We start from the raw sequence: 230,686 nt of genomic DNA, 5'->3' as shown, positions 1-230,686 counted from the left end.
CCCTGATTTTATTTCCGGTAGGCAGAAAAATGTACCGCATCTCCAAAAAACAGCAGGATGAGATGGCAGATCTGACCTCAGTGTTGAGTCAGGTTATCGGCGAAATCAGACTGGTGAAGGCCTACGGAACCGAAAGCAGAGAGGCTCAGGCCGGTGAGGATCGTATTTACCGGATGTTCCGCTTCGGTTTGCAAGAGTCACGTATCCTGGCCCTTGTAGGTCCCATTTCTACCTTCTTGCTGACTGCAGTGCTGGTCATTATATTGGGTGTTGGTGGTGTTCGTGTCGCATCGGGTGTGCTGACCGCTGGGGATTTGGTGGCTTTTATTTTGCTGCTGTTTCAGGTGATCACACCGATGGCACAATTCACGACCCTGTATTCACGTCTGCAAAAGGTGGTTGGGGCTACTGAACGGATTCAGACGATTTTAGATCATGAAGAAGAACCGCTCGAGTTGAAGCAGGAAGCGGCAAAAGAGAGCAGAGATATTATACTTCGTGATGTTGCCTTTTCTTATACCGAAGGGGAAGAGGTTCTTCATAATGCGAACTTGGTCATTCCGGCTAACCGGACGACAGCATTCGTGGGACCGAGTGGAAGTGGGAAGTCCACCTTGTTTTCATTGTTGGAACGCTTTTATGTGCCAGATACAGGTGAAATTCGTTATGGAGACGAACCGATATCGTCATATACACTTTCCTCCTGGCGCTCCAAAATTGGTTATGTATCGCAGGAAAGCTCAATGATGACCGGAACGGTCAGAGATAATATTACATATGGCTTGGGGCGCGAAGCTGACTTGGAAGAAGTGAGACGAGCAGCCACGATGGCGTATGCGGATACATTTATTATGGATCTACCTCAAGGCTACAATACTGAGGTGGGAGAACGGGGAATGAAGCTGTCCGGAGGGCAGCGTCAACGGATCGCTATTGCGCGTGCGCTTCTTCGTAGCCCTGACATTCTCATGCTGGATGAGGCTACATCTAGTCTGGACAGCTCATCTGAGCATGAGGTACAGAAGGCCCTAGCGAACTTGATGGAAGGACGCACGACAATTGTCATTGCTCATCGTTTGTCTACAGTGGTTCACTCCGATCAAATTATCGTGTTGGACAAGGGCAAGGTGACCGGTGCAGGAACTCATACGGAGTTATTAGAGTCCCATCAGGTGTACCGTGAGCTGGCTCAAAAGCAGTTTGTGGAGATGGGGGAGAGGAGTATGGAGCATTAGAGGCCGCTGCGCGTGTGATTTGATCCTCCGATCGCTGTTGCCTCTGAATTCCTCTCATTGTAATGAGGACAGGGGGGAATTCAGAGGCAAAGGCGAACGCTCCGCTTCTTCGGATTCAAATCACCCGCTCCACTGGTGCCGCAAAGCTTCATACTTTTGTGAAAGAGTAGGGAAATAGGCGTATTAGGAAATAAGGTTGGATTTTTATGGTTAAATGTGTTACGCTTACTTTCCTTTTTTTGTGTCGGAGCAAGTGAATGCGATGCAGAAATCGAGACTTGATATTCTTAGGAGGTAACTGAAATGGAGAATGAGTTTCAAAGTGCCTATCAAGAAGAACAGCACAGGCTGTCGCTTGCTATGGAGGAAATTGATCGGAGATTGGAACGGCTTCGCAATACGCCGGTGTACACCGGGCATGATTTTACGGAGCAAGTGCTAGAATCGGCACGGGAGGAAAAACGTCAGGCTTTGGCCAAAAGCTCGCAGGAGCCTTATTTTGGTCGTATGGATTTTGACGAACGTGGCAGAGGGCAGCGGAAGCCACTTTATATCGGTAAAATTGGAGTGGAGCGTGAAGAAACGTCAGCGTATCCGCTGGTGATTGATTGGCGCGCACCGATTGCCAGCTTGTTTTATTCATTTACAGGTGGTGAAGAAACTGCGTCCTATGAGGCTCCCGAGGGAACCATTGAGGGCTTGGTCTATCTGAAGCGCAACGTTGTCATTCGGAAAAGAATCCTGGAACGGGTAGCCGATACGTATAATCGTGAAAGCGACGAGCCGGCCGTTTCCGATGAGTTTCTCGTTTATCGTTTGGGAGAAAACAAGGATAACCGTTTACGGGATATCGTATCTACCATTCAGGCGGAGCAGGATCAGATCATCCGTGCGGCTAAAAATACAGCCCTCGTTATTCAGGGGGTGGCGGGTAGTGGCAAGACGACGGTAGCGCTGCATCGGCTCGCATTTTTGCTGTATCAATACAAGGATCAGGTATCGGCCGACAAAATGGTAATTTTCGCACCAAACCATATGTTCCTTGACTATATTTCAGATGTACTTCCAGAGCTGGGGGTCGGGAATATTCAGCAAAGTACATTTGCAGACTGGGCGCTGGATTTGTTGGGTTTGGATTTACCTTTGGCTGATCCTGCCGAAACATTATCTTATTGGTTTGAGAGTGGCAGTCTGAGAAAGGAATCCATGGATGAGGCGCCGGGAAGATTCAAGGGTTCGGTTCATTTTATGGAGCTGCTTCAAGCTTTTGTTGAACGACTGGAGCCCATTTCCGTGCCAGAGGATGATTTTTCACCATGGGATGGGGCGGTGCTACCGCGAGCTGAGATTTTGAATTGGTTCAATGAGGAATATAAGCCTTATCCGCTCGCGAAGCGGAAGGAGCGTGTGCTCGCAAGAGTGCACCGCTGGATTGAAATGGAGCTGAAAAAGTCGCCTTCGGCGGCAGCGCTCAAGGAACGCAAAAAAAAGGCAGGGGCACGTGAAAAGGCATATGCTAAAAAATGGCCACAATATGACGCACTGACGCTCTACAAGCAGCTTTTTCAGGCAGCTAAAGGGTTACCCGCAGATAAGGCTGCGGAGATGAAGGCTTCTCTGCCGCCTGCTATTTTTAAGACCACACAGTCGGATTTGCGAAAACAGATTATCCGTGAAGAAGATCTGACTGCGTTAGTGTATCTTCACGTGCTGATTCATGAGGTAGAATCATCCCAACGTTTTGACCATGTGGTCATTGATGAAGCCCAGGATTTTTCACCTTTTCATATCGCATTGCTGGATTTGTTCGTGAAAGGGCATTCCTTTACGATATTGGGCGATTTATCGCAGGGCATTCATGAATACCGTGGTGTGCATGCGTGGGAGGAAATGAGTTCTCTTTTTGCGCCGGAACATACCGGGTATTTTGCACTTACGCGGAGCTACAGATCAACCTTGGAAATAATAGAATTTGCAAACACGATTTTGGAGCAGGGAGTTCGCGGCGGTATTACGGCAGTTCCGGTATTTCGTAGTGGCGATCCGGTGCGCACCTTGTCTTACGACTCATCCGTGCGTGAGCAGAGTTTGCTCACCGCTCTAAAAGAGCTGTCCTCCAAGGAGTATCGTACTGTTTCTGTGCTGACACGCACCTTAAAAGAGGCTGTGGAACTGCATGAGGTTTTCATAAGCGCGGGGTTGGATGTGAATTTGATTGACGGTGGTAAAAAGCAATATGAAGGTGGTTTGTCGGTACTGCCTGTGTACCTATCCAAAGGTCTGGAGTTCGATGCAGTTATTGTGGCGGATGCCGACCATGAGCATTATGGAGAACGGGCATGGGATGCCAAGCTGCTGTATGTAGGATGTACCCGTGCGCTGCATGAGCTGTGGCTATTGCATGATGGCTCACTTCCTAGTTACGTACAGGCACAGACGGAGTAAGCAGAAAAAGCGTTGTAAAGCATCGCCTGAGTTGTTGTATTCCTTTTTGTTTACTGTTTATCTTAGTGATGGAAATTATGAAGTTATGCCAGTCGAAGAACAGCCACGAAATTCATCTTTCGTCTAAGGCTGTTCTTTCTTTTTTGTAGGCGACTGACTTGTAGATCTACAGCCGTGCCGTGACCATGCTATCTGCAAATTGTTAACGGATATGGTAGAATAAGAGGCGGTTTACACCGTATCAGGATTATAGATGACTTGAATTTTCATGATTTTCAACCGTATGAGCGAACATAATATAGTATATTTTCAAAGAAAAAGAGAAAGTGTTCGTTCATAAACCATAAGGAAGTGAATGAAATGGACTTATTTTCATATTCCCAAGAGTCAACGCCAAGCAATCGGTTGCTTGCGGATCGCTTGCGTCCGACTTCGCTGGATGAATATATTGGACAGGAGCATGTTGTGGGTCCGGGTAAGCTGTTGCGAAGAGCTATAGAGGCAGATCAGGTTTCTTCTATTTTGTTGTACGGACCACCAGGGTGCGGCAAAACAACGCTGGCACATATCATCTCACAACACACGCAAGGCGATTTTGTACGTCTGAATGCTGTAGAAGCATCTGTGAAAGACGTAAGAGAAGTCATTGACCGTGCACAGACGAATAAATCGATGTATGGCAAAAAAACCATTTTGTTTCTCGACGAGGTGCATCGTTTTAACAGTTCACGTCAGGATGCACTGCTGCCTGCGGTGGAAAAGGGCACGATCGTGTTTATTGGCGCCACCACTGAAAATCCCTTTCACTACGTCAACGGCGCTTTAATGAGCCGTTCTACGTTGTTCCAGCTTGAAGCGCTAACGCAGGAGCATTCGCTGGCTGCTATGCGCCGTGCCTTGAGCGATGCGGACAAAGGGCTCGGCTACATGCAGCTTCAGGTAGATGAAGCTGCACTGGCTCACATCGCGTCCATGGCGAACGGTGATATCCGCCGCGCTTTGAACGCGCTGGAACTGGCGGCGCTCACGACGCCTCCGCTGGCAGACGGCACGATTCACGTGACACTGGAAGTCGCAGAGGAATCCATCCGTCGCCCGATTGTCAAAGCAGATGAATCCACGCAGTATGACGTGCTGTCGGCCTTTCACAAAAGCATTCGCGGCTCCAGCGATGCTGCGCTGTTCTGGTTCCTGTACGCCGTAGAAAAGCTCGGCATGGACCCGATGACCTTTATCCGCCGCCTCATCGCGGCAAGCAGTGAGGACATTGGCCTGGCGAACCCGCAGGCAATGGTGCAAGCGGTGAGTGCGCTTGAAGCCTATCGCAATAACGGCTGGCCCGAGGCCAAACTGAACATTGCACAGGCCATTTTGTTCGCTGTGGAAAGCCCCAAATCGAATGCCGTATATACGGCAATTTCACGGGCCATGTCGGCTATGGACGATATCAAATCGGCCGAGGTGCCACTCCATTTGCGTGACGCACACTACAAAGGCTCGGAAAAGCTCGGTCATGTTGGCTATCAATATCCACATAATTATCCGAATCATTATGTGAAGCAGCAATATTTGCCCGATTCGATAGCAGACCAAACCTTCTATCAGGCTACTGAGCAGGGGAATGAGTCCAAAATCAGGCAAAACCAGCGCTGGCGGGATTCACAGTCTTAATATATGTGCGACTTCATATACAGAGTGTGTACGAAATCGTCACGTTACACCATGATCGTGCAAGAGCGAAGAAGGGGATAAGAAGATGAAAGACGTGCTATTCGTTGCCGCGGGCGGAGCGCTTGGAACCTCTACCCGTTATGGCCTGCAATCGCTGCTGCCTGCGGCGGGTGCGGATTTTCCACTTGGTGTGCTGCTAATTAATTGGATCGGCTGCCTGTTTCTTGGTTGGTTCTTTACGGTAACCTTGCGATCATGGCGGATCAAGCCGCGATTGCGACTTGCCATCGGAACAGGCTTTACAGGGGGCTTTACCACCTTTTCCACTTTTGCAGTAGATGCTGTACGCCTCACGGTTCATGATCGTATGCTGACGGCTGTGTTGTACCTGCTGCTTAGCGTAGGCGGAGGGCTGTTTTTGACATGGACAGGTATCCGCCTAGGTACAAAAATGACGCAGGCTGCTCCCAAGGAGGAACGCTTATGATCTGGTGGGCGGCGGCAGGCGGGATTATGGGTACACTGGCGAGATACGGGCTTGGCATGTGGGCCGGAAAGAGGTTCGGTACCGTATTCCCGTGGGGGACGTGGATCATTAACGTCAGCGGTTCATTGCTGCTAGGCTGGCTCTATGGTCAGTTTACGCAAAACCATTTGTCTCCTGCACTCTGGATGCTGCTAGGAACAGGTTTTTGTGGCGGCTACACCACCTTTTCCACATTCGGCTATGAATCTCTTCAACTGATGGAGCGTAAAGAGTACCGACGCATGGCTATGTATGTACTGTCCTCCGTCGTGGTAGGAGTTGTAGCTGCGGCTATCGGATACAGAGTAAGTTAAACTCTATACATTTTCGAAATAACACGTAAAAATGCAATAAAAAGCTTCCAATCTCGACTCAAGGCATTCTCAGCCGTGATACGATTTTGGAAGCTTAGTGCTGTACCTATACAGCTAATTTTTATCTCGTTCTTTATACAATTCAGGTAAAAGGGATTCAAGTTCAGGTCTTGGTTCAGGATCAGACAACTTCATTTCCTCCAGCGTTTGGATGGCAATCCGTAGCACAGTGTAATCCCTATACCAACGGTTGTCTGAAGGAACGACATACCAAGGAGCTTGTTTGGTTGCACTTAGCTCTAATACATCCTCATAATACTGGGTATATTGCTTCCAAAATTTTCGTTCCTGCAAATCACTTGGATCGAGCTTCCAGTTTTTGTGAGGCTTTTCAATTCGATCGATCAGCTTTTCTAACTGAAATTGCTTTGAAATATGTAAAAAGATTTTAACCACCTTTACACCATTATCCAGCAACAACTGTTCAAAATGTTTGATATGCTTAATATTCCGTTTGGCCTGCTTATCGGATATCTGTCCGTGAACACGTGTAATCAGCACATCCTCATAATAAGAACGGTTAAATGCTGCAATATACCCACGTCCTGGGGTAACGGTATGAGCACGCCACAAGAAATCATGACTTAATTCCTCAGCCGTAGGTGATTTAAAGCTGTGGACAGTCACCCCCGCAGGGTTAAGGTTGGAAAATACCTGTTTGATGACGCCATCTTTGCCGCTGCAATCCATACCCTGAAATACAAACAAAACGGATTGTTTTTTCTCTGTAAATAATTTGCTTTGTAATTCCATGAAGCGTTCCTTCAATTGATCTGTTTCCTGTCGGATTTCTTCTTTATTTTTGATATTCTTCGTATCCTTGGGGTCCCATTCTTTCAAAGAAACTTTTTTACCCGGTGTCAACATTCCTAATGAATCAGACATAAAGGCACGCTCCTTTTCAATTGAAGTATGATCTTGTCTACATCATATACCCAAATGAGGATGTTATCAAAAGTTCCTTATGTATTAATGATCTTTCAAGTTAATTCCAAAAGGATTAAATAGGGAATAAGTTAGAGGTCCATTGTAGCGCTCTTATTTAAATATGACGATTCCTATTTAAAATGGGAAGTATATAATTGATTATAAGAGACGTGTATACACCACACCATGGGAAATTTTTTTGCAAGGAATGTTTGCTTAGCATGACAGACATCATAAAGAGCAGATTATGAACTCTTTTTCAATCATTAAATAAAAACATCTTTCATAAAAAAAGTCGCCCCTTCCAAATCTGGAGAGACGACTTTTTTTTAATTCCTACTATATCAATGAAAAATGGTCATTCATTTAAACTGTTTCAGGCTGAAGTTTTTCAACCTTATCAATGGTTCCTCCACCCAGACAGCGTTCCCCATCATAAAATACAACAGCTTGTCCAGGCGTAATGGCCTTTTGATGTACATCGAATATGACATGCACGGTTCCATCGGCAAGCCATTGTAAAGTTACTTGCTGATCAGGTTGGCGATAACGGAACTTGGCTGTGCAACGGAATTCGCCGGACGGACGAGTATCTGCACCTTCAATCCAGTTCACATCTGTTGCAATCAGGCTGGTAGAATACAGGCTGTGATGACGATCACCTTGTACCACATACAGAATATTCTTCTCCAGATCCTTATCCGCTACAAACCACGGTTCACCTGAACCTGAGCCGCCAATGCCCAAGCCTTGTCGTTGACCCAGTGTATAGTACATCAGACCATCGTGGCGTCCTTTGACTTCACCAGTAGCGATATCCACCATGTCTCCACCTTTTGCAGGTAGATATCCACTCAGAAACTCCTTGAAATTACGCTCGCCGATAAAGCATACGCCTGTGCTGTCTTTCTTCTTGGCCGTATACAGTCCCGCAGCTTCCGCAATTTTACGTACTTCTGGTTTCGGCAGATGACCGATGGGAAACATCGCTCGGGACAACTGTGTTTGGCTTAATGCATTTAGGAAATAAGTCTGATCCTTGTTGCTATCCACACCTCGCAGCAAAGTAAAGTGGCCGTCTTCTTCCACAACCCGTGCATAATGTCCAGTAGCAACATAATCTGCTCCCAAATCCAGCGCTTTATTTAGAAACTCGCCGAATTTAATTTCACGGTTACACATGACATCCGGGTTGGGTGTGCGTCCAGCTTTATATTCATCAAGAAAATAGGAGAATACTTTATCGAAGTATTCTTTCTCAAAATTGACGGTATAGTAAGGAATGTCGATCTGTTCACAGACACGGCGCACATCCTCCGCATCCTCCTCAGCCGTACAACGGCCAAATTCATCCGTGTCATCCCAGTTTTTCATGAAGATGCCGATTACGTCATAGCCCTGCTCCTTCAGCAGCAGCGCGGTAACGGATGAGTCGACGCCACCGGACATCCCGACGACGACACGGGTTTCATGATTGGCTTTAGCCATGGTCATCACCCAATTCTTTCAATATTGTTGTAGAACCCACCTATTGTAACATAAACGATAATAAGATACGATGTTTGGACGATCCAACGACACGGCGAACGATGGAAGAAAGCTATATAAAATGGGCTAAAGCTGTTCCAAATCGCCCGAAAGCAACTTTTTTTAAGATTGTTACCGTAATGTTTCCCTTTACCTGCCCTAATATGTTAACATAAGCTGAGGGTTAGGATCGGAATAGAGAGGTTTACAACACCAGTTATTCCGCGTGTTTAACGGAATTGTTACTATAAGTGAGGTGGCACAATTGAAAATATCAACGAAGGGCCGTTACGGCCTGACCATTATGATGGAACTTGCAGCCAGGTTTGGCGAAGGCCCAACTTCTTTGAAAAGTATTGCCGAAAAAAACCAGCTGTCAGAGCATTATCTGGAACAGCTCATCGCGCCTTTGCGTAATGCAGGTTTGGTAAAAAGTATCCGTGGTGCTTACGGCGGTTATATTTTGGCGAATGAACCGGCAGGAGTAACAGCGGGAGACATCATTCGTGTACTGGAAGGTCCGATTTCTCCGGTAGATTTCACGGAAGAAGACGATCCGGCAAAACGTCAGCTGTGGCTGCGAATTCGTGACAGCATCGCTGAAGTGTTGGATTCTACTACACTTAAGGACTTGATCACATACCAAGAACATGATGAATTGGACAATTACATGTTCTATATTTGAGGTGGATTAACATGAACAGAATTTATCTGGATCATGCCGCATCGACTCCTATGCATCCTGAGGTTGCGCAGACTATGATGGACATCATGACCGGCCAATTTGGCAACGCTTCGAGCGTTCATGCTTTTGGTCGCGATGCCAAGCGCACCGTCAGCGCTGCTCGGGATGCCGTTGCGGCCTCTTTGGGCTGCAAGCCTGAAGAAATTATATTTACGAGCGGAGGGACAGAAAGCGATAATCTGGCCCTGTTTGGGACGGCTACGGCAGACGGCCGTACTTCCGGGCATATGATTACAACCGCAGTTGAACATCACGCAGTGCTTCATGCTTGTGATGAGCTGGAAAAAGCGGGGTATGAGGTGACTTATGTCCCGGTCAACGATTTTGGACGCGTGAACCCTGCGGATATCGAGGCTGCCATTCGACCGGACACTTTTTTGATCAGTATGATGTATGCCAACAATGAGGTGGGCGTCATTCAGCCGATCTCAGAAGTAGGGCAGATTGCGAGAGAACATGGCATTGTATTTCATGTAGATGCGGTTCAAGCTTTCGGTCACATACCCATCGACTGCGGCAATCTCCCGATTGACTTACTGAGTGTGTCGGGTCATAAGATTAACGGACCACAAGGGGTGGGTGCATTATATATCCGTCAGGGTACACGCATTCAGCCGCTAATGCATGGGGGTCTTCAGGAGAAGAAACGGCGTGCCGGAACAGAAAACATCGCTGGTATTGCGGGTCTGGCTAAAGCCGCAACTCTTGCTAATAGTTCCATTGAGGAGCGTGAGGCGCACGATACGGTTCTTCGTCAGACATTGCTTAAAGGGTTGGAAGACACTCTGGGTAGCCAAAATTTTGTGATTAACGGTGATCCTGAACATTCTTTACTTAATGTACTCAATGTTAGCTTTCCGGCCATTGGTACAGAGACCATGTTGATGAACCTTGACATGGAAGGAATCGCAGCAGCAAGCGGATCAGCCTGTACTTCCGGATCTCTAGAGCTATCGCATGTATTGCAGGCGATGGATCTTCCTGAAGATGTTTTACATTCAGCGATTCGGTTTAGCTTCGGATTGGGTAATACTACGGAAGAAATGGAATACACGGCCAAGAAAATTGAAACCATATGGAAGCGGCTACGTACTAGGTACTAGGGATTTCTCCGCATTTTAATAAGAAGGGAGGGGCGGTTTTCCATTTCATTGCATGAACGGAAGCAAGGTCTGACAGGCATGTAGGAAAATGACCGCACCTTCGTTCGGATTGCAGAATGAGGAGGTACCCTATAATATGAAGCTTCAAGATATGATCGGACTTGCCGTTTTCGATGTGGAGGACGGGAAGCAGATTGGCAAAATACATGACTTTATGGTGACAGCTGATTGGCGAATCACAGGGATCGAGTTGGAAGGAAAAGGGCTTTTTTCTTCTCACGTGAAAATGGTTGCTTGGGATGACATCGTTGCTTACGGTGAGGATGCGATCATGATTCGCAATCAGCAGGCTGTCCGTAAAACGGAGGCCCATGATATACAACATACGTACTTGCTTGGACCCGGTAAACTGAAGGATCTATCCGTGCTAACAGAGGAAGGGCTTATGCTCGGGCACATCTCGGATGTTTATTTTGACCAGGAAATGGGCAATAACATAATAGGCTTGGAAATCAGCGATGGTTTTGTATCGGATATTATAGAAGGGCGGAAATGGCTGCCCTGCACCGAAGATATGTCCATCGGGGAAAATGCCGTTATGGTTCCCCCGTTAAGCGAGCAGCGTCTGGAAAAAGCCATATATTCTGTTAATGGATAGGGTGAGTTTATTGAGATGTCCGAATTGTAATTCCAAAGATATCGGCAAAATCGGCTCCCATCAATTTTATTGCTGGGGATGCTTTATCGAACTTCAGGTGAATGGTGAAAAAATGTCTGTCTACCAAGTGGAAGAGGATGGAACGCTCAGTTCGCTGGACGACCTATTCTTTGGAGACGAGATGGCACAACAGGACTTGCCGCAAATTCATGCTTCTTCCTAAGCTTGACACCGGAAGTGGACAGGCTGCTACTAAGAGGTGTGATCTACATACGGCTTAGTAGGTTGGATAACGCTTGATAAAAAACAACGAAGAGGGTGCCCCGAACAGCCATATGGCCGTTTGGGGCACCCTCTTTTGTATACCATATTTATGAAGATGGTTAGTTTTACAATTTAAAGCGTTTGACCTCTTCCAATAGAAGATCAGCGTGAGAATCGAGTTTGGCAGAAAGGTCGGCAATATTGTTCATGGCATGACCTTGTTCTTGTACAGAAGAAGCCACTTCCTCTGTAGATGCTGCACTTTGTTCAGAAACAGCGACAACGCTGGAAATGACATCGGAAATATGTCCAGCATTCACACGGAGATGATCTGCAGCGGCGGTAACGTCCTCAATTTGGGCAAGCATATGCTGAGAAGCCCCACGAATGGATTCAAACGCCTGTCTCGTTGCAATGGCAGCATGCTCCTGTTCTACAGTTACAGCAAGTGCTTTCTTCATTTCCTCTGCGCTTTGAACTCCTGCAATTTTAATTTCTTCCAGCTTCCTCATGATACTGTCACTGGAACTGCCCGCTTGCTCAGCCAGCTTTCTCACTTCTCCCGCGACGACAGCAAAACCTCGTCCGTGTTCCCCGGCCCGTGCTGCTTCGATAGTTGCATTGAGGGCCAGCAGGTTTGTTTGTGCGGCGATATCGTGGATGGCCCCGGCCAGCCGCTCAATATCCTGAGTTTTCAGCGCGAGCGAATCTACGGCTTCTCCTGCCGCAGTCGTCGTTTGTCTGGACTCGGCGGCCAGTTTCGCTTGGCGTTCTGCTGTTTCATACCCTGCAAGCACGGCAGAATCTGTTTCAAATACGGCAGTTTGGGTCCGTTTGACACTTTCGCCAATCTGGTCGATGGAGCCTGTCATGTGAGTCAGCTTCTCAGAGCCGGAATATACAGCCTCAGCTTGATCGCTCGCTCCATGGGCAAGCTCCTGAACTGCACTGGAGATTTGTGACGCGATGGTTCCAGTATCTTTGGCGTGTTGATGCATATCATGGGAGGCTGAGCTGACATCACCAGCAGTATCTGATACCTTGCGCAACAGGTGAGAGAGATTATCAGACATGATATTAAAATCTGTTCCCAGGCTGGCAATTTCATCTTTACCCTTAACATCTACGCGAGCGGTCATATCACCTTCAGCTATACGTTTGACATTCGCTTGGAGTCTGCGAATCGGCTTAATAAAGTTGTTTGCCGCCCAGATTGCCAGCAGCATAGCGACGACCAAGATGATAGCAACCGTAATAATCAACGTATTACGAGTGGAGTAATACTCCTGAAAAGCAATTTCTTTGGAAATAGACAACCCTACAATCCAGCCTGTGCTAGGCATCTTTTTAAAATAAAGCTGACGGTCACTTCCATTGTAGCTATAGTCTGTTCTTCCCGAAGCTGCGCTCAGCAGGTCCGCGGTTGATGAGCCCAACTCGGGGGTGTCCTTGAGGTTTTTGCCAGCCAGCTTGTTGTCTGGGTGCGCGATCACGGCTCCATTTTGGTCAATCAGAAATGCGTAGCCCAATCCGTTCAGGTTTATGCTTTGAATCATTTTTGTCATATCGTTGAGCATAATATCTTCGCTGACTACCCCGGTGATAGAATCGTTGGAATCCTTAAGAGGCTTAGCAATGGAAATGGTAAAGTCCTTGCTACCTGCATCAATGTATGGGGACGAGTAATACATTTCCCCCTTGGTTTTGGCATCCTTGTACCACGGCCGAGCGCGAGGATCATAACCTGCTTCAAACCAGCCAGATCCATCCCAGTAGGCCCCATCTTCAAAGCCTGCGTAAATATTGGAAATATTTTGATCTTTATAGTTTTGAAAGGCTGCTTTCAGAGATACGGCTTTGGCATCTGATGAAATATCGCTGGATTCCAGGCCTGCAGCCAATGTTTCAATAATTTTGGCGTTACCACCTATCCATCCGTCGAGCTGATTGACGGTTTCGGAGGCTTTGCTGTTCATAAGCTCTTGGATATCATGGTTGGCCTGATTTTTAACGCTTGTCATGCTAATGACGGACAAAGGCCCCGCTGCAACGATAACAATGCAAGTGAAAAGGAGAATTAGCTTGATTTTTAAGTTCATGTAACGACCCCCCGGTGTTTCAGAAATGTGAAAGCTTAATATAGTGCTTTGTACTTATATCGTCAGATAGATTTGAATTTGTTAATCATTTTCAATTGTTTTCATTCTTTCTTCATAATCATTATAGAAAGTTTTTCCAAGTTAAGGCCTCCAGAGTCAGGTGAAGGATTAAAGCAGAGGTACAGGCATATACTTAAAGGAGGCTAGTCCGGTAAGGAGGCACGAAATGGAGCAATTAACGAAAAGTAGACTGTTCCGATATGGAATATGGACGCTGCTGGGACTTGTCATTCTATATTTTATCTGGCTGCTGCGACCTTTGTTTTTGCATTTGTATGAATTTCTGAAAACAATCATTGCCCCGTTTGCGATAGCGATGATCATCTCCTATGTACTTAATCCCGTTGTCAGTATGCTGGGCGGTCGCAAGGTGCCTCGAAGCGTAGCTGTGCTGCTCATCTATGCTGTATTTTTGGCCAGTCTCGTTGTGATTCTGATGAACCTGATTCCGATGTTCATTGAACAACTGGATGAGCTGAATGAGCATCTGCCTGAGCTGACCATGCATGCACAGGGATTAATGACGAATATGGATAGCGGCATTTTGCCCCAAGGGGTGCGAACGGGTATGAATCAATGGTTTTTCCAACTAGAGAATCGGATGGCAACAGGAATTTCTACCTTTATGGATAACATCGGCGGGATGATCAACATGCTGTTCAATGTATTCATTGTACCGTTCCTCATTTTTTATATTTTGAAAGATTTTGATGTGTTCGAGCGGACGATTGTGTCTTACCTCCCACGTTCTCGTCGTAAGGCGATTGTAACGGTACTTAAGGAAATTGATCAGGCGCTTGGCAACTATGTCAGGGGACAATTACTGGTATGCGTCATTATTGGCGTGCTGGCTTATCTCGGATATATGCTGATTGGCATGCCTTATGCGCTGTTGCTGGCAGGAGTGGTGGCGGTTTTTAACATCGTTCCATATTTGGGGCCCTTTTTGGGAGCCGCTCCGGCAGTAATCATGGCTTCTACAATATCCTTCAAAATGGTGCTTTTTGTCGTGGTCGTTAACACTTGTATTCAAGTGTTGGAGAGTAATGTCATCTCTCCCCAGGTGGTGGGACGAACGTTGCATCTGCATCCGATAGCCATTATTTTCGCTCTGCTAGTGGGTGGGGAAATTGCGGGAATTACCGGCTTGATTTTAGCGGTTCCCGTGATGGCGGTTTTAAAGGTAGGACTTCAGCATTTTTTTGCTTATTATGTGAAGCGGAAAACAATCTGATTTTGTCCATACACCGTATGTATCTTGTCTGAAATCGCGTTGACACGGCTAAATGACACGGATATACTGAATTGAGTATGTTTAAATGTGTTTATCCAGTAGGGAAAGCTCATTTCGAAGTGCGGGCTGAACCCGCCGGGATGCTCCCGTTACCAGTGAAAACAAGGCGATCGATCGTCCGTTAAGCAAATGTTGGTGTGCAGCTTGCGCATGGGCATTTCGTACAGAGGGGACGGCGTTAACCAGGGTGGTACCGCGATACAATCGTCCCTGATCCGTTCAGGGGCGTTTTTCTGTTTTTTTATGGCCAGTGCCAGGAACCAGTGACACCATAATTAGGAGGCTACTTATATGAAAGCTAGTGAAATCCGCTCCAAATGGCTGGAGTTTTTTGAAAGCAAGGGACATGTGATTGAACCAAGCGCACCGCTTGTTCCACATAAAGATCCTTCCCTGCTGTGGATTAATGCGGGTATGGCGCCGCTTAAGCCTTATTTTGACGGACGTGTGAAGCCGGAGAATCCACGTATTGCTAATTCGCAAAAATGTATCCGGACGAACGACATTGAGAATGTCGGTAAAACGCGCCGTCATCATACTTTTTTCGAAATGCTCGGCAACTTTTCCATTGGTGACTATTTTAAGGAAGAAGTCATTACATGGGCATGGGAGTTTCTGACGGACCCGAAATGGATTGGTTTTGATCCGGAACGTCTGGCTGTAACTGTGTATCCTGAGGATGAGGAAGCGTACAAGCTGTGGAACGAAAAAGTTGGACTTCCTGCCGAACGTATCATCAAACTGGAAGATAACTTCTGGGATATCGGTGAAGGCCCTTGTGGACCTTGTACGGAAATCTTTTATGATCGTGGCGAAGCCTACGGCAGCGACATGACGGACCCTGAAATGTATCCAGGGGGAGAAAATGAGCGTTATCTGGAAGTGTGGAACCTCGTATTCTCACAATTCAACCATAACAAAGACGGCAGCTATACGCCGCTTCCAAACAAAAATATTGATACAGGGGCTGGATTAGAGCGTTTTGCATCCATTTTGCAAAATGTGGATTCCAACTTTGATACGGATATCTTCCAGCCAATAATCCAAAAAACAGCGGCGATGGCAGGAGTCAAATATAACGAAAATGTGGACAGTGATGTGGCTCTAAAGGTTATTGCTGACCATGTCCGCACCGTAGCTTTTGCAATTGGTGACGGTGTGCTGCCTTCTAATGAAGGACGGGGTTACGTGATCCGCCGTTTGCTGCGTCGGGCTGTGCGCTATGGAAAAATGCTCGGCATGAACCGTCCATTTATGTTTGAGCTGGTGGAAACCGTTGGGGATGTCATGGGTGTGTATTACCCTGAGGTAGTGGACAAGCGTGATTTCATCATCAAAGTGATCAAAACGGAAGAGGAACGCTTCCATGAAACACTGACAGATGGATTGGCCATTTTGTCCGATATCAGTGCTCAGGCGAAAGCCGAAGGTCGCAATGTCATTAGCGGAGCAGATGCCTTCAAACTGTATGATACGTACGGGTTCCCGTTCGATCTCACAGAGGATTATGCGGACGAGCAAGGCTTGAAAGTAGACCGTGAAGGTTTTGATGAAGCGATGCAGGAGCAACGCAAACGTGCCCGTGATGCTCATCAGGACAGCGCCAGCATGAAGATTCAGGGCGGAGCTTTGTCCGATCTGGCGGTTAAAAGTGAATTTGTTGGATATAATGACCTCATAACTGAGTCTAAAATTGTGGCGATTGTATATGAAGATGCACTGGTGGACAGTGTTAGTGAAGGGCAGTCTTGTCAGGTCGTGCTGGATGTGACTCCTTTCTATGCCGAAAGCGGAGGACAAGTCAGTGACCAAGGCTTGCTGCGTGGAGGTACGGTAACCGCGAAGGTCGAAGGGCTGTTTAAGGCGCCACAAGGTCAGCATGTGCATCAGGTTGTTGTAGAAGCCGGTGAGCTGAACGTTGGCGATACGGTGAAAGCAGAAGTAGATCAAGCTTCACGTGGAGAAATTGAGAAAAACCATACGGCTACACATTTGCTTCACAAAGCGCTTAAAGAGGTACTGGGTGACCATGTCAATCAGGCGGGTTCTTTGGTAGAGCCTGGGCGTCTGCGTTTTGACTTCTCCCATTTTGGAAGCATTACACCAGAAGAGCTGGCGGATATTGAACTGCGTGTAAACCGTGCCATCTGGAGCCAACTCGACGTTAATATTGAACTGAAACCGATTGATGAAGCCAAGGCTCTCGGAGCAATGGCGCTGTTCGGTGAAAAGTATGGAGATATCGTACGGGTCGTTAAGGTAGGCGATTATAGCATTGAACTATGCGGTGGCTGTCATGTCAGCAATACTTCGCAAATTGGCTTGTTCAAGCTTGTCAGCGAGAGCGGCATTGGATCAGGTGTACGTCGTATTGAAGCGGTGACCGGACGTTTTGGCTTTGAATATATGGAAGGTCAATTAGAGCTGTTGAAGGTGTCGGCTGGGCTTGTAAAATCCAAGCTGTCTGAGGTACCTAAGCGTATCGAATCTTTGCAGCAACAAATTAAAGACCTCAGTCGTGAAAATGAATCGCTGCAAAGCAAGCTGAGCGTTATTGAGGCAGGCCAGCTGACCGATCAGGTCGTGCAAGCAGGCGGGGTGCAGCTGTTGGCTGCACGCGTGCAGGCTTCCAGCATGGATGCGTTGCGTGCGATTGCTGATGAACTGAAAGGGAAACTTCCGGCTGCTGTATTGGTGCTCGGCGCTGCAATGGACGACAAAGTTAATTTTGTCGTAGCAGTTCCGGCAGAGCATACCAAGGCTGGACTTCATGCAGGCAAGCTCGTGAAAGAAATTGCTGCCGTATGCGGTGGCGGTGGTGGCGGACGACCTGACATGGCGCAAGCCGGTGGTAAGGATGCCAGCAAGCTGGACGAAGCACTTCAACGTGCGCATGAACTGGTGTCGGCAGCCTCACAAGGATAAAGTTCGATAATTTTTGCGGATTTTTGGGAAAAAACGGGCTTAGATATTTCCTTGTAGGGCTTTGCTTATGGTATGATGTAAAAGAATAAGCTGGCATAAACATGTACACATGTTTTGTGGAAGCGAGGTGTCAACAATGGATTCCATGGACAAAACGGTCAAATTTAATGTCAAGGCAGATGAGAAGGAAGCTTCTGCTCAGGAGATTTTGTTGACCGTATATGATGCGCTGGTGGAAAAAGAATACAATCCGATCAATCAAATCGTCGGCTATTTGCTATCCGGTGATCCGGCTTATGTGCCACGGCATAATAATGCCAGAAGCCTGGTACGTAAAAAAGAGCGCGATGAGTTGATTGAAGAATTGGTTCGTTTCTATCTCGCCAAGCACCGTTAGGAGACAGGCATGAAAGTAATGGGATTGGATTACGGGGATCGCCGAATTGGGGTCGCCGTAAGTGATGCCTTCGGCTGGACCGCCCAAGGATTGGAAGTCATAGAACGACGCGGTGACGACAGCGAGTTCGGTAAAATTGCAAATTTGGTTCGTGACAATGAGGTCGGCGAGGTTGTTGTAGGCTTGCCGAAAAACATGAACGGAACCGTGGGTCCACGCGGTGAGATTTGCATCGAGTTTGCGAACCGACTCAAGGAGTTACTGGGTTTACCCGTTCACCTTTGGGATGAACGGCTGACGACGCGTTCGGCGGAGCGTGCGCTTCTGGAGGCCGACGTCAGCCGAAAAAAACGCAAGCAGGTGGTAGATAAACTGGCCGCAAGCCTGATCTTGCAAAACTATTTGGACGCACACAGTACAAGGTGAGGGGGATTTCGTAATGGCTGAAAATCAAGTGGGTATGGAAGAAGAGCCGGAAATTATTTATATTGCCGATGACGAGGGCAACGAGGAAGAGTTCGAGGTCATTATGAAGTTTGAGGTAGATGGTTCCGAAGCGAAGTACATGATGGTTGCGCCAGTGGACCCTGAAGCTGATGAGTCCGATGTGTACGCCTTCCGTTACGAGGAAGAAGGCGATGATATTAAATTGTTTGTGATCCAAGACGATGCCGAATGGGAAATCGTCGAAGAGACCTTTAATACATTTGTAGAAGAAGAGGAAGAGGAAGAGGAAGACGGGAAATGACGAGCTATTCACGTGAAGACCTGAGTTGGACCTCTGATTTGAAGGAAACGTTCGACGGCGATGTAGAGTTACAGGATGAACAGGGCCATGCAATTCGCATGGAATTGGAAGCAGAGTTCAAGGTAGGTGAACAACGGTACGCTGTATTGCGTAGACCTGGGGCTGCTGTTGGCGAACATGAACTATACCATGTAAGCTCATCCACAGACGGCGAAATCTCCATCACCACCATTGAAGATGATGATGAGTGGGAAGATATTTCCGAACTGTACGATGAATGTACGTTACCGGAAGAACTGTAAGTCTGGATAGCGATGAGATCAAACCTGAAAGGGCGGACCAGTCCGCCCTTTTTGGCTGTGAAGGAGTTGGGTGGATGTGAAGCGAAGGACGAGGATGTTTACGTTGTTTCTACTGCTTATCATTATAGCAGGAGGGGCAACCCTCTATATTTGGAATGCCATGCAGCCTGTTCAGCCCCAAACACAACCCGTTGCTTTTACGGTGGTGCAGGGAACAGGAACATCGGCAATTGCAGATACGCTGGAGCAGAAGGGACTTATACGTAATGCGTTCGTGTTTAAGGCTTATGTGAAATTCAAACAGCAAGGAAGCGCATTTCAGGCCGGAAAATATGAGGCGCAGCCTGGCGCAACCTTTGACCAGTTGATTACTAAGTTATCGGCTGGAGATGTTGTCAAAGAGGAAATGATTCGTTTTACAATCCCAGAAGGTTTTACGATTAGACAGATGGCTGATAAGCTGCAAAAGGAAGGATTGGCAGATCGGCAGCAATTTTTGCAGCTGGCCAACGATCCGTCCGCTTTTGACGTCGCGCTAGTGCGGGACATTCCAAAGCAGGCGGGGCTTCGCTATGCGCTGGAGGGCTATCTTTTCCCGGAAACCTATGAGCTGAAAAAGGGTAGTACGGCCAAAGATATTATACAGGTGATGCTAGAACAGACACAAAAGCGGTTGGAAACTGTTTCCGATTTGGATGCCAAGCTGAAACAGCGGGATGAAACGCTGCATCAACTGCTGACAGTTGCTTCTCTCGTAGAGCGCGAAGTGGTTGTGGAAGATGAGCGGTCTGTAGTAGCTGGCGTCATTTATAACCGGCTCAAACAGGGGAAGAAGCTGGAAATTGATGCAACGGTTCAATATATGCTGGACAAGCAAAAAGAACGGCTGTATTACAAGGATTTGGCTGTGGAAAGCCCTTATAATACGTATTTGCATCTGGGACTTCCGCCAGGGCCGATTGCAAGTCCCAGTCTAAACTCAGTGATAGCGGCTTTACAGCCAAAAGCTACAGATTATTTATTTTATGTGACCAAAAAAGATGGGACACATGAACATTTGTTTGCCAAAACGTATAAAGAACATTTGCATAACATTCAGGTAAGTAACCGTAAGACAAATTAGGAGGTGAGCCTATGGCTTACAAACCCGAACTACTGGCAACTGCCAGCTCTCCGGAGGATGCCCTCCATATGCTGGAGGCTGGAGCTACTGCATTACTTATTGGAGATGACCGCTTTGGAATGCGGCTGCCGGGACATTTTACCCCTGACCAAATCCGTGAAGTGGTGGAAGAGGCACGCAAGCATACGGCACAGGTATATGTATCCATGACGAATTTGATGACGAACGAGCTATTGCCGCTCCTTCCCGAATATGTGCAGACCCTAGCTGGATGCGGCATTGATGCCATTGAGTTTAATGATCCCGCAGTGCTCATGGCCGTGAAGGAGTATGCTCCGCATCTTAAGCTGTTCTGGAACGGTGAGATGATCTCCACCAACTTCGCAACCGCCAACTATTGGGGTGAAAAAGGGGCTTCCCGGGTCATTTTGGCTCGTGAGCTCAGTATGGATGAAATTACCGAAATGATACCAAAGTTGAACATAGAAGCACAGGTTCAGGTACATGGTATGACCAATATTTATCATTCCAAGCGTAAGCTTGTTCAAAGTTATATGCTGCACCAGGGACGTAATGTAGAGGGCGATTTGGGCAGAGGGCGCGGCTTGTTTCTGATTGAAGCAGAGAGGAAGGAAGAAAAGTTCCCCATCTACGAGGATATTAATGGGACACATATTATGAGTTCAGATGATTTTTGCATCATGGAGGACCTGCATATTCTAATGGAGGCGGGCGTGCATAGCTTTAAGATCGAGGGCTTATTGAAACCTACGGCTTACAATGAGGCGGTTGTTCGTGCTTATCGTAAAGCAATAGATACTTATACAGCTGATCCGGATGCTTATGCTTATGATGAAAGCTGGCTGGATGAAGTTCGCCGTCTTCAAGATCCAGAACGGGAACTTTCCTTCGGATTTTTCTATAAAGAGCAGGTTTATTAATTTTAAAATGAATTGAATTCACAGAGGGGGGAACGTCATGGGGACGATAACCAAAACGAGAAAATATATAGGTAAACGGAATCGTCTGGATAAGCCGGAGCTGTTGGCTCCTGCCGGAAATCTGGAAAAGCTGAAGTTTGCCGTTCACTATGGCGCGGATGCTGTATATATTGGTGGACAAAAATATGGTCTGCGTTCTAACGCCGATAATTTCAGTTTTGAAGAAATGCGAGAAGGTGTAGAATTTGCCAACAAGTACGGTGCTAAGGTGCTTGTGGCTACCAATATCTATGCCCACAATGAAGATATTGCCGGAATCGAGGAATACTTGCGCAATCTGTACGAGGCAGGAATTCATGCCGTTATTGTCGCTGACCCGGCTATTGTATCCGTGGCATTGCGTGCTGTTCCTGGATTAGAAGTGCATTTGAGTACACAGCAGTCCACGCTGAACTGGCAGGCGGTAAAGTTTTGGAAAAACGAGGGGCTACCGCGTGTAGTACTGGGTCGTGAGACCAGTCTGGAGGAAATCGAAGAAATCAAAAAGCATGTGGACATCGAAATCGAAGCTTTTGTCCATGGTGCGATGTGCTCTTCATTTTCCGGCCGCTGCGTGTTGTCCAATCACTTTACAGACCGTGATTCCAATCGTGGGGGATGTTGTCAGTCTTGCCGCTGGAAATACGATTTATTTGAGGATGCCCGCCCAGGTGAGGTTTGGATATCTGAGGAAGAGGCACAGGACAGCAATGCACTGAAACAGTTCCAGCTCGGTGTTAACCAGCTTCCACTGTTTGAAGAAAGCGATAATGCTTTTTCTATGGGTTCCAAGGATCTGTGTATGATTGAAAATGTCCCTGATCTGATTGATGTAGGTGTAGACAGTTTTAAAGTAGAGGGACGTATGAAGTCTATCCACTATGTGGCTACGGTCGTGAATGTCTATCGTCAAGCGATTGATTCCTATATGGCTGATCCTGAAAATTATGTGCTCAAACCAGAATGGATTGAAGAAATTAACAAGGCAGCCAATCGCCCGCTGAATACAGGATTTTTCTACGATACACCGGATCATGAGGATCATATTTATGAGCCGGAAGAAAAAGCAGTCCCTTATGATTTTGCTGGACTGGTCATGGACTACGATGCCGCGAGTGGCATCGCAACTATTCAACAACGGAACCATTTTAAACCCGGTCATGAAATTGAATTTTTCGGCCCGAACGGAACATTCTTTAAACAAACGGTCGGAACGATCTGGGATGAAGAAGGCAACGAATTGGATGCTGCTCGTCACCCGCTTCAACGGATTAGAATGAAGGTAGATCAACCCGTATCGTATTTTGATATGATGCGTAAAAAGAAGTAAATAAGCCTTAAGTCACAGGTTAAAAGATTCAAAAGCCTCTCCTATCGGTTGGAGAGGCTTTTTTTTGAATAGTTTTATAGGAAAAAAGTTTCACAAAATTTAGTTGATACTCAAAGGAAAGCTACATTCCTTGTCGAATAGTTCCGATAGAAGTTATATAGATAATAGATACATAATGGATAACGTGGAATTAGAAACTAATTATATGGTGGCAGGTGAGAGGAATGGGTTTACGGAAAAAAGAGGGGAATACAGTAAAAAGGCAACCCAAGAAAACGGATCAAATGCAGGGTTTGAAAGGCAGTAAAGTGACCATGGAAAAAGGGGAACAAACGGGTGCGGTGTCTTCGAAGGTTGCCCCCTGGGTAGCTAAAGCGACTCGTAAAGGTACACACAATTTAAAGCGTTTACTTAAGCCGGAAAGGTACAGTAAAGATTTCATGCATTTGGTCAAAAACTATAATCCGATACGTTCGGTTGGAATGAAGTTGTTTCTGATCTTTTTTGCGGCAATTATGTTATTTGTGGTTAGCTTGGGGATGCTCTCATACTACAAGGCTAAAAGTACGATTGAGCAAAATGCAGCTACGGCTTATCAGCAGACCGTCCAGCAAACTTCAGAAAAGCTTGATATTATTCTAGAGCGCTTTCAAGACACATCGACACAGGTATTTTTCGATACTGAATTAAGTGATCAGTTGCAAAAGGCAGTAAAGCAAGATAAAAATCCCTTTGCATCTTTTGTTGCTATGGGCGAAGTGAATAAGAAGCTAACGAATCTTGCTTTTACGAATAAAGCGATTGATTCAATGTACTTGTACCCGGAAGAAACCAATTTAGCTGCTATGGGCACCGGAACTCAAAAGGATGTACGGCAGGAAGCGTGGTTTAAGGATATTTTGAAAAACAAGGGAATGGTTTGGCTACCTACGCAGGTGAATGACAATGGTAGCAAGACCTTTCGTCTGGCACGCTCCATGAACAGCATGTCCGGGTTGGGAGGGACTTATGTTCTGGTTATGGATTTAAAGTCCAGTGCGGTGGAGGACGAGTTAAAAGGTGTTAATTTGGGCTCAGGCAGTATGATTAGCCTTGTGACAGACAAGGGCGAGTTTGTAGGCTCTAACAATGAGAGCTTGACAGGAGGGAAGACAAAGCTGGATTACGTTTCCAAGCTTGAAGGAATCGAAGGAAATCAAATTATGGAGCAGGAAGCAGACGGCAAAAAGCAAAGTGTGCTTGCGGTTCATAATACGCTGGGAACTTCCAAGTGGATTCTCGTGGGTGTAGTACCTGTATCTGAGCTGGTGAGAGACGCTAAGGGGATTCTAACCACAACCTGGATATTTGCTGCAGTGGCTGCACTCATTGCATTGTTCATTGGCCTGTGGATCGTGCGCCTCGTGGCTCGTCCATTGACACATCTGAAAGATTTAATGGTCGAAGGCGCTAAAGGCAACTTGCAAATTCGAACGAACTATAAGGCTCAGGATGAAATTGGGCAGTTGTCAGAAAGCTTTGATATGATGATGGAGCAAATTACATTGCTGGTACAACAGACGAATGCCTCAGCTCAGGAAGTTCTGAATACAGCGACAGAATTAGGCGATGCCTCGAAGAAGACAGCCATTTCAGCCAAAGAAATTGCAGCAGCAACGGAAGAGATTGCTCACGGCGCCGCCAGTTTGGCAACAGAGGCTGAACGTGGCAGCGGACTAACCGGGAATATATCTCAGCAAATGGATACGGTGATGGCTTCCAATTATGAAATGAGTCTGGTCGCACAAGAAGTTGAACAATCCAGTGAAAAAGGGACCATTCAGCTGAAAAATCTATTGGGCAAGACTCGGGTTACGGAAGAAACTACACATGCTCTGGTGGGCAAAGTAGATGAACTGAAGCAGACAACTTCGGATGTATTTAAGGTGCTGGACGTACTACAGGATATTGCGAAACAAACGAATATTCTATCACTGAATGCGACGATTGAAGCGGCACGAGCGGGGACGGCGGGGCGTGGTTTTATGGTGGTAGCTAATGAAGTTCGGCAGTTGGCTGAACAATCACGTCAAGCTATTCGTACGGCTACAGGCATTACTAACAACATCGTCAATGAAATGAATGAAACGGTACAGGCATTATCTGAGGTGTACCCGCTGTTCCGGGAACAGATGGGAGCCGTGCAGGAAACAACGGACATTTTTCAATCGGTGCAGCAGCAAATGGGAGAGTTCGCGCTACGATTGGGAACGGTTACCGCCTCCATTCATCATCTGAGTGAATCGCAGACCACTTTGTCCGAGGCAATGACCAATGTAAGTGCGGTGGCCGAGCAATCCTCGGCTACTTCGCAGGAAGTCGCTTCGCTCAGCACTGAGCAGGCCAATATCGGTAATCAACTGGTAGGTTTGTCGGATAAGCTGGAAGGAGTATCGGTGAATTTGAAGGAACAGCTTTCGCGGTTTACGGTGTAGATATAACAAACCCATGGGAATCAGGAATGTCACTGATCTCCGTGGGTTTGTACTTTTTATTAGTGGATGTGCTTAAAAATCCCTCACGAAGGAAAGCAAAAGATGAATACAAACACAAAGGTAGCTTGGGTTGTGCTGGCCATTACTATTTTTATTACGGTTTTTTATTAAATTCGGAAACCCATTCACGTTAAAAGTTGAGTGGGTTTTCTTTTTCAACTACAGGACATACTACTGGAAAAATGATGAAAGAAGGATGGATGTGCCGAGGCGTGGTAGCAGTTTCATACGAAAACGTCGAATTGCATATATGGCCTTGGGGGTGATGGCGCTACTGCTGATTTTATTATTCCGACTGGCTTGGATTCAGGGGACAGCGGGCATTCATATGTCTGTTTATGGAGGGCATTCGCTTAAGGAAATGTCAGCACGTCAGCGACAGGAGGGCATTTCTATCGACTCTGGACGTGGACAGTTTACGGACCGGCATGGGCAACCCTTGACTGGCGGAGTCGTATGGGCGCCAGTGCTTTTTCCCGATGTAGATGGCAAAGCGGCTATACATGGCGAAGAACTGGCTAAGCTACTGCGTACGAACAAGAATCAACTACTGACACGCTGGAAAGGACTGCAATCCCCGCTCATATGGCGTGATGGGGGCGGAGAGCCCGTACAAATCAATCCGCATGAAGCAGGCAAGCTGCTGAAGCTAGCCCCTTCGCTTATTGAGCTTGTACCTTATGCGAAACGTTACAGGGATTTGCCCAATGGCAGGCAATGGCTTGGCTTTCTGTATGAACGTGCCGACCGAGCGAGTGAACTGCCGATGGGGGCAGCCGGGCTGGAAAGAACGTTGGAGCCGCTGCTGAGCGGCGTCGGTGAAACGTTCGTCTCCCGATTTGTAGATGCGCAGCGTCGTCCATTGACTCATGTACCGCTGCGTGTCAGTGCTCCATCCAATGGTCACTATCCATTACAGGTACAGACTACAATTGATCTACCTATACAGGAACAGATTGAAAAGCTGACGGAATCTAGTCATTTGGCAGAAGGGGCCGTGGTAGTGCTCGATGCAGGCAACGCGGATGTACTGGCGATGGTGTCTCGCCCTTTTTATAATCCCGGTCATGTTGATCCCCAGCAAAAAACAGACTGGTCTAATCGTGCACTTAAGGCGATAACGCCTGGTTCCATTTTTAAGTTGGTTACGGCTGCTGCTGCACTTGAATCAGGTGTTGTCCAACCGCAGGAACAATTCCATTGTCATGGAACTTATGGCAAGTACGGTTTGGCTTGCTGGAAAAAAGAAGGACACGGTACCCTGAACCTGGAGGAAGGGCTTGCCGTATCCTGTAATAGTGTGTTCGCTCATCTCGGTGAACGGCTTAATTCTGAGCAAATTCAGGCCACAGCCTCTGCACTGGGATTGGGCCGAACTGTGGGCTGGCAGGAGCGGAATCTTGCGGGGCTACCTCAATTCAGACCACTGGATCACGAAGAAAAGGGAGCCGTATTCGGCTCCCATACAAACGCGTCTGATCCGGGCGTACGTGTACAGACAGCTATCGGTCAGCGCGATGTGCTGGTAACGCCTCTCCAAGCTGCTAATCTCATCGTCACCTTGCTGCACGATGGTCAAGTACATGCACCACGCATTGTCAAACGCATTAGCTACGCAGACGGAAACACCTTACTGGAACTACCTACTCATGCTGTACCTTCATCCGAGGGTAGTCGCTCGATTCACACATCGACGGCTCGCATGCTTCGTGAAGCAATGGAAAAGGTTGTGACACAGGGGACGGGTGCCTCCTTGCGTAATAAATCATGGAATCTGGCCGGCAAATCGGGTACCGCCCAAGCTTTGAAGAGCGGTCACCCTATTAATCACCAGTGGTTTATAGGGTATGGTCCGATAGAGCGGCCTCGTTATGCGGTCGCCGTCCTTGTGCAAAATGCTTCAACACATTCTACAAATCAAGCTACAGCACTGTTCGGTCAAGTAATGGATCTGTTAGCTCAATCTTCCTCAGTTCCACGAGTAGCTACACGATCTTCCTCCTGAATTTTGACGATAAACGGAGGCTCATCAAATTCCTCTGTCGGAAACCGAATCCATTGTTGCAGATAACCTTGCTGCCACAATTCCTTGAGCAAAATGATCAGAATGGGGGACAGGATTAATCCGGCCAATCCGAAGATGGATAACGATATAATGGCAAAGGAAAGCATCAGATAGGCAGATGAAACACCGATGGAGTTACCAGTAATTTTAGGCTCTGCCAGCTGGCGGACGATAACCGTGACAGCCATGACAATAAGCAACCCTACAGCCAGGCCAGTATTGCCTGTGATGAACAAATACACTGCCCACGGAATAAAAATAACAGGCACACCCAACAAGGGCAGGATATCAAACAAAGCTGCCACGAGCGCCAACGATAGGGCATTATCCACTTGCAAAATGAGTAAACCTATAAATACGAGAACAAAGGTAATCCCTACCAATAGAGCTTGAGCTTTGAGAAAGGCGGAGATAGCTTTTAGTACGTGATTTTTCAGAAAAAGGTAAGCCGTTTTTAGTGTCTTGGGTGTTTTACTACGGGCAATTCCCTTCCAAAGATTAATTTCCATACTTAAAAAGAACGCTAAAATGATCGCAACCGCAAAGTTGCCCATAAAAACAGTGAAAGAGCTGAGGAATTGTATGAAAAAGGATAACCCTAGCTGTGCCCATTTCGTAGCAATGGTGGTGGCAGTCGCAAAATAATCATTTACACGTTCGGTAACACCCGGAGGTAAAGCAGCAATTTTATCTTGAGAAAGATGAAGATACCGCGTGAATTCCGTTTGGATAATCTGCGTATAATGTGGGAGGTTTTGCGCGACTTTCGTAAATTGCGTAACCAGAATCAGGCCCAATCCGAAAAAAATAGCAAGTAAAAGGATGATAAACAGCAATACGGAGAGCGCAGAGGCGAAGGGCTTCTTCATTCCCTTGCGATGAAAATAACGAGCGGCAGGTTCAATGCACCAGAACACGACAAACGAAAGGAACACAGGTGCGGCAAGTTGATAGAGTTTGCTGGATACGAACATAATTAAATACACGGTTAATACGATCAGTCCGATATCAAAAACGGTACGCCAATATTTTTTGTACAATGGAAGCATATGTATACAACGACTCCTTTAAGATTTTTACTTATTGTACACTAAATTGGACCTCAATGCTGACCATATACAATAGTGAATCTCGGCATGCTTACGTCTTTATGCTAACATATAAGTAAGTGAGTTTTCCTCAGGAAGCCTGCTTGGGAGTTCAGAATAGAAAAGTGGGGATAAAACGTGCAGACTTTGCTGTTATGGATGTTTTACATTTCAACTTTTTATGCTTTTATTCCGGCGCTGGTTAGTCGTATATTTGGCTTCCGAGTGTTCAGGCGCGGCAAAAGTGAGCAAGAATATGCGCTCACCTTTGATGATGGTCCTGATCCAGTGTATACATCACAGCTGCTTGATTTACTGAAGCGTTTTGATGCCAAGGCTACTTTTTTTGTTGTTGGGATGAATGCAGAAAAATACCCTGAACTTCTGAAACGCATGCATGATGAAGGTCATCTGATCGGTATTCATAATTATGTGCACAAATCGAATTGGCTGATGCGGCCTGTTACGGTCAGAAGACAAATTGCCCAGACAGAGTCAGTCATTCGTCGAGTAACTGGCGAGGGAACGACCTTTTATCGCCCACCTTGGGGGATAGTGAACTTTTTTGATATTTCCAACACCCATGGTCGTCGAATCGTATTATGGTCCTCCATGTTCGGAGATTGGAAGGCAAGCATTGGAGCGAAACAATTGGCGGAGAGAATGCTAAAAAAGCTAAGGGGGGGCGAGGTGATGCTGCTCCATGACTGTGGTACGACATTGGGGGCAGACGCGGAAGCGCCCCAGAATATGCTAATCGCACTGGAGAAGCTGCTGAGGGTCGCCCAAGAACGACAATTGCGCAGCGTACGGGTGGATACATTGTTTTGCCGTCAGTCTGTCAATCAACCTACTGCCTCCGAGATGTTCAGTACGAGCTGGTCAAAAAGAACGCTGGTATGTGGATGGCTCCAGTATGAGCGGCTATTCCATGTTTTGTTTCGTCTTCGTCCCGTAAGTCAGGAGGATACGATCTTTTATTATCGTCGCCGTATCTATCATGGGCCAAATGTAAATATGGAGAACAGCAGGTGGCTAGAAAAAGGGGACCCGGTAATCGAGCTTCATTTTGATAATAAAAAGTTATTTCAATTGGGGTCGACGGCAAAGTCGATGGTACATCTAGCTATTCAATTGATTCGGATTGTGAAAAAACAACTTCCTGATCTGGCCCAACGCATTGTACATGATTCTGAAATGAAGGGTGTAAAGGCGATCTATGCAGTAAGTATGATTCATCGGGGACCAGAGAAGTTGGGATTTCAAGTTCGGGAGCTTCCCAAAGGACTGTTCAAGCATGTGTCCACTGTATATCTAAAGCTGTTATTTCGTGTTATTCATCCTTCGGGTTCAGAGCAATTGAGTGAAAAAAAAGATGTAATGGTACCGAAACTGATCGTGATGCCAATGGATACCTTGTTTGACCGTTTTCATCTGGGAGACTTACACTGCTCAGACGAAGCTCTTGAGCAAACAGCTCAGAGAGATGATGTCCATATACTCAACAGCGAAATGACCGAAGAGGCTAATCCTGTTCAGACATCAGTCAGGGCTTCACAAGCAGCGGATACAGGATCAAGCAATTGACCTAATAAAAAAAGCCTCTCGATCCTTTGTTAGGGGTCGGGAGGCTTTTTAGCCGTTCATAAAGCATATCTTAGCAAAGCTTTAGATTTTCATAATTCCGCCGTTACTTGCGTTCGTCACCAGCTTGGAATAACGTGCCAGGTAACCCGTTTTCACCTTCGGCTCAAAGCCTTTCCAGTTGGCGCGACGACGTTCGAATTCTTCGTCCGTAATGTGGAGCTCAATCTTACGATTGTTCAAGTCCAGCTCAATGATATCGCCGTCCTCAACAAAAGCGATAGGTCCGCCTTCTGCGGCTTCGGGGGAAATATGACCGATGGAGATACCACGGGAAGCACCTGAGAAGCGTCCGTCTGTAATCAGACCCACCTTGGCACCAAGCCCCATGCCCACGATTTGTGAAGTTGGAGCGAGCATTTCAGGCATACCAGGTCCGCCCTTTGGACCTTCATAACGGATAACAACAACGTGTCCTTCATTAATTTTACCGTTGGCGATACCTGCCAGTGCATCTTCCTGTGAATCAAAGCAGATAGCAGGACCTTTGTGATAACCACCAACCGAAGGATCAACTGCACCGACTTTGATAATGGAGCCTTGCGGTGCCAGATTACCGAATAATACAGCCAGACCGCCACGTTCGGAATACGGGTTGTCCAGTTTATGGATAACGTTAGTGTCCAGAATTTCCTGACCCTCTACATTTTCACGAATGGTTTTTCCGGTTACAGTAATACAGTCACCATGCAGTGCGCCCGGTTTCTTCAACAATTCATTCAGCACTGCGCTTACGCCGCCTGCATTATGAACATCCTCAATATGATAGTCGGAAGCAGGTGCCAATTTGGACAAATGAGGTACGCGGTTTGCGACTTCATTAATACGTTCGATAGGGTAGTCAACTTCTGCTTCATGGGCAAGTGCCAATGTATGCAATACGGTATTCGTGGAACCGCCCATTGCCATATCCAATGCAAATGCATTATCAATAGCTTCTTTAGTCACGATATCACGTGGTTTAAGATCCAGCTTAATCAATTCCATCAATTGGCGTGCAGATTGTTTAACGAATTCTTTACGTTCTTCTGCTACTGCGAGAATGGTGCCGTTACCCGGCATAGCCAGACCCATCGCTTCTGCGAGACAGTTCATGGAATTCGCTGTGAACATCCCTGAACAGGAGCCACATGTCGGACAGCCATATTGTTCTAATTCAAGCAAGCTTTGATCGTCGATTTTACCAGCCTGATATGCACCTACGCCTTCAAAGACGGAGGTCAGGGAAATAGAGCGTCCGTTCTTGTCTTTACCAGCTTTCATAGGACCGCCGCTGACGAAAATAGTTGGAATGTTAACGCGCAATGCGCCCATCATCATGCCAGGGGTAATTTTATCACAGTTAGGAATACAAACCATGCCGTCAAACCAGTGAGCGGAAACGACAGTTTCCAGAGAGTCAGCTATAATTTCACGGCTCGGCAGAGAATAACGCATACCGATGTGCCCCATGGCAATGCCGTCATCTACACCGATGGTGTTAAACTCGAAAGGTACACCGCCTGCCTCACGAATGGCTTGCTTGACAATTTTGCCAAATTCCTGCAAATGGACGTGGCCCGGTACGATATCAATATACGAGTTGCATACCGCAATAAACGGTTTGTCAAAATCTTCTTCCTTGACACCCGCTGCGCGCAGCAAGCTGCGGTGAGGAGCGCGGTCAAAGCCTTTTTTAATCATATCGGAACGCATTTTCGTCTTAGCTGTCATGATGCTGGTTTCCCCCCAAAGTATAAAAATAGTATGGCGTTCAATGGACGCCGTGATAGCGCAGATGTTTTCTAAAGAGTCTATCATAGATGTGAGCTTTTTTCTACATATATGAAGATTTTGAAAAAGTACAAGAAGTGTTCTGTAATCAACAATATATAGATATGACCAGTTTTATTTGTCTATATATTGCATTTAGAAGAGGTTAGAATGTGATTCTATTAGAAATATGTATACTGATAGGTTTGCGTATCAGGTAAAATATGAAAGAGCCCATTCCTCAATAAAGCGGATGGGCTCAGGCTTGTTTTATGTTAAAGGAGGGCGGAAGAGGACAATACACCTTAATTTCTGCCGCCTTTACGACCGATGTCTCTGTAGAAATTTTTGTCATGCGACTCAGCTGTAGCATCGCCGCCCTTTTTGCCGATTTCCTGATAAAATTCTTTATCATGAGAGTTTGCGGTTGCTTCCCCGCCTTTTTTACCAATCTCCTGATAAAATTCCTTATTGTGCTTCTTGGAAGTAGCTTCTCCACCCATACGACCTGCTTCTTCGCGACTCATTTTCCCCTGATTTTGATTACGTGCCATTACAAATCACTCCTTAATAAAAAAGTTGTTTTTTGTTGCGCGCATCCTTTACTTACCACATCACGCCTGTATGAAACAGGCTCTAAGTGGAGTAAAGAGAGGGTAGACTCGCTTACATGTTCGTCTGTGAGTGGGTTGTCGCGTGTTCAATGTTAAATAAAAAAGAGATAAAAAGATTACGCGGACCGTCTAAAAGGATAAGGAGCTGGCTTTAGCATCCATTCTACCTGTGGCTCAATCAGAGGTCTTGTTGCAGTACGAACCCAAGGCATGGTCAACATACAGCACAGACCTGCAGCACACACTACAATCAACATGACTTCCACTGGAGTATCTATATATTCGTAGACTCCCTTCGCAACAACGGTACGGACGATCAAGCCATGGAGTAAAAAGACATATAGTGTCCGTCTTCCCATCTCAGTTATACGTCCTGTCACGGCCGGAACAAAGCTTAGAAACGCCATCGATGCTATCCATTGAACTCCATAAATACCGATGCGGTAAATTCCTGCGTACCATTCGGTATGGCCCAATTCACCGTAAGTCATATTGCCATACAGCCAGCCTGCCGGGATGCCGAAATACGACGTTCCCGCCAGTACCATAAGCAGAAGAGATACAATGCCAGCGATTATGCGGACTGGTGTTGTGAAGAACCGTCGAACGTCCGCATAATTCAAATGATAACCTGCTACAAAGTAAGGCAAATAAACAAAGGTTCTGCATACGCTCAGCCATATACCATCCACAGGGAGATACCCGACAAGGATACCCAGCAGCACGGATATACCCAATTGGAGGACAGGTGGTATTTTCTGAAAAGTCAGCATCAGCAGTCTCCAACAGATATGACTGGCAAGGAACCAGAGGAGCAGATAAGGAGCAAAGAACGAATGATGGATATGGGGAACGTGGAAGAGTGCAACATCCAAGATCGAATAGAGCGATTGAAAAATAAGATATTGCATACCGATCTGAAGCAGAACTTTTTGGCCTGCGGGTCCGGTCAAAGATGATTTGGCAAAGTAGCCTGTTACGAGTACAAACAACGGCATATGGAACATGAATATCCAGCTGAACCATTGTTGGGCAATATGAAGTGAACCGACTAGAGGCTCCAGAGCATTTCCTGCAAATACGCATATGATCAACAGAAATCGCAGATTGAAAAAGAAGCTTTCCCCTTGTACATCATGGCTTGTCGTCATGTGTTTCCCTCCGAACGGCTTCTGCCGACTAAACTATTTAAAAAATAATTCTTTACAAGGAACAAGGTACGATACTCTGGACTTTACCATTGTGATTTTTTTCACAACAGTAAGCGCTACCATGTCCTTATTATGTGGCGAAAGCTTGAACACGGGACAAAGATGGGCTAATACCTGGAAATGTATGCTGATTTGACCCTGTATGTACAACGATGTTACCCTAACAAGGCTATAGTTACGCTGATGAATACAGCGACACATTTTATATTCAAATTACGAATTTCGAGGTACAAAAGGCGAAAGGAACTTTTACAATGAGAAGAAGAACAAGAAGATCATACAATTCATATGGGACACGTGGTCCTCGGAAAATATGGAAAATTCTCTTAGGCATCCTGATTGTCATTGTACTGATCGCAGGGTGGGGGGCATGGAAGGTATTTACGCCTTATCAGCCTGATGAGACGGCTGCTGCTGCATTAGCCGAAGTAGCGGATGCTGTGAAAGTAAATGAACAAGAACATTGGGTTGGTTTTGAGCCTGTAAAAAGAAGCGGAACTGGAGTCATTTTGTATCCAGGGGCGTTGGTGAAGCCCGAAAGTTATGCGCCCTTGGCACGCCGTCTGGCGGAAAAGGGTCATCATGTGATCATTGCAAAAATGCCACTGAACCTTGCATTGATCTCCCCGGATTTAGCGAATGAAGTGCTAAAGGCATATCCGAAAGAAGCGTTTGTTATTGGAGGCCATTCGTTAGGCGGTGTGATGGCGGCCCGATATGCAGCTGCACATCCTGATCAGGTCAAAGGTGTATTTTTCCTCGCCTCCTACCCGGATAACAAGGGTAATTTAAAGGATAAAAATCTGCCCGTTATTTCTCTACTGGGAAGTGATGATGGAGTCGTCCAGATGGAAAATGTCCAAAGTGGAAGAACTTATTTACCAGCCAACACGCTGTATTTTACAGTCTTAGGGGGAAATCATGCCCAATTCGGCAGTTATGGTGTCCAAAAAGGGGATAATCCTGCAAAAATTAGCGCTGCCGAGCAATGGAATCAGACGGTAACGGCTTTACAGGACTGGATGAAAGAGAGTGTGGATGTGGCTTCTAAGAATCAGTAAAGGAGGTGTGCTGCATGTCTGAGCTGATCGTGCAGGGGGAGCGGTACCCATGCCGTGGTATTTTATTAGATAAAGATGGAACGTTGCTGGATTTTATTCAGTTGTGGGGCCCCTGGGCTCGTTCTATACTGGATATGATGGAGCAGCATCTTATCGTGGCAGGTGCCGGTTTTACGGTGGAAAAAGGTACCGTTCTAGGTACTGTTCACGATCAGGAGGGACGTGTGATCGGTTACGACCCTTCTGGCCCGCTGGCCATGGGGACGGTGGACGAAAGTACGGGGGTATTGGCTTGGCAGCTTTATAATGCTGGTGTACCGTGGAATGAAGCTGTACGGCTTGTCCGCGACTTTAATAAAACGGCGATGGCTGATATTCGGCGACATCGGGCAGCGAAGGTGTTTCCAGGGTTGCGGACATTGCTGGAGCAAAGCCGCCATGCCGGGCTGAAGCTAGCGGTTGTGACCTCTGACAGTACAGAGGCTGCACAGGAGCATTTGGAGTGGATGGGGCTGACATCCTATTTTGATGAGATTATCGGACATGATAGGGTTACATATGGTAAGCCTGACCCGGAAATGGCTGAAAAAGCCTGCGCATTACTAGGATTGTCGCCGGCGGACGTGGTAGTCATCGGAGACAGCAATGGGGACATGCAGATGGGCAAACGTGCCGGAGTGCGGCTCGCTATTGGATTTGCGCCAGAAGCAGAACGTTCTGGTCATTTGCTGGATGCGGATAAGGTTGTTCGTGGATATGAAGAGCTGGAGGTGCGTAGGGTATGAAAGTTAATACGTTGGCGGAATGGATACAGCAATCGCAGAATATTGTTTTTTTCGGCGGTGCAGGCACATCGACGGAAAGTGGTATTCCGGATTTTCGTTCGGCAGCAGGCCTGTATCAAAGTGAGGAGAAATTGCCTTATTCCCCTGAGGTTATGCTGAGCCGTTCATTTTTTGTGAAGCATCCTGAAGTGTTCTTCGACTTCTATCGCAGCAAAATGCTGCATCCCGATGCGGAGCCGAACGGTTGTCATCATTTCCTCGCGTCATTGGAAAAGCAAGGCCGTCTAAAAGCGGTTGTGACCCAAAATATTGACGGCTTACATCAGGCTGCCGGCAGTGTGAATGTACTAGAACTTCATGGCTCGGTGCATCGGAACCACTGTATGGAATGCGGACGTTTTTACAGCCTAGATGAAGTGATGAACAGCTCTGAGGTTGTACCCAAATGTCCAATAGATGGAGGAATTATCAAACCGGATGTCGTTTTATATGAGGAGGAGCTGAATCAGGATACCATTATTCAATCCGTTCAGGCTATTTCGCAGGCTGATCTGCTGTTAATTGGAGGAACGTCGCTGACAGTACATCCCGCTGCGGGCTTGATTACTTATTTTCGTGGTAAACATACAGTGCTGCTGAATACAGATCCCACCTCGTATGATCATAAGGCGGATCTTTTGATCACCGATCCAATCGGTAAAGTTATGGAAAAACTTGCTCATCAATTAGGTCTGTAATCGTTTTCTTGTCAACGCCTGGATAAAAGCGCTATGATGATGTTGTGATGGACATTACAATGTTTCGAGAGAGGCTGGGATAGCATGGTTTATTTAGCTGGCGAAGATCGTTATGAAACTATGAAATATAACCGTACAGGGAGATCAGGTCTAAAACTGCCCGCTATTTCGCTGGGCTTGTGGCACAATTTCGGCGGGATTAACAACGCGGAGAATGGCCGTAGCATGATTACTCGCTCCTTTGATCTGGGAATTACGCATTTTGATTTAGCTAATAACTATGGCCCTCCTGCGGGATCAGCTGAGGAATTTTTTGGACAAGTATTAGCCAGTGATATGAAACCGTATCGAGATGAGTTGGTCATCTCCACCAAAGCGGGCTACAATATGTGGGCAGGGCCTTATGGTGACTGGGGATCTCGCAAGTATATGATATCTAGTCTGGATCAGAGCCTGAAGCGGATGGGGCTGGACTATGTCGACATATTCTACTCTCACCGATTTGATCCTGATACGCCGCTGGAGGAAACGATGGGAGCACTGGATCATATCGTACGATCCGGCAAAGCGCTGTATGTGGGTGTGTCCAATTATAGTGCGGAGCAAACAGCAGAAGCAGCTCGCATTCTGAAGGAGCTGGGAACACCGCTTTTGATTCATCAGCCGAAATACTCCTTGCTCGACCGCTGGATTGAAAACGGATTACAAGATGTACTGGACGAAAACGGGGTAGGCAGCATTGCCTTTTGCCCGCTGGCGCAGGGATTGCTGACCAATAAATATTTGAACGGAATTCCCGAGGATTCACGTGCAGCGAGTACTTCGGTTTTCCTGAATGAGAACCATGTGACGCCAGAGACACTTCGCAAGGTACGCGCCCTGAATCAGATGGCTGCTGCACGCGGACAAAGTTTGGCTCAATTTTCGCTGGCCTGGGCTCTGCGCGGCGAACGTCTGACCTCTGTCTTGATTGGGGCAAGCCGTGTAAGCCAAATTGAAGAAAATGTTGCTACCTTATCCAATCTGGACTTTTCTCAGGAGGAATTGGATCGGATTGATTCGATTCTGAATGCCGGGAACTGACAGGACGGCGGCACAGCCTAATGGCGAAAGTTAATTTGTAGTCATCGGCCTAATTTCGCGTTCTCTTATACAATATAAATTAACAGCCCGCATCCGTTTGAAGGATGCGGGCTGTTTAAGTCTGTTTTACGACTGTGGATACTGCTTAACCTTGCTTCGGTACTCGGTTGGAGACTGACCACAGAAGCGTTTGAATTGACGTGAGAAATATAAGGCATCGGTTAGTCCGACCGAAGCGGCCACTTGCTCTACCGATAGTTCCGGACGCTCACGCAGCAGTTGACGTGATTTGTCGATTCTTAGCTTAAGCAGATAGGTGACGGGGGAGATCCCCGTTTCCTTTTTGAATATCCGTGACAAATACGCACGATTATAACCAAGTCCTTCAGACATTTGCTCAATGGAAACGGGGTGTGCGTACTGAGTGGACATATATTGAACCATCTGCTTGACTGTACGTTGAATTTGCGAATCCGCCCCGGACGGATCAGTCCAGTCACTCAGGTAATTGCCTGCTTCCCCCATAATCAGATACAAATACCCCAAGGCTGATAGATGAGAACTAGATTTTCTGCTATAAAAGGCCAATTGCATTTGCTCCAAATAACCGGGAATGGGACTTTGATCGGAAGCATGAAAGACAGGCTGGTGAACACGTAGCCCGGCCTCCTGCACCACCTGCTCAGTATGGTGCCCGGTAAACGCAGACCAACGATAACGCCACGGTTCCTCTTCATCAGAGGTATAGCTCACCAGCTGACCGGGATGAATAAGGAAAAAATCGTTTTCTTCAAGCTGATATGTGTGCTGTTCCGTTCGGAAGATACCTCTGCCCGATTCTACAAAGTGTAGCAGATAGTAATCATAGATTTTCGGCCCCACGGCATGACCGGATTTGGTTTGGCTCTCTCCTGCAAAAAGCACATGCAGCGGGCTATTTTCATAAAACACCGGATTAGAGGCGACGGCATAACTATATGAATACGCTTGCAAAATAGGGTCATCCTTCCTGCATTTGTGAATGGTTTAGCGGATGCGGTATACTTACATTGTACATATCCAAGTCACATTTATCCATAGCTTAAACACATGGATGCATTACATTGTGTGACGCTTTCATTTATACTGAAATCATAAGAGATGTCAACCTGATTAAGATGTTACAGGGAAATCAGGAGGGCCTTTACTAACGGTATATGAGGTGGATGCGGATATGAACTCTACTGAATTAAAGAAACATTTTATTGAAAAATATGGTGAAAGCAGCAATGAACTGCGGATATTTCATGCACCTGGACGTGTCAATCTGATTGGAGAGCATATCGACTATAACGGTGGTTATGTACTCCCGGCTGCGCTGGAATTCGGAACGACGCTGATCCTTCGTGCGCGCAATGATGATGAAATTCATTTTGCTTCGACAAACCTGTCGTATGAAGTGTCTATCCCCCGTGGAGAAATAGGTAAAAACAAAACGGATGAGTGGGTGGACTATCCGGTGGGTGTGCTGGTGGAGTTGGCTGAAAAGGGAGTTTATCCGTCTAACGGATATGACCTGCTCTATCATGGAGAAATACCGAATGGTGCTGGATTATCCTCCTCAGCCTCCATTGAGGTTGTTACAGGATATGCGTTTCTCACGATCGAAAAACAGGAAACAGATACGGTCGAGATCGCTTTGTTGTCCCAGCGGGCAGAAAACAATTACGTTGGTGTCAATTGCGGCATTATGGACCAGTTCGCTGTAGCGAACGGAGCAGCTGATCATGCAATTCTGCTGATGTGCGATACGTTGGAGTACCGTAAAGTGCCATTCCGCACGGGGGCTTATAAGCTCGTGATCGGCAATACAAACAAGCGTCGCGGTTTGGTGGACTCAGCCTACAACGAGCGTCGTAGCCAGTGTGCCGAAGCACTGTCCATTTTACAGCAGCAGGAGCCGTCACTGGAATACCTCGCTCAGCTGGATGAGGCACGTTTCGGAGAGCTTCAGCATCACATCGCGGACCAAACAGTGCGTCGGCGGGCACAGCATGTGGTGGAGGAAAACGCTCGTGTGTTGGCCTCTGTCGATGCTCTCGCAGCGAATGAACTTATAGCTTTTGGTCTGTTAATGAATGCTTCTCATGATTCATTGCGCTATTTGTATGAGGTCAGCTGCACGGAGCTGGACGTCATGGTTGAAGAAGCACGACGCATTCCTGGCACGCTGGGTGCTCGTATGACAGGAGCCGGATTTGGAGGTTGTACGGTTTCATTGGTTCATGAGGACGATGTGGAACGTTTTGTGAAGGAAGTCGGCGAAGCTTATCAGACCCGCACAGGGCTGGAAGCCAGCTTTTATGTATGCAAGGCAGGAGACGGAGTAAAAGAACTGAAGGAGGACGAATAACATGGCCATTTTAGTCACAGGTGGAGCTGGATATATCGGTTCACATACCGTAGCAGAACTGTTGGATCTGGGAGAAGAAGTTGTGGTGCTGGACAATTTGCAAACCGGGCACAAAGCAGCATTGCTTGGAGGCAAGTTGTATGAAGGGGATTTGAGGGATAAAGAACTACTGTCCAAACTGTTCTCTGAAAATAGTATCGATGCAGTTATCCATTTTGCAGCCAATTCGCTGGTTGGAGAAAGCATGCAAAATCCTGGTAAATATTACGACAACAATGTATTTGGCACGCTGAGCTTGCTGGAGGCGATGAAGGATGCTGGAGTGCGCCGAATCGTGTTTTCCTCTACTGCGGCTACCTACGGCGAACCGGAAAAGGTGCCGATTGAAGAGGGAGACCGTACAGAGCCAACCAACGTGTATGGTGAAACAAAGCTGATGATGGAGCGCATGATGTCGTGGTTTGATAAAGTTTTAGGCATCAAATATGTGTCTTTACGGTATTTTAATGCGGCTGGTGCGCATGAGAGCGGCAAGATCGGTGAAGATCACCGACCAGAAAGCCATCTGATCCCATTAGTGCTCCAGACAGCCTTGAAGCAACGTCCACACATCGCTGTGTTTGGTGAGGATTATGCGACACCTGACGGCACGTGTGTTCGGGATTACATTCACGTGAGTGACCTGGCGGATGCTCATGTGCGTGCAGTAAATTACTTGCGCGAAGGCAATGACAGCAACGTATTCAACTTGGGCAATGGACAGGGCTTCTCTGTGAAAGAAGTTATTGAGACGGCACGCAAGGTCACTGGACTCGACATTCCAGTTGTTACAGAGCCACGCCGCGCAGGCGATCCAGCGATATTGGTTGCATCTTCTGACAAGGCTCGTTCGGTGTTGGGCTGGAGTCCAGCACGTACCCAATTGGAGGATATTATTAGCGGAGCATGGGGATGGCATCAGTCGCACCCTCACGGCTACGGCGACGAATAGACGGGAGACGATGACATATGAGCGAGCGCCAAACCGCAGATAAAGGCCAAGGCCGGGAACTTTCCCGGCATCTGGCCCATGACATCGACGAAACTGTGCAGCAATCGGCTCTATATGCGGTGGAGCAACTGATTGCATTCGCACAAAACAAGGGCTTGATCGGTCCGCAAGATACAGATTACAGCCGTAATCTGCTGTTGGAGCAGTTTGGGTTTTCGGAGCCTTATTCAGGTGGGGAGGCAGGGGGCGTTATGGCCCCCGAAGCTCTCCAGCCTGTGCTTAATGTATTGATAGATTATGGTTTTGCCATAGGACTTATCCCTGAAAACACAGATACGTATCGCGATTTGCTGGATTCCAAAATCATGGGACTGCTGATGGCGAGACCGTCTGAAGTCATCCGTGACTTTCATCAAACGGAGACTGAACGCGGCATAGAGGCGGCGACAGATGCTTTTTATCAATTATCCATCGATTCGAACTACATCCGAATGGATCGGGTTGCCAGCAATGTGTACTGGAATCAGTCGACATCTTACGGAGATATGGAAATCACGATTAATTTGTCCAAGCCAGAAAAAAGTCCTAAGGAAATTGCGATGGCGAAGCTTTTGCCGCCGCCTGTTTATCCCAAGTGTCAATTATGCCGTGAAAACGTCGGATATGCAGGAAGAGTAAATCATCCGTCCCGTCAAAATCTGCGTATCATTCCGGTGGAATTGAATGGGGAGCCGTGGTTTTTTCAATACTCACCCTATGTGTATTACAACGAGCATTGCATCGTGTTCCATCATGATCATGTACCGATGAAGCTTACGAAGGATACACTGCGGCGTTTGCTGGCCTTTACGAAAGCGTTTCCGCATTATTTTATTGGCTCCAATGCGGATCTGCCGATTGTCGGCGGATCGATCCTGACCCATGATCATTTTCAGGGTGGTCGTCATACATTCCCTATTGAAAAAGCGGGTGTGGACGGTGTATACCATAATGAAGCGTTCCCTCAGGTTACAGCAGGGATTGTAAACTGGCCGATGTCGGTCATCCGTTTTACGTCAACAGATGCCGAGGCGCTGTTGGAGGCGGGAAATGCTGCTTTTGAAGCCTGGAAAGCTTATAGTGATCCTGTAGCTGATGTCCTCTCTCATACCGAGCTGGAGGGGGAAACGATTCCACATAATACTGTGACGCCGATTGTGCGCCGAGATTCCGAAGGCAGGTATCAGATGGATCTCGTACTGCGTAACAACCGAACGAGTGAAGAGTATCCGGAAGGTATTTTCCATCCTCATCGCGAGATGCATCACATCAAGAAGGAAAATATCGGTCTGATCGAAGTTATGGGACTTGCCATATTACCGGGACGGCTCAAGGATGAACTGGATGGGATTGCAGATATTTTATGTGGGGATGACAAACTGGCTGTGGCTATGCAGCAGGAAGGACATCCACTGTTTAAGCATGCAGACTGGATTTATCAGTTAAACACTCAGTTCGGTCGTTTGCCTGACAAGGAAACGGCTGTTCGTACCGTACAAAATGAAGTTGGACTGAAATTCAGTGAAATTTTAGAGCATGCAGGAGTGTATAAACGGAATGAGTCGGGGCAGCAGGCGTTTGGTCGTTTTATGAAACAATTGGGATATACTTTGGGAGAATAAAATCGCTGGCGCAGCACATAATACACTACGAGAACCCTCCCAAGATATGACGTGGAACCATGCTCCTCAAGGAGTGTGGTTTTTTTCTGAAAATAAAGCATATTTGTTTCCTGTAACCGAAAAGGTTATAATAGAGTAGATTCTTAACATTAAACTTTAGAACTATTGGAGGCGAGCGTTTGCGATGAAAGCATTCGAATTTTATAATCCTACACAATTGATCTTCGGTAAAGGACAATTGGAGGCTCTCAAGCGTGAAGTTCCTAAATATGGTAAACGTGTACTGCTTGTATATGGCGGCGGCAGCATTAAGCGCAGCGGTTTGTACGATAATGTAATAAGTTTGCTTGGTGAAATTGGTGCAGAGGTAACGGAACTGGCTGGTGTAGAACCGAATCCTCGCTTATCTACAGTACATAAAGGCGTGGAATTGTGTAAAACACATCAAATCGACCTCGTTCTGGCTGTAGGCGGTGGTAGTGTGCTGGATTGTTCCAAAGCCATTGCTGTTGGTGCAAAATATGATGGCGACATGTGGGATTTTGCAGAGCGTAAAGCGGCCCCACAGGCAGCATTGCCATTAGGTACAGTTTTGACCATGGCAGCTACCGGTTCTGAAATGAATGCGGGTTCTGTTATTACAAATGAAAAAACACAGGAAAAATTGGGATGGGGTAGCGTATTTGCGTTCCCTGCGTTTTCTATTCTTGACCCTGTAAACACATACTCACTGCCACAAAATCAAACCGTTTACGGAATCGTAGATATGATGTCACATACGCTGGAGCATTATTTCCATTTGGAATCCAATACTCCGGTTCAACTTGGCTGGTGCGAAACGATTTTACGTACGGTCATGGATGCGGCTCCAGGTCTGATCAACGATCTGGAAAACTACGAGCTGCGTGAAACGATTATGTATTGTGGTACGATGGCGCTGAACGGCTTCCTGAACATGGGGCTGACAGGTGACTGGGCTACTCACAATATCGAACATGCTGTGTCTGCTGTTTATGATATTCCACATGGTGGAGGACTGGCTATTCTGTTCCCGAACTGGATGAAACACAATCTGCATGTGAAGCCTGAACGCTTCAAACAACTGGCCGTCAATGTGTTCCATGTAAACCCAGAAGGCAAGAGTGATGAAGAAGTGGCGCTGGAAGGTATTCAGGCGTTGCGTGATTTCTGGAACTCGATTGGTGCACCAAGCCGTCTGGCTGATTACGATATTGATGCGTCCCAGATCGATGTTATGGCTGATAAAGCTGTGAAATTCGGATCTTTTGGTGGTTTTAATAAGCTCAATCGCGAAGATGTAGTCGAAATTTACAAAGCATCTCTGTAAACTGATACTTGTATCATTTTAAGCACGTTTGTGCGTCATTCGACGTGCGAACGTGCTTTTTTGGGTTCAACGTGGGATTTTGGAGGAAAATTTTGAAACTTTTTAAGGTTGAATACGTAAACATAGTTATAGACTGGAAACCAGACTGAAAAGGTACATGGAAGGAGGAGTCGCATGGAAACCATATTTTGGTGGTTATTGGCAGGGGGCGCTATCTTTACCGTAGTCAGTGTGCTGATTGGAGATGTACTCGGTGGTTGGCTGGATGGTGCATTGGAGCTACCGAGCCTCGATTGGTTCAGACCTGTCGTTTTACTTGGAGCCATGACCGCTTTTGGCGGAGCTGGAGTACTGCTGACAAAGTATACTGGGCTGAGCATGGGGTGGGTCGTCGTGCTTGCTTTAGGGATTGCGTTTGTCATCGGAATACTCGTGTTCTTTGCGTTTATTAAACCCATGGCGAATTCGGAAGTATCCAGCGGCTTCTCCATGCGTGAGCTGACTGGCCGGATCGGTGAGGTCACCATTCCTGTACCTGAGGTTGGTTACGGGGAGGTTATGATCCGCTTGGGTGCAGGCAACACCATACATACAGCATCGAGCTTCGATCACAAACCGCTTGCTGCGGGAACCCGTATCGTCGTGGTTGAGGTCGCAGAGGGCGTCGTCCGCGTAGCGTACCTGGACACATAGACGGCGCATTCGCTTAACTTGAAGGGAGCGTGATCGGGAGTGTCAAATTTGCAAGATATTGTGTTGGTCCCTGGGATTGTTGTCATCGTTATCGTCATATTAGGGATCGCTTTTTGGGCCCGTTACAAAACGGTAGGACCGGATGAAGGGATGATCGTGACGGGCTCTTTTCTGGGAAATAAAAATATTTCCGAGGATGACTCTGGACGCAAAATTAAAATTGTACGCGGCGGGGGTGCCTTCATTTGGCCTATTTTCCAGCAGTCCGAATTCATCTCTCTGTTGTCCCATAAACTGGACGTAACCACACCGGAAGTGTATACGGAGCAAGGAGTTCCCGTGATTGCGGATGGTGTGGCGATTATCAAGGTCGGCAGTTCCATTGAGGATGTGGCTACAGCAGCCGAGCAGTTCATCGGGAAGCCATTGGAGGCTCTTAGAGGAGAGGCTCAGGAAGTGCTGGAGGGACATTTGCGCGCAATCCTCGGTTCGATGACAGTGGAAGAAGTTTATCGTAATCGGGATCGGTTTGCGCAGGAAGTACAGGGCGTGGCTGCTCGTGATCTGAAAAAGATGGGCTTGCAAATCGTTTCATTCACCATCAAAGACGTGCGTGATAAGCACGGATATCTGGATGCGCTTGGTAAGCCGAGAATTGCCGCTGTGAAACGGGATGCTGAGATTGCAGAAGCCGAGGCTGTGCGGGATGCCCGGATTCAGAAGGCGCGTGCAGAACAGGAAGGCCAGAAGGCCGAACTGCTGCGAGACACCAACATTGCCGAGGCCGCCAAGGAGAAGGAACTGAAAGTGGCATCGTTTAAGAAAGAACAGGATACAGCGAAGGCAGAAGCCGATCAGGCTTATCACATTCAGGAGGCCCGTGCCAAGCAGACTGCTGTCGAAGAGCAGATGAAGGTCGAGCTGGTGCGCAAAGAACGGGAAATTGATCTTCAATCCAAGGAAATACAGGTACGTGAAAAGCAATATGATGCGGAAGTGAAAAAGAAGGCAGAAGCCGATCGGTATGCGGTCGAGCAAGCGGCGGAAGCAGATAAATCGCGTAAAATGCGTGAGGCTGAATCGCTGCAATACTCGATTGAGACACAGGCTAAAGCGTCAGCTGAACAAAAACGTCTCAACGGGCAAGCAGAAGCAGATGCAGAACGCGCCAAAGGTACGGCAGACGCAGATGTCATCCGTTTGCGTGGACTTGCAGAAGCGGAGGCCAAGGAAAAACTGGCGGAGGCGTTCCAGAAGTTTGGAGAGGCTGCCGTGCTCGATATTATCGTGAAAATGTTGCCTGATCTGGCTGGACGTATTGCCGAACCGATTGCGTCCATTGATAAACTCACCGTAGTTGATACGGGAAAAGGAGAAGGAGCAGCGCGTGTCAGCAATTATGTCACCGAACTGATGGCTACGGCACCCGAGATGCTGAAGAGTGTATCCGGAATTGATGTGGAGCAGTTAATCAAGGGGTTGACCACGGGGAAAAAAGGCCTTCATTCCGTGCCGCCTTCCGGTGAAGCGAATAAGCAGCCTCTTCCAGCCTCGGTGGAGGTAGCGCTAACAGATAAAGAATAACGATAAGTCTTTGGGGAGCATTTATCCCTAACCAAAAGACCGCTTTTCATCACAGCATTTCCCGGCAATGTGATGAAAAGCGTTTTCTTTTTATTGACCTTTAGCCGAATATTTGGTACTTTAACGTGGATTCCTCTGAGCTTCATGCTATAATTCTTAGGATCAAGGTTCTGATAAAAGAGGTGCGGATGTGAGCAGCCTAAAAGTGGCCAAAGCGCTGAATAACAATGTGATTATAGGGATGCATCCCGAGCATGATGAGGTTGTCGTGATTGGAAAAGGAATCGGTTTCAATCGCAGACCCGGCGATCTTATGCCGTTGGATTCAGTTGAAAAATTATTTATATTAAAAAGCCATGAAGAACAGGAGCAATACAAACGGTTGCTTCCTGAGCTGGATGAAAAGCTCATTGAGGTCATCGGTGAGGTGCTTCATCTTGTTCAGCTTCAAGCAAAGAAGCCTCTAAATGAGCACATACTGATTGCTTTAACTGACCATATCGCGTTTTCCATCAACCGTCATAAACAGGGAATTACGATTCATAATCCGTTTTTGTATGAGACTAGGGAAATATATCCTCAGGAATACAAGATGGCTGAGCAGGCTGTTGCTTTAATCAGGGATAAGATGGATGTAGATCTGGGAGAAGATGAAATTGGATTCGTGGCCCTGCATATTTATAGCGCCATGACAAACCAGCATATCTCCGAGGTTAGGAAGGATTCTCGTCTGATTGCTGATATGGTTCAGGTTGTCGAGACGACACTGGATTATCGTATTCCTCTTCAATCTCTTGATTATTCTCGACTGCTGACTCATCTGAGGTTTGCGATTGAACGTGTGCGCCGGGGAGAAATTGTGCAGGAGATTTATCGATTGGACAAGCTTTTGAATGAGGAGTATCCGGAAATGTATATGCTGGCCTGGAAGCTCACGAAAATTATGGAGAAAAGACTCCGTAAATCTGTGTACCCGGCTGAGGTTAGTTATTTGACAATGCATCTGCAACGGTTGTCCCAACGCAAAGAGCAGGGGGAGCAACAAAAGTGATAAAACAAGATTAAAAAAGTATTGCCTCGCATTTAGTGGGGTGCTATAATCAATTCTGCAATGAGGAAGACAACAACTGAACATTTAACGTGTTACTGATTCGATCAGGCATGAGTTGTTTTAAGTTATGATTGTTTACAGCCTACTGGGGCAAGCTATATCCCAAGGTTGTTTTCAAACATACTTAAATCGGCTCATGCCTTTTTTGTTGTTTTGCCTCTGTTCTAAATTTCAGAGAAGGATGTGGAAGGTATGTTTAAAAAGCTTTTCGGCGTTTTACAGCGTGTCGGTAAAGCATTAATGCTTCCTGTAGCGATTTTGCCAGCTGCGGGGCTTTTATTGGGTATCGGTAACATGCTGGTCAATCCTGATTTTCTCCAGTACATTCCGGCATTAAATGCGGGCTGGGTTCAATCGGTAGCGACGATCATGATGAATGCCGGACAAATCGTTTTTGATAATCTGGCCCTGTTGTTCGCAGTCGGCGTAGCCGTCGGTCTGGCGGGCGGTGAAGGTGTAGCAGGTTTGGCTGCCATCATCGGTTACCTCGTTATGAACATTACTTTGGGTACAGCCGTGGGTGTCACACCTGGTCTGATTGCTCAAAAAATACCGGGTTATGCGAACGTGTTGGGTATTCCAACGCTTCAAACCGGGGTGTTCGGCGGGATAATCATCGGTATACTGGCCGCGGCCATGTACAACCGCTTTTTCAAAATTGAGCTTCCTTCGTATCTGGGCTTTTTCGCGGGTAAGCGTTTCGTTCCAATTGCAACGGCGGTGTCCTCACTGATTGTCGGACTTGCGCTAGTTCTGATCTGGCCTCCAGTTCAACAAGGACTTAACGCAGTATCTCACTTTATGGTGTATTCCAACCCGACTTTGTCGGCGTTCCTGTTCGGGGTTATCGAACGCGCGCTTATTCCATTTGGTTTGCATCACATCTGGTATTCACCGTTCTGGTTTGAGTTTGGTGAATATGTTAACAAAGCAGGTCAAACCGTTCATGGTGACCAGCAGATCTTCTTCAGCCAGCTTCGTGATGGAGTGGCGTTGACAGCAAGTACGTTCCAAGTGGGTAAATTCCCATTCATGATGTTCGGTTTGCCAGCAGCAGCGCTTGCAATGTACCATGAAGCAAGACCAGAACACAAAAAATATGTAGCAGGTATCATGGGTTCAGCAGCATTGACTTCTTTCTTGACAGGTATTACGGAGCCACTGGAATTTTCCTTCCTGTTCGTAGCTCCACTGCTGTTTGCAGTACACTGTATATTCGCAGGTCTGTCATTTATGACCATGCAAATTTTACATGTCAAAATCGGTATGACCTTCTCAGGCGGATTCATTGACTTCCTGATTTTCGGGATTATTCCAACCCGTACGCCTTGGTGGTATGTAATCATCGTCGGTCTGATTTTGGCAGTGATTTACTACTTCGGATTCCGGTTCATCATACGGAAGTTCAACTTGAAAACACCAGGACGTGAAGAAGCTACAGAAAATGTGGATGGTGCAGCAGCCGGTAGTAGTGATGAGCTCCCGCACAACATTTTGGCAGCTTTCGGTGGTTCATCAAATATCAAGCACCTGGATGCTTGTATCACACGTCTTCGGATCGAGGTTAATGAGAAATCGAACGTTGACAAAGCTCGTCTGAAACAACTTGGCGCATCGGGTGTCCTTGAAGTCGGCAACAACGTACAGGCAATTTTCGGTACACGTTCCGACACCATTAAAACTCAAATGGCTGATATCATGGCTGGACGTACACCTGCACCAGCTCCGGCGCAACCTGCTCCACAAGAGGAGAAGGAAGCTGGGGAAGAACAACAAACCATTATTGTAGAAGATATTGTAATGCCTGTTAACGGCGAATTGGTTGATATCTCGACGGTTCCCGATCCGGTATTTGCAGAACGTATGACAGGTGACGGCTTTGCGGTCGTGCCAAATGATGGAACGATTGTGTCCCCTGTTTATGGTAAAGTATTCAATGTATTCCCGAGCAAGCATGCGATTGGTATTCAATCCGATGGCGGTAAAGAAGTGCTTGTTCATATCGGGGTGAACACCGTGAAGCTTAAAGGCCAAGGATTTGACGTTTTGGTGAACGAAGGCGATCTTGTGTCAGCTGGCCAGCCTATTATGAAAGTAGACCTTGAATACGTGAAGGCAAACGCTAAATCCATCATTTCACCTGTCATTTTTACCAACCTTCCAGAAGGTTCTTCGGTAACTTTAAACAAAACTGGAGTATTGAAGGCTGGCGAAGATGGTATAATTACGATAAAATAAACTCTATGTGTTTCGGATTAGTTGATTAGGCGGCTTAGGCCGTCTGATCAATGATCTGGTATACTGCGTGTAAACAAATATTATCTTTAGGAAAGTGGGAGGAACAAATTATGCAAACAACTTTTAGAATTACGGATGAAGACGGTATCCATGCACGTCCTGCAACTGCACTGGTTAATACAGCTAACAAATTCAGCGGTGCTGAATCTTTTGCCGAAGCTAACGGTAAAAAGGTAACTTTGAAATCCATTCTGGGTGTATTGTCTCTGGGTCTGGAACAAGGTGATACTATTAACATTATCTGCGAAGGCGCTGAAGCTGCCGAAGCACTGAAAGCTCTTGAAAATGTAATCGTTAACGAAGGGCTGGGCGAAGTTCATGCTTAAAATTTCCGGGATTGCCGCTTCGGCAGGCATAGCCATTGCCCGGGCGTTTATCTTGGAGCATCCGAATTACGCTGTAGAGAGACGCGCGGTTGGTGATGTTGAAGCTGAAATCGCGAGATTGGATGCGGCTTTGGTACAATCTCAAACCGAATTGGAATCGATTAAGGAGAAAACGCTTCAGGAGCTGGGAGAGAAAAAAGCAGAAATTTTTGCATCTCACCTGCTCATCCTGAATGATCCTGAATTGATCGATCCGGTTAAAGCTAAAATCAGAGACGAGCAGCTTAATGCTGACTATGCTTTGAATGAAGTAGCTACACAGTTCATTTCCATGTTTGAAAACATGAAAAGTGCCTATTTGCAAGAACGCGCATCGGACATGCGTGATGTAACCAAGCGGATTCTGAATCACCTGCTTGGTGTTCATTTTGTTAGTCCTGCAGAAATTGCCGAAGAAACGATTGTGCTTGCAGAAGATTTGACACCTTCCGACACAGCTCAGCTGAACCGTGAATTTGTTAAAGGTTTTGCAACGAACATCGGCGGACGTACTTCGCATTCGGCTATTATGGCTCGCTCACTTGAAATTCCTGCAGTTGTGGGAACGAAAAATATATTGTCTCAAGCTAAAAGCGGCGATTTGATTATCGTTGATGGTTTGGATGGTCACGTATTCGTGAACCCTACCGAAGAGATTGTTGCGGAATACCGTGCTAAACAGGTGGCATACGACAAGCAACGCGAAGAGTGGCGCAAGCTGCGCGGCGAAGCTACAGTTTCTGTCGATGGTGTCCATGTCGAACTGGCAGCCAATATTGGTACGCCTAATGATGTAGCTGGTGTTCTGGACAACGGTGGTGAAGGCGTTGGCTTGTACCGTACGGAGTTCTTGTACATGGGACGCGATAAGCTTCCATCCGAAGAAGTACAGTATACGGCGTACAAAACCGTTCTGGAAAGAATGGAAGGTAAGCCGGTTGTAGTCCGTACTTTGGATATCGGTGGCGACAAAGAACTTCCTTATCTGGACCTGCCGAAAGAAATGAATCCGTTCCTCGGATTCCGTGCTATTCGTCTGTGTCTGGATCGCCAGGATATTTTCCGCACTCAATTGCGTGCTTTGTTGCGTGCGAGTGTGCATGGTAACCTGCGCATCATGTTCCCGATGATTGCTACGCTGAACGAATTCCGTGAAGCTAAAGCTGTTTTGTTGGAAGAAAAGGAAAAGTTGGTAGCCGAGGGTGTATCCGTATCTGAAGAAATTCAGTTGGGCATCATGGTAGAAATTCCTTCTACAGCGGTATTGGCTGACCAATTCGCAAAAGAAGTGGATTTCTTCAGTATCGGTACAAACGATCTGATTCAATACACAATGGCAGCGGATCGCATGAACGAGCGAGTTTCTTACCTGTATCAACCATACAATCCATCCATTCTGCGTCTGGTGAAAATGGTTATTGATGCCGCTCACCGTGAAGGACGTTGGGTTGGTATGTGTGGTGAAATGGCAGGAGATACAACAGCAATTCCGTTGCTGCTGGGTCTTGGACTTGATGAGTTCAGTATGAGCGCAACTTCCATTCTGCCAGCACGTAGTCAAATCTCCAAGTTGTCCCGTGCGGACATGGAAAAACTGGCTACAAAAGCTCTGGACATGCAAACAGCAGAACAGGTTGTTGAATTGGTTCAAAGCATCGAAGGCTAAGGAAGGGTATTACATTTCAAAGGTTATATCTTTTTCCAACAAAAAATTGCTGTGTACATACAGCAGCCGGTATCTATTTAGATACCGGCTTTTTTGCATCCTTTAAGTAGAATTTGTTTTTAACTGCATGAGCAATTCAGTACAGGTTTGCGGGCTGCGGTAGTTTCGTCCAATCGTGTGACTGGAGTAGTATATGGTGCATTGAGCACCAGCTCAGGGTTCTCTTCTGCTTCCCGCGCAATATGAATCATAGTGTCGACAAAAGCATCAAGTGTTTCCTTACTTTCCGTCTCCGTGGGCTCGATCATGATGCACTCCTCTACATTCAGCGGGAAGTAAATTGTAGGGGGATGGTAGCCGAAATCAAGTAGCCGTTTGGCTACATCAAGCGTGCGCACTCCAAATTTTTTCAAGCCTCGCCCCGACATTACAAATTCGTGTTTGCAATGTCCAGGGTAGGGCAGGTCAAAATGTGGAGCGAGCCGATGCATCATGTAATTGGCATTGAGCACAGCGCATTCCGATACACGCTTTAAGCCATCAGGACCGTAGCTACGGATATAGGCGTAGGCACGAACGAGAATACCGAAGTTGCCGTAAAAGGCTTTAACCCGTCCAATAGAATCTCCCTGTTCCCGATCCCAGTGGTACACCCCTTGCGGATCACGTACGACAAGCGGCTTGGGCAAATAAGGGATGAGCCGTTGCTTTACGCCGACAGGCCCAGCGCCGGGGCCGCCGCCGCCGTGCGGGGTACTCATCGTTTTGTGTAAATTGAGATGCACTACATCGAAGCCCATATCCCCGGGGCGGGTAATTCCCATGATGGCGTTGGAGTTCGCCCCGTCATAGTAGAGCAGACCACCCGCGTCATGCACGATGGCAGCAATGTCAGTGATTTGCTTCTCGAACAGTCCAAGCGTGTTCGGGTTGGTCAGCATGAGCGCAGCGGTGTCGTTGCCTACGGCTTGACGTAACGCATCCAGATCCACCAGCCCCTCAGGGGTGGAGGGAAGGGTGACTGTTTCGAAGCCCGCGACGGTTGCGCTGGCGGGGTTCGTTCCGTGCGAGGAATCCGGCACGAGCACCTTGGTACGTCGCTCACCACGTGCTTCGTGGTATGAGCGAATCATCATCAGCCCGGTCCATTCGCCATGGGCGCCCGCGGCGGGCTGAAGCGTGACGGCATCCATACCAGTTAATGCAGCCAAATCATTTTGGAGCGTATGCAGCAGCTCCATAGCACCCTGGATGCTCTCCTCGGGCTGATATGGATGGATTTTAGCGAAGCCTGTATATCGGGCGACATCCTCATTCACTTTCGGATTGTATTTCATCGTACAGGAGCCGAGCGGATAAAATCCGTTGTCCACGCCGAAATTGCGCCTGGACAAGGCGGTATAATGCCGAATAACGTCTACTTCGTATACCTCGGGTAATGCCGCAGGTTCACTGCGCAGCGCATAATCTGGCAAAAGCTCTGCCACCGGGCGACGGGGAACGTCGCACTCGGGAAGAGAATAGGCGATGCGACCCGGACGGCTCAATTCAAAAATGAGCGCTTGATCGTGTTCCTTCAACAGCCCTTGTTTCTGATCCTGGCCGGTGTGTGTCATAGCAATCCCCCCAAGGTGTGTACAAATTGGTCAATCTCTTCTTTGGTTCTTTGCTCCGTCACGGCAATCAACATGTGACCAGCAAGTTCCTCATAGTCCCGGCCCAAATCGTAGCCAGCGATAAATCCAGCAGCTAGCAACTCAGTCTGGAGTTTGCTCATATCCGTACCCTCAGGCAGTCTAAGGGCAAACTCGTTAAAGGTCGGTGCGTTAAATGAGGCAGTTACGCCCTTCAAGCTCAGCAATTGCTCTAAAGCATAACGGCTTTTATGCAAATTTAGCTCGGCTACTTCCTTGATCCCCTGTCTACCCATGACAGACAAGTATACAGATGCAGATAAAGCTAGCAACGCTTGATTGGAGCAAATGTTAGACGTGGCCTTTTCGCGGCGGATATGTTGTTCCCGTGCTTGCAAGGTCAGCACGAAACCGCGTTTACCGTTACGGTCAGTGGTCTGACCCACAATACGGCCGGGGATACGGCGCATATGTGCCTGAGAAACGGCAAAGTATCCACAGGTCGGACCGCCGAGAGAAGATGAGATGCCAAGTGGCTGCGCGTCTCCTACCACAATATCCGCGCCCTGTTTGCCGGGTGTCTCCAGCAAGCCAAGTGCCAGTGGGTTGGCGCTGACGACCAAAAGACCTTTGTACGCATGGATGAGATCAGCCATCGGCTTCAGGTTTTCCACGGCTCCGAAAAAGTTGGGGCTTTGGACCAAAACAGCCGCAGTCTGTTCCGATACGGCCGCCGCTAACGCATTAGCATCCGTTACGCCGTCCGAACAGCCGATCTCCACGATGTCCAAATCCAATCCGCGTGCATAGGCTGCCAATACCTGACGTGCCTCCGGATGGACGGACCTTGATACGATAAGCTGTTTACGGCGGGTAGCTGCGGCGGACAGTGAGCCCGCTTCCGCCAGTGCAGTCGCTCCGTCGTACATGCTGGCATTAGCTACAGCCATGCCCGTCAATTCGCAAATATACGACTGAAATTCGAAAATGGCTTGTAGCTCGCCTTGGCTTACTTCCGGCTGATAGGGGGTGTAGGCTGTATAGAATTCAGAGCGTGAAGTGATGTGCTGGATGACGGACGGAATATGATGATCATAAATTCCTGCGCCAAGAAAGCTGGCATGTGTGTCTGTATTGGCGTTGTGTCCAGCAAGCTCGGCCAAGTGGCGGGTTAAGGCTCTCTCGTCGAGTCGAGAAGAAAGAGGGAGTTCCCCTTGATATCGAATGGCCTCTGGAATGTCACTGAATAAATCATCGATGGATGAAACGCCGACCACACGCAGCATTTCGGTTTGATCCTGTTCAGTCATAGGGAGATAACGATGCTGCTTCATAGGTTCTGGCTCCTTTCGAAAAGCAAAATTTAAATCGTAAATTAGCTAATAAAAAAGTGTGAGAAGAAAACCCGGAAGTACATATCTGACATGTTTGCTTTATAGAAATGAGGAGAGTTTAAGATCAGCGTGGGCGTTTATAAAAGGGTGCTGCCACCACCTCGGCACGCAAGCGTTTGCCACGAATCTCAACCTCCAGCGGTGTGGAGAGGGCGCTAAAACGACTGTCTACCAAGGCGAGGCCGAGATTACGCTTCAAGGTGGGCGACTGAGTCCCCGTTGTGACCTCACCGATGTGTTGTCCTTCTGCGAATACCGGGTAATGGGCGCGAGGGATACCGCGATCCATCATTTCCAGCCCGATCAATTTGCGAGGAATCCCTTGATCTTTCTGACGTTGCAGTGCTTCTCTACCGATAAAATCTCCTTTATTCAGCTTGACGAAGAACCCTAGACCGGCTTCGAGCGGTGAAATCGTGGCAGATAACTCCTGTCCGTACAGCGGCAACCGTGCCTCAAAGCGTAGGGTATCCCGAGCACCAAGTCCAGCGGGAATCAGCCCATACGACTCACCGGAACGAAGCAAACCCTCCCATACGGCTGGTGCTTCCGCAGCAGGTACATAAAACTCAAAACCGTCTTCGCCCGTATATCCGGTTCGTGAGACGAGTGCTTTTGCTCCGAACAATGGCACATTCTCATGGAAGCGGAAAGATGCCAGATTCGTAATGTCCGTATCTGCCACGGCTGCGGCAATACGTGCTGCTTCCGGTCCTTGCAACGCCAGCAATGCTATCGCATCAGACACATTCTCCATGTGAACGGATGCAGGTATATGGCGAATTAGCCAATCCCAATCCTTATCGATGTTAGAGGCGTTCACAACGAGCATGTAGCGCTCCGGTCCTTTGCAGTAAACAAGCAGGTCGTCTACTACCCCTCCATCGGGGTAACACAGGAGTGAATATTGTGCCTGACCTGGTTCCAACTGGCTGACATCATTTGTGGTCACCCTTTGCAGAAAAGCTTCGGCCTCTTTGCCTTCAACCAAAAATTCGCCCATATGCGATACATCGAATAAACCCGCACGTTGCCGGACGGCCTCATGCTCCTTTTGAATGCCGCTAAACTGAACGGGGAGCTCCCAGCCGCCAAAGTCAATACAACGAACCCCAGACTGCGTCCCGTAGGACGAATATAGCGGTGTTTTTCGCAAATTAGTCATTTTTCCACTCCTATCCGGTGTGATCGGCTAAACAAAAAAGACAGGCCGAAAAAAACGTATAGACGGCAGTCTACACTCTTTTTTCAGCTCTGTCCTTGATACCAGAAAGTTACCCCGGTATGTACCGGGTTTCCCCTTGGGTGATCCGCTCCAATAGCGAATGCTCTCCAGAGATGCGTCCGGCAGAGGTCCTTTTGCCTGAGAGATTCACCTGCAATGCAGGCTTACTCCTTCGGCGCTACCTTCGGGATCAACAGTATATTACCTGGCTTTGCAGATAACAACTTGATCCGATTCGCGTGCACTTATGTTTCATAAGCGGCAACAGCTATGCGAATCTTTTTGGCAGTCTCTCCCTCCGCGTTCATCCGCGTTTGCAGTTGTCGGGGTGTTTTCCAAAGCATTTGCTATAACCCATTAATACGCAAATTCATTCAAAATGTCAATAAAAATGTCATCAAAAACAATAGAAAAAACATTTAATATATAAATAAGGATATGTAAGCGTTTGTTATAAGTTATCATATTTTTATATAGTACGCCATATGAGGTCATATGAAGTATTTTTGTTAGTATTATTGACATGAGTGTTCCTGTTGTCATAATCTTAACCTGTCTAATACAGGTGAGCAAAAGCGATTTTATTCATATGGAAGTGAGGGGAACAGGATGGGTGAAGTAAAGCAGCAACTTTGGTATACAGACGAACATGAGTGGGTTCAGCGCACAGAGAATGGAACGTTGCGGATTGGTATTACAGACTTTGCACAGCATCAACTGGGTGATATTGTTTTTGTAGAATTACCTGAGGTGGGAGTAACGATTGAGCAGGGAGCGGAGATCGGTACGATTGAATCGGTGAAGACGGTATCCGACCTTTTTGCTCCGGTGACGGGAACCGTATTAAAAGTGAATGAAGCGCTGGAAAGTACGCCTGAGCTAGTGAATGAATCTCCCTATGAAAAAGGTTGGATGATCGAAGTAGAGATGGGTAAAGATGTGGAGGAAGCATTGGGCAAGCTACTGTCTGCGGATCAATACGAGCAGTTGATTTCCGATGAGCAGTAATGGAGCAATGTAGTATGGAATAAGAGTGTTATTTGTCTGCTCGATTTTTGTATACAACAGTCGCTATGATTTGACATAGCGGCTATTTTTTTGTCTTTTTGCAGACGTAATTACGTGTTTTATTCTGATGTAGAGGGTTGTCCCTATAGTAAGAATCATACATAATCCAGTACGGTTTTTCGACTAATTTCTATAGCTACAGGTCATATTAAGAAGAATTATGCAGGTATAATACCTTCTCGGATAATTTAAATTTAAATGTTGTCATCAACGTTCATGACGAAAGTACGTTTTCATTTCGTTGATGAAGATAGCGCTGTCATTTAGTATGAATTTTAAGAAAAGGTAGTGATGCTTACCTACAAGGAGGATTTGAATATGAGTACATTGGACGCAAAGCCAAGTTCAAAAGGAGGCACTCGTGTCGCCGTACAGCGTTTTGGCCGTTTTCTCAGCGGTATGGTTATGCCCAACATGGGAGCCTTTATCGCGTGGGGATTGATTACGGCACTCTTTATTCCGACCGGGTGGTTCCCGAACGAAGGTTTTGCACAACTGGTTGATCCGATGAAAAATTATTTGCTGCCGCTGCTGATTGGTTACACGGGAGGCACGATGATTCACGGACAACGTGGAGGTGTGATTGGTGCCATTATGACGATGGGTGTCATAGTGGGAGCCGATATCCCGATGTTCCTGGGCGCGATGGTCGCTGGTCCGCTGGCTGCGTGGATATTGAAGAAGTTCGACAAGGCCATTGAAGGCAAAGTCAGATCAGGCTTTGAAATGCTGGTCAATAATTTTTCGGCCGGTATTATCGGTGCCATTCTAGCACTGCTTGCCCATGTGGCGATCGGCCCGGTTGTACAAATGATCAGTCAAGTATTGTCGGCAGGGGTACAGTTCCTCGTGAACGCAGGGCTACTGCCGCTTGTCAACCTCATTATTGAGCCCGGAAAAGTATTATTTTTAAACAACGCGCTGAATCACGGAGTATTAAGTCCGATTGCGTTGGAGGAAGCTGCAAGAACAGGGAAATCCGTACTGTTCATGCTGGAATCCAACCCTGGGCCGGGGCTCGGTATTTTGCTGGCCTACTGCCTGTTCGGTAAAGGCTCTGCGAAGTCGTCGGCTCCTGGCGCAGTCATCATTCATTTTTTCGGCGGGATTCATGAAATTTATTTCCCTTATATTTTGATGAAGCCGATTTTGATTCTTGCTGCTATAGCTGGGGGCGTTGTGGGAACCTTCTGTTTCATGTTGACAGGCGCCGGACTGGTTGCTGCTCCTTCGCCGGGCAGCATCATCGCCTATTTTCTAATGACGCCAAAAGGTGGATATTTGCCAATGCTAAGCGGGGTGATCGCTGCTGCGGTCGTATCTTTTGCTGTTGCCGCAGTGTTACTCAAGACTGGTAAGCAACAAGAAGAGGGGCTGGAGGAAGCTGCATCCCGCCTGAAAGATATGAAAAGTCAAAGCAAGAGTGCAAGTGCTAACGCCACTGTAATGGAAGATAACCACGAATCTGATCGTGCTGCAGAAATTGCTGCAGATCGAACGCTCAAGGATAAATCCGAAGTGAACAAAATCGTCTTTTCCTGTGATGCAGGTATGGGTTCAAGCGCTATGGGTGCCTCGATTTTACGCAAAAAAATGAAGCAGGCGGGTGTGGGCGTAACAGTTACGAATACGGCAATCAGTGAAATTCCACAGGATGCGGATATTGTCATTACGCAAAAAACGTTGACAGACCGGGCTAAAACAGTAGCTCCGAAAGCTGAGCACATTTCCATTGACAATTTTCTGAAGAGTCCTGAATACGAAGCGCTGGTTGAACGTCTGAAATCCGATTCTTAATCCCCATCGAAGTCAGGCGGACTGTATGCAATGTACGTCTCCTGCTGGAGGGATGAGCTTGGGAAGGAACGGTATGCGCTTATGAATATTACGAAACGACAACGTGACATCGTGGAATATCTTCTGGAGCAGTCCAAAGAGGTTACAGCCGGGGAAATTGCTACGAAGATCAATGTCAGCACAAGGACGGTTCATCGGGAACTGGGTGCAGTCGAGCATTGGCTGGCAGCTCATGAGGTGAAGCTGGAGAAAAAGTCAGGGATCGGTATCTGTATAGATGCTGATCCAGCTCAGCTTGTATGCCTGCGAAAACAATTGCTGCATACGAAGTCAGACGAATATTCGGCTGAGGAGAGAAAGATCGTGGTTCTCTGCATGCTGCTGGATACACGGGAGCCGATCAAGCTGTTGGCGCTGGCTTCAGATCTGAAAGTCACGGTAACTACGGTCAGTCATGATCTAGACGAATTGCAAGACTGGATTGAGGAACGTGGACTCATGCTTGTGCGCAGACGGGGGTACGGGGTCGAGATTACAGGGCGGGAGACAGACAAAAGACGGGCGATTTCCGAGCTGGCTCTCGAATATTTGGATGAATCCGATCTGTTTTCAGCCCGGGAAGAACTTCGTCCTGTAACCCGTGTTGCCGACAAGTTGCTGGAGATGATTGGCAGAGATAACCTGCTAATCGTGGAAAAGGCCCTCTGGCAGCCCCATGAAAAATGGTTGGAAAACATGGTGGAAAGCAAGTATATGGAGCTGCTGATTCAAATTTGCGTTTCGCTGGCACGCCTGCGACTCGGGTATGTTATGGATTCTCTTCTCTCGTATTTAAAAACAGATTCGGATGAAAATATCATGCTTCGCACAGCTATGGTGGAACGCATATGCACGGAGTTGTCAGAGGCACTGGATATTGAATTTCCGGAGCCGGAACGATCTTATCTCAGGCTGCTGTTTCGTGATGCCGAGGATCACTCCACCCGACTACTGCCGTTGGATGATCTTGTTCTGTTGGAGTCGGTTCATGAGTTGATTCGCCGTGTGGAGGAAGAGACAGGCACGCCATTGGAAGAGGACCGTGTTCTGCGTGAAGGACTGATTGCCCATATGGCTCCGGTATTCAAACGTTTGAAGGAAGGCAGGTCGATTCGTAACCCTCTCCTTCAGCAAATCCGCAAGGATTACAGCAGCTTATTTGACTCAGTGAAAAAGGCTGCGGCGAGCATGACAGAAATGAAAGTGCCTGATGAAGAGATCGGATTTCTCGTCATGCATTTCGGCGCTTCGCTGGAGCGGCTGCGACAATTGCGTCGGGAGGTGCGGGCCATTGTAGTCTGCACGAGCGGCATTGGATCATCCAGACTTCTGGCAACAAGGCTCGCCAAAGAGCTCCCACAGATCAAAATTGTGGATAGGGCTTCATGGTACGAGGCGGCGCGGATTCCCAAGGAGGATTATGATCTGATCATTTCGACAGTAGAGCTACCGCTTGAACCAGATCGGTATCTTAAGATCAGTCCGCTGCTAACGCAGGAGGAGAGTGACCGTCTACGTCATTTCATCCAGCATATTACACTCCATCATCTCAATGATCATCAGCAGGAACAGGCCGTTCAGCCTGGCCAGGATATGGAGTGGCTTACCGGTCTGCGGAAAAGTCTCGAGGAAATTGTACACATTGTACAGCAATTTCAAGTGTATCCGCTGGAAAATCAAGGGATGGATATGGCGGCGACCGTAGAGGCGATATGCATGCTGGAGGCGGAGCGGGGAAATGTTACAGAGCCTTCTGTGGTTGCTGCACAACTCATGGAAAGAGAGCGCCAAGGTAGTCAGGTGATCTCTGATACCTCCATTGCTTTAGTTCATACGCGGAGCCACTATATTCCCAAGCCTTCGCTTACCTTGTATAAGCTGGCAGAGCCGCTGTTGGCGGATACAGGTGAACAGGTAGAATGCGTGCTGCTCATGTTGGGGCCTCGTGAGCTGCCGAGAGAAAGCTTGGAGGTATTGAGCGAGATTAGTGCATTACTTTTGCAGGAAGACATGGTTACGCTACTGGAACACGGTAGCAGGGATCATATTGTCAATTATATATCGAGTGAGCTGGCTGAATTTTTCCACAGTAAATTAGGGACAGGGAGGAACCTACCGTGAGTATTATGACGATAGACAAAGTAAAAATGAACGCAACCGCCAAAGACAAATATGAGGCGATTCGTATGGCTGGACAAATTCTGCTGGATGCGGGACATATTTCAAGTGAGTACATTGACAAGATGCTGGAACGCGAGGAGATCGTGTCTACCTACATCGGGAATGGGCTGGCTATTCCACATGGCACCAAGGAATCCAAGACGCTTATTCAATCCACAGGCATCTCCATCGTTCAGTTCCCGCAAGGCGTAGATTTTGGGGAAGAGAAAGCATATATGGTGATCGGCATTGCAGCACAAGGCGGCGATCATATGGAGATTTTGACGAGTATCGCTGTGGTGTGTGCGGAGGAAGAAAATATGGATAAACTTCGCAACGCGGTGACCCCACAGGAAATTATAGATCTGTTCGAAAGTGAGCTGGAGCTATGAGAGCCGTCCACTTTGGAGCAGGAAATATCGGTCGCGGCTTTATCGGATTAATTCTGTCGCGTGCAGGCTATGAGGTTGTCTTTTCAGATGTCAACGACACCCTTGTATCCGAGTTACGCCGTCGTAAACAATATACCGTAGAGTTAGCCAATGATACAAAGGATACGGAGCTGGTCACGAATGTAACGGCGATTGACGGCAGAGATGCATCCGCTGTAGCGGATGCGGTAGACCATGCTGATCTGGTAACGACCGCGGTAGGGGTTAGCATTCTCAGGCATATTGCAGCAGGTATTGCCGAGGGAATAGCGCGGCGGGTGGAGCGAGGGGCAGGCCCGCTGCATGTGATTGCTTGCGAAAATGCAATCGGAGGCAGCGCCCAACTGAAAGAGCATGTTTTTGCGCTATTGGATGAGGCGACTCGTGCTAAGGCAGAGGCTTCGGTATATTTCCCCAATGCTGCTGTAGACCGGATTGTGCCGATCCAACACCACGAGGACCCGTTACATGTGCAGGTAGAGCCTTTTTACGAGTGGGTGGTGGATCGTTCACAAATGGCACCTGAGCATGAAGAAATCGAAGGCATCCTGTACGTGCAGGATCTAGAGCCTTACATTGAACGAAAGCTGTTCACGGTGAATACGGGGCATTGCGTGGCAGCCTATCTTGGTTATACCGCAGGTTATGCTACCATTCAGGAGGCCATGAAGGATAGCAAGGTGGTGGATTCGATACAAGGGTCACTGGAGGAGACAGGAGCAGTGCTTGTGAAGCGCTTCGGTTTGGATCAAGGGGAGCATAAGAAGTACATCTCTAAAATTTTGGATCGCTTCCGCAATCCTAATCTGACAGACGATGTTACTCGGGTCGGACGTTCACCGTTGCGCAAGCTGTCTCCCAATGATCGTCTTGTACGTCCCGCGCTCCAAGCGCAGGAGTATGGCATCCCTACGGATCATCTGGCGTTAGGAATGGCTGCTGCCTGTAAATTTGATATTACGGAAGACCCCGAGGCAGTCGAGCTTCAGCAGGTGATCCGCAGTGAAGGACTGGGTGCGGCGCTGACGCGTTATACTTCCATAACCGCAGACCACCCGTTACATCGGCAGGTATTGGAGCAATATGATATTATAAATTCATAAAACAACGAATTATCAACATCTACTTTCCGTAATCCTCTTGAAGACAAAGCATCCACATCAACACTAACGTGTTCTGTAGGGATGTGCTTCAAGAGGATTTTTATATGCGTGATTTACATCACATAACAACCTGCTTAAATTGTTTATATTGATAATGATTATCATTATCTATAAAATGAAATCATTACTATTATAACTATTAGGGAGGATTATAGTGAAACCGATCTATATTACCTTAGGGTTTTTATTTTTGGCGCTTGGAGTTATTGGTGTAGTGCTACCGTTGCTACCGACTACACCGTTTCTGCTGCTAGCGACCTTTTTCTTTATGCGGGGGTCCGAAAGGATTCACCAGTGGTTTTCGAATACCTCTCTGTACCAAAAGCATCTAGAGAGTTTTGTTCAAACAAGATCGTTGAAGCTATCTACGAAAATCACGACATTGGGCTTAGCGTCAGCGATGCTGATTACAGGCTTTATTTTCACGCCTAATGTGTGGGGGAAAGCGCTCATCGTCTTGGTCATCCTTTTTAAATATTATTACTTTATATTCCGCATCGGAACAATAAGAAATGCTGCAGCAGAAATAACGCCTTCATGTTCATCTGAACCTATACCTACACCTACTCCAAAAAAAAGGTCTAAAATGGTCGATAGCCGTCTGCTCGGTCTAGTGGAACATTCTCGGAAATATATCGTATTGGGTGTGCTTGTGCAGTGGATCGGTCTTTTGGGGAGTATAGCCGCTGTGTTGTCTATGGCCTTTGTTATGCAGCAGGCATGGGAAGGACAAGTGACTCGCAAGCTGATTCTATGTATGACGGTCATTGTTATTGCTGCTATTGCAGTTCGCTGCCTGAGCAATTATGCAGCCAGTATGTTATCCTATCGTGCTTCGGTAAATGCTAAAAAAACGCTGCGCTCGCAAATTTACGGCAAGTTGCTGAAGATGGGACCCGTATATACAGATCATACCTCCACCTCGGGGGTTATTCAGGTTGCTGTAGAAGGGGTAGAGCAGCTTGAAACCTATTTCGGTAGATATATGCCTCAGCTATTTTACAGTCTGCTTGCCCCCGTAACGTTATTCATCACCCTCTCTTTTGTCAGCTTCAAAGCAGCCATTATACTATTGATCTGCGTTCCCTTAATTCCAGTGTCGATCATTGTCATTATGAGGATGGCTAAAAAGCTGTTTCGGAAATATTGGGGCAGTTACGTCAATCTGGGCCACAGCTTTTTGGAGAATGTACAAGGTCTGACTACGCTCAAAATGTACGGAACAGACCAGGATAAACATCAGGAAATGAACACAGCAGCTGAGGACTTTCGCAAAATGACGATGAAAGTGCTGACTATGCAGCTTAACTCCGTGGCCATTATGGATCTTATCGCATTTGGTGGTGCTGCTGCGGGTGTACTGGTCGCGATAAGTGAATATTCTTCAGGCCATATTGGCTTGGCAGGAGCGATCATCATTGTTTTGCTGTCAGCAGAATTTTTCATTCCGCTGCGTTTACTGGGTTCTTACTTCCATATCGCCATGAACGGAATGGCAGCAAGCGACAAAATATTTCAAATGTTGAGTACAGAGGATCTTATACATGGACAAGAAAGCATAGAAAACACAGATATTCGACTGAAACAGGTGAGTTTCGCCTACGACGAAAGAGATACCTTACGAAATATATCCATGGATATTCCCCAGGGCAGCTTGGTTTCAATTATTGGGGAATCAGGCTCTGGTAAAAGTACGGTAGCCGGATTGATCGTTGGGCATCACGAGGGGTATCGAGGAAGTCTGACGATTGGAGGAACCGAGCTTACCGATATTTCGGAAGAAAGCCGCATGCGTCACATGACCTGGATTGGTTTTAACAGCTACATTTTTAAAGGCACAGTGGAAGCAAATTTAAAAATGGGCAATGAGCACGCGGATGAGCAACAAATGCTGGAAGCTTTGCGACAAGTGAAGCTGTATGATTTTATTCTTTCAGAAGGAGGACTGGAAGCAGAACTGGAGGAGCAGGGGGCAAATCTGTCAGGAGGACAGCGCCAACGGCTAGCACTGGCCAGAGCATTGCTGCATGATAGTCGTGTGTACATTTTTGACGAAGCCACCTCTAACATTGACAGTGAGAGTGAGGAAGGCATTATGGAGGTAATACATGCGCTGGCAGGTCAAAAAACAGTGATTCTTATCTCGCATAGACTGGAAAATGTAGTTCAATCCGACTGTATCTATGTGCTGCAAAACGGATTGGTGGCAGAATCCGGAACGCATCATGAACTGTTGAGCCAGCAGGGACATTATGCGGATATGTATCTCAGTCAACACCGGGTAGAGCAGTTTGCAAAAGGAGGGGCTGTATATGCGTAGACACGGATTACGGATCATGGGCCAATTATTGGTATTGGCTGGACCTCTTTTACCTGTACTGCTCATCACGATTGTGACAGGAGTGCTTGGTTTTATTTGTGCTATTGGCATTATAGTGTATGGAGCCCTTGCTCTGCTTACAGCAACGGGCATCACGACAGGCTACACCATGTTGTTTTTGCTGACGTCGATCGTGGTTTGTGCCGTACTGCGCGGCGTATTCCGTTATGGCGAGCAAATGAGTGGTCATTATCTCGCTTTCAAGCTACTGGCTGTACTGCGTGACAAGGTGCTTCAAGCCCTGCGCAGACTCGCTCCAGCCAAATTGGAAGGCAAGGACAAGGGGAATCTGATATCACTCATTACGAGTGATATTGAGCTGCTGGAAGTATTTTATGCGCATACGATAGCGCCTGTAATGATCGGCATCATCACTTCACTGCTCATGGTATTTTTTATCGGTTCTTATGAGCCTCTATTAGGCTGGCTCGCTGCGCTTGCTTACCTAACTGTCGGTTTATTTATTCCCTTACTCACGTCACGTATGGGCAAACGTCAGGGGATGGAATACCGAAGCAGCTTTGGCAAGCTGAGCAGTTACTTTTTGGACAGCTTACGGGGGATGAAGGAAATTGTGCAATATGGACAAGGAGAACAACGTTTGAATGAGATTAACCGTCGTACGGATCAATTGGATGCCAAGCAGAAGGACTTGAAGCATCATGAAGGCATCACAAGAGCGATCACAGATGCGGCTGTAGTTGGATTCTCATTCTTGATGCTGCTGGCTGGCTTGTACGGTATGTCTAATGGTCAGGTTGACTTTACAGGTATGCTAATTTCTGTCATTGCACTGTTTAGTTCATTTGGTCCGGTCGTCGCACTGAGCAACTTGTCCAACAATTTGCTTCAAACGCTGGCGAGCGGGGAACGAGTGTTGAGTCTATTGGAGGAAACCCCGGAGGTTGAGGAAAATATCGAAGGGATGAGTGTTGCCTTTACTGGGGCACGAGTAGACAAGGTGACTTTTGCATACGATGGTCAAACGGTACTGAATGATGTAAGTCTCACGATACCGCATAAGCGGATTTTAGGCATTCAGGGTAAAAGCGGCTCTGGCAAGTCTACACTGCTAAAGTTGCTGATGCGATTTAGGGACCCGCAGCAAGGTGAAATTTTGCTATCCGGACACGATTTGAAGGAAATTGGGACCCGACATTTGAGAGGCTTACAGAGCTATGTAGACCAGCATACGTTCCTGTTTGATGATTCAATTGCAGCTAATATCAAAATTGGAAAGCCTGATGCTACACATGAGCAGGTGGTGGAAGCAGCACGTAAGGCATCCGTGCACGATTTTATTATGACCTTGCCTCAAGGGTATGACAGCCGAGTTGGAGAATTGGGGGACAGGCTGTCCGGTGGAGAACGTCAACGCTTGGGACTGGCCAGAGCCTTTGTCCATAATGCGCCTCTCTTACTGCTCGACGAGCCTACCAGCAATTTGGACAGCCTGAACGAGGCAATTATTTTAAAATCGTTAAAGGAACAGCAGCAAGATAAAACGATTGTCCTTGTTTCGCACCGAAGTTCTACCATGCGGATTGCAGACGATATTTTTGAAATGGATAACCGTAGATTGTCCTGACTTTTCTAACTATTGTTATACCTTAAGGGCAAAAGCTGTAGCCTGTTCATAGTTTTGTCATAAAATGGAGTGTGCGTTGAAATGGAAGCGTCATCCTTATTTAAATCATCCAGCTTTTCAAACTTGTCTTATTTTGATAGCCTATTAGGTGAAGATTTTACAAAATCCTGAGGTATATTGACAAGTCATAAACATCATAAATGATGGATGAACAGAGGCTGTAAGCCGATGTACAGAAATGGGTGGTGAACAGGAATGTCAGATTTCAATCAGCTCAATGAGCTTGAGCACACAACATATCCCATATATGAAGGCTATGATTTGGGTCTTACTTATACGCCTGCGGGCAGCAAGTTCAAGGTATGGGCACCGACTGCGCAGCAGGTCCATATAGCGTTGTATAACGATGCGGGGGTGTACGATCAGGAGGGGAACGTTCAGGAGCACAGCGGTGGTCAGGAATTTCTCATGAGCCGTGGTGATCAAGGTGTATGGTCTATAGAGCTGGAAGGGGACTGGAACAAATATTATTACATGTACAGGCTGGAGTGGGCGGACAACACCATTCATTATGCTGCCGATCCATATGCCACAGGGGTATCAGCCAACGGGCAGCGTACAGCGATCATTGATTTGGCTCAAACCAACCCGGACGGATGGGAATTGGATGCGGGGCCTCCACTTAAGCGGCCGACGGATGCCATTCTCTATGAGCTTCATGTGCGTGATTTTTCGATGGATACCCATTTTAATACGGGGGAAAAAGACTTATCTGCTGCTCAGGGACGGTTTGAGGCCTTTACGTATACGGGATTGAAGGATACTGAGGGGAACAGCATCGGGCTGGATCATCTGCTGGAGCTGGGCATTACACATGTTCATTTGCTTCCAGTGGCTGACTTTCATACGGTGAATGACTTTGCAGAATTAGAAACTGAATATAACTGGGGCTATGATCCGCAGCATTATAATGTGCCGGAGGGGTCTTATTCTTCCAATCCGGCTGATCCGGAGACACGCATACGAGAGCTGAAACTGCTGGTACAGTCTTTGCATACTGTCGGCATCGGTGTCATTATGGACGTCGTGTACAACCATACTTATTCGGTGGAACAGGGGCCGTTTGAGCCTATTGTACCTGGATATTATTACCGCACGGATGAACAAGGGCAGCTCACCAATGGATCAGGTGTAGGTAATGAGGTGGCAACCGAACGTCCGATGGTGCGCAAGTATATCAAGGATTCACTACGCTATTGGGCAGAGGAATATCATATAGACGGCTTTCGATTTGATCTGATGGGGCTGATTGATACACCGACCGTAGAGCAGCTTACCCAGGAGCTTCGCTCTGAAGTGCGTCCCGATCTGCTGATCTATGGTGAGCCTTGGACGGGAGGAGAATCTCCGCAACCCTTGCTTACGCTAAAAGGAACGCAACGCGACAAAGGCTTTGCCGTTTTTAACGACAACTACCGTTCTGCTATTAAGGGAGATAGCGACGGTACTGGGAGCGGGTTTGCCACGGGGGCAGAACATCAGGAGGAACAGGTGCTCAAAGGTGCTTTTGGGGCTATTCATGATTTCACAGCTCAGCCATCGGAGACCGTCAATTATGTAACTGCCCACGATAATCTCAATCTGTGGGATAAAATTTTGACAGTAAGACATTTGCGGGAGCACTGTCGTTTTCCACAATGGGAGCAGGGGAAGCCACAGGATGGGAGGACACCGGAACAAGCTGTTGCCGAAGCAGACCCGTATTGGGAATTGGATGAAGATAACTTGCTAGAGAACGAAACCGTACGCAAGTCCCTGTTGGCTAACGGTATGGTACTCACATCGCAAGGCATTCCTTTTATTCATGCAGGGGATGAACTGCTGCGCTCCAAATATGGAGACCATAATAGCTACCGAAGCCCAGATGTGGTGAATGCCATCCATTGGCATAACAAGGCGAGGTTTCGCCCAGTGTTTGATTACTACCAAGGTTTAATTGCTTTGCGGCGCAACCACCCGGCATTCCGAATGGACCATCGTGAGCTGGTGGAGCAGCATATGGAAGTGCTGCAAAGCAGTGGGCATGTGGTGGCTTTTGCTTTGAGGCACCATGCTAACGGCGATGCCTGGAATCATATTGTGGTGATTTATAACGGCTCGGATACAGAGCAAACGATATTATTGCCTGCGGAATCGGATCGTTGGCATGTGGTCGTGGACGCACACGGGGCTGGTAATGAGACACGGTATGAAGTGGTAGGCCATCGTGTGACTGTATCGCGCTGGTCGATGATGGTGTTATATGATCAGGAAGAACCTGCACGAGTCTCCTTTTTGACTGAACAAGATCAGGTTAATCGTCAGGCGGAGAACGAATTGGAAGACTCGGATGAGGGAACAGATCAAGAAATTGCAGGTACAGCTATGACGTTGACAGATGTGCAGCTTGGAAACGATAGGGAAGTCGCTCCATTTCGCACGATTGAACTGATATACGAGCGTGCAGATCGGCAATACACTGGCTGGAACGTATGGGTATGGGGAACTGGGCACCGCGACGGACATGTTGAATTTCGTGATTTGGATGACGGTCGTGCAATAGCGCGTATTCAGGTGTCTCCTGATATACAGCGAATTGGCTACATTGTCCGGCTTAATCACTGGGATGCCAAGGATGTTGAGGCAGATCGCTATATTGATTTAGACCTAAACCAGTCTGTGATGCAGGTATTGATTCATAGTGGCAGAGAAGAATATTTGCTACTGGTAAATGATAATCGGGCCGGATAGACTTGTATGCTTGGTCGCTATATATACGAAAGTAGCATTTTTCGATTATTTCGAGAAATGCTATTTTTTTATGTAAACGTGTGTCAGTTTCAGAAAAAAGGGGTAAAATAGAATTATGGACTTGTTTAGTTTTGCCAGCTTGCTGGCTTATATCCTGTAGTACGACTGGTAAACAGGCAAGATTCTTGGAGGAAAATCATTTGTAAGGTAACCTGAAGGAGGTTGTATATCATGAGTTCTAATGGAGGAAGTATTCAACTGACCGCCCAGCCGAGAACAGAGAAGAAGGGTTCGGCTATTCGTGAATTGAGGTTAAAAGGACGGATTCCAGCTGTGGTTTACGGCTCTGAGCTTGAAGGAACCCCTGTACATGTCGATGCCAAGGAATTTAATAAAGTAGTCAAAACCGGACGTTCAGAGGTGTTCAACCTCACTGTAGAGGGTGGAGAAACCATTCCGGTTATTATTAAAGATTATCAACAGCGTGACAACCAATGGTTGCATGCCGATTTTTTGAAAATTGCCAAAAACAAACCGCTTCGCGTGCGTGTTTCTATTGATTATCAGGGTACACCTGTAGGTACAAAAACAGGCGGTATTCTGCAAGTTCAGGAAACGGAAGTTGAAGTCGAAGGTCTTCCTGCTGATTTACCATCTACCATTGAGGTGGATGTATCCGCACTGGATGTTGGCGACAAGCTGAGCGCTAGCGACTTGAAGCTCCCTAAAGGAGTAACACTGCACGTCCCTGAAGAAGAACTGCTTGCTTCTATTATCGTTCCGCGTGCAGTCGAAGTAGAGAATGCTGCTGTGGAAGGTGATGCAGCGGCAACCGAAGGCGCTGAAGAGGCTTCCGAAAACAAGGAATCCTAATGTTATCAGTTGGATTATGAACCTTTTTCAATTGCAGAAGATCATCAAAAAGGTATTCAAAATCGCTCCCTGCTAGGGGGGCGATTTTTTGCATTCATTTATTTACACTTACATACTCTTTCTCTTTAAAAAGTTGTCCTGTTGTGATTTGGTGTTTAAAAGGGAATGTGGTGTTTGTACGATTTTCATTCAATACGCGTTCTGATATGACGATATATATAGTATGGTATTTACATTTTTATTTTATGAATACCTAATATATATCTAAGGAGCGCGTACACAATCATGGACAGAACGAATGAATTGTTGTGGCAAAGAAACAAATTGGTGATCATTATTTTTTGGATTATGACCTTGAGCAGCACCATCCCGGCATTATCTAATCCATCGGTGTGGGTGTCTAGTGGTGTAGGATTTGTAGTCGCCGCAGTTTTGACGATTCTGAATATGAAAAAGAAAGGAATCCGCCTTATTCCTTGGATTATTACGTTGTATAGCGTATTAATATGTATATTTGTGAACTTATCTAGCGTGGAAGCAATGACTACGATCTTTATTTGCTCATTGTTGTTGCTCTACCCATCTTACCGATACTTTTTGGTAGCAATGGTCTTAAATCTGTGTAATATTTTTATACAAATTACCATCGGTACGCCAGCAACTCCCCCGGCTACCGGTCCTTTGCGTTATGTGCACGAGTTTATTATTGTTTTACTGATTGGTTTGCTATTGTTAGTGGTATCGGTGTTAAATCAAAAGCAGTTTAAGAAAACGGAAGAGCAAAATAAAGATATGGATGCCACAAGTCAACGTATTGAATTTTTGTTTGAACAAGTTGGACAAGCTGTAACTGGATTGCATAGCTTCACAGAACGATTCAGGCATCAAGTGGATGCTACCGGCAGCGTGACGAATGAAGTCGCCATCGGGTTTCAGGAGGTTGCCAAAGGGGTAGAAATGCAAGCTTCGAATATCACTGAGGTAACGGATAACTTGGCTCAGTCTGACCAGCACGTGCGCGAGGTTGCCGATCATTCCCGAGAATTGAAGCAGCTCTCCGAAGATACGAAAAGTGCCGGGAGCAGAGGGAGCAATCAACTGCTTGCATTAACGTCTCAAATTAAGGATTTGGGTCTGGTTATGAGTCGTACCAAAGAAGAATTGGACGAGTTTAAAACACAAAGTGATAATATGTCTGCCATGCTCAAAGATATTACTCAAATCTCGAAACAAACCAATTTGCTGTCCTTGAATGCATCCATTGAGGCTGCCAGAGCGGGAGAGCATGGAAAAGGATTTGCCATCGTGGCTGGCGAAGTGCGTAATTTGGCTGAAATGGCAGGGAATACCTCGGTGGCAATGGAAGGTATTTTGACCCAACTGAGAACTCAGATGGATTCTGTCGTAAGCCAATTTGACTTGGGACAGCAAAGACTACAGCAGAGTATGGAATCGGCCCATTCGACCGAAATTGTACTGGAGGATATCCTGCAAAATGCCAATAAAGTGCTGCTGCAGGCCGTGGAGGTGGAAGCCAGTACGAATAGTATGCAGCAATTCTCATCTCAGGTCGTTCAAGAGATGGAGGAGTTTTCAAGCGTTACAGAACAAGCGAGTGCAGCGTCAGAGCAAATTTTGGCTGGAGTAGAGGAGCAACGAAATATAACCTCCAATATGGTGACCGGATTTAATGAGCTGGAGACGTTGATTATCCAGTTAAAAGAACTGGTACATGATCAGAAGGAGGACAACATTCCTACCGAAATCAGCAAAAGCAAATAACAGAAATGCTTCATTATCGGACTAGAGATCCGGGGATTATCGCTATCAAGCGGTACTCTCCGGTTTTTTACTGCGTTTGAAGGGAAATGAAGAGGGGATTTCTAGAAGCTATAATTAGATGGAAGTTGATGGTATAATTTGTGGCAGTTTAAATGCTTTGAAATTAAGGGGGATGACCATGATCATAGGAAAGCAAGCACCCAAATTAAAAGCTGGAGACGAGATACGCATTCTTTCGCCGTCCAGAAGCTTGTCTATCGTTTCTGAGGAAAATCGCTTGATTGCCCAGCAAAGACTGGAGGAGCTTGGGTTTAAAGTGAGCTTTTCGCAATATGTGCTGGAAAGTGATGATTTTACATCTTCCTCGATAGAGTCCAGAGTCGCAGACTTGCACGAAGCTTTTGTCGATCCAAAGGTAAAGGGCATCCTGACTTCAATTGGGGGCTATAATGCCAATCAGCTCCTTACCTATCTTGACTATGAACTAATTGGAGCTCATCCTAAACGATTATGTGGTTATTCGGATATAACGGCGTTAAGCCATGCCATTTATGCCAAAACGGGGCTTATCACGTATGCAGGACCTCATTTTTTGACGTTCGCTATGTTGCGAGGAAATGAATATACGACGGCGTATTTCCAAAGGTTGATGTTGGATGAGGGCAGCATTCAAATCCAATCCTCGTCGGAGTGGAGTGACGATACCTGGTATCTAGATCAGGATCAAAGAAGCTTTCACCGCAATGCGGGTCCGTATGCGATTCATGAAGGGGAAGCAACGGGTACGATTGTGGGCGGAAACTTGTGTACCCTAAATTTGTTGCAGGGAACTCCGTATATGCCGAGTCTGGAAGGAAGCATTCTATTTGTTGAGGATGATTATGAAAGCTCTCCCGCTACGTTTGATCGGGATTTGCAATCACTGTTGCACCAGCCTGGATTTGATCAGGTTAAGGGGATCATCATAGGACGATTTCAGCAGGCGTCGCATATGACAGAAGCATTGCTGCGGCAAATCATTAGCTCGAAAAGGGAATTGACCTCCATCCCAGTGATTGCAGATGCTGATTTTGGTCATACCACGCCGCAGTTTACATATCCAATTGGCGGGAAGGCTAGCATCCGTGCCCGTGATGGCAGGGTGAGTATTGAAATATGTGAATAATTAACATAACCTATGTAGGCATATCCGTTTTTATTTGGGAGGAACGCAGGTGAACGCCTTGTTGGAAATGCTGATGCAGCTATTTGAGCGCGCAGCGTTGTTACTAATTTGTTTATTTTTTATTACACGTATCCCACGATTTAAGGAAACCTTGCAAAAGAACAGTCATTCCCCCGCAGAGCTAACCTTACTAACGTTGATTTTTTGCATGTTTGCACTGTTCGGTACGTACACCGGGATTGAAGTCGAAGGTTCGCTGGTTAACGTTCGAATCATTGCAATTATGGCGGGCGGTATTTTGTTTGGACCATGGGTTGGGATCGTTACAGGTATTGTATCAGGGATCCATCGTTATCTAATTGATATCGGGGGAGTGACCTCGATTCCGTGTCTGATTACAAGTATTCTGGCAGGTGTGGTGTCAGGATATATCGGTCGCCGGGTTAATCGTTCCAAGAGATGGCTAGTCGGTATCGCCGCAGGTATGGTCTGTGAAGCGTTGACGATGCTGCTCATTCTGGTGATGGCACAACCCCATGGCCTTGGTGTGGACATCGTTTCCAAGATCGGTCTACCCATGATTATCGGAGAAGTCAGTATCGGTTTAATCGTTCTGTTAATCCAGAGTGTGGAGGGGGAAAAGGAGAATATCGCGGCCAGACAGGCCAAGCTGGCACTGGATATTGCCAATAAGACGTTGCCTTATTTTCGCTCCATTAATGCGGAATCCTTGCATACCATTTGTTCGATCATAAAAGAAGATATCAAGGCAGACGCGGTAGCGATTACCGATACCAGAGATGTGCTGGCCTATGTCGGTTTTGGCGAAGAGCGTTATCACATCGGAGATGAGATTATTAGCGATGTGACTAAATCGACGATCCGCAGCGGTAAAATCACGATTCGCAACCATATTGCAGACGATAAGACACCGCAAATCCAGTCTCTGCTCATTATCCCGTTAGAGGAGCGGGGAGAAGTAACTGGCACCTTGAAGATTTACTATCGCAAAGCTTATAAAATCACGTATCCGTTGCAGACGATGGCGATTGGCTTGTCTCAAATCATTTCCACGTTAATGGAAGTGTCGCGTGTGGAGCAAATTAAGGAAGCGGCGAATAAAGCCGAGCTAAAGGCGCTCCAAACGAAAATTAATCCCCATTTTCTGTTTAACGCGCTGAACGCCATTGCCTCTACGACACGCACCAAGCCGGATAAGGCACGAGAGCTGATCATTAATTTATCGGGCTACCTGCGCTATAATTTGGAACTGAATGATGATTTGATCGAAATCCATAAAGAGCTTCAGCAGGTGTCTGATTACGTGGAAATTGAGAAAGCACGCTTCGGCAACCGGCTTCAGGTAGAATATGTAATGGATGAGGTGTCTGTGCGTATTCCAAGTCTTATTATCCAGCCCCTGGTTGAGAATGCGATTAATCACGGAATCCTCAAGAAAAAGGGGTCAGGTACAGTAACTATTTCTGTAAAGGATCGTGGAGAAAAGGTGCGTATTTCTGTGGCGGATACCGGGGTAGGTATACGGGATGATGTTGTGGATAACCTCTATCATGATCGGGTTCCGGCTAAACAGATCGGCTTGTACAATGTGCACAGACGACTCAAGCTTATGTACGGCGAAGGAGTTATTATTCTGAAGCATGAGCCGGGCACCGAAGTTTATTTTGACATACCAAAGGAGAAGTCATGAAGGCCATAATTGTAGAAGACGAACTTCCGGCACGTGAAGAGCTGGAGTATCTTATTCAGACTCATAGCAACATTGAGGTGACTGATAGTTTCGAGGATGGGCTAGATGTGTTTCGGTTTCTGCAAGATCAGGAGACGGACGCGATCTTTCTGGACATTAACATTCCTTCATTGGACGGGATGCTACTGGCACAGAACATTAGCAAATTTGCCAAAAAGCCCTATATTATTTTTACGACCGCCTATAAAGAACATGCGGCGCAGGCTTTTGAACTGGAGGCGTTCGACTACATCCTCAAACCATATGATGAAAAAAGGATCGCATCTATGCTGCGTAAGCTGGAAAATGCTTATGAGCAGCAGAACGTTCCAATACAGGAGCCTGTCCAGACGGCGCAACCCCGAGCTGCCGAAGCCAGCACCATTGCTGCGCCAGGTCGTATTAATCTGCTGAAAAATGACAAAATCATCGTAACGGATGCAAACGATATTTACTATGCGTGTGCGCAGGAAAAGGTGACCCGTGTCTTTACAAGGCACGAAGAATATACGATGCCGATGAGCATTTCGGAATTTCATGCCCGGCTGCCGCAGCAGGACTTTTTCCGCTGTCACCGATCGTACACGGTGAATTTGTCGCAGATCCGTGAAATTGTACCTTGGTTTAATCATACGTATCTCTTGCGTTTGCGTGGACTAGAAGCTGAAATTCCGGTAAGCCGTAGCAAGGCCAAGGAATTTCGGCAAATTATGCGACTTTAAAGGCATTTCATTCCGCTATATGTGCATTTCATTCCTCAAACGATTTCTGGCTTACATGCAGGGTTATAATAATCCATGTAGAGAGAATCCTTACAGACTTGCTCCTCCACAGGCGCAAAGCGTACTGGATTCCCGGTTATGATGATCACAAATTGACGCTGTAGAGCCGGAATGAAAAGAGGAGATTGAAATGAAAACAAACAGCGGAAATCGTTGGCTTGTCGTACTTGGAACAATAATTGTCCAGATGGGATTAGGAACCATTTACACATGGAGTTTATTTAATCAACCGTTGGTGGACCGCTTTGGCTGGAACCTCAGTTCGGTTGCCATTACATTTTCAATTACCAGTTTTGCACTGGCGTTTGCTACATTATTCGCAGGCAAACTACAGGATAAATGGGGATTACGTCGTCTGATTTTGTGTTCAGGTGTCGTGTTAGGAGCCGGTCTCATGCTCAGTTCGCAGGTAACATCGCTGTCCCTGCTATATATTTTGGCGGGTATTGTCGTAGGTTTTGCGGATGGAACGGCATATATTACATCACTGTCGAATCTGATTAAATGGTTTCCTGAGAAAAAAGGACTTATTTCCGGTATTTCGGTTGGGGCATATGGAACAGGCAGTCTTATATTCAAGTATATTAATGGTTCGTTGATTCAGTCCGTTGGCGTATCACAAGCGTTTTTATATTGGGGAATGATCGTGCTGATTATGATTGTGGGTGGTTCCTTCCTGGTAAGAGAAGCTGTAGTCGTGAACAAGCCTTCGGTACAAAATGGGGTTGTACAGCGGGACTACACCGTCAAAGAAATGCTGCGCACCAAGCAGGCATACCTGCTGTTCGTAATGTTCTTTACCGCTTGTATGAGTGGTCTCTACCTGATTGGAGTCGTCAAAGATATCGGCGTACGGATGGCCGGCCTTGATGTAGCAACAGCCGCTAATGCGGTCGCTATGGTCGCTATTTTCAACACGGCGGGCCGGATCATACTGGGTGCGCTATCGGATAAAGTAGGTCGTCTGAAAGTAGTAGCGGGTGCGTTGCTGACAACGGCGGTCGCAGTCACAGTGCTGAGTCTGGTACCACTGAATTTTGGTTTATTCTTTGCCTGTGTAGCAGGAATTGCTTTTTGCTTCGGCGGCAACATTACAGTCTTTCCTGCCATCGTAGCTGATTTCTTCGGTCTGAAAAATCAAAGCAAAAACTATGGTATTGTGTATCAAGGCTTTGGCCTCGGTGCGCTGGCGGGGTCATTTATTGCAGCCTTGCTCGGTGGATTCATCCCGACCTTTACCACGATTGCTGTGCTGTGTGTCGTATCGTTCCTAATTGCCCTCACCATTCGCACTCCAGAACAAGGCAAAGGCAAACTGCGCAGTGAACGGAAGAAAAATACGAACAGTGTGCGCAGCATGAAGCCTGGAACGAAACTGGGTTAAACGATTTGAGAAAAAAGAACCAGATGAATGCCAAAAGACCTGTCATCATTTCTCTAAGGGAGATTATGGCAGGTTATTTGTTTTTCCAATAATCTATTTTACGGTATAATAAAAAGATGTGTAATAAGCCGATATATACAAAAGACATAAGCTAAGAACCTGACAGGAGGACGAGTCATGATCGTGGATACAAGCGGGAATCTGCTTGCCCGCAATACGAAGCTGCGAAATACATATCAAATTCGAAGCGCCTTGTCCCGCAGTGAGCTGGCCATCGTGTATACGGCAAGGCTGTTGGATAACCGAGAAAAGGTCATTGTGAAGGAATTTTTTCCGAATGCCCTGGCTTTGCGAGGGATGGATCGAAAAACGGTCACTTGCGGTGCTTCTATGCAATCCAAATACGTGGAGTTTATGCATTATTTTTTGCGTGAAGGGCAAATGTTGAAGGAGTTAAGTCATCCGGGAATTGTCGGTTATATAGATCACTTTGAGGAAAATGGAACTGCCTATCTGGTCATGGAATACTGTGCAGGCAAGACATTGGATCGAATGATGAAAGAAGAAGCTGTGCCAACATCTGATCCCACTTTTTTGTACCACACGGTGCTACCTTTAATTGATGCCATGGAGTACATTCACGACAAAGGAATTATTCACCGGGATATTAAGCCGGGCAACATTATGATTGGGGAAAATGGCAACATCAAGCTGATTGATTTTGGTTCGGCTGTGCATTTTGAAGGCAAAGAGCATCCGATCTTTACTACGGCGGGCTATTCTCCGCTGGAATTTTACTCTAATCGTTCGCAGCAGGGGCCTGTGTCGGATATCTATAGTTTGGCCGCCACGCTGTATTATTGCCGAAAAGGAACACCTCCGCCAGATGTGCCAGGCCGATTGTTTGCAGATCATTCTGAGCGGATTCAGATTGAAAATGCGGGACTTTCTCTGCTGCCGTATGTCATTCGGCGTGGTCTGGAGGTACAGGCTAACAAGCGTTGCCGTTCACTTCGATGGTTTAAAGCCGCACTACGTGCGGAATATTGGATAAAAAAAGGGAAGCGCCCTACTCTTACGGTTCATTAATCGTAAGAGACGGTGCTTCTCTTTTTTTACGTTGTGACGGACATTATCCTGTCGGAGCTTGGATATGGTCGGTGTACACTGAAGTATTCGGTTTAATCGCTTTGTATCGCAGCTCGATTTCAGTGACACCATCCTCGAATGTAATGTACAGCTTGTCGCTGTACTCCATGACCGCTTTTTTGTTACGGGCTAATCTGATCTTTCCATGCTGTAAGGCGCAGCGTGTATCATGTTTTACGATTAGGCTCCCTTTTTTACCTGCGGAAAATACGATCCGTTCCGCTTCTGGCAACGGTTCGTGAACGTCAAGCGTACGGAACAATTCCTGCAAGCTGACCTTACGGCCCGGAAAGGAGGTGAGCGGCCAAGATTTTACCGGAATCTCCTGTCCACTTGCTGTAGCGAGAAAATATCCTTCAATTCTTCCGGCAAACTGCGGCTTTGGCCGCAAGAACCAATACAGAAGAGCGGCTACTACGACACTGATGGCTACTGTCCATTTAATGGCTGTATACCGGGATTGTACAGAAACGGTTAGTGTAGCGCTGCTGGATGCTCCTTCCGGATCGGTAGCTTTAATCTTCAGCTGAGAGTCACCTGTGTGGAGCTCTGATAGCAGCAGATCATTACCGTTAATCTCAGCATGTATCGTATCCCCAGAGCCTTCTGAATCCAGCTTATAGTTCAGCTTGTCATGATTGGGGTCAACAATAAAATCTGATAAACTTCGACGGGAATCGCTGTCTTCTTTTACCAGGTGAATCGTCAGGTCTTTTAAGACCTGTGGTGCTGCATTGGCCGCGTGAACCTTATGTACAATTCCCTTACGGTACCATTGCGGACTATCCAGAGATAGCTGCCATGTATAATCCCCGGTTTGAGGGAACGCATATTCGGTATGAAAGGCTCCTGACTTATAGGTCATAGGCACCTTTTTGGCTGTGCCACCCTTGGGAGTAACTACAATATGGGCTTGGAGAGACGTATATACGGCTTCATCTGTAAGCTTTTGATTGTTCGGCAACAGAAGCTGAGCTTGAAACGGTGTCGCTTGACCTTTCAGCAACTGCACAGGCTTGTCGCCATGAGTTGCCGTTGCTTGCTTTCCTCCCATGGTAGCTTCGGCTTCCAGTCGATAGCTGCCAAGTAAATTGATTTTCACCAAATCTCCGCGTATGCCCCGTAGCTTCAACTTCACTTTACCTGCCTGTGGATGTTCGATTTTTAAAATCGCATAGCGGCTCGACTTGTACCTGCGGACATTTTCTGAATTGGAATATAGCTGTGTTTCCAGAAGGGGATGCTCCGACAAAAGCACCAGATTGGCTTCCTCCATACTAGAATCAGGTAGAGTTACAGTTAATTCTTGCATCTCGCCAGTAGTCGTAATTGCAGCAATTGGGACGAGCTTGGAACGAATTTGACTGGCGAAAATACGGTTCAGAATTTCCGGCAGATCCTCGGCACTACTCGTAATAAAAGAAGCTCCACCCGTTTGAGAAGCGATCCGTTCGAGTTCTTGTCGGTTCACTGTGCCATCATGGTTCAGACCAATTGTGTACACCGGATATCCCTTGGTCTGTGCAGATTTGATGACAGAGGACACATCGTTATTGGAGTCACCTTTGGATCGGGAACCAGAGGAGGCACCAAAATCAGTCTCTCCATCAGACAACAGAATCATAAAAGGCTGACGCCCTTGGGATGCTCCTGCCGCTAGCAGCTCTGAGCCTTTGCGCAGTCCAAGTCCCAAATCCGTATAACCGGAACGGTTTAGCGTTCTGATTTCCTGTTGGATCTGGGATTTTTGCGCTGCCACGGCAATCGAAGTCAGTGGTTTCGAGGCGACCACATGGTGATTGTAGGCAACGAATCCGACGCGCGTACGGTCTGCATCACTCAAATCCATAAACATATTGATGACTTCGGCCGCAATGCCTTCAGGATCGGTATCCCTCATGGAATAACTGGTATCCAGTACAAAAACGGCATCGTAACCCTCGATCGGGACAGCACCTAAAGATGCTGCATTAGCCTGATTTACAGTGCAAATGACCCCGTTTAGGCTCATTTGTAAAAATAGTACAAAAGTCATGAAAACGATAATCCCTAGTTTCCTTATTCTGAACATAAGCTCCTCCATCGCCGAGGCCAATGTGGGGGGATTAACTCTCCTAATCCTTGGGATATAAGGGATAAAGGATCAAAACAGCTGATAACCCTCACATTAGCCATGAATTTGATTCTTTTACGCTTATCAGAAATATCCAATGGACTTCTATCGGTAATTGAGTTCTATTTGTGAATATTTCCCTGAAAAAACAGGTCTAACATATCATAAAAATTACGTATTTACGCATAAAATGAGCCAAAATGCCCTATTTCAATCTGAGACTACAGAAATTGACAAAACTAAAGAGTGCTTTGTATGATAGCTCTCGTATCAACGGCAAAAATTGGGATTGAAGTTAGGAATACGAAATCATAAATTTAAAATTCCTGTGTTATCTGACTTTTGATTTTGGAAATACATCTCACTTGCATGCTTTGCCGTTAAAAGCCGAATAACGCTTCGGACCGATTTTCGAGGTTACATGCCTGTACCTTAAATGTGGTATAAGCTCAATCCTTTGACGAATTTAAATGTTAAGTAGGGGGGAGGAGGCAAAAGAACTAAAAATGAGTTTCGTCCGTTTCAAATTGGACATCCCATGTCCGTATATGGAGCAATGGACCTATAACTCATACTTTGTTCATTTGCCGACAGCGATGGAAATCATTTATCAAACCAACCGGACAATGCTTTTTGAAGAGATTAACCCGGAAAAGCTGGACCTGATCACCATTGTAGGTGATGTGAAGGGTATTGACAGCTTGAGCGATGAGAAGATCAAGGAAATTAATCAGCACCTTCTGGTGCGCAGCTTTGACGAATTTTTGGATAAGTTTTCGCCGACCGTGTATTCGTTTTTTAACGCGGCCAATCAAAAAGTCGTCTACACCCTTAAAAAGCCAGAGGGAATTGATGAGGATAGCATTTCTGAAATTCGTGTAAATCAAAGTAATGATTTTCTGAAAATGTTGTTTACGCTCATTGATACCAAGCGCAGTCAAGGAATCACCAATGTAGATTTCAAATTTGAAAATCTGCTGGATATGATTTCACCGAAAAAGGTTATGGATGATATTCGTCAAGTCCGCAAAGAGATTCACTATATGTACGGTGAATACGACAAGCTGGATGATGGCGATCCGAAGAAACTCGACATGGGTGACAAGCTGAATGGAATGTTCGAGGAAGCGAGTCAGAACTATAACAACGTTATGGCTATGCTCCCACTGGCAATTGAGGACATCAAAACCCGCCTTCTGCTCGGTGGCGCCCAAGAGGAAAACTCCGGTGAGCTGATCCAGGTGGGTATGCTCTCCATTGGGGAAAGCGGCGAACTGAAAATTATTGAAGCGCCGAAGAGCGACAGCACTGAGCTGATGCTGTTGGATGAGAACAGCACTGGCGATCTCTCCCAAGTATTCGAAGAGGATTATAACTCCATCACAGATACGCCTTCTGACTATGTGAAGGATTTGGTGGTTCGCACATTTGTGCCACTGCCAGCTGTTCAGACGAAGGTGGATACAGCGGTTGAAGTTCAAAACTACAACACGTATCTGGAGTTCTATAAAAATGCCAAGGACGATTTCGTAAAGGCGGTTAAGCCGCTTGTGGAGAAAATCCTCGGTGTCAAAATGTTCTTCGATCAATATGCAACGAAGAGCAAAGGTATGCTGCCGACAATGCTGGTGGCGAACAACAAGCTGGACATGCTGGTGAAAAGCAGCAATATCCCGCGCCTGGAAACGTACCTGAACACTGTGAATGCTAAGAATGAGTTCAGCGACACGATCTGGTTCGGTATCGTTCCATCCGTCGAGCTGGAAGCAGCCGGTAAGGTAAAGGTTTCACGTGAACGCTTCAAGGGTAACGAGAAGGTCGTTAAGCAGGGCGGAAATTCTATGGAATCGCTCTCGATGCTGCTGCAAGTCGTGAAGGATTACAAAATTCAAATGTTCTTTAACTTTGAATCCGGTGAAGAAACGACTTTCAACAGTATGGCGACAGCAGGCATCGACAAATATGTCGATAAATGCGCCAGTCTCGTTCGCAGAGAATATAGCGAATTTGCTATTCCTTGCGTACCGAACTTTACGATTATTCCGAAGGACAAATCGGGTGTCATTATCGACAGCAAAATGCTACAGACCGAAGACGGTGTACAGCTCTCTAAGGAGAAAGAGGATATTCTCAAGCTGTGGATCGAGGGTGTTTATGTAGGTGCAGCCTACGTTGCCGCTGGCTTGGTCGCTTCCTATCAGTGTCCTGAGTACCTGCGTGAGACGTTCAAAACGGTCAATAAGAACTTCCCTGGCGTACGCTTCGACATCGAAGCAGGAGACAACAGCCTGCGCACGGTAACGACGATGGCCAAGGAAATCACCGGATTCACTAACACTATCAAGGATGCCATCAACCGTAAAAACTTCGGTTTTGTATTCTCGTCGGAGAATGCTCAGATCCAGGATAAGGATATCCGCCGGATTACCGTCTACAAGGCGAGAAGCATGGCGATGTCCGAGGATGGTTTTGACTCCATCTACAAGACGCTGGTCAGCACGTACATTGAACGTATTTTGCGCTACCAGACTGGGGACTTCAAACACGAAAATATCGTCCGCTTCTTCAGTAACAATCCGAGCAGTCAGAAGAGCAAGTGGCTGAGCAGCAGAGGATCTGTTAACTCGATCATTCAGGATGGAGACGATATGAGCTTCATTATTGATGAGAAAAGCAATATGTGTCATATCGATCTGGTCTTCAACGGTAATGTGAAGAACCTGGAAGTCATGATCACTAAGGGAACCAGCTCGGTCAAATCATGATCCGAGCACTACGAAAGATGTTAGAGGCGTTTCTATCCAGAACCGCCTTTATACATAAATCGCGGAGAAGCTTTGCATCTCCCGCCATCATATTACCTAATTTCAAGGAGGCAACACACATGGGATTCAGATTGAAAGTAGAAGGACAAGAAACAATCGAGCTGGGCTTGGATAACATCCAAACGGTTATTTATGACACCGATACACCGGACGATTCCAATGCACGCTCCACTGACGTAGGCTCCACGCTGCGCATCAGCGGTAAAATCATCACAGCCGTAGACGGTGACAGCGCGGATGACACGCTGAAACTGGCTTTGTGGTCACTGGTTCCTGCTGAAAAAGCAGACAGCTACCGTAAAGTAACACTGGAAGTTATCGCAGCTGATCAAGTTGTGCGTAAAATCCACTTCCCGAATGCTTTCGTTGTAGACTACACCGAGCACTTCGGCGACACAGAAGGTGTAGGTGCATTTACACTCTACATCAAACAAAAGAAAGACAAAACCGAGCTGGCTACAATCGACGGCGGATATCCGGTTTAAGCTTAACGTCTTCACGTTAAGTGCAGCTTAAACACACACTCACCCGGCACACAAGTGCAGGGTGGATAAATATTAAGAGGCCTACGGGTCTCTTAATATTTATTTTTTTCGGAGAGGGGAACATCACACAATGACCAACTACTATGAGCTGCTCGGTGTCAGCCGGGATGCTTCGGAGGCAGAGATTAAGCAGGCTTACCGTAAACTGGCCAAAAAGTATCATCCTGATACCAACCAGGGAAGCGAGGAAGCAACGCGCAAGTTCAAGCTGATTCACGAGGCTTACAATACCTTGCGTGACGAAGCATTGCGGCAGGCATACGATGCCGAGCTCATCCGAAAAACTGAGGGAGCTGGCGGGGAACAGCAAGAGAGAGGGAGAGGGGCTGCATCCTCCAGCGGTGCGCGTACGGCAGCCAAAGGATTCAATCCGGCTGATATAGGAACTGACTTTGAGCAATTTTTTGGTTTTCATCCGAAAACGAAGGAGGGCTCACCAGGGAAAAAAACGAAAAAAACCGGTGATCCGACGGATACCTCCGCGATGTTTAACCAATTTTTCGGTATTCGTAAAAAGTGATGATTTCAGGATAGAAATGGGGGAAGCAAGCAGTGAAAACGGCGCAGAACAGATGGGTTTTCATCATAGATGTTGCCATGTTCGGGCTGATGCTGGCGATCGCCTTTTATGTGTTTAATCGTACAGGCTACAGCGGTTTGAAAACCGTGGTCGCGATAGGTATTGGAATCGGCGTGCTTGTATACATATTGCGCAATCTAGTGTCCGTTGTACCCGTGGCCAAGCCAAAGGCGCAACGTCAGCGGATTGCCAAGCTGGTGTTGATTGATGAAGAGGGCGAGTCCATTAAAGAATGGTATATCGAAGGCGAAACGTCGCTATTAATCGGTAAAACAACGTCGCGTTCGGAGGCGGATATTGATTTGGTAGGTACAGATTATGCCTCCCTGGTAAGTGTGGAGCATGCGGTACTCAACCGGGTGAACAGCGACTGGTTTGTGGAGGATGTGGATTCCGGTAATGGTACAGGCTTGAGGTCTGCCAACGAAAGTGTAACCAAGAAGTTGGAAAGCGGTGAGCCATACCGGATTTACTCAGGTGATTTATTATATATTGCCAATACGAGACTGCTCGTTAAATAGATGAGGATGCTGCAAAATCCTCAGATCGCTGAAAAGACAATCATGACAATGGAGGAAGGAACCGACTATGAGTTTGACAAGATGCCCGAACGGACACATGTTCAGTACACGAAAGCACGGAAATACGTGTCCTTATTGCAACACGGTAGTAAATGTAGCTGCACCCAAGAGCGCGGAGCCAGCAGCGAAAACAAACGTCGCAGGAGATAACGACAAAACAATGCCGTATTTGGGCGAGACGGTGGGCATTCATCCGGTAACCGGATGGCTGGTATGCATCGAAGGAGCACAGGTGGGTCAGGATTATCGCATTATGGCGGAGAAAAACTTTATCGGGCGCGCAGAGGAAATGCATGTCCGCATTATCGGGGACAACACGATTTCCCGTAGAAATCATGCGGTCATTGTGTATGATCCGAAGAAACGTAACTTTTACTTGCTGCCAGGCGATTCATCAGGTTTGGCGTACCACAATAACGAGGCGGTATATTCACCAGCAGAGCTGGCTGCCTATGACGTGATTCAGCTGGGACACAGCAAATTTATCTTTATCCCGCTGTGTGGCGCCCATTTTGAGTGGGATAACGAAAACTAGGACGGAATTGGGCAATGGTGCAGGGAGGTAACGATATGCAGCCTTATTTTGTTGTAAGTGGAGCTGCGGTACTATTCGCTGTTCTGCTCATGATCCGTATACGACTGACGCGAAGTTCCGGCAGCCGTACCGTGAGTGGAATTGAGATCGGAAATGGTCAAACGATCGGGAGCCGGAGCGAGCAGGATGATTATTTCTCCAGTATGACGACACCTGTCGGTACGCTGGCTGTTGTCGCAGACGGTATTAGTGGGCTGGCCAATGGGCGTATGTCCAGTACCTTGGCTGTGACGACTTTTACGAAGGCGTTTGCCAAGCTGGAAGATGCAACGAATTTGAATGGATATTTTGCAGAGGCGGCAACTCAAAGCAATCGCGGCATTTTGCAAAATTTGAACGGACAGGGCGGAGGAACGACGCTGGCTGCGGTCATTGTGTGCGGCTATCAGCTGTATTACGGAGCGGTGGGCGACAGCTTGATTACGATTTACCGCAATGGTCATTTCCAAACAGTCAATTCCAAGCATACAGCAGAAACACTGCTGGAGGAACGAGTGCTTGCTGGACAAATGACCTCGGAGGAAGCCAAAACGAGTCCAGTGCGCAATCAACTGGTCAACTACTTGGGCTATGAGGGCTTTGAGAGCATGGAAATGGGTAATGCACCGATTCGTCTGTATTCAGGCGATCATGTGCTGCTGTGCAGCGATGGCATTCAGGAGGCGCTGACGGAGATTGAATTGGAAGAGATTATGCGCAAGGGTGGAACACCGCAGGAAACAGCGGATGCCATGATCGATGCCATTAATGATAAAGGCTTTAAAAGTCAGGATAATGCGACAGTACTTATTTTGGCGATAGGATGAAACAAGAAAGACGGGGGTAGCGATGCGCAAGGACAACAGCGATTTTAGTACCGCCTTTGTGTCGGAAGCGGGCTCTTACATAGACAACCGGGACTATTTTGCATTCATGGAGACGGACGACATGGCCTGTTATGTCCTCGCAGACGGTCTGGATTCGGATCAGGAGCTGCGTAGCGCAGAAATGGTTGTCAAAACGGTGCTGGAAAACTTCATGGAGAAGCCTTCCATGTCCAAACGGCGCTTGATGAGAGATCTGCGTGAAGCGCAGGAATGGCTGCAATTTGAAAGCCGTCGCGTTCGGCTTAAAGCCAGTCTGCTGATGGTAGTGACCAACTATAACAAAATGGTGTATGTTTCGTGCGGTAATGTGCGGCTATATCATTTTCGCAATGGAAGGCTTAATTTTCGCAGTAAGGATCATAGTCTGGCTCAGTCATTGGCAGATGATGGACGCATTCCAGACGAAGCGACCAGCACACATGAGGAACGAGGTAATCTGCTGGAATACTTGGGAAATCCGAATGGAGTTCATGCCCATTACGCCAAAAAGACCCAGCTTGCAGATGGAGATGTAATCCTGCTTGCCACCTCAGGGATGTGGGAGGACGTCGAGCTGGCGGAAATGCTGGGGGCGCTGGAGGAAGCGAAGGACCCGGTCATGCTGACGGACACCTTGGAAGAGGTTCTGCTAAGCAAACAGCACCGGACGGTGAATAATTACACGGCTGCGGCCATTTATGTAAATAAAGTTTTTCAGGAAAAGCCTAAAAACCGCCGCAAGTTGATCAAACGGATTTTGCTTGCTTTGCTTGTTTTTATTGTTGTGGGCGGGGGAGCATGGATTACGCTGGCTCGTATGGCTGCGAATAAGGCAGCTGCACTGGAAACGATGATCGAATCAGCCCAAGCCGCAGACGATTATGCAAGGACAGGAGATTATGCGAAGGCGCTCAAGTCCTACAGCGAAGCGAAAAATGCGGCGGTTAAAATTAACGATAAGATTCATAAGCGACTGTATACAGCCGAGCAGAAACTATCTCAATTGCTGGTGGACGGAGACGGCTACGTGGAAAAGGCGGACTTTACCAAAGCTGAAGCCAGCTACGAGAAAGCACGGAAAAGCGCCGGGCTATATCCACCGTTTAATGTGAAGGATATTGAGCATAAAATCGATCAATTGGACAGCTATGCCGAGACAGCGAGCTGGATGAAGGACGGAGATTTAAAATTTCAGGGCGGCGATTACACGAATGCGCTTAAGCTATACAAGAAAGCAAACAAGGCTGCGATGGAATCCGGTTATACGTCCGCGCAAAAAGAACTGGAGAAGAAAATTACCGAGGCCAACGATAAATTGACAGCTATTCAGCAGCAGCTCAAGGAGATTCAAGCTGGAAAACTTCAGGCCAAAGGGGATCGGATGATGAAGGATCTCGATTATGAAGGAGCCATTGATGCCTATAGCGGGGCACAGGAAATTTATCAGGAGATCGATAAGCTCGAAAGTGTTCTGGCATTGGAGCGGAGCATTGCCAAGGCGGAGGAAAAGCAGAGCGCGGAACAGCAGAAAAATGGTCAGCTTCCTGCTGGATTGGGATTGTCTGATGGAGCATTGAACGACACGGACGCAGGGGACACAGCGGGTGGAGCTTTATCTTCTGCTGCTGCAACCCCTGCTGCAGAATCGCAAACGAAGGCTGCGCCAACGGCTTCAGCGGGAACCACACCCGCGAAGAAGGAAGCCACTTCGGCTGCAAAGAGCATGGGTACAGGCGATGGAACTGCCCCTTCGGCCAAGGTGGATACCAACAAAGAGCAAGGAACTGCTGATTCCGCTTCTAAAACAGCAGGGGCGTCTGATTCAGAGAACCAAGATCGGGCTGCTGCGAACGGAAGTTAATGTTTTCCATGTTCAATGAATGCTGGAGCCGGAAAGGAGTGAGACGTCGTGAAAGAGCTGGTACAGGACCGTTTGAGCAAGATGGACGATTTAGAGCAGAGACGTTTACTGAAAAATATGATGGCGGGGGTATTTATGAACCTCGTCGAATATCAGGAAGAAATGACCCGCCAGCTAGAACGGCGGGTATTTGAGGAAATTGAGAATACGGAAGAAAAGATTGATGTGTACGTGTCATTGACATCGCGTGAGGACTATGACCCAATTCATGAATTTTTATATCCTGTGTTACCGTCTGATACGGAGGAAAAACAGATGGACATCAGCCGTGTAGCAGAGGTGGTACGCGAAGGCGGTGCGATGCCGTTGTTTACGCTTTTTCTTGAGATGGAGACCGAACGAATCTCAGCACTGGTGCGCAGCAAACGAATTTTCTCAGGAATGTTGGTCACGGAAACCGGCAATTATCCGATTCGTTTTCGTCTGGAGCATAACCGTTCTTATATTTTGGAAATTGAGCAGTTATATCACACGTTTATGCAAAATGGTATGCCGTGGAAAACAATTAATCATCCGTACGCTTATAAGTTTGTGGACTGTGTATTGATTGGTGGAGACGGCGAGCCGGCCGCCCATGAAGAAATTCATGAAATTACAATTTCATTGGAGGAATTCGACGTTTTTAAGAAGGGCGACGTTTTTCCGCTTTGGAACATTGAAAGGCTATCTCTAAAGAACAGCGGTTTTCCTATACCCGCTATGGATCGTGTGAACTATGAGCATGTGCTGCCTTTGCGAAAAACAGGTCCTGAGCATGGTTATTTGATTGACGGGACTGAAGGCGATATCCGGTATATCAAGCGTACAGAAGAGGAACTGACGATTGTCACACCACGTGATAAGTCTGGCGAATGGAATGTGTTGAAGGTTACGAAGCCTGTTACAACGAGACTTAGTCGTCAGACTTATCCGTTATTGTCTAATCGGCGACAGGACAGCTTTTTGGGCCGCTATGCAGGGAAACAGGCCGTGATTGTCCGTGCCAAGGCGGAAATCATGCGCATCGTAAACTCGTTTGAAGCAGCGCAGGGGCTGGAGCTGGAACGTGTGGACATCTGGGGAGGTGCAGGGAGAAATGATGTAAGCAACCTTGTAACCAAAACCCAGACGTATCCGTTAAATCCGTTTGTCAGCGATAACGTACGGACAGAGGAAGGCAAGCAGATCATGCGTTTGGGGTTCAGACGTGGTTCTGACGATGTTTCGCCAACCGCGCCTGCTTATATTTTATCCGATTTAATGAGCTTTCTGGTATCGGAAGTGCAGATGTATTTTCCGGAGTACAAGTGTGAAGGAGAATGGGTGTGAATTACGTCTGGGATTTGCTCATGCGCGCGAGGGAACAGGGGCTGGATGTAGATAAATTCCGCTTCGTACCCGCTGTCAGCTACTCTCCGTATATGGAGCTTAGTCTGGCAGAGTTGAATACTTCCCATTTGGAGCAGGTAGTGGAAATCAATCCGTACTACCGCTTTTATTCTATTTTTCGGGATCTGTTTCCACCGGATGCTGAAGAGTATCTGGAGCTGAGAGAATCGCTATTTGATATTATGATGCATTTTCTGGCGGAAATGGACTTGTATCAAGGGATGAATCGGCGGGAGTACCATATCCGGTTTGTTCGGCGTGATATTGCAGAGGGCATTTTTGGCCTGAAGGTAAAGGAAGGCTTTGGACAATTAAACCGTGAGGATCAGGACGCGATTGCTGAAGGACTGCTGCGCCTGTATGAGACGGGAGAAGCCGTACATCTGCTAAAAGAAACGATGCGGCGCGTCTTTCATCGCTCAATCATTTACACCAATTGTGAGGAAAAAGACGAATTACTCATCTATATCGGCCAAGAGGAGACGCCATTGTCACGGATTAAAGTGGATTTGATTCTGGATTTGTTTCTTCCGGCACGTTTTACGACGGAATTGTATTGGACAAGTCATTTCGGCATTTTAGAGGAAGATCCTACGATGAAAATAGACGCTATCGCCCTCTATTAAGGCTAAATGGCTAAGAAAGGACATGTGAACGATGAACGGACCCTATACATACAGGTTGCTAGACCCGCTCACCGATCGAAAAAGCATACGCTTCACGGCGAAATACACGCGGGCGGAATTGGAGCAAATGACGACCTTTCAGTTACGCGGAATATGCGATAAGGAACGACTGGTCGAGGGCTTTGCCAATCGCCTGGCACGTGAAGAATTGATTCGCGTGATTTTGCGATTTCGGAGTGCGGAAGAGCATTTACTCATCACAAGGCCGAATCCTGGTGGTTTTGAACGCATGGAATCGGCACTACAGCGAAACTGGAACGACCGTCGGCAGGAGAGTAGCGGTATCCGGGTTCCCGCTAAAATCACACTGTATCAGGGTGTACGCACAGGTCGCATGGACAACTACCGGATTGAATCCGATTTGCCTTGGCTGAGCTCATCTAATGTGCTGCTGGTGAATGCGACAGGAGAACTGTGCGGTGTTTTGAATTTAGTGAAGGATGAGGGACGCACAGGCGTATATTATCTTTCTCGTCATCGTGATGCTGAACTGCGAGAGACGCCCAATCATAGTTATAGCCTATTATTTCTGCGAAGACAGGAATCAGAATATTTTTATAACCTCTACTATGGAGATAAGCCAATGCTGCCGCTGAAGCTTCAAGGTCACCGGATTCCGGTGGCAGAGTTGATCATTCGGGGTACGGAAACAACAGATGCGGTACTTGCGATTGATTTTGGCACCTCGAACACCACAGCAGGTGCTTATTTGGATAGTTCCTACGTTACGGCTCCTGATACAGGTATGAGCAGCACGGTAAGGCTGAACGCCATCAATTATGTGTCATTCCCCGGCCCAGAAGGGGCAGAAGGCGACTGGATCGAAGTATTGCCGACTGCTATTCGCGTCGCAGACTGCTCCAATCCAGAACATATCCTTTATGTATTTGGGGAGGATGCACTACGTGGATCTGACGTGGCAGGCAGCCGTGCGACAGTATTGCGAGGGATCAAGCGGTGGGTCAACGATTATAAGCGAATCGAGGAATTAATGGATTCCGAGGGGAATACAGCAACCGCTTCCCGCAGTGATATTTTAGCTGCTTTTATCCGTTATGTGATTGCTACAGCCGAGCAGCAATTTAAGTGTCGGTTCCGCAACCTGCACTTTTCTGCTCCGGTTAAGCTGCAGCCCCAGTTTATAGAGATGTTTAGTGATATTTTGCCTGATTACCAGATTGAAGCGGAGGATGCGCTGGACGAAGGGCTGGCTGTGCTGTACAACACGCTGGCAGACCAGATGGAACGAGGGACTTTTGCGGACGGTGAGGAGTATCAGGCACTTGTCATTGATTGTGGCGGAGGCACGACAGATTTGTCTTCCTGCCGATTCCGAATTGAGGACGGACGTATTGCTTACAAGCTGGATATTCACACAACGTATGAAAATGGGGATACCAATTTTGGTGGAAACAATCTGACGTATCGGATTATGCAGTTTATGAAAATTGTATTTGCAGGTTATTATGCTGCCGAGACTCGTTTGCCTGACACCGATATTGATGCCCTGATCGGCATTCCTTCAGGAGATTTGTACCGTCATGTGGATGAGTTTGGTGTAGATGCTGTATATGCGGGACTGGAGGAGCGCTACCGAGAGGCAGAGGCCATCTTGCCTACCGCGTTCAAACAGTATGAGCATGCTACACGGGATGAATATCAGCGGGTACTGAGTAATTTTCATCTATTGTGGAGCGCGGCAGAAAATATGAAAAAGGAATTTTTTCTACGTACGGGGATCTTGCGCAGCCGCTTCGAATCCGAGCAGGTATTATCTGCTGAAAGCGACCTGAACATTGCAGTGATGGATCGTTGGCTAGTATCAGTCATCGAGAACGGACGGTTTCGTGATGAATATGGGTTGCCTGATGTGGTGTTTAACATTCGGGAGATACAGCAGCTTCTTAAGGCAGACATCTACAATATTGTGCGCAAGTTTCTGGATGAGTTTTATCTGGAGGGGCGCTTGCAGGATTATTCGATTATCAAGCTAACCGGGCAGTCCTGCCGGATTGACGTATTTCGCGAAGCACTCAAGGAATTTGTACCAGGGCGCAGTATTGAGTTTCGTCAAAAGGCAGAGGACCTCAGGCGGGTACCTGAGTTGAAAATGGCCTGTCTGCGCGGGGCTATCCGTTACCTGAACGCTAAAAAAATGGGCACGATTGAGCCTGTCATTACCAATCATATTCCGGCTATTCCATACACGGTCAGCGCATGGACACATACGGGACGCGAGAAAGAGCTGATTGCGAGTTTGGAAAGCAACCGGGTACGCGGTTCTATTTCCCGGCCGTCTCATGCGGCTGAGGTAGAGTTCTTCCTGACGGCCGACGGCGGCAAGCTGCGTCAGCGTCATGTGTACCGTAGTCGGCCAGAAGCTTTTGAACCCATGCCGTATGAGAAAATTGCCGTGCTGTACGGGCGGGATATCCCGCAGGATGATACGGACTCCATCCGTAATGGGGAAACGAAATATTTTGTTTTTGTCGGGGATAGCCGCTGGGGCTTTTATGTAGTCCCGATTACCCGCCGAGATGAATTGCTGCATCTGGGACCCAAACACTTTTTTGCTTTCGAAAATGATCTCTCCGAGCTGGATTTCTTTGACGGCACGAAATAGTAAATTAAGAATTTCGCAAAATGCTGAAATCAGAAAAGTACACAACACTTGGAGGGGATAACGTGCTGTATGCAGGTTTTTGGAAACGAACTTTGGCTTATATCATCGATAGCCTTATTCTATGGTTTGTATTTTTAATAATTGGATTGATCTGGCTTGTGATTCGGACCTTAGGGGATTGGGTACCGTCTCCGGCAGAAAGCTCTTTGCTCTCAGATAGATCGACTTATATTTTTACAATGAAAACAATAGGACAGACCTTGCTGAATTGGGGAGCTATATGGCTATATTATGCGCTTATGGAATCGTCCAAATGCAAAGCAACGGTGGGCAAGCTGGCTCTCGGTATCGTTGTGGTAGATGAGTTTAACCATAAGCTCAGCTTTGGACGTGCAAGTGCACGCTACTGGAGTAAGCTTCTATCAGTCATCATTTTGTTCGTCGGTTTTATTATGGCAGCCTTTACGGCGAGAAAACAGGCCCTCCACGATCTGATTGCCCGTACCTATGTTGTGGACAAACGTGAGCTGAATTATATCCTTCGTGAGCAAGCTCAACGCGGAGCCGGGATGTAAAGGTGGATTTTAAACAGGGGGAACTGTAGGATGTACGCTGGTTTTTGGAAAAGATTTTTAGCCCATTTGCTAGATTATACTATTTTATTTGTGACTATTCGTTTGATTGATACGTTGCCGTTTGTGACGATAGGGTTTGTCTCTGCGTTCGTAAAAATGCCGAATTTTTTGGAGTTTGTTTCACACTTAGACGATGTGTCGGTGAGAATTTTGGGAGCTATTATTATTTTTGGCCCTCTTTTATTGGATTGGCTTTACCACACCATCATGGAATCATCAAAATGCAGAGGAACGGTCGGCAAGCTGGCTACGGGGATTGTCGTTGTGGATGAAAATAATGAAAAAATATCTTTCGGACGGGCCAACGCCCGCTACTGGGGTAAGATCATTAGCTTGGTCACTATATTTGTCGGTTACATCATGGTGGCCTTCACAGCGAAGAAGCAGGCGCTGCATGACAAAATCGCTTGTTCCTATGTGGTAAACAAAAAATGGCTCAATTACTCGGAGTATATAAAGCTTAACTCACAGATTCCAGAGGTGACTGTTCCGGCTCCTGCGCCCGGCGTAAATCGGTTGTCCGTTCCCTTGAATAAAGAAGAGCAGTAATGACGTCGCAGAGCGAAGAGAGGAGGAAACCACATGTTAACCCATATCGTGCCGAAGTTTGAGAAGGGCCGTATTCTAAAAACCGAGATGCTGGAGAACCTGCGAGACTACCCACGCAGTTTTCTGGATATCCGGTATCAGGATTTTTCGGATGGTATTATCACCGGAATGAACGTAACTGTCGGGGAGAACACGCTGACCATTGGTAGAGGCATCGTGAAGCACAAGGATAGACTATACCTGCTGGAGCAGGAGCAGGAAGTGCCGTATGCGGCCACGGGGCGGCTATCGGTGTTGAAGTTGCTCTTTTTGGAACAAACAGATCGCCCGGATTTCACAGCCCATCATGCAGATATCGTGCTGGAGGATGAGGCAGAGATCGGTCTGGATAAGATGGAGCTGGGCCGATTCAAGCTCAAAGATGGAGCCGTGCTTCGCTCGGATTATCAGGATTTTGCCGACATGGCAACCGAATTCAATACATGGAGTGATATTCATGCTCCTTTTGCGGGTTTGAAGCAGAGTACATTGCGCCCAGAGACGATGCGCTACTTCGCATCCGAGCTGCTTAAAAGTGGTGCAACAGATCCGATGGATTGTATGTTTGCGCTCATATGCCTGAACTCAGAAGCCGTAGACAGAGTTTCCATTCAGCATTACATTGCAAACCGAAATGGTGCGGAATACAGAGATTATTCTCATGCTCAGTTGCATAGACAGCTAGTTCTTATTCTAGAAGGCGCCGGACGTGGAAAACGAACAGCAGGCCGTTGGCAGGGCGGCGGCGCCGGACGGATGATTGTGGATTAGAAAATCAGGTAGAGGAGTGTGCATTATGAAATATGAGGATGAAAAGATTTTGGATCAGCTCCGCGAGATGGAGAAGCTGAAGAGGCCTAACGATATTTTAGCAGGACCCATAATCATTGACGGTCAATCCTATGTGTTTGAAGAGCGATCTTTCTTTAAAGATCGGCTGAAAATGCATGTGCCCTCTATCTTTAGTCCAATGCCCAAGCATTTGCAAAAGATTAAATATCCTCATGAGCAACGTCCAGAAATGATTTTGACGAATGATTTGGGCAGTGTGGATGTTACCCTGAATCGGGTGGACCAGACGCTACAAGATGAATGGGTGGAACAGCTCACTTCTGGCATGAAGGCAATGATGAAAAATATGAATCCTGCCCATGTATTTTATGAAGAAAAAATACAAGAGGTACATGGTAAGCAGATTGGCTATTTTGACTTTAAAAGTCCTGCGCTGGACCAGCCCATCTACCACAATATGTTCTACTTTGAGCTGGAAGGAAAGACGGTCATGGGAACATTTTGTTGTCCGTATAAGCAGTATGCTGAATGGCGGGATGTCGCCCTGCAGATGATTCGTACCATTCAAACGGTTGACGAGGCAGAAAAGGAGGGATATGAATGAGTAACCCCATTTACACCACAGCAGATGTTCAGGTGGCCCCTTATCAGTTTCAGCGTGTATTAAGTATCCATCTCATTAAACAGTTAAACGAACATGTGAGCTTCTGCATACGTGGAATTGTTTCGGAGGACAAGCTGGATCAATACGTAGAAAAAGCAGATGAAGATGAGCACATCGAAGTCTTCTTAAAAAGTGAAGGCAAGGAGATCCGGTTTTTTCAGGGAATCGTCACGAATATTGCTGTAAAAGCTGTAAACGGAGTACGCGAGCTTACGATTGAGGCTAGCAGTGAAACCTTAATGATGGACATTCGCCCCAAACGTCGTTCATTCCAAAAAACAGCGGAATCATATAACAATCTATTTTCGCATGTTACAAGTTCATATACTGATGCAGAAGTGATTGATGAGGCTTCTCATGGCGCAGCTATCGGTGAATTATTAGTGCAATACAATGAAACAGACTGGGCTTTTGTCAAAAGAATTGCATCTCGGCTGCATGCTGCTTTAATTCCAATTACGATGCAACAAGGACTGAAATATGTGATTGGTGTCCCCCATTCTAGTGCCCCTCAACCGCTGAATGAACATAACTATTCCATAAAAAAAGACTTGAAGGAGCACAAGCTCATGTCCCGTAACGGACTGCCGGAATATGGCGAGTCTAACAGTTTGAGCTATGAAGTGACCAGCAACAAAGTGCTAGAGCTCGGTAGCTCTGTCATTTTTCATAAAAGAACGCTTTACATAGCTAGGGCGGAGACGACCACAGAAGGAAATCTGATTGTTAATCGTTACATTTTACGGGATGCACATGGGTTAAAATGCTCAACCGTCTATGCCTATGATCTGTCAGGAGCCTCTCTGTTTGGCAAGGTGATTGATATTTCCAAAGAAAAAGTGAAAATCAAGCTGGAAATTGATCAAGGCTCGACTGCATCCGGGGCTATGTGGTTTCCCTATTCTACGGTTTATTCTTCTCCTGATGGCAGCGGCTGGTATGTTATGCCGGAAGCAGGGGATCAAATTCGTCTGTACTTTCCGGATGAACGGGAGCAGCATGCTTTTGCCGCCAGTTCTGTCGATCTTGCCTCCTCTGATCCCGTTAAAAGAAGTGATCCTGCGGTCAAAAGTATCAGCACCAAGTACGGCAAACAAGTCGTTTTCAAGCCTGGTGCAGTAGAAATTATCAACAGTGGGCAAATGCTCATGCGCCTCACGGATGAAGGCGGGATCGAAATTAACAGTAACAAAAAAATAACCCTGTCTGCTCAGGAGGATATCCAAATTACAGGTGGAGCGAAAATTATTATGGAGGGGAAAGAAGGCGTGAGTTTTATTCAATCCGGAGCCAAACTCGACATCATGGACGATGTAAGATTAACCGGGGGTAAGGTGAACATTGAATGAAGCTCATGGATCGGGATGCTGCGTTGCAGGATTTGCTGGAAAAGCACGTATTCACGGAATGGATACATGATTTGGCTCTTATTGAAAACAACTTTCTGACGCGCCAGCAAGCCATTGAAGACGAGCTTATAGTAGCTTTAGAGTCGCTATGCCAGCTCGCTACCCTTCAGCATGAGCAAGGTCGTAAGGGGGATATTCGATATATTTATATCTCCTTACTCAGAACTCGTGTTATGAAAAATAAAGCGGTTTATCGTATAGATGCCTATGATGAAAATTGGTTTCTGGATGAGACTGAATGCGCTGTGGAATGGTCGGCAGACTTTGTTTTCGAGCCTCTGTTCAATCGCATGACTAAGCTGGAACAGCTTAAATCAGATTATGCCCGTAAGATCACAACGATGGATATTGAACAAATTCAACAAATTGAGGCGGTTAAATATCATCTGCTCACTGTTGAGTTCTTGAAAAGCCAGATGCCAGTTTTTATCGCTTCCCCTTCGTTAGAAAGGATGCCAAAAGCAAATGCATGCACGATATTTGCTGGAGAATATCGAGATGATAGCGAAATATTGTGCCGTTTTACGCGTAGTGAGAGAGCTGAGATACGAGAGGGGGAAACTTCATGGATTATTTCCTCTTAAAGCAGGATGTGCGGTATACCCATGTTCCTACGTTACAAAAGGTGATGGAAACGATTGATCCGTGGAAGCTGTATGATTTGCAGCCGGAGGATATTGTCAAACCATTGATGTTTCACGTGAAGGCAGATGCAGAAAGTATTTTTATTGATTATCTAGAAGGTCCCATTCCTCTTATTTCAGATGCTTTAAAGCGTCTTGTCCAGGCCTATGTGCCGGAGATGCCTATGAAATTAACGATACTTACTCAGATCGAACAGAGGATACAGAAGAATTACTATATTCCTTTTATGGAGCGGCTTGCAGCAGTACATCCAGAAAGCGAATGGAATTTGGATCAAAGTGTGCTTCGAAAGCTGGTATTACGTGCAGATGCTATTCGGGGCCACAAGATATTTACAATCCAGGAGAGTGCTACCTCGATGATCATTGTCCGTTTAGACGTGGCGGAAAGTATATTGCGGCGTGATTATACCGGGATCGCTTTGGAGCAAGTCCAGGTGAAATAGGGAGGGAAATGGAACATGTCAGATAATGAGTATTATGTCGTACGGGGGGCCTGTATGCGTTGCACTTGCGGGACGCATCCTCGAAAGATCAATTTGCCGAACAGCCACGGGGCTTTTGTTAATGGTAAACCCATGATGAATGAAGGAGATTATTCTCCTGAAAATGTCCCTCATTTTGGAATTTGTAACAGTCCGGAACAGCCGAGTGCCGAGACTATATATCTGATCGCCGAAGATGGCTCCACAATCTCAGGAAAGCCATGCCTGCCGATGCTGACGGATAAGTGGAAAAACACAAAAGAACAGACAAAGGTGGAAGGCCAGCCAGCCTTGACGACCTCTTCATTTCAGACTTGTTTATATCATGGATTTATCGAATTTCATACGAATGGCCAGCAGGAGGAGTAGCTGGAAGGGAGGTTTGAAAACATGATAGGATATGATCAGATTCGAATAAATTCCCCCTACCCCATTCAGGTCTTAAAGGATGTTCAGATCGAGTGGAAGCCGGGTGAGCATGGGCGTATTACACTCACAGGCATTTGTAAGGAGTCGAGTCATGCCACGGCTGCGCTAGATGCGACCTCAGAGGATCAGCTACATGTGTATGCGCAGAATGGACATGAGGAAATCAGCTTATTTAAGGGTGTTGTCCATATGGTGGAAGTTGAGAACCATAATGGAGTATATACACTTACCCTAGAAGGAATCAGTGGCTCATTTGAGCTGGATATTGTCAAAAGAAAGCGGTCTTTTCCTGAGGAAAAACAAACATATAAACAGTTAGTGAATAAGCTTGCTCAAGGCTATGAGCGAAGTGATGTCTTGTTCCAGACCGGAGAGCAGTCGGTAGGCGAAGCCATTTTACAATATGATGAAACCGACTGGGAGCTTATGAAACGGATGGCGAGCCGTTTACATACAGTGGTGGTCAGCGACATATGGGAGTCCGCCGCGCCGAAGTTGTATTTCGGCATGCCAGCTGGCACCCAGCGAACGATTCGGAAGGATACGCCTTATACGGCAAGTAAAGATTTAAAGGGCTATCAGCGGGCAGGCGGAACGTCAGCCGGGCTACATGATACCGACTTTTTCAAATACGAGATCGAAAGCGGAGAACGGTATGCTCTTGGAGACGAGGTGCAATTTCGCCAGAAATCAATGATTGTAACTGAATTGCGAAGCCGCATGGAAAAGGGGCATTTGCTATTTAGTTATGTGTTGGCCCGCGCGGAGGGCATTCGCAGCGATTTCATCCCCAATCCCAAAACAATCGGAATTTCTCTGGAAGGAGAGGTTCTGGCGGTACGGGGAGAGGAAGTGAAGCTACGGCTGGCGATTGATAAGGATGATGGAGTATCCGAGCCGCATTGGTACCCGTTCGCTCCCCCTACAGGAAGTGCGATGTACAGTATGCCGAAGGTGGGGACACAGGCAAGTCTGTATTTTCCAGATGCGTCTGGTTCCAGAGCAATGATTTTGGGTGCGGTTCGTACAAATGGAGACGGTTGCGCGAAAACGAGTAATCCCAATGATCGATATTTTGGTACGGAGCATGGAAGTGAGCTGAAAATGGCACCGGGTCGCATCCATATCATGGGTGATCCGGGTGGGACATTGCAGATGAGTCTGGACGATGCTACTGGGATTGAAATAACTAGTCCCAAGAAGTTATCGTTAGAAGCAGAGCAGGAAATCATTCTGAATACGCCGAAGAAAATCATTATTGACGGAACCAGTCAGGTCATGGCGTATCAGACGGGAGGAAGCACGGGGCTTTCGGTAGAAAACGAATACCACGTGTTGGGAGTGAACGTCTGGGCTGACGGTAGCGACCGAACTGCATACCCGCCGTTTGATGATGAACCGAAGGAAGGCGAGCCACCTCCACCGCCGCCACCCCCTGAACCGTTTAACTGGGGCAAGCTGGGGATGAATATTTTGGGCGGTTTGGCGGTTGTGGCAGCTGTAGCCGTGGTGGCGGCCATTACGGTAGCGACGCTTGGAGCGGGTACGGTGGTCATTGCGGCGGTAGCCGGAGGAGCACTGCTTGCAGGCGGCTTGGGCGTAGCGAGTTTGGCGGCATCGGATATCGCCCGAGGGGAAGTGAGCGACTTTAGTGACTATGCCCTGACCGGCTTAAAAGAAGCGGGGATCGGGGCAGTATCTGGAGCGATCTTTGGTCCACTCGGTGTAGGAGGAACGTTGCTAAGAAAAGCAGCGATCGGCGGTGTAACAAATGCCGCGGAAAATTTGGCGAGTCAGGTGCTAAGTGGTGAAAAGATCAACTGGGGCTCAGTAGCAAAAGACGCAGGACTGGGCTTTGTCACCGTGGGCGTACTGGATTCCAAAGTAGGCAAGGCCATCGGCGGATTCGCGGAAAAGGTAAGCAGCAAAGTTACACCGCAATGGATTAGCAAAGGTGTAGATGCGGTCGGGGCAGGCTTTGGTAAAGCTGTAACCAAACTGGAGCAGACCGGCAGTAAACTGGGTCAGAAGTTCAATGAGCAACTAAGTAAAATGGCAGACGGCCTCAACCCCGGTAAGTTGGCCACAGCCAACGGAGCGCCAGTTCCGCACGTTAATAAGATGGACAGCGGACCACTCCCACAGACGGATGTGCAGAAGAATTACAACAAGGTCATGAAGGAAATGGAAGAGAACTCGGCGAAAAAGGTTGAGGGGCCAGTAGGAAGTAAAGATATAGAAGAAGCTAAACAAGCTGCAAGAGAAAAATTGAATAAGGAACTGAAAGAATTAGATTCTGGGAAGTATATTGATCCGGTAACAAATGAACCTTATCAACCTCATGTTATTACCGCCGCTACTGACGTTAAGAGCAAAGAAATTTATATAGGTTATAATGGTGTCGGGAAAGATACTAGGACAGGAATTGAGAGGTATAATCCTTCTGCATCTAATGAATTAGACCCTCGACTTGCAGAGTTAGTGAAGAAAACTAAGCAAGCTGCAAGAGAACAAAAGGGAAAAGAGAGTTTCGAAAAGTGGGAAGTTGAAAACTGTGCAGAAATACAGGCAGTTAATCAAGCATTAAAAAATGGAGCTGAAATAGAAGATATTCTGCTCAATACCATTTCATTCGAGACTGGTAAATTTAAAAAAATGTGTAAAAATTGCAAGGAAACATTCAAGGACTTTATGGTTGATAAATGGTAATTTAAATATTAAATAAACTGAGTGAGGTTAACATATGAATTTTTCACAAAGAACTATTGATATTTTAAAGGATGCTGGTTGGTATCCCGAAAGAAAAGTAGAGATCAGCTCAACAATAAACTTTTTAGAAAAAAAGGGATTTGAAGTATTTGATCTTGCTAAAGAGACATTTGAACATTTCGGAGGACTAGAGTATTCAGTGCCTAGTGACGAATCAGATGACTTTCAGATAGGTCCTGAATTTTTAAGGGAAGGAATCGAAAGGAAACACTATAGCAGGTATGAAACGATAATTGGAGAAGAGCTAGTTGTGATCGGATTGGCATATGACGATAATGCAACTATGTTTATGTCTAAGACTGGGAAAGTATACGGTATCATGGACGATTATTATATTTGGAAATTTGGCAATAATATATATGAAGCTATGAATAATTTATGTGAGAGTAAAGAGCTAAAGGTAATTAGTGAGGAATAAAGCTAAGTATTTAACAAAGTCAACTAAGCAACAAATAACTTCAGTTTTAATAAATTTTTAAAGCTTATTCCGTTATGAATCAATGAAGGAATAAGCTTTTTTTTCTGTATGCCCAAAATAAAAGTGGTAAGGAACAATAAGGCTAACGTATTAAGGGAATTTGGAGGGATAAAGTATAGCTTTAATCGACCTAATGGAGATAAAGACTCATTTCATATAATTCCAGAGGAAACTTATGGGGATTACTATGAAAAAGAAGACTTCGAAGAAATAGAAATGCGAGTTAATGAATCATTAATTGCAATTGGTCAAGCGAGAGATGATAATATGCTGATGTTTATGTCTAAAAACCACCTTAGGGGCAGTTTTCTCAATAATTAGCTTATTTCTAATCAATCAACCCTATGAAAGCCTATGCATTCTTTTGAATAAAAAAGTTGACATATATCTAAAAATAGGTAAAAAGTCACTAAGACTAAAGTCGCTTGTTATATGAATTATGCATTCCTTAATCTGCTGAAATTCTACATTTTTATGCAAGACGGATGTGTTCGAAATTAAGCTAGAAGTCAACGGGGTTGTCGTATCAAGGAATAAGCCCTTTTTAGGAATTCATAAATAGGAAGCTAGAACGGATAAGTAGTGCCATTGCACAATTGTGCTTGTCCTTTATGAGTTTTTCTTATCGCTCATTCACATATTATAAATTCAGTTCGTTTAGATTAGAATATTTGCATACATATGTATAAAAATGAGTATTAAGTCTCGGAAACTCCCTTTGCTACTGTGAATTGACAAAATATGAAGCAGTGGCTAATATGGTTGGGGATATGGTATATATTGGAATTTATAAAGGGGAAATGAGTTTTGAACAAGAGACTAGATAACAGATGTAGTAGCAAAATGAAATGGAGCCAAACGATTTTTGGAGCGCTGTTGGCGCTTAGTCTGGTGTTACTCAGTGGGGGGAACGCGTGGGCCTCATCCAATGAACAATTAAAATGGATTGAGGGTAGCCGAAAGGTAGACCTGGGAAAAATGGTTGCGGTCGAACTGGACTCATCTCTTCTTTTCCTAGATGCAGCTAACACAAAGATAAGCGAAATGAATCACGAGAAGCCATCTGGTAAAGAAATTGGGAGTATATTTCCGAAAGATGAAAATCAAAATTGGGAAGTTGTTTTTGAATACTATGAACTTGGACACATCAAGGATGATGAAAAAGAAGACATCGATGCGGATGCCATTTTAGATAGTTATAAAGAGGGTACGGAAGAGAGTAACAAGGAAAAAGCGGAAAGTGATCGTCTGTATGTTACGGGCTGGGATGTGGAGCCTTTTTATAATGAAGCGACCCATAATCTAACCTGGTCTATGTTGGCGGAGGATGGGAACAAGGAAAAGCTGATCAATTATAATGTTCGTTTGCTCACTCGTCAGGGTTATATCTCTGCAATATTAGTGTCCGATCCTGCGCATTTGGACGCAGATAAGAAGTTTTTGAATGAGAACATATTACCCAAGCTGACAGTCAAATCAGGCGAGCGGTATGAGGATTTTAATGCTTCAACGGACAAAATTTCCGAATACGGCCTAACCGGATTGATTTTGGGAGGAGCAGGCTTGGCAGTAGCTAAAAAAGTAGGCTTGTTGGCATTACTCATTGCTTTTTTTAAGGGCGCGGGAATTAAGGTTATCATACTTATCGGCGCAGCTTGTGCAGGTGTGTTTGGTGTGATAGGCAAGTTTTTTGCCAAATTATTTCGCAAGAAAGAATCGGAATCCATGCACAATGAAACGAACGCTCAGGATCAGTCAGAAACACTACAGTGAAGATAAAAAAACGCTTCATAAAATTGCTGATAAAAAGGGGATGGTGATTGAACGCAAAACATAATCTCAGGCAGCCTGAGAAGCACGAGCTGGATACGTAACTTGAGCAAAACAATATGAACAGATGATCATGGTGACGTTAGACCCGTGAATCATCTGTTTTTCGTTTTTTTTATCCCTTGTAATACTTTCGGTACACCGCGGGCGTTGTGCCTTCATACTTTTTGAATATTTTGATGAAATACCCCGGCTCATTGAAGCCGAGCTCGCTACTGATCTGGGATACCGGAATATCTGTAGCTTCGAGCAACTGCTTCGCCCATTTAATCTTCAGGCGGGAAAGATAGCTGGAAAAGTTCTCCCCCGTTTCCTTCGCAAACAGCCGACTAAAATAGCTTGGGCTAATGTGGCACAAGTCAGCCATGGCTTTCAGAGAAAAAGTTTCACCCTTGTGCTCAAAAATATATTCGAAGGCGGGTTTTAGTACGGGATTTCCGCACGAAATATCCACATCTCCTGAGGCATTCAGATAGGCATCTGCTAAGAAATTATTCATTTCTTTCTTAAGGTTTTCGATATGCTCCAACGAGTAGCCAGGAAGGATCTCGGACAACTGCGGAGTGGACTGTGTGGCCGACGCCTTCTCGAACATTTCTGCGAGAAGATTTTTGTTCATCGCTTCTTCAACAATATAATTACACAATAAGGATAACATGCTGGAGATCGTCTGAATTTCCTGATAGGTCATGGATGGCAGATCGGCGTAGTCGTTCTTAAGTTCTTCCCATTTGGAACTGTACAGTTTTTCATTTTTTGAGGTGAGGATTTGCTCGAGCTGTAAGGCGCTCGAAGGATCGGCTAAACGTACCTGACCTGCCATGACGGCGCCGATGTACTTATCGTCAATAATGATCGGTACCGCGATGTCGATGATGTCATAATGACAGAGATAAATATAAGGTTTATTGGAACGCACCGCTTCAAGCCCACCGCGAGAGTCACATTTTTGGCAGTAAGGAAGGAGATTCACATCCTGGCGAACCTTTTTGCAGAATGACTGGCATTGGCTGTGGCTAGTTACGGGATTCCCTTTATAATCGACGGTGAGAATGGCTAATTTGGTAACGGATGCTAATGAATCCTGCAACTGCTCCCACTTTTTCAAATCAAAGATTTTCTGGATGCTCAAATGTTCACGTATCAAGATTCTCATCCCTTAATGGTAAATTATCCTGTAAGCAATAACAAAAAAGTACAAATTGTGATCTTCAGTGCAAAAAAATACGATTGTAGATTATAATATATTCCTTGATTCCTCCAATGTAAAGTTTACATGGTTCGGTTATAGTTTTAATCAGAACGAAGCCAACACGATCATAAGGAGGAATTATAGATGAGAAAAGCTTTTATCAGCCCAAGCAAATATGTACAAGGTGAAAACGAATTGTTGAATTTGGGTTACTATGTGAGCACTTTCGGCAAATCCGCTTTACTGATTGCGCATCCTGATGATGTGGCGCGGGTAAAAGATAAGCTTGATTCCACTTTGGGTAAATATAACGTAACCTTTATTGAAAGCGGTTTTATGGGTGAGTGTTCCAGACAGGAAGTGTCTAGACTTCAGGAAATTGCTACTGCGAATGGATGCGATTGTATCGTAGGTCTCGGCGGTGGGAAAGCGATCGACGCGGCGAAATGCGTGGCTCAAGGGGAAGCGCTAATCATCTGTCCGACGATTGCTGCGACGGATGCACCGACAAGTCACTCGGCCGTTCTTTACACCCCGGAAGGCGCTTTTGACGATTACGCTTATTTTAAGCAAAGTCCGAGTGTCGTATTAGTCGACACCACCGTTATCGCTAATGCACCAACCCGATTCCTTGTATCTGGCATGGGTGATGCACTGTCAACTTACTTTGAAGCCCGTGCGACTTCCCGTTCTTACTCCAGGGTCAATGCCGGACTGCCTAACGGAGTACGCGAAGGACAGTGTGCGCCAGCAGTAGGTACGAATGCGGCGATTGCACTTGCAACGCTATGCTATGAAATGCTGTTGAAAGACGGTGCCAAAGCAAAAGCGGCATGTGATGAAAACCAAGTTACGCAAGCACTCGAAAATATCATTGAAACTAATATTTTACTCTCAGGCCTCGGCTTCGAAAGCGGCGGACTTGCGGCGGCCCATGCAATTCATGATGGACTCACGATTTTGGAAGGCACACATCATTATTATCATGGAGAGAAAGTTGCATTCGGCACGATCGCACAGCTGGTGCTCGAAAACGCACCGACGGAAGAATTACATCAGGTACTTGATTTCTGTTTAGCCGTCGGTTTACCGGTCTGCTTGGCTGATATCGGCGTCGATCATATCAGACAGGAAGAACTCATGGAAGTAGCTGCAAAGGCTTGCATTCTGGAGGAATCGATTCATTCCATGCCGTTTCCGGTCACAGTGGAGCAGGTTGCAGCGGCAATCGCTGCAGCCGACCGTATCGGGAGCCAGTACAAAGCGGAGGTAAAGTAGCATGAAAAAGGTCATCAACCGTGCGGAAAATTTGGTCCTTGAGATGTGCAGTGGTATTGCGCTTGCGCATCCCGAATTGGAATTTCTGCCAAAATACAAAGTGCTCAAGAAAAAGGAATTGAACGCGGAGAAAGTAACGCTCATCAGCGGCGGTGGCAGCGGGCATGAGCCCGCCCACGCCGGCTTCGTTGGCAAAGGGATGCTCGATGCCGCGGTCTGCGGTGATGTCTTCGCCTCTCCCTCACAGATTCAAGTATATCAGGCCATCCGAGCGACAACCGGGAAAAAAGGTGCGCTGCTGATTATTAAAAATTACAGCGGCGATATTATGAACTTTAGAAACGCCGCCCATTTGGCCACTGAAGACGGTCTGGAAGTGGACTATGTAAAGGTTGAAGACGACATCGCTGTAGAAGATAGCCTATATACAGTCGGACGGCGCGGGGTGGCGGGAACGGTGCTCGTCCATAAGATCGCGGGTGCAGCGGCGGAAGAGGGCCGGAGTCTGGCGGAAGTTAAAGCAGTGGCCGAGAAAGCCGCTGCGAATGTACGCAGTATCGGATTCGCATTGACTTCGTGTACCGTGCCGGCGAAGGGCACGCCAACATTAGAGCTCGGGCATGATGAAATTGAGTACGGCGTCGGCATTCACGGCGAGCCTGGGACCAGCCGCGAGAAGCTGACGGATGCGGATACGCTGGCAGGCAGAATGGTAACCGATCTCCTTCGAGACATGCAGATCGAAACTGGCTTCAGCGGAGAAATTGCCCTGTTGATCAATGGTTTCGGCGGTACGCCTCTGCAAGAACTGTACCTTTTCAACCATTCGGTCACTCGCGAACTAGCAGCGAAGGGGATCACGATCGATCGCACTTTTGTCAACAATTATATGACGAGTATCGATATGGCAGGTATCTCGGTTTCCATCATGAAGCTGGACAACGAACTGAAAACGCTCCTCTCCTATGAAAGCAACGCACCTGCGTTCAAGGTGGCTGGACCTGTTGATCATGTCGAATTCACGGATATTTCAACTGTAGCAGACGAAAATCGGCAAGTATCCTTTGAGGTAGAAACGGACCCTGCCTTCGCGGTTATTGAGAACAACAAAGTTACGTTAAACAATCTTATCTACCTAGTCGATAAGATGAGTGAGGTTATCATCAAGAATGAGGTATCTTTCTGCGATCTTGACTCTCATGCAGGCGACGGAGACTTTGGCATGAGCGTTGCTAAGGGATTTCGTCAGCTGAAACGGGAATGGAGAGACATCCTGAATCAAGATTCTTTGACGATGGGAGCCTTTCTTCATTCATGCTCGCTCGTCATCATGGAGTACTGCGGTGGCGCTTCGGGTCCGATCTGGGGCTCAGCATTTCGGGCAGCGGCACGATCTGCGGGCGAACGAACCGAACTCACCGTTTCTAAATTCGCGGATATGATGCAGGCTGCGGTGCAAGGCATACAATCGACAGGCGAACGTTCTTTCGGCAGAGGAGCCGTCGTTGGCGATAAAACGCTTATAGATGCATTAGTGCCATGTGCGGATAGCTGGGTGGAGAGCGCGAAATTAGATTTTGACGTGAAGACAGCCTTTATAAGAGGTGCTCAAGCCGCTGTATCAGGGGCCAAAAAGACGGAAGACATCGTGGCGCGCATGGGCCGTGCTGGAACGGTAGGAGAGAGAAGCCTTGGTTATCCAGACGCGGGGGCTTATGCGCTTGGAGTGATTTTTACGGAGCTTGCTGAATGTTTGAACTAATTCTATAAATCCAAAATTACTGGCGCGAACACTTCGTTTAGATATCCATTCCTGCCTGTAACACTCGCTAATTCTTAAAAATTCAAGGTTTGTTCATTGCAATTGATGTGCATTAGGTTTATAATTTCAGACGGATTCAAAGGGCTTATCCCGGAATCCATGGGAGTTCATCCCATCTGAGCTAGCTTACTGCATGCTCAAATATGAATTAAGCGAGGGATTTACAATGAAAACCTGCTGCACCATCCAAGTTGACGAAGAGAGTTTAGTTATTGATTTGCCAGAAGAAGGAACCACGCTAGAGTCCCTGCTCGGTGATATTGAGAGCTGTGGAGGTAGTGAAGAACCTTGGCTGCAACTTATTGACAAGGTAATAGGTAACTCATCTGAGACTGTACTGACAGATCAAGCGACGGATGGCGGCGATATGAAGGAAGATCAGACGACCAAAGAACCTCAAGCAACTGCTCAGGGGTAATAGGGAGATCCTACGTTAAGACGAAATTTGTAACATTAATCGATCACATATAAGATCATCTATAAGACTGCTATACCGAGCCAAGGCATCGGGAAGCAGTCTTTTTTTATCAAACAACTAAAAATTCTCCGAATTTTGCAATCGGTAAATGAGTCTTTTGTCCCTTTAGTATTCTATAGTAGCCAACCAAGCAGAACACATCCCAAAACCGTGACTTCCTGTTCATTTTCAATCATAAAGTCGAAATGTAACATGAAACTAACTATAATAGTAGTATCATCCATATACAGGTAAGTGACATCAATGTTTGGACCTGATCCTCTTGTTATATGAAGGAGGGGGCGAAAGAGCGGAGAACAACGTACTGATAAGTCTCATCTACTTTATAAAAAGGAAGGAATGTGTAAATGATGAATGGGCAATGGGTCCTGCCAAGGATCGCAAAAAGAGTAGCGGTGATGCTAACAGCAGTATTGCTATTAACGTTAACGAACGGATTCAACTGGAATACGCAAACAGCAGAGGCTGCCGGGACGACCCCTGTGGAACGTTACGGACAACTTTCGGTAAAAAATGGTAAACTGGTGGATAAAAACGGTAAACCTGTACAACTCAAAGGGATTAGCTCTCACGGTGTCCAATGGTTTGGGGATCTGGTAAATCAGGACTCTATGAAATGGCTACGGGACGATTGGGGCATTTCCGTATTCCGGGTTGCACTGTACACTGAAGAAAATGGTTATATTGCCAACCCTTCTTTGAAAAATAAAGTGAAGGAAGCGATTGAGGCAGCACAGAAACTGGGCTTGTACGTCATTATTGACTGGCACATTCTTTCAGATGGCGATCCGAACATTCATAAAAATGAAGCCAAAGCTTTCTTTAATGAATTTTCGACTCAGTACGGCCATTTGCCTAACGTAATCTATGAACTTGCCAATGAGCCGAATGGGAATGTGAACTGGAACAATCAAATCCGACCTTATGCGTCTGAGGTATCTCAGGTTATTCGAGCTAAGGACCCGGACAATATTATTATTGTAGGAACAGGCACATGGAGTCAGGATGTACATGATGCAGCAGACCATCCACTTCCAGACAAGAATACAATGTATACCGTACATTTCTATGCAGGTACACATGGACAATCTTTACGTGATCGGATTGATTATGCCCTGAACAAAGGTGTAGGCATTTTTGCTACCGAGTGGGGTACAAGCGACGCCTCGGGTAACGGTGGTCCGTTCCTGAATGAATCCAAAGTATGGACTGATTTTATGGCCAGTCGCAAAATCAGTTGGGCCAATTGGTCGCTTTCCGACAAAAATGAGACTTCTGCTGCCCTGCTGCCTGGTGCCGACCGTAAGGGCGGATGGCCTGATTCGCAATTGTCGGCCTCCGGCAAATTCGTAAAACAGGCGATTCTGGAAGGCTCCAGCAACAATGGTGGAGGCGGAAACAACGGTGGGGATAACGGCGGAGATGGCAATACTGGCAATACTGGCGGTGATAACGGTGGCGGCAATAACGGCGGCAATAACGGCAACGGAGGAAGTACACCAGGCAGTAACGATCAAGGGATTGTGCTTCAGTATCGCACTGGTGACACGAACGCCAAGGATAACGCAATCCGTCCTGAATTTAATATCAAAAACACAGGAAAAACAGCTGTGAAGCTGAGTGATCTAAAAATTCGCTACTATTACACAGATGAAAGCAAACAAGCTCAACAGTTTTTTGTGGACTGGGCTAGGATTGGCACTGAAAAGGTAAAAGCAACATTTGTAACATTGCCAAATCCAAAGTCCAAGGCTGATAAATATGTGGAGATTTCTTTTACAGATGGAGCGGGAACGATTCAGCCCGGCGGGGAAAGTGGAGAAATTCAACCCCGGATTCATGCTGCAAATTGGAGTAATTTAGATGAGACCAACGATTACTCCTATGGTGCTACCCAAACAGCATTCGCAGACTGGGACCATGGCACTGTATATCAGCAGGGTAAGCTGGTTTGGGGTATAGAACCTTAGAATTTAACCGTTACTAACTTTATCGAAACGAGTAAAGGTATGGGACTTTAGGGTGCAATCTTTCCAAGCTTTGGAGTATAAAGCATACGTCTTTGGTATATGGATACTGGAACTTTAGGAGTGAAAGACCCACCCTTTAGTGTTGGTTTATATACTACTAAAGTACCATATGATATTCGACTTTTGTAGTGCTTGAATTACTTCCATAGTGCAGAGGGGTTGGTTCCAATGGACCCTTCTCTACGACAAACCCCCGCTGTTGCCATCATAGGCAGGCGGGGGTTTTTGTGTTTCTGAAGCTCAGCCTCCGTTTATTTGCGTCTATCCCAAATCAAAAGCTTTGGCCAGCAGACGGTAGGACTGAACACGTTTATCAAAGTCATGAATGGATGAAACGACCAGCAACTCATCGGTACGATACTGCTCAGCCAGTCTTAGCAGCTGTTCCTTACACTGCTCAGGGGTACCAACAACACGCCAGGCTGCAGACTGACGCAGCCGCTCACGATCCAACTCCGTGTACGGATAGGACATTGCTGTTTTCACCGACGGAAGAGAACTCATTTCTTTACCTTGCATGAGCAAAAGGAAATACAAACTAGCACTGGACGCCAGCTGCTCAGCTTCCTCTTCGGTTTCCGCGCAGGCCACCGTAACTGCCGCCATGGAATGGGGCTTATCACCTAGGATCGAAGGCTGGAATTGCTCGTGGTAACGTGCGGTAGCTTCTACACCACCTGGAGTCCCGAAAAATTGGGCAAAGGCATAGGAGGCACCCATCATCGCGGCCAATCTGGCGCTCTCTCCGCTGGAGCCGAGCAACCATAATCCAGGAACGGTCGATATCATCGGGGAGGCATGAAGACCGGCAAATCGATGATTGTCAGGCACCGAATCATGGAAGTAATCGATTAAATCGAGAATCTGCTGTGGATATTGTTCGACAGATTGGTACTTGCCTTCCTGCAGGGCACGAGTAGCCAGGGGTAAACCACCGGGAGCACGCCCTATTCCCAGGTCGATGCGTCCTGGATGAAGCGCCTCCAGCAAGCGGAAGTTTTCGGCGACTTTATACGCGCTGTAGTGTGGCAGCATAATACCGCCTGAACCCACACGAATGCGTGATGTGTGAGCAGCCAAATGCGCAATCAGCACCTCAGGGCTGGAGTGCGCTAGTGTTTTGGACGCATGATGTTCGGATACCCAATAACGGCTATATCCCAGTTGATCAGCTTCACGCGCTAAATCTGTTGTATTGGATAATGCATCCTGAGCAGTACCGCCTTCAGGAATATGAGACTGGTCCAGTATACCCAGTTTAAGCATTTATAATCACCTCTTACACAACTGTATCAGACACAACTCATTAGGTCAAAACTCAAAAATGGATAGGTTGGAGTTTGGGGATCTTTTCGTTATAATAAAGGATGTGTAAAGGATGAGAGAACATCCTTGCTTATGGAGAGGGGATTAAATTTGTGTTAAGAACACCTTTGGGGCGTGTCCGACTCATGCTCTGGATTCAAGCTATAGCTTATTTGGCGATACTATTCACCCACCAGCCCCTGCAAGCTGCGGGCATGACCCAGGCGGTTATGGTGATTGGTAACATATACCGGGTGAGCTTTTTGTTGCTCCTCGTTGCTTTGATCTATGGGAAAACAGCACTGCACTGGTCTATACGGCGGCCTCTTTTTATTATGTTTGCCTCCTTCATTCCGTTTGGTCTGATGATTATGGATTTTGTTTGGGTGCGAAAATGGACAGGGGATTCGGCAGCAGAACAGCGAGCTACATCGTAATCTTAGAAGATTTGTTTCGTGTGAGTTGTCGAGGAGTTTGTCGGGCGTAAGCGGGACTGGCCCCGATGCAGTAGAAAAGAACATTTACGCAGTTTGATGCGTGGTGTTCTTTTTTTGTGCACCGGAGGAATCATTCTATATATTGTACTTTCGAGCGTTGGAAATCGAATTAAGAAAAATGCTGAACTAAAAATTCTGCCGTTTTGCGTCTTTGAAAGCCTTCAACCCAATGTCCGGTAAAGGGATAAATTTCAATCGTTTTCGGTGATTCAATACGGTTATAAGCGGCGAAAATTGTCTCTGGCATACACACCGTATCCTTGAACCCTACCGATACCATGATCGGGGTACGAATGCGATGAGCCAGATTCATCACGTCAAAATAACTTAATGTATGTAGTACCTGCTCCAAATGCTCCGGAAATCGGTTGGCGAATTCAGCTGCTTCCGTCAGTGAACTGGTAGAATTCATCATACCAAAATCCATATGACACATATTGGGGATATCCGCTACCGTAATGGCAGCTTTATCGCTGAGCGCAGCCACCATTAATGAAAGTCCGCCGCCCTGACTGGCGCCACTGATTGCGATTTTAGCCGAATCGACATCCGACTGCTCCGCTACCCAATCTACGGCTCTAAGGGCATCGGTTGTAATCGTTTTGTAGTAGCAGGTATCCTTGTCCAATATTCCTTTCGTTACCCAGCCTTTAACCGTACCATGAGGATCACCCAGACGGTCTCCCGTTTCTCCTCCCTGGCCACGCACATCTACGGCCAATACCGCAAAGCCAAGCATGAGCCAAGAGGAATAATCTTCAGGATAGCCTTTTCCGCCTGTATAGCCATGAAACAGAACGATACACGGCAACTTTTGATCTCCGGCAAATCGGGGGCGTACATACCAGGCATGCAGAGGCGTATCATCGACACCCTCAAAAGTAACTCGGTAAGCAAGAATATGAGGATATGGCGTTTCTACGAGAGTTTTGAACGCATGTACAGGTTTGGCGTGAACTTCTTCCAATGTTTTGGCCCAGAATAAATCTATATCCTTCGGGGCGGTAAGATCGGGCCGATATTGCTTCAATTCGGCAATTCTTTTTTCAATAACATTCATAATTAAGATTCTCCTTCATATAGAATGAACTTCTCCTTAAGATTTACCCGGTAAAGTTGACTCCTCCAGCTCTCTCAGCAGCTCAAATGCTCTTTCATTAGTGCTTCCACACGTATCCTCATCAGCATGGAATCCACTGCATACAACTGGGCGCTCAGGTTTGCCAAACAATCGGCAACGGTAATCGGAAGTTAACTGAGGGCAAGGAACACCAGCTGGTTTTCCATCTGGCATGCCAGGAATAGGGGAAGAAATCGTAATGGCAATACAGCAGGCGGCACATCCTACTCGACACTCCAGTTGGGGTCACTCCTTAATTAATCTGTTATTTTTGTAACTTATGCATGAAGTGACATTAATGAAGCCATAATGTGAGGATGGCACAAAAAAAGCAGGAATACAAGGATAAGCGCATATTAGACACACTTTTCACACAAGGGGTGTATAAATAGTCGTAGAGGCACGTAGGATGGTATCAAGCCCCTAAATCAGTGTTTCGTTCGGTGGTAATATTAACCAATTGTCTTCTGTGTGTTCAAAAGGAGTTCGAGTGGTTAATAATAGAACACAACGATAAAAACTTAAACGAGGTGACGCAAAATGAGTTGGTTATGGGCATTGATTGTTGGTGGTATTATTGGTTGGTTGGCAGGAATTATCGCAGGTCGTGATGTTCCGGGTGGCGTGATAGGTAACATCATCGCTGGTTTTATCGGTGCATGGTTGGGTAGCTTGATTCTGGGAGACTGGGGTCCTGAAATCGGATCGTTCTACATCGTTCCTGCATTAATTGGTGCGATTGTGCTGGTCGTGATTGTAAGCTTGATCTTCCGTTCCGTTGGACGGAGCAGGGGTTAACTTTACGAATCATTGAATAGACTAGCCCCTATGGGGATTAGGACTAAAATGAAAAAAGCTGCTTCCGCAAGGTTCGAAAATGAACCTGTGGGAGCAGCTTTTTTTGAGGAAAATGACGAATTTTCCTATTGAAACCGCCTGACATGAGGAACACTTAGAACGCCCAGCACGATACACATGCCGATGGTTGCAAACATGCCAATTGTGAACATACCACCAAGCTTATCTGCCACAGCACCTACTGCCAGATAGCCGACAGGGAGCAGGGCAAAGGAAAACATTAGATCCAGACTAGCTACACGTCCAAAAGACTCGGCTGGGACTAATTCCTGGAGGCTTGTCTCCCAGATAATCGCAAATATCATAATGCCAAATCCTTCGAGCATCATGCTCATAATCAGTCCTGGCATCCAGGTGACTACAGACAACAGTAGTAAAGCAAGACCGCTAACAAAAGCTCCTAAGTAAGCGAGTAGACCGCGATGCTTCCAATGCTTGCGTGATCCATACACAAAGGCCCCCAGCATAGCGCCAATGCCGCTACTTGCCATCGCAATGCCGTATACGACTGGATTGTAGCCATGATGAACCTTGAACAGCCACGGAATGAGTACAGCGATAATGCCTGAATAACAAATATTAATGAAGGAAAAGGCAAGAATCGTAATCCATAGCCAAGGATGGCTTTTGAGAATGGTAAAGCCTGCGATAAAATCCTTGAGAAAATGCTGCCTACCCTGATCTTGCTGTTCTGGATCTACCTGACCTTTGCCGATGACGGAGGCCAAATGAGCGCTTAACATCCAAAAGCAGGCAAAAGATATCAGATAAGCGATAGAATCCAGTCCAAAGCCAACACCAGGTGAGGAAAAAGATACAATGAAGCCTCCTAACGGAGGGCCAAGTAGACGGACGGCTTGTATACTGATCTGACTAAGCGCGTTGGCTGCATTGCGTATGTCCGGTGTGAATACCTGTGCACGTAAGGCAGAATAAGCAGGATTAAAGATACCGTCCATCAATCCGTACAACGCTAGGCCAACGAATAGAACCGGCAATTTCATTCCGCCTGTAAACATCAGCACCGCCGCAATGAACATCAGTCCAAACCGGGCGATATTCGTAAACAGAAGGAGACGAATTCGGTCAATTCTATCCACGATCATGCCTGCGAAAGGCAGAATAAGTACGTTAGGCAACATATAAACAGTCATCGCCAGTCCCATAATAGTAGTCGAGCCTGTTAGGGAATAGATAACCAGTGGCAAAATGACTGTGGTGACTGAGCTCCCCAACATTGCGATCCAATGTCCAAGCCACAACAAAGTGAACGCTTTGGATTGTTTTAAAGGTGAAGTGAAGGTAGCCCAGGCCGAGTGACTTCCTTCAGGTGATGTAGAGGATAAGGTTGAATTTTGGGTATCCATGATCACACTCCGGTATATTTCTAAACTGCATATTAAAACCTATTATACGAAATCTCTAACGTAAGGGTACAGAAAAAGTTGCAGTGAGGGGAGTTATAATGAATAGCCTGCCAATGAAAGAGTCAACCTAGAATAACTTTAGGCTGCAAAGATATATAGCTTACCTTTTGCATAGGGATTATTGGATAAAAGCATTGACGCGTGAAAATGAATGATGTACTATTCAATGACCAGCCGCGTGCTAGGTTATCAAGAAAAAGGGAAAGAGTGTGGATACCATGAAAAAATTTAGTTTTTTGCCGATTGTACTCATCGTGATGGCATTGCTGGTTTCGGCCTGCGGTAACAACGATAAAGGCGCCAGTAACAATAATGCATCTACCGGAGATAACGGATCTAATAATGGAAAAGCAGATACTACTGCTACAGCTACTCTTGAATCTGTAAAAGCAAGCGGCAAGCTAAGAATTGGCACGGAAGGCACCTATGCTCCGTTTACCTACCACGATGCTGCAGGTAAACTGACAGGCTTCGATGTCGATATTGCGACTGAAGTGAGCAAACGCCTGGGTGTACAACCGGAGTTTATCGAGACGCAATGGGACGGCATATTCGCAGGGTTGAACTCCAAGCGGTTTGACACGGTGTTCAATGAAGTATCCATTACAGATGAGCGCAAGCAAAAATATGATTTTTCTGATCCGTATATTGTCTCCAAGGCAGTTCTGATCGTAAGCGAAGACAATACAGACATCCAGAAATTTGCTGATCTAAAAGGGAAAAAGGCTGGGCAGTCCCTGACCAGTAACCTGACTCAAATCGCGAAAAGCAACGGCGCAGAAATTGTGGCAACAGAGGGATTCAACCAAGCCATTGACCTCCTGACTTCCAAGCGGGTGGATGCGACCGTCAATGATGGATTATCCTATCTTGATCTGAAAAAGCAAAAGCCTGACGCACCAATTAAAAAGGTGGACGAATCTTCAGATGCTTCACACAGCGCAGCTGTATTCAATAAAGGCAGCGAAGATTTGATCAAGGAAGTAAACAAAGCGCTGGCTGATATGAAGGCTGACGGTACGTACCTGAAAATTTCCGAGAAATATTTTGGAGCTGACGTATCCAAATAATAAATGAAGACCCAACGTTCGCCAAGTCGAACCGAATCTTCCCAAACCTATCTTTTCAAAGGATGTCTGTACAATGGATGATCGCCAAATACAAATCATTATCGATTCATTATTGCCTCTGCTTAAAGCAGGGGTTTCTTTTACGATTCCGCTCACGCTTATCTCCTTTGCTCTTGGACTCGTGCTGGCGCTGATTACAGCGTTGGCCCGGCTGTCCCAATGGAGAATACTCAAGCTGATTTTCGGCTTCTATGTATGGGTGATTCGAGGAACTCCTTTGCTGGTGCAATTGTATATCATTTTCTATGGTTTACCTTCCGTAGGTATTACACTGGACCCGTTTATTGCTTCAGTGATCGGCTTTACTCTCAGCGTAGGGGCTTATAGCTCTGAAATTATACGTGCGGCTATCATATCCATTCAGGAAGGCCAATGGGAGGCGGGGTACTCCTTGGGGATGACGCGATGGCAAGTATTGCGTCGTATCGTGCTTCCGCAAGCATCCCGTGTGTCCGTACCTCCGTTGGCTAATTCATTCATCAGCTTGGTGAAGGATACCTCACTGGCTGCGACCATCACCTATGTGGAAATGTTCAGAACGGCTAACCAGATTGTAGCTACCACATACGAACCGCTATTGGTGTATACCGAGGCGGGAGTTATTTACCTGCTGTTTAGCACCATTTTGACTGTGCTGCAAAATTACCTGGAGAAGCGACTAGGCCGTTTTTCCGTCAGATAAAGGAGATTGTACCGGTGATCCAAATTCGGAATATACACAAATCGTTCGGTTCGCTGGAAGTGCTTAAGGGTGTTGACGTGACGTTGGGTAAGGGGAAAGTGCTTGTTATCATCGGTCCTTCCGGCTCTGGTAAAACAACGCTTTTACGCTGCTTGAATTTGCTGGAGGTTCCTGACCAAGGAGAGATCCAAGTAGGGGATATTGCACTGAATTTTGCGAAAGGAACGAAGCTCCGGCAAGAAAACATTTTGGCGCTGCGCAAGCGGACAGGGATGGTATTTCAATCCTACAACCTCTTCCCGCATATGACAGCCGTACAAAATGTGATGGAGGGACAAGTCACGGTTCAGAAAAAGAGCAAGGACGAGGCGCGCAAACGTGCATTGGAATTGCTAAAAAAAGTGGGGTTGGCTGATAAAGCGGAATCCTATCCTCATCAGTTATCGGGAGGACAGCAGCAACGGGTCGGTATTGCCCGGGCAATGGCTGTCGAACCTGAGGTACTATTGTTCGACGAACCGACCTCTGCGCTTGATCCTGAGTTAGTAGGTGAGGTGCTTAAGGTCATAAAGCAACTAGCCGCTGAAGGGATGACCATGGTTATTGTCACCCATGAAATGAAGTTTGCAGCTGAGGTGGCGGACCATGTGATTTTGATGGATCAGGGTGTAATCGTTGAGCAGGGTACGCCGCATGAGGTTTTGGAGCAGCCGACCAGTTCGCGGGCTATTCAGTTTTTGAATCGTCTAAGCGGGGAAGCAGAATAAAGGGAATTTGAGTGTTTGTTAAATATAAGCGATTAGACAGAATAAAAAGGCAGCTACAGGCGGGCGTTGAAAAATAAGCCCCGCACCCGTAGCTGCCTTTTACTCATCAGTTGTCCTCTTTTATTTCATTTTTAATGTAAGCAAAAAAGTACCCAATAGAATACAACAGCCTGCTATGAATGGTGCGAACATATTTGTATCAAATAAAAATCCCGCTAGAGTGGGGCCGACAATATTCCCGACACTCATATAGGCATTATTCATACCAGCTACATATCCTTGCTCATTCCCTGCCATCTTCGATAATTGTGTATTAAGAGCTGGACGAAGCATAGCGGTAGCAAAGAAAATAAGGGAAGTGAGAAGAAAGATACTCCAAAAATCTATGGCGAAAAGAAACAAAATATAAGCAGCTGAGGTGAAAAGAAGCGAACCTTTGATCACCCTTTGTTCACCAAACTTATTAATTATTTTAGCAACAACTAGTGCCTGCATACCGACTCCGATCACAGCACCTGCGGTTAGAATAATTGAAATATCTTGCGGCGAGAATTGGAAGCGGTTCGTTACATATAAACCAAGAACAGATTCAAAATTAGCGAGTCCAAAGGTCATCACCAGAACAAGTACAAAGAGCATCGCATACTTTGACCTTAACGATCTCACATATTGTTTGTACATAGATTCCTTCCGAGTAATTCTTGCCCGAGCTGCCTTCATTTGTTCTTTCGTCAAACTTTCAGGTAAACAAATCATTGAAAAAATAACTGCAATAATAGCCGCACCCGTTGCTATATACAGCGGCACTCTCGTTCCATATCCTGCAAGAAGACCTCCAAGTCCAGGACCGATGACAAATCCGAATGACATGGCTGCGGCTAGCAGGCTATTTCCTTTGGCACGTTCTTCGGTTGTTGTAATATCCGCCACATATGCCATCATGGGCGGAATAATCAGGGCTGCTGCCATTCCTTCCAGAAGTCTTGAGGTATACAGCATCCATAACTCATCTCCGATAGCAAAGATAAATTTAGCTACAGCAAAAACAATGCCACCTACGACGATGAATGCTTTTCTCCCATATCGATCAGACAGTTGCCCAGTCATTGGAGAGAGCAGGAATTGTGTCACTCCATAGGCTGCTACCAATAAACCGATCGCCCGCCCACTGGCACCAAATTCAATGATCAGTTCTGGCAGGATGGGGGTAATTAAACCAACGCCCACCATAACGATGAAGATATTAATCATTAGGATTCCAAGTATTCTTTTCATGCAAAAAACCTCCTGATCCATTGGTTTCTGGATTTTTGGATAGGAGGTAGACGTACGAACAAGAAGATACACTGCTCCCGTCAAAGAAGCAATGCGCTTATCGTGAATACCCAAAGCCTACACTAATCCTATCCAGAAAATTCGTAAGATTACGATTTTTTCTTTGGTGGAATAGGATTAGTAGATCATTGGCTTAAGGTCACCCTTTCGATACTTTATTGTTTATCAATATAACATAAATTTCTTTATAAGGCAATGAGAGGATAAATCAGAAGAACCCAACACGTCCTTCGGCCACATTTTTTAACCAGTCCTGCTTGCGGCTCTTATCGAGCTCGCCTCGCATACCTTTGATAATCAGTTCAATATCGGCTTTTCCCTGCTCATGCCATTCCAGAGCAGTGCTGACATACAGTTCTCCGAGCTGAGCCAGGGAAAAACCGTCAGTCATGGCTGCCGCCTTCTGTGTACCTGTTTCCCCTGCAAAAACAAGGAAGTTACGCAGCTTGAGATATGCCAGTCGCAGCGCTTCGTCAGGCAAACTGATTTCATAAGCCCGGTCGAAACGCCCTGCCCGGTTCATCAGACCCGGGTCGATTTTTTCGGGATAATTGGTCGTTCCGATCAGGAAGATGCCCTCCTTGGATGTAGCACCGTCGAGGGTATTCAGGAAAAAGGAACGCACCTCCTGAGGCATGGAATCAATGTCCTCAATGACTAGCACCATCGGAGCCAGGCGAGTAGCCGCCTCGAACACCTCTTTGACCGATTCACTGGTTGTATACTCCGTAATTTGCCAGTAGGCTGCCGGACCCGGTACACTGCTGGCAATAGATTTTACAAGTGTTGTTTTACCGTTGCCCGGATGGCCATATAGCAAAATACCACGCTTATAAGGAATGTTATAAGTCTGATAGAAGGTACGATCCGCTTCAAAAAACTGATCGAGTGATCGGAAAATATCCCGTTTGATTTCCGCTTTCAAAATCACGTCATCCCGCGTAATTGCGCGGGTTATCGGCTCTGCCTGCCGAGAAAGTCCACGGCTTGTGTCGGTAAAAACGGTGACACGCTTCATATTCTGCTTACGTTCACGACCGCGTACTCCCGCGAGGAAGCCTTGCAGCTCCTGGTCGCCTATCGCAAATACGTAATCTTCATTGTACACGCCATTCTCACGGAAAAAGGGAACTCGCGCCAGCGCGATGCCCCACTTGGGGTAGGCGAATACATTATTACGCATCGACAGATGCACGCCGTATTCAGGAGTCGGTCCGTCATCGTCATACTGGATGGTGCGTTCCTCCAAACGATCGAAGACTCGTGCCACATGCTCCAGATCGGGACTGCCTGAACGAATGTCCTCCTCCAGCAGATCCCAATACTCAATATTGGGATCATCGCTGGCATACAGCACGTATTTTACGCCGTAGCGGTTATAGAGTGCTTCACTGATACCGTCGATCAGACGAGCATAAGCGGCATAACCGGTAATGCGTCCATCTGTACGTTCATCAAATTCGTAAATAGCTGGGATGTCTATACTCAAATTATTTGGCTCCTTTCAGGGCGGCCAGCGGCTTGCATTTGGCTACAACTGCTGCGAGTCCTGCCCCGGTGACACTTTCGATAATATCATCTACATTTTTGTAGGCCTGTGGAGACTCGTCGATAATGCTTTCCAGCGATGCCTGATTGACCACAATTTCGTCGTCTGTTCCTACACCCAGGGCCCCTGCAAAATCGTCCACACTGACGAGTCGTTTGGTCGCAGAACGCGAGCGAATCCGGCCTGCTCCATGGCAAATGGAGTGGAAGTTATCCTGACCGCCCGGTAAACCTACCATAATATAAGAGGCTGTCCCCATAGAGCCGGGGATCAGGGCTGGATGCCCTGTCGCCTGATAAGGCCGCGGATTGTCAGGGTGTCCTGCTGGAAGAGCACGCGTAGCACCTTTACGATGCACAAACACGCTGCCGTGATCCGGATGGGATTCCTCCCAAGCATAATTGTGCATTAGATCGTACAAAGTACGCAACTCGCACTTTGTACCAAAGACATCGCGGAAGGCTTCACGCACGGAGTATGCGATGAGATGTCGGTTCACCACAGCATAATTCAGCGCCGAATACATCATATCGACATAATGTGCAGCCTCGGGGTGATCCAGCGGTGCGAATACTAGTCTCGGGTCGGAGGTACCGAGCCCGAGACGGCTCATTGCCTTGGCAATGGCAGATGAACTGGCCTGGCTGACTGCTCCCCCCCAAGCCCGTGATCCCGAATGAATCATCACAGCCACCTGACCGTCGAACATCCCCCAAGCTTCAGCTGTTTCGCGGTTTTCCTCTGCGATTTCAATCGCCTGGATTTCGACGAAGTGATTGCCTCCACCCAGCGTGCCGAGCTGTCGGTGAGCCCGATGCCACGTACGATCTTCGACAAGATTTAGCACCTCCTCGTCAAAGGAGAACTTACTGTGTTCTACATGGGTGAGTGAGGTGGATTTCTTAGGAGTGTAGCTGTCCGGAATATATTTGTTGGGTAAGCCGTGCAGACCCTTGCGTACAATATGCTCCAGTCGGATATCCGAATAATGCCCGCGCTGGTGGGCTTCCATAGGCAAATATTTGTCGATGGTTTTGACCAGCTTACGGCGCAGCTTGGTTTCCTTCAAAGCATCCTTGTGCAGATTGGTCAGGTGTACGCGCATGCCGCAACCAATATCACTGCCAACGATGGAGGGAGATACATAGCCGTCCTCCATTCCCCATACAGCAGTCGTACCGATGCAGGTTCCGACGCCTACATGTACATCTGGTGTGTATCCCATATAGCGGATACCCGGAATTTGTAAATTGTTATTAGCCATCTCGAACACCTTGTAATCTAGTGAGGAGAAAAGTTGCTGAGAAGCATATACGGTCAGATCACCTGCCGGAAGCTTCATCAGATGGCTGTATGGTCCTTCATGCAAGGACGAGTCGGTTGTATGTTGTATATTCATATAAATGGGTAGTTCCCTTCTTCAAGTAAATTCATAAATACTTGCATAAAAGATTAAAAAAACAAAAAAACCGCAGACTTGTCGTCTACGGCTTCCTGCACCGAAAGTGTCATTACATTTTATGATCAACACATCATAAATACGTAAAATAACCTGTTCTTCCAATAGCATGAAAAAATAAAAAAGCCTGGCTAATCACGCCGTCAGACAGCGTGATATCACCCATCATGTCGCCCGAACGGGGCCGATGAGACGAAAACTCAAATATGTGGTTGTGCTATGCTGCCTGTCTGTCGTTATCATGTAAAGCTCAGTCATGTCTGTCGGCCCCCTTTTCTTAAAGTTAATTGCTATGTTAATGGAAACCTGTGGAAGCTGTCAACCCTGAAAGGTAGAAGTGTGGGGAAATGTGACTTTACTCACGGTCCAAGTGTGAGTAACATCATAGTTCAATTGGCCCAAAGCTGATAATGTACTAAATATTCAAATATTCAGATATTGTTGAACGTTTATAGGACAATTCTGTGAGGGGGACGGAGCAGGCATGGAAGGAGATCTCCAGAAATTTAAGGCCGACTTTTTCAAAGCATTGGCTCACCCTCTGCGCATCCGCATTTTGGAGGTGCTGAGTGAAGGGGAACGGAATGTGAACGAGCTACAGACTGCGCTCGGTTCCGAAGGTTCTGCCGTATCGCAGCAATTGGCCGTTTTACGAGCCAAAAATTTGGTGAACAGTTTCAAGGAAGGTACATCGGTCGTGTATTCACTACGTGATCCGCTTTTGAAGGAGCTGCTTGCGGTGGCGCGGCGGATTTTTGACAATCATTTGGTCGAAGCGATCTCGTTGCTGGAAGGTATACGTAACGAGAAGTAATGCTATTACAGAAAAGAAGGGTTACAGGAATGAAGTGGATAGGAAGGTTCGAAGGCTATAACGCAGGGGCTTTGCGTAAGGATCTCATTTCCGGAAGTATTGTAGCGATTGTGGCGATTCCGCTTGGTATGGCGTTTGCCATTGCATCAGGAGTAAAGCCGGAATATGGGCTGTATACGACCATTGTTGCGGGAATTTTGGTTTCGCTGCTGGGAGGGTCAAAATTCCAGATCGGAGGACCTACGGGTGCATTTATTCCGATTTTGCTGGCTATTGTCATGCAATACGGTTATGAGAACCTACTCATAGCCGGTTTTATGGCGGGCATTATGCTCATTTTAATGGGTGTGCTAAGGCTGGGGGCACTGATTAAGTTTATTCCCAAGCCAGTAACAATTGGCTTTACGGCCGGAATTGCCGTAACGATATTCAGCGGTCAGATTGCTAACTTTCTCGGCTTGCGCGGGGTAGAGCGGCATGAAACTTTTCTGCCTTCCATGGCAGAGCTCATCCATCGACTTCCTTCACTGAATGTATATAGTATCCTGACGGCTTGTATCTGTCTTGCCGCGCTTATTTTGGTGCCTAAAAAATGGCCCAAGATACCCGGCTCACTGGTTGGTCTACTCTTGTCAACACTGGTGGCAGCTTTACTTTTTCCAGGGCAGGTGGCTACGATTGGCTCTGCGTATGGCGCAATTCCAGCATCTTTGCCTGAGCTACATATTCCTGTGATGACGTGGGATTTGATCGTGAAACTCTTGCCGCCAGCACTTGTTATTGCAATGCTGGGAGCTATTGAATCTTTGCTTTCAGCGGTGGTAGCTGACGGTATGACGGGAGCCCGGCATAACAGCAATCGTGAACTGGTTGGACAAGGGATAGCTAATTTGCTGACACCGCTGTTCGGCGGCATTCCTGCGACAGGTGCAATTGCCCGCACCGCCACAAATATCCGTAACGGTGCTGTTTCTCCTATGTCAGGCATCGTACATGGGTTCGTGGTGCTCCTCATCCTGGTGCTTTTCGCACCTTATGCGTCTAACATTCCGTTGGCCAGTATGGCTCCGGTGCTGATGGTAGTAGCTTGGAATATGAGTGAGCGCAAGCATTTTGCGCACATTCTCAAAACGCGGACAGCGGATTCTATTGTGCTGGTTGTCACCTTTTTGCTGACAGTTTTTACGACGCTGACAACGGCTGTGGAGGTAGGTTTAATTCTGGCAGTTGTATTGTTTGTTAAACGTATGAGCAGTACACTTTCAGTAGATAAGGTACTTCCTGATCCTTCTGTAAAACATGAAAAAGTAGGCGCCCATATGGTCACAGATCAGCATGATTGTCCACAGGTGGCTATTTACAATGTGGAAGGCCCTTTATTTTTCGGTGCAGCCTCGGTATTGGAAAACTCAGGTGTGGGAGGTCGGACTGACCACCTACAAGGGATTTTGTTGTTGCGTATGGGGAAGGTCCCTTTTATGGATATGACGGGAGAAGGTAACTTTACCGCATTAATTCAGAAATACCGGCAGTCTGGCGGAACGGTGCTTGTTTCCGGGCTCCAGCCTCAACCGCTGGCATTACTACAGAAAACCGGATGCTACGACATGATTGGACAAAAGCATTTTTTCGAACATACAGGAGAGGCCCTGACGGCTGCCCTTGCGCTGGTGAATCAGGATCATTGCTGTGGATGTAGGCAAATGGCTTTCCGAGAATGTACGAGTCTGTGCCGCAGATCGCAGCAAACCAAATCTTCCTTTCCAGATGGAGCCGTTTCGGTTCCCATACCTGTAAATGGCGGCAGATAACACTCTTTTAAATTTGTTGCTGAATGCCGAAAAATCTCTTCTAATCCCCGAAACCAAGTGCATAATGAAGACTTGCATTTGTTTCGAAAATGGAAGAGATTTTTCTCTTCTTCAAGAAAAAAAGGAATAAAATTCAAAAAATGCTTGAATATCTGATTTTATGACACTATACTAGATTCAAAAGATACCATATGTTTCATTCTTTTGTTTTAAATTGTATTTTAATACTTGCACATTAACCTCCTCGATTACTTCTAAATTTCTTATCCTACCTTTCTCTTCATTTTTTTCACTTATCATTTTCAAACTTGTTCACCTGTTTCTACCCGATGCTCGTTCTTTACGGTCTGCACCAAGGGTTGTTCACCTCAGAATGATGACCTATGGATATCACCCCGGCGGAATCTATATTTTTTAAAGGAGGTGAGTACCAGAGGCTATTTTGTGAGCTTTTGACGTAGCTGCCCGGAAGGCTGTCCTTGAGAATTAAAAAACCAAGTAAAGGGAGATGGATAGTATTGATTAAGTCGAAAAATATCAAAAAGACGCTGTCGGTCAGTTTTACCGCTCTTCTTGCTTTTTCTCTGATTTCTCCGGTATATGGTGATTCCAGCACAACCACCTCAGCAGGAGCATCGACGATTTCCGCCAAGGTTTCTGCCAAGCTGAACCAACAATTCAGTGCCAGTGAGTATGTCACCTATCTGGTTAAATTAAAAGATCAGGTGGATACGGAGTCAGTTGCCAAGCATGCTTTCCAAAAGGCCTCTGCAGAGCAAGTTTCACCCGCTGCTGCTAAGCTTTCTGTACGTACAACGGTTGTGAACTCTCTCATGGATACAGCAGAAAAAACGCAACAACCCGTGGAGGAATACTTAAAGAAGGAAGTCAATAACGGAAACGTCAAAAAGTACAAGAGTTACTTTATCGTGAACGCATTTGCGGTAACCAGCACCAAAGAGGTCATGGATAATCTCGCCACACTTCCTGAGATCGACAAAATTTTACCGGACGAAAAGCGGGAACTGCAAAAGGTAGAAATAGATAAGGATGCCCAGCCCGTAGTTGAGGAATCTACAGCTGACCAAGCGGTTGCAGATCAAGCCGCTGTAGATACGGCTGTGACGGAAGAGAATGCGCAAAAATCAGTGGAAGAATCCGTGTATAAGGATGCTGTAACGCCAAGCCGTGTCGAGTGGAATATCTCTAAAATCAAAGCACCACAGGTTTGGGCCAAAGGCATCGACGGCAAAGGCATTGTAGTCGCCAATCTGGATACAGGCGTTGAATATACTCACCCGGCGTTGAAAAGAAAATGGCGTGGTCTGAACGCTTCCGGTCAGGTCGTTAATCCAGAACTGAGCTGGTATGATGCGGTTGATGGAGCATCACTGCCAACTGATTCAAATGGACATGGTACACATACGATGGGTACGAGCGTTGGCTCGGACAGCAACGGTACGAATGAAATCGGTGTTGCCCCTGGCGCCAAATGGATTGCGGTTCGAGTATTCAATCCAGATACGACCGACTCCATCTTACTGGACGGTGGACAGTGGATTCTTGCTCCTGTAGATAAAAACGGTAAAAAGCACCCTGAGCTTGCACCGGATGTGGTGAATAACTCTTGGGGCGGCGGACCTGGCCTGGATGAATGGTATCGTCCAGTCACCAAGGCGTGGAGAGCGGCTCAGATTTTCCCTGAGTTCTCCGCAGGCAACACAACATTGTCCAATCCGGGCGGACCTGGGTCTGTAGCCAATCCGGCAAATCTGCCGGAAGCCTATGCGACAGGAGCCACCGACGTTAACAACAAGCTGGCCAGCTTCTCGCTGCGCGGTCCTTCTCCTTATGGCGAAGTGAAGCCTGAAATCTCGGCTCCTGGTGTCAACATCCGTTCTTCTGTACCGGGCGGAGTGTATGAGGGGGGATGGAACGGTACCTCCATGGCAGGCCCGCATACTGCTGGATTAGCAGCATTACTGCTTCAGGCCAAACCATCTTTGACTGTGGATCAACTGGAGGATGTTATTTCAAAAACAGCAACACCGCTGACAGACAGCCAGTATCGGACTTCACCGAACAATGGTTACGGATATGGTCTGATTGACGCGCTTGCTGCGGTGAACTCCGTACTTAAGTGAGGATTTTGCAAAAATCCCATAAGCGACGGCCAATGAACAAGATATAGAGCGAAAGATAGGATTAAGAAAGACCCCCGAAAATCCCTTTGAGCGGCTCGTACAGAGATTGCATACACCTGTTAACCGTGTAATGCACTATTACGTAGCCGCAAAAAAGGGGTTTTCGTACATAAAAGAATATAAAAGTCATAGAATTTCAAGAAAAATGCAAAAAAATGACTTGTATATCTGTTTTGATAACTTTATACTATTCCATAATATATGATTATATATCAATTTTTAATATAAACTGTAATGATATAACATGTTTTTCTTCGAAGTTCTCCTGCTTGTTCTCCTTGGTTTCTACTAAATTTCATCGCTTCCTATTGGAATTGTAAACTCACCTATGAAGTACCACCACCTATGAACAGCCAAATATTTTTGTGCCTCTATATTCTATGAAGGAGGTGGTCGCCAACCACATCGTGTTGCGCAACCCGTGTGTTTGATGTGTAAGGTATGAGGTCTTACTCTGTACAGGTTATTCCAGAAACATTAAACCTAGTAAAAGGAGTGGAGAAGTAATTGATTAAACCTAAACGATTCAAGAAACCACTATCTATCGGACTATCTTTGCTAATGGCCTTTTCCTTTGTTCAACCTGCTTTGGCGAATAACACACCGGATGGCTCCAAGCTGGAGCTGAAATCAGCCTCGCACAAGGTCACGACCGCGAAGGTATCCCCGAAACTGACCAAACAGTTTGAGGAGAATAACTATGTTACCTATCTGGTCAAATTAAAAGAACAGGTAGACACCAACAAGGTTTCCAAAAATGCTCTCCAAAAGGCCTCACTTGAGAAAATAACACCTTCCGCTGCCAAAATGGCTGCACGCAGCCATGTGATCAGTTCTCTGCGTGAAACGGCTTCAAGAACCCAATATGGGCTTGGAAATTATTTGGATAAGCAATCAGAGAGCGGCGGAGTGAAGGAATATAAAAGCTTTTTTATTGTCAATGCATTGGCTGTAACGAGCACCAAGGAGGTGCTGGATCATATTTCGCAGTTGCCTGAGGTCGATAAAGTCTTGCCGAATGAAACGCGTTATCTGCAAAAGGTGACGGTTGACAAGCAAGCAGAGGGAGCAAATGCCAAAACGGCTGAAACGGCTGAAACAGCCACAGCAGCAACCGCGAAGTCTGCAACGGTAGAGAAGGCTGTAGAGCTGGAGAAGGACGATGGCAAAACATCGGCTAAGCCTGGCAATGCAGGTAAGAACGCTGTAGACCCATCTACGGTGGAATGGAACATATCCCATATTAACGCACCACAAGTGTGGGAAAAGGGAATTGACGGAACCGGAATCGTGGTTGCCAATCTGGATACAGGTGTAGATTATACACATCCGGCCCTTCATCGTAAATGGCGGGGTTTGGACGCGGCAGGCAATGTCGTGAATCCCGAGCTGAGCTGGTACGATCCGCATAGTCATGCGACGCTTCCGGTCGATCAGGAAGACGATTCCCATGGTACACATACGATGGGCACGATGGTCGGCTCTGAGGAAAACGGAACGAATCGAGTTGGCGTTGCACCTGGTGCGAAGTGGATTGCGGTTCGGATTTTTAATCCGGAAACGACGGATGCGATTATACTGGATGGTGGTCAATGGCTGCTTGCGCCAAAAGATGCCCAAGGGAATCTTCATCCCGAGCTTGCTCCAGACGTAGTGAACAACTCGTGGGGAGGTGGACCGGGTCTTGATGAATGGTTCCGGCCTGTGGTTCAGGCATGGCGGGATGCTCAAATCTTCCCCGAATTCTCCGCAGGTAATACCTCTCTTTCCAATCCGGGCGGACCTGCCTCGGTAGCCAATCCGGCAAACTATCCGGAATCCTTCGCTACTGGAGCCACGGATAGCAATGATAATCTGGCCAGCTTCTCATTGTTAGGACCATCACCCTATGGTGAGGTGAAGCCAGAAGTTTCCGCACCGGGTGTTAATATCCGGTCATCTGTCGCTGGTGGCGCCTATAAAGGCGGGTATAACGGTACTTCCATGGCGGGACCCCATGTTGCGGGCCTTGCAGCTCTGTTGCTGCAAGCGAATCATTCGCTTACCGTAGATCAGCTTGAGGAAATTTTGATGAACACAGCTACACCGCGCACGGACAGCACATATCCTACATCGCCAAATAATGGCTACGGACATGGTGTCATTAATGCGCTGGATGCAGTCGGTTCGGTCATGCAAGGTCTGGGCTCCGTGTCTGGTAAAGTTGTAACGGGTGGCGACGATCTGGAAGCACCTGTTCTCGAGCATACACCGCCCGCAGCGGCATTCGAGGGTATTGATATACCTCTGACTGCTCATGTAACGGATGATGTCGGCGTGACAGCCGTTGAGGCATTTGCCAAAACAGCAGGTACGTCAAACTATGTATATATTCCGTTGGAACGGACCTCCGGCGACAGTAAAGATGGTACATATCAAGCGTCTATCCCGACTTTTTTGGTGGACAGCGCTGGTCTGGAATACTATATTCGTGTAAATGATTATGGTAATAATGGATTTGAAACTGAAGTATACCAGGTTAAAATCTCCAAAGGCGTAAAACCAGGCTACACACAAGACTTCGAAAAAGACATTGCCGGTATTAATATCGGTGGACAGGGCAGTGTTTGGAAATGGGGAACTCCGACAAGCGGCCCTAAAAGCGCACATTCGGGTACAAAGGTCATCGCGACTAATCTCGAAGGCCAATATCTGGCCAACTCCAACAGTTATTTTATGGCCCCTCCGATTGATCTGACCGAGAGCTCAAAAGGGGCACTGGTCAGCTTCAAGCATTGGTACGATCTTGAAAACAATTCTGATTTCGGCAAAGTGTACGTAGCAACCACAAACAATCAGAATGCGTTTGAGCAGGTATTATCGTTTACTGGCACCAGCAACGGCTGGAAAACACAATATCTTGATTTGCGGGCATTCGCGGGTCAAAAGGTATACCTCCTGTTCAACTTTACGAGTGACAATACGGTTGTGAAAGATGGCTGGTATATTGACGATCTGTCGATTCAGGAGCCAGACACCGTTGCACCTGCTGCGCCGAGCAATTTGACTGCTGAAGCAGATACTGTGGGCAACGTCACACTGGCCTGGAATGCTTCCTCCGATGAGGATGTAAAGCAGTACAAGGTGTATCGTTCTACCCAATCAGGCAAAAATTATACTTCCATCGGTACAACCTCAGCACTGACACTCACAGATACCATCACGGTCGGTGGAGCGACCTATCATTATGCAGTGGCGGCTGAGGATTATAGTGGCAATGAAGGAATCAAGTCGAATGAGGCTTCTCTGAGAGTAGACGTGCCAGATACGCTGTATAGCGATCATTTTGACGGCAGCTCGGATAATGGCTGGACTCATTCCGGTACCAAGGATGAGTGGGAACGCGGCATTCCCAAGGAAGTAGGACCAGAGAGCGCAGCGTCCAGACCCAATGTGTGGGCAACCGATCTTGATAGCAATTATGAGAACGGAGCTGAATTTTCGCTGGTTTCTCCCAAAATTAATTTGCAGGCTGTACGCAACGCAACACTGACCTTCAATCACTGGTTTGAAATTGAGGCCGGCTATGATTACGGTTATGTGGAAGTGTCCAAAAACAATGGTGACACGTGGAGCGAGCTGGGCAAATTCTCTCACAACACGAATGGGAAAAAGTGGACTCCAGTTTATTACAATCTGGATAGCTACACCGGCAATGAGGTCCAAATTCGCTTCCGTTTGAAATCGGATAACAGTGTGAACAAGAACGGCTGGTACATTGACGATTTCCGTGTGCTGGGCATTCCAGCTGCGACAGTGACCAAGGACATCGTACCTGAGTCGAATATCAAGCTGGAAAAAGCGGAAGAACAATTCCCGCTGTACAAAATTACAAGCACTGAAAAGAGTGAATTCCAGGAGAAAGTGAAGCCGGCAGAAACAACGGTGGATAGTGGACGTGTCGGTCTCGACAGTCTTCCAGCCAGCGCTACGGTTACGGTATTGGAAACCGGACGTTCGGTGAAAACGGATCCGACCACGGGCAAATACAGCTTCACCCATGTAGCAGGCGACTATACGCTGAAGGCTGAAGCCTATGGTTATGTGCCTCAAACGAAAGCAGTCACGATTGAGAATAACAAAGTCATCAGAGCAAACTTTAGTCTTCAGGCCGTACCTCACGGTACGATTCATGGGGTCATTACCGACAAGCAATCCGGTGAACCGATCCAAAAAGCGAAAGTGTTGGTGCTGGAGGATGCGCGTATTGCTCCGGTAGAGACGAATGAGGCTGGAGAATTTACGCTGGACGTGCTGGAAGGAACATACACATTGTCCATTTCAGCTGAGAATTATTATAGCGACAGTGTATCCGTTACTGCTCCTCCGAACGGTAGTGTGGTAGCGAATGTCACGTTGAAACCTTTTATCGGGTTCCAGGGAGGCATTGCCTACGATGACGGGACAGGAGAAAATGCTAGAGCCTTTAACGCGGCAGGCAATTCATGGGCAGTCAGAATGACGCCTGAGTCGGAAGTGGCTCAAGTGACAGGAGCATCGCTTTTGTTCTGGAACTCTGCCTTTCCGAATCCGGGAGGAACGGCATTTCAATATTCTATCTATGACGCCTCCGGTGCGGCAGGAGCACCTGGACGATTATTGGCTGGTCCATTCGACGGGACTGCCGTAAGGGATGAGACACAATGGACGACGGTGCAGCTTCCAGAGCCGGTGACGGTTCAAGGTGACTTCTACATCGTATATACACAGTCTGCTGTAGGCACACAGTCGCCAGGTCTTGCTACAGATGAGAGTGGCCCGAATGCACTTCGCAGCTGGCAAGGTGTAAGCGGAGCATGGAGCCAATCACCTGAGGAGGAAGGGAACTACATGATCCGGGCTATCGTCAGATATCCGGTGAATGCTCCAACGATTACGACTCCTACGAAGGCTACGTATACGCAGGAAGAGTCGATTACCGTAACAGGAACTTCCCCGGCAGAAGGAGCCGATATTCAGCTCTTTAACGGTAAGGAGCTGGCTGGCACAACGAAAGTGAAGGATCGTCAGTTCAGTTTGTCGGTTGATCTTCAGCCAGGTGCTAATCCGCTAAGTGTTCAAGCAGCGGTATACGGCAAATTAACGGATCGTTCCGAAACGGTAGTTGTGACGCTCGATCAGACTAAACCGGGTCTGATCCTGACTTCTCCTGATGAAGGAGTCCGTACGAACGCAGGTGTAGTTAGTGTTGTTGGTACCGTGTACGACGAGTTCCTCACCGAATTGTCGATTAACGGTGAGCCCGCTGAATTTGGAAGTGATGGCAGCTTTAACAAGCGATTGCTTATCAACGAAGGCGAAAATCAAATTACGGTGACGGCCAAGGATCTTGCCGAAAACGAAACAACCGTTACGCGCTCGGTGTATGTCGATACAGCTCTGCCGAAGCTTGAAAACATTAGCCCTGCGGAGGATGTGCGTATTACTCCAGGGCAGCCGGTACGAGTATCCTTTGACAGTGCATCCGGTTTGGAGGCATCCTTCCATGTGGAGCTGCCTTTCAACCTGTCCACTTTGGGCCGCAACGATATTCCAATAAATGAAACTTCGTCAGGCCACTATGAAGGTACTTATTTCACTTCATCTTCTCTGAATCTGGAAGGCGGAGTCATCGTGATCCGGGTAAGGGATGCAGCGGGAAATGAAGTGGAGACGGAGGCGCCAGGAAAATTGTATGTAACCAATGGTGGAGGACAGAACCCTGATCCGAATCCACCTACATCCAATGAAAAGCCAGTAGCCATTATTCAGGCTAATGAATCAGCTAAGAAGAACAAAAATGTACAATTTAACGCCAAAGCTTCCCGTGATGTAGATGGTGAAATCGTCAGCTACAGCTGGAATTTTGGCGATGGCGATTCGGCAGTCGGTTCCAAGGTGAAGCATAAATTCACCACAGCTGGAACGTATACCGTAGAGCTAACGGTGACGGATAATGACGGCGCAAGCGGTAAGACTGTGCATACGATCACAATCCGTTAACAGCCAGTAGGAAAGGGAAGGCTTCTTTTAGAATAACAATGAAGGCCCACAGCAGCCACGGTTTATAGAGGTTGCTGTGGGCCATTTTTAATTGTCGAGCCGTTCAGGAAGCGATACAATGAATAATGCTCATAAAGTGAATCGTTTCACAATAATATTTTTAGCAGGAGAGGATTATATGATTCATTTGCAAAAAGAAAACGGACGTATCCGTCTTGTGCTGGATGCCTATTTTATGGGGGAAGATATCATTGTACTCATTTCTGGCGGTGATCAGCCGCATTTGGGAACGATTACAGCAGGGGCCAGGCTCGAGCCGATTCAAACTGTGCAATTACAAAACCATAAGGAATTTTATATTACCGAAGAAATTGCAGTTCGCTTGCGAAAAGAGTTTGCGGGCAATTTTGCCATTTGCTGCGGGGCACATTTGGATCATGCAACCAAGGACGAAATCCGAGTGCTGACAGATATGGCTATACAACTGGGAAAAGAGCTCATTGGAGAACTCAAGCAAGCACGCTAGTAGCAACCTTTTTAAGTGAACTCCTGAAAGAGCAGATTGCGATAGGGATACTTGCTAAAGGGATACTTAAAAAGCAAGGCAAAGCCATCATCCTCAATTTGTACGGATTTCAGCGTAGAGGATGGAATTAAACTACGGATCATGACATGAACTGCACGCTGGTCTTGTCTGTTGATTGCTTTGGCTAAGGCAGAAGCAAAACATGGATTGCGTGCCAATTCGCGATACAGTGGAAAAACGGCTTTTGCGATGGCGCGATGAACTCTCGGCTCAAACGTAAACTGCACAGTCCCCGGTGGAATCGTCGTTCCATTCGTATAATAGAGCATCGGTGGCTGAGCTAAAAAGGAAATAAAGTAGCCGATGCCATTCGTGCCTAAGCCTTGTTTGGCGGCAAATGGCGCTACTGAGCAGAGAAGGGATTTCATCCGATCCAAATTGCCCTGAACGACAGCTCGTGACCATTGGACGGCAAAAGCACGTCGGGTTGCAATAGCTTTGTAAAAGGGTAGCATGGCAGCGGATATTTTCCTAAGTGTTTCTGCATTTAAACGTTTGTGAGGCGAGCCCTTTCTGCGGGATGTTGCACGATATAACATAGCTCCGACCTCCTTGGCAGGATGCTCTCATGGAGCGCAATTGATCTGTAACAGGTAAAATACTGTATGCCCGGTTACCTCAAAAAGTGCTAATATCGCTAGGTTTCTTCTTTTTAACGTTCTAATTTAAAAAATTGAAATAAGTACTGTCCTGATTTGTAAGATTGTGGTACCCTAGAACTTATATAATTGCTATTTTACTTATTGGAGTTGAATTTAACGGATGAGTGATTTGTACAAGGAGCCTCGGTCTTCCGATCCTTTTCAGGAGACGAACGATTATAACGCCCCATTTAACCCGCCCCCAGTAGTTCCACCTACAAATAGTAAAGCTGTTGCCTCGATGGTGCTCGGGATTTTATCTGTGGTCATTCCCTATATTGGGTTGATTATCGGAATTGTGGGTATTATTTTGTCCAGTCTTTCCCTGAAGGAAATTAACCGTCATGGCGAGCAAGGCAGAGGTATGGCCATTGCTGGATTGGTATGTAGTATTATCGGTACACTGATTTATACACTGATCATCATTTTTATAGTTATTGTTTTTATTGTAGCGGCCTCCAGTGGCGATCCAGATGTTTTTTCAGACATTTAATGAATTGAAGAATGTTTGAGCCAGACAAACCATTCACGATTTGACTATTGGATGCTATGATAAAAGGAGTCCAATGAAGGAGAGTGAAGCCGTATGGCACGTACTCAAACACAAAAAGCGCTGAGCAAGGCAAAACGCGCTGGAATCTATTGTGCGGCACAGAGCCGCAAAACGAATGACCATTATGGCGAGATTTCACAGCACATACGAATGAAGCCGACCAAGCAAGAACAATTACAAAAGGTCAAGCACAAGAAGCGAATCGTTCAGAGCGACGCTTCTTTTTTTTGTCTTTAGCGAGAATTTTTTTGATTTTATAGAAGTTGTCACAATCAGGAGACAGTATTCGTTATACAGATAATGACGGACACACAAGGAGGTGATCCTATGGAACGGTTCAGCCCCGGGGCCAACGACCATACAGAACATGTAGAATCCGTCGTGGAACGCGTCAAAGCTGGCGATCAACAGGCTTATGCCACCATCATACGTACTTATGAAAAGCAGATATATATGTACTGCTATTACATTCTGAAAAACCGCGAGGAAGCGGAGGATGCGGTACAGGATATATTTATCAAAGTATATCAGGCAATAGGTAAATATAGACAGCAGGTTTCCTTTTCGGCGTGGCTTTATAAAGTAGCGTACTATCACTGCCTGGATCAAATTAGGAAAAAAAGCCGCTGGCATCGATTAATATCGATCCAAAAAGAGCAACAGCAACAGCAACATCTAGATGATTACTATCCATCCGATGATGAACGCGAAGTCGATGAGCTTCTAATGAATCTGAATTCGGAAGAAAGAAATCTTGTGCTGTTGAAAGCTGTTGAGCAGTACAGCTTTGAGGAGATCGGAGAAATTATGGATTGCAAGCCCGCGACTTTGCGAAAAAAGTATGAACGGTTACGCAAAAAGCTGATTCAGCAGAAAATGAAAAAAGGAGGGCTAACGAATGAGCGCATGGCAGGATCAAACTGAACACGAGCAAATGGAGCAAATCCGTCGCACGGTCCAAAATAAGAAGATGCCTCAGGTTAGCTATACGGATGACATTATGAAGAGGTTGGGGGAAATGGACGGGGGGAGCGGGAAGTTAACATACAAAAAAGGCACATGGACCAAAAGAGTGGCCGTTAGTGCGTCTGTAGCGGCAGTGTTGGGAGGACTGGTGTTGGGAAGCGGTTTTGTGTCCCCAGCTATGGCCGAAACGTTAAAAAACATCCCGTTGATCGGCAGCGTATTCCAATATAATTTTGACAGAAGCTTGCAGCAAGCCAGTAAATCTGGATTGACGACGACACCCCATTTGAGTGTATCCCGCGATGGCGTGACCTTGAACATCAAAGAGGTTATGTTTGACGGAACACGGCTGGTGTTCATGATTGAACGCCAAGGGGTAGAAGATGAGAGGATTATGTCCCCTTATTTGCCCGAGGAAGCCGTGAGTGTCGAGGGGAATACATTGGAGAAGGTACCCGTGGAAAAGCAAAAAAAGGGGTATTTGTTCACACCTAAGGTCTTTATTGAAGGACAAAAGATGGTGTACGGTTCGTTTACGGACGCGGTTGGCAAAAAGGAAGACGGCAAGCTCATCGACAATATGGCTATGTATGAAATCACCAAAGGACTGTCGGAGAAAAATCTATCTGACGAATTTGAGATTACAGTAAAAGTGAATGTGAGCGGCTTCCATGAGCCATTTGAATTTCAGGTGCCGGTGAAGAATTTATCCAAAAACAAAATTTTGCTGAAGCCTGATAAGACACAGAGCAGCGGAACGTTCAGTTACACGGTGAAGCAGATCGAGCTGACTCCGGTAACAACCCGTCTTATTGTGGACAGCAAGGGCAAAGTACCGAGCACCGCGGAGCAATCAGGCGATTTAAGCGCGACTAAAATGTATTACGACATTGTAGATCAGGACGGAAATCAGCTGGAGCAACATATGTTAGGTCTGTTCCATCGCAGTCCTGATTCCGAATACTATGAGGATGAAGCATACAGTCCATTTACAAAAACACCGACCTCCATTACGATCAAGCCGTACACTATGACGGTTAAGAAGGACTGGTCTGTGATAGAGGATCAAGAGGGAAATTGGGCCAAAACATATCATAAGGATTTGGAAATGACGATCCCAGTCCCATCTCAATGATAAAAAAACCCAACCCGGACGATAAAGGAGAGGAAATACGAATGAAGCAATATATTAAAGTGAAGCGTATAATATTCAAATCGGCTATTCTAGCTTCAGTAACTATGATTATGGGTATAGGAGTGACGATTTCCGATACTGCATGGCAAATCCAGGCAGCAGCTGCACAATCAACTGCCCCGGCGGCAAGCGCAAGCAGTCTGACACGGGATGGCGTCACACTGACGGTCAAAAAGGTGAAATATGACGGGATTCGTCTGACCGTGCAAATTGAACGCAAGGGGATCAACAAGATCAGTACAATGCCTCCTTTCAGCAAGGACAAATCCCGGAAGTTAGAAAAGGGTTACCTAATAGATCCTCAAATATCTATTAATGGAGAAAAAATAAGTTTATTGAGAGTCTCAAACGCGGTATTCGACGAAAATAAAAAAATGTTGGATAATACATTAGAAATCGCAATAGACAAAGGATTATCTGAAAAAAATCTGCCAGACTCATTTGAAATGGCATTAAAAATCAATGTTAGCGGCATTAAAGAACCGTTTTCATTTAAGGTGCCTGTGCAGAATACGGTGAAGGACAAACTGGTCCTTAAGCCGGAAAAAACGCAGAACAGCGGAGATTTCAGTTATACCGTCAAGCAGATTGAGCTCTCCTCGGCCAATACCCGGATCATTATTGACAGCAATGGTAAAGTGCCGAGTACATCCAAACAGACTGGAAATTATAGTGCAACCAAGATGTATTATGACATTGCGGACCCGCAAGGCAAACTGATAGCTCAAGAATTGATGGGAATTTATAACAAGGCTCCGGCGCTCAATTATCACGAAGTTGAAATGTATGCTCCGTTTGCAACCAGACCCTCTTCCATCACCATCAGGCCGTATACGCTGACCGTCAACAAGAAGTGGACGCCTATGAAGGATGCCCGGGGTAAAGAAGTCAAAACATACCATAAAGACTTAGAAATGGTAATCCCGTTGAGTAATTGACCTTACAGAAAAACAAAAGAAGCGGAGCGAATCGTTCAGGCAACGCTTCTTTTGTGCTTCGAAAGATTCAATCCATTACTGCGAAAAAGGACTTGATAATAATTATCATTCTTGTTAGAATATCATAAGAAAGAAGGAACCCGGGCATGGGCTCCTTCATTATAAAACTAGGCTTGAAATCAAAGATTTACTTGGCTTCGAAGGTTTTGCAGTCTGTTTCTTCGGATTTGTGAGTGTCTTCAGGTCTGTTGCTTACGATATAAATGGAGCTAGCGCTACATTTATTTTCTTGGGCCCAGTACGTACATGAATTGACTTCACACAGAACGTCTTTTGCCATGTTGTACACCTCCTTATATGGATGTGATGGGCTGAGCAAATAGTATCACGGTCAGTCAAGGTAGGACTTGTCCAACTGTGTTTACCCTCTTGTTAGGAAGAGGGATTTTGCTATGCCTACTTGTACAATATCAAATGAAATTTAAAATTGCAATGTTTGCTTCATTTTGCAGTTCGAAGCGGACACAAGTGTCCCCAGGCTGTCGAGAAACCCCCTGTTTTTTTGCAGGGGGTTTAAAACTGTCTTAGTGGTCTAAAAACTAGGGTCCTCAGATCGTTTTAAATCGATTTTTGTTTTAAAAGATGCGTCTCCCCATATAAAAATAGAAGTGTCGAAAAGTCCTCTGGACTTTCTCGACACTCTGCGGACACAAGTGTCCCTTTTAATTAAAAAACAAAAGCTGTCCTCCATGCAGAACGAAATGTTTCTCTGCTGGAGAACAGCTTTTTTTGTTTTTCTGACATAATGACGATATGAAAAGACTTAGCGCACGTTAGGAATATTTACGATGGGATCGATGTCAGCATCATAGTCTACGCCCTCGAACTCAAAGCCGAACAGTTGGAAAAATTCGTGACGATATCCTTCAAGATCTGACAATTCGTAGATATTGTTGGTCGTCAGCGCCTCCCATATCTTCTCAACCTCTGCCTGTACGTCTTCGTGCAGTTCCCAATCATCAATACGAATACGTCCTTCTTCATCTACAGGAGTTTCTGGTGCGTACAGACGCTCAGCAAACAGGCGGTAGCTCTGTTCTACGCACCCTTCATGCAGCCCTTTTTCCTTCATTACCTTATATAAAGCAGAAATATACAGAGGAACGACAGGGATAGCGGAGCTAGATTGGGTAACGAGTCCTTTGGTGACTGCGACGAAGGCGCGTCCGCCTGTAACTTTCAGCTGATCGTTCAGCTGATGCGCTGTCTCCTCCAAATGATCCTTTGCACTTCCAATACTGCCTTCTCTGTAGATGGCTTGCGTAATATCTGAACCAATATACGAAAAGGAGAAGGTCGTTGCAGTATCAGCCAATACACCGCCTTCACGCAAGGCGTCAATCCACAATTTCCAGTCCTCACCACCCATAACCTCTACAGTTGCTTGTACTTCTTCTTCTGTTGCGGGTTCAAGCGTCACGCTGCTGACTTCCCCGGTGTGGAAGTTAACGGTCTTGTTTGTGTAAGGCTTACCAATAGGTTTGAGCACGGAATTAAACGTTTCGCCTGTGCGGGGATTTGTACGACGACCTGAAGCGACACTGTAAACCACCAGATCGACTTGTCCCAGTTCTTCGCGAATGGCTTCCACCGTTTTGGCTTTGACCTCATCCGAGAAGGCATCGCCTGTCACGCTTAAGGATTTAAGCCCAGCTTCCTGAGCAGCTTTTTCAAATGCAGCAGAATTGTACCAGCCTGCCGATGCTGTACGTGTGGCCGTAGCATTACTAGGGCGATATACACCAATTGTATTGGCACGCGCACCGAAGGCAGCAGTAATGCGAGAAGCCAACCCATATCCGGCAGATGCCCCGATCACAAGTACATTACGGGGTCCCTGGATAGCAGGACGGGCCTGTACATAGTCAATTTGCTCCTGAACATGTTGGGCACAGCCCACCGGATGAGCAGTGGTGCAGATAAAGCCACGTGTTCTTGGTTTGATAATCATGTTATTGTAATTCCTCTCTTCTTGTAGCGATCTTCACCCTTACTATTTTAACTTTTAACTATTTTTTTTCAAACGTGGATTTCAGTAAGTATCCTTTTTACCCAAAAGTGTATCCTTGCACGGGGTGGCAAGTGCCTAAGGGCCTGCATATGATGCTGTAACGATAAATACGAGAAGGGAGAGAGCTGCTTGAAGAATAAGAGCCGCAAAACCATAAGAAACAAAAAGCCGCTCTATAGTGTAATTGACCCGGATATGAATGAATTAAGTATGATACAGCGCGTGAAGCCACAGCCTGCGGAGAGGGAGACAGAAGCAAGACTTCATCAAGTTGCTTCTCCGCCTCCCCCAACCAAAGAGGAGCCGGAGCTACAGACTGTTGTCGAACCTGAAATCGAGGTTTCGCATGAGACAGAGGTTGAAGGTGCGGATGCAGAGGAGACTCAAGTGTCAATGGAGGAACCCCAAGAGCTAGAATCAGAGCCAGAGCCAGAGCCAGAACTAGAACCTGATCCAATTGATGTGGAGGAAATTTTGAGCAATAAGAAGGCCCCACATGTAAACAATGCTTTCATCTATACAGACGATTTGAGCGATTTCGCTGTGACGGGTGAGAAGATCGCTCCCGCTTCCATAGATTTCAGCAAGCTGAAACAAGAGAGCATCCACACGGAATCTCTGGCGGATTATGCCGTTCAAACGATTAAGATAGCCGACGGTGCTGTGACTTCTTCGAAGATTGCCGCAGACTCCATTACGGTGGAACATCTGTCGGACGCATCGGTGTCAGGCAGTAAATTGCAGGATCGCTCCATCGGCGGTGAAAAGCTTCGAGATGGCAGCATCACTCCTGAGAAGCTGGCTGATAAGATTATCAGCGGTGATCATATTGCGAATGGCTCCATTGAGAGCCGTCACTTCAAGCAATGGATCGTGTCTTCAGATATGCTTCAAGATCAGTCGGTCACCTCGGATAAAATTCGCAGTGGTACGATTCAATCGAACAATTTGGCTAATGAAGCTGTCGACAGCTCCAAGCTGGGCGATCAATCTGTGACCACTTCCAAACTGCGGGATGGTGCTGTGGATGGAGCTAAAATCCAAGCTGGCAGCATTGAGAGTGCACACCTGACCGAGCATGCCGTTCACGCAAGGCATCTGGCCCCCGGTTCGATTAATCGCAAGCAGCTATCCAATGGAATTGTGGGCAAGGAACAATTGGAGGAAGGCGTTGTCAGCGGGCGTCATCTGGAGTCTGAGGCAGTGACCAGTGCGCACATTCAGGCTGGAGCGATTGAAAGAAAGCATCTGAGTCCTGGCTCCATCGGGGAAGAGCAGATTGGAACGGGCCAAGTGACAGCCCGCCACCTGGCGGATCGGAGCATTCAGTCCAATAAACTGGCAGATCAATCTGTAGGCTCATTGCAAATTGTCGATCAATCCGTCACTTCATCCAAGATATCGGATCAGAGCATTTTACCACACAAAATTGCCGACGAGGCGGTACTTACCAGACATATTGCTACAGCAGCCATACAAGGTCCCCAAATTTCTCCGGAGGCAGTCTCTTCCGTACACCTCCAGTCGGAAATCATTCGAAAAGATCATATTGCATCGGAGGCGGTTACGGAGCAACATTTGCATTCCGGGGCTGTGACGAGCGAGAAATTAGGGAAGGGGGCAGTGTTGGAACACCATGTGGCGAATCAGGCTGTCAAGGAAAATCACATTGCCTCGAGCGCGATTAAGTCTGACAAAATTGCTGACGAAGCAGTGACAGAACCTAAAATTGCCACAGGAGCGGTAACTGGAAATAAGATTGCCCCTCAAGCCATTACACACGCACACATTGCAACGGGGGGAATTCGTGAAAACCACCTTGCCGACAACAGTGTGGGTGGAAAGGCATTGCAGGCTCAATCCGTCGATTCGACCCATCTGGCCCAGAGTTCTGTGCTGAGCAAACATCTTGGGGAAGACAGTGTTGGAACCTCGGCTTTGCAAGAACAGTCCGTTACTGCGGACATACTAGGGGAAGGCGCTGTTCAAACCGCGCATTTGGCCAGCGGAGCGGTGTACTCCCATCATTTGCAGGATCATGCCGTTACTTCACTGAAACTATCGCCGGAAAGTGTGGCCACGGATAAAATCAATGATTTGGCGATTACGGCTCCTAAGTTAGCTGAGGGTAGTGTCACTTCCTCTAAGCTGTCTGCTCGTTCCGTGCAGCCGTGGCATATTACCGATAAAGCGGTGCAGAGTAACCATCTGGCTGTTGAAGCGGTGGAGGCGAATCATCTCGCTCCGGAATCCGTCACCTCTAATCATTTGCAATCTGCATCGGTCCAAACCAAACACCTCGCCCCCGACAGTGTATCCGGTCATGCACTTCAGTCAGAAAGTGTCACCTCTGAGAAGCTAGCGGCCCGTGCTGTGCAGGCTTCCAATCTGGCAGAAAACAGCGTGGGTCCCGGACATTTGGCTGCGCAAGCCGTACACACTCAGCATTTGGCTGCAGGAGCAGTACAGGAGACGGAATTAGCCCAGAACGCTGTAAAGTCTGTACATCTTGCGCCCGAATCCATCCAATCGGAGCACTTGCAAAGCGGGGTCATTCAGGGAGAGCATATCGCATTGCAGGCTATAGCGACTCCGGCCTTACAGGATGAATCGGTCACCTCTGCCAAACTGTCGGAGGGAAGCGTAACTCCCACCAAACTGTCTGCCCATGCCGTGCAGTCCGGACATATTATGGACGAAGCTGTACAAAGCAACCATTTGGCTGTGGCGGCCGTGGATTCGGCACATCTGGCTGCAGGAGCGGTCACCTCGGTGCATCTACAGGCTTCCTCGGTGCTCACGAGACATTTGGCCCCGGATAGTGTGTCCGGTCGTGCGCTTCAAGCGGAAAGCGTCACCTCGGAAAAGCTGGCAGCGCGCTCGGTACAAGGAATGAACCTCGCGGAAGGCAGCATCGGCCCTTCACATCTTTCTGCGCAGTCGGTGCACACTCGGCATCTGGCAGCTGGAGCAGTACAGGATAGAGCACTGGCAGAGGGTGCAGTGAAGTCCGTGCACATCGCATCGGAATCCATCCAGCCACATCATCTGCAAATTGGAACCATTCAGGGAGAGCACATCGCGTCACAGTCCATATCGACCGATGCTTTGCAGGATGAGTCCGTTACATCTGATAAACTGGCGAATGAGGGTGTGACTGCCGCCAAGCTATCAGCCCACTCGGTCCAGCCGTGGCACATTACAGACGAAGCGGTGCAAGCCAAACATCTGGCAGAAGAAGCCGTCCAGTCCAATCATCTGGCCCGGGAATCTGTCACCTCTGCCCATTTGCAGGCTTCAGCGGTGCTTGCGAGCCATCTGGCTCCAGATAGCGTATCTAGTAGTGCGCTTCAAGCAGAAAGCATCACCTCGGAAAAGCTGGCGGCACACTCGGTGCAAGCGACGAATCTCGCGGAAGGCAGCGTCGGCCCTCCACATCTGTCCACGCAAGCGATACACACCCGGCACTTGGCAACGGGTGCAGTACAGGACAGAGCGCTAGCAGAAGGGGCAGTGAAATCCGTACACATCGCACCGGAGTCCATCCAGTCGCATCATCTGCAAACGGGAACCATTCAGGGTGTGCATATCGCCTCACACGCGATATCGACCGATGCTTTGCAGGATGAGTCCGTTACGTCCGACAAACTGGCGGATGAGGGCGTGACTGCCGCCAAGCTGTCAGCCCACTCGGTGCAGCCGTGGCACATTACAGACGAAGCGGTGCAAGCCAATCATTTGGCAGAAGAGGCTGTCCAGTCCAACCATTTGGCCCGGGAATCCGTCAGCTCTGCCCATTTGCAGGCTTCGGTGGTGCTTGCGAGCCATCTGGCCTCGGATAGCGTATCCAGTAATGCGCTTCAAGCAGAAAGCGTCACCTCGGAAAAGCTGGCGGCACACTCGGTGCGAGCGTTAAATCTCGCGGAAGGAAGCGTCGGCCCTTCACATCTGTCTGCGCAGGCGATACATCCCCGGCATTTGGCACCCGGTGCAGTACAGGACAGAGCGCTGGCAGAAGGGGTAGTAAAGTCCGTGCATATCGCACCGGAGTCCATTCAGCCGCACCATCTGCAAACGGGAACCATTCAGGGTGTGCATATCGCCTCACAGGCCATATCGAACGATGCTTTACAGGATGAATCCGTTACGTCCGACAAATTGGCGGATGAGGGCGTGACTGCCGCTAAGCTGTCTGCCCACTCGGTCCAGCCGTGGCACATTACAGACGAAGCGGTGCAAGCCAATCATTTGGCAGAAGAGTCCATCCAGTCAAACCATTTGGCCCCGGAATCCGTCACCTCTGATCATTTACAGGCTTCCTCGGTGTTTGCGAGACATCTGGCCGTGGACAGTGTGTCAGGTCGTGCGCTTCAAGCAGAAAGCGTCACCTCGGAAAAGCTGGCGGCACGCTCGGTGCAAGCGACGAATCTCGCGGAAGGCAGCGTCGGCCCTTCACAGTTGTCTGAGCATGCCGTACACCCCCGGCATTTGGCAACGGGCGCAGTACAGGACAGAGCGCTGGCAGAGGGGGCGGTGAAGTCCGTGCATATCGCACCGGAGTCCATTCAGCCGCACCATCTGCATCTTGGAACCATTCAGGGTGTGCATATCGCCTCACAAGCAATATCAACCGATGCTTTGCAGAATGAGTCCGTTACGTCCGATAAACTGGCGGATGATGGCGTGACTGCTGCCAAAATATCTCCTCATTCGGTCCAGCCGTGGCATATTACGGACGAAGCGGTGCAAGCCAATCATTTGGCAGAAGAGGCCGTCCAGTCGAGCCATCTGGCTCCTGAATCTGTCACCTCTGCCCATTTGGAGGCTTCGGCAGTGATGACCCGGCACATTGCCCCCGGGAGTGTATCGGTTCACGCGCTCCAGGCAGGCAGCGTGAACGCTGAGAAGCTTGCGCTTCGGGCGGTGCGTGCTTCGAATCTGGCAGAAGCCAGCGTAAACTCCGTGCATTTGACGGAACATGCCGTACACGCTCAGCATTTGGCCGATGGGGCGATTCAAGGGTCCGCACTGGCAGAGGGCGTGGTGCAGTCCAGGCATATCGCGCTGGACTCAATCCAGTCGGAACATCTGCAAGCAGGGGCAATTCAGCCACAGCATGTAGGCTGGCAGGCGGTGGCTGAGGATGCTATACAGGAAGGTGCGGTGACGTCCAGCAAGCTTGCAGATGGAACGATACAATCCCGCCATGTGGCTGAGGAAGCTATTGAAAGCCACCACATTGGAGAGGAAGTTATTGATTCGCATCACCTAAAGTCGGGCTCGGTGACACTGGCTCAGCTGTCCACAGATATTCATCTCTCCGGACTTTTGCCAGAGGAAGGTGTCAGTGGCGACAGACTTCAGGCAAACAGTATATCTCGTAGCCATCTGCAAGCTCAGGCCGTCGACAGCGAGGTACTGAGCCCGGAAGCTGTGGGTCCAGAGCATCTGCAGGCTGCTGCGGTACAAAGCCATCATGTGGCAGAGCAGAGCATTGAGGGTCATCATCTGGTGGAAGGCTCTGTAGGCTCACGTGAGCTGGAGCTGAACGCAGTGAAGCCGGAGCATTTGAGCATCACTCCGGTCCGTACTTGTGCGAATCAGCCCGCATTGCAGCAGTTTGGCAGAGCGCCGTTTCTTTTGAAAGGTAGTGAAGGGGAGACGGAAGTGACCATTGTATTCGGGGAGCCTTTTGTAAACCCAGACTACACGTTGGTAGCGATGACGAACCACCCTCTCTTTCATGCGACGCTGAAATCTCAGACGCCGAATGGAGCAGTGATCGTCGTAACCAAGTGGAACGAAACCGCGCATAACTACGGTATTATTTCCTGGATCGCCATTGGTTAGTGAAAATGGTTATTGTAAAACTCATAGCGTGCAGACTCATGTATTTTCTAAATACAGGGCTGCACGCTTTTTCATATACTTTTCACACATTTGCTCCACAATTATCCCGAATTCTCCTGATAAGCTAAAGATACTTTAAAGGAGAGGTGATTCAATCATGAAAAAATGGACTAAAAATGCAGCAGCCGTATTGACCGTAGTAAGCGTACTGGGAGGGGCAAGCAGTGCATTCGCCGCTACAGCAACAACGACTCCAGCGAGCACTGCACCAGCGATCAAAGCTCCTGCGGTTACGACTCCGGCTACCAAAACACTGGTGAAAGCACCTGTGACGAAAACACCTGTGGTGAAAGCACCCGTTAAAAAAGTTGCAACAGCTCATAAAACAACAACCAAAGCGAAGAAAGCCCCTGCCAAAAAATCCGTTGCGAAAAAAGTGGCAAGCCACAAAACAAAAGCAGTGAAAGTGCAGCACCGTACAGTTAAACATCATGCAAAAAAACATAATGTTGTTAAAAACAAAGCAACAACTCATAAAACTCGTGCACATCATGCCGTAGCTAAAAAAGTGGCCCACAAAGCTCCAGTTAAAAAAGTCGTCCCAGCAAAAACAGTGAAAACAGCGCCAAAAACAGCTGCTAAAGTAGTAACAACCAAGAAATAAGATGGATGTGTAATTAGCTTTCAGCTCGCCTGGCATATACAGCAGCGATTCATGATAAGAAAGACGGGACCGGGAACGGTATACCCGTCTTTTGTCTATTCTGCTGGGCTTCTGTTAAGCTTAAAGAGAGGATGGAAGCATCCAGAACAACGGCAAGGGGTTAAGGCCATGACAAAAATAGTAGTAGTGGATGACGATGTGTTCATTTTGCAATTAATATCTGAATATTTGAAAAAAGAATCCTACGAGGTCACTTCCTTTTCCAGTGGTAAAACACTGGTAGAGCATATCCGTACGAACCGTCCGGATTGTCTCGTTCTTGATATTATGATGCCTGGCATTGATGGGCTTTCTCTACTGACTCAGCTTCGTGATTTTACAGAAATGCCGATCATTATGATCTCTGCTCGTGGAGAAGAAAACGACCGTATTCACGGGCTGGAGCTGGGATGCAGCGATTTTTTGACCAAGCCCTTTAATCCAAGAGAGTTGGTAGGAAGGGTTAAAGCGATGCTGAGGCTGAGCAAGGCCGGAATGTCTGCATCGGACGATAGGCAAGCGGCAGGAAGCGCAGATCTTTGCCATGCGGGCAATCTGTGTATTTTTGCTGACTTTCGTAAAGTCACAGTGGACGGACAAGAGCTGAATTTGACCTCACGTGAATTCGACCTGCTGCTGTTTCTTGCGAATCATCTGGAAAGACCTTTTGGCAGGGAACATCTGATTCAGCAGGTGTGGAGCTATGATTTTATAGGTGATGTGAGAGTTGTGGATGATCTGGTCAAACGGATTCGTAAAAAGTTAGCTGAATATCACTCTACGCTCGTCATTAACACCGTATGGGGTTTCGGATATAAAGCAACGGTTCAGGAGTTGTAACCATGCGTACGATGAGAGCTAAAATACTGCTTTCCCTGTCCATCGCCATGCTTATTACCGTCTGTATTACGGTCGTTTTATTCATCAGGCTTATCGACGACATTCTGGTGAATCAGGCTAAATCCAAGCTCCATGAGCAGGCGCGCAAAGCCGTCCATATTATGAGCGACGGAGGCTTTGATCGACTGGATAATGCTGAATTCAACTATGTTATCAAGGGCGTACTTTTATCTGCCGACTACTTTATTTTAAGTACGGATAACCGTATCATCGACTCAAGCGTCTCTGGAATGGAAGGCAAAAAGATCGAGCGTTTGCTTTTGATCCGCCAGGGATTTTTTGCATCGGTTCATCCGTCTCTCCAGGATCTGACCGCTACACATGAAGGGGTAGCTGTGCTTCAAGGTAAAAAGGTACTGTTTACGAATGAAGAATTGCCCGGACAACCTTTTCGTATTTTTGTATACTCACCCTTATCTTCCTTGAGAGCACTGTATGTACCGTTAATGAGAACCACATTACTGTCTATCATCGCGGGGTTTTTGGTGATTCTCGTCATTGGTCTGATGGTTGTCTCACGTCTAGTGCGTCCGCTTAAACGATTGAAGGAGGCGGTAGGCAACTATGAGCCTAACCAGCCGCAGGATAGTGATTTTCCGCAGGCGGATAAAAGTGAGATTGGCGAGCTGATCGGTACCTTTCATTCCATGTCCGCCCGTATTCAGCAGCACCATCAGGGTCAAATTGAATTTCTACAAAATGTATCTCACGAGCTAAGGACACCGTTAATGTCCATTCAAGGCTATGTATATGCCATTCAGGATCAAGTGGTATCCCAGGACGAGGGGCTGAGTATCATCAAAGTGCAGTCCCAGCGGTTAATTGACATGGTGGAAAAGCTGCTGCAGCTATCAAGGCTGGAAGCGCTGAATGAGGAATGGCCTGTCTCTCTGGTTGATCTTAAAAGCATGGCGGAGGATGCTGTTCATCTATTGATGCCAGTGGCTGCTGAACGTTCTATCTCGCTTCGAGTGGAGGGAGAGGGCCTGCATGTGGCCGTTCCGGCCGAGCAATTGTTCCGTATGATGTTGAATTTGTTGCAAAATGCAGTTCGGCACACCTCTACGGAGGTTGTCATTCATTTGGAGACAGGGACAACACCGGAGGTTGTATGGGTTATGCATGTGGATGATGATGGAGGAGGGCTGACCGAACAAGAGGCAGCCGAGGTGTTCGGAAGATTCTATGCGGGCTCAAATGGTGTCACAGGTCTTGGATTGGCTATTTGTCGTCAAATTGCTACCCGGTTGAATGGAGAACTACTCTGCACCCGTTCGCCATTGGGTGGAGCACGCTTCAGCTATATCCAGCACATGTTATAAATGAGTACAAAAATGGATAAAAATGATCGTTTTTTCGGCCTAATATCCCATTTATCTAACATAGTATGAGAGGTTTTTGGTGATATTTTAGATATAGCTTGACTGGTAGGTACAAAACTGAGTAAAATTAATCGTATATACCTTGACTCCTGGACGTCGTTTTTTTAGATAGTGGTCAATAATAGTGATGAATAATAAATGAAAGAGTGATGAGATGAACCGCCTTTTGGAAGTGAAGGACTTAACGATATCTTTCAAGACCCGTCAGGGACTAGTGCAGGCCATTCGTGGCGTAAACTTTCATGTCAATAAAGGAGAGACGCTGGCGATTGTGGGCGAATCCGGCTCAGGCAAAAGCGTAACCTCACAAGCTGTTATGAAGTTGATTCCGACCCCTCCGGGCATCTATCAAAAGGGTCAAATTATGTTTGACGGACAAGAGCTGATTAATAAAACAGAAAAACAGATGCAAAAAATTCGTGGTAAGGAAATTGGCCTGATTTCTCAGGACCCAATGACTTCGCTTAACCCGACGATGAAAGTCGGCAAGCAGATCACGGAAGTGCTTTTCAAGCATGAAAAAATATCCAAGGATGCTGCTCGCAAGCGGGGTATTGAGTTGCTGAATCTGGTAGGTATTCCACATCCTGAACAGCGTTTTAACCAATATCCGCATGAATTTAGTGGCGGTATGCGTCAACGTGTCGTCATTGCGATGGCATTGGCTGCCAATCCGAAACTTCTGATTGCCGATGAGCCGACGACAGCGTTGGACGTAACGATTCAAGCTCAAATTTTGGAGCTGATGAAGGATCTTCAGAAAAAGATCGATACTTCCATCATCTTTATTACGCATGACCTCGGTGTTGTGGCGAAGATGGCGGACCGTGTTGCCGTTATGTACGCAGGACAAATCGTGGAAACAGGTACGGTTAATGAAATTTTCTACAACCCGAAACATCCATATACATGGGGCCTTCTCGCTTCTATGCCAAGTTTGGACAGCCATGGTCAGAAGCTGGCAGCTATTCCGGGAACACCTCCGGATCTGCTTCACCCACCTGTAGGGGATGCTTTTGCAGCCCGCAGTTCTTATGCTATGAAAATTGACTTTGAGAAAGAGCCTCCACTCTTTCAATTATCCGATACGCACTTTGTAAAATCATGGTTGCTGCATCCAGATGCGCCTGCGGTTGAGCCACCAGAAGCGGTAAAGGCTAAACTTCGCAAGCTGGATAACGCATTTGAAAAGCCGGTTTTGGTAGAACAATACGGCAGTTAATGCGCAACGTAATTTATAACTAAACCAATGAGAAATAAAAAAGGGCTGTTCTCTCCGTGTGGAATCATTCTACGGAGGAAACAGCCTTTTTGGTGTAATATCGCAGGTTGTCTGCGCCTGTGGTTATTGGTGTTAGCGGGCAGTGCTTACAGCTTACCGGAACCAGCTTGGGAAGTGACTTCTGCCTTCACACTGGCGGATGGGGAAATTTTATCGTTCAGCGATGGTTTCCAGCCTACAGAGGAGCTAAGACCCGCGCTGGAGCCTGCGTTAACAGCTTGTCCATTCAGGATTGTGCCCGTATCTGACAGGGCAGTTCCTCCAAAGACAGTCACGATTTTAGCTGCAGATAAACCGGCAACGTCAATGACATTGTTTTCGGCGAAGATTTTGGAGGATTTACCTGCACCCCATATATACAGTAAAGGATATTCGGAGCGTTTTACATCACCTGTATAGTAATTGTTGTACAGATGGACTTGTCCATACCGTACACGTGGTGTGCGTTGTACCGTGTTTTCATAATAGTTGTGATGCAAGGTTACACGTAAAGCTCCTTCATCTGCTGTTTTGCTGTCACTGTTGCCAATAATCGACGATTTATCATGATCGTAAAAATGATTGTAAGAAACCGTAACCAGATCGCCTTGGTTGATCACATCGAGAAGTCCATCATGATGCTGGTATTCTTGACCGTAAAAGGTACTGTTTTGGCTATCGGGGTGAGACCCATCATTGAAGGTATTGTGATCTACCCACACATGTGTGGCGCCGTTAACTGTAATACTGTCATATTCCGAATTCCAATTGCCTGTGCTGCCGTCTGTTGGGTCCCACTGAGGGAAATAATCGTAGGCATCCTGGAATTCAATATTACGGATAATAACGTTGTCTGTCCCTTTTTTCAGCTGGAGGTTTGCGCCGTTAATGACGGCGTCGCTACCCAGCCCGACAATGGTTGTATTGGACGGAATATCAATAATGACACGACTGGCTTGATTTTTTTGTGAAGCCTCGCGTGCCTTTTCCAAAGTGCCGGACGGAGCCTTTTTCCCCCAGGTGGATGGGTCATACGCTTTGAGGTAGGCGTCAAAATTATATTTAGGGTCCTTGTAGTCGTCCAATCCTAACGGTTTATTATTGTCATCGACGTTGGCATTGATCGTGCCTTTGACATAAATAATTTTAGGCGCTGTGTTGCTGCTTTTGCCTAAGGCATCGACAAGTTGCTTGCGATTCGTTACGGTGAAAATATTGGAGGTAGTCGCCGTAGCTCCACCTGTTGTGCCTGTAGAAAAGGCTGCCCATCCGTTTTTGCTGCCGAGCGTCTCCTTGCCAATATCGCTGGCTGCATGAGCAGGTGCACCTATAGGAGCCAGAGTAGTGAACAGTAGAGCCGCTGCGATTCCGAGTGAAAATCTCTTTTTCATAAAATACCTCCGTATATTGGATTAATGGAGTAGATGAACGAAGGGAGTCCCGGGTGCTCCTGTGGTTTCTACATTTTCTATCATACTTCGTGTTCCAGTATTTGTTAATATAATAAAAGTTACATACTAAAATTTTTGTCGAATTTTTTATATAATTCAATAGTCCCCTTCTTTTTCCAATCAAGACGTATATGTAATAATGAAAACGTTAACAATCACACGAAATAGGAAATGTATATATGAATATATGGAATTGTTTATGTGTTTTTCTCAGAATGTTAACGATTTCATTTCGATTTATAGATTTTTGAAGAATCCTTAGGTAAAATGGCTTGTAATAAAGCTGAGGAGGAATGGGCATCATGGCAGAGCATTTAGCAGATATCTTGAAGTTGTTGAAGCAAAAAGAGTGGGTAGATTTGTCCCACGCTTTTTATCCTGAAATCCCTCATTTTCCAGTATTCGATAATGTTCAGGTGGATACCCTGTTTACCCACGACGATGGCTTTTTTGTAAAACAATACTGCTTTCCCGGTCAGTATGGGACTCATATTGACGCACCCGTTCATTTTGTGAAGGGCAAACGTTACTTGCATGAGCTTTCGTTGAAGGAACTGGTTTTGCCGCTAGTTGTCATTGACCGTTCAGCAGCCGTTGCAGCCAATTCTGACTATGAACTTACGGTTGCGGATATTTTGGACTTTGAGAAAGAGCATGGACGCATTGCTGATCAGTCCTTTGTCGCTTTTCGCAGTGATTGGAGCAAACGTTGGCCTGATTCAGATGCCTTCTCAAACAAGGACGACGCTGGAGATGCACACTGTCCGGGCTGGTCGCTGGAAGCGCTACGCTTTTTGGTAGAAGAACGGAATGTAGCTGCCATTGGACATGAAACACTAGATACTGATTCCTCTGTAGCTTATCGCAATGCTGGCAAGCTGGCAGGGGAATATTACATATTGGAGCAAGATCGTTATCAAGTTGAGGTGCTGACGAATTTGGACAAGCTGCCCCCGACGGGCGCGGTCATATATAATATCGTTCCGAGCATTCAGGATTCCCCTGGATTTCCGGTGCGCTCCTTTGCTATTTTACCTTAACCATCCAGGTACACTGTCATTTAAAACGATTATATAATCATCTTGAACTAAAAGACCGATTCAGATATTGACATCTGAATCGGTCTTTTTTAGCTTATATGGGGTAATGTACAGCGTGAATGACCGTTCAGTCCATCTTGAATCAAAATAATGAAACGTCTTAAGTGATAATAGTGACCGTAGGCGCAGAGATGGTAGGCTGAGTTGTGATAGAAGAGGTCGTGCCGCTAAAGTCGGATATTTCTATAACAACTGGGACACCTGGTGTAATATCTACGGAGGCAATGACCAAACTTGCTGTGGTTAGGGTGAATAAGGAGCTCTGCTGAATTACTCCGTTAATATAATAATTAGAAGAATCCGTAGCCGCTAAAGTCGGCAGAGCAACAACTGGAGCATCTGCGTCATCAACAAAGCTTGCGGCAGGAACAGTTGTTGTTGTTGCGCCGATCATCCCGGCTGTAATGGTTGCAAAAAAACGAGTCACGGCTGGGGTTACAGTCGTGGTTACGGCACCACCAGTTGCTACGGGAGCAGTAGCTACTGCTGTATATACAGGTTTTATGATTGGCATAGTTCTCATCTCCTTTCTTTACTGGTAATGAGCTATCGCTAGCTCTTAATCAATAAATGATTTTTCAATCTATTTGGAAACGGCATATGAACCTTTCTATTAATAATAGGGTAAATGGAGAAGCCCTATTTTGCTACAAATATAAATGGAAGCGGATACTTGGGATCGGCATGCTACAAATGCCTAAAACCCTAAAGGGGGATATGCATACAATACATAAATAAGCATGTGAGAAGGAGGTGTATACGGCTGGTATGAGGAGACGCGATTCATCACTAAGAAGGCAAGGAAAGAGAACCGTACATTGCAAGATCAACAAACGTAAAAAGTGTAAAACAAGTTATTCATTCAAAGGTAGAACAAAAACGGGGTTCCATGCCAAAAAGCATAGAAAACTAATCATGCAACGACGGTGTAGAAATATTCCTGTCAAGCGGAGGAAAAGAATGGGCCAGACGGGAAAGCGAGGTGTTCCGGGTTCGACAGGAGCACAAGGCATTCCCGGTTTGACAGGGTTACAGGGTGAAACTGGTTTGACCGGAGTACAAGGCATTCCAGGCTTAGCAGGAGCGCAAGGCATACCGGGAACTGCGGGAGCACCGGGAGTGCCAGGTCCGGCTGGAGTCCAAGGTAGTTCAGGTGCAACAGGTGCACCTGGCCCTACTGGAGCACAGGGCATAGCGGGCCCTACCGGCGCCCAAGGAATAACAGGCCCAACCGGTCCGGCAGCTGACATTTCAAATATTGAAATTATACCCATAGCTGAGCGGTATTTTTATTTTGCGCCTGCTACAATTGAATCTTCAATCACGATTATGGCAGATCAATTTTCTGTAGATGGTGTACAGGAGGTCTTTCAGCGTTTTAATGTCGGAAGCAACAGTTACGCCAATCTATACATTAACGGCATGATACAAGAAAGCACATTGTATAGCCTGACACCTGAATCGCTGACGATTCGCCTTAACGAAGGAGAGGCAATTCTCTCCGGCACACCTATTATTGTGGAAATTGTCGAATTTAGTGTGCGATCCAGTGGATGATACGGTTTGCGGTGAGGCAACCCAGAGGCAGATACAGCTGTTTCTTGGGGCAACGAGCCTTTGCATCCGACATGCCAAAGCTGAAGACCGACTTTGGAGCCTTGGTCATGGATGGCTTGCACGACTTTTTTGCAGCGGGGAAATGTGCTCGTCGCTCCATAGGCCAAGATTGCCTGAGTCTTTTCCCTGCTGGGTGGCTGCGTGCATCTCAAGCATAATTAGTCCCAACTGTCCTAGCGCCCGTTTTATTCGGTTACATATCTATTTTATATGAATAAAATGGGGTGATACACGTATAATTTAAGGTGTTTATAATTAATCACATATAAAAACATGGTGTATTAGGTTGGATTCAATATATTTTAAATGAAGGTATGAAGAGGGAATGAGCCTGCATAAATATAATTTGCATTTTAGTTAGTTATTGCTTACTATAAGCTTATGAATAAGAAAACACATATAGACAGCAAAAAGAAAGATATTCTGCAGGCAGCGATGTGCTTATTTGCAACCAAAGGAATTGACGGGATTTCGGTCAAAGAAATTGGAGAGGCTGCCGGTGTGACGGATGCCGCGATTTATAAGCATTTTAAGAGTAAAGATGCGATGGCCTTGGAAGTATTCGGGCAATATTGCAATAGCTACACCACATTAATTGACTTCTATCGCAAGCAGAGTGGGAGCTTCGTCAGTCGTTTCCATCAACTGGTGGATGAAGTGCTGAATTTGCATGATGAGGACCAGTATGGCTTGCTTCTACTATCACAGCATCATGAGCTGTATGTTGAAGCAAGCCAGAGCCAAAATGTCCGTCAGCCGCTGGAGGCGTTGACTGAATTCATCGAACAGGGGATTCAACAAGGTGAACTGCCGAAGCAGGATGCTCAGCTATCCGGTGTGCTCATCATTGGAGCTATTACACGCTTGTCCGTGTCCAGCCTGGAAGGTGAACTTCCACAGCAGTTGGTTCCATTTGCAGCAGAGGTCAGACAACGTTTAACTGCTTTATTAAGTAAAGGTCAGTAGTGACCTTTTCTTTTTAAATATAAAGTTAGTGTTTTCTAACTAAAATCATAATATGAAGGTAGGAAGTGGTTTATATGTCTAAAAAAATATTGGTAATTCAAGGGAATCCTGTCGCTGGCAGTTATGGAGAAGCGTTGGCTCAATCCTATGTAAAAGGAGCGAAGGTTGCAGGGGCAGAGGTTCGTTTGTTGCAGCTATCCGAGCTTGATTTTAATCCAAATCTATTAGGTGGATATCGTAATAAATTGCCGCTGGAGCCTGATTTGATTCAAGCACAGGAGTCGATTAAATGGGCAGAACATCTCGTTTTTGTCTTTCCGATCTGGTGGGGCAGCTTGCCTGCATTAATGAAAGGATTCATTGACCGTACCTTTATGCCGGGATTTGCGTTTAAGTATCAAAAAGGAAAGCCCATGCCTGACAAGCTTCTAAAAGGAAGAACGGCCCGCCTCATTACAACGATGGACGGTCCACACTGGTACTACCGATTTTTCCAGGGACAGCCTGGGCATCGAATGATGAAGGATTCCACGCTGCATCTATGTGGTGTCAAACCAGTGCATTCTACTGCGATTGATCTCATGAATAAATTATCGGATCAGCAGCGCAACGATTGGCTGAGCAAGGTGGAGCAGTTGGGACGAAGCATGAGCTAGGTTTTCGCCTGCCTGCCCCAAATCCATTGGCTACAGGTAAACCATGGTGGTATCTGATCATAATTGACCTGCGAAAAGGAAAAAGACCACAATGGGAGCAACTGGCTCGCATTGTGGTGTTCGGAATAGCTCATGTTTGCAATCAACGTTAAATAAATATCGATGCAACGATTAAAATAAATCCGATCGCTAGACCGGCAGGGCCCCAATAATGCATAGGGATAAAAAACAGACTGTGCTGGGTTCCCATTCGATAACGTTGCCCCGTTTCCATATCAACTAGCACTTTGTCCGAGTCGGCGTTAAGCGCTTTTCCCAAGTACCAGATAATAACCCCCGACACAATGAACACAAAAGCCATCGGTAGCCGGGAATCTATGGAGTCAAGCCCTAGAGCGGATACTAAACTCCCGACAATAACAAATAAGATCCCTGGAATAACGATGTTTAAAATACCAAAACACTTCCAAATAATCCCATGAAATCTTCCTTCCTAAATTTAAATCCAACATATGTATTTATCGGTTAAAAGAGAGATTTAGTTTACAAAATGACCCATTCATTGTGGGATTTACAATGTGTAAAACTGGAAGGGATGTGTCAAAAAGGGGAGAAAAAGCTTAGTTTGCTATTTTTTTATTGTGTCGATTTTTGAAAAAAATATGACCACCATTTAGCTATGTAGGTGGTCATATGATGAATTCAAAAATGTTCCTGTTAGTGGAACACTGTGAACAATTAATCAAGTTTATTGAGGAGCCTTTGCTCGAAGTAGATTTAATCCTAATCCAATGAAGATAATCCCGGTTATTTTGTTTAAATAGCTGCCAAGCCTTTGGTTGACTTTTATTTTTTGGGTAATGTAAGAGGAAAAATAGGCAATAAACAAGCACCATAATAATCCGGTGAACGAAAATGTAAGTCCTAAAATGATAAATGGAATGGGCCCAGAAGCCTTTGTATCAATAAATTGTGGAAGAAAGGCAATGAAAAACAAAGAAACCTTGGGATTTGTAAGACTGGTCAACATCCCTTGTAGATATGTTTTTCTGTTGCTGTGTTGTTTATTGGATTCAGATGCTCTAAAACTTGCATTTGTTTTATCTAATAGCATTCTAACCCCTAGATAAACTAAATAAATAACTCCAATTATTTTAATCATGTTGAATACGATAATTGACTTTGTAAGTATAATTGATAAACCAAAAGCAACTAACAACGTATGGATCAAAGAACCACTAATGATACCGAAAACAGAATACACACCGGCTTTTCTGCCCTGTGCAATGCTTCTCCCAATTATATACATGGTGTCTGCACCAGGAATTAGATTTAGGAGGATTCCAGTAAGCAAAAATACTTCATAATTTACGATTCCAAACATTTTGTGAGCACCACCTCTTCATTATGAAATACATTAAAAGGTAATGATAATTTAGTAAATAGCTCATTGTCAATCTTCAATATCTATTATACGTATATGTAAGTTTACCTAAAAAAACCGCTTTTCACCTCTTCATAGGTTTGGCATAACCTGATCCTGAAGGAGGGAAAGCGGCTTTTACAATGAGTATACTACGCGGAGCAGGCGATAGGCTTATTCGGCGGTCGCTTTCGCTTGTTCCGCTACGAAAACAACAGGCTTCATAATTCGACTCAGCATATCTTGCTTCGGACGATTCCAGGTAGTCCAGTCATCCAGCAGCAGACCGCCTGTGTCGCCGCTATTCGGATTCAGGGACCAGTACGTAAAGTACAGGTTGTTGGCACCAATATAGTCTACGAGTGCATTTTGCCATTTCCCCTCAGAAGAAGACAAATCAACATTACGACCGCCGAATTCACCGACCAGTACCGGAGCTATGTTTTGCTTGCTGATGTAGCCCCAGGTTTGATCCCAGATCGCTGGCAAGTTGGACGGGAAGGCCGGATCGTTGAACCATGGCTGCGAAGACACACCAGGGCCGTAATCATGTGGAGAATATACGACACGGTTCGGTACGTCCAGAACGACAGGATAGTTGGCTACACCTGTCAGGTTGCCACCCCACCAGTATTGGCTATTGTTGCCTTGTACATTGTGGTCTACACCTTCTACGAGAATAAGCCAATTCGGATTCACGGACAGAATCGCATTCCCTGCACGTTGTGCCGCCAGACGCCAGTCTGTGGAGGCATTGCCTGTGCCCCAGCTTGCTTGACCGTGTGGCTCATTGTGTAAATCCGCACCAATGACGGTAGGGTTGTTTTTATAACGATCAGCCAACATTTTCCAGTCGCTAATCCAGCGAGACTCAGGGTACTGGGATGTGTACCACAGCTCGGATTGCCCACCTGAGCTTGGACGGTGACGGTCAAGGATAATCTGAATACCGCGTTGTCCAGCTTTTTCGATCAGCTTGTCCATAATTTGAATCGGAGTTAATCCGACCAGATCAGGGTTTTTGTGATAATCAATACTGTCTGGACGAGAACTGGAATCGAACAACTGATTGCTGTAAGGCAGACGAATCAGATTGTAGCCTTCTTTCTTCACTTGATCTAGCATGTCGTCCATTGAACGGCTCCACAGTCCATGCAAGGTATAATTAGGGGTTTCCAAACCGAACCAATTCAGACCGTTAAATGCCGCCTCTTTCCCGGATTCGTCTACAATCTTGTTTCCTTGGGTGTGATAATATCCTTTCACACTGGCTGCATCTGCTGAAGCGGGAGTATAGCCATACAGTGTGAAGCCCATTACGAGGGAGGCAATGACGAAAAATGTTTTTTTCATTCCTTTTTTCTTCATAATTCTGCTTCCTCCTTTATTTAATAGAAATTGTAACCGATTACATTTTTATTTTATGTTCAAATCTTCCATCAAACAAGTTCATAAAATTCGTATCTTTCTAAGATTTCGTTCGAATTCAATAGATTCGTAACAACGGATGGTTAAGCTAAGTGTCCAGCTTTTGTGGGAGCGGTTGTTTATGGGCTGGATGGCTCGCTCTAACTCTTTATTTATTATATTTTCCTGCTGTAAAAGAAGGTATATAATAAAGTGAAATTCACTTTACATACAGGTTGCAGAATATATATTTGATAAAATAACACGCCTGACATGCAGAAAAAGAAAGGAGGGTAATTATGGTAACAACGATGAAGGAAGTTGCAGAACGTGCCGGGGTGTCGAAGAGTACAGTTTCGCAGTTTCTACAAAAGAGATACAACTATATGAGTGAAAACACCAAGAAGAAGATCGAGCAAGCGATTGAGGATCTCAGTTATATACCCAATGAGGTGGCACGTAGTCTCAAGCAGAAGAAGACCTTCATTGTGGGAGTTATTTCTTCAACCATTTTATCGAGATTTACTACAGAAGTCGTGCGTGCCATTGAAGATGAATGCCAACTGGAAAATGTCCAGGTCATTGTCTGCAATACCGATGATGATTCGCTCAAAGAAAAAAAGTATGTCCAGTCGATGATTGCTCGGCAAGTGGATGGACTTATCATTTTCCCGACGGAAGAGAACAAGAAATTATATGTTTCCCTTGTCAAGAATGGCTATCCTTTCGTGTTTGTAGACCGGAAAATCGATGAAATCAGCGTAGATACGGTGCTGTTGAATAATGAAAAGGCCAGCGAGCTTGCGGTTGAAGCACTCATTGAGCATGGTCATAACAACATTGGGATTATCACGTTCCCCTTAGGCAAAAAAGCGATCACTACACGAAGTGAGCGACTGTCAGGTTATCGAAATACGTTGGGCAAACATGACATCCCAGTGAATGAAAACTATATCAAAAGCGGCAGATTGGATGAAATGCCCAATCTGATTGGGCAACTATTCCACATGGAGAATCCGCCCACTGCAATTATTGCTACGAATGACATGATTTTGGAGCAGGTACTGATTTATGCAAAAAATAATCATCTCACCATACCTAATGACTTTTCCTTGATTGGCATAGATGATGTATCCTTTGCATCTTTTTATAATCCGCCGATCACAACCGTTTCCCAGCCGAGTTTTGAAATGGGGAAAAGAAGTGCGAGGCTGCTGCTGGAGAAAATTGATCAAAAAGAACAGGATCATGAGGAGCTGTCAGAAATCATCCGAATGAATCCGGTCATTAACCACAGAGAATCTGTCCAAAAACTGAACTGAATGATTGAATAAGTCCTTTTTATCTTTTTGAAAACGTTTTTATGAATTCTATTGTAAAAAGAAAATAAAGAGCTATAATGATCTTATGATTCGAGTCATGAATACCCTTTCATTTATGTATGTCCTGATTTTAGTGATGTTGCGATTGTAGAGAGGGGAGGAATGGAGCTTAAACGAATAATGTATGGAGTAAGTTGTGATTTAATTCACAAAAATGATTCTGCTTCTTTTTACATTCCCGGAAGGGAAATTTTTTTCGTGTATTACTAAATCGATTTAGTAAGAATGGAAAATAAATAAAAGAAAGTCGGAGATCACTATGGAAATGTTTATGAGCATTATCAGGGAGCCATCCATCATTATCGCGATTGTGACATTACTCGGCCTTATATTCCAGAGGAAGAAAGTATCAGAAATTATTACGGGAACTACCCTTTCTTTTATGGGCTTCACCATGATCAAGGTCGGCGGCGGCATTTTAGGTGGGGTTCTCACTAACTTCAGCCAAATTTTTTCTTATGCGTTCAACCTTAAAGGTGTCGTACCCAGCAATGAAGCCATTATGGCACTGACCATTGATCAGATCGGGGCGGATGCTGCGCTTATTCTGCTCTTTTCCATGATCCTTAACATCGTGCTTGCGCGTCTGACCAAGTTCAAGTACATTTATTTGTCTCTTCACTTGATTTTGTTTATGAGCTTTGCCGCTACAGCCGTTATGAAAGGTCTGGGCCTTAGTTCGCTGACTACGATCATCGTCGGTTCTTTGGTAATCGGGAGCTATATGGCGGTGTTTCCTTACCTACTCCGAAATGCGAGCAAAAACATTATTAAATCGGATGAATATACGATTGCTCATGCTTCCATGACCTCATACATTCTAGGTACCTATTTAGGGAAAGTTTTTGGCAACCGTGAAAATGACACTGAAAATGTGAACATTAATGACCGCATCAGTTTTTTGCGCGACCCTAATGTTGCAACGACCTTGACGATGCTTGTGCTTTTACTGGTATCTGGACTGGTTGCTGGTTCTGATTATGTCAGCAAATTATCGGATGGCAAAGAATATATCGTCTTTATCCTCGAACAGTCAGCTATTTTTGCTGCCGGCTTGTATATCGCAAAAGCAGGTGTTAAGCTTTTTACAACTGAAATTGTACCCGCTTTCAAAGGCTTCTCCCAAGTGTTCGCACCTGGAGCAATCCCTGGTGTAGATGTTCTGGTACTGTTCGATAAATCACCCAATTCCGCGTTGGTAGGCTTCTTGGTCAGCTTCTTCACAGGCGTTGCCTGCGTCTTTCTTTTCCCGTTTATCGGATTGCCTGTCATTGTGCCGGGGATCATGGCCTGTTTCCTCGCTGGTGGTGCAGCCGCGATATTCGGCAATTCCAGCGGTGGTTTTAGAGGAGCTGTTATTTCCAGTTGTCTTAATGGATTCTTGCTCTGTCTGCTGCCGGCCCTCACCTTGCCGCTCTTTTCCTTTTTGGGTGCCGAAGGAGTAACATTCGCCGATCCCGACTTTACTACCCTTTCAGGAGTACTTTGGCTTATTTTCCGCTGGTTTTAAACTAAATCGATTTATGAGTTTTTTCAAAATAACTTATCTAAATCATTTGTGCTTAAAAAGAGGAGGAATTATCCATGTTTTTTAACGACCAAGATATTCAAATTGACATCGTTGACAGTAATACCACCCGGAAAGTGCTGGCCCATAGTGACCAGCTTATGTATGTCAAAGTGATGTTTGCTAAAGCCCAAACAGGGGAGATCCTGTTGCATAAGCATGTCCATGAGCAAGTCACTTATGTAATAAAGGGAAGTTTTAAGTTCATGATTGATAATGGCGAAACCAAGGAAGTCCAGACCGTCAAAGAAGGAGACAGCATTCATTTTCCATCCGATACTCTTCATGGCTGTATCCCACTGGAGGATGGCGGTATTCTGCTAGATGCATTTACACCAGCACGTGCAGATTTTCTGTAAATCCCCTTACAAAATACGGTTTATCTACCCCGAGATCTGGAGGGATTTACGATGCTTTTCCGCGGCAGCCAACTGAGGCGGATGATGCCTTCTGGCATGTCCGATACATTTCATTTTTATCTTTTTTAGAAGAAGACCTGCAAGTATGTTATATTTAACAAACGGCAATCGTGATGAACAGTAATATAGTGATTTTTAGAAAAGGATGAGATGATTTTGGAGAACAACGAAACTCAGCAAGAATTTGCAGAAGTATATGAGCAGCTTAAAGTAGCTGCAAACCGAACCTCCGATTGGAAAACACGCCTAGCCGCGGTAAATGATCTGGGTGCATGGAAGAACCAGCAGACGATTGACTTGCTGACACACCGTTTGAATAATGATACGGTATATGCCGTTCAGGAAGCCGCTTACCGCAGACTTCAGGAATGGGGCGAGAATGTACAGCTGCCTGTGCGCAAAGAGGGTGAACTTGTTAAGGGTCTGACGAAGATTCTGGTGCGGATTAAAAAAAGCCTGCCAGCCGACCATACCTATAACGATTTTCGCGAGAAGCTGCACAAGATGAGAGTCGATATTTATGACATCTACGAAGGCGACAAGGGTGCTGAATTTGATCAGTGGCTGGAGCAAAAATGGGCTTCGTTATCTACAAGATAATGTCTGAACCCTGTAATTGAATGTGTATTTAAGGATCAATACTGGTGATGCAGACAGAGCCTTAACAAGGATAAGGGATTATCTTTGTTAAGGTTTTTTTAGCTTGTTCTCCTTAAGAATCACGCCCTTTATCTTTATGCCACTGTATATATACTTCGGCAATATGGTACGATGGGATCGGATTATTTTAGTGTGTACATGGGAGGGACTAACATGAGCAAGGCGAAGCTGTGTTTTATCGGGGCTGGCTTTCACGCTTCAACAAATATATATCCTGCTGTTATTGGGGCAGGTGCTGAAATTCAGGCGATTGCGACTAGAGATCTAAGCAGATCGAAGTCAGCACTTCAGCGGTTTGGAAGCAGCGGCACACCTTATGACAATTACAAGGCTATGCTGGAGCAGGAAGACTGTGATGGAGTTGTCGTGATTGCACAAGCGGCAGATCATCCTTCGCTCGTACTAGACTGCATTAAGGCTGGAAAACATGTCTTTGTAGACAAGCCACTGGGTTGGAATGCGGAGGAAGCGGCCCAAATTGCAGATGCGGCAGAAGCAGCAGGCGTTGTTCTGATGGTCGGCTTCATGAAGCGCTACGCACCTGTATACATAAAATTAAAAGAATGGATTGAGGGTGGCTCGCTTGGAGCCGCACGCTCATTTCAGGCGAAATTTCTCGTGGACAGTACCCTGTTTTGTAAAACCGGCGAAGATTTCATGAAGCTGGCGGCGGTCCACATGGTCGATCTGGTACGTTATTTGTTCGGGGAAGTGGTACAGGTTACCGGATTTGCGAACGATAACGGTGAGTGTATTTCCCATACGATTGCCCTGAAATTTGAAAATGGTGTAGTGGGCAGCGTATACTTCACAGGTATGACAGCATGGACACGCGAGAGTGAAGGGATCACGGTAACCTTTGATCACGGTTTTGCGAACGCGGATGAAGTGAACACACTGATCATTCACAAGTCGGAGAGTCATACAGAGCTTCCTTGGAAATCCCTTGCGGAAAACGATACGGTTCTGACACCGTCAGCCTCCGCGATGTCGGGCGGATACCGTGATTTGTACTTGCGCGGTTTTGTTGGTGAAATCGCACATTTCATGAACTGCTGCCAAGAAGGACGGACGCCTGATTCAAGTGGACGGGACAACGTGAAAACGATGGAGCTGTGCGACCGCATTTTGGCTGCGCTCCAATAGGATACCCATTTCATATACAAGTTTCGGAGCCTGGACGGTACCTTAGTTTGGGTGATCTGAAAGAAGCTTCGGTTTAACTGGTCAGTAGATGGCTCCTGCATTTGTCGGGAGTCATTTTTCGTTTACCCTACGACCTTTCTATTTCATAGCATTCCTGCCCATTTTGATTAATCTCTGCTGAAAATACGCCAACAAAGACGAATGATGCGATAGAATAGGAAAAGGAAAGCGTTATCAGTACCCATTTTTTCTGCGATGGTTCAGGGGGAGAAGGCATATGCGTTCAAGGTCAAGGTTTCAGCCATTAAACACATTACGTAATCAGATTTTTATCGGATTTATACTAGTGATGCTCATTATGATGAGTGTGGCGGGTGCGTTCATTTATCTCAATGTATCTCACCTGTTAAAAGACAGTGCCGAGCGACATATTGGTCAGACCGCGGTACAAGCAAGCGGTAGGCTGGATGCATTAATCGGCCAGATGGACAACTTGACGGAGCAGGTCGCGAATCACCCGTCTGTTCAGCATATTTTGCTGGAGGAGCGTAACGGGGGCAAGGTAAATTTCGGACAGCGCCAATCCCTGCTGCAAGTGATGCATAGCTATCAGGCATATATGCCGAGTGTCGGCTCGCTGGAGCTGTATACCGCCGAAGGAAAGATGTTGTTTCCGATTAGAGAGGGCAGTCTGGAGGAACGTATCGGACAGGCAGACATCCGTGAAGCGAATCAGATGAAAGGAAGACTGGTCTGGATCGGTATTGATCCCGAAGACCCTCGGTCACTGCTGGCAATTCGGCAGGTAAGTCTGGTGGATCGCTGGTTCTCACGTGGAGGGTACTTGATTACCCGTATGGAGCGAAGTTATTTTGGACTGAATGGTGCGTCAGCGGTCAATGAAGAAGCGGATGAAACCATGCTGCTTGTAGATCGTCAAGGCCAGCTGCTGTCGGGTGAACCAATGAACCAGACGGATTTGTCAGGTGTACTGCATAGCAAGACACAGACGGTTCATATTGGGGAGCGGGAATATGTGAAGGCGGTTCAGCAGTCGGAGCGGACGGGCTGGTCGCTGCTGATCCTGATTCCGGTTAGCGTCGTCACAGACGGAATTACGGTTTTACGGACTACACTTATCATTTCTGCGTCTCTTGGTGCCGTGCTATTCCTATTTATGTCCTTTATGTTGTCTACGTTGATTACAAGACCGATAGGTCACTTGATTCAGGCGATGCGTCATTCACGGGAGGGGGCATTGGCCCTGAATCCAGAACCGGCAGCAGCGGTCGAACTACGAGAATTGAACGCAGAGTACAACACGATGATTGTCGATATCAATGAATTGATCCGGGTTATTTGCGAGAAGGAGGTTTTACAAAGCCAGACCGAGCTTAAAGCTCTGCAGGCGCAGATCAATCCGCATTTTCTTTTTAATACGCTGGATGCTTTCAACTGGTCGTTACAGGAGAAGGGAGAGGAGGAGCTTGCGGGACTGATGGTGTCCATGTCGCGGCTGTTTCGTTATGTTATCGAACCGGCTCATCATGATTCTTGGGTGACCCTCGGGGAAGAAATGGCGCAAATCCGTCGTTATCTGGAACTGATGGAGATGCGTCTGGGTGAACGTCTGAGCTGGCAAATTCATATGCCTTCAGAGGCAGCCAGAATTCCGCTTCCTAAACTGCTGATCCAGCCTATTCTAGAGAATGCCATTTTGCATGGTGTCGAAAATCGCATCGGCAACGGCCGCGTTGAAATCAGTGTCACTCCTTCGACCAGATCGGGTTGGACCAAGATCGCGGTCATAGATAACGGACCTGGAATGACAATGGAAGAACTTGCAGCTGTGCGTACAGCGTTGATGGGGGGAGCAGCCTGCCAGAGCAAGGGAACCGGTATGGGACTAGTGAATGTGCAGCGCAGGCTCACGCTCTATTATGACAGCGCATCTTATCCAACGGACGGTGTGCTGATACATAGTGCTGAGCAGGAAGGAACTGTGGTCGCTTTTGAAATTCCTGATGAATATGGAGGGCGGTAGGAATGAGTGTTTCATCCAAAACCATTGTCATTGTAGACGATGAACAGCGAACACGTCAGGGGATACACCAGACATTGGAGCAATGGGCCGCCGGGAAATACCGGATTGTGACATTCGATAATGGTTTGGAAGCATTAAATATACTGCGTGCGGAGACGGTTCATCTGTTGATTACGGATGTCCGGTTGCCGGAATTCAGTGGTCTGGATTTAATCCGCTCTCTGGAACGGGATTCACGACGACCAGCGATCATTGTCATCTCGGGTTATGCGGAGTTTGATTATGTCCAGCAGGCTCTTCGTCTGGGAGCCGTCAATTATTTGCTCAAACCGATTGATAAGCAGGAGCTGCTGAATGCGGTCAATGAAGCGCTTCGGCTGGAAGAGGAGCGGCAGCGGTACGAGAAGCTGGACAAGCTGGCTGACCCTGTTCTGCTAGAGCTTGATCTCCAGGCGGCTACTCTTAGTGATCCGGTACGACATGCCTTCACCTATATGGCGGAGCATCTTCACGAATCCATTACGATGGCGCAGACTGCCGCGCATTCACACCTGAATGCGAGCTATTTTAGTGTTTTATTCAAGGAGCAAAGTGGTTTGTCCTTCAGCGAATATCTGCATCGACTGCGGATTCAACGAGCCAAGGAGCTGCTGCTGCATACCCAGTTGACGATTGCCCAAATCGGCGAGCGATCAGGCTACCGGACAGATAAATATTTTATTAAAGTATTCAAAGCGACCGAGGGGATAAGTCCTAGCCGCTACAGGCAGCAGATGCGTACAGGACCAGAGAATATTGACTGACAGTAGGCAGATCAAACCCAATAAAAGTGGAATTATACCCAATGAGTGTACCCTGTTGGAAGCAGGAATGAAGTGCTAAACTTACAAATGATAACGGTTACAAAAATATAAATACAATAAACGGAGGTCTAACGATGTCCAACGAGTATGGTTTGCGTAAGCGCTCACATCAAAAATGGTTTGCTGGGTTGACCCTGCTGCTGTCATTTATGCTGGTGCTATCCGGTTGCGGTGCTGGTAAGGATGGTCAAGGCGGTTCCAGTGGAGAAGGGGGAAAGGTTACACTTAAAATGATGCACCTGTGGCCAGAGGGAAGTTCGGCACAGCAGAGCAAGCTTGTGACTCAGATTATAGATCAATACCAAAAGGATCATCCGAATGTCGTCATTCAGCAGGAAGTGCTGGAGAATGAACAATATAAAAACAAACTCAAAGTCCTGTCAGCTTCCAATGAATTGCCGGATATCGGCATCACCTGGGCAGCGGGTTTTATGGAGCCTTACGTTAAAGGTGGATTATTTACGCCGATGGATGACCTGTTGAATGGTTCAAAGCTGAAGGACAAATTCGTACCGGGAACGACCGAAGCTTATGCGCTGAATGGCAAAACGTATGCGCTTCCGATTGAATTGAACATTACACCTATTTATTATAACAAAGCCATATTCCAAAAATACAACTTGAAGGTACCTGCGACATTTGACGAATTTAAGCAAGTTGTGAAAACACTTACGGATCACGGAGTTGCACCGATTGCATTGGGCAATAAAGACCGCTGGACCGGCTCGCTCTGGTATATGTATCTGGCGGACCGTATAGCAGGTAACGAAACGCTGAAAAAAGCGATTGACGGCTCAGGATCGTTCGATGACCCTGGTTTAATTCAGGCGGCCTCCGAAGTCCAGACGCTTGTGGATATGAATGCCTTTAACAAAGGATTTAACGGCTTGTCCAATGATGAGGGAAAATCCGAGTTTATGAACGACAAAGCGGCTATGTATTTAATGGCTACTTGGGAATTGCCGAATTTTACGACCAATCCTGCAATCCCGCAAGCATTTAAAGATCAAATTGGCTTCTTTAAATTCCCGATGGTTGAAGGCGGCAAGGGCAACGAGAACAGTTGGGTAGGAGGTCCGGGAGTAGGTTTGTTCGTTTCGGAAAATTCCAAGGTAAAAGAAGAGGCCAAAGCGTTCGTTGAATACTTCGTAGTCAAGTGGGGAGAGCAATCGGTCACACAGGCGGGCGTAATTCCGGCGACGAAAGTGGACACCTCCAAAGAAAAATTACCCAAGCTGTATGTCGATTTGCTGAACGGACTGAATCAAGCCAGCAGCATTACCTTGTTCGCCGATGTACAGATGAAGCCGAATGCAGCACAGGTACATTTGAATATGATTCAGGCATTGTTTGGTAAAGCGGTGACACCGCAACAATTTGCCGAGCGGCATAAGGCTGCCATCGAGAAAGAAAATTGAAATTGACCACCTAAGGAGGTCCGACCGTGGAAAAGGTCATGTCCAATAAGCTTGTCATTGCTCTATATGTATTGCCTTCTCTGCTGCTGTTATTCGCCGTAATATATGTGCCCATCGTACTGACCGGCTATTACGGCCTGAATCAGTGGAATGGAATCGGCTCTATGACCTTTGTGGGGCTGGACAATTATCAACATTTGCTCACAGACAGTGCATTCTGGCAAAGTGCCTGGCATTCGCTGCTGTTGGCCTTGTTTTCAGGCATCAGTCTGATCGGTTATCTGGTCATTGCGATGATTTTATCAGGAAAAATCAAGGGAGCGAATCTGCTGCGGAAAATTTATCTGATTCCCATGCTGTTGTCATCTGTAGCGATCGCACAGCTGTGGCTCAAAATGTATCATCCAACGAACGGAGTGTTCAATTCCATACTGGCGTCGGTCGGAGTCCACAATCCGCCTGAATGGTTAGCTAATCCGTCCTTGGTGCTGTTTGCTTTGTTCATTCCGATTATTTGGCAATATGCAGGCTTTTATATCCTGATCTATTATGCCGGGCTGAAAAACATTCCCGAAACGTTGATGGAGGCTGCCCGAATCGACGGGGCCAGTGCCTGGCAGATTGCGACTCGTATCAAATTGCCCCTGCTGCGCGAGGTGATTAACGTTACGATCATATTGTCTATTGTCGGCTCGCTCAAATATTTTGATCTCATCTACGTCATGACGGACGGTGGACCGAATGGAGCCAGTGAAGTGATGGCCTCTTACATGTACCACCAGGCATTCCGCAGCTTTGATTTTGGATACGGCAGTGCTACAGCCTTTGCCCTGCTGCTCATCTGTCTAATCGCTACGTGGCTGATCCGCAAGGTTACGGCTACGAGTGACACCATCCAGTATTCATAATGCAGCTTGCTAATAGATGAGGGTAACAAAGGACAGGAAGAGGGAGGAACGGATATGAAAACCCAGGCAGCCGCCAACTATCCGCTTGGAGTCGCTACCCGCGGCAAAATGTTAACTCGGGTCGGTTATGCCACTTTGTATATCATTTTAATCATCTTGGCGGTGACGCAGCTTTTACCGCTGGTGTGGCTGATGTTGTTCTCGCTTAAAAATAATCAGGAAGTGTTTAACCTTCCACCGTTTGCACTCCCGTCCCAGCCGCATTGGGAGAACTATATGAATGTGTGGACCAGCGGCAATATCGGGCGGTATTTTTTCAATAGTGTGTGGATTACGGTCATATCCGTGGCGTTGACGGTGCTGCTGGCCAGCTTTGTAACGTTTGCCATTACGCGTATGCGGTGGAAAGGAAGTCAGCTGGTTCTCGGGCTATTTATGGTCGGACTAATGATTCCAGTCCATTCCACCTTGATTCCGTTGTTCAGTATGTTTCTCAAACTGCATTTAACAGATACTTCACTCTCCATCATCCTGTCGTATGTTGCTTTTAATCTGCCGACAACGATGATGATCTTGCTGGGCTTCTATTACGCCTTGCCCCGTGAAGTGGAAGAAGCGGCCGTTATGGACGGCTGCTCCGTCAACCGGATGTTCTTCCGAATCGTGCTGCCCATGACAACCCCTGTCATGGCAACGACATCTATTATTAATATGATCTATAACTGGAATGAGTTTATTTTCGTCAATACGTTCATCAGCTCGGACGAAAACAAAACACTGACCGTTGGTGTCCAGAACTTTATCGGACAATATACGACCGACTGGGGGGCTATCGGAGCTACGTTGATGATCAGCATTTTGCCCATTTTGCTCGTGTTCCTCATCATGAGTGACCGGATTGTGGAAGGGATCGCAGCCGGGTCGGTTAAGGGGTAAAACAAATTCCCCAGGTTAGAAGAGTACCCCCTAGTGTAGACATTGGAACAAACCTTTTGGTTTGTCCGATGAATGCTAGGAGGTGCTTTTTTGTGTAAGTCTGGTTTTGAATTGAAGGGAATACTTAATGAAGTAGCTCCATAATTTTAAGTCCTTTCAGAAATTAAATGGAAAGCAAACGAACGTGTTGATATTTATTTACCGACCAATTGTGTGAATGGATCAGAGGTTATGATGTGGTTGGTAACCCTGATAGGGAGGAATGGCAAGTTGTGTTATACATATAGGAATTGGGATTCATTCTGCTAATTGACTGCTTATTTTTGGCATGAAAAAGGCACATTCCTACTCGTATCTCAAGTGGGACTGTGCCTTTAAAAGGCTATCATATTTGTGTTAAGTTGTTGGTTTGCATATCTGTTAATATTATAAATTAAATTTGTCCGAAGTTATTAACAAGCTATTGACATGGCTTATTTGAATCTTTCTAAACCATGATATGGATTCGAAATATTTTCACCAACTTCCTCAATTGCTTCTATTATTTCTTCCAATATTAATTTATTTATATTCTTATCTTGATTTATTGAATCTTTAATTTTTTGAAAGCAATTCTTTAGTCCGAGGTTTACAACAATTGAAAGAATGATATCTACATCATCATAAGAATCAGTATTCCATAACCTGTGAAGAATCTTATCTATACTATTTCTTACTTCACTTTCCAATAACTCGTAGGTCATAACTTGTCTATCTGTTAATTGGCTAAGAATTAATAAAAAATCCTTTTTCTCAATTTTACCAGTATTAAATTCATTCAATACGTTTTGAAACATCAATGCTAATGTTTCTGTTGGTAATACATCTGGTAATTTCTCAATTTCTTTAAGATTCATTTTTTTATTTCCCCTCTATGGGTATTTCCAAGTAAAGCACGTCATCTTGCATTCGTTTCTGATTACAGAAGCAGCAGATGAGTACAAACTGTGAGTCAAGATAGATATGTAATGTATTACGGGGGTTGTTTGGTATTAAGAAACGAGAGGTGATATTTAATAAACAACCCAGCATATGTATTTATCGGTTAAAAGAGAGATTTAGTTTACAGAATGAACCATTAGAAGCGGTATTTACAATGTGTATTTCTGGAAGCAGGAGATACCGGAGGGGAGTTTTGAGTAGAAAAAAGCATATAATAGGTAGTAAGAGAGAGTATAAAAAAGATATTTATAAAAGATTGAACTTTAATGAGAGATGAGGGTTCATATTATGCCAAAAAACGATAATATGCTGGCCATTCTATGGATGCTGAATTCGGGCGTAAAAATGACTGCAAAACAAATATCCGAAAAGTTAGAAATAAATATAAGGACAGTTTATCGTTATATTGATGCACTATGTGCCAGTGGAGTGCCTATAATATCCGACCCAGGTCATAATGGCGGGTATAGCTTGCTGAATAATTTTATCAGAGCGCCTCTACTATTTGATATGGAGGAAAAAAAGGCACTCCTTCATGCTGCTATTTTTGCAAAAGAGGCTGGATACCCTTTGAGTGAGGCATTAGGCAATGCGACATCAAAATTGAAAATGTATTCGAATCAAGAGCAGGAAAGTATACTTAGCCGTCATTTAGCCGGATTTGAAGTGATTAACCGCATGGGAGACCCTTCTCTTCAGCCGATATTGGCGGAATTGGAGCAAGCTGTAGCCAACGAATTCTCTGTAGAAATGGATTATCGCACAAGCCATGAAGAACAACCCAAGAATAGGGTGATAGACCCCTATGGAATGGTTTACTGGAACAACAAATGGTACACTGTTGCATTTTGTCACCTAAGAAATGAGATCCGTAGCTTTCGGGCAGATCGGATTCTACAAATCAAGCGTACTCCAACCCTATTTAAGCGTTCCGAAGCTTTTTCGGCCCGTGAATTTTTTATGCACAATCTGTTACCTGATTTAGTAGGCAAGGACGGTTTAATTTCTTTAATGATCGAAGGCAGGCCAGAGGCATTGGATGACTTATGTCTGCATTGGTTTTTGGGGCATCATCTGAAAGAGCGGACATCCAATCAAGCCATCTTTTTGCTTGAGGAAAAATCACTTCATACATATGTCCCTTATTTACTCCTACCCTACGGGAAGTCCATTCAAGTCATCGAACCACAGAGTTTGAAGAAAAAGCTTGTTGCTGTTGCGTCGGAGTTAATGGAATACTATCAACTTTAATAGCTTCACTGACAGCAGATGTCAGTGAAGCTTTTTTATAATGATGATAATCATTGATTACCGAAGGATGATTGGTATCACTTGATAAATTATAAAATAAGGAGAACTTGCAAATGAATAATACAGTATATCTTTATGTGTTTGACACAATGGCAGACTGGGAGATCGGTTACTTAACTGCCGAACTGAACTCGGGAAGATATTATAAAAAGGGGCTGGTCCCATCCAAAATAGTTACCGTGGGAATGGAAAAGACTCCTGTAACTACAATGGGCGGATTGAAAATCCTGCCTGATATTAAACTGGATGAGTGCAGCATTGAGAGTACGGATATATTGATTTTACCCGGTGGAGATACATGGACAGAAACAATTCACCAACCCATCTTAAAAATCGCTGAGAGGTGTTTAGAGGAGGGGATATGGGTTGCAGCGATTTGTGGTGCTACCATGGGACTTGCCCAGGCAGGATTGCTGAATTCACGTTGGCATACAAGCAATGATCTGGAATACCTTAAAATGATCTGTCCCACCTACACGGGCGAAAAGTATTACAAAGTGGAGTCTGCTGTAACGGATGGAAAACTGATCACTGCATCTGGAACAGCTCCGTTGGAATTTTCCGTACACGTCTTGAAAGCTCTGGGTGTATTTTCTTCTAAAACATTAGAAGCCTGGTATAGTCTAAATAAGACTCGTGCATCCAAATATTACTATGAGTTGATGGATTCAATCCAATGAAGGTATAAGCATAAAATTGAACTGTTACGATCATTTAAAGGAGGAGTATAAATGACTGAAAGCAGAGAATATGTGGGAGTGTCAGGTAAATATACAAAGAATGGAATGCCCAACGGCTTTACATCTATTACCCCTTTTATTACAGTGAAGAATCCTTCGGAAGCAATAGAGTTCTATAAAACGGTTTTCAATGCAAGGGTTAAGGATATTACTGAATATCCTGATGAGAATGGCAATAAAATAATTGTTCATGCGGAATTAGATTTTGGAAATGGTTTTTTGCAGCTGGGAGCAGCGAATCCGGCATATAAATTGGTCTTGCCGCCAGATGAAGACAATGCGTGTTATTCTTTCGGAATTTACGTGTTGAATGTTGATCAGGTATTTGAAAATGCGGTAGCAAGAGGAGCAAAAGTAAGGGAACCAGTTACAAACTTTGTTTCAGGTGATCGATTCGGAAGTATATTGGATCCTTGTGGAGTAAGATGGTCTATTATGACCAGGATTGAGGATTTGTCAGAAGAAGAAAGTAGTCGTAGGGTTGCTGAATGGGCCAACAGCTTTAGTGGAGAATAAAGGCAATCACTTTTTAAAAATATTAAGAGTGACGGTTTGCTGAGAGATGTTAAGGAAAGCTTGAATATATCCCCTCGCCTCTATACTGGAACCCGCTCATTGAGCGGGTTTTTATTTTTAATCATTTGAAAAATGTAGACATGAAATATTTAAGGCATAGAGTTTGATGGAGCTTGTAGACATTCTGCTACGTTTTAATCATGTTGTTTACAAAATCGCTGGCGTAATTCTTCTTGAAACAATCTAGCCAATTTGACAGGATACATTACTCCTCCTGTGGTATGAGTGTGTGCATGCATGGTAACTCTGATAGAGGGAGGAATGGCAAGTTATTGTTTTCTTCTTTCGATGGTTTATAAAATGAAGCGCGGCACCTGCTGGAATAAGATATAATCCGAAATAATTTTTAATTTTAATTACTAAAAATTTATGTTTATGATTTTTGGCAAGGGAAAATAAGATATAAAATATGGAAGGGAGTGATATATTAAGTAATTATATTCAATAATAGTCATATAAAAAAGTTATAAAACTAAGAGATTAAAAATTATTTTGTTACTAACCATCTTAGGAGGAATTATCTATGAAGAAAAAATTAACAATACTTAGTCTGGCTCTAGCCATCACAGCCTTCTCTACTGTAAGTTTAAGCGCTTCTTACGCTTCTGATTATGACGTTTCCTCTGGAAATTCTTCTCCTTTAATTAGCGCGCATGCAAATGGTGCTGCTGTTGAGCCTCAAGCAATAACATCCCTTGCTCGTAAAGCATGGCAAGTTGGTAAATCAGCTTGGGATGCTAACAAGGATGCTTTGAGAGAAGCGACCCGCTTAGGAAGTCTATTAGGTACAGGTGTTTCTAGTAGTGATGTAGAGAATGCAGATGTAATTTTTGATAAATAGCTTAAATATCAGGGAGAGGATCAGATTTTTATATTTCTCTCTCCCTGATGTTATTAAAAAGAGGTGATTGCTTAAATGAAAAAAAGAAGCGAAACGTGTATTTTAAATGCTACGTTATTCTCTTTATCGTTGTTCTTGATGGTTCATTTCTTCTTTATTTTTCTTCACGCTGGACCGCTTAACCCGGTCTCTGTTTCATTGAAATCAGTAACTGATAACTATGTTGGACGGTTTTTTCAACAAAACTGGCATCTATTTGCTCCCCAGCCTATGACTCAAAATCTAAAATTATATGTACGTGTGAAGTATAAGGGGGAGGGCAGTAACACAACTGTTATAAGCAATTGGTATGATGTTACTGAACCTATGATCAGGACGAATGAGACGACAGTATTTTCACCTTATAATAGGATGCTCAGAATTGGAAGTGGATACATACATCAATTATATATAGGAGGAAAAGATGATCTAACATATAAATTAATGGAGAAAATATCTAAAAAAGATAATGTCGCCAAAGAAATAAATGCTTCTTTAGAAAAGGATTCGGATCAAGTTGAACAAATCATATACCGCTATGCTTCTGCGTTTGCGAAAAGAGAGTTTTTGAAACATGAAATAACCGATGTCCAGTTTATGACTTCAATATCGGATGCAATTCCATATTCAAAGCGAGATGATCTTCATTTTAAAGTGAAAGAAGATAATGTCGTATATGGTTGGAAAGGAGTTGTAAAGGATGTTGTTGAATTACCGTAATTTTTTTATGAATGAACGCTTTCTTATTGGCACAAGTATCCTTCGGATATGTATCGGGTTGATATTACTTTTCAATTATTTTATCCATTATAAACAAAGATATTTTTTTTGGCACGAATCTGGAATTAATATATATTCTGCTGGGTACAAGTCATTAACATGGTCTTTATATAATTTGAATTCATCAGCTTTATTTTTTGACTTTATCTATCATTTAGGAATTGTGGTTACTATTTTTTATTTAATTGGTTACAAAGGCCGCCTTTTTTCAATTCTGACCTATCTATTTTTTTATTCACTGTATGTTCGTTCTTTTCATATAAGTGACGGAGGAGACAACTTACTTATAGTGAATATGTTTTTTCTGTTGTTCACCAATAACACTGCCTATTTCTCTTTGGATTCCAAAACGAACAACTCACGTGGAAAAGACTCGAAAGACTCTTTACTCTATAAGTTATCCATAATAATTCACAATTTTGCAGTACTTTTTTGTATTATACAACTGTGTATTGTTTATTTCTTCTCAGGAATGTACCAGCTTATGGGGGAAATGTGGCAAAACGGAACGGCACTCTATTATATCTCTCAGGTGAGAGAGTTTAGCAGACCTATTTTGGATTATATGGTTAACCATTATGTTGGGCTCACCATTTTATTCACTTATTTATCTATAATTGTTAAAATAGCTTTTCCTTTTGCTGTAATTAATAAAGGCCTTAAACCGTTTGTAGTTATTGCTATGATATTGTTTCATGTAGGAATCGGTATAGGTATGGGCTTACTGACATTTTCACTAATTATGATTGTTATGGAATTATTGTTGTTTACGGATCGAGAATATAAAAAGTTATACCATTTTTCAAAGATCAGTTTCCGGAAAATATCAATTACAATTCGAAGAAAAACAAGAAGATTAGGATATGTAAGTTTTCAAGACAAACAAATTCTGGTTTTCTATGATGGTTGGTGCCCTGTCTGTACAAATATAAAAGACAATTTGTATAAGCTAGATTATTTTAGAATGCTACGGCTTGTTAGTTTTCGGAATTCTTCATTGGTTCAAGCATACAAATTAGATGTTAATGAATTAGAAAGGCGAATGCATAGTTTCTCACTGAATGATCCCAATAAAATACAACGCGGAATTGACTCTATTGCACAAATTTGTACAAGAATACCGTATCTTTGGTGGGCGGTTCCCTTTATAATTATTTTCAAAAAAATGGGTATAGGCGGTTATTTGTATGATTATATAGCTTCTAAAAGAAAAGTGATCCCTGTGGGGAACTGTGATGATTTATGTGAACTTTACCCTAAGCGTGTCCATTAAGGAGCAAAGCATGAAAATAATTTTATGGATAGTAGCTATAATTTTAATATTTGTTCTCATATGTATCCTGTTTTTGTTCATTGCGAAGCGCCAAAATAATAAGAAAACAGAAATGGATGTTCTGAGCTTTTTAAAGGAAAATCCGAGTAAAGCATCTTTGTTTATGATCAAAAATGGTATGGAGAAAATCAGCTATAACTCAGAAGTTAAAATGCCGCTTGCCAGCACGGCCAAAGTGATCATTGCTATCGAATTTGCTCGCCAAGTTGTGGCGAAAATATTAGACGAGCAGGAACTTGTTCCTTTAGAGGAATTAAATAAGTTTTATATTCCTGGTTCCGATGGTAACGCTCATCATAACTGGATCAAATCCATTCGCGCAAACCATAAAGAGGTTCAAGGTAAAATTACGTTATTGGATATTACTCATGGTATGTTAGCATATAGTTCCAATGCCAATACAGAATTTCTAATGGCGAAAATGGGTTTGGATAAGATAAATGAGAATATTATGAAGCTCTCACTTTCTTCTCATGATAAAATCTTTCCTTTTTCATCTGCGGGATTCATGTCTCCTTATATCCAAGAGACCGAAAACATAGGCTTTAAAGAGTCGATACAAAAGATAAGTGAGATGAGCTACGAGGAATATATGAAAAAATCTATTGAAATTCATCAGATTTTAAATCGTGATCAGGGGATAGAATGTATTCAGAAATGGAACACCAGGCAGAATTATGTACGAAAGCTTCAAGTGCTGGAATCGCGCAAGCTTCCTCGTTCAACGACTAAAGAATATGCTTATCTCATGAAGCTCATACACAAGGAGGAGTTGGTTCCTTCTACTATAAATCCATATCTAAAAATGCTAATTCAGCGACAAGTGGATAACTCCAAGTTAATAGAGTTCGGAAACAAAGGTGGATCTACCATTTCTGTTCTAACAGAGGCTTTATATTGTACGGATCGAGAAGGAAATGACATTCAACTAGCCATGTTTATTCAAGATGATTCTGGGGTGGATCATATTTGGCTCAAGCAGAAGATGGATTTGTTTTTTTACAAATTATTAACGGATACTGCATTTCAAGAAGAGGTAAGAAGCAAATTATCATATGATAAGGGAAGAAATTGAATGTTTTTTTATTTTGTAAAAATGCTGCTGATTCCGCTTATACTTTACTGGATCATGGCTTACTTTCCATTTAAAAATCGTATTTCGTGGTATATACACGCTTTGTTTACAAGTGCATATACGTTCATGATTTTATTTATAAATGATTGGACAGAAATTAGCTATTATTTACGTCCGGTTTGCATTGTATTGTTTGGATGTTCCTTATTCCGTCAAATGGTTACTTTACGCTCTTTTAAATTTAATGGCTTAAATAGAAAAACACGAATATTCCTTTATCTTTATGGTTTATTAGCAATATATCAAGTTTTTATATGTATTTTATTTAGTATTTCATACATTACATCCACTCCTAAACACGAAGATGCAGTCGATTTAGCGTTCCCCTTGAAAGGAGGGACTTACGAGGTAGTGAATGGTGGAATGAGTTCATCTATGAACTATCACTTTTCGCATCGTACTCTGAAATATGCGGTGGATATAACTAAGCTCACCCCGTTAGGTTCAAGAAAAGGAATATTTGATAATCCTGAATCTTTAAAATCCTATCCCATTTATAATGATTCAGTATATAGTCCGGTTGAGGGTAGAATTATCGAAGTTGTGGATGGAGTAGAAGATAATGTCCCAAACTCCCTGGGTCGTAGTACTACAAATATGATTATCATCAAACACAAAGGATATAATATTCTGTTGTTACACTTGAAGAAAAATAGTCTATTAGTCAAGAAAAATGATTTTGTCAAGGTTGGACAAGAAATTGCGAAAGTAGGGAACTCAGGTTACAGTAGTGAGCCGCATCTTCATGTTCATGCTATAAAACATGACAATATGAGAGATTACTTCAATAGAACTTCGGTCCCTATTACTTTTAATGGTAATTACTTAAAGAGAAATGATTTGCTATTTAATCAAACACTTATTTTTCGATAAAAATGAATACCTACCTAGAAAGTCGGTTTGAGAATTTGTTTATCTGGTTTTCAGTGTCGTGATCAAGGAACATTACAAGTTGACATTAAGAAATAATACTTGATTGCTTGGGAATGGTTAACAAACTAATTGCTCTTTAAGTCTGGTACATAAGGGCTTGAGGAGCAATATTTTAATGAATAGCACAGAAAGTTTTGAACAGTAGTTTATCTATTCGGTCGGTTGTAAGTTTCTGAATTCACGTAAAATGGTAATTAAGGATAATGTGCTGTCTCCGAATATTTTTCTATTCTATATCTCTTCTTATTCTTTTTTTTGAAATATATACTTGTCTTTTATATACTTACGTTGCAAAAATTCAGTAAAAGTATCTGTAATCTTATAAAATCCATCTTTCTTTTTACTTTCTGAGTAAAAGTAGATAGGTGGATTTTCCCCTTCATCTAATTTAAAGAAGCAAAACATACAACCTTGGCTCATCCAAAATACAAAATCGTTTAAAGTAAGTTTTAGAGGTCCAATGTTTTCCTCTAACAATTCTGTTCCCCATTCATTTAACTCTAACAATTCATCCATAAAACATGATTCACCACGCAAAAAAGTATGATCAGTGCCGTTTCCCATTGCTTCTAGAAATTCAATATAAGCCATAGGTAATTTTTGATTGCTAATCTTTTTTCCCACATTAATTAAATCTTCGTATGTGCAAGGACGCATATGAATTTTATTAATTTTAAATTGTGAGACTAACTCATTTAAATATTCCAAATTATTTCCTTATTAAAAAATGTTTTGCTGTATAAAAATAATACTGGTGGCCCTTAAAGATGTGTTAGGAGCCACCAGTAAAAACTAATTTACGATATTGTTACATAATAAGAGCCAGCTATACTTTTACTGTATACTGTCCCAACACCTTTAAGGAGTTAAAATAAGGATGAGCATCTTTCGATACACACCTTAATTTTGATTAAGAATTATTGTCCAATTTGTTCTAAGATTTGTGTGTAAGCATTCCTATAATGATCGGGGTTAGGATCTTCTCCTATTATTTTGGGTACGTCAAAGTCGGACAGCAGGAAATGGTGTTTGGGTTGAACTTCATGCCTTGCTAAGCAACTCTTGCAACAGGATAAGGGACAGCCGTCAATTGCAATGATGTCACGTCCCGATTTTGCTGTTCTGACAAGTGGTTTGACATCACCACCAACACCAGCAATGCAGGACATTTCAGCGACTTTTTCTCGATCCATTTGTATAGCGATCATGTTAGCGGTTTGTGCTGCGGAGGAACATCCAGAACATGAATAGACAAGAGGTAAATCTGTTCTTTTCATCTTTGTACACTTCCTTGTTTTTTCTTTGTGATCCATCACAGTATCTTTGGTTTTAGATGAAATAAAATTTAAAATTGTTTGTATTTTAACTTAAATTTACAGTTTAAACCGTGATCGTGATCACAACAATATTTTTGTGAAATCTGTTATAGGGCTGACTGTGTGTATATAAATCAGCTAGATCCCCCTTTTTAACTTAATTTTTCTAATAGAGAATTAGCCCTATCTAAATATAAATCTGATTTCCAGGGATATCGTTAATTATTCGTCCATCTCCCGACGAAAATATGCAGATAGGTTTTTGTATGCCTTATTCATATCATCATCTACGCATTTATTAATGATACGGTTTAATGTTGCTTCAAGTATATTTTCATTAAAGTCCCGTGCTATAAAATGACCATGCCCGATAATAATATCACCTTGACCTGTCATCCTAGCTAACCTTTTAGGACTTATTAGTTCAAATGAAAACATGTCTGATGCTCCATTTATTTCACTGGGCCCGATATCAACATTATAAGTAATATAGAAGTCGTCTATATCTTCACCCCAATCCTCATACATCTTTGTTAAAGCCTTTATTATAAGCATTTAATTATCCTCCTATTGAACAATATCAATATGAACGTTACTTATCTGCTTTGATGCCCATCTTTCCCTAGCGTTGTATTCTTCGAACATTTTCTTTTTCAAGTCAAACGCCTTTAGATGGGGAGGGATCTCAAGTCATTGTTTTAGTGGAAAGATAGGGGCGTGTTCTACGATTTCTTGCATAGTTATAGGATATGAACTTTATCAGTTTAAGATGATCCAATCAATTGAAGCGAGGATGTTTTTTCAATTTCCCTAGAGAAAACTAAGTCCGATACCAAACAACTCTCGCGCGACTTCTTGAACGTTATGTTTTTTATTTTGGTAAAGTGTAAATAACATCAAATGGGTTCTTATCTTCAAAAAACTCGGTGTAGAGCTTTGCAATTTCATTTGAATTCAAGTCCATATTATTTCGTAATAAGCCCCCTAATTTCACCAATACGTCAGCTTCTTTTGAAGTTACTATTTTCTTTTGTACTATATTTTCTATATTTTTTGGAGTTACCCACGCCCAATCATTCACAGCTGCTTCAGTAAATGGATATCCAAAAGATAACGAACTGATATGAGCATATTCTGAACATAGAGGATGAACAATTAATAAAAAGGCTGCAATTATTCCTGAACGATATCTTATCCTTTGTGCTTTTTGAACCTCTTGAGCAAATGATTCTAGGTAATGAGGGATTTCTCCCCAATTAGAACGTCCCATTGAAACTAGTATTTCAACGGCAAATGTATTATTTAATTTATTGGCCAATTGTAAGAATATCTGATTGTTTGTAGAGCCGGAGGCGGTAAATGCACCTAAACATCTTGCAGCTTCCTGAACGTTTGTTGCACCTTCTGATATAAGTTTCACATATTCGTCCAGTATCGTATCGTCGCTAACGAATTCTGGAGATTCCACAATTGTTTCGATTAAAAGTGCCTTTGTACTCTGTTCTTTAACCAGAGGAATCATACTAACAAGTTGAGCAAAGTAGTCAGCTACTAATTCTTCTAAATTACAATCATTTTTTAATAACTTCAGAGCAGCTACTATAACACGATCATCTTCATCTAAAGTAGGGTATGTTATTAGCTGTATAATTTTTTTAACCACATATTTCTTCCTCTCAGGCTTAGATTAAAAGTCATCTTAGTTTTTTAATTTATTCTTTTGGTCGGCTAATGATAGGGAGGGATGAAAAATTATTTTTTTGTGTGGAAAAAAGGCTCATTCCTCCTCATCGTTTTCACTATCTGTAGTTAAATAGCTGCCGTCATTGGGAATCTCTCGTCTTTCCCCCTTTACCTTCAACCCTCAATCCTCTAATGTTCTCACCAGCTTTAGGGCCAAGATGAAAGTAAAAAAACAAGTCAATCATGGTAGTATCTGACCATAATCGACCCGTTCGACCTAATGGAAAAACGTTATTTAGGATACAAAACTCAAGCAATGTTGTGCATACAAACAGAATGACAACATCTTAATACGGGTATTACACGGGTTAAGTCTAGTCTGCTTTTGGATGAATAAATGACTTACTTGGCAATGGGGGGCTTTTTAACAGCCGTCCCTTGTAGTTTATATTGTTAGCAAATAGCGGCGGATAAAACAGAATTCACAACACGGGCAGCTGATTCCCATTGAAATGTTATATTGTATAAAAAGTATACGAATTACCTTTTATATCCGCTACCTTTAAAAAACTTCTTCTAAATAAGGATAATTCTGTAGCTTCAGATTTTCTTTAGTGATATACCTGGTTTGATATTCATCTAGATTATTATTGATAAATAAACGCCCTTCATAGTGAATTTCCCTCCCTTAGTCGTTTGAGTCTCTGTATGTAAACTCTGATGGGGAGGGATGGCAAGTTACTGTTTTGTGTGGAATAAAAGCTCATCCCTACTAATAAAAAAAGTTGGAATGAGCTTTTGTAAGTTTATCGAGTGCTTGAATCAGTTAGTGTTTAGTTTGTTGGTAAGTATTCGAATTTACTCTAAAAACTTTTTTCTGCTTGAATTTGTTCAAACCATTCCATTGAAAAATCATCTGCAGTTTTAACCGGATGATTAGTGTGTACTAATTCATAGTTGTAATTTATTAAGAAACTCTCTACATATTCTACCTGACATATTATCAATTAATTCCATTTTTCTCAATTTCTCTATAAGTTCATGGTTATTTATTATACAATCTTTATTATTATCATTAATTAAAAATCTTAAAGAATCAATACACATTTCAAATAGTTCTTTGTCTGTTGTTTCGATAAGTGATAATATTATATTAATTTCTCTTGCATCATTTTCTTCTTCAAAGCAATATACTACTCTTTTTTGCCACTCTAACGACTTTTCCATTATATTTTTTTCAAGCAATTCCCAATCTGCTTCGGAAAATTTTTCCATCAAGGTCATCGCATCATTTACTCCAACATCATACCAATAATCATCTGAAGCATTCTCTCCAGACATTTCAGTTATTAATTTGTCAAATTCCTCATATTTCATAAATTTTCCTCCACTAATTTATTGGTTCAAATCCTGGCGTTGGTTTACCTCCCACTGGATATCCAGCAGTAATGTTTTTGCCTTCTTTAATAACATCTATTTCAACACCATCTACAGTACCGCTATGCAAAGTTGTAGTTACTCCATCTGAAGTACGACTTCCAACTGCAGGCGTATCGCTAATTTTTTTTATAGAGCCTATAATTTTCTCATCACTCCATGAATCAGGAAATACTGTGCTTTTTTTAAGCTTTGCGAGAGTTCCATCTGGAAACTGATGATAAAATTGAACAAATTTAGATCTATCTGGATTTTCCCTGAGAACTTCTACTGCATAATTAGAATTTGCATCATTTACCACATTAGGCGAATGACCCCCTCTAATTCCATTTTTACCTGGTATTCTCTCTCCCCCTAATATTTTTTGCTCCATCTCTGGTGATAAGTAAGATTCACTAGCTTTACCCTGCCCCTCTAGAGCCTGTCGTTTCTTAATATCATCAAAGGTAAGCTTTTCTTTATTTGCATATTCTTTAAACTTGGATGCTTCCCTTGTGGCCTTGCTCTGGGCGATGTTTTGTAATACTCGCTCTTTTATTTGGTCAGCCGGAGATACTTTAATTACTCCTGTCCCCGGTGTTTCAACATTAACTTTTGGAGCTTTAATTGATTTAGAAGGTATCTTTATATTCCTACCAAATTTAGCACCGTATAAACTTCCAACCATCTGAAATTCAGAAAATACGCTACTGATTATAATTGCATTTGCTTGCCATTCTGGTATTTCTTCTCCTGTCCAATAGTTCTTTCCTTCTCTAGCTGCCTTAATTTGTTCTAAGAAAATATCCACATTTTCTGGTTCGTGATGTAATTTGATTTCTCCATTTTTAATAGCTTCATTATAGGCAAGAGAAGCTTGTGCAGCTTTCTGATCGGTAACTCCATTTTTACTGAGGACCCACATAGTACCCATAAATTCTTTATCATACTCATCAAAATTATAGGATACTTTGGCTTTTTCAGCTGCCATGTAGCTGTCATAATTGGCTCTCCAGCGTTGTCTCAGATCTATAGGAATCTGCTGATACCCTTGAGCCATGGCATTTGACTCTTTCAGCAGGTTTTGAACCAGTTCTAATGGGCCACCAGAATGTGCTATATGACGTGCACTCGTAAATACTTTCCCTAAAATCCACTTGCTATAGTAGGCTTGTCTCGCTTGATCATGCTCGTATTGATTAATCAATCCTTGGAGTGCTAGACCAGCCAAGTGTTTCAACGGATGAATGCCGTTCCCCTTACCGGCTCCAATCGTAGGAGTTCCTTTGCTCCGAACGGGGATCATTGCGGTTGCTTTCAGAATGAGACCCGTCGCAGGCCCACCTAAAGCTCCCGCAACAACGCCAGCCACTTTTTTCATCACTGGAATGGAACCTAATAGCTTGGACACCGTACCCAACAAAGAGTTGGCCTGTTGAAGTGCAGCCGGACTTGTTACTTTGGCGGTGGGAGTGCTGCTTGATGATGTCTTAGCTGCTGATGGGGCTTGCGCCGCCTCGTATGCTTTGATGCTCATCAATGGTGGCTCAGGCACAGGAGGGAGGTCAGCCACGAAAACAGGAGCTTTCACCGTACCTTCCTGATATATCACTGGAGCTTTGGTATCCGTCTCACCATCCAGTACCATGCTGCTGGCCCCACCTTTTAAGTATAGCGCCGTGCCAGCTTCGAGTGATAGTTCCTCGCCAGCATCGAACTTCACGTGACCACCCTGAATCTGCACATTCCCCGGACTGTTGATCGTAATGCCGTTACCTTCATGCAGTGTAATGGAAAATTCACCGGAGGTGGATAGAGTCAGCTCATGCTTAGACATTTCTACGCCGCTACCTTGCACATGTTGCCATACCTTCATATTCGGCTGACCATTCGCGTGGCGTTGTTGTCGCAATGAATCCGTGACATAGGCATCTTGTTCGCGGTGTGTAGGCAGATACAGTTCCACCTGTTCCCCGATTTCAGGCATATCGTACCAGCCACTATGTTCTTCGGCGACATAACGGGTGGACACCGGAAACCAGCACGCTTTGGCAGGATCTTGCTTCGGGTCAATGTCCAGTTGAAGCTGTACAAAATCCTGTTGTACCTTGAGCACCGTTCCTGTCAGCGAAATTCCAGTAGCCTGATCGTTTTCATACCGCGCATAGCGGATACCTTGTTCGGCTTGAAGATCGTAACGGGTACGCAGTAAGCCATCTGCTAAGGTTGTCACTGCTCGAACCACGACCAGCTCTTTGCCTTGTCCAATAGGTAACGTGATGAGGTCGCCTAGTGCATAAAATTGCAGGCTTTCGATCATATAGGTGACATACGAGCCAGCACGTTCTCCGGGCTTTTCCGCATCCAGCTCATGAAACGTTTTTCGAACACGATAAAATACATCTCGTTCCACCTTATGCTGCTTCCCTTCTGGCATCCCGAAGAAAACCTTGGGCGAGGCTGCGGTTACCTCTGGCACAAGTACGGAACCAAAGCGAGAAGCGAGACGTTTTAAAAACGCCCAATCGGTCTCCTCATATTGTAAAACAAATGTCTCCAGTTTGGCATGGTTGCTTACCGTATCAATGGCATCTCCGTACTGATATTTTCGAACCATTAAAGTGACCAGATCATCATAAGTACGGTGAATATCTTGATAGGATCGCCTTTTATTCTTAATATCCATCTGGTACGAATGGGAAGCGGCCTCTAGTTCAAACGTATACACGCCTCGCACACAATGTACGGATATACGCGTGACAATCCCATGGAACAGCCTTCTCAGCGATTGTCCCTGATCATCCAACTGACGAATCACAATCGGTTCTTGCTCCATATTTTGTCCGATGCATGCGGCTCCCTGTTCCTCGGAGAGCATGCCACTGATATGTAAATAGGCATGATCGTTAATGGCGCGTGTTATTTGAAGTTGTTCAATGTGTAGTGGCTGAAAGGGACCATAAAAGCGTAGGCTTTCATATCCAATCCCATCTAATAATACGCTCAAGTGAGTTCATAACTCCTTTCTATATGTGATGGGTATTTCCAAGTGAAGCACGTCATTTTGCAATTGCTTCTGATTATAGAAGCAGCAGATGGGTGTATCTGTCAGTCAAGATAGATATGTATTACAAGGTTTGTACGTTATAAAGGGACGAGAGGTGATATTTAATAAACAACCCAGCATATGTATTTATCGGTTGAGAGAGAGATTTAGTTTACAGAATGACCCATTGGTTATACCGAATAATGAAAATCTTTATTGATGGAACATATATTAATTACAATAAATACGGTGAGGTGGATCTTTTATTGAAAGGGCATTGATTATTAAAGATATTCTCACTTAATTAGTTATGTTATATAAGTTTGTGTACTAAACTTATGAATAAGAATAGACCCTACAATATTGTGCAGGAATTGTCGGATGGATACATTCAACTACTGTTATTCTATTGATGAAGGAGGTCATATAGTGGATTTGCTTAAGAGCATGAATGAAGCAATAAGGTATATTGAAGAAAACCTGACTAATGATATTGACTTTAAAGAGGTAGCAAGGTTGGCTTACTGCTCTGAATTTCATTTTAAAAAGATGTTTTCTTTTCTTGCAGGTGTTACGTTATCAGAATACATCCGCCGCAGACGCCTCACTCTTGCAGCATTTGAGCTTAAAGATAGCAATGTAAAGGTTATTGATATCGCGATTAAATACGGGTACAATTCACCAGATTCTTTTACAAGAGCTTTTCAAAATTTACATGGATTAACGCCGTCTGAAGCCAGAATTAATGGCCGTTCACTTAAAGCATATCCACGAATGACCTTCCAGTTATCCATTAAAGGGGGAAGTGAAATGAACTATCGAATTGAAGAAAAAGGGGCATTTTGCATCGTTGGTATCCAAAAAAGAGTTCCCATTATTTTCAACGGAGTCAATCCAGAGATTGCTGCGATGTGGGAAAGTTTAGATGGTGAAACGATCAATAATCTTAAAAGAATTTCTAATGTCGAGCCTATGGGGTTGCTTAGTGCGTCCACGAACTTTTCTGAAGGTAGAATGGAGGAAAAAGGGGAGCTTGATCACTATATTGGCGTTGCAACAACAAAGGAGTGTCCGGATAACCTAACACAACTTAAAGTTGCTGCCTCAACGTGGGCAGTATTCGAAGCAATCGGATCATTTCCTGATGCGCTACAAGATGTGTGGGGACGTATTTATTCCGAATGGTTCCCATCCTCAAACTATGAACAAATAGAAGGCCCGGAAATCCTATGGAATGAGAGTAAAGATATAACCTCACCGACTTTCAAAAGTGAAATATGGATACCAATCATGAAAAAGTAAAATAATGCGTGTGATTTTAAGTATCCGTTGAGCTGTTTCGACAGCTCTTTTTTCAATTATTATAATTGAAGCTTATTTTGTGAAGAAGGTATTTCTTTTAAGGTACAGCCATTTGGCGTGAAAGATCTGATAATCTATTTTACGGGACTAATGATTTTTGAATAGAAATGATACTTATGTAATTGAAAATATAATGTAGCGACAGACTGAAGAACAGTGCGAGGTTTAAGGGATTGAAATAATATTTATTCATTTAGTTGTAACTTTTATAGCTTCTAAGTTTGAAATAATCCTTATCTTGGAATGTCAAAGAGTCTTATTTTATCTTGCATACTAAATTGTTCTAATAATCTTATCTATTATTCTCTCATTGCTACGTATCCACGTACCACATCCGTTATCATCCTTTGCTACACTTTGAATAAAAAGGAGATGGTAACTTGGATACCCAACCTAAGATACTAAAGAGCATGGAACATACAAACTCATCTGAAAATACTGCTGAAGAATACGAGAACTTGGTGCAGCAAGAAGACGAACACATAGAGAGACTTAAAACATGCACTCATTTGGGATGCTCTAGCTATTATTTCTCAAAAGGCAAGCGTACTGCAAATGGAAACCGTCAAAGAAGCGGCCGACCATCTTCATATCATGGAACTGGACCTTCGCAGGGAATTGTTTAAAGTTCGTTTGAAAAAAAGTATTTTGGCGAACAAAATGAAGCAAACCCAAGCATAGCAGCGGAGGAGACGGAATCGTTCTGAAGAAGCGGAGCGTTCGGCTGAAAGCTTTCCGTAGGAAAGCTGCAGAGTGTCGAGAAAGTCCAGAGGACTTTTCGACACTTCTATTTTTATATGGGGAGACGCATCTTTTAAAACAAAAATCGATTTAAAACGATCTGAGGACCCTAGTTCTTAGACCACTAAGACAGTTTTAAACCCCCTGCAAAAAAACAGGGGGTTTCTCGACAGCCTGAGCTTTCCGTAGGAAAGCTGCTTCGTAAGCAATAACCGTCACCGGATTTTTACCGTTAAAATATAATCCAAAAAATATGGGGGCAACAGCGATCGGAAGAATGATCCGTCTATGTAGCGTCCTTACATGCACGTACTTGCTCAATCCAACCAGTAATCAAGCAACTCAAGCTAACCTGACATGACCTTTCGAGGTCTGATCAGGTTTTCTCATTTCAATCCCTTCATCCCCGCGCATAAATCTTCACCTCCTCCAAACCACTTGCCACCCAGATAGTTACACCCACTCCCAACATCATGTATAGTAAAGTTATGGGAAATGAACATGAACCCGCATATTATCTTGAACGTTTAACTGTACAATAAGAAACATGGCAAAAACGAGGAGGAACGTGATGATACATCTAACACAGATTCAGAATATGCTGCAAGCCGCGCTGGAGACGGGCGGGGATTTTGCAGAGGTGTTCGTCGAGGACCGGACCAATGGACAACTGGGCATGACTGGGGGCGTCGTGGATACGGCGCTGTCAGGCCGGGATTTTGGGATTGGCATTCGGATCATGAAGGAGCATTTCTCGGTGTATGCCTACACCAGTGATATGAGCGACCAGAGCCTGATTCGACTGGCCAAATCGGCCGCTAAGGCCATTCGCGGAGGTGGAGCGCCAGGTACACACACCATTACACTCCATCCTCATGCTATCCCTAACCAACATCCGATTGCGATCATTCCTGACGCTTCACAGAAACGAGCCAAGATCGACATGATGAGACGGGCGCATGAGGCGGCAAGCCAATACGATCCTTCCATTACGCAAACCTCTGTTGGGATTAGTAACTCGATCCAGAACGTATTGATCGCCAATAGCAACGGGCTGCTGGTGGAGGATACCCGTACGTATACACGCATGAGAATAAGCGCGATTGCGACCGATGGAGAGCATAGACAATCCGGGTTCCGTGGGCCGGGCGCGTATGCAGGGACTGAATTCCTGGAGAATCTGAATATCGAAGAGAATGCCAGACACGCCGCTCGTATTGCGACCACGATGGTCAAAGCGGGATATGCGCCTAGTGGCAGACTGCCGGTCGTAATTGAGAACGGCTTCGGCGGCGTTCTTTTTCACGAGGCGTGTGGACACGGGCTGGAATCTACGGCGGTGGCCCATGGAACCTCCGTGTTTGCGAATAAGATCGGGCAGCAGGTTGCTTCGCCGCTTGTCACGGCTATAGATGATGGAACGATTCAGAACGCGTGGGGTTCGCTCAATATTGATGATGAAGGAGCGCCGACACAGCGCAACGTACTGATCGAAAACGGCATTTTAAAAGGATATCTGATCGACCGCATGGGCTCGCGCCAGATGGGTGTGCCTGCGACAGGGTCAGGACGAAGACAGTCCTATAAATTCGCGCCTGCGTCCCGTATGAACAATACATTTATTGCGAATGGTGAGTCTACCCGTGAAGAGATCATTGCCAATACGGAGTACGGAATCTATGCCAAATCGCTGGGTGGTGGTTCGGTGAACACCTCGACGAGCGAGTTTAATTTTGCGGTCGAAGAGGCGTACATGATTCGCAACGGCAAAATTGCCGAGCCGGTCAAAGGCGCAACATTGATCGGCAAAGGGATTGAAACCCTACAAAATATTGATATGGTCGGCAACAATCTGGATCATGGTCAGGGGATGTGCGGCTCGGTCAGCGGAAGTCTTCCGGTTAACTGCGGACAGCCGACGATACGAGTGTCCGAAATGACCGTCGGCGGACGGAAGGGGGAATAGGCGATGAATATTCAGCAATTTCAGGAAGCGTTGTTCACAAAAGGCCGGGAAATCGGCTACGCGGATATGGAAATCTACTATGTAAATGGACGTTCTACCTCGGTGAAGGTACTGAAGGGAGAAATTGACCAATATACCATCGTTGAAAACGGTGGGCTTTCCTTCCGGGGTGTCATTAACGGGAAAATGGGCTATGCCTCTACAGAGAAGCTGGAACCGGACGTGATCGACTTTTTATTGGAAGAAGCACGCAGCAATGCGGACATATTGGAGAGCGAGGAACAGGATGAGCTGTTCGCAGGCTCTGAGAGCTACCCTGAGCAGCCTGCCTATGCCTCAGCGTTGGCTGACACGGCTCCTGAGATTCTGATCGAAGCGGCGCTAGAAATGGAGCGCACAGCGCTTGCCGCAGATCCACGGATTGTGATGGCTCGGCATTGCTCGGTCAGCATTCGTGAAAATGAGGTTCTGATAATGAATACAAAAGGACTACACTGCCATCGTCGCAAAAGTCTAGCGAGCGCTTATGTGTATGTGATTGCAGCAGACCATGACGAGACGGTAACTGGGGGCTGGCATGATTATTCGCTGCGGAGTGTGGAGGAAATTGATATCGCGAATGTGGCGCATAAAGCCGTAAAAGAGGCTGTTTCCAAGCTGGGTGCGCACACGATCCAATCGGATAACTATCCAGTCATTTTCCGTCATGATGCAGCAGCGCAATTGCTGGCTGCGTATACGTCGGTATTTTCAGCGGAATCGGTGGATAAAGGCTTTTCCCGATTAGCTGGGAAATTGGGGCAAAAGGTGGCAAGCGAGCGTATTACGCTAATTGATGATCCGCTGATGGAGAACGTTCCCGCAGGCAGTACGTTTGATGCCGAAGGCAGCGCAACGCATCGTAATGAGATCATCAAGGACGGGGAACTACGGACGTATTTCCATAATCGCAAGACAGCCCGCAAGGCTGGGGTGGAAAGTACCTCTAATGCTTCCAAGGGCAGCTATAACGGTAAAATCGGTGTGTCGTATCATAATCTGTATGTGGAACCAGGCACGTCTACGTTGGAGGACATGATTCGCAAGACGGTTCGCGGGTTGATGATCGTAGAGCTGCAAGGGCTGCATGCAGGTACGAATACGGCGTCCGGTAACTTTTCGCTGGCTTGTCTGGGATACTGGATTGAGCAGGGACAAGTGATCAGAGCGGTCAATCAGATCACCGTATCGGGCAACTTCTTTGATGTGCTGCAGCAGGTAGAGGAAGTTGGCAACGATTTACGTTTTACGGGAAGCTGCACATCGCCTTCGCTCAAGCTGGCTGCACTCTCGATTTCAGGTTCCTAATGACTGGAGCGGCCTTCTTTTTTCAGACTCACGGGCTGTTCCTGACGTTATAATGCTTAGCGATCACAGATGCCTGATGCATCGAGGTATGGTAAAGTAGGAGAAAGTCTTTGAAATATGAAAAAAAGGCTTGGTTACAGCACCGCGACAGGGTATTATAGACAATAATATATTCGAAAAAAGGTTCGAATTGAATTTTTATTGGGGGATGTATATGAGATATATAAGCACTAGAGGTCGAGTAGAAGCCAAGGGATTTATTGATACCGTGCTCATGGGGTTAGCTGACGATGGAGGTCTGATGGTACCTGAGCAGATTCCGACTGTGTCGGCGGCTACGTTAGAGCAATGGCCTACATTGAGCTACAGAGAGCTGCTGCTGGAAGTTTTTGCGCTGTATATCAATGATGAGATTCCTCGTGAAGATTTGGAGCAGCTGGTGGAGCGCAGTTACGCGAGCTTCCGTCACCCGGAAGTTACGCCAGTGAAGAAGATCAACGATTCCCTGTCTATTTTGGAGCTGTTCCACGGGCCTACGTTCGCGTTCAAGGATGTGGCGCTGCAATTTATGGGTGAGTTTTATTCCTATGTGTCCAAAAAGCAGAATGAGATCATTCACATTTTGGGTGCAACCTCGGGCGATACCGGGGCGGCAGCGATTCAGGGTGTGCGTGGCAAGGAAGGCATTAAAATCTGTATTTTGCACCCACACCAAAAGGTGAGCAAGGTACAAGAGCTGCAAATGACGACAGTTGACGATGAAAATGTATTGAATCTGTCCGTCAAAGGGAACTTTGACGATTGTCAGAAGGTCATTAAGGACCTGTTTGCCGATCTGGATTTCAAAGCTAAACATCATTTGCGGGCAATTAACTCGATTAACTTTGTGCGCATTTTGGCGCAAACCGTATATTACTTCTATGCTTATTTCCGGGCGCAGGAGTCTGCCGGTACGAAAAAGATTAATATCAGCGTGCCATCCGGCAACTTTGGCAATATCTTTTCTGGCTTTCTTGCGAAAAAAATGGGCTTGCCGATCCATAAGCTGATTATTGCCACCAATGAAAATAATATTTTGGAGCGCTTTGTGAAGACAGGCGAATACAAGCCAGGCGACTTTAAAAGCACATACAGTCCTTCGATGGATATTCAGGTGGCGAGCAATTTCGAAAGATACCTGTATTACCTCCTCGGTGAGGATACAGCCAAGGTATCTGAATACATGGATAACCTCAAAACCGAGGGACGGATTGTGATCAGTGCAGAGGATTTGAAACGGGTACAGCAGGATTTTGAAGCGCTCGGTGCTTCGAATGAGCAGTGTCTGGAGCTGATCAAAAAATACAAAGCCGAGTACGATTATTTGCTCGACCCGCATACGGCTTGCGGTATTGCCGCATATGAGGCGTATAATGGCGCGGACGAAGTATGTGTGACCTTTGCGACAGCACATCCGGCTAAATTTGATGAAGCTATTCGTCTGGTGGACATCAAGCAGGAGTTCCCGACGCAAATTGAGCAATTATTCTCGAAATCGCAGCATCAGCAGGTGGTAGAGCATGACGATGCAGAAATTGTGCGTCAGCTTGAAGCTTTTTATGTGTAAAAGAATGGGAAAGGAGGCTACGCTCTGCGCGCAGCCTCTTTTTTATTTCCATATTTTCCAGATGTGCTGTATGTTTAGTTTCAATTTGTTCACATTATAATGCCATGTGGAGTAAGGTGTTAGGGCCTTAGAAATCGTGAAAAAAGCCCGTGAATCAAGGGATTTAGCTTTAATAAACTAACAGGAAATGAGAGGTTCATAGAGTTATTTGATGAAGGATACAAAAATTTTTTATAGGCGAATTAGATGTATTATTATAAAAAATCATGTATAGTTAACTAAATTTTATGAATACATAAAGTTCCACTCTCGAAGGTGCAGAATAACGTCGTTCCGTCATTTAACAGAGAGGCTAATTATAAAAGGGGTGTATTAAATAATGACCATGATCCGTCCAGAGCAGAGTCAACAAGCAGCAGCCGAATATGTACAGTCCGTTTTTGAGAAGGTTATCGCGCGCAATCCTCATGAGAATGAATTCCATCAGGCCGTCAAGGAAATATTGGATTCGCTAATTCCGGTATTGGCTAAGCATCCTAAGTATATGCAGCAGGGGCTTCTGGAACGGCTAGTGGAGCCGGAGCGAGTCATTACCTTCCGTGTACCTTGGGTGGATGATGCAGGGGTTGTACAGGTCAACCGCGGCTTCCGCGTACAGTTTAACAGTGCGATAGGGCCTTATAAAGGTGGACTTCGCTTCCATCCGTCTGTATATCTGGGAATCGTCAAATTTTTGGGTTTTGAGCAAGTTTTCAAAAATGCATTGACGGGTCTTCCCATCGGTGGTGGTAAAGGCGGCTCGGATTTTGATCCCAAAGGGAAATCAGATAACGAAGTCATGCGTTTTACACAAAGCTTCATGACTGAGTTGTATAAATATATTGGTCCAGATGCCGACGTTCCGGCAGGGGATATTGGTGTAGGCGGACGTGAGATCGGATACATGTTCGGGCAGTACAAGCGGATTTGCGGAGGACATGAAGGTGGCGTCCTGACGGGTAAAGGGATTCATTACGGAGGCAGTCTCACACGTACAGAAGCGACTGGCTACGGTTGTGTATATTTTGTAAACGAGATGTTGCAGGCTCAGGGATCGTCCTTTGAAGGAAAACGCGTCGTCGTGTCCGGCTCGGGGAACGTATCTATTTATGCGATTGAAAAAGCACAGCAGCTAGGTGCTACAGTCGTGGCATGTAGTGACTCGAATGGCTACATCTATGATCCAGACGGTATCGATCTGAAGCTGGTAAAGCAGTTGAAAGAAGTGAACCGTCTGCGGATTAGCGAGTATACTCAAGAGCGTCCAGGCGCAATCTATACAGAAGGCTGTTCGGGGATCTGGTCGATCCCATGCGACATCGCACTGCCATGCGCCACACAGAATGAAATTGACGAGCAAGCAGCCCAGTTGCTGGTAAGCAATGGTGTAAAAGCTGTAGGCGAAGGTGCCAATATGCCATCCTCGCTACAGGCCATTGAAGTGTTTTTGGGCAATGGAGTTCTGTTCGGGCCAGCCAAGGCAGCCAATGCAGGCGGAGTAGCGGTCTCGGCGCTTGAAATGTCGCAGAACAGCATGCGTCTGTCATGGACCTTTGAGGAAGTGGATGCCAAGCTGCATGATATTATGAAAAATATCTATGCTAACAGCGTGAAGGCGGCTGAGGAATACGGCGTACCGGGCAATCTGGTTGTCGGGGCCAATATCGCAGGATTTGTGCGCGTGGCCGACGCAATGCTGTCCCACGGGATTGTTTAGCACAACGGTATACCAACCCTTATCTGCTATTACATGATGATTGAATAAGTAAGCTAATGAAACAAAAGCTGAGTGGCTCTGTGTGAGTCGCTCAGCTTTTATTTGCAAAGAGCACTTTATTTTTCTCAGGGACTTGATTTATTTTTAAAGAGGATGTATATTACTTGATAGATCAATAATTGATGGATCAAAGGTCGGATCATCAAGCCCAGCGATATGCTTAAGGGAGGAGAGATTGATATCACCCAGACACCATCCGAGCCTGAGTATATTTTTGACATGCTGTTGTTGCTGAACAAGCAGATTAGCTCCAAGTTTGAGCGTTGTGCAGGAGTCAGCGCATCCAGATTGCAGCTATTGTGCAAGTTGTATCAAGTGGAGGAGATTAGTCAAACTCTGCTGCAAAAAGAGGTTGGCATTGACGCTGCAGCCGTAACGCGCCATTTGAAACAACTGGAAGCGACAGCTATGGTCACACGACGCACGAAGCCAGAGGACAACAGGGTTACCTTGGTAAGCCTGACCGATTATGGGCGTGCACGCATTGTCATCTTTAAGCAGGAGCGCTCGCAGTTTGTAGCTCAGCTACTACTGAGCTTCGACGAGACCCAGCGACACCAACTAGCTGATATGCTGCAAGTGATGAATAGTCATATATCCGATATGGACTAACAACATTTTTTTAACATTACTATACCCACAGAGGGACAAGGAGAGATTGGAATGAATAATACGAACACATCCAGTACTGTAAAAACGAATGATTTTAAAGAAATCGCCCTAGGACGCCGTTCTGTAAAAGTATACGATCCGTCCGTGAAGATTAGCCGTGAGGAAATGACAGAGATTTTGACAGAAGCTACACGTGCACCATCTTCCATTAACCTGCAACCTTGGCGTTTCCTCGTCATTGACAGCCCTGAAGGTAAAGCTACACTGGCACCATTGGCCCGTTTCAACCAACGTCAAGTAGAAACATCTTCGGCAGTGATCGCTGTGTTTGGAGATTTGAACAACTTTGATAATTTCGAACAAATTTTCGGAGAAGCTGTAGAACTGGGCTATATGCCAAAAGACGTCAAAGAAATGCAACAGGAAAAAGTAGCAGCCCATTTTGCAGCGCTTGATCCAGTTGTGAACAAAGAAACGGTCCTGATCGATGGTGGCTTGGTATCCATGCAGCTTATGCTGGTAGCACGCGCTCATGGCTACGACACCAACGCTATTGGCGGTTTTGAAAAGGATCAAATTGCTGAAGCCTTTGGTCTGGAAAAAGATCGTTATGTCCCTGTTATGCTCATTTCCATGGGTAAAGGTATCAACGATGGTCATCCGTCCACACGATTGCCTATTGATCAAATTGCACAGTGGAAATAAGCAAAACGAACTAACATCTATACACAACATAAAAAAACAGGCGGACAAAGGAAATTCCTTTGCTTCGCCTGTTTTTTATTTGCTTGGATGCAACGTAGATCGCGGGTGCTTATCACGTTGTCAGTCTTTCGGTTATCATGTCACGGTATTTCCTCCCGGCGTCTCTGCCGAATCAGCGGTGTCATTCTGAAGGTGATGATAATGCTTGGGCCATATAATTTGGTGCGAAGTATGGCTAAGCTCCTCATAAAATAACGGGGCTTTCTTGATTAGACGTATGACCAGATGGAAAAAGAACCATCCATTCATCACCAACAACAAAAGGCTGATCAGAACACTTACCCATGGAGAGACTTGAGACCACAGCACGGGTCCACCCAGTACGTAATTAAGTCCAAAATACAACCAATACAAGAGACTGTAACGCTTGATGAGCCCCCACAGGGAAATCCGTTGTCCCGTTCCTGTAAGATGAATACGCACCAGCCATTTCCCAGGAGTTCGTCCATTCGTCAGGTAAGGGACCCCCATAAAGTAGACCCCACTGGAAACCCAGAAAGCAGCAGGAACATGCAGAGACTCCATGATGCCGAGCAGCCCGGTCCAAATGATAGAATCCATGAAAAAGGCTACGCCCCTTCGGGTATAGGACACTCGCTTCGTTGCCATGTCCACATGCTTGTCCAGATGTTCCAAGCGGGGTAGGAAGCGTGAAAACCATTCGCCTAATAGAAAGCCTAGCATACCGCCCAAGGTATTAGCCAATAGATCGTCCACATCGAACACGCGATACGCATGGTCAAAAAATCCATACAGTCCTGTCAGCTGCGTCACCTCAAAGAAGAGGGAGAGGATAAAGGACAGAATCAGACACCATCCCCATCGTGCACGGAAATAATAACGTAAGAACATACCGAAAGGCACGGTCATCACAACGTTAAAAACGACTTGCAGAAAAGCGCGCTCCTTCAGCAAATGAACATAGCTGGAGGGATGGGCGGATGAGACGGATGTTTCTCTTATAATGTCTTGAACGAACTGCAAGGGCATCAATTGCAACGCTCCCCCGGCTAATGCAGCATTATGATGCGATGCCGGAAGCGGGAGTATGACCAGAAAGAAGGCGTTCATCAAGTATAAAAGCATCAAGTAAAGCAGCCATGCTCTAGCCTTGTGAATATAGCCATGCCTGCGATATTGCACGATTAGAAAAGGCAGTGTAAACAATAACGCAGCAAAAGGAAACGCAAGAAAGGCATACGAAACAGGAAATAGATACGATTGAATCATGTGCTGCTTACGCCTGCTTTCTCCGGAACTTCACCAAAGACCAGATGATCAGAAATGCCATGAAAGCCAGGCACACGCTAATGCTAATACGATTTTGCGGGTCAAGCAAGAATAGGAACGCAATTACCCATAGGCATCCTACTGTAAGCGCCGTTACATAAGGGAATCCCCATATCTTGAAAGTAGGCTCCACTGGATAAGATTTGCGCAATTTCAATTGGGACAGACAAATGCAGCTCCAGACGAGCAGCACGACAAAGCCAGGTACAGCCATCAAAATACGGAACAGTCCGTCCTGAGCGAGATAAGCAACCATGGAACCGACAATCAGGACTACAGCGCACAATTTGAGACTATTTACCGGAACCCCATTTGAAGATAAGCGGGCGAGTGATTTGGGACCTTCTCCATTGATAGCCAGCGAATGTAGCATACGTGTAGCCCCGTAAATCCCCGAATTGGCGGCAGACAGTACAGCAGTGATCAGAATAAAGTTCATGACATGAGCCGAGCCTTGAAGCCCTACAGAAGACAATACCTGTACAAACGGGCTGGTATTCGCATCCAGTTGGTTCCAGGGAATCAAGCCACAAATGATGAGAATGGGCAACGTATAGAACAAAACAACGCGAAGAATAAAGCTTTTAACCACTCTAGGCAGTACCTTTTCCGGATTTTCTGTCTCCGTCAACGTCAGTCCAATCAGCTCGGACCCTCCGTATGAAAAGGTAACGACCAGCAGCGCTGAAAAGATAGCCAACCAGCCATTGGGTAGAAATCCGCCGTGCTGCGCGTAGTTGCTTAGATAAGGTGGAGTTTCAGTGGGAATAATCCCGAACAGTATACAGCCCCCCAAGGCGATGAAGATAATAATCATGGCAATCTTAATACCCGCAAGCCAAAATTCTAGCTCCCCAAAACCGCCGACACTCAGCATGTTGACGACAATAATGAAAGCTGCACTCACTAAACTGAGTACCCATAGAGGAACATCTGGCAACCAATATTGCAGGAAGCTTCCCGCAGCAATGACCTCAATGATACAGACGGCCAGCCACATGAAGCAATACAACCAGCCGATAATAAAGGACAGTCGTTCTCCAAAAGCTTTGCGAATAAAATCCTTCATATTCATGTTGGGATAGACGGTAGCCATCTCGGCAATTGCGCCCATAACGACCAAGAGCAGGAGTCCCGCGAAGACATAGGATAAAATAACTCCAGGCCCCGCCAAGCTAATCGTTTCGGTACTTCCTTTAAAAATTCCCGTTCCGATGACTCCACCCATAGCCATAAAGGTAATATGCCGTGGGAGCAGCTTTTTGTGCAAAGTTGCTTCATTTGATTTCAATATGAAATCCTCCTTCATATAGTGTATAGCTTCAGCATAGCCCAAACAGGGTTACTTCAATTAGACTTATACTACATGAAAATATCCAATTAGGAAATGAAAGAAATAGGATCTGGTAGGGAGATTGAAATCGATAGAGGACAAACTGAAGAAAACAGAGGCAGAATGCTGGCGCTGATGATTGCTCTATCTGCGGTCATTCTGCCTTTATTGCTCTGCTCGGTGGATATTTAAGTGATCATGTAGGAAATCGCATTGCGGTGAAGGATTAGCTCCGCAATATTCCTTTAGCCCGCACTTGCTTGAGCCAACCAGGAAACTCATTCAGCAGACGGTCGTATAATTCGCTGTCCGTCACCGAGTCGAAGTCATCCAAGGCAAAGAAATCTGCATTATCCACTACGCGGCCGCGCATCTTATCCAACTTTCGAAGGATTCCGTAATCGGCTTGACCAAGACCTACAAATTGCCAGAAAATCGGGGCGCTTGAACTTTTAATCAGCAGTTGTTCTATTTTTTTCTGTTCATAAATACCTCCATCACTGAAAAAGATAATGTAGGTCGGGATTATATCGTTGGGATCTTCTTTTGTATATTTTAGTATGATATCCTTCATGACTTCTGGTTCGTTATTTCCCCACCCTAGCTCACTATCTTCACTAGGCTCAGCATAATTCATATGAATGTAATTCTCGAAATTCCTCTCTGTGACGCTTGGAGCACGCTTGGCTTTGTCTGCAAAAAACCATACATCCATTTCACCATTGTCATCCATACAGGCGGCTACAGCCAACACACGTTCGCAGGCTTTTTGCACCGTCCCACCCGTGTACAATTTGAACATAGAAACAGAAGCATCGAATACAACCGCTACCCGTGCCTTTTCACAGTCTATGTGTTTCTTTTTTAGTGAATATTGTACATTCTGCTTGTGCAGATTGATTCTTCCACTCACAGGAGAAGTTTCTTTCATGTCAGCTTTATCCGCTGACGGTGCTGCTGGCGATTCCGTTTCCTCTACGGTGACACCGTGAGCCTCGGCAAGCGGCTTTAGTCCTCCGTTGAAACCACGTCCAACTGCGCGAAGCTTAAAGCCAGAAGTATGACGATACACCTCTGCCAGCACAAGCGATGTCTCACTGGTGGCTTCGGTGATGCTGTAGGTGATATGGGATTGCTTGCCTTGAGCAGTAACTGAGCAGCCGACCACATCGGCAAAAGTACCTGGGCCGTCCACTGTGGCCGCAAACACACATTTTTCCACCCCGGTTCGTTCCAGTTCCTGGAGCGCTACAGTAAACTCAGTGGTTCTGTCATTTGGACGCTGTAATCGTACATGGCCGTGCGGGTCAGCGGGTTGATTGTAAAAAACGAAATAGTCATCTGAGGAAACCTTTCCGTCTGCTCCTACCATAAAACAGCTAACATCCAGTTCGGCAGGTGCATGCTTCCATGTAATGGTGACCCGCACTGTATCTTCCTTACCGAATGGTGCATTAGCTCCTGTACTCAATGCAATGTTGGAACCGCTCATGCTGTCAAACCCCCTATGTATTTTAAATCTTGTATTTATACAAATTGTACCATGGAAATGGTATATTCACCTTGTTTCGTGCAGGAATATTTGTCTCATGGTAGACGCAGTAAAAGATGATATATAATGAGGTTGGTTTGGAAAAAAAGTATGATATTTATGAAGCGGAGGCTTTGATACGTGAAGCAGGATCGACAAAAGCAGGCAGGTTCTCATACCGGGATGAGCAAGGGATATGAAGCTGATGAGTTAAACAAACTGTTGTCCCTATGGCTTCATTCGTCGATCCGTGTCATGGATGTCCGGCATATTCGACTGGAGCCGGAAGAGTTGCTTCAACCGTATCGTCTTCCAGCGCAGGCTTTTGTATTTGTATTGCAGGGTAGCGTGCGTTTGGATGGTGATTGGAAGGATACGCCACATTCAGGGTACGTACTTCATGGCAGCAAAGGCTTTGAACTGAATATGAAACCCTCGCAATGCGGGATTGAATATATCCTTGTACTATATAAAGCGACTTCTCTATCTGGACATACGGTGTATAATCATCCTTCGATAGTTCATGGTTTTGCACCGCCTTATCCGGTTATACTGTATCAAAAGCTGCAACTACTGGATGACGCATGGCAGGATCAAGAGGCGCTATCCAAGATTCAGGCTCAGGGTCGGTTCTATGATTTTGCATATGAATGTATACGGCAATTGCAGGAACCAAAGACTCGAACTTCTGCGCGGGATATCGTGACACAGGCGATTCGATTTATGCAGGTCCATTATGCGGAGTCCGTAACGCTGGAACGTTTGGCCGGATTGTTGGAATGCAGTCCGAGACATTTGACCCGGTTATTTAAAAAACAAACGGATTGTAGCCCGATTATGTACTTAATTCAACTGCGAATGGACAAGGCGAAGGAGCTTTTGCGGAAGACGGATGCGACTTTGCAGGATATCGCTGTCAGTGTGGGGTACCCGGATGTCTATTTCTTTAGCCGGGCATTCAAAAAATATACGGGTGTATCCCCGGTTCATTACCGGGACAGCCTATATCCATCTGCTTTTGTGAGAGATACCAGTCTGGATAATCCATTAAGCATGTCCGGATGTTCCATTGATTCGATAAGTGGCGCCCTGCATACTGTTATTGAGGATAATAATCATTATCAAAATCATGATGAAGGGATTTTACGAATGAATAGAAACGCAAAGCATTCCATGGCATTTATTTTATTGCTTAGTTTTACCCTGCTGCTCAGCGCGTGCTCAGGCACATCAAGTCCTACGGCAACCGATGGCGCTTCGCAAGGGACCAATAATACATCAGCGGAACCAACATCACAGGAAAGGGTGCTGAAGGATGCACTTGGGCATGAGGTGAAAATTCCGGCTCAGCCTCAGCGTGTGATCGCTTCTTATCTGGAGGATCATCTGGTTGCGCTGGGGGTCAAACCTGTAGCCCAATGGTCGGTAGGTAAAAATTCAGTTCAAGGTTACCTGCAAAAAGAATTGAAGGACGTTCCTACCATTGCTTCAGATCTTCCGTTTGAGGCGGTTCTGAACTTCAAGCCTGATTTAATCATTATGGACAGTGCGAGCATGGTGGAAGGCGACAAATATAATCAATACTCTAAGATTGCTCCAACCTACGTGGTAGGCACTAATATGAACAATGATTGGCGTCAAGAGCTGCTGACCGTGGGTGAGGTGCTGAATAAGAGAAGTGAAGCGAAGCAGGCATTGAGCAACTACGACAAAAAAGCAGCAGAGGCTAAAGCCAAGCTGAGTCAGACGGTGGGACAAAAAACTGCAGCGGCATTGTGGGTAACGGATAAAAATGTGTATGTCGTAAACCAGAATCTATCCAGCGGTGATGTATTGTATAAGGATTTGGAATTCAAGATTCCACAAGTCGTACAGGAGATTTCCAAAACGGCTAAAGCGAACTGGAGTAATTTATCGCTTGAGAAGCTGGCCGAGCTGGATGCGGATTATATCTTTATCGTGAACAGCAAAAACGTAAGTAAAGAAGATATTGTAAAAGATCCTGTATGGGCGGGAATTCCAGCCGTTAAAGAAGGCCACGTATACGATTTTGGTAAGGATTCCAGCTGGTTGTATACAGGGACAATTGCAAACAGTCAAATGATTGACGATGTTCTGAAAAATGTAACTCAGTAATCTAAATGGTAATCAAAAAACGCTACTCATCTTGACGACAGTATGTCGCAGGAAGGAGAGCGTTTTTTAATAAAAAGATGTCTGCATAGGAGCAGACATCTGATTTATTTTCTGAATTAGGCTTGCGGAGATACCAGGATTTTAACTTGATTTTTCTCTTTCAGGAGACCTTCAAAACCTTGCTCAATCACTTCTTCGAGTTTAATACGTTTGGTAACCAGCTTGTCGGCAGGGAAATAACCTTTTTCCATCAGGCTGATAACAGCTGGGAATACATCACGGTAGCCGATAATACCAGTCAGATTGCGTTCCTTCATAACGATATTGTTAGGCTTGATCGGAGCTTCTTTTTCAAAAATGCTGACGATCATGATTTGTCCGCTAATTTTAGTAGATTCAATAGCTTGAGTCAGCACAGGAGGTACTCCAGTGACTTCATAGGCTACATCTACGCCGCCGTTGGTCCGTTTGTGCAGTTCTTCCACCACATCATAAGTTTTAGGATCAATCACGATAGCACCCAGCTCTTCAGCTTTAGCTTTACGCTCCTCGGAAAGCTCTACTGCATAAATCTCAGATGCACCCGAAGCTTTCAACGCTTCAATAACCAGCAATCCGATAGGGCCAGCGCCAAATACTACAGCTTTGTCGCCGACTTTCAGTTGGCTTTGACGAACAGCATACAAAGCAACGGCCGAAGGCTCTACCAATGCGCCTTGCTCGAAAGATACGCTTTCTGGAATTTTGTGAACCATGTGCTCGTCAGCTGCGACATATTCGGAAAATCCACCACCGCCGCCTGCCAGACCGAGGAAGCCCATTTTATCGCAAAGATTATATTTGCCTTGTTTACATGCATCACATTCTCCACATGCAAACACCGGTTCTACAACTACACGGTCGCCAACTTGAATCTTGGTTACACCTTCGCCGATTTCGACAACTTGTCCAGAAAATTCATGTCCCATTACGATCGGCGCTTTTTCTCCAGTCAATGGATGCTGAGCATCTTGGGGAATGAAGATCGGTCCTGCTACATATTCGTGAAGATCACTTCCGCAAATGCCGCACCATTCTACCTTGATTTTTACTTTTCCTGCCAGAGCAGCGGGCTGCTCAATGTTTTCCAAACGTAAGTCTTTTACTCCATGCCATCTCAATGCTTGCATGTTTGTCATCTCCTTGAAGAATATATGATCATTGCCTCTATAAAAGTGAATGAATTAGGAAACGTTTCCGAAAAATAATATGTCACAATTTTTACACATTGTCAAACCAATTTAATGCAAAAAGCACTTGACTTTTTTGTGAATATAATCACTTGTGACTACAGTGCTATATTTGGCTCCTTACTTTTATACAAAGAGATTTTGCGAATTTTTTAGGTGAAGCAAAGACAAGAAGAAAACGACTTCAATTTTTAGACACACATTCTGTGGTATAATATCAACATTAAGACTTTATTTTAGAAGGTCAGAAAACGATTCCGTTCTTGAAAGGATTTTGGGCGTGACAGATCAAAAGAAAGTAACCATAGAGGATGTAGCCAAGCGGGCAGGTGTCGGTATTGCGACTGTCTCCAGAGCTATTAACGATAGTGAGGGCATCAGCCCGAGAACGAAAGCCTTGATTTTGCAAGTGATTGAAGAGATGGGGTTTACGCCCAACACCTCGGCTCAGAGCTTGAAAGTTCGTCAGACACGACAAATCGCACTGGCCGTGCCAGACATTCGTAACGCGATTATTCCAGAGATCGCTTGGTCCGTAGAGCAGGCCGCCAAGCAGCATGGTTACCGGGTCGTGCAAATCAATACCGCTGGGAATGCCAGAATGGAGCTTGAAACAGTTCGTGAGGTCAAGAAGCTGCATGTCGACGGGCTCATCATTATGCCGCTGGCGTATCCCAAAATGTTGGTAGATCTGATTAACAAAGCCAGCGTTCCCGTGTCCATTATTAACTATGGCAAGAAGCTTGGCGAAGATGTCAAAGCGGATATCGTCAGTCTGGCCCGACAAGAGGGAAGACTCGTGATGGAGCATTTACTTAAAATCGGCAGAACAAGAATCGCCTATGCAGGCGCTGCGAAGGACAAAATCGAGGAGAGATACTTCGCTTATGAGCAGTCTCTCCAGCATGTGGACCCTTCACTCGTTTATTTTGGCGATGATTTCTCCTTTGAGACAGGGCTGCGTGCTGCCGATTATTTTTACAGCCTGAAACATATGCCGGATGCTATTTATGCGGTTAATGATATGGTGGCGATAGGGATCGTCAATCGATTTAAGGATTTGGGTGTAAAGGTGCCAGATGAGGTTGCTGTAGTCGGTATTGATAACAATTTGTGGGCTATGGTAACGACCCCTCAGATCAGCTCAGTTTCCATCATGGGGGAAGAGGTGGCACGGTTGGCTGCGGAGCTGCTGCTCAAGCGGATTCAGGAACAGACACCTGGGGATTATGAGCGTGTGCAATTCGAGCCTCGTCTGATCGTGAGGGAATCGAGCGTCTCTGTGATCCGTAAGCCCACGGTAGGGCGTGATGAGTAGTAGGGTATGAGTGGATTTTGGGCAATTATAACGACCATTGTTTGTTCAGACAGGAGAGTGGATTCATGTTAAAAGGTAATGGGTTTGTATCTGTAGCTTGTGCTGCACTATTGCTGGCTGTAACCATAGGGTGCACTCCCCAGCCAATGGGACAGGATGCTGAAACTGCGGCGCCGTCCGGGGCAAACAATGGGGAGTCCAAGCAAACTGCAGTCAATACGCAGCATACCCAGCAAAGTAAAGAGGAGCTAGTGCTGTCCTTTTATAAGGATTCATCCCTCAGTGATGAAGCAAAAGTCCGTCATATGACGGACCATTTAGCAGGGATTCAATGGGGAAAGATGAACAAAATCAATGAACATCAAAGCCTGGAAATTATCGAATATCTGTATAGGCAGCGTGCTTTTATTCCATCGGAAAGCTTTGCAAATGTGATCCAGGCTTCTGACGGATTGGATGGAGCTTTAAGCGAAAGCTATGCTGGTCTTATGGGAGATTTGTTTACAAGAGATAGAACTGCGATGACCCGAGCATTGGCAAATATGGACAAAACCAATCGCATACAAGGTATAGGAAGCATCGGGTATGCTCTCAGCTATAGAGAACCCAAGGAAGTCAAGAAAGAGATTCAACAATGGCAGGCAGGACAAAAGCTTACTTCGGCAGAGAAGGATGTCATTCGAGCCTTGTTCGTCAAGCTGGATAATCCGTATTGATGCTCAAATAGTGATGACCACATGATAGAGGAATATATTTGAACGGCCGCGTCTCTACCGGAGGAGCGGCTGTTTTGTGCTGTTTTTTACATTCTGCCATGTATGATTGGGATAAGCGTTAGTAGGACCAGTAGTTTTAGATGTTCATCTAACAACGGTTCAAATGGTCGGGTGATCCTGATCCGAGCGCAAGCGTTTGATATCACTAATTGGAGGCAGGCCGAACAAGCGGGCATATTCACGGCTGAATTGGGAGGGGCTCTCGTAACCTACCTGAAAACCGACATCTGCCGCATCCGCTGATTCGGATAACAACAGGCGGCGGGACTCTTGTAGACGTAATTGTTTTTGATATTGCATTGGGCTCATAGCCGTAACCTCTTTAAAATGTCGATGTAGTGACGAAGGACTCATATTCGCTAGTTTGGACAATTCCTCAATACGCAACGGCTTATCATAATCCTGCTTAATCCGCTTTATGACTTCTGCAATCCGGTTGGAATGGCTGCCGGTCATGACCAGTTGTTTTAAGGATTCCCCCTGATTACCCTGTAAAATCCTATACAGTATCTCACGAATGACTAATGGAGCCAGCACCGGAACATCCTGCGGGTTTTCCAAAAGATGCACTAGCCTTATCACGGCATCCAGCAGTAGAGAGTTGGTTTGGCTTACATACAAGCCTCGTCTGGAATCAGGCATTGGGCTTGTGGGAAGAGCAGATTCCTTGATCAGATCCAAAACCTGATGCGGATCAAAATTGAGCCGAAGGCACAAATAAGGAGCTTCTGCTGACGCTTGGATAACTTGCCCCGAGATCGGTAAATCCACCGACACAACAAGGTAGTCGGATGTGCCGTAATGGTAACTTTCCTCTGCGAGCATCACGACTTTTCTGCCTTGTGCCACAATACATAAGGCAGGTTCATGGACTTGATGTATCGGAACGGTTGTATTTGAACTTCGGACGAAGTGAAGCGAAGGTATGGCTGTAGTGAGAACTCCGTCCTGATGTGAAAATCGTTCTATGAGCCTTGCCAACTCGGCTTGTTTTTCCATGGTAGAACCCTCTATTTTGGTTGCCCCCATCATGACACATCCCTTCTTTGCAAAGTAGCCCGTTTTCATTTTCAGTAGTTTATTACATATTAAGGGTCTTTGGAGGATTAGGCAATAATTTGCTCTGATTCTTCTACCGGGCTGATGGACATTCCTCTCATAATAAGATGCAGATACAACACCTAATGAGCAATTGAGAAAAAAATAGAAGGGCAGAGGAGTGGGAGTCATGGAGAGTAACAAAGCGGAAAAAAGTGTACACGCTTCGCAGCATCACTATATAGGGATGTGGGTAACTGAAGACGGAGATATCCGTCAAGAACTCTTGCCTAATGGCCGTTATGATGAAGCACGGGGTCAGAGACAAAGTGCCTATACAGGCAGCTATATCATAGAAGATGACTATATCGAATATGTGGACGACACCGGATTTACGGCAGATGGTGTATTCAAAAATGGTGTTTTGTATCATGCAGGGATGGTTTTTTACAGGGAAGTAAAAAAGTAATCTGTTTCAGTCCGTTTTTAAACTAAAGGAGGAATAAGCATGTTGGATATTAAAGGGAAAGTCGTAGCTATTACGGGGGCAAGTAGTGGGATCGGTGAGGCTACTGCCCGTTTACTTGCTCACCATGGGGCTCATGTAATATTAGGGGCCAGACGCACAGAGCGACTAGAGGCTCTGACATCCGAGATTCGTTCTAAAGATGGATCGGCTGATTATCAGCAACTGGATGTGACTAAGAGGGACCAGATGGAAGCTTTCATTAAGTACGCGGAAAAAACATTTGGGCGTGTGGATGTAATTTTGAACAATGCGGGAGTGATGCCTCTTTCAAAATTAGAAGCCCTGAAGGTAGAGGAATGGGATCGCATGATTGATGTAAATATACGGGGCGTTCTGCATGGGATTGCGGCAGGGCTTCCGATTATGAAAAAGCAAGGATTTGGTCAGTTTATCAATATCGCCTCTATTGGCGCGTATAGTGTAACCCCAACTGCAGCGGTGTATTGCGCAACGAAGTATGCGGTTCGGGCAATTTCTGAAGGGTTGCGTATGGAGGTGGGGGGAGATATTCGTGTGACGCTGGTATCGCCAGGAGTAACCGAATCTGAGCTTGCTGACAGTATTTCAGATGAAGAGGCCCGGCAAGGAATGAAAGAGTACCGTCGTATTTCGATTTCGCCTGATGCCATTGCCCGTTCCATTCTGTATGCCATGGAGCAGCCAGCGGATGTAGATGTTAATGAAATTATTGTCAGACCCACGGCAAGCCCGAATTAACGCCATGGCGTCCAAGATTTCCCCTCTCTACTCAGTCATTTTTCCCTCCATCCTTTATGGATGGGGGGTATTTATCGAATGAGAAAGACCATCATTTCCATCTCAGAGTGTAAAAAAGCTGTACCTTTATAATAAACGGGTTTACTTTTACAAATGTTTGTGATAACTTTATTTCGACAAACATCGAAATTAAGACTGGAACAGAAGGGAGCCGTACAGGGTGAAAGATACAACAGAGATGCAGCAAGCTGTAAAAATATATAAAGCACTTGGAGAACCCACTCGTCTCAAAATAGCACTTCTGCTAAAAGAGGAAAGTGACCAATGCTGCTCTGTGCTGGGCGAGAAGCTGAACAGTGTAGCTATTTCAACACTATCGCACCATCTGAAGCAAATGGCAGAGTCGGGGCTGCTCACATACCGTAAAGAGGGGACGTTTATTTATTACAGCTTGGATGTGGAAGCAGCGCAGAAATATGCCCCGTTCCTGATAACATAAATTTTTTTAGTCTTAATTTCGATATTTGTAAAAATATAAAAATATCAAAAGAAAAGAGGCGTTATTTAAAAATGCAGAGTACGTGGAAAGTGTATATTTTGGCCATTGTTAGTTTTTTGGTAGGCACATCCGAGTACATTATCTCAGGCATTTTGGATCAAATTGCGACAACTATGGGGATTACGGTGTCCGCAGCGGGCCAGCTGATTACAGTCTTTTCTCTTGCTTACGCGATTGGCACGCCGATTCTGATGGCAGTAACCGCTAAATGGGACAGACGCAAGCTGCTCTTGAGTTCGCTCGGATTATTTGCAGTAGCTAATGTCCTCTCCTTTATTCTGCCGGGTTTTGGAATGTTTATCGCCGCGCGTATTCTTATGGCCCTCGGGGCGGGGATGGTCGTGGTTACAGCACTGAGCATTGCAGCAAAAATTGCCCCAGCCGGCAAGCAGGCCAGTTCTATTGCTACAGTCACTATGGGTTTTACAGCTTCGCTGATTATCGGGGTGCCGCTTGGAAGAATGATATCTTCTGCATATGGCTGGAAAACCGTATTTCTCGGCATCGCGTTGACAGGGATTATTGCCCTAATTGTTATATCTATGACAATTCCCCGCTTAAAAGGAGATCGACCAGTCCCCTTACTACAACAGTTTGCTCTTCTGAAAAAGCCTGAAGTTGCTTTGGGATTAGGTATCACCTTCTTTTGGCTAGGAGGTTATTCACTCGCGTATACTTACATCTCACCGTATTTGCTGAATGTATCAGGTGTAGGAGAGGATATGCTAAGCTCAGTATTGCTCGCCTTCGGAATTGCCAGTCTAATCGGATCAAAAATTGGTGGGTACAGTGCGGATAAAAAGGGTATACCCTTTACATTATTCGGGGGTATGGTGTTGCACGGTATTTCCTTACTCTTACTTCCTTTTGCCGCTCATTCCCTGATCGCAGTATTTGCTTTATTGATCCTTTGGTCGTTCGCAGCCTGGACAACTGGACCTACTCAACAATATAATCTGGTCACACTTGTGCCTGAATCTTCCGGTGTGATGCTGAGTCTCAATCAGTCTACAATGCAGCTTGCTATGGCAGCCGGAGCCGGAATTGGCGGTGTAGTTGTTGGTCAGGTTTCGCTGGCTTCCATCACTTGGTTTGGAGCAACCGGTGTCGTCATCGCCATTGTAGCTGTATATTTACTTTCACGAAGATCCTCAGTTCACACGGGATTGGGTGTTACGGAATAAAGGTGTAAAGGTAAGTGAAGAGGAGGCCCAGCGATGGATAACATTGCGGGCCTTGTTTGATTTGAATGAGCAATATTAGCCATGGATACGGGCATGTTATTTACTATCCAAAGATACAAATTTCCTGTCCCGATGGTCTTCTCCGCAACCGATATTTGACTAACCGGATCAATAGAACTACCTAAAGCCTCTTCTGAAAAACCAGCTAGAAACTGGGCAACTAATTGTACATCCTCTGGGGTGAATTGTCGGATCATTCCCTCAACGCCCAAGGGCTTTTTATATTTAGGACAGAAATGAGCTATGACCTAAGCACTTGTAAAGTGCTATGAAAAGTAAAATGCTATGAAGATTCAGTTGTTATATCTACTAGGATTTAAACTTCCGCGCTATAAGCTTCTTATTTTTTTGTCGCCAAATCCATCTTTCGATAAAGTTTTTTTCTTTTCTTTCCTGAAGTGTTTCCTTCATACCCTTAATAAGAAATTCGGATCTTCGCTTGTCGTTTCTGCTAATTTCACGTAGTTCCTCAATAAATTTATCATCCATGTCCGCATCTCCGTTAGTTCAGGATTTTCCAAATTGCTAAGCTAGATTATACAGAACATATGTTCCTTTTTCAAGTCTGCGTCTGCTCTATTCAATCATATAACCATTTTTAGATGGATGCTGCGAGGCCCGCGCCAATCGGATGGTGAAGCATAAGATAAAGTTGAAAGGAGGAATTACAACATGGACAACAAAGCATATGTATCCCAAACGTATCCACGTCTTACAGTCTACAACGAAGAAAATTTTCGGGGTTCCAGGAGAGTATTCAGAGGAAACCTAGGCATTCGTAATACCGATAACATTCTCGACGGCATCGAAAGTCTGCGTTTCTTTTCTACCAGCAGCAATGCTACGCTTGTACTCTTTACTGGCACGCGGTTTAGAGGTAACTTCCGTGTGTTCAGAGGCAATCGCAACATCGCCGACCTGGATGATCTGATTCGCGGGAATGATGTGGAATCTATTATCTCTACCAATCAACGTTTGACGTTGCAGCAAATCCGTAATATCCGCAGTAGCGGTAGACTGCCATCTGGCTATCGAATCATCTAACAGCCTTATTTCGACTTCATAAACCATTTTACAAGACTGTTTCAGGAGCTTGCAACTTTCGGGCTTCTGGGACAGTCTCTCTATTTGTACACGCGACCTACATACTCGAATGATGAGAGGAACTGTATGGGAGAATGGGATGTTGTTAGCAGTCATCGCCAACTCAATGTTCATGAAAAATAGATAAAGGAGGACATACGATATGCCCTCCTAATGACGTATATTATATTTACTTCAGTTCCCAATTCGTTGCTTTGATCACAGCTGCATCTGCGTTCTTAAGATCTGTTTCGCCAGAAGCTAAGAGAGAGCTCCATTGTTTCACACGATTCTTACCATTGGGAGGTTGGTTATAATCATTGGTATCGACAACCAATGTACGCTTAGCATAGAAGCTAGTCATGAACTTCTTCTCATTCGTACTACTGCCTGAGCGTGAGAGGATTCCTTCAAGACTACCTGAATCACCAGTAGCGCCTTGATTAAGTGCTGTGTCGACAAATGATCCAATCGTCAGAGCAGTATTAAATCCGCGTCTCTGTGCTTGCTGTACACTGTATTCGATATAGGTGTCATAGAACGTACGCCACATGGCTTCTCTCCAAGCTTCATTGTTTTGGAGAGCGTTGATCTTCTTCTTGATTACACTATCGCTATCGCTGAGTTTTAGAATCGAACCACTCATTTTCCCCTTCAGACCAGCACGTGTTAATCCACCTGCAATGGAAGGGTTACTAGCTCCACTAGCAGCATCAAAAGCTTTGAATAAGTCCGGACCATCGGGTCCTGTATCATTTGAACCGCCTGTTGTTGCTCCAAAGATACCGATTGTGTATCCGCGATTATCGCCGATATCTTCAGCATAGCCATAGAATTCAGTCCATTTCAAAGAATCTTGCTCTGGTTTGTTCACTAGCTTCATAATATTATCCCATTGCTCACCGTCGAGTCCTGTATTAGCCTTCAGAAACTGAAGTGTTGAAGGTGAGAAATTAGCATCATGATCAATAGCTGTAACCGTTGCTTGGCTAGTAGCTTCTTCGCTGGTGAGGGATAATGGCTCTATACTAGCTTCATTTGAATGGTCGAAGCCCTCATTTAAATCGATCGTTTTCTGCACCGGAGTCCCATTCTCTTCAGCAAAAGCCTTGCTAGGTGAAGGGCTGGACAAGCTAGAGAAAGAAGCGATTACAGTAAAGCTTAGCAAGATCATAAGGAACTTTGTTTTATACATATAACTCCTCCTATAATAATGTAATTGTGAAAGACTAAAAGCGTAGATTTGCATCTAACTCGAATTGATTTAGCAAGAGTATAGATAAGAAGCATAGGATTGAATAGAGCTTAAATAACCGTTTTTTTCAAAAATTATGATTTATATGTGAATAAATGGACCTAGTTGTTCCTAGATTCCTACAGACCATAAGTGCAAGAATGAGGACGAAACAAAGATAGTCTCTTGATAAAATGAGATACATCACATATCAGGAGGCTATATTTATGAACAAAATTCATCAGTTTCATGCACTTCACACATCAGAGGAACTTTTATTTTTAGGGAACGCCTGGGATATGCTATCTGCGGTGGCTCTGGAGAAGGCAGGCTTTAAGGCGATAGGTACGACGAGCTGGGGAATTGCCAATACGCTTGGATTCTCAGATGGAGAGCTTATTGATTTTGACCAGCATGTAAGCGTTATTCGGACGATTGCTGAGCATGTTCAAATTCCAGTGTCGGCAGATATTGAAGCAGGATATGGGGAGGATACGGCAACGATTGTTGAGCATGTTTTAAGGGTAGCCGATGTGGGAGTTGCAGGGATTAATATTGAGGATTCTTTGAAAACGCAAAAGGGACTTCGAGAAGTGGGCCTGCACAGTAACCTGTTGTCCAAAATAAGAACAGCATTGGATGCGCGTGGGTTTCAAAAGTTTTTTATAAACGCAAGAACGGATACATATTTGCAGATGGATGCCCCACTTTCAGAGACCATAGAGCGGGCCAAAGCGTATGTGGATAGTGGTGCGAGCGGAATTTTTGTTCCAGGATTAAAGAGTGATGAAGAGATCAGGGAAGTTGTGTTTCATATACATGCTCCGCTTAATGTTTTATCCCTGCCGGGTCTGACGAATGTCCACCAGCTTCAGCAGTTAGGTGTTAAACGGTTTAGCTTTGGAAATGCATTTTCTGATAAGATAATAGTTGCTTTGCAAAAGAATGCCGAACAGTTGATAGAGCTTCAAGATACATCACATTTATATGAGGATTTTGCAAAATCCTGAACTAGATGAATATGAACTATAGAAAGGACAGAGCATTCGATCATGGCTAACATCAATCTTTCTTTTGAAGAAATGTGGGAGAAAATTATAGCGTGTGATCGTAAGTATGACGGGTTGTTTTTTACCGCTGTGAAAACAACTCGCATATACTGCCGACCTTCCTGTCGATCCAAAAAGCCGAAAAAAATAAATGTGGAGTTTTACTTTGATTTGGACAAAGTGGAAAAGGCGGGTTTTCGTGCTTGCAAAAGATGCCAGCCCCATACAGACCATTCGCCGTATATCAGACTTGTGCAGAATGTAGTAACCTTCTTGGTCAATCATTACAAGGAAAAAATTGTATTGCAGGATATTGCGGATCATATCGGAATAAGCTCCTTTTACTTGGATCGGATCTTTAAACAGGAAACCGCCGAAACCCCGCGTACGTATTTGGAAAATATAAGAGTAGATAAGGCAGCCTATCTTCTTAAAAGTACAAATCTTACGAATCTTGAGATTTGTTATGAGACGGGCTTCCAAAGTCCCTCCCATTTCTATAAGGCGTTTCGCAGCTTGAACCATTGTTCTCCTAGTGAGTATAGAAAGTTGAGTAAGGAATAGATAAGGAAGGAGGTTGTATCCTTTTATGAGTGAACTTTACGTATTGAAGTATGTATCGCCGATTGGAGAGATAGAGATACAGGGCACAAATGAGGCTGTCTATTCTATTATGTTCTCTAATCGGAATGAGCTCTTAACGAGGGCTATAGAAGAGGTTCCAATCCAAGTATTAGCGGAATGCGCTACCCAGCTTGACGAGTATTTTAAAGGAGAGCGCTTTGAGTTTACGTTTCCTTATGCCTTTGAAGGTACGGATTTTCAGCAAAAAGTATGGAATGCTCTGGTGTCCGTGGGGTACGGTAAAACGACAGCTTATAAAGATATTGCTCTTGCTATTGGGAATGAAAAAGCGATCCGAGCCGTAGGCAGTGCTAATGGAAAAAATAAGCTGAGCCTTGTGATTCCATGTCACCGAATTATCGGTTCCAATCAGAAACTAACGGGCTATGCAGGAGGGCTATGGAGAAAAGAATGGTTGCTCCAGCATGAGAAGCGTTGTCTGAGGCCCTAAGGAGGGCTCGTAGATGAGAGACATATATTTGAAAGAGTTTAAGCTGGAGAGCTGGGCCAACATGGTTCAGCTCTATCAGGAGCGGTATGATCAGGTAGATCCGGCTATAAGAGCAAAAGTGGCCGAAAGTAAAATTCCAAAGGAGATTCAGATTGTGCTGCTGCCCGATATGGGGAGTATTTGCTGACTTGGATGGATCGAAAAGTCCCCGCACTTGGCCACGAAACACCGTCGGATTATTTGAAAAGTGAAGAATCAGATGGCATGAACTTCATTTTAGCGAAGTAGGTTTGTCCAAACTCAAATAAAGCCGTATAAAGGGAGCCGATGTCAGGCTCCCCTTTGCTATCATAAGCGCCTGTGTTGTAAGAGTTCTAATGGGCTGAAAGCTCACTCTCCGTCACCCATTTATGATTTTTGACAGGCTCCCCTCCTGTAGTCGGCGTATAATCTACCATATATACGGTCGTTGGTTCTGCGGAGTCAATGGTAGCCTTAGACCCATCCATCCCTTTCATATGATCTGCTGTAAGGATAACCTCCGTTCCGGGTGCAAAGGGCTCGCTGCCTGCATCTTTAATCTCTTCATGTATAACCCACTTATGATTATTCACTTTTTCTTCTCCAGTGGTTGGAGTATATGAGACCGTATAAGCAGTAGTCGTATAAGCACCAACAATCGTGGCAGTGGCCCCATTCATGCCTGCCATATGGTCAGCTCGAATAGTCGCTTGGCTACCAACTTTGAAGGCTGGATTTTCAGCTTCTTTTAGTCCGGTAGGAAGCTCACTGGAAGTGGAATGGTTCATATCCGATGTGTCGTGCTGTTGACTGCTGTTTGTCGTGTGCTCCTGGTTCGGCGTGTTACTGTTTCCGCACCCACTCAAAATAATCATGATTGTACCAGCGAGCAAAGCCCATTGCATTCTCATATTTACAGCTCCTTTAGGGTTTTAATTACATATTTTAAATGTACCCCTATGGGGTATATTTAAAACGGAAGTATATGACAAACGTGTGAAGTGTTTTGCTTTCAAGGGGATCTCCTGTTGTGCCCCCTTTTTTGCTATGCAGAAGATGCGTAATTAAATGTTGTTGACAGTGAATAAAAAATCATTGTAATATCTATAAAACGCATCAAGTTACTTGGTATTTTGAGCGATTGTAAACATTCTAACTCACCAAAAGTAGATGATATCAAGGAGCAGGGGGAGACATCAAAATGAAGAAACCATGGATTTCATTTATATTGCTGCTGGGAGCAGTCGTGCTTTTTATTTCAGGCTGCGGCAGCAAGAATACGTCGGGCAACGCTGCGGGTGAAGAAAAGAAAACACTGCATATCAGCTTTAATCCCGGTCCATATAGCGATCAGTTTAAGAATGGTGTGGCTCCATATTTGGAGAAGAAAGGCTATACGATTACATATAAAGAGTTTACAGACGGTGTTCAGCCCAATGTAGCCGTGGCTAAGGGGGATATTGATGCTAATGTGTTCCAGCACTCGCTCTACCTGGATTCTATGAATAAGCGGGAGAATATTGATCTAATTGGTGCTGTGCAGGTCCCGACTCCTCCAATGGGATTGTACTCCAGCAAGCATACCAGCCTTGACGAAATCAGTGAGGGAGCCCAAATCAACCTGCCTAACGAGCCAGTCAATATGCTGCGTGCGCTGAATATTTTGAAGGAAGTAGGCTGGATTACGTTAAAGGACAATATCGATCCATTGCAAACCTCGGTGAACGACATCACCTCTAATCCGCATCATCTGCAATTTGTTGCTACCGACCCGGCACAGGGGCCACGTGCACTGGAGGATGTTGATTTTGCAGCTATACAAGGGAACTTTGCTGTATCGAATGGAATAAAGCTGACTTCGGCATTAAAGCTTGAAAATATGACAGATCCGTTCACGAACGTGGTCGCTGTGGACAGCAAGAACAAGGATAAGCCCTTCGTCAAAGACATTATTGAAGGATATCATTCAGATGAATTCCAAAAGTACATCCAATCGAATCCTGATTATGAAGGCTACAAGCTGCCAAGCTATTTCAAATAGTATAGGGTATTATCTTCTGCGGGCTGACGTTGTCAGCCTGTATCTTATGGATAGAAGGTGGAGATGAACGTGATTTTTTCATCCTCTGATCTCGTCAAGGCTCTGCCTGACAACTATTTTAGCGCAATGGATGACAAGGTGAATCTGTATAAAAGTAAGGGAATAGATGTAATCAATTTGGCAGCCGGCAACCCGGATCAGCCGACACCGGCGCATATCATCAGCACTTTGAAGGAAGCGGTCGATCAACCGATCAATCAGGGCTATCCGCCTTTTCATGGAAAAAAAAGCACGCTGGAGGCTGTCGCCGCGTTCTATAAACGGGAGTATCAGGTGGAGCTGGATCCAGACCGGGAGATTGCCATATTCAACGGCTCAGCCATAGGCGTAATGGGGATTCCACAGGCGCTATTGAATCCAGGTGATTGGTTATTGACCACCGATCCGGCATATCCCCAATATTATTCCGCTGCTGCGCTGGCAAGAGCCCATATTCATACGATTCCGCTTGATGAGAAGCATGGCTTCTTGCCTGATTATACAACCGTGCCGGAAGAAATTGCAGAGCAGGTCAAATTGCTCATGATTAATTATCCGAACAATCCGACTGGAGCAGTAGCTACTGCAGATTTCCTGACAAAGACGCTGAATTATGCCGCTCGGTATCAGTTTCCGGTTATGAATGATTTTGCTTACGGTGCTCTTGGATTTGACGGATATAAGCCGATTAGTTTATTGCAAATCCCCGGCGGTAAGGAGTATGGCGTCGAGACGTATACGGCTTCCAAAACGTATAATATGGCTGGATGGCGCTTCGGATTTGCAGTGGGAAATTCGTCCATCATTGGTGCGCTCAAGCATTATCATACGCATGCCTACAGCACTGTTTTTGGAGCGGTACAGGATGCGGGAGCTGTGGCATTGCTGGGCACGCAGGAACCGGTACGGGAGCTCGCGGCGTTATATGAGCGGCGCCGTGATGTTCTTATTGCAGCGTTACGGGGTATTGGCTGGGATGTAGCTGCTCCCCAAGGGTCTTTTTTTGCCTGGTTCAAGGTGCCAGAGAGGTATACATCGGCTTCCTTTGCAGACTTTTTATTGGACGAGGCGCATGTTGCGGTCGCTCCTGGAGAAGGCTTTGGTCGTGCAGGAGCTTCTCATGTGCGGGTCAGTCTGGTAAACAGTGAGGAAAGGCTCCTGGAGGCGGTGCAGCGCATCGCAGCAACGGGTGTTTTTCAAGGTTAAGCTGGAATACAAGGAATTCATGGAGGGAGCGGGAAAAGAACTTTGAGTATAGCGATTATCGGAGCTATGGAGGAAGAAATAGCAGATTTGAAAGCGCAGATCGAAGGGATAAAGATGACCCAGATTGCGAACGGGATTTTTTATACGGGCCAGCTTGAGGGCAAGGAAGTTATTCTGCTGCAATCAGGAATTGGCAAAGCGAACGCAGCCTCGACTACGGCGCTGTTGATTGAGCGATTTAGCCCTGAGCTTGTCATTAATACCGGATCTGCGGGTGGGCTCGATCCAGCGCTGCATGTTGGCGATGTCGTAGTGGCGACCGAGCTGACTTACAGCGATGTGGACGGAACGGCGTTCGGCTATACCTACGGACAGGTGCCACAGATGCCGGCAAGTTATCCTGTCGATCCAGCGCTGCTTGCTTTTGCGACAGAAGCGCTGGCGGAGACCAGGATTGAGGGGCAGATCGTCAACGGTTTGATTACGACGGCAGACTCTTTTATCTCCCAGGCTGAGCGCGCCCATTTTATCCGTAGCCAGTTTCCTGAAGCGAAAGTGACGGATATGGAAGGGGCCGCGGTCGTTCAGACTGCATACCAGTTTGGTGTTCCATTTTTGGCTGTCCGTTCTTTGTCTGATCTTGCCGGTGTAGAAGCGGCGGATTCTTTTGACTCCAATCTTGATTTGGCTGCGGCCAACTCGGCAGCAGTGGTTGTGGCTCTTGTAGCTGCATATGATAGAGACAAGCTTTGATATATTCAATGGCACACTATTCAGGAACGTTTTTTCTTTGGCTTGCCATGCTGGTTAATGAGAGTTCGAAGTTGTTTCCCGGCTTGGTTCAGCTCCATATCGTTCAACACATAATCGGTGCTGACTTCCCAGGTGCTGCGGTCATTCAGATGAAAAATAAAGGCGGGAAAGCGAGGGCGCAGCCATTTGCGGATGGAGGCCCCTTCGAATTCGACTTTAGTGATTGTAGCCCACGGGACAGTTCGAATACCATCGGAAATGCTGTGTTCGTCAAAGATGAACAGGTAGGTATCCTTACGAAGCGTTCTGCTCAAACAAACCACAAGATAGCTACCGAAAAAAGGAAGTCCGACAATGGCGGACGTAATAAAGAAGAAGATTTGTAGAGCTGAGATATCTTCGTCGATAAAAATGAGCAGCAGCAAAAACAGACAAATCAGCACAAACATCAAGCTGCCCATGGCCTTCCAAAATGCCAAAGATCTTCGATATACAATTTTATCCACGGAATACCGCCTCGTCGCGTACAAACTCCTGAATGAAATATGTTATCCGTTCTCTCCAGTCAGCTTCGGTTACACTTTCAATACGCAGACATGGGATGGCCTGCATATCCAGTTCTGTATTTCTTACAATCCACACATCATTCATTCCTTTAAGAACAAATAGCAGATTCGTAACAGAAGGACCATCTTCATCCGTATCCGTGTATACCATTTGGCTCAAATTATTAAGGCTACACTGATTACGATCAAAATCCTCTCGCCAGTCTTGTATTATTTGTTGGGCCGACTCATGAAGCTTCCACGTTGTCATTTGCTGCATGCTGAAGTTGGATGAGGTTAACTCATTCCACTGTTCTTCGGTCAGATCGACGTATCGGCTGTGCGCATTGAAGTACGAAGCAAGCAGGCCGAACAATTGATCAATGTCATGATGCCAGTCTTCTGGGGAAGACCAGCGAAAGAAATGGAGTTCATTGTGACTGGAGAAATGATACAGAAAACGTTCATTTCCATGGTGTATCGTTAATGTATTTTGCTTATCCTGTTGCTCCTTGTAGCCACGTAGCATCTGACGACTTTGTACCAGATGAGCTAGCATTTCAACAATGAACTCATCAAATTCGAGCTGTTGTTGCTCGTCATCCCGTTGTTCCATCAGACCCTTGGATATCAGGCTATGCGTTGCAGCATGAAAAAGCAGTTCCCAGCGATCTTCGGTTAGTTCCCCGTAATAAGATTGGAGCAGACCAGAAGCCATATCTTCTGCGCCCAGTGCGGTCAAGGCAAAGCCTAGTTCCTCAAGCGTTAAAATTACCGTTTGTTTATCCATAGTCAGGCTCCTTCTCCATCTGTTAGGTGTATGTCATTTAAATAGTTTGCTGGCCCAACGTATCCCTTTTTCGGCGAATTTGGCGACTTTTCCACCTGCCCAGCTTCCCACCGTACCCCCGACATAAGCACCGACGGCTGCACCGACCGGACCACCGATAGCGCCGCCTACGGCTCCCAAAGCGACAGCACCGCCATAAGTTGCGGCGGTTTTAATCGCTACGTTAGAAGCGGATACAGCCACATCCGTTCCGGTAAGCTTCCCGCTTTTCCATTTTCCAGCCAGACTGATACCCTCGCCCACAATATTCATGGTGGCATTAATAGGGTACAGCTTTTTGGCAATCATGCCAGGAATTTGGCGGGTGGCTATGCCATATCGGCCTTTTTCCACCCCGGCGATGACGTTCCGCGTCCACTGAGGAAAGCTGTTGGCTTTATTGAATCCGAGGCCGAGCTTACCCATTTGAAGCTTTCCAGCTAATCGATCAAAGCCCTTTAACCCCTTCATCACAATACCGGGTTTGGCGAATTGGCGGTTTAGGCTTTTGCCTAAATTACGCATAAAAGCATTGTTGCCCTTGCCTTTCACCCATGCCGCATTATGTATAACCGCTCGAGTGGGATTCTTCAGACTTTTCTTGAATTCTACTGTTTTGGTGAGCACAAGTGTGGAAGCCAGACCGCTATAGATAGCTGTTCCGGCAAATCCCAGTTGCCCGCGCCATTTATTGGCTTCTGAAATGCTGTTAATGGCTATATCTGCTGGATCGGGTCCTTTTTTCCCGGAAGTTGTCCCTTCACTGCTGCCGATCTGTCCGCTGTGATCTCCTTTATTAATACCCGTGTCTACTTGGGTATCTGTTTCCTTGAATTTTACTGCAATGGAACGCAGCTCTGTGCTGACAGAACCGACAGTTTGAGTGAAAGCATCCATTTGTCCACGAGCTTTATGAAAATCCTGATAAAAGCGCTGTTGTGTTGTTCCTGCCCAGCTATTTTCCAACATCTGAATATGCTGTGACAGTTGTCCGCAAATTTGTGCCCCCAGCTCACGTGCCTGTGCGAACTGCCTGGAAACCGCCTCTAGTTTCTCAGGAGGAACCATAATTTTAGCCATGATGTCCACCTCGGATGATTAAAATAATTACTTATATTTTAGTGAATCTAGTGGGGGTTAGCAAAAAAAGGAGGGGATTTAAGTGAAAAATAAGTCATTTGTATGAGTTCCTGAGGATTCATAAGGGAGAAAAGTAGGAGTGTTATGATCCGAAGTTCTTATAAGTTATTCATAACGAAAACGAAAAAAGCCCCTCTTTTCAAATGGAGCTTTCCATTAGAAAGAGAGGCCTTCTTGCGTAGAGGCTAATGCATGTTTCGCGTCGTATTAATTATTTTAGCGGAATCTGCTTGGACAGCTTTTCAAACTGCTGCAAGTGAGGAGTGACCTTGGCGGTAATTCCTTTGAAATACTTGATGGACGCTTGTCTTTGACGTTCTTTGGTAGCAGTCTCTTCAGGGAACATGGAGTATTCCTTTTGGACAGAGCCATTTTTATAAATTACGGAGAAGAGCTCTCCTTTTTGCCACCTTTGGACGAGATCTTGATTACTGTGCAAGATATTTAACACTTCTTTTCCATTTTTATAAGTGAAGCTGTAGTCTGGATCGGCCACAGCGTGGATCACTTGGTAGCCGTTCTGTAATCCATTGTTCTGAAAAGTACCTACTTGAATCTCGTTCGAACGTACGGTTCCGTCCATTTGCGTCACTTTTTCAGTCTGCGTACCCTTGCCGCTCATCGTGTCATTGTTCCATGTGCCGTTGTATACGATTTTATGATTTTGTCCATCTGCATCCGTGTATTGATTTATATATTTTCCAGTACCTGAACGCTTGCCATTCACAAAATCACCCGAATACTGCTTATATTGGCTCCATTTGATCGTACCACGTCCGTTGGGCTGCCCATTCTCAACCTCTCCATAGTAAGTCGTCTGACCAGATAGCTGAAGCAATTCCCTGGTTGCAGCCGCATTCGCCGCAGGTGTACTTACAGACAGCGCTCCAGATATCAGCGATGCGGACACCATAATAGGCAGAGACAGATCTTTCCCTTTTTGCCAAAGTTTTTGCATCATGAGTATTCCCCTTTCGAAGCTTTGAAATTCTAAAAAATTATGTTCAACAACCCAGCACCGTTTTTATACTATTTTGTGCTTGGTGAATTATAGTTTAATATATATTGAGAATTATAGGAAACTGTAAAGTGAAAACAGCTAGTTAGGAGAGAGATTCATGAATTTACCTGAACATGGGAGTGAGGATGTATCTAGCATCCTTGCCATGGAGTTGGAGTATGAGCCTGTGAAGACCATAAAAGGAATCCATCAAGTGGAGCCTGATGCTAATATTTATTATTGATGTAGAATTCAGCAGACTTTATGAACACACTGCCAGCGCGTTTTCAGGAGAAGGGCACCGTTCATGTGCTTCCTCGGGAGGATGCTGCCCATGTACGTGCAAAAGCGGAAAAACTTAAAGCATTTACAGATCAGGAAGGTGAAAGGGAACACGCTGTCATGCTTAGGCTAGTAGCGGATCAAGGCCAATCTTACCGTGGAGCGGATATCTGGGATGTCATGCTGAGCCTCGGAATGGAGTGGGGAGATATGGATATTTTCCATGCACACCATCACGGACCGGGAGGCTATGATGAACTATTTAGCGTACATACGGGAACCGAGCCTGGCTTTTTTGGGTTGAGTACACTCGCGGAGGATCGCTTTGCAGATTTGATTTTCGGTATGGATGGCGTACGGACCGTGCAGCCGCAAACTGTGTTTGAGGCAATGTGGAAAAGTGCCGAATATGCACGCGCCAGACTCGGCGGGACATTAGTGAATGAACAGGGTCTGCCAGCTGTGCCGGAAGATTATCTGCGCCAGATTCAAGAGATGGAAGACCGCTTAAGTGATTTTGGTTTTAAAGCAGGCGAGGATGTTGTTGCGTTTCTATTCTAGATTAGAAAGGAGTGATTTCGTTGTCCAGCAACTCTATTGAGAAGCTAAGAACGATTCTAAAACGTAAAGCTACTATTTTTCATACAGGGGGTCGCAGACCGTCGGGTTCCCTTGAACAGAGCTGGATTGGTAGAGTTACAGTGGCTTTGCCAACGGAGGAACAACCCATTGATGTACAGGGGAATGTTATGGCTCCGATCATGCAATTGTATTTGCCTGCCTTGCCCTTTGTCCCTGAAGCTATGCACAGTGTCAAGCTGTTGACGGTCTTCCTGTCTCCCGATGTACTGGATCATGAGGACATGGAAGGATATATGTGTATTCGTGAGTATACGTCGGTAGAGAATTTAGTTGAAAAAGACTTTGGTCCGGCATTTATGCAAATCAAAGTATTCCCGCTATTCCCCGAACTTAAAGAGAATGATTATCCGGTTTGGGACGGTGAAAATATCCCTGAGGAATACGGCGATGTTCTCAACCAGATGGACGAGGAGGAACCCGACTATTTTGAGGACATCGTAGAGGAAATATATGCGGTTCACAAAATCGGTGGCTATCCCAGCTTTATTCAACCAGGCATCGACTTTGGCGAGGGCTATGAATTTGTGTTTCAGATTGCCTCAGATGCCAAAGCCCAATTGAATATTGTGGATGGAGGCAGCTTTTATTTTGCCAAGCATCAGAATGAAGGAGTCTGGCGGGGGTACTTTGATTTTTACTAATAGGCTCATTTAGAGAGCAGTCTGGAACCGATCGTTTTGTAGAGCATGGCAACCCAATATACTCGTAGTTTAGAAGCTATCGAAAATGGAGTGAAAAGATATGAATGTTTTAGGTCAGCTAGGTTCTGCTATCCAGAGTAGTCTATTTATTCAATCCGAATTGAAGAAATCACATGCATTTATTCAGAAGCACGACCTGCCTGTAGAGCAGGTGGAAAATGATTTTCACAAGCAAATCATCGTGCTGGAGCAATATGCGGGAACTCGCGTTTTTCAGCGAGGGCTTGCTAAATACAAAGTAATCAATGTAATGCTTATGATCATATCTGTGATCATATTGCTGGCAGCAGGCATCGTTGCGGCGGTGGAATATTTACAACCAGAACGACATTTGCTGCAAGTGCTGGCGAATGCCATGTTTGACCATTGGGTTCCCTCTATCACTTTGCTCAGTGTTGTATTCGTGGGTGTGATCGTTTTTGCCATCATTAGAAATGTTTATGTCAAGCAATTACATACGCGCGTGCTAGATCGGGCCTGGCAGGCCATTTTCAATCATGTGGACAAATGAGGACAGAGAGTAACTGTAGGAGATTGGCATAATAGCTGAAGGAGTGACAGCAATGAATGACTGGGAATCGGGAATCATTCAGGTCGATGGTGAGCGTGCTATCTACTCATTTTTAACGGAAGATCAGTTGTTAGAGACCACTTGGTATTCGAAATATTTTCATTCTGTAAGAAAGCTAGGGAATGACTACATCTGGTATCATTTCGATCAGGTTTCTTTGCTGTGTCGGCATTTTTTTGTGTCTGTATGCTTTAAGGATACAAACCTAATTGTCGTGGAGATTTCGCTCCAGGGAGATGAATTTCCAACTTCGTGGGATAATTGGTCTGAGGAAGGAGAGAGAAAGCGACAAAGGGAGCATGATCGTTTGTTACAGCAACATTTGTCCGTAAAGCCAAGCTATCGTCAAACAAAGCCTTACCCCTATATGGAATATGAACTGAACTGGGGGAAAATCTCTTCTTATTTTGACCCCCGGTCGGGAAATACGGCCATTGCTTTTAAGTATAAAGATGAATAGTGATCTTACATAAAATACACGACAACCCTGCGCTTTGTGCTGAAGGTGAGGGTGTTGGATGAGTAAGGGAGATGTGTTGTGGATAAAGAGGCGAAAAAAATACTGATGAACACATTCTGGTCCTCTAGCGGCTGGAAGCAGGAGCGGGGATCTTTTTCGGGTGAGGATTTTGAATATGCCAAAAGTAAGGGCTTGATGTTCGATCCGATCACCATTACACATAACGAGATTATAAACAGGCTGCATGAGCTGCACCAGCAAAAGGCTACAAAAGAGCGAGTGGCAGCAGCGTTTTTGCACAGTCTTTCCACGAAAAAGGTTCATTTACGAAGCGCCTTATCGAGCTGGGCATTAACCGCAGGGCTTCCTTTGCACACCTATGGGGAGCGGCCTGTCGTCTTGCCCAATTACAGTAGCTGTGGGGATTGTAATTTTAATAAATTGATGTCTGATAAGGAATATGTCAATGAAGATTTGAATGTACTGAATTTTGAACGAATCAAATGGGGCGGTATTCGTCTGAACCACCTTCTGTATTGCTGGATGGACCTTGAATTGTTCAGTCAAGAAGAGGCTGTTCAGATTTCCGATGAGGATCTGACTATACTTCATAACATGCTCGAAGCTGTTCAGAACTGTGATGCTCAAAGCAGTGCACGTCAATTGGAAAAGCGCTGGAAGGATGTGTTTCCATCCAGCAAAAACGAGCGTGATGTAGTCATGGAGGTGTGGGGATATGCCGGACTGCTGGTTCCACAGGACACGCCTCGTAAACGACAGCACGGCAATCATGATTTTTATTCCGTAGCAGCTTGGCAAGGAGATGACGGATACTCGCAGGAGGCGTTGGACTATTTCTTCGGTACGTTTTTATAGAGAAAGTGAATCGTTATTCCACATCTCGATCATGACGGTTCCTCAAACAACAAACGTTCTTCTTCCCGACTATGGATGGCATTGACAACCAGAAGCGCGTGGAACTGCTGAAGAACTTCAGGCGTAAGTCCTTCTTCACGGATCATGGCTTTGAGCTCTTTTACAATGATTCGGAGCAGATCATGATCCCGTGTAAGTTTGACGACAGCCTCCTGCAGTTCCGGTTTTTTCTCGACCATTTCCTGATAGAATCCTTCCTCTTCTGCATCAGCATGGCTAAGAATGCGGGTTTCCCAATATTCGATCAAGTGGTCGGCAGCCTGGCGCGCCACCTTGAATTCTTTTGCTTCGAGTAATTCCTCTACTTCTCTCGTCTTATCTAGAGCGCCAGATAGGCCGCCTTGATGAATGGCATGATGAGCATGCAGTTGACGTAAAGAAGGTCCTCCCATAACAGTTCATCCTTTCTTTGTACCCTTTTTTAGTACAGTATAGCATAAGAAAATAGCGTTATTTTTCCGGTTAGGATTTTCCCCCCTAAGGAAAAGGGAACTCCCTAATTGGTTCAATTTCATATAATACTTAGAATGAAGTTAGAAGATAAAACTCAATCTTGGGGGAATGGATGATGAATCGATTAACCGAAATAACAGACATAAAAAAGATTGTGAAAAAAGGATCAAGGGTTTGAAGGGGATGAGCAGATACATACCCAATCAACATGGAGCTTGGGCCATGCTCATTCTTCCATTTTTATTCGGTTTAGCTGCTTCTCGAGGGGAACTCATTCATATCCCCCTATTTGTGTGCTGGTTTTTTATCTACTTATTCAGTTTTCCTGTCCTCCAATGGATCAAAACAGGCAGCAGTGAAAGATACCGCAAACCCGCCGTTGTATACGGAGTGATATTACTTCCTTTGTTAATTTCACTGATATGGTTTGAGACTGCCTTGATCTGGTATGGAGCTCTTCTATTGCTCTTTTTTATGGCTAATATTTATTTTGCAAAAACGAAAAATGAACGTGCTTTACTCAATGACATTGTTGCAATTCTACTCTTTTGTTCTTTTATATACCCTGTTATTTATATGGGGGGAGGAGAGGATTGGGGAGTAGCAACAGAGCTATTCTTGCTTTTGGTGCTTTACTTTATCGGAACTGCTTTGTATGTCAAAACGATCATTCGTGAAAGAAAAAATATACGTTACCATTATGCTTCCGTCATCTATCATTTGGTGATTTTGTTGTTTGCTACTTGCTTAAAGTTACCTCTGTTTATTCCTTTTTTGATTTTTTTGATACGGGCCATATGGCTTCCTAAACTCGGATTAAAGGCAAAACAAGTTGGCATGGCGGAAATTGGATTTTCAATGATGCTCTATGTTTTTGTGTTGTTTTTATACTTCTAAAAGGAGAGACATCAATGATATCTTTGAAAACGCCGCGTGATTATCATACTGATCCGTTTATAGTCATCTGGGAGGTTACACGAGCTTGTGCTTTAAAGTGTCTTCACTGTAGAGCGGAAGCTCAGTACAAACCTGATCCTCGCCAGCTGACACTAGAAGAAGGTAAGAAGCTGATAGATCAAATCGCTGAAATGAATCATCCGTTGGTTGTGTTCACAGGCGGAGATCCTTTGATGCGTCCTGATCTGTTTGAACTGGCTCGATATGCAATTGAAGAGAAAAATCTGTCGGTTTCGATGACCCCCAGTGCCACACCTAAAGTGACACGAGCAGCGGTAGAAAAAGCAAAGCAAGTTGGGTTATCGCGGTGGGCTTTTAGTCTGGACGGTTCATGTGCAGACATTCACGATCATTTTCGAGGTACGGTGGGTTCTTACGATACAACCATGCGAGGAATTGGTTATTTAAAGGAACTGAATATCCCTATTCAAGTGAACACTACGGTGTCCCGGTACAACCTCCATGATCTGGAGCAAATTGCAGAAAGGGTAAAGGAAATGCAGGCCGTGTTATGGAGTTTATTTTTCCTTGTTCCAACCGGACGTGGCATGGAGAAAGATATGATTACTCCTGATGAGCATGAAGCCGTAATGAAATGGTTGTATCAAATACAGCAACAGATGCCGTACGGTGTGAAGGCTACAGAAGCTCCCCACTATCGGAGGGTCGTACTGCAGCAAAAGCACAATGCAGGTGAGAGCAGTGTAGCAGACGGACAAAAGAGAGCAGACGTTTTAGGACGTGCTCCTAAAGGCGTAAATGATGGAGATGGATTTGTTTTTATTAGTCATATCGGAGAAGTATACCCGAGCGGTTTTCTGCCTCTTATGTGCGGGAATGTACGAAACGATAGCCTGGCAGATATTTATCGCAACTCTCCGATCATGATGAATCTTAGAGATAAGTCCCTACTTAAAGGTAAATGTGGAGTCTGTGAATTCAAGGCCATCTGTGGGGGCTCCAGAGCAAGGGCTTTTGCAATAACAGGAGACTATTTGGAGAGTGACCCTTATTGCGCTTATATACCCGGGGTTGGAGAGGAAAAGTGTTTTCATGAAAAAAAGTTCTAAAAAAGTCGTTATTCTCGGTGGAGGAATAAGTGGTTTAAGTGCCGCCTTTTATGTGAAAAGGCTGGCTGAGGATCGGCAGCTTGAAGTGGAGATCACACTGGTGGAGAAAAGTGAACGTCTGGGAGGAAAGCTGCAAACCGTTCGCCAAAACGATTTTATGATCGAAAAAGGACCGGATGCTTTCTTGGCCAGAAAGACGGCAATATTGGATCTGACCATGGAGTTGGGGCTGGAAGCAGAGCTGGTATCGACAAACCCGAAAGCCAAATCTGCTTGCATTTTGCATAAGGGCAAACTTCATACGATGCCGATGGGCTTCATTCTGGGCATCCCAACAAAGCTGACTCCTTTCATTCGGACAGGACTTATTTCTCCACTGGGAAAAGCACGGGCAGCCCTGGATTTAATCATTCCGGCGAAGAAAGGTGATGCGGACGAATCTCTAGGTGATTTTATCAAACGGCGTCTCGGCAAAGAAGTTCTGGACCAGATTACAGAACCTTTGCTGTCTGGAATTTACGCTGGGGATACTCATTCTCTGAGCCTTATGTCAACTTTCCCTCAATTTAAACTAATGGAACAAAAGCATGGAAGTTTGATTAAGGGTATGTCTAAAGGGGCGGGAAAAAAGCCAGCAGTACAAGACAAACTGCCGGATATCGCTAAGAAAAGTATGTTTCTTTCTTATCGGCTAGGATTATCTACGATCGTGGAGCGGCTAAAGGAAAGGCTGGATACCGTACGTTTTGTTATGGGGCAAGGTGTAGTTGAAGTAAGGAAGGAAAGCGGTTATCAGGTCATTTTAGAACACGGACAAAAAATAGATGCGGATGCGGTGATCTGCGCTGTTCCAGCTTTTGAAGCGGCTACATTATTTTCCGGCGTTGCAAGTGCTAGCTGGTTACACAAGATTCACTATGTTTCTGTAGCCAATATTGCTCTTGCTTATAAAAACACAGATCTTAATTTTTCTTTTGAGGGAACGGGATTTCTAGTCCCTCGCAAAGAAGGCAAAAAGATTACGGCATGTACTTGGTCTTCGACGAAGTGGAGCCATACTGCTCCTGAAGGATATACGCTTTTACGGACCTACATCGGACATGCAGGCGCACAGGATTGGATTCAGATGACAGACGATCAACTTGTGGATGCCGCGCGCAAAGATTTGAAAGATTTAATGGGCCTGGAAGCGGAACCGGAATTCGTTGAAGTCAGTAGGTGTGATCGATCGATGCCGCAATATCCGATTGGACACAAAGAGCATATGGCGAAGATGAGACAGGACTTCGCACAGTATTTACCGGGTGTTTTTCTATGCGGTGCCGGCTATGGGGGCGTTGGAATTCCAGATTGTATCGCTCAAGGGAAAGAAGCGGCTGAACAGTTGCTTTCTGATTTGTTATAATCAGGCTCTTTCCACTAGTGAAAGAGGGAACCCCCTGATTGGTTCAGCTTTAAGGGAGACGTAGAATGAACGTTGAGCATAAAATCGAAGTAAAATGGAGGAATGGAAGATGAGCCAGTTAACGGAAGAAACATGGGTGGCGGACATCGTGAAAGCAGTACCCAAAACGGGAGATCTGTTCCGCAAACTGAGAATTGATTTCTGCTGTGGAGGGAAAATATCGCTCCGTGAAGCAGCAGCCAATCGAGGCCTCCACGCTGGTGAACTGCTGACGCAGATACATGAAGTGGAAGAAAAGCAGGCACAGCATAAGCAAATGCAACCTCCTTCACTCGAACCAAAAGAACTAATCGCCTATATTCAAAATGAGTATCATACGAAGCTTCGGGAAGAACTATCGGCCTTAACGCCGTATGTAACCAAACTAACGCGGGTTCACGGTGAACGTTATTCGCATCTCAAGCGAGTTAATGAACTGTTCACCTTGCTTAAACAGGAATTATCGGAACATATTCAAAATGAGGAGGACCTTGTGTTTCCGATGATTGAAGCATTTTTACAAGAATCAACAGTGGAACGAGCAGATGAGTTGAATCCAATTTTGTCCAAGTTGCAAGACGAGCATCAAACGGTGGTGGAATTCCTGAAGGAAATGCGCTTGATCACAAACGGCTTTGAGCCGATGCAGGAAGCTTGTGGTACGCACCGACTCGTATTGAAGCGGTTAGAAGACCTGGAAGCAGATATTTTTAATCATATTCTTCTTGAAAATTGTACACTGATCGAACGTACGAGACAGGCACAGCTAATAGCGAAACCGATTAATTGATGATGAACTAACATGAGGAGCCGAACCAAATGCATAAATTAATTAAAAGTAGCACTGTTTTCGTTTTGGTTATGTCCATCATTTTATTATTATCAGGATGCGGTACGAAACAACAACTAGATTCAAATGTTAGCAGTTCGGATCAGAACGGATCTTC

200 protein-coding genes and 1 riboswitch (2 of these 201 cut by a window edge) are annotated in these 230,686 nt (G+C 45.6%); of the genes, 152 read left to right on the top strand and 48 right to left on the bottom strand.

Translation table 11 applies throughout. From position 1 onward, the window contains the following. The 5 genes from ACWGXJ_RS18715 to crcB (ACWGXJ_RS18695) all read left to right on the top strand — a co-directional run. A protein-coding gene (locus tag ACWGXJ_RS18715) for an ABC transporter ATP-binding protein (protein ID WP_250260598.1) crosses the window boundary here: on the top strand, nt 1-1,235 show its 3' portion. Its footprint begins 583 nt before the window's first position; the window shows 1,235 of its 1,818 coding nt (coding positions 584-1,818); the start codon falls outside the window, past its left edge; it ends in the stop codon at nt 1,233-1,235. A gap of 303 nt (nt 1,236-1,538) precedes the next feature. After that, nucleotides 1,539-3,680 (top strand): HelD family protein, encoded by a 2,142-nt coding sequence (locus ACWGXJ_RS18710; protein WP_452567376.1) that lies wholly within the window; start codon nt 1,539-1,541, stop codon nt 3,678-3,680. A gap of 360 nt (nt 3,681-4,040) precedes the next feature. After that, on the top strand, nt 4,041-5,351 hold the full coding sequence (locus ACWGXJ_RS18705; RefSeq protein ID WP_023989915.1) for a replication-associated recombination protein A: 1,311 nt from the start codon (nt 4,041-4,043) through the stop codon (nt 5,349-5,351). Between the two features lie 85 nt (nt 5,352-5,436). Further along, complete coding sequence (gene crcB / locus ACWGXJ_RS18700; protein ID WP_023989914.1) at nt 5,437-5,838, top strand: fluoride efflux transporter CrcB; 402 nt, start codon at nt 5,437-5,439, stop codon at nt 5,836-5,838. Then, nucleotides 5,835-6,191: a fluoride efflux transporter CrcB gene (gene crcB / locus ACWGXJ_RS18695; RefSeq protein WP_235308656.1), complete on the top strand. Its 357-nt coding sequence runs from the start codon at nt 5,835-5,837 to the stop codon at nt 6,189-6,191. The genes crcB (ACWGXJ_RS18700) and crcB (ACWGXJ_RS18695) overlap by 4 nt, the downstream gene beginning before the upstream one ends. Before the next feature lie 114 nt (nt 6,192-6,305). On the opposite strand, the gene ACWGXJ_RS18690 is transcribed toward crcB (ACWGXJ_RS18695), so the two are convergent. Beyond that, on the bottom strand, nt 6,306-7,136 hold the full coding sequence (locus tag ACWGXJ_RS18690; protein ID WP_250266494.1) for a PPK2 family polyphosphate kinase: 831 nt from the start codon (nt 7,134-7,136) through the stop codon (nt 6,306-6,308). A 408-nt stretch (nt 7,137-7,544) separates the two neighbouring features. Beyond that, nucleotides 7,545-8,666, bottom strand: a complete 1,122-nt coding sequence (gene mnmA / locus ACWGXJ_RS18685) for a tRNA 2-thiouridine(34) synthase MnmA (RefSeq protein WP_165178721.1) — start codon at nt 8,664-8,666, stop codon at nt 7,545-7,547. A gap of 304 nt (nt 8,667-8,970) precedes the next feature. Between mnmA and cymR the strand changes: the two genes are divergently transcribed. From cymR to ACWGXJ_RS18665, 4 genes are all read left to right on the top strand, one after another. After that, complete coding sequence (gene cymR, locus ACWGXJ_RS18680; RefSeq protein WP_013311532.1) at nt 8,971-9,390, top strand: cysteine metabolism transcriptional regulator CymR; 420 nt, start codon at nt 8,971-8,973, stop codon at nt 9,388-9,390. Nucleotides 9,391-9,401: 11 nt separating this feature from the next. After that, nucleotides 9,402-10,553 carry a cysteine desulfurase family protein gene (locus ACWGXJ_RS18675; RefSeq protein WP_452567375.1) on the top strand — a complete coding sequence of 384 codons (1,152 nt, stop codon included), beginning with the start codon at nt 9,402-9,404 and terminating at the stop codon, nt 10,551-10,553. A gap of 136 nt (nt 10,554-10,689) precedes the next feature. Continuing rightward, the gene (locus ACWGXJ_RS18670) at nt 10,690-11,211 is read left to right on the top strand and encodes a PRC-barrel domain-containing protein (protein WP_013311530.1); all 522 of its coding nucleotides are present in this window, start codon (nt 10,690-10,692) and stop codon (nt 11,209-11,211) included. A 10-nt stretch (nt 11,212-11,221) separates the two neighbouring features. Then, on the top strand, nt 11,222-11,434 hold the full coding sequence (locus ACWGXJ_RS18665; RefSeq protein ID WP_013311529.1) for a hypothetical protein: 213 nt from the start codon (nt 11,222-11,224) through the stop codon (nt 11,432-11,434). 166 nt (nt 11,435-11,600) lie between these two features. Here the strand turns inward: ACWGXJ_RS18665 and ACWGXJ_RS18660 are convergent, their stop codons facing one another. Further along, a complete protein-coding gene (locus ACWGXJ_RS18660; protein ID WP_452567374.1) occupies nt 11,601-13,574 on the bottom strand; it encodes a methyl-accepting chemotaxis protein in 1,974 nt (657 codons plus the stop codon). Between the two features lie 226 nt (nt 13,575-13,800). On the opposite strand from ACWGXJ_RS18660, the gene ACWGXJ_RS18655 reads away from it, so the two are divergent. The 11 genes from ACWGXJ_RS18655 (at nt 13,801) to ACWGXJ_RS18605 (ending at nt 27,272) form a co-directional block, all read left to right on the top strand. Next, a complete protein-coding gene (locus ACWGXJ_RS18655) occupies nt 13,801-14,868 on the top strand; it encodes an AI-2E family transporter (protein WP_452567373.1) in 1,068 nt (355 codons plus the stop codon). Nucleotides 14,869-15,219: 351 nt separating this feature from the next. Next, on the top strand, nt 15,220-17,853 hold the full coding sequence (gene alaS / locus ACWGXJ_RS18650; protein ID WP_446675471.1) for an alanine--tRNA ligase: 2,634 nt from the start codon (nt 15,220-15,222) through the stop codon (nt 17,851-17,853). A 136-nt stretch (nt 17,854-17,989) separates the two neighbouring features. After that, nucleotides 17,990-18,250, top strand: coding sequence for an IreB family regulatory phosphoprotein (locus ACWGXJ_RS18645; RefSeq protein ID WP_007431624.1), 261 nt, complete (start codon nt 17,990-17,992; stop codon nt 18,248-18,250). 9 nt (nt 18,251-18,259) lie between these two features. Further along, nucleotides 18,260-18,676, top strand: coding sequence for a Holliday junction resolvase RuvX (gene ruvX / locus ACWGXJ_RS18640; RefSeq protein WP_061829280.1), 417 nt, complete (start codon nt 18,260-18,262; stop codon nt 18,674-18,676). Between the two features lie 13 nt (nt 18,677-18,689). Beyond that, entirely contained in the window at nt 18,690-18,998 is a 309-nt protein-coding gene (locus ACWGXJ_RS18635) for a DUF1292 domain-containing protein (RefSeq protein WP_241113411.1), read from the top strand. Further along, nucleotides 18,995-19,300 (top strand): DUF1292 domain-containing protein, encoded by a 306-nt coding sequence (locus ACWGXJ_RS18630; RefSeq protein ID WP_013311522.1) that lies wholly within the window; start codon nt 18,995-18,997, stop codon nt 19,298-19,300. The genes ACWGXJ_RS18635 and ACWGXJ_RS18630 overlap by 4 nt, the downstream gene beginning before the upstream one ends. Nucleotides 19,301-19,394: 94 nt before the next feature. Continuing rightward, nucleotides 19,395-20,423 carry an endolytic transglycosylase MltG gene (mltG, locus tag ACWGXJ_RS18625; RefSeq protein ID WP_250262038.1) on the top strand — a complete coding sequence of 343 codons (1,029 nt, stop codon included), beginning with the start codon at nt 19,395-19,397 and terminating at the stop codon, nt 20,421-20,423. An 11-nt stretch (nt 20,424-20,434) separates the two neighbouring features. Then, entirely contained in the window at nt 20,435-21,364 is a 930-nt protein-coding gene (locus ACWGXJ_RS18620; RefSeq protein ID WP_250266489.1) for a peptidase U32 family protein, read from the top strand. Between the two features lie 37 nt (nt 21,365-21,401). Continuing rightward, on the top strand, nt 21,402-22,733 hold the full coding sequence (locus ACWGXJ_RS18615) for a peptidase U32 family protein (protein WP_039272863.1): 1,332 nt from the start codon (nt 21,402-21,404) through the stop codon (nt 22,731-22,733). A gap of 224 nt (nt 22,734-22,957) precedes the next feature. Continuing rightward, entirely contained in the window at nt 22,958-25,207 is a 2,250-nt protein-coding gene (locus ACWGXJ_RS18610; RefSeq protein ID WP_452567372.1) for a methyl-accepting chemotaxis protein, read from the top strand. A gap of 256 nt (nt 25,208-25,463) precedes the next feature. Next, nucleotides 25,464-27,272, top strand: a complete 1,809-nt coding sequence (locus ACWGXJ_RS18605) for a peptidoglycan D,D-transpeptidase FtsI family protein (protein ID WP_452567371.1) — start codon at nt 25,464-25,466, stop codon at nt 27,270-27,272. Here ACWGXJ_RS18605 and ACWGXJ_RS18600 read toward each other — a convergent pair. Next, complete coding sequence (locus ACWGXJ_RS18600) at nt 27,227-28,381, bottom strand: AI-2E family transporter (RefSeq protein ID WP_250266486.1); 1,155 nt, start codon at nt 28,379-28,381, stop codon at nt 27,227-27,229. The two genes, ACWGXJ_RS18605 and ACWGXJ_RS18600, sit on opposite strands and share 46 nt — an antisense overlap. Before the next feature lie 177 nt (nt 28,382-28,558). Between ACWGXJ_RS18600 and ACWGXJ_RS18595 the strand changes: the two genes are divergently transcribed. After that, the gene (locus ACWGXJ_RS18595; RefSeq protein WP_452567370.1) at nt 28,559-30,007 is read left to right on the top strand and encodes a polysaccharide deacetylase family protein; all 1,449 of its coding nucleotides are present in this window, start codon (nt 28,559-28,561) and stop codon (nt 30,005-30,007) included. An 81-nt stretch (nt 30,008-30,088) separates the two neighbouring features. On the opposite strand, the gene ilvD is transcribed toward ACWGXJ_RS18595, so the two are convergent. From ilvD to ACWGXJ_RS18580, 3 genes are all read right to left on the bottom strand, one after another. After that, nucleotides 30,089-31,777 (bottom strand): dihydroxy-acid dehydratase, encoded by a 1,689-nt coding sequence (gene ilvD / locus ACWGXJ_RS18590; protein ID WP_023989895.1) that lies wholly within the window; start codon nt 31,775-31,777, stop codon nt 30,089-30,091. 344 nt (nt 31,778-32,121) lie between these two features. Next, complete coding sequence (locus ACWGXJ_RS18585) at nt 32,122-32,370, bottom strand: KGG domain-containing protein (protein WP_023989894.1); 249 nt, start codon at nt 32,368-32,370, stop codon at nt 32,122-32,124. A gap of 176 nt (nt 32,371-32,546) precedes the next feature. After that, the gene (locus ACWGXJ_RS18580; RefSeq protein WP_452567369.1) at nt 32,547-33,581 is read right to left on the bottom strand and encodes an acyltransferase family protein; all 1,035 of its coding nucleotides are present in this window, start codon (nt 33,579-33,581) and stop codon (nt 32,547-32,549) included. Nucleotides 33,582-33,895: 314 nt separating this feature from the next. Between ACWGXJ_RS18580 and ACWGXJ_RS18575 the strand changes: the two genes are divergently transcribed. The 4 genes from ACWGXJ_RS18575 (at nt 33,896) to mgrA (ending at nt 37,307) form a co-directional block, all read left to right on the top strand. Next, nucleotides 33,896-34,702 carry an alpha/beta fold hydrolase gene (locus ACWGXJ_RS18575; RefSeq protein ID WP_452567368.1) on the top strand — a complete coding sequence of 269 codons (807 nt, stop codon included), beginning with the start codon at nt 33,896-33,898 and terminating at the stop codon, nt 34,700-34,702. Between the two features lie 14 nt (nt 34,703-34,716). Next, nucleotides 34,717-35,487, top strand: coding sequence for an HAD family hydrolase (locus ACWGXJ_RS18570; protein WP_250266483.1), 771 nt, complete (start codon nt 34,717-34,719; stop codon nt 35,485-35,487). Next, nucleotides 35,484-36,224, top strand: a complete 741-nt coding sequence (locus tag ACWGXJ_RS18565) for an NAD-dependent protein deacylase (RefSeq protein ID WP_103049331.1) — start codon at nt 35,484-35,486, stop codon at nt 36,222-36,224. The genes ACWGXJ_RS18570 and ACWGXJ_RS18565 overlap by 4 nt, the downstream gene beginning before the upstream one ends. A gap of 84 nt (nt 36,225-36,308) precedes the next feature. Continuing rightward, entirely contained in the window at nt 36,309-37,307 is a 999-nt protein-coding gene (gene mgrA / locus ACWGXJ_RS18560; protein ID WP_061829268.1) for an L-glyceraldehyde 3-phosphate reductase, read from the top strand. A 126-nt stretch (nt 37,308-37,433) separates the two neighbouring features. Here the strand turns inward: mgrA and ACWGXJ_RS18555 are convergent, their stop codons facing one another. Continuing rightward, a complete protein-coding gene (locus ACWGXJ_RS18555; RefSeq protein ID WP_235308853.1) occupies nt 37,434-38,300 on the bottom strand; it encodes an AraC family transcriptional regulator in 867 nt (288 codons plus the stop codon). Nucleotides 38,301-38,520: 220 nt separating this feature from the next. On the opposite strand from ACWGXJ_RS18555, the gene ACWGXJ_RS18550 reads away from it, so the two are divergent. The 10 genes from ACWGXJ_RS18550 (at nt 38,521) to ptsP (ending at nt 51,416) form a co-directional block, all read left to right on the top strand. Continuing rightward, nucleotides 38,521-39,699 carry a galactokinase gene (locus tag ACWGXJ_RS18550; RefSeq protein WP_452567367.1) on the top strand — a complete coding sequence of 393 codons (1,179 nt, stop codon included), beginning with the start codon at nt 38,521-38,523 and terminating at the stop codon, nt 39,697-39,699. A gap of 1 nt (nt 39,700) precedes the next feature. After that, nucleotides 39,701-40,690 carry a UDP-glucose 4-epimerase GalE gene (galE, locus tag ACWGXJ_RS18545; protein WP_023989887.1) on the top strand — a complete coding sequence of 330 codons (990 nt, stop codon included), beginning with the start codon at nt 39,701-39,703 and terminating at the stop codon, nt 40,688-40,690. A 17-nt stretch (nt 40,691-40,707) separates the two neighbouring features. Then, nucleotides 40,708-42,351, top strand: coding sequence for a UDP-glucose--hexose-1-phosphate uridylyltransferase (locus ACWGXJ_RS18540; RefSeq protein ID WP_452567366.1), 1,644 nt, complete (start codon nt 40,708-40,710; stop codon nt 42,349-42,351). Nucleotides 42,352-42,535: 184 nt separating this feature from the next. Further along, on the top strand, nt 42,536-43,699 hold the full coding sequence (locus ACWGXJ_RS18535) for an iron-containing alcohol dehydrogenase (protein ID WP_452567365.1): 1,164 nt from the start codon (nt 42,536-42,538) through the stop codon (nt 43,697-43,699). 174 nt (nt 43,700-43,873) lie between these two features. Beyond that, nucleotides 43,874-44,392, top strand: a complete 519-nt coding sequence (locus ACWGXJ_RS18530; RefSeq protein ID WP_061829262.1) for a protease — start codon at nt 43,874-43,876, stop codon at nt 44,390-44,392. Nucleotides 44,393-44,440: 48 nt separating this feature from the next. After that, nucleotides 44,441-45,976 carry a flotillin family protein gene (locus ACWGXJ_RS18525; protein ID WP_061829261.1) on the top strand — a complete coding sequence of 512 codons (1,536 nt, stop codon included), beginning with the start codon at nt 44,441-44,443 and terminating at the stop codon, nt 45,974-45,976. A 190-nt stretch (nt 45,977-46,166) separates the two neighbouring features. After that, nucleotides 46,167-47,027 carry a glucose PTS transporter transcription antiterminator GlcT gene (glcT, locus tag ACWGXJ_RS18520; protein WP_023989882.1) on the top strand — a complete coding sequence of 287 codons (861 nt, stop codon included), beginning with the start codon at nt 46,167-46,169 and terminating at the stop codon, nt 47,025-47,027. 252 nt (nt 47,028-47,279) lie between these two features. Next, nucleotides 47,280-49,325, top strand: coding sequence for a glucose-specific PTS transporter subunit IIBC (gene ptsG / locus ACWGXJ_RS18515; protein WP_061829260.1), 2,046 nt, complete (start codon nt 47,280-47,282; stop codon nt 49,323-49,325). 110 nt (nt 49,326-49,435) lie between these two features. Beyond that, a complete protein-coding gene (locus tag ACWGXJ_RS18510; RefSeq protein WP_013372579.1) occupies nt 49,436-49,711 on the top strand; it encodes an HPr family phosphocarrier protein in 276 nt (91 codons plus the stop codon). Then, complete coding sequence (ptsP, locus tag ACWGXJ_RS18505) at nt 49,704-51,416, top strand: phosphoenolpyruvate--protein phosphotransferase (protein WP_103049341.1); 1,713 nt, start codon at nt 49,704-49,706, stop codon at nt 51,414-51,416. Before ACWGXJ_RS18510 ends, ptsP begins: the two co-directional genes overlap by 8 nt. A gap of 119 nt (nt 51,417-51,535) precedes the next feature. Here ptsP and gcvPB read toward each other — a convergent pair whose 3' ends face one another. The 3 genes from gcvPB to gcvT all read right to left on the bottom strand — a co-directional run bounded on the left by gcvPB (nt 51,536) and on the right by gcvT (nt 55,609). Beyond that, nucleotides 51,536-53,032 carry an aminomethyl-transferring glycine dehydrogenase subunit GcvPB gene (gene gcvPB / locus ACWGXJ_RS18500; protein ID WP_069290177.1) on the bottom strand — a complete coding sequence of 499 codons (1,497 nt, stop codon included), beginning with the start codon at nt 53,030-53,032 and terminating at the stop codon, nt 51,536-51,538. Continuing rightward, nucleotides 53,029-54,384 carry an aminomethyl-transferring glycine dehydrogenase subunit GcvPA gene (gene gcvPA, locus ACWGXJ_RS18495; protein WP_452567364.1) on the bottom strand — a complete coding sequence of 452 codons (1,356 nt, stop codon included), beginning with the start codon at nt 54,382-54,384 and terminating at the stop codon, nt 53,029-53,031. The genes gcvPB and gcvPA overlap by 4 nt, the downstream gene beginning before the upstream one ends. Before the next feature lie 124 nt (nt 54,385-54,508). Next, nucleotides 54,509-55,609 (bottom strand): glycine cleavage system aminomethyltransferase GcvT, encoded by a 1,101-nt coding sequence (gcvT, locus tag ACWGXJ_RS18490; RefSeq protein WP_452567363.1) that lies wholly within the window; start codon nt 55,607-55,609, stop codon nt 54,509-54,511. A gap of 176 nt (nt 55,610-55,785) precedes the next feature. Further along, nucleotides 55,786-55,884: riboswitch (glycine riboswitch) on the bottom strand. Nucleotides 55,885-56,278: 394 nt separating this feature from the next. On the opposite strand from gcvT, the gene gcvH reads away from it, so the two are divergent. The 15 genes from gcvH (at nt 56,279) to ACWGXJ_RS18415 (ending at nt 77,910) form a co-directional block, all read left to right on the top strand. Then, nucleotides 56,279-56,677, top strand: a complete 399-nt coding sequence (gene gcvH, locus ACWGXJ_RS18485) for a glycine cleavage system protein GcvH (RefSeq protein ID WP_250266479.1) — start codon at nt 56,279-56,281, stop codon at nt 56,675-56,677. A gap of 378 nt (nt 56,678-57,055) precedes the next feature. Further along, nucleotides 57,056-58,534: a PTS mannitol transporter subunit IICB gene (locus ACWGXJ_RS18480; protein WP_452567362.1), complete on the top strand. Its 1,479-nt coding sequence runs from the start codon at nt 57,056-57,058 to the stop codon at nt 58,532-58,534. 81 nt (nt 58,535-58,615) lie between these two features. Beyond that, complete coding sequence (locus ACWGXJ_RS18475) at nt 58,616-60,694, top strand: BglG family transcription antiterminator (RefSeq protein ID WP_452567361.1); 2,079 nt, start codon at nt 58,616-58,618, stop codon at nt 60,692-60,694. After that, nucleotides 60,691-61,125: a PTS sugar transporter subunit IIA gene (locus ACWGXJ_RS18470; protein ID WP_235308869.1), complete on the top strand. Its 435-nt coding sequence runs from the start codon at nt 60,691-60,693 to the stop codon at nt 61,123-61,125. The genes ACWGXJ_RS18475 and ACWGXJ_RS18470 overlap by 4 nt, the downstream gene beginning before the upstream one ends. Continuing rightward, entirely contained in the window at nt 61,122-62,267 is a 1,146-nt protein-coding gene (locus ACWGXJ_RS18465) for a mannitol-1-phosphate 5-dehydrogenase (RefSeq protein ID WP_235308871.1), read from the top strand. Before ACWGXJ_RS18470 ends, ACWGXJ_RS18465 begins: the two co-directional genes overlap by 4 nt. A gap of 214 nt (nt 62,268-62,481) precedes the next feature. Continuing rightward, the gene (locus ACWGXJ_RS18460; protein WP_452567360.1) at nt 62,482-64,647 is read left to right on the top strand and encodes a DUF454 family protein; all 2,166 of its coding nucleotides are present in this window, start codon (nt 62,482-62,484) and stop codon (nt 64,645-64,647) included. Next, the gene (locus ACWGXJ_RS18455) at nt 64,640-66,295 is read left to right on the top strand and encodes an amino acid ABC transporter ATP-binding/permease protein (RefSeq protein WP_254328708.1); all 1,656 of its coding nucleotides are present in this window, start codon (nt 64,640-64,642) and stop codon (nt 66,293-66,295) included. The genes ACWGXJ_RS18460 and ACWGXJ_RS18455 overlap by 8 nt, the downstream gene beginning before the upstream one ends. Before the next feature lie 255 nt (nt 66,296-66,550). Continuing rightward, nucleotides 66,551-69,085, top strand: a complete 2,535-nt coding sequence (gene pulA, locus ACWGXJ_RS18450; RefSeq protein WP_452567359.1) for a type I pullulanase — start codon at nt 66,551-66,553, stop codon at nt 69,083-69,085. Nucleotides 69,086-69,316: 231 nt separating this feature from the next. After that, complete coding sequence (locus tag ACWGXJ_RS18445) at nt 69,317-69,958, top strand: 50S ribosomal protein L25 (protein WP_235308880.1); 642 nt, start codon at nt 69,317-69,319, stop codon at nt 69,956-69,958. A 285-nt stretch (nt 69,959-70,243) separates the two neighbouring features. Then, entirely contained in the window at nt 70,244-71,740 is a 1,497-nt protein-coding gene (locus tag ACWGXJ_RS18440; RefSeq protein ID WP_452567358.1) for a methyl-accepting chemotaxis protein, read from the top strand. Nucleotides 71,741-71,918: 178 nt separating this feature from the next. Beyond that, on the top strand, nt 71,919-72,905 hold the full coding sequence (locus ACWGXJ_RS18435; RefSeq protein ID WP_452567357.1) for a S66 family peptidase: 987 nt from the start codon (nt 71,919-71,921) through the stop codon (nt 72,903-72,905). Nucleotides 72,906-72,954: 49 nt separating this feature from the next. Beyond that, nucleotides 72,955-74,616, top strand: a complete 1,662-nt coding sequence (locus tag ACWGXJ_RS18430) for a sensor histidine kinase (RefSeq protein ID WP_172828267.1) — start codon at nt 72,955-72,957, stop codon at nt 74,614-74,616. Next, complete coding sequence (locus ACWGXJ_RS18425) at nt 74,613-75,377, top strand: LytR/AlgR family response regulator transcription factor (RefSeq protein ID WP_235308886.1); 765 nt, start codon at nt 74,613-74,615, stop codon at nt 75,375-75,377. Before ACWGXJ_RS18430 ends, ACWGXJ_RS18425 begins: the two co-directional genes overlap by 4 nt. Nucleotides 75,378-75,567: 190 nt before the next feature. Further along, nucleotides 75,568-76,821: an L-lactate MFS transporter gene (locus ACWGXJ_RS18420; RefSeq protein WP_452567356.1), complete on the top strand. Its 1,254-nt coding sequence runs from the start codon at nt 75,568-75,570 to the stop codon at nt 76,819-76,821. Nucleotides 76,822-76,998: 177 nt separating this feature from the next. Next, nucleotides 76,999-77,910, top strand: coding sequence for a serine/threonine protein kinase (locus tag ACWGXJ_RS18415; RefSeq protein ID WP_254325064.1), 912 nt, complete (start codon nt 76,999-77,001; stop codon nt 77,908-77,910). Nucleotides 77,911-77,953: 43 nt separating this feature from the next. On the opposite strand, the gene ACWGXJ_RS18410 is transcribed toward ACWGXJ_RS18415, so the two are convergent. Then, nucleotides 77,954-80,041, bottom strand: coding sequence for a vWA domain-containing protein (locus ACWGXJ_RS18410; RefSeq protein ID WP_452567355.1), 2,088 nt, complete (start codon nt 80,039-80,041; stop codon nt 77,954-77,956). Nucleotides 80,042-80,679: 638 nt separating this feature from the next. Here ACWGXJ_RS18410 and ACWGXJ_RS18405 point away from each other — a divergent pair. From ACWGXJ_RS18405 to ACWGXJ_RS18300, 22 genes are all read left to right on the top strand, one after another. After that, entirely contained in the window at nt 80,680-82,848 is a 2,169-nt protein-coding gene (locus ACWGXJ_RS18405) for a hypothetical protein (RefSeq protein ID WP_023989860.1), read from the top strand. A gap of 119 nt (nt 82,849-82,967) precedes the next feature. Beyond that, complete coding sequence (locus ACWGXJ_RS18400) at nt 82,968-83,393, top strand: hypothetical protein (protein WP_025685506.1); 426 nt, start codon at nt 82,968-82,970, stop codon at nt 83,391-83,393. Nucleotides 83,394-83,523: 130 nt separating this feature from the next. Continuing rightward, on the top strand, nt 83,524-83,973 hold the full coding sequence (locus tag ACWGXJ_RS18395) for a DnaJ domain-containing protein (protein WP_442435064.1): 450 nt from the start codon (nt 83,524-83,526) through the stop codon (nt 83,971-83,973). A 32-nt stretch (nt 83,974-84,005) separates the two neighbouring features. Further along, nucleotides 84,006-84,554 carry an FHA domain-containing protein gene (locus tag ACWGXJ_RS18390; protein WP_023989858.1) on the top strand — a complete coding sequence of 183 codons (549 nt, stop codon included), beginning with the start codon at nt 84,006-84,008 and terminating at the stop codon, nt 84,552-84,554. A gap of 67 nt (nt 84,555-84,621) precedes the next feature. Beyond that, nucleotides 84,622-85,149 carry an FHA domain-containing protein gene (locus ACWGXJ_RS18385; protein ID WP_025720819.1) on the top strand — a complete coding sequence of 176 codons (528 nt, stop codon included), beginning with the start codon at nt 84,622-84,624 and terminating at the stop codon, nt 85,147-85,149. A gap of 35 nt (nt 85,150-85,184) precedes the next feature. Continuing rightward, nucleotides 85,185-86,015 carry a PP2C family protein-serine/threonine phosphatase gene (locus ACWGXJ_RS18380; RefSeq protein WP_342418727.1) on the top strand — a complete coding sequence of 277 codons (831 nt, stop codon included), beginning with the start codon at nt 85,185-85,187 and terminating at the stop codon, nt 86,013-86,015. 22 nt (nt 86,016-86,037) lie between these two features. Next, entirely contained in the window at nt 86,038-87,915 is a 1,878-nt protein-coding gene (locus ACWGXJ_RS18375) for a serine/threonine protein phosphatase (protein ID WP_452567354.1), read from the top strand. Nucleotides 87,916-87,963: 48 nt separating this feature from the next. After that, nucleotides 87,964-89,283, top strand: a complete 1,320-nt coding sequence (locus ACWGXJ_RS18370; RefSeq protein ID WP_039272928.1) for a hypothetical protein — start codon at nt 87,964-87,966, stop codon at nt 89,281-89,283. Further along, a complete protein-coding gene (locus tag ACWGXJ_RS18365; RefSeq protein WP_235308896.1) occupies nt 89,280-89,969 on the top strand; it encodes an iron-dependent peroxidase in 690 nt (229 codons plus the stop codon). Before ACWGXJ_RS18370 ends, ACWGXJ_RS18365 begins: the two co-directional genes overlap by 4 nt. 31 nt (nt 89,970-90,000) lie before the next feature. Next, complete coding sequence (locus ACWGXJ_RS18360) at nt 90,001-92,652, top strand: molecular chaperone (RefSeq protein WP_452567353.1); 2,652 nt, start codon at nt 90,001-90,003, stop codon at nt 92,650-92,652. Between the two features lie 62 nt (nt 92,653-92,714). Continuing rightward, nucleotides 92,715-93,227 (top strand): RDD family protein, encoded by a 513-nt coding sequence (locus ACWGXJ_RS18355; protein ID WP_452567928.1) that lies wholly within the window; start codon nt 92,715-92,717, stop codon nt 93,225-93,227. A 30-nt stretch (nt 93,228-93,257) separates the two neighbouring features. Beyond that, the gene (locus tag ACWGXJ_RS18350) at nt 93,258-93,836 is read left to right on the top strand and encodes an RDD family protein (protein ID WP_103049364.1); all 579 of its coding nucleotides are present in this window, start codon (nt 93,258-93,260) and stop codon (nt 93,834-93,836) included. 33 nt (nt 93,837-93,869) lie between these two features. Continuing rightward, nucleotides 93,870-94,646 (top strand): DNA and RNA helicase, encoded by a 777-nt coding sequence (locus ACWGXJ_RS18345; protein ID WP_452567352.1) that lies wholly within the window; start codon nt 93,870-93,872, stop codon nt 94,644-94,646. 25 nt (nt 94,647-94,671) lie between these two features. Then, nucleotides 94,672-95,271 (top strand): hypothetical protein, encoded by a 600-nt coding sequence (locus ACWGXJ_RS18340; protein ID WP_254328720.1) that lies wholly within the window; start codon nt 94,672-94,674, stop codon nt 95,269-95,271. After that, nucleotides 95,268-96,680 (top strand): phage tail protein, encoded by a 1,413-nt coding sequence (locus ACWGXJ_RS18335; RefSeq protein WP_254328721.1) that lies wholly within the window; start codon nt 95,268-95,270, stop codon nt 96,678-96,680. The genes ACWGXJ_RS18340 and ACWGXJ_RS18335 overlap by 4 nt, the downstream gene beginning before the upstream one ends. Further along, nucleotides 96,677-97,324 carry a hypothetical protein gene (locus ACWGXJ_RS18330; RefSeq protein ID WP_452567351.1) on the top strand — a complete coding sequence of 216 codons (648 nt, stop codon included), beginning with the start codon at nt 96,677-96,679 and terminating at the stop codon, nt 97,322-97,324. The genes ACWGXJ_RS18335 and ACWGXJ_RS18330 overlap by 4 nt, the downstream gene beginning before the upstream one ends. Beyond that, nucleotides 97,306-97,830, top strand: coding sequence for a hypothetical protein (locus ACWGXJ_RS18325; protein WP_452567350.1), 525 nt, complete (start codon nt 97,306-97,308; stop codon nt 97,828-97,830). The genes ACWGXJ_RS18330 and ACWGXJ_RS18325 overlap by 19 nt, the downstream gene beginning before the upstream one ends. Before the next feature lie 15 nt (nt 97,831-97,845). After that, nucleotides 97,846-98,238 carry a DUF4280 domain-containing protein gene (locus ACWGXJ_RS18320; protein WP_023989844.1) on the top strand — a complete coding sequence of 131 codons (393 nt, stop codon included), beginning with the start codon at nt 97,846-97,848 and terminating at the stop codon, nt 98,236-98,238. A 21-nt stretch (nt 98,239-98,259) separates the two neighbouring features. Continuing rightward, complete coding sequence (locus ACWGXJ_RS18315; protein ID WP_452567349.1) at nt 98,260-101,007, top strand: hypothetical protein; 2,748 nt, start codon at nt 98,260-98,262, stop codon at nt 101,005-101,007. 34 nt (nt 101,008-101,041) lie between these two features. Next, nucleotides 101,042-101,485 carry an SUKH-3 domain-containing protein gene (locus tag ACWGXJ_RS18310; protein WP_452567348.1) on the top strand — a complete coding sequence of 148 codons (444 nt, stop codon included), beginning with the start codon at nt 101,042-101,044 and terminating at the stop codon, nt 101,483-101,485. A 108-nt stretch (nt 101,486-101,593) separates the two neighbouring features. Continuing rightward, nucleotides 101,594-101,866: a hypothetical protein gene (locus tag ACWGXJ_RS18305; RefSeq protein ID WP_452567347.1), complete on the top strand. Its 273-nt coding sequence runs from the start codon at nt 101,594-101,596 to the stop codon at nt 101,864-101,866. Between the two features lie 522 nt (nt 101,867-102,388). Then, the gene (locus ACWGXJ_RS18300; RefSeq protein ID WP_452567927.1) at nt 102,389-103,318 is read left to right on the top strand and encodes a DUF2167 domain-containing protein; all 930 of its coding nucleotides are present in this window, start codon (nt 102,389-102,391) and stop codon (nt 103,316-103,318) included. A gap of 172 nt (nt 103,319-103,490) precedes the next feature. Here ACWGXJ_RS18300 and ACWGXJ_RS18295 read toward each other — a convergent pair whose 3' ends face one another. Next, on the bottom strand, nt 103,491-104,522 hold the full coding sequence (locus ACWGXJ_RS18295; RefSeq protein ID WP_452567346.1) for a PocR ligand-binding domain-containing protein: 1,032 nt from the start codon (nt 104,520-104,522) through the stop codon (nt 103,491-103,493). Between the two features lie 189 nt (nt 104,523-104,711). Between ACWGXJ_RS18295 and ACWGXJ_RS18290 the strand changes: the two genes are divergently transcribed. The 4 genes from ACWGXJ_RS18290 (at nt 104,712) to ACWGXJ_RS18275 (ending at nt 110,115) form a co-directional block, all read left to right on the top strand. Continuing rightward, on the top strand, nt 104,712-105,845 hold the full coding sequence (locus ACWGXJ_RS18290) for a glycerol dehydrogenase (protein WP_452567345.1): 1,134 nt from the start codon (nt 104,712-104,714) through the stop codon (nt 105,843-105,845). Nucleotide 105,846: 1 nt separating this feature from the next. Further along, nucleotides 105,847-107,607 (top strand): dihydroxyacetone kinase subunit DhaK, encoded by a 1,761-nt coding sequence (dhaK, locus tag ACWGXJ_RS18285; RefSeq protein ID WP_452567344.1) that lies wholly within the window; start codon nt 105,847-105,849, stop codon nt 107,605-107,607. Nucleotides 107,608-107,833: 226 nt separating this feature from the next. After that, nucleotides 107,834-108,085, top strand: coding sequence for a hypothetical protein (locus ACWGXJ_RS18280; RefSeq protein ID WP_452567343.1), 252 nt, complete (start codon nt 107,834-107,836; stop codon nt 108,083-108,085). 407 nt (nt 108,086-108,492) lie between these two features. Continuing rightward, nucleotides 108,493-110,115: a cellulase family glycosylhydrolase gene (locus ACWGXJ_RS18275; protein WP_452567342.1), complete on the top strand. Its 1,623-nt coding sequence runs from the start codon at nt 108,493-108,495 to the stop codon at nt 110,113-110,115. A 321-nt stretch (nt 110,116-110,436) separates the two neighbouring features. Here the strand turns inward: ACWGXJ_RS18275 and ACWGXJ_RS18270 are convergent, their stop codons facing one another. Then, nucleotides 110,437-111,441: an LLM class flavin-dependent oxidoreductase gene (locus tag ACWGXJ_RS18270; protein ID WP_452567341.1), complete on the bottom strand. Its 1,005-nt coding sequence runs from the start codon at nt 111,439-111,441 to the stop codon at nt 110,437-110,439. A gap of 152 nt (nt 111,442-111,593) precedes the next feature. On the opposite strand from ACWGXJ_RS18270, the gene ACWGXJ_RS18265 reads away from it, so the two are divergent. Beyond that, on the top strand, nt 111,594-111,917 hold the full coding sequence (locus tag ACWGXJ_RS18265) for a DUF3817 domain-containing protein (protein ID WP_452567340.1): 324 nt from the start codon (nt 111,594-111,596) through the stop codon (nt 111,915-111,917). 169 nt (nt 111,918-112,086) lie between these two features. Here the strand turns inward: ACWGXJ_RS18265 and ACWGXJ_RS18260 are convergent, their stop codons facing one another. Continuing rightward, the gene (locus ACWGXJ_RS18260; RefSeq protein WP_235308925.1) at nt 112,087-113,037 is read right to left on the bottom strand and encodes an acetylxylan esterase; all 951 of its coding nucleotides are present in this window, start codon (nt 113,035-113,037) and stop codon (nt 112,087-112,089) included. 36 nt (nt 113,038-113,073) lie between these two features. Beyond that, nucleotides 113,074-113,337, bottom strand: a complete 264-nt coding sequence (locus ACWGXJ_RS18255; RefSeq protein ID WP_196245371.1) for a YkgJ family cysteine cluster protein — start codon at nt 113,335-113,337, stop codon at nt 113,074-113,076. Nucleotides 113,338-113,637: 300 nt separating this feature from the next. Between ACWGXJ_RS18255 and ACWGXJ_RS18250 the strand changes: the two genes are divergently transcribed. Further along, a complete protein-coding gene (locus ACWGXJ_RS18250) occupies nt 113,638-113,895 on the top strand; it encodes a GlsB/YeaQ/YmgE family stress response membrane protein (protein ID WP_025686368.1) in 258 nt (85 codons plus the stop codon). Nucleotides 113,896-114,020: 125 nt separating this feature from the next. On the opposite strand, the gene ACWGXJ_RS18245 is transcribed toward ACWGXJ_RS18250, so the two are convergent. Continuing rightward, nucleotides 114,021-115,322 carry an MFS transporter gene (locus ACWGXJ_RS18245; RefSeq protein ID WP_452567339.1) on the bottom strand — a complete coding sequence of 434 codons (1,302 nt, stop codon included), beginning with the start codon at nt 115,320-115,322 and terminating at the stop codon, nt 114,021-114,023. A gap of 278 nt (nt 115,323-115,600) precedes the next feature. On the opposite strand from ACWGXJ_RS18245, the gene ACWGXJ_RS18240 reads away from it, so the two are divergent. The 3 genes from ACWGXJ_RS18240 to ACWGXJ_RS18230 all read left to right on the top strand — a co-directional run bounded on the left by ACWGXJ_RS18240 (nt 115,601) and on the right by ACWGXJ_RS18230 (nt 117,961). Further along, nucleotides 115,601-116,452 (top strand): amino acid ABC transporter substrate-binding protein, encoded by an 852-nt coding sequence (locus tag ACWGXJ_RS18240; RefSeq protein WP_069290151.1) that lies wholly within the window; start codon nt 115,601-115,603, stop codon nt 116,450-116,452. A gap of 73 nt (nt 116,453-116,525) precedes the next feature. Further along, nucleotides 116,526-117,194 (top strand): amino acid ABC transporter permease, encoded by a 669-nt coding sequence (locus ACWGXJ_RS18235; protein ID WP_452567338.1) that lies wholly within the window; start codon nt 116,526-116,528, stop codon nt 117,192-117,194. A 14-nt stretch (nt 117,195-117,208) separates the two neighbouring features. Further along, nucleotides 117,209-117,961 carry an amino acid ABC transporter ATP-binding protein gene (locus tag ACWGXJ_RS18230; RefSeq protein ID WP_254351061.1) on the top strand — a complete coding sequence of 251 codons (753 nt, stop codon included), beginning with the start codon at nt 117,209-117,211 and terminating at the stop codon, nt 117,959-117,961. Between the two features lie 120 nt (nt 117,962-118,081). Here ACWGXJ_RS18230 and ACWGXJ_RS18225 read toward each other — a convergent pair whose 3' ends face one another. From ACWGXJ_RS18225 to ACWGXJ_RS18215, 3 genes are all read right to left on the bottom strand, one after another. Continuing rightward, on the bottom strand, nt 118,082-119,236 hold the full coding sequence (locus tag ACWGXJ_RS18225) for an MFS transporter (RefSeq protein ID WP_452567337.1): 1,155 nt from the start codon (nt 119,234-119,236) through the stop codon (nt 118,082-118,084). A 268-nt stretch (nt 119,237-119,504) separates the two neighbouring features. Further along, complete coding sequence (locus tag ACWGXJ_RS18220; RefSeq protein WP_250239969.1) at nt 119,505-120,785, bottom strand: AAA family ATPase; 1,281 nt, start codon at nt 120,783-120,785, stop codon at nt 119,505-119,507. Between the two features lies 1 nt (nt 120,786). Then, nucleotides 120,787-122,244: an RtcB family protein gene (locus ACWGXJ_RS18215; protein WP_336077507.1), complete on the bottom strand. Its 1,458-nt coding sequence runs from the start codon at nt 122,242-122,244 to the stop codon at nt 120,787-120,789. Between the two features lie 544 nt (nt 122,245-122,788). Here ACWGXJ_RS18215 and ACWGXJ_RS18210 point away from each other — a divergent pair. The 5 genes from ACWGXJ_RS18210 to lpdD all read left to right on the top strand — a co-directional run bounded on the left by ACWGXJ_RS18210 (nt 122,789) and on the right by lpdD (nt 133,680). Beyond that, nucleotides 122,789-123,118: an ArsR/SmtB family transcription factor gene (locus tag ACWGXJ_RS18210; protein ID WP_061828729.1), complete on the top strand. Its 330-nt coding sequence runs from the start codon at nt 122,789-122,791 to the stop codon at nt 123,116-123,118. 29 nt (nt 123,119-123,147) lie between these two features. Beyond that, complete coding sequence (locus ACWGXJ_RS18205) at nt 123,148-124,929, top strand: SulP family inorganic anion transporter (protein WP_452567336.1); 1,782 nt, start codon at nt 123,148-123,150, stop codon at nt 124,927-124,929. A 518-nt stretch (nt 124,930-125,447) separates the two neighbouring features. Continuing rightward, nucleotides 125,448-127,073, top strand: a complete 1,626-nt coding sequence (locus ACWGXJ_RS18200; protein ID WP_452567335.1) for a S8 family serine peptidase — start codon at nt 125,448-125,450, stop codon at nt 127,071-127,073. A gap of 567 nt (nt 127,074-127,640) precedes the next feature. Beyond that, a complete protein-coding gene (locus ACWGXJ_RS18195; RefSeq protein WP_452567334.1) occupies nt 127,641-133,154 on the top strand; it encodes a S8 family serine peptidase in 5,514 nt (1,837 codons plus the stop codon). Nucleotides 133,155-133,332: 178 nt separating this feature from the next. After that, nucleotides 133,333-133,680, top strand: coding sequence for a prenylated flavin chaperone LpdD (lpdD, locus tag ACWGXJ_RS18190; RefSeq protein WP_452567926.1), 348 nt, complete (start codon nt 133,333-133,335; stop codon nt 133,678-133,680). 11 nt (nt 133,681-133,691) lie between these two features. On the opposite strand, the gene ACWGXJ_RS18185 is transcribed toward lpdD, so the two are convergent. Then, a complete protein-coding gene (locus ACWGXJ_RS18185; protein ID WP_452567333.1) occupies nt 133,692-134,279 on the bottom strand; it encodes a hypothetical protein in 588 nt (195 codons plus the stop codon). A 223-nt stretch (nt 134,280-134,502) separates the two neighbouring features. Between ACWGXJ_RS18185 and ACWGXJ_RS18180 the strand changes: the two genes are divergently transcribed. From ACWGXJ_RS18180 to ACWGXJ_RS18160, 5 genes are all read left to right on the top strand, one after another. Further along, nucleotides 134,503-134,874 carry a DUF4190 domain-containing protein gene (locus ACWGXJ_RS18180; RefSeq protein WP_452567332.1) on the top strand — a complete coding sequence of 124 codons (372 nt, stop codon included), beginning with the start codon at nt 134,503-134,505 and terminating at the stop codon, nt 134,872-134,874. Between the two features lie 93 nt (nt 134,875-134,967). Beyond that, nucleotides 134,968-135,171: a hypothetical protein gene (locus ACWGXJ_RS18175; protein WP_049816899.1), complete on the top strand. Its 204-nt coding sequence runs from the start codon at nt 134,968-134,970 to the stop codon at nt 135,169-135,171. A 90-nt stretch (nt 135,172-135,261) separates the two neighbouring features. Continuing rightward, entirely contained in the window at nt 135,262-135,858 is a 597-nt protein-coding gene (locus tag ACWGXJ_RS18170) for an RNA polymerase sigma factor (RefSeq protein ID WP_250260722.1), read from the top strand. Beyond that, nucleotides 135,833-137,035: a DUF4179 domain-containing protein gene (locus ACWGXJ_RS18165; protein WP_452567331.1), complete on the top strand. Its 1,203-nt coding sequence runs from the start codon at nt 135,833-135,835 to the stop codon at nt 137,033-137,035. Before ACWGXJ_RS18170 ends, ACWGXJ_RS18165 begins: the two co-directional genes overlap by 26 nt. 41 nt (nt 137,036-137,076) lie before the next feature. Beyond that, a complete protein-coding gene (locus ACWGXJ_RS18160; RefSeq protein WP_452567330.1) occupies nt 137,077-138,033 on the top strand; it encodes a DUF5643 domain-containing protein in 957 nt (318 codons plus the stop codon). A 187-nt stretch (nt 138,034-138,220) separates the two neighbouring features. On the opposite strand, the gene ACWGXJ_RS18155 is transcribed toward ACWGXJ_RS18160, so the two are convergent. Both ACWGXJ_RS18155 and fabV read right to left on the bottom strand, forming a co-directional pair. After that, a complete protein-coding gene (locus tag ACWGXJ_RS18155) occupies nt 138,221-138,373 on the bottom strand; it encodes a DUF1540 domain-containing protein (RefSeq protein WP_013311427.1) in 153 nt (50 codons plus the stop codon). A 483-nt stretch (nt 138,374-138,856) separates the two neighbouring features. Next, nucleotides 138,857-140,044, bottom strand: a complete 1,188-nt coding sequence (gene fabV / locus ACWGXJ_RS18150; protein ID WP_452567329.1) for an enoyl-ACP reductase FabV — start codon at nt 140,042-140,044, stop codon at nt 138,857-138,859. A gap of 189 nt (nt 140,045-140,233) precedes the next feature. On the opposite strand from fabV, the gene ACWGXJ_RS18145 reads away from it, so the two are divergent. The 5 genes from ACWGXJ_RS18145 (at nt 140,234) to ACWGXJ_RS18125 (ending at nt 150,161) form a co-directional block, all read left to right on the top strand. Further along, a complete protein-coding gene (locus tag ACWGXJ_RS18145) occupies nt 140,234-145,954 on the top strand; it encodes a WIAG-tail domain (protein ID WP_452567328.1) in 5,721 nt (1,906 codons plus the stop codon). Between the two features lie 157 nt (nt 145,955-146,111). After that, nucleotides 146,112-146,618 carry a hypothetical protein gene (locus ACWGXJ_RS18140; RefSeq protein ID WP_452567327.1) on the top strand — a complete coding sequence of 169 codons (507 nt, stop codon included), beginning with the start codon at nt 146,112-146,114 and terminating at the stop codon, nt 146,616-146,618. 168 nt (nt 146,619-146,786) lie between these two features. Next, entirely contained in the window at nt 146,787-147,497 is a 711-nt protein-coding gene (locus ACWGXJ_RS18135; RefSeq protein ID WP_061828739.1) for a response regulator transcription factor, read from the top strand. A 2-nt stretch (nt 147,498-147,499) separates the two neighbouring features. Next, nucleotides 147,500-148,879: a sensor histidine kinase gene (locus ACWGXJ_RS18130; RefSeq protein ID WP_452567326.1), complete on the top strand. Its 1,380-nt coding sequence runs from the start codon at nt 147,500-147,502 to the stop codon at nt 148,877-148,879. A 214-nt stretch (nt 148,880-149,093) separates the two neighbouring features. Further along, nucleotides 149,094-150,161: an ABC transporter ATP-binding protein gene (locus tag ACWGXJ_RS18125; RefSeq protein WP_013311421.1), complete on the top strand. Its 1,068-nt coding sequence runs from the start codon at nt 149,094-149,096 to the stop codon at nt 150,159-150,161. 146 nt (nt 150,162-150,307) lie between these two features. Here the strand turns inward: ACWGXJ_RS18125 and ACWGXJ_RS18120 are convergent, their stop codons facing one another. Further along, complete coding sequence (locus ACWGXJ_RS18120) at nt 150,308-151,591, bottom strand: pectate lyase family protein (RefSeq protein ID WP_452567325.1); 1,284 nt, start codon at nt 151,589-151,591, stop codon at nt 150,308-150,310. Nucleotides 151,592-151,953: 362 nt separating this feature from the next. Between ACWGXJ_RS18120 and ACWGXJ_RS18115 the strand changes: the two genes are divergently transcribed. After that, nucleotides 151,954-152,691: a cyclase family protein gene (locus tag ACWGXJ_RS18115; protein ID WP_250260730.1), complete on the top strand. Its 738-nt coding sequence runs from the start codon at nt 151,954-151,956 to the stop codon at nt 152,689-152,691. 160 nt (nt 152,692-152,851) lie between these two features. On the opposite strand, the gene ACWGXJ_RS18110 is transcribed toward ACWGXJ_RS18115, so the two are convergent. Next, nucleotides 152,852-153,265 (bottom strand): DUF4183 domain-containing protein, encoded by a 414-nt coding sequence (locus ACWGXJ_RS18110; protein WP_452567324.1) that lies wholly within the window; start codon nt 153,263-153,265, stop codon nt 152,852-152,854. Nucleotides 153,266-153,711: 446 nt separating this feature from the next. Here ACWGXJ_RS18110 and ACWGXJ_RS18105 point away from each other — a divergent pair, with 446 nt between their 5' ends. From ACWGXJ_RS18105 to ACWGXJ_RS18095, 3 genes are all read left to right on the top strand, one after another. Continuing rightward, nucleotides 153,712-154,308, top strand: a complete 597-nt coding sequence (locus ACWGXJ_RS18105; RefSeq protein WP_452567323.1) for a DUF4183 domain-containing protein — start codon at nt 153,712-153,714, stop codon at nt 154,306-154,308. A 441-nt stretch (nt 154,309-154,749) separates the two neighbouring features. Further along, on the top strand, nt 154,750-155,334 hold the full coding sequence (locus ACWGXJ_RS18100; protein WP_452567322.1) for a TetR/AcrR family transcriptional regulator: 585 nt from the start codon (nt 154,750-154,752) through the stop codon (nt 155,332-155,334). A 74-nt stretch (nt 155,335-155,408) separates the two neighbouring features. Continuing rightward, a complete protein-coding gene (locus tag ACWGXJ_RS18095; protein ID WP_452567321.1) occupies nt 155,409-155,990 on the top strand; it encodes an NAD(P)H-dependent oxidoreductase in 582 nt (193 codons plus the stop codon). A gap of 148 nt (nt 155,991-156,138) precedes the next feature. Here ACWGXJ_RS18095 and ACWGXJ_RS18090 read toward each other — a convergent pair whose 3' ends face one another. The 3 genes from ACWGXJ_RS18090 to ACWGXJ_RS18080 form a co-directional block, all read right to left on the bottom strand. Beyond that, nucleotides 156,139-156,465, bottom strand: a complete 327-nt coding sequence (locus ACWGXJ_RS18090) for a hypothetical protein (protein WP_452567925.1) — start codon at nt 156,463-156,465, stop codon at nt 156,139-156,141. 273 nt (nt 156,466-156,738) lie between these two features. Then, complete coding sequence (locus ACWGXJ_RS18085) at nt 156,739-157,374, bottom strand: LysE family translocator (protein ID WP_452567320.1); 636 nt, start codon at nt 157,372-157,374, stop codon at nt 156,739-156,741. A gap of 213 nt (nt 157,375-157,587) precedes the next feature. Next, entirely contained in the window at nt 157,588-158,781 is a 1,194-nt protein-coding gene (locus ACWGXJ_RS18080; RefSeq protein WP_250260732.1) for a glycoside hydrolase family 5 protein, read from the bottom strand. Nucleotides 158,782-159,119: 338 nt separating this feature from the next. On the opposite strand from ACWGXJ_RS18080, the gene ACWGXJ_RS18075 reads away from it, so the two are divergent. From ACWGXJ_RS18075 to ACWGXJ_RS18030, 10 genes are all read left to right on the top strand, one after another. After that, nucleotides 159,120-160,142, top strand: a complete 1,023-nt coding sequence (locus ACWGXJ_RS18075; RefSeq protein ID WP_061828751.1) for a substrate-binding domain-containing protein — start codon at nt 159,120-159,122, stop codon at nt 160,140-160,142. 325 nt (nt 160,143-160,467) lie between these two features. Next, nucleotides 160,468-161,712 carry a PTS ascorbate transporter subunit IIC gene (locus tag ACWGXJ_RS18070; protein ID WP_430151466.1) on the top strand — a complete coding sequence of 415 codons (1,245 nt, stop codon included), beginning with the start codon at nt 160,468-160,470 and terminating at the stop codon, nt 161,710-161,712. 74 nt (nt 161,713-161,786) lie between these two features. Beyond that, the gene (locus ACWGXJ_RS18065; RefSeq protein WP_023989787.1) at nt 161,787-162,128 is read left to right on the top strand and encodes a cupin domain-containing protein; all 342 of its coding nucleotides are present in this window, start codon (nt 161,787-161,789) and stop codon (nt 162,126-162,128) included. A gap of 216 nt (nt 162,129-162,344) precedes the next feature. Further along, nucleotides 162,345-162,788, top strand: a complete 444-nt coding sequence (locus ACWGXJ_RS18060) for a HEAT repeat domain-containing protein (RefSeq protein ID WP_430151468.1) — start codon at nt 162,345-162,347, stop codon at nt 162,786-162,788. Between the two features lie 213 nt (nt 162,789-163,001). Next, a complete protein-coding gene (locus tag ACWGXJ_RS18055; RefSeq protein ID WP_452567319.1) occupies nt 163,002-163,994 on the top strand; it encodes a Gfo/Idh/MocA family protein in 993 nt (330 codons plus the stop codon). 277 nt (nt 163,995-164,271) lie between these two features. After that, nucleotides 164,272-166,038: a cache domain-containing sensor histidine kinase gene (locus ACWGXJ_RS18050; protein ID WP_452567318.1), complete on the top strand. Its 1,767-nt coding sequence runs from the start codon at nt 164,272-164,274 to the stop codon at nt 166,036-166,038. Nucleotides 166,039-166,040: 2 nt separating this feature from the next. Beyond that, nucleotides 166,041-166,841 (top strand): response regulator transcription factor, encoded by an 801-nt coding sequence (locus tag ACWGXJ_RS18045; protein WP_452567317.1) that lies wholly within the window; start codon nt 166,041-166,043, stop codon nt 166,839-166,841. A gap of 134 nt (nt 166,842-166,975) precedes the next feature. Beyond that, entirely contained in the window at nt 166,976-168,319 is a 1,344-nt protein-coding gene (locus tag ACWGXJ_RS18040; protein WP_250266436.1) for an extracellular solute-binding protein, read from the top strand. 26 nt (nt 168,320-168,345) lie between these two features. Beyond that, on the top strand, nt 168,346-169,227 hold the full coding sequence (locus ACWGXJ_RS18035; RefSeq protein ID WP_039273005.1) for a carbohydrate ABC transporter permease: 882 nt from the start codon (nt 168,346-168,348) through the stop codon (nt 169,225-169,227). Between the two features lie 54 nt (nt 169,228-169,281). Further along, complete coding sequence (locus ACWGXJ_RS18030; protein WP_452567316.1) at nt 169,282-170,163, top strand: carbohydrate ABC transporter permease; 882 nt, start codon at nt 169,282-169,284, stop codon at nt 170,161-170,163. A gap of 473 nt (nt 170,164-170,636) precedes the next feature. Here ACWGXJ_RS18030 and ACWGXJ_RS18025 read toward each other — a convergent pair whose 3' ends face one another. Then, nucleotides 170,637-171,059 (bottom strand): hypothetical protein, encoded by a 423-nt coding sequence (locus ACWGXJ_RS18025; protein ID WP_061828757.1) that lies wholly within the window; start codon nt 171,057-171,059, stop codon nt 170,637-170,639. A gap of 373 nt (nt 171,060-171,432) precedes the next feature. On the opposite strand from ACWGXJ_RS18025, the gene ACWGXJ_RS18020 reads away from it, so the two are divergent. From ACWGXJ_RS18020 to ACWGXJ_RS17985, 8 genes are all read left to right on the top strand, one after another. After that, nucleotides 171,433-172,395, top strand: coding sequence for a helix-turn-helix transcriptional regulator (locus ACWGXJ_RS18020; RefSeq protein WP_061828758.1), 963 nt, complete (start codon nt 171,433-171,435; stop codon nt 172,393-172,395). A gap of 113 nt (nt 172,396-172,508) precedes the next feature. After that, the gene (locus ACWGXJ_RS18015) at nt 172,509-173,135 is read left to right on the top strand and encodes a type 1 glutamine amidotransferase family protein (RefSeq protein ID WP_061828759.1); all 627 of its coding nucleotides are present in this window, start codon (nt 172,509-172,511) and stop codon (nt 173,133-173,135) included. 51 nt (nt 173,136-173,186) lie between these two features. Next, on the top strand, nt 173,187-173,711 hold the full coding sequence (locus ACWGXJ_RS18010; protein WP_061828760.1) for a VOC family protein: 525 nt from the start codon (nt 173,187-173,189) through the stop codon (nt 173,709-173,711). Between the two features lie 583 nt (nt 173,712-174,294). After that, the gene (locus ACWGXJ_RS18005) at nt 174,295-174,612 is read left to right on the top strand and encodes a hypothetical protein (RefSeq protein ID WP_039273018.1); all 318 of its coding nucleotides are present in this window, start codon (nt 174,295-174,297) and stop codon (nt 174,610-174,612) included. 75 nt (nt 174,613-174,687) lie between these two features. Further along, nucleotides 174,688-175,371 (top strand): DUF5819 family protein, encoded by a 684-nt coding sequence (locus ACWGXJ_RS18000; protein WP_061828761.1) that lies wholly within the window; start codon nt 174,688-174,690, stop codon nt 175,369-175,371. A gap of 544 nt (nt 175,372-175,915) precedes the next feature. Beyond that, entirely contained in the window at nt 175,916-176,704 is a 789-nt protein-coding gene (locus ACWGXJ_RS17995) for a DCC1-like thiol-disulfide oxidoreductase family protein (RefSeq protein WP_419538102.1), read from the top strand. A 10-nt stretch (nt 176,705-176,714) separates the two neighbouring features. Beyond that, nucleotides 176,715-177,839: a serine hydrolase gene (locus ACWGXJ_RS17990; RefSeq protein ID WP_452567315.1), complete on the top strand. Its 1,125-nt coding sequence runs from the start codon at nt 176,715-176,717 to the stop codon at nt 177,837-177,839. Beyond that, complete coding sequence (locus ACWGXJ_RS17985; protein WP_452567314.1) at nt 177,840-178,772, top strand: M23 family metallopeptidase; 933 nt, start codon at nt 177,840-177,842, stop codon at nt 178,770-178,772. A 303-nt stretch (nt 178,773-179,075) separates the two neighbouring features. On the opposite strand, the gene ACWGXJ_RS17980 is transcribed toward ACWGXJ_RS17985, so the two are convergent. The 6 genes from ACWGXJ_RS17980 to ACWGXJ_RS17955 all read right to left on the bottom strand — a co-directional run bounded on the left by ACWGXJ_RS17980 (nt 179,076) and on the right by ACWGXJ_RS17955 (nt 186,254). After that, nucleotides 179,076-179,540, bottom strand: a complete 465-nt coding sequence (locus ACWGXJ_RS17980; RefSeq protein WP_452567313.1) for an SMI1/KNR4 family protein — start codon at nt 179,538-179,540, stop codon at nt 179,076-179,078. A gap of 209 nt (nt 179,541-179,749) precedes the next feature. Then, complete coding sequence (locus ACWGXJ_RS17975; protein WP_013311396.1) at nt 179,750-180,109, bottom strand: putative zinc-binding protein; 360 nt, start codon at nt 180,107-180,109, stop codon at nt 179,750-179,752. 261 nt (nt 180,110-180,370) lie between these two features. Continuing rightward, entirely contained in the window at nt 180,371-180,703 is a 333-nt protein-coding gene (locus ACWGXJ_RS17970; RefSeq protein ID WP_452567312.1) for an Imm8 family immunity protein, read from the bottom strand. 316 nt (nt 180,704-181,019) lie between these two features. Then, nucleotides 181,020-181,811 (bottom strand): hypothetical protein, encoded by a 792-nt coding sequence (locus ACWGXJ_RS17965; RefSeq protein ID WP_452567311.1) that lies wholly within the window; start codon nt 181,809-181,811, stop codon nt 181,020-181,022. 971 nt (nt 181,812-182,782) lie between these two features. Beyond that, a complete protein-coding gene (locus ACWGXJ_RS17960) occupies nt 182,783-183,208 on the bottom strand; it encodes a hypothetical protein (RefSeq protein ID WP_272638696.1) in 426 nt (141 codons plus the stop codon). A 13-nt stretch (nt 183,209-183,221) separates the two neighbouring features. Further along, nucleotides 183,222-186,254 carry an EndoU domain-containing protein gene (locus ACWGXJ_RS17955; RefSeq protein ID WP_452567310.1) on the bottom strand — a complete coding sequence of 1,011 codons (3,033 nt, stop codon included), beginning with the start codon at nt 186,252-186,254 and terminating at the stop codon, nt 183,222-183,224. 468 nt (nt 186,255-186,722) lie between these two features. Here ACWGXJ_RS17955 and ACWGXJ_RS17950 point away from each other — a divergent pair, with 468 nt between their 5' ends. The 8 genes from ACWGXJ_RS17950 (at nt 186,723) to ACWGXJ_RS17915 (ending at nt 196,448) form a co-directional block, all read left to right on the top strand. Continuing rightward, the gene (locus ACWGXJ_RS17950; protein ID WP_452567309.1) at nt 186,723-187,595 is read left to right on the top strand and encodes an AraC family transcriptional regulator; all 873 of its coding nucleotides are present in this window, start codon (nt 186,723-186,725) and stop codon (nt 187,593-187,595) included. A 440-nt stretch (nt 187,596-188,035) separates the two neighbouring features. Continuing rightward, on the top strand, nt 188,036-188,281 hold the full coding sequence (locus ACWGXJ_RS17945) for a hypothetical protein (RefSeq protein ID WP_452567308.1): 246 nt from the start codon (nt 188,036-188,038) through the stop codon (nt 188,279-188,281). 686 nt (nt 188,282-188,967) lie between these two features. After that, a complete protein-coding gene (locus tag ACWGXJ_RS17940) occupies nt 188,968-190,362 on the top strand; it encodes a TldD/PmbA family protein (RefSeq protein ID WP_452567307.1) in 1,395 nt (464 codons plus the stop codon). Nucleotides 190,363-190,365: 3 nt separating this feature from the next. Continuing rightward, nucleotides 190,366-191,709: a TldD/PmbA family protein gene (locus ACWGXJ_RS17935; RefSeq protein ID WP_452567306.1), complete on the top strand. Its 1,344-nt coding sequence runs from the start codon at nt 190,366-190,368 to the stop codon at nt 191,707-191,709. 214 nt (nt 191,710-191,923) lie between these two features. Next, a complete protein-coding gene (thrC, locus tag ACWGXJ_RS17930; RefSeq protein ID WP_452567305.1) occupies nt 191,924-193,315 on the top strand; it encodes a threonine synthase in 1,392 nt (463 codons plus the stop codon). Between the two features lie 379 nt (nt 193,316-193,694). Next, complete coding sequence (gene gdhA / locus ACWGXJ_RS17925; RefSeq protein WP_452567304.1) at nt 193,695-195,071, top strand: NADP-specific glutamate dehydrogenase; 1,377 nt, start codon at nt 193,695-193,697, stop codon at nt 195,069-195,071. A gap of 279 nt (nt 195,072-195,350) precedes the next feature. Further along, on the top strand, nt 195,351-195,743 hold the full coding sequence (locus ACWGXJ_RS17920) for a MarR family winged helix-turn-helix transcriptional regulator (protein ID WP_452567924.1): 393 nt from the start codon (nt 195,351-195,353) through the stop codon (nt 195,741-195,743). Nucleotides 195,744-195,794: 51 nt separating this feature from the next. Further along, nucleotides 195,795-196,448, top strand: a complete 654-nt coding sequence (locus tag ACWGXJ_RS17915; RefSeq protein WP_061828772.1) for a nitroreductase family protein — start codon at nt 195,795-195,797, stop codon at nt 196,446-196,448. Nucleotides 196,449-196,583: 135 nt separating this feature from the next. On the opposite strand, the gene ACWGXJ_RS17910 is transcribed toward ACWGXJ_RS17915, so the two are convergent. From ACWGXJ_RS17910 to ACWGXJ_RS17900, 3 genes are all read right to left on the bottom strand, one after another. Then, on the bottom strand, nt 196,584-197,738 hold the full coding sequence (locus ACWGXJ_RS17910; RefSeq protein ID WP_452567303.1) for a VanZ family protein: 1,155 nt from the start codon (nt 197,736-197,738) through the stop codon (nt 196,584-196,586). A 7-nt stretch (nt 197,739-197,745) separates the two neighbouring features. Next, nucleotides 197,746-199,089: an amino acid permease gene (locus ACWGXJ_RS17905; protein ID WP_452567302.1), complete on the bottom strand. Its 1,344-nt coding sequence runs from the start codon at nt 199,087-199,089 to the stop codon at nt 197,746-197,748. Between the two features lie 268 nt (nt 199,090-199,357). Beyond that, complete coding sequence (locus ACWGXJ_RS17900; RefSeq protein WP_446675552.1) at nt 199,358-200,623, bottom strand: VWA domain-containing protein; 1,266 nt, start codon at nt 200,621-200,623, stop codon at nt 199,358-199,360. Nucleotides 200,624-200,803: 180 nt separating this feature from the next. On the opposite strand from ACWGXJ_RS17900, the gene ACWGXJ_RS17895 reads away from it, so the two are divergent. After that, a complete protein-coding gene (locus ACWGXJ_RS17895) occupies nt 200,804-202,798 on the top strand; it encodes an ABC transporter substrate-binding protein (RefSeq protein WP_452567301.1) in 1,995 nt (664 codons plus the stop codon). A 116-nt stretch (nt 202,799-202,914) separates the two neighbouring features. On the opposite strand, the gene ACWGXJ_RS17890 is transcribed toward ACWGXJ_RS17895, so the two are convergent. Continuing rightward, nucleotides 202,915-203,967: a 2,3-butanediol dehydrogenase gene (locus ACWGXJ_RS17890; protein ID WP_028542246.1), complete on the bottom strand. Its 1,053-nt coding sequence runs from the start codon at nt 203,965-203,967 to the stop codon at nt 202,915-202,917. Between the two features lie 340 nt (nt 203,968-204,307). Between ACWGXJ_RS17890 and ACWGXJ_RS17885 the strand changes: the two genes are divergently transcribed. Both ACWGXJ_RS17885 and ACWGXJ_RS17880 read left to right on the top strand, forming a co-directional pair. Continuing rightward, a complete protein-coding gene (locus ACWGXJ_RS17885; protein WP_023989739.1) occupies nt 204,308-205,345 on the top strand; it encodes a LacI family DNA-binding transcriptional regulator in 1,038 nt (345 codons plus the stop codon). 65 nt (nt 205,346-205,410) lie between these two features. Next, the gene (locus ACWGXJ_RS17880; protein WP_452567300.1) at nt 205,411-206,061 is read left to right on the top strand and encodes a hypothetical protein; all 651 of its coding nucleotides are present in this window, start codon (nt 205,411-205,413) and stop codon (nt 206,059-206,061) included. A gap of 159 nt (nt 206,062-206,220) precedes the next feature. Here ACWGXJ_RS17880 and ACWGXJ_RS17875 read toward each other — a convergent pair whose 3' ends face one another. Beyond that, complete coding sequence (locus ACWGXJ_RS17875; protein WP_452567923.1) at nt 206,221-207,150, bottom strand: AraC family transcriptional regulator N-terminal domain-containing protein; 930 nt, start codon at nt 207,148-207,150, stop codon at nt 206,221-206,223. Between the two features lie 199 nt (nt 207,151-207,349). Here ACWGXJ_RS17875 and ACWGXJ_RS17870 point away from each other — a divergent pair, with 199 nt between their 5' ends. The 4 genes from ACWGXJ_RS17870 to ACWGXJ_RS17855 all read left to right on the top strand — a co-directional run bounded on the left by ACWGXJ_RS17870 (nt 207,350) and on the right by ACWGXJ_RS17855 (nt 210,148). Next, nucleotides 207,350-207,628, top strand: coding sequence for an Atu4866 domain-containing protein (locus tag ACWGXJ_RS17870; protein WP_452567299.1), 279 nt, complete (start codon nt 207,350-207,352; stop codon nt 207,626-207,628). A gap of 39 nt (nt 207,629-207,667) precedes the next feature. Then, nucleotides 207,668-208,405: an SDR family oxidoreductase gene (locus ACWGXJ_RS17865; RefSeq protein WP_452567298.1), complete on the top strand. Its 738-nt coding sequence runs from the start codon at nt 207,668-207,670 to the stop codon at nt 208,403-208,405. Nucleotides 208,406-208,625: 220 nt separating this feature from the next. Continuing rightward, nucleotides 208,626-208,904, top strand: coding sequence for an ArsR/SmtB family transcription factor (locus ACWGXJ_RS17860; protein ID WP_013311367.1), 279 nt, complete (start codon nt 208,626-208,628; stop codon nt 208,902-208,904). Nucleotides 208,905-208,975: 71 nt separating this feature from the next. Then, on the top strand, nt 208,976-210,148 hold the full coding sequence (locus ACWGXJ_RS17855; RefSeq protein WP_452567297.1) for an MFS transporter: 1,173 nt from the start codon (nt 208,976-208,978) through the stop codon (nt 210,146-210,148). A gap of 369 nt (nt 210,149-210,517) precedes the next feature. Here the strand turns inward: ACWGXJ_RS17855 and ACWGXJ_RS17850 are convergent, their stop codons facing one another. Next, nucleotides 210,518-210,697, bottom strand: a complete 180-nt coding sequence (locus ACWGXJ_RS17850) for a hypothetical protein (RefSeq protein WP_013311365.1) — start codon at nt 210,695-210,697, stop codon at nt 210,518-210,520. 183 nt (nt 210,698-210,880) lie between these two features. On the opposite strand from ACWGXJ_RS17850, the gene ACWGXJ_RS17845 reads away from it, so the two are divergent. Beyond that, on the top strand, nt 210,881-211,252 hold the full coding sequence (locus tag ACWGXJ_RS17845) for a hypothetical protein (RefSeq protein WP_061828782.1): 372 nt from the start codon (nt 210,881-210,883) through the stop codon (nt 211,250-211,252). Between the two features lie 229 nt (nt 211,253-211,481). Here ACWGXJ_RS17845 and ACWGXJ_RS17840 read toward each other — a convergent pair whose 3' ends face one another. After that, nucleotides 211,482-212,486, bottom strand: a complete 1,005-nt coding sequence (locus ACWGXJ_RS17840; protein ID WP_452567296.1) for a chitosanase — start codon at nt 212,484-212,486, stop codon at nt 211,482-211,484. 266 nt (nt 212,487-212,752) lie between these two features. On the opposite strand from ACWGXJ_RS17840, the gene ACWGXJ_RS17835 reads away from it, so the two are divergent. The 4 genes from ACWGXJ_RS17835 to ACWGXJ_RS17820 are packed head-to-tail and all read left to right on the top strand — an operon-like array spanning nt 212,753 to nt 214,836. After that, the gene (locus ACWGXJ_RS17835) at nt 212,753-213,535 is read left to right on the top strand and encodes an isocitrate lyase/PEP mutase family protein (RefSeq protein WP_452567295.1); all 783 of its coding nucleotides are present in this window, start codon (nt 212,753-212,755) and stop codon (nt 213,533-213,535) included. A 42-nt stretch (nt 213,536-213,577) separates the two neighbouring features. Beyond that, entirely contained in the window at nt 213,578-214,138 is a 561-nt protein-coding gene (locus tag ACWGXJ_RS17830; protein WP_061828785.1) for a bifunctional transcriptional activator/DNA repair enzyme AdaA, read from the top strand. 25 nt (nt 214,139-214,163) lie between these two features. Further along, on the top strand, nt 214,164-214,649 hold the full coding sequence (locus tag ACWGXJ_RS17825; RefSeq protein WP_061828786.1) for a methylated-DNA--[protein]-cysteine S-methyltransferase: 486 nt from the start codon (nt 214,164-214,166) through the stop codon (nt 214,647-214,649). A 13-nt stretch (nt 214,650-214,662) separates the two neighbouring features. Beyond that, the gene (locus ACWGXJ_RS17820; protein ID WP_452567294.1) at nt 214,663-214,836 is read left to right on the top strand and encodes a hypothetical protein; all 174 of its coding nucleotides are present in this window, start codon (nt 214,663-214,665) and stop codon (nt 214,834-214,836) included. 187 nt (nt 214,837-215,023) lie between these two features. Here the strand turns inward: ACWGXJ_RS17820 and ACWGXJ_RS17815 are convergent, their stop codons facing one another. Beyond that, entirely contained in the window at nt 215,024-215,581 is a 558-nt protein-coding gene (locus ACWGXJ_RS17815) for a YdhK family protein (protein ID WP_452567293.1), read from the bottom strand. Nucleotides 215,582-215,871: 290 nt separating this feature from the next. On the opposite strand from ACWGXJ_RS17815, the gene ACWGXJ_RS17810 reads away from it, so the two are divergent. The 3 genes from ACWGXJ_RS17810 to ACWGXJ_RS17800 all read left to right on the top strand — a co-directional run bounded on the left by ACWGXJ_RS17810 (nt 215,872) and on the right by ACWGXJ_RS17800 (nt 218,709). After that, entirely contained in the window at nt 215,872-216,711 is an 840-nt protein-coding gene (locus ACWGXJ_RS17810; protein ID WP_053325891.1) for a MetQ/NlpA family ABC transporter substrate-binding protein, read from the top strand. Between the two features lie 69 nt (nt 216,712-216,780). Continuing rightward, entirely contained in the window at nt 216,781-217,956 is a 1,176-nt protein-coding gene (locus tag ACWGXJ_RS17805) for an aminotransferase class I/II-fold pyridoxal phosphate-dependent enzyme (RefSeq protein WP_452567292.1), read from the top strand. A 42-nt stretch (nt 217,957-217,998) separates the two neighbouring features. Beyond that, a complete protein-coding gene (locus tag ACWGXJ_RS17800; RefSeq protein ID WP_013311357.1) occupies nt 217,999-218,709 on the top strand; it encodes a 5'-methylthioadenosine/adenosylhomocysteine nucleosidase in 711 nt (236 codons plus the stop codon). A 20-nt stretch (nt 218,710-218,729) separates the two neighbouring features. Here ACWGXJ_RS17800 and ACWGXJ_RS17795 read toward each other — a convergent pair whose 3' ends face one another. From ACWGXJ_RS17795 to ACWGXJ_RS17780, 4 genes are all read right to left on the bottom strand, one after another. Then, nucleotides 218,730-219,215 carry a DUF5381 family protein gene (locus ACWGXJ_RS17795; protein WP_452567291.1) on the bottom strand — a complete coding sequence of 162 codons (486 nt, stop codon included), beginning with the start codon at nt 219,213-219,215 and terminating at the stop codon, nt 218,730-218,732. Further along, entirely contained in the window at nt 219,208-220,044 is an 837-nt protein-coding gene (locus tag ACWGXJ_RS17790; protein WP_452567290.1) for a hypothetical protein, read from the bottom strand. Before ACWGXJ_RS17790 ends, ACWGXJ_RS17795 begins: the two co-directional genes overlap by 8 nt. A 33-nt stretch (nt 220,045-220,077) precedes the next feature. Next, on the bottom strand, nt 220,078-221,163 hold the full coding sequence (locus ACWGXJ_RS17785; protein WP_235309051.1) for a WXG100 family type VII secretion target: 1,086 nt from the start codon (nt 221,161-221,163) through the stop codon (nt 220,078-220,080). A 271-nt stretch (nt 221,164-221,434) separates the two neighbouring features. After that, nucleotides 221,435-222,181, bottom strand: a complete 747-nt coding sequence (locus ACWGXJ_RS17780) for an MORN repeat-containing protein (protein ID WP_235309053.1) — start codon at nt 222,179-222,181, stop codon at nt 221,435-221,437. A 160-nt stretch (nt 222,182-222,341) separates the two neighbouring features. Here ACWGXJ_RS17780 and ACWGXJ_RS17775 point away from each other — a divergent pair, with 160 nt between their 5' ends. The 6 genes from ACWGXJ_RS17775 to ACWGXJ_RS17750 all read left to right on the top strand — a co-directional run bounded on the left by ACWGXJ_RS17775 (nt 222,342) and on the right by ACWGXJ_RS17750 (nt 225,755). Continuing rightward, a complete protein-coding gene (locus ACWGXJ_RS17775) occupies nt 222,342-222,467 on the top strand; it encodes a hypothetical protein (protein ID WP_452567289.1) in 126 nt (41 codons plus the stop codon). Nucleotides 222,468-222,487: 20 nt separating this feature from the next. After that, nucleotides 222,488-223,066, top strand: coding sequence for a cell division protein ZipA C-terminal FtsZ-binding domain-containing protein (locus ACWGXJ_RS17770; RefSeq protein WP_452567288.1), 579 nt, complete (start codon nt 222,488-222,490; stop codon nt 223,064-223,066). Between the two features lie 20 nt (nt 223,067-223,086). Then, nucleotides 223,087-223,788 carry a DUF1963 domain-containing protein gene (locus ACWGXJ_RS17765; RefSeq protein WP_452567287.1) on the top strand — a complete coding sequence of 234 codons (702 nt, stop codon included), beginning with the start codon at nt 223,087-223,089 and terminating at the stop codon, nt 223,786-223,788. A 100-nt stretch (nt 223,789-223,888) separates the two neighbouring features. Continuing rightward, a complete protein-coding gene (locus ACWGXJ_RS17760; protein ID WP_452567286.1) occupies nt 223,889-224,359 on the top strand; it encodes a DUF6097 family protein in 471 nt (156 codons plus the stop codon). 52 nt (nt 224,360-224,411) lie between these two features. Continuing rightward, entirely contained in the window at nt 224,412-224,879 is a 468-nt protein-coding gene (locus ACWGXJ_RS17755; RefSeq protein ID WP_452567285.1) for a hypothetical protein, read from the top strand. A gap of 78 nt (nt 224,880-224,957) precedes the next feature. Further along, a complete protein-coding gene (locus ACWGXJ_RS17750; RefSeq protein ID WP_452567284.1) occupies nt 224,958-225,755 on the top strand; it encodes a hypothetical protein in 798 nt (265 codons plus the stop codon). 29 nt (nt 225,756-225,784) lie between these two features. On the opposite strand, the gene ACWGXJ_RS17745 is transcribed toward ACWGXJ_RS17750, so the two are convergent. Next, nucleotides 225,785-226,207: a hemerythrin domain-containing protein gene (locus tag ACWGXJ_RS17745; RefSeq protein WP_025718091.1), complete on the bottom strand. Its 423-nt coding sequence runs from the start codon at nt 226,205-226,207 to the stop codon at nt 225,785-225,787. A 169-nt stretch (nt 226,208-226,376) separates the two neighbouring features. Between ACWGXJ_RS17745 and ACWGXJ_RS17740 the strand changes: the two genes are divergently transcribed. From ACWGXJ_RS17740 to modA, 5 genes are all read left to right on the top strand, one after another. After that, nucleotides 226,377-227,165, top strand: a complete 789-nt coding sequence (locus tag ACWGXJ_RS17740; protein ID WP_039274398.1) for a YwiC-like family protein — start codon at nt 226,377-226,379, stop codon at nt 227,163-227,165. Nucleotides 227,166-227,179: 14 nt separating this feature from the next. Beyond that, a complete protein-coding gene (locus tag ACWGXJ_RS17735) occupies nt 227,180-228,295 on the top strand; it encodes a TIGR04053 family radical SAM/SPASM domain-containing protein (RefSeq protein ID WP_039274400.1) in 1,116 nt (371 codons plus the stop codon). Continuing rightward, on the top strand, nt 228,279-229,700 hold the full coding sequence (gene hemG / locus ACWGXJ_RS17730) for a protoporphyrinogen oxidase (RefSeq protein WP_452567283.1): 1,422 nt from the start codon (nt 228,279-228,281) through the stop codon (nt 229,698-229,700). Before ACWGXJ_RS17735 ends, hemG begins: the two co-directional genes overlap by 17 nt. A 109-nt stretch (nt 229,701-229,809) precedes the next feature. Continuing rightward, nucleotides 229,810-230,529, top strand: a complete 720-nt coding sequence (gene ric / locus ACWGXJ_RS17725) for an iron-sulfur cluster repair di-iron protein (RefSeq protein ID WP_341163502.1) — start codon at nt 229,810-229,812, stop codon at nt 230,527-230,529. Between the two features lie 29 nt (nt 230,530-230,558). Beyond that, nucleotides 230,559-230,686: the 5' portion of a molybdate ABC transporter substrate-binding protein gene (gene modA, locus ACWGXJ_RS17720; RefSeq protein WP_452567282.1), read on the top strand. Its footprint extends 724 nt past the window's final position; the window shows 128 of its 852 coding nt (coding positions 1-128); it begins with the start codon at nt 230,559-230,561; its stop codon lies off the right edge, out of view.

This window comes from Paenibacillus sp. S33 (genome assembly GCF_053615415.1).
This window is presented reverse-complemented; position numbering and strand designations above follow the sequence as displayed.

Coding starts and splice junctions, on each gene's coding strand:
- ACWGXJ_RS18710 (WP_452567376.1), top strand. CDS start 1,539: ATGGAGAATGAGTTTCAAAGTGCCTATCAAGAAGAACAGCACAGGCTG.
- ACWGXJ_RS18705 (WP_023989915.1), top strand. CDS start 4,041: ATGGACTTATTTTCATATTCCCAAGAGTCAACGCCAAGCAATCGGTTG.
- crcB (WP_023989914.1), top strand. CDS start 5,437: ATGAAAGACGTGCTATTCGTTGCCGCGGGCGGAGCGCTTGGAACCTCT.
- crcB (WP_235308656.1), top strand. CDS start 5,835: ATGATCTGGTGGGCGGCGGCAGGCGGGATTATGGGTACACTGGCGAGA.
- ACWGXJ_RS18690 (WP_250266494.1), bottom strand. CDS start 7,136: ATGTCTGATTCATTAGGAATGTTGACACCGGGTAAAAAAGTTTCTTTG.
- mnmA (WP_165178721.1), bottom strand. CDS start 8,666: ATGGCTAAAGCCAATCATGAAACCCGTGTCGTCGTCGGGATGTCCGGT.
- ACWGXJ_RS18675 (WP_452567375.1), top strand. CDS start 9,402: ATGAACAGAATTTATCTGGATCATGCCGCATCGACTCCTATGCATCCT.
- ACWGXJ_RS18670 (WP_013311530.1), top strand. CDS start 10,690: ATGAAGCTTCAAGATATGATCGGACTTGCCGTTTTCGATGTGGAGGAC.
- ACWGXJ_RS18660 (WP_452567374.1), bottom strand. CDS start 13,574: ATGAACTTAAAAATCAAGCTAATTCTCCTTTTCACTTGCATTGTTATC.
- ACWGXJ_RS18655 (WP_452567373.1), top strand. CDS start 13,801: ATGGAGCAATTAACGAAAAGTAGACTGTTCCGATATGGAATATGGACG.
- alaS (WP_446675471.1), top strand. CDS start 15,220: ATGAAAGCTAGTGAAATCCGCTCCAAATGGCTGGAGTTTTTTGAAAGC.
- ACWGXJ_RS18645 (WP_007431624.1), top strand. CDS start 17,990: ATGGATTCCATGGACAAAACGGTCAAATTTAATGTCAAGGCAGATGAG.
- ruvX (WP_061829280.1), top strand. CDS start 18,260: ATGAAAGTAATGGGATTGGATTACGGGGATCGCCGAATTGGGGTCGCC.
- ACWGXJ_RS18635 (WP_241113411.1), top strand. CDS start 18,690: ATGGCTGAAAATCAAGTGGGTATGGAAGAAGAGCCGGAAATTATTTAT.
- ACWGXJ_RS18630 (WP_013311522.1), top strand. CDS start 18,995: ATGACGAGCTATTCACGTGAAGACCTGAGTTGGACCTCTGATTTGAAG.
- mltG (WP_250262038.1), top strand. CDS start 19,395: ATGTTTACGTTGTTTCTACTGCTTATCATTATAGCAGGAGGGGCAACC.
- ACWGXJ_RS18620 (WP_250266489.1), top strand. CDS start 20,435: ATGGCTTACAAACCCGAACTACTGGCAACTGCCAGCTCTCCGGAGGAT.
- ACWGXJ_RS18615 (WP_039272863.1), top strand. CDS start 21,402: ATGGGGACGATAACCAAAACGAGAAAATATATAGGTAAACGGAATCGT.
- ACWGXJ_RS18610 (WP_452567372.1), top strand. CDS start 22,958: ATGGGTTTACGGAAAAAAGAGGGGAATACAGTAAAAAGGCAACCCAAG.
- ACWGXJ_RS18605 (WP_452567371.1), top strand. CDS start 25,464: ATGGATGTGCCGAGGCGTGGTAGCAGTTTCATACGAAAACGTCGAATT.
- ACWGXJ_RS18600 (WP_250266486.1), bottom strand. CDS start 28,381: ATGCTTCCATTGTACAAAAAATATTGGCGTACCGTTTTTGATATCGGA.
- ilvD (WP_023989895.1), bottom strand. CDS start 31,777: ATGACAGCTAAGACGAAAATGCGTTCCGATATGATTAAAAAAGGCTTT.
- ACWGXJ_RS18585 (WP_023989894.1), bottom strand. CDS start 32,370: ATGGCACGTAATCAAAATCAGGGGAAAATGAGTCGCGAAGAAGCAGGT.
- ACWGXJ_RS18580 (WP_452567369.1), bottom strand. CDS start 33,581: ATGACGACAAGCCATGATGTACAAGGGGAAAGCTTCTTTTTCAATCTG.
- ACWGXJ_RS18575 (WP_452567368.1), top strand. CDS start 33,896: ATGAGAAGAAGAACAAGAAGATCATACAATTCATATGGGACACGTGGT.
- ACWGXJ_RS18570 (WP_250266483.1), top strand. CDS start 34,717: ATGTCTGAGCTGATCGTGCAGGGGGAGCGGTACCCATGCCGTGGTATT.
- ACWGXJ_RS18565 (WP_103049331.1), top strand. CDS start 35,484: ATGAAAGTTAATACGTTGGCGGAATGGATACAGCAATCGCAGAATATT.
- mgrA (WP_061829268.1), top strand. CDS start 36,309: ATGGTTTATTTAGCTGGCGAAGATCGTTATGAAACTATGAAATATAAC.
- ACWGXJ_RS18550 (WP_452567367.1), top strand. CDS start 38,521: ATGAACTCTACTGAATTAAAGAAACATTTTATTGAAAAATATGGTGAA.
- galE (WP_023989887.1), top strand. CDS start 39,701: ATGGCCATTTTAGTCACAGGTGGAGCTGGATATATCGGTTCACATACC.
- ACWGXJ_RS18540 (WP_452567366.1), top strand. CDS start 40,708: ATGAGCGAGCGCCAAACCGCAGATAAAGGCCAAGGCCGGGAACTTTCC.
- ACWGXJ_RS18535 (WP_452567365.1), top strand. CDS start 42,536: ATGAAAGCATTCGAATTTTATAATCCTACACAATTGATCTTCGGTAAA.
- ACWGXJ_RS18530 (WP_061829262.1), top strand. CDS start 43,874: ATGGAAACCATATTTTGGTGGTTATTGGCAGGGGGCGCTATCTTTACC.
- ptsG (WP_061829260.1), top strand. CDS start 47,280: ATGTTTAAAAAGCTTTTCGGCGTTTTACAGCGTGTCGGTAAAGCATTA.
- ACWGXJ_RS18510 (WP_013372579.1), top strand. CDS start 49,436: ATGCAAACAACTTTTAGAATTACGGATGAAGACGGTATCCATGCACGT.
- ptsP (WP_103049341.1), top strand. CDS start 49,704: ATGCTTAAAATTTCCGGGATTGCCGCTTCGGCAGGCATAGCCATTGCC.
- gcvPB (WP_069290177.1), bottom strand. CDS start 53,032: ATGACACACACCGGCCAGGATCAGAAACAAGGGCTGTTGAAGGAACAC.
- gcvPA (WP_452567364.1), bottom strand. CDS start 54,384: ATGAAGCAGCATCGTTATCTCCCTATGACTGAACAGGATCAAACCGAA.
- gcvT (WP_452567363.1), bottom strand. CDS start 55,609: ATGACTAATTTGCGAAAAACACCGCTATATTCGTCCTACGGGACGCAG.
- gcvH (WP_250266479.1), top strand. CDS start 56,279: ATGGGTGAAGTAAAGCAGCAACTTTGGTATACAGACGAACATGAGTGG.
- ACWGXJ_RS18480 (WP_452567362.1), top strand. CDS start 57,056: ATGAGTACATTGGACGCAAAGCCAAGTTCAAAAGGAGGCACTCGTGTC.
- ACWGXJ_RS18475 (WP_452567361.1), top strand. CDS start 58,616: ATGAATATTACGAAACGACAACGTGACATCGTGGAATATCTTCTGGAG.
- ACWGXJ_RS18465 (WP_235308871.1), top strand. CDS start 61,122: ATGAGAGCCGTCCACTTTGGAGCAGGAAATATCGGTCGCGGCTTTATC.
- ACWGXJ_RS18455 (WP_254328708.1), top strand. CDS start 64,640: ATGCGTAGACACGGATTACGGATCATGGGCCAATTATTGGTATTGGCT.
- pulA (WP_452567359.1), top strand. CDS start 66,551: ATGTCAGATTTCAATCAGCTCAATGAGCTTGAGCACACAACATATCCC.
- ACWGXJ_RS18445 (WP_235308880.1), top strand. CDS start 69,317: ATGAGTTCTAATGGAGGAAGTATTCAACTGACCGCCCAGCCGAGAACA.
- ACWGXJ_RS18440 (WP_452567358.1), top strand. CDS start 70,244: ATGGACAGAACGAATGAATTGTTGTGGCAAAGAAACAAATTGGTGATC.
- ACWGXJ_RS18435 (WP_452567357.1), top strand. CDS start 71,919: ATGATCATAGGAAAGCAAGCACCCAAATTAAAAGCTGGAGACGAGATA.
- ACWGXJ_RS18425 (WP_235308886.1), top strand. CDS start 74,613: ATGAAGGCCATAATTGTAGAAGACGAACTTCCGGCACGTGAAGAGCTG.
- ACWGXJ_RS18420 (WP_452567356.1), top strand. CDS start 75,568: ATGAAAACAAACAGCGGAAATCGTTGGCTTGTCGTACTTGGAACAATA.
- ACWGXJ_RS18415 (WP_254325064.1), top strand. CDS start 76,999: ATGATCGTGGATACAAGCGGGAATCTGCTTGCCCGCAATACGAAGCTG.
- ACWGXJ_RS18410 (WP_452567355.1), bottom strand. CDS start 80,041: ATGTTCAGAATAAGGAAACTAGGGATTATCGTTTTCATGACTTTTGTA.
- ACWGXJ_RS18405 (WP_023989860.1), top strand. CDS start 80,680: ATGGAAATCATTTATCAAACCAACCGGACAATGCTTTTTGAAGAGATT.
- ACWGXJ_RS18400 (WP_025685506.1), top strand. CDS start 82,968: ATGGGATTCAGATTGAAAGTAGAAGGACAAGAAACAATCGAGCTGGGC.
- ACWGXJ_RS18395 (WP_442435064.1), top strand. CDS start 83,524: ATGACCAACTACTATGAGCTGCTCGGTGTCAGCCGGGATGCTTCGGAG.
- ACWGXJ_RS18385 (WP_025720819.1), top strand. CDS start 84,622: ATGAGTTTGACAAGATGCCCGAACGGACACATGTTCAGTACACGAAAG.
- ACWGXJ_RS18380 (WP_342418727.1), top strand. CDS start 85,185: ATGCAGCCTTATTTTGTTGTAAGTGGAGCTGCGGTACTATTCGCTGTT.
- ACWGXJ_RS18375 (WP_452567354.1), top strand. CDS start 86,038: ATGCGCAAGGACAACAGCGATTTTAGTACCGCCTTTGTGTCGGAAGCG.
- ACWGXJ_RS18360 (WP_452567353.1), top strand. CDS start 90,001: ATGAACGGACCCTATACATACAGGTTGCTAGACCCGCTCACCGATCGA.
- ACWGXJ_RS18350 (WP_103049364.1), top strand. CDS start 93,258: ATGTACGCTGGTTTTTGGAAAAGATTTTTAGCCCATTTGCTAGATTAT.
- ACWGXJ_RS18345 (WP_452567352.1), top strand. CDS start 93,870: ATGTTAACCCATATCGTGCCGAAGTTTGAGAAGGGCCGTATTCTAAAA.
- ACWGXJ_RS18340 (WP_254328720.1), top strand. CDS start 94,672: ATGAAATATGAGGATGAAAAGATTTTGGATCAGCTCCGCGAGATGGAG.
- ACWGXJ_RS18335 (WP_254328721.1), top strand. CDS start 95,268: ATGAGTAACCCCATTTACACCACAGCAGATGTTCAGGTGGCCCCTTAT.
- ACWGXJ_RS18330 (WP_452567351.1), top strand. CDS start 96,677: ATGAAGCTCATGGATCGGGATGCTGCGTTGCAGGATTTGCTGGAAAAG.
- ACWGXJ_RS18325 (WP_452567350.1), top strand. CDS start 97,306: ATGGATTATTTCCTCTTAAAGCAGGATGTGCGGTATACCCATGTTCCT.
- ACWGXJ_RS18320 (WP_023989844.1), top strand. CDS start 97,846: ATGTCAGATAATGAGTATTATGTCGTACGGGGGGCCTGTATGCGTTGC.
- ACWGXJ_RS18315 (WP_452567349.1), top strand. CDS start 98,260: ATGATAGGATATGATCAGATTCGAATAAATTCCCCCTACCCCATTCAG.
- ACWGXJ_RS18310 (WP_452567348.1), top strand. CDS start 101,042: ATGAATTTTTCACAAAGAACTATTGATATTTTAAAGGATGCTGGTTGG.
- ACWGXJ_RS18305 (WP_452567347.1), top strand. CDS start 101,594: ATGCCCAAAATAAAAGTGGTAAGGAACAATAAGGCTAACGTATTAAGG.
- ACWGXJ_RS18300 (WP_452567927.1), top strand. CDS start 102,389: ATGAAATGGAGCCAAACGATTTTTGGAGCGCTGTTGGCGCTTAGTCTG.
- ACWGXJ_RS18290 (WP_452567345.1), top strand. CDS start 104,712: ATGAGAAAAGCTTTTATCAGCCCAAGCAAATATGTACAAGGTGAAAAC.
- dhaK (WP_452567344.1), top strand. CDS start 105,847: ATGAAAAAGGTCATCAACCGTGCGGAAAATTTGGTCCTTGAGATGTGC.
- ACWGXJ_RS18280 (WP_452567343.1), top strand. CDS start 107,834: ATGAAAACCTGCTGCACCATCCAAGTTGACGAAGAGAGTTTAGTTATT.
- ACWGXJ_RS18275 (WP_452567342.1), top strand. CDS start 108,493: ATGATGAATGGGCAATGGGTCCTGCCAAGGATCGCAAAAAGAGTAGCG.
- ACWGXJ_RS18270 (WP_452567341.1), bottom strand. CDS start 111,441: ATGCTTAAACTGGGTATACTGGACCAGTCTCATATTCCTGAAGGCGGT.
- ACWGXJ_RS18260 (WP_235308925.1), bottom strand. CDS start 113,037: ATGAATGTTATTGAAAAAAGAATTGCCGAATTGAAGCAATATCGGCCC.
- ACWGXJ_RS18250 (WP_025686368.1), top strand. CDS start 113,638: ATGAGTTGGTTATGGGCATTGATTGTTGGTGGTATTATTGGTTGGTTG.
- ACWGXJ_RS18245 (WP_452567339.1), bottom strand. CDS start 115,322: ATGGATACCCAAAATTCAACCTTATCCTCTACATCACCTGAAGGAAGT.
- ACWGXJ_RS18240 (WP_069290151.1), top strand. CDS start 115,601: ATGAAAAAATTTAGTTTTTTGCCGATTGTACTCATCGTGATGGCATTG.
- ACWGXJ_RS18235 (WP_452567338.1), top strand. CDS start 116,526: ATGGATGATCGCCAAATACAAATCATTATCGATTCATTATTGCCTCTG.
- ACWGXJ_RS18225 (WP_452567337.1), bottom strand. CDS start 119,236: ATGAAAAGAATACTTGGAATCCTAATGATTAATATCTTCATCGTTATG.
- ACWGXJ_RS18215 (WP_336077507.1), bottom strand. CDS start 122,244: ATGAATATACAACATACAACCGACTCGTCCTTGCATGAAGGACCATAC.
- ACWGXJ_RS18210 (WP_061828729.1), top strand. CDS start 122,789: ATGGAAGGAGATCTCCAGAAATTTAAGGCCGACTTTTTCAAAGCATTG.
- ACWGXJ_RS18205 (WP_452567336.1), top strand. CDS start 123,148: ATGAAGTGGATAGGAAGGTTCGAAGGCTATAACGCAGGGGCTTTGCGT.
- lpdD (WP_452567926.1), top strand. CDS start 133,333: ATGATTCATTTGCAAAAAGAAAACGGACGTATCCGTCTTGTGCTGGAT.
- ACWGXJ_RS18185 (WP_452567333.1), bottom strand. CDS start 134,279: ATGTTATATCGTGCAACATCCCGCAGAAAGGGCTCGCCTCACAAACGT.
- ACWGXJ_RS18180 (WP_452567332.1), top strand. CDS start 134,503: ATGAGTGATTTGTACAAGGAGCCTCGGTCTTCCGATCCTTTTCAGGAG.
- ACWGXJ_RS18175 (WP_049816899.1), top strand. CDS start 134,968: ATGGCACGTACTCAAACACAAAAAGCGCTGAGCAAGGCAAAACGCGCT.
- ACWGXJ_RS18170 (WP_250260722.1), top strand. CDS start 135,262: ATGGAACGGTTCAGCCCCGGGGCCAACGACCATACAGAACATGTAGAA.
- ACWGXJ_RS18165 (WP_452567331.1), top strand. CDS start 135,833: ATGAGCGCATGGCAGGATCAAACTGAACACGAGCAAATGGAGCAAATC.
- ACWGXJ_RS18160 (WP_452567330.1), top strand. CDS start 137,077: ATGAAGCAATATATTAAAGTGAAGCGTATAATATTCAAATCGGCTATT.
- ACWGXJ_RS18155 (WP_013311427.1), bottom strand. CDS start 138,373: ATGGCAAAAGACGTTCTGTGTGAAGTCAATTCATGTACGTACTGGGCC.
- fabV (WP_452567329.1), bottom strand. CDS start 140,044: ATGATTATCAAACCAAGAACACGTGGCTTTATCTGCACCACTGCTCAT.
- ACWGXJ_RS18140 (WP_452567327.1), top strand. CDS start 146,112: ATGAAAAAATGGACTAAAAATGCAGCAGCCGTATTGACCGTAGTAAGC.
- ACWGXJ_RS18135 (WP_061828739.1), top strand. CDS start 146,787: ATGACAAAAATAGTAGTAGTGGATGACGATGTGTTCATTTTGCAATTA.
- ACWGXJ_RS18130 (WP_452567326.1), top strand. CDS start 147,500: ATGCGTACGATGAGAGCTAAAATACTGCTTTCCCTGTCCATCGCCATG.
- ACWGXJ_RS18125 (WP_013311421.1), top strand. CDS start 149,094: ATGAACCGCCTTTTGGAAGTGAAGGACTTAACGATATCTTTCAAGACC.
- ACWGXJ_RS18120 (WP_452567325.1), bottom strand. CDS start 151,591: ATGAAAAAGAGATTTTCACTCGGAATCGCAGCGGCTCTACTGTTCACT.
- ACWGXJ_RS18115 (WP_250260730.1), top strand. CDS start 151,954: ATGGCAGAGCATTTAGCAGATATCTTGAAGTTGTTGAAGCAAAAAGAG.
- ACWGXJ_RS18110 (WP_452567324.1), bottom strand. CDS start 153,265: ATGCCAATCATAAAACCTGTATATACAGCAGTAGCTACTGCTCCCGTA.
- ACWGXJ_RS18105 (WP_452567323.1), top strand. CDS start 153,712: ATGGGCCAGACGGGAAAGCGAGGTGTTCCGGGTTCGACAGGAGCACAA.
- ACWGXJ_RS18100 (WP_452567322.1), top strand. CDS start 154,750: ATGAATAAGAAAACACATATAGACAGCAAAAAGAAAGATATTCTGCAG.
- ACWGXJ_RS18095 (WP_452567321.1), top strand. CDS start 155,409: ATGTCTAAAAAAATATTGGTAATTCAAGGGAATCCTGTCGCTGGCAGT.
- ACWGXJ_RS18085 (WP_452567320.1), bottom strand. CDS start 157,374: ATGTTTGGAATCGTAAATTATGAAGTATTTTTGCTTACTGGAATCCTC.
- ACWGXJ_RS18080 (WP_250260732.1), bottom strand. CDS start 158,781: ATGAAGAAAAAAGGAATGAAAAAAACATTTTTCGTCATTGCCTCCCTC.
- ACWGXJ_RS18075 (WP_061828751.1), top strand. CDS start 159,120: ATGGTAACAACGATGAAGGAAGTTGCAGAACGTGCCGGGGTGTCGAAG.
- ACWGXJ_RS18070 (WP_430151466.1), top strand. CDS start 160,468: ATGTTTATGAGCATTATCAGGGAGCCATCCATCATTATCGCGATTGTG.
- ACWGXJ_RS18065 (WP_023989787.1), top strand. CDS start 161,787: ATGTTTTTTAACGACCAAGATATTCAAATTGACATCGTTGACAGTAAT.
- ACWGXJ_RS18055 (WP_452567319.1), top strand. CDS start 163,002: ATGAGCAAGGCGAAGCTGTGTTTTATCGGGGCTGGCTTTCACGCTTCA.
- ACWGXJ_RS18050 (WP_452567318.1), top strand. CDS start 164,272: ATGCGTTCAAGGTCAAGGTTTCAGCCATTAAACACATTACGTAATCAG.
- ACWGXJ_RS18045 (WP_452567317.1), top strand. CDS start 166,041: ATGAGTGTTTCATCCAAAACCATTGTCATTGTAGACGATGAACAGCGA.
- ACWGXJ_RS18040 (WP_250266436.1), top strand. CDS start 166,976: ATGTCCAACGAGTATGGTTTGCGTAAGCGCTCACATCAAAAATGGTTT.
- ACWGXJ_RS18030 (WP_452567316.1), top strand. CDS start 169,282: ATGAAAACCCAGGCAGCCGCCAACTATCCGCTTGGAGTCGCTACCCGC.
- ACWGXJ_RS18025 (WP_061828757.1), bottom strand. CDS start 171,059: ATGAATCTTAAAGAAATTGAGAAATTACCAGATGTATTACCAACAGAA.
- ACWGXJ_RS18020 (WP_061828758.1), top strand. CDS start 171,433: ATGCCAAAAAACGATAATATGCTGGCCATTCTATGGATGCTGAATTCG.
- ACWGXJ_RS18015 (WP_061828759.1), top strand. CDS start 172,509: ATGAATAATACAGTATATCTTTATGTGTTTGACACAATGGCAGACTGG.
- ACWGXJ_RS18010 (WP_061828760.1), top strand. CDS start 173,187: ATGACTGAAAGCAGAGAATATGTGGGAGTGTCAGGTAAATATACAAAG.
- ACWGXJ_RS18005 (WP_039273018.1), top strand. CDS start 174,295: ATGAAGAAAAAATTAACAATACTTAGTCTGGCTCTAGCCATCACAGCC.
- ACWGXJ_RS18000 (WP_061828761.1), top strand. CDS start 174,688: ATGAAAAAAAGAAGCGAAACGTGTATTTTAAATGCTACGTTATTCTCT.
- ACWGXJ_RS17995 (WP_419538102.1), top strand. CDS start 175,916: ATGGGGGAAATGTGGCAAAACGGAACGGCACTCTATTATATCTCTCAG.
- ACWGXJ_RS17990 (WP_452567315.1), top strand. CDS start 176,715: ATGAAAATAATTTTATGGATAGTAGCTATAATTTTAATATTTGTTCTC.
- ACWGXJ_RS17985 (WP_452567314.1), top strand. CDS start 177,840: ATGTTTTTTTATTTTGTAAAAATGCTGCTGATTCCGCTTATACTTTAC.
- ACWGXJ_RS17975 (WP_013311396.1), bottom strand. CDS start 180,109: ATGAAAAGAACAGATTTACCTCTTGTCTATTCATGTTCTGGATGTTCC.
- ACWGXJ_RS17970 (WP_452567312.1), bottom strand. CDS start 180,703: ATGCTTATAATAAAGGCTTTAACAAAGATGTATGAGGATTGGGGTGAA.
- ACWGXJ_RS17960 (WP_272638696.1), bottom strand. CDS start 183,208: ATGAAATATGAGGAATTTGACAAATTAATAACTGAAATGTCTGGAGAG.
- ACWGXJ_RS17940 (WP_452567307.1), top strand. CDS start 188,968: ATGATACATCTAACACAGATTCAGAATATGCTGCAAGCCGCGCTGGAG.
- ACWGXJ_RS17935 (WP_452567306.1), top strand. CDS start 190,366: ATGAATATTCAGCAATTTCAGGAAGCGTTGTTCACAAAAGGCCGGGAA.
- thrC (WP_452567305.1), top strand. CDS start 191,924: ATGAGATATATAAGCACTAGAGGTCGAGTAGAAGCCAAGGGATTTATT.
- gdhA (WP_452567304.1), top strand. CDS start 193,695: ATGACCATGATCCGTCCAGAGCAGAGTCAACAAGCAGCAGCCGAATAT.
- ACWGXJ_RS17920 (WP_452567924.1), top strand. CDS start 195,351: ATGCTGTTGTTGCTGAACAAGCAGATTAGCTCCAAGTTTGAGCGTTGT.
- ACWGXJ_RS17915 (WP_061828772.1), top strand. CDS start 195,795: ATGAATAATACGAACACATCCAGTACTGTAAAAACGAATGATTTTAAA.
- ACWGXJ_RS17910 (WP_452567303.1), bottom strand. CDS start 197,738: ATGATTCAATCGTATCTATTTCCTGTTTCGTATGCCTTTCTTGCGTTT.
- ACWGXJ_RS17900 (WP_446675552.1), bottom strand. CDS start 200,623: ATGAGCGGTTCCAACATTGCATTGAGTACAGGAGCTAATGCACCATTC.
- ACWGXJ_RS17890 (WP_028542246.1), bottom strand. CDS start 203,967: ATGCAAGCATTGAGATGGCATGGAGTAAAAGACTTACGTTTGGAAAAC.
- ACWGXJ_RS17880 (WP_452567300.1), top strand. CDS start 205,411: ATGTTAAAAGGTAATGGGTTTGTATCTGTAGCTTGTGCTGCACTATTG.
- ACWGXJ_RS17875 (WP_452567923.1), bottom strand. CDS start 207,150: ATGGGGGCAACCAAAATAGAGGGTTCTACCATGGAAAAACAAGCCGAG.
- ACWGXJ_RS17870 (WP_452567299.1), top strand. CDS start 207,350: ATGGAGAGTAACAAAGCGGAAAAAAGTGTACACGCTTCGCAGCATCAC.
- ACWGXJ_RS17865 (WP_452567298.1), top strand. CDS start 207,668: ATGTTGGATATTAAAGGGAAAGTCGTAGCTATTACGGGGGCAAGTAGT.
- ACWGXJ_RS17855 (WP_452567297.1), top strand. CDS start 208,976: ATGCAGAGTACGTGGAAAGTGTATATTTTGGCCATTGTTAGTTTTTTG.
- ACWGXJ_RS17850 (WP_013311365.1), bottom strand. CDS start 210,697: ATGGATGATAAATTTATTGAGGAACTACGTGAAATTAGCAGAAACGAC.
- ACWGXJ_RS17845 (WP_061828782.1), top strand. CDS start 210,881: ATGGACAACAAAGCATATGTATCCCAAACGTATCCACGTCTTACAGTC.
- ACWGXJ_RS17840 (WP_452567296.1), bottom strand. CDS start 212,486: ATGTATAAAACAAAGTTCCTTATGATCTTGCTAAGCTTTACTGTAATC.
- ACWGXJ_RS17835 (WP_452567295.1), top strand. CDS start 212,753: ATGAACAAAATTCATCAGTTTCATGCACTTCACACATCAGAGGAACTT.
- ACWGXJ_RS17830 (WP_061828785.1), top strand. CDS start 213,578: ATGGCTAACATCAATCTTTCTTTTGAAGAAATGTGGGAGAAAATTATA.
- ACWGXJ_RS17825 (WP_061828786.1), top strand. CDS start 214,164: ATGAGTGAACTTTACGTATTGAAGTATGTATCGCCGATTGGAGAGATA.
- ACWGXJ_RS17820 (WP_452567294.1), top strand. CDS start 214,663: ATGAGAGACATATATTTGAAAGAGTTTAAGCTGGAGAGCTGGGCCAAC.
- ACWGXJ_RS17815 (WP_452567293.1), bottom strand. CDS start 215,581: ATGAGAATGCAATGGGCTTTGCTCGCTGGTACAATCATGATTATTTTG.
- ACWGXJ_RS17810 (WP_053325891.1), top strand. CDS start 215,872: ATGAAGAAACCATGGATTTCATTTATATTGCTGCTGGGAGCAGTCGTG.
- ACWGXJ_RS17790 (WP_452567290.1), bottom strand. CDS start 220,044: ATGGATAAACAAACGGTAATTTTAACGCTTGAGGAACTAGGCTTTGCC.
- ACWGXJ_RS17785 (WP_235309051.1), bottom strand. CDS start 221,163: ATGGCTAAAATTATGGTTCCTCCTGAGAAACTAGAGGCGGTTTCCAGG.
- ACWGXJ_RS17780 (WP_235309053.1), bottom strand. CDS start 222,181: ATGCAAAAACTTTGGCAAAAAGGGAAAGATCTGTCTCTGCCTATTATG.
- ACWGXJ_RS17775 (WP_452567289.1), top strand. CDS start 222,342: ATGAATTTACCTGAACATGGGAGTGAGGATGTATCTAGCATCCTTGCC.
- ACWGXJ_RS17770 (WP_452567288.1), top strand. CDS start 222,488: ATGAACACACTGCCAGCGCGTTTTCAGGAGAAGGGCACCGTTCATGTG.
- ACWGXJ_RS17760 (WP_452567286.1), top strand. CDS start 223,889: ATGAATGTTTTAGGTCAGCTAGGTTCTGCTATCCAGAGTAGTCTATTT.
- ACWGXJ_RS17755 (WP_452567285.1), top strand. CDS start 224,412: ATGAATGACTGGGAATCGGGAATCATTCAGGTCGATGGTGAGCGTGCT.
- ACWGXJ_RS17745 (WP_025718091.1), bottom strand. CDS start 226,207: ATGGGAGGACCTTCTTTACGTCAACTGCATGCTCATCATGCCATTCAT.
- ACWGXJ_RS17740 (WP_039274398.1), top strand. CDS start 226,377: ATGGATGATGAATCGATTAACCGAAATAACAGACATAAAAAAGATTGT.
- ACWGXJ_RS17735 (WP_039274400.1), top strand. CDS start 227,180: ATGATATCTTTGAAAACGCCGCGTGATTATCATACTGATCCGTTTATA.
- hemG (WP_452567283.1), top strand. CDS start 228,279: ATGAAAAAAAGTTCTAAAAAAGTCGTTATTCTCGGTGGAGGAATAAGT.
- ric (WP_341163502.1), top strand. CDS start 229,810: ATGAGCCAGTTAACGGAAGAAACATGGGTGGCGGACATCGTGAAAGCA.